Source organism: Phreatobacter sp., from assembly GCF_051860605.1.
Taxonomy (GTDB): Bacteria; Pseudomonadota; Alphaproteobacteria; order Rhizobiales; family Phreatobacteraceae; genus Phreatobacter.
Window position 1 is genome coordinate 109,191 of the sequence record NZ_JBHYDR010000003.1, and the last position, 210,730, is coordinate 319,920.

Here is a 210,730-nt window from a genome sequence, read left to right on the forward strand (position 1 = left end):
GCGACACCATGCTGAAGCTGTGCGCGGGCGAGGCCGTGACCCTGACCATCGACGGCGGCCACGAGGTGGTGGTCGCCGCGAACCAGGCGCCGATCGTCGACGGCAAGCCCGAACAGCGGATGCGCGTCGGCTGCGGCTCGGCGACCGTCGGCATCTTCGCCAAGCAGTGGCTCGGCCATGTCGACGAGGTGATCGTGGTGGACGACCACATCACCGGCGTGCTGACCGAGCACCAGGCCGGGCGCGTGCTGGACATGAAACAGGCCGGCATCCGGGTGCGCGGGCGCAAGTCCACGCCCGGCCGCTATTTCCAGGTCGCCAATCCCGGCATCGGCTGGGGCGGCACCGATATCGAGGACCCGCTGTCGATCATCCAGAAGATCGATCCGGAAACCGCCTGGCCAGGCCTGCGCCTGCTCATGACCTCCACCACCGGCGAGCATTTCCTCTATTGCGAGCTGGACGACGATCTCGTGCCGGTGCCCGCACCCATTCCCGAAGCGGTGATGAAGGTGGTCGACCGGATCGGCGAGAACTGCGAGCCCTCGCTCTGCACCGTGCTGTTCATGGCGGGCGCCGGCGGCTCGCTCAGGGCCGGCGTCACCGAGAACCCCGTGCTGCTGACGCGGTCGGTGGCATCCGGCGAGACGCGCGTGACCATGGGCGGCGCACCGGTCTATCTGTGGCCGGGCGGCGGCATCACCGTCATGGCCGATGTCACGCGCCTGCCGAAGAACGCCTTCGGCTATGTGCCGACGCCGGCCATCGTGGCCCCGATCGAGTTCACCCTGCCGCGCACGCTCTATGAACAGCTCGGCGGCCATGCCGGGGATATCGTCTCCATCGGCGACATCCTGCGCGACGTGGCGCCGGGCGCCCGCATCGACCGCTGGCGCGACGACAATCCCTGGCCTTTCGCGGAGCGAGACGCATGACAGTCAAGCGCGCGGCCCGCGCCCGGCCTGTGGACAGGCCCTATGTGCTCGAGGACCAGATCGGCTTCCTGGTCCGGCGCGCCCACCAGCGCGCCACCTCCATTTTCGACCAGGTGATGGACGGCTTCGAGGTGACGCCGGTGCAATATGCCGCGCTCGCCAAGCTGCATGATCTCGGGCCGACATCGCAGAACCAGCTCGGCCGCCTCGTCGGCATCGACCCCGCGACCATGTTCGGGGTCGCGGGCCGGCTCTCCAAGCGCGGGCTCGTCTCACCCTCGGTCGATCCCAACGATGCACGTCTGGTGGTGCTGGAACTGACCGCGGCCGGTCGCGAGATCGTCGAGGCCATGAAGGGGCGCGGCCCCGAGGTGACCGCGCGCACGCTGGAGCCGCTGAGCGAGGAGGAGGCCGAAACGCTGCTGGCGCTGCTGGCCCGGATCGGCTGAGGCTATGGCTTGGCCGGTGTCCCTTCACGGCGTTCCGGGGCGAACCCTCGCCCGTCATCCCCGGCCGGGCGCAGCGAGGGCAAGCGGATCCAGCCGTTCCGTTCCACGCCGACCCATTCCGATGGCCACCCTTCCCTCGCCCTGCGGTCTCGCCGGGGGTGACGGGAGGAGCAGCCTTTTGGCCTTGTTCCGACACATGGCGGGGACAAGGCCATGAACGCTCCCTCCGTCCAGCGCCTCGACGGCGACCGGCTGCACCTGCAGCACGGGCCGATCGATGTGGTGCTGCGCGCCTGGGGGGCCAGCGCCGCCGTACGGGACGCCTATGAGGCGGTCGTCGTGCGGTTCGCCACGATCCTGCCGGAGCTTGCCGGCGAACTGACCGAACTCAGGAAGCCGATGGGTGCCCGCCCGCAGGTCGAAGGCCCGGTGGCGCGACGCATGGTCGCCGCCTGCCGGCCGTATGGCGGACGGTTCGTCACGCCGATGGCTGCGGTGGCCGGCGCGGTCGCGGACGAGCTTCTCGAGGTCATGGTCGAGGCCGCGCCGCTCGACCGGGCCTTCGTCAATGACGGCGGCGACATCGCCATCCACCTGACCGAGGGCGAGACGATGGAGATTGCGGTGGCGGCCGATTTTGCGCGCGGCCCCGTTCCCGCCCTCAATGGCCGGATCACGCTGACCGACCGCGACCGGATCGGCGGCATCGCAACCTCAGGCGCGCAGGGCCGCTCCTTCTCGCTGGGCATCGCCGATTCGGTGACGGTGCTGGCACGCGATGCCGCGGCTGCCGACGTGGCAGCGACCCTTGTCGCCAATGCCGTCACCATCAACCATCCGTCCATCGAACGCCGGCCGGCCCGCGATCTCGATCCGGACAGCGATCTCGGCGACCATCTCGTGACCACGGCCGTCGGCCCGCTGCCGCGCGAGGCGGTGCTGGCGGCGCTGGAGGCCGGCCGCGTTCAGGCCGAACAGTTCCGCCTGCGCGGCCTCATCCGCGACTGCGCCCTCACGCTGCGCGGCGAGACCGTGACGCTCGGATCGACCAGACTTCCCAGGGAGACGACCCAATGACCATCGACGTGCGCAAGATCGTCACCGGCGTGGAGGAGGTCCGCCACGATGGCGGGCCGAAGCTCGACAGGCCGATCCTCAAGGGCTGGGTCGCCGTGGTGCTGAGGAACCCGTTCGCCGGCCGCTATGTCGAGGACATCCAGCCGATGATGGACGCGCTGAAGCCACTCGGCCTCGAATGCTCGACGAAGCTGCTGGCTGCGCTCGGCGGCGATACGGCCGCGATCGAGGCCTATGGCAAGGGCTCGCTGGTCGGCGCGGCCGGGGAGCTTGAGCATGGCGCGCTCTGGCATGTGCCCGGCGGCTATGCCATGCGCGAACTGCTCGGCGAGGCTCTGTCCATCGTGCCGTCCATGACCAAGGTCGGCCCGATGGGGGCCATCCTGGACGTGCCGATCCACCACCGCAACGCGGCCTATGTCCGCTCGCATTTCGACGGCGTGACGCTGATGGTGCAGGACGCCCCGAAGCCCGACGAGATCCTTTTCGCGCTCGCCATGACCACCGGCGGGCGCCCGCATCCGCGCATGGGCGGACTGACCCAGGAGGGCATTTCCAAGCGCGACGGGCAAAGGTGAGCTGAACCCTGGACGCCCGCAATAGTTGCATATCATGCGGAAATTCCGCATGATATGTTATGGTTTCATCGCTCGCCTTTGACTGGCATGACGGCAAGGCTGCTTCGAACCTGAAGAAGCACGGCTTCAGCTTTCATGAGGCCGTTGATGTTTTTGCCGATCCCGAACGGATTGATTTTGACGTCACGCGGGCGTTGGACGGTGAGGACCGAAGAAAGACGGTTGGCAACTACGATGGGCGGCTGATGACGGTCGTCTACACGCGGCGCGGCTCGAACCACTGGATCATCTCCGCAAGGCGCGCCAATCGGACGGAGGAGCGACGCTATGGTCAAGGCTAGGCTGATCGTTGACCCGATAAATCCCCCGAGGATGTCGGCCGAGACCCGCGCTCGTCTGGACGCCATGACGCCGGAGGAGATCGAGCAGAACGCGATCGACGATCCTGACAATCCGCCATCGACCGAGGAGGAACTCGACCGCGGCGTCACCGGCCGGCGCGTGCGCCTCCTGCGCCGGTCGATCGGCCTCAGCCAGCCGGAATTCGCCGCGCGCTATCGCATCAATCTCGGACGGCTGCGCGACATCGAGCAGGGACGCACCATGCCCGACAGCGCCTTCCTCGCCTATATCACCGTCATCGAGACCGAGCGGGAAGCCGTCGACCGGGCGCTGGCTTCCTAGCGGGCCGGCGGCGGCCGGGCGTCACTGCGCGAGCTGACCGAGCGGCATTTCCATCGACACAACCAGGCCTTCCGGGTTCCAGTCATGGACCACGGTCAGACCGAGCTGGCTGGCTGCAACGCGCTGCGACAGCATCGTTCCGAACCCGGTATGCTTGGGCGCCGCCGCGATGCGGGGGCCGCCCGTTTCGGTCCAGACGATCCGCAAGGCATCGCCTGCGGTCCCGATTGCGATCCGGACATGGCCGGCCGGCGCAGACAGCGCACCATATTTCGAAGCGTTGGTCGCCAGTTCGTGGACGATCAGCGCAAGACCGGTCGCCGTGCGCTGGCCGATCGCCGGGTCCTCTCCCTCGAGGGAGAACCGGTCCGTGCCGTGCGCCTCGTAGGGGCTGAGCAGTTCACGCAACACGCCGCGGATGGTGCCCGGCTCCCGGCTGCCAGGGTCGCCGGCCGGATCGGGCATCACGTAGCGATGGGCCCGACCGAGCGCATCGATCCGGCCGCGAATGCCCTCGGCATAGGGTCGCGCCTCGGGGAAACTGCGGCTCGACAGCGTGACGATGGCGCCGACCACGGCAAAGATGTTCTTGATGCGGTGCGCGAGTTCCTGCGCGATGAGTTCGCGCTGCTCCTGCGACACCTTCAGCTCGTGCACATCGGTGCAGGTCCCGTACCAGCGTACGATCTGCCCGTCAGGGCACCGGACCGGCTGGGCGCGGCCGATCACCCACCGGTACTGCCCGGAATGATGTCGCAGGCGGTATTCGATGTGGTAGGGCTCGCCGGTCGCAAGGCAGCGACGCCAGGTTTCCCACGCCCGTTCCTGATCGTCGGGATGGAACATGCCGTTCCAGGCCTCGCCATCGGTCGAGCCGGCTGGCACGCCGGTGAACTCGTACCAGCGGTGATTGTAGTAATCGTGGTAGCCGTCCGGCTGCGTCGACCAGATCATCTGGTCGATCGAGTTGACGATGGCCTGCAGGCGCTGCTGGTGATCGAGAAGGTCGGCGCGTGCCGCCGCCAGCGTCCACTCCGCCGATTTCCGCTCGCTGATGTCGCGCGAGATGGTCGACAGCCGCGAAACCGTGCCCTCTTCGTCGAAGATGGGTGCCACGGAGACATCCCACCAGCGCAGCGTGCCCTTGGCGGTGGGGCAACAGGCTTCGAACCGGGTGGGGCGGCCCTGGCGTCCCGCCTCCACCGCGGCCCGCACCTGATCGGCCGATTCATCAGGCCAGAGGTCCCACCAGGGAACGCCCGCAACCTGGGAGAAATCGTCGATCTCCATCAGGCACAGGCCGTTGGTGTTCATGAAGCTCAGGCGGCCGTCCAGTTCGACCAGCTTGATGCAGTCAACGGAGGCCTCCAGCACCGAGCGCAGAAAGTCGCGGCTGTCCGGCAGGGCCAGGGCAACCGAAGACGTCATGAGTGGCCTCGGCTCCGGGCCGGCCTGAATCCGTGTATCCATGCGCGACGTCTGCCATCCATCCTGACCGGCCTGCCCGATGGGCAACGCAACCGGGTCGCTCCCAGCGAGCACAGCCTGCCCGCATAGCATGGTGACCCTGGACCCGATGTGTCTTTTGCAACGATTGTGTCTTTTGTAGAGAATGTGGCGTTTGCAACGCATCTGTCTTTTGCAGCGAATGCATCTTTTGCAACGACTGTGGCCGCCGGGACAATCGTGCGCCTGCGCGCACCAAAGCCTCAGAAGGCCCGCCGGAACGAGAAAAGCGCGCTATCGGGGTCGCCCCGGCCGGTGATGAGGCCGCGCAGGATCTGCGAGGCCATCATCGAGAAGGTGATGCCGTTGCCGCCATAGCCCAGCACCGCATAGCAGCCGGCAAGATTTGGAACCGATCCGATCGAGGGTGTCCCCGTGCGGGAGGCGCCGAAGCTGCCGCACCAGGCGTAGTCGGCCTCGGTGTCGATAGCCGGCATCAGCTTCGACAGCTTGGCGCGGATGACCTCGACCTTCTCAGCCAGCAGGGCGTCGCGCCGTTCCTCGTCGACGAAGTCCTCGTCCTCGCCGCCGCAGATGATGCGCCCGGACGGATCGCTTCGCAGGTAGAGATAGGGTTCGGAGGCCTCCCAGATGAACGGCAGGGCCTTCGGCACCGCGCGTAGCTGGGGCCGGGTGGCCAGGCAATAGGTCGAGACGATGCGGTGACCCTTGCGCGGCACGCCATGCGGCAGTTCGTAGCCGGTGGCGAAGACCAGCGTTCGGGCCGTGACGACCGGGCCTTCTCCGGTGATCGCGGAGACCGTTCCTTCACCCGGTTCGACCTTGACCACCTCCGTCGGCGCATGAAGCCGCGCGCCGCGATCGAGTGCGGCCCGCAGGAACCCGGCCGCCAGCCGGCGCGGATCGGCCGCAAGGTTCCCGTGGCCGAGAATGGCCGCGCGCCGGTCGAGGCCATAACGTTCGCCGACCTCGGCCCCGGTCAGGAGGGAGACCTCGAAGCCTGCGCGCCTGCGGGCCTCCGCCTCGCGTGCCAATCCGTCTGCGTCGAGGCCATTGCCTTCGAGATAGAGCGTGTCACGGATCGCGAGGTCGGCCGATATCGCCAGGCGATCGGCGCGCTCGCGCAAGGCATCGAGCGCCAGCTTGGAGCGGCGCCAGATCCGCTCGGCGCGGTCAAGGCCGATGCGCTCGGCCAGTTCGCTGAGGGGCGTGTCGATCTCGTATTGCAGCAGCGCGGTCGATGCCGGCGTCGATCCCAGCAGGGGGCCGCGCCGGTCCATGATCACGACCTTCAGGCCGGCCTCGCCGAGCGCTTCGGCCACCATGGCACCCGAGATGCCGGCACCGACCACGACGACGTCGGTGTCGACGTCGCGGCGCAAGGGCGCGCAGGGTATTGCGGCCAGTGGCCGGGACATCCACGGAGACCGCCCGGTTCGCAGGTCCCGTCCCCGCGTTGCAGCCATGAGATACGCCTCGCACCGGCTCCGGGCCGGCAGCGATGCCGGCCACACCACGGAGCCGGGTTGTCAACGCAGAAGGCGGGAAGAAGTTTCCCTCGCCGATCCCATTAACCCGCCGCCGCGGCCTCCCAGCCGGCGCTGGAGCGGGTAAACAGGATGGGCGTCGCGTTGCGGCGCAGTTCGGTGCCGACATCGACACCGGTGAGGGCTGCCAGAACCAGCAGCACGCCGCCATGCGAGACGATGAGCAGGTCGCCGTCCGGATCGTCCTCCAGCGACAGCCAGCGCGACAGGGCATGGCCGGTGCGATGGACGAAGGTTTCCAGGGTCTCGCAGGCCGGCGGGTCCTGCCGCCAGTCGAGCGAGCCGACCGGCGTGCCGAACAGCCCCATATAGAGGCGCTCCTGCAGGGCGCCGTCCGGTTCCGGGAGCATGTCGCGGCCATCGGTGACGACGGCAGCCGTGCGCCAGGCGCGCATCATCGGGCTCGCCACCACCCGCTTCAGCGAGGCAAGCGCCAGGATCGAGGCGGCCTCCGCCGCCTGGGCCTCGCCGGCCGGGTTGAGCGGCGTCTCGGGGAACTGGTAGATGCCCTTTCGGTTGCCCTCCGTCTCCCCGTGCCGGAGGAAGATGAAGCGGCTTAGCCGCGGCCGGAACGGCACGGTCCGGCTAAGGTCGAGGATGGCGTCATAGCCGAGGGTCGGGGCGACCTGGGTCGGTGTTCCGGTGGCCAAGATGGTTCTCCTTCGGGCGCTGGGATGAACGAGACGCGGCGCGATGTCAAAGGGGCGTTGCGGCGCACCTCTCGCCTTCGCCGGCCTGTTCGGCTAGCAAGGCCTCATGTCGAACGCCCGCCCCTCCCTCCGCGACCGCATCCGTGGCATCGAAGCCGGCGAGAGCGCCGTGGCCGCGCATTTCCTCGGCGAATCCGGTGTCCTCGTGCTGGCGTCCGGCGAGGCTGTGGTGACCGCGGACGGCGACAGCCGCGTGACGCTCCACGACGGCGGCGTGCTGGATACGGCGAGCGATGGCAAGGTGCTGTTGTCCGGCGGCGACGATGGCCGGCTGGTGCGCCTCGCGCCCGGCATGAAGCCGGAGATCCTGCACGACACCGGCGGCACCTGGGTCGACAGGGTGGCGCTCGGCCCGAACGGCGCCTTTGCCTGGAGCGCGGGCCGCAAGGCCTTCGCCAGTCAGGCCAAGGGCGAGCCGCGCATGCTGAGCCTGCCCTCCGCGGTCGGCGGCCTGGCCTTCTTCCCCAAGGGGCATCGCCTGGCCGTTGCCCACTATAACGGCGTGACGCTCTGGTATCCGAACATTGCCGGCGAGCCGCAGAAGCTCGAATGGAAGGGCTCGCATCTCGGTGTCACGGTGAGCGCCGACCAGCGCTTCGTCGTCACTACCATGCAGGAGCCGCAGCTCCACGGCTGGCGGCTCGAGGACGGCCAGCACATGCGCATGTCCGGCTATCCGGGCAAGGTCCGCTCCTTCTCCTGGACCCAGGGCGGAAAGTTCCTCGCCACCTCGGGCGCGGCCGAAGCCATCCTCTGGCCGTTCACCGGCAAGAACGGCCCGATGGGCGCCAGTCCGACCATGATCGCACCCGCGGCCAAGGCCGGGATCAAGGTGACCCAGGTCGCGGCCCATCCCTCGTCGCCGGTGGTGGCGGTTGGCTTTGCCGACGGGCTCATCCTGCTGACCCGCATCGAGGATGGCGCCGAGATCCTGCTGCGCGAGCCAGACGGCGATGCGGTGACCGCCATGGCCTGGCGCGCCGACGGCAAGGGGTTCCTGTTCGGCACGGACTCAGGCGCTGCAGGGATCGCGGCGCTCTAGACCGGGCGCCAGTCCATCGACCGGCGGGACATTGCCGGTCCGCCGACCGGCCTCGGCTGCGTCACGGTGCTGGCGGCTCCACGGCGGGCTCCGCCTCATTGACCTGCAGCCGGTTCGCCACCCAGCCAAGCGTCGGCCCCTGGATCAGGCTCGAGAGCACCACGACGAAAAACACGATGTTGAAGATCGTCTGGGCACTTTGGACACCCGCGACGATCGGGAAGGTCGCCAGAACGATGGGCACCGCTCCGCGCAGACCCGCCCAGGAGACGAACAGCTTCTCCCGCCAGCCATAGTCCCTGAAGGGCGCAAGGCAGATGAAGACGCTGACGGGCCGCGCGACCAGCATCAGCACCGCCGTTATCGCCAGTCCGGGAACGGTCACGGCCTGCAATTGTGCGGGAAAGACGAGCAGGCCGAGGGTGAGGAACATGACCACCTGGGCGAGCCAGGCGGCGCCATCCTGGAACAGGGAGATGGTGCGCTTGCCGGGAAACTCCCGCGTGCCGGCCACGATGCCGGCGAGGTAGGCGGCAAGGAAGCCATTGCCCTTGAGCATGCCGGCGAGGCCGTAGCTGAGCAGGGCCGCCGCCACCGAGACAACCAGGGCAAGGCCGCCGACCTGCAGCCTCAGGCGCCGCAGGATCACGACCATGCCGAGGCCCACGCCCAGACCCGTGACGGCGCCGACCGCCATCTGGATGGCGAACTCAGGGACGAGGGCCGGCACCTGCGTGCCCGGCACGGTGATCAGCAGCAGCGCCGCGCCGACGAGGAAGACCGCCATGGGATCGTTGGAGCCCGATTCGAGCTCGATCAGGCCCTGCACCCGGCCGTTCAGCGGCAAGCCGTGCGAGCGCATGATCGCAAACACGGCCGCAGCATCGGTCGAGGCGACGACCGCGCCCAGCAGGAAGCCCTGAAGCAGCGAGAAGTCGAGCAGGACGATGGCCGCGGCAGCGACGATGCCCGCGCTGATCACCACGCCCAGCGTGGCGAGAACGGCGGCCGGCAGCGCGCCGCCGCGGACCGCCTTCCAGTCCGTGTCCAGCCCGCCCGAGAACAGGATGAAGACGAGGCAGGCGACCCCGATCATCTGCGCCGCCAGGTAGTTCTCGAACTGGATGCCGCCCGGCCCGTCTGAGCCGGCCAGCATGCCCAGCGCCAGGAAGCCGATCAGCGCCGGCAGGCCGAAGCGGCTCGACAGGTTCCCGGCCAGGACGGTGAGAAGCAGCAGAAGGCCGAGACCGAAGAGCAGGAGTTCGGGAGTGAATGCAAGCATGGCACCCGATATGCTGTCTGGTCCCTCGCCGGGCAAGTCAATTGCCCGGCAGAGGTCTCCTGCGCGGCCGGGCGTGAAATCCGCTAGCCGCCCGGAGCCTCGACCGGCGGCGGCGCCGGCGGGGCGCGTTTGACGCCGATTCCCAGCGCATGCTGGTAGATGCGGCCGATCAGGATCAGCACGAGGCCGAGGCCGATGAAGGACAGCGCCCGCCACAAGCCGGTGAGCCCCGCCATGTCGATCAGGAAGACCTTGACGACGGCGAGGCCAACCAGCGCGGCCGAGGCAAATCGCAGGGTACGGCTGCCGAACCGGGCCCCGGCCAGCAGCAGCGCAATGCCCATGACCAGCCAGACCACCGAATAGGCATAGAGTTCGCCGTCGCCGATGCCGTCAGGCGCAACCTCGCCGCGGAACAGCATGGCCACCGTGATGTTGAAATAGATGAACAGCATGGCCAGTCCCATCAGGCCCATGACCCGCATCTCCATGCGCCGGCCGGCCTGCCGCTCGAACCAGGCCGCGATGCCGGCGAGGACTGCGCCGACGCCATAGCCGAGGAAGGCCCAGTTGATGACAGGGTGCGGCCCGACGGAGGCCCAGGTGAACCACGGGTTCATGGCAAAGCCCATGACGGCGACGATCCAGGCCCAGGAGCCATAGCGCACGATCAGCACCGCGTTCTGCCAGAGCAGACCCGGCCGGAAAGCGGCGAGCCGCGACAGGCCGATGCCGAAGGCGAGGATCGTGACGGTGTGGGTGGCCGCCTCCGGAAAGCGCATGGGCGCGGCGAACAGCCGGAGGCCATGGGCGCCGAAGGCGTGGCGCACCTGGACGATGACCAGCAGCGCGGCAAAGACCATGGCCAGCGCCTCCAGGATGCCCACCGGCACATCGGCGCCGCGCCGGCGGCGCAGCAGGATGGCGGCGGCGGTTGCGGTCAGGACCGGCAGGCCGTAGCCGGGCAGAAGCCAGTTGAACACGAGCGTCTCGCCCACTCCGGCGCCGTTGATGGCCGGGTCCCACAGCACGCGCGCCAGCACGCCGATGCCGGCGAGTGCCGCAACCCAGCGCAATTGCGGCAGCGGGCGCAGCGTATAGACCCAGGCAATGCCGGCCACCATCAGGGCCAGCGCCAGCGTCAGCCAGGCGCGCTCCAGCAGCAGCGTCAGCGCGATGGCGAGCGCCGCCAGCGAACCGATGGCATAGATGGCGGAGGCCGAGGCGAGACCCGGACGGTGCCCGGAGCGCAGCCGGTGCGCGGCCTCTGTCGCGGCGCCGAAGCTTGTCGCCAGCACCATGGCGAGCGCGGCAAAGCGCACGGAAACGACGAAGCCCTCGATCTTGCCATAGGCGATGGCGAGCACGCCGATGGGCACCAGTACCGAGGTCGTCGCGAGCACGATGACATTGAGCGCCGATCGCTGATGCCGGAACACGGCAAGCGCGGCAGAGCCCAGCCCGAAGATCAATGCGATGGCGGTGCCCGCGGTCACCAGCCGGGCGAGCACCTCCGGGAACGGCTCGGGGATGGCCAGCAGGTCGGCGGTCGGCGCCGAGGGCCTGACGCCGGTCGCCCAGGACAGCAGCACCAGCAGCGACAGCAGGCCCGCGGCCGGCACCGCCGCCGTCACGCCCGGCGAACGGGCGGCAAGGCCCAGCACGGCGAGGCAGGCGACGATGAACAGACCGAGTGCGGCCGTCTCCTGCCGGCCCTCCATCACGGCGATGGTCGCCAGCAGGGAGAACCCGATCAGCACGGCGCTGGCCAGCGGGTCGCTGCCGCGCTCGTGGGCCGGACCGAACCAGATGCCGGGCACCAGAAACACCGCCGCGGCGGCAAGGCCCGCCAGGGCCTGGATCAGGCTCGGCAGGGCGGTGGTGCCGAGCGCCAGCATGGACACCGTGCCGAGCCCCACCGAGGCGATGGTCGCGGCAATCGCCAGCCAGGACCAGGAGCGGATCCAGGCCAGCGCGAAACAGGCCGCCGTGATGACCGCCGCATAGAGCGGAAAGGCATAGGGGCTCGGCTCGGGGCTCGCCACGAGGAAGGGCGCGGCAAAGGCCGCAATCAGCCCGATGGCGCCAAGCAGCGGCCCGTGGACGCCAGCCAGAACCAGCGTGCAAAGGCCGACGGCCCCGAGGGCGATGAAGGCCGACGCCGGCCCGATGAAACCGTAGAGCGCATGGGCGGCATAGACCGTGCCGAAAGCGACGACCGCGCCGGCTCCGGTCACGGCCGAAGGAATGTCGGCGACAGGAAGCGTCGGCAGGCCCCGGTCGGAGCGGCGCAACCATTCGCCTCCCGCCAGCAGCACCAGCGCGAAAAGCGCGCCGAGAGCGATGCGCAGGCCGGGGCCGATCAGGTCCTGTTCGATGGAATAGCGCACCAGGAAAATGCCGCCGAGGCCAAGCGCCAGCGCACCCAGCCAGACCGCCCAGCGCGAGCCGATGGCCTCCTCGAGGCCGCCGAGGCCGGAGGCCGGCGGGACCGGCGGCGGAGCCTCGGGAGGAGCGCCGGCGGCGGCCGGCGCATCGGCGTCAAGGGGATCGATGGCCTCCAGCGGCCGCTGGCTGGTGACCTTCGGCACGAGGCCGCGGGCCGGCGCCGTCGCCGCCTCCATCGGGTCCGGCTCGGCCGGCGGAGCATCGGTCGCGACCGCTGTCTGCCAGTCGGGCACCGGCGTCTCGGGCGCCTGTGCCGTCTCCGCTCCGGGTCCGGTGGCCGGGCCGGAAGGCAACGGCGCGCCACGGACCACCGCCTCGCGCAGCAGGGCGAGTTCGGTCTCGGAACTGGCAAGGCGAAGTTCGGTCGCATCCAGCCGGCGCTTCAGATCGCCGGTGCGCACCATCGCGACGATGGCCATGACCGGCGTCGCCAATACCAGCGCTGCCGCCAGCAGGATGCCGAGAACAATCTCCATCACCTCACCAACTCCCCGATTCGCAGTCCAGGCGGATCATCGCCCGGAACCGGCGGGTGGGGATAAGTCGCCCGGCATGTTTCGGTGCGATGGCACGCGCCGGGCCCGGCTTTTCTGGCTTTGACCCGTCAGCGCGCCAGTTTCAGGGCGAAGGGATCTCCTTCATAGGCATCGCGGCCGCGACCGATGGACTGGATCGCCTCGACCATCCTTCCGCGCCGGCCGAGCATGCCGTCGGCGATGGTCACCAGCCGGATGTTGGGCGTGGCAGCAGGACTGAGCCGGCGGATCTCGGCGGCCAGCGCCGCCTCGTCGCGCTGCGGATCGACCGCGCAGGCGGTGATGAAGGCCGCCGCCGTCGAGCGGCTGATGCCCGCCCAGCAATGGACCACCAGCGGGCTGGACGGGGCATGGCCGCGCCACCATTCGTCGACGAAGCCGAGCAGGCTCTGCACATGCGCCTCGGCGGGGGCGACATAGCCGTCCATCGGCATGACGATGTCGTTCATGCCGAGGAACAGGTGGTTTTCGGGGCGCACCGGGGCCGGGCACAGCACCGGCGTCCCCTCGTTGATGAGGGTGACGACATGGCGGGCGCCGGTGGCTTGCACCGTGGCGCCGAGCCGGGCGAGCGAGCAGACATGAACTTCCACGAGGCCTCCCGGAGTTCCAGCACGACCCATCATGCCTCAACACCGATTCGGTGACGAGACGACAGCATTACGCAGGCTCAGCCGGCGAGGTCGGCAAACCGCGCGAGATAGGCGCGCCCGGCCGGCTCGGTCGCCATCGGCTCCAGCGCCGGCGGCAGGCCGCGCGACCCGCCGAACACGCCGGCCGGCCGGCCGAAAATGCCGTCCGCCTCCTCCGGCGCGAAACCGGCCAGTTGCGTCGCCTCCAGATAGGCCGCCACCCGGTCGGCCTTCTTGATCAGGGCCGTGACGGCGGCCGGGGCTGTCGCCGGCAGACCGAAGCGCAGGTGGATGGCCGCCATCAGCCTGGCCTCCACGGTCTTGTAGTCGCCGCCGATCACCGCCTTGAACGGCGAGATCATGTCCCCGATGACATATTCCGGCGCATCGTGCAGCAGCACGGCAAGGCGCCAGCGCCGCTCCAGGTCCGGTTCGAGACGCAGCGCGATGTCTTCCACCAGCAGGCAGTGCTGGGCGACCGAGAAGACATGCGGCCCAGTGGTCTGGCCGTTCCAGCGGGCGACACGGGCAAGACCGTGGGCGATGTCCTCGATCTCGACGTCCAGCGGCGAGGGATCGAGCAGATCGAGCCTGCGGCCGGACAGCATGCGCTGCCAGGCCCTTGGCGGGGCGGTGCGGGAGGAACGTGGAGACATGCCTGCCTTTTGGCCGGTTCCCGACAGGCCGGCAAGGGCGTTGGCGGGCCCGCGTGCCCTGCCCTGTCAGCAGGAGGGATCAGCCGCTGCCCCCCTGCCCTCCGGCGCACCGGGCGGCTATCACAGGCCCGAACGGGAGGCGCCGGATGCGGACACTCAGACTGGGGGCAGGCTCGGGCTTTGCCGGCGACCGGATCGAACCGGCGGTGGAACTGGCCGAGAAGGGCGAGATCGACGTGCTGGTGTTCGAGTGCCTGGCCGAGCGCACCATCGCGCTGGCCCAGCTCGCCCGTCTCGCCGATCCGCAGGCAGGCTTCGACCCGCTGCTGGAACGGCGGATGCGCGCCGTGCTGCCGGCTTGCTCCGCCCGCTCCATCCGGATCGTGACCAACATGGGCGCGGCCAATCCACTTGCCGCCGCCCGCCGCATCGCCGCGATCGCCGCCGGGCTCGGTCTGAGGCATCTGAGGATCGCGGCCGTCACCGGCGACGACGTGACCGACCCGATCCGGACGAGCGATGAAGTCCTGCCCGAGACCGGCCTTGCCGCCCGCGCCATGGCCAACCGCATCGTCTCGGCCAATGCCTATCTCGGCGCCCGTCCCATCGCCGAAGCACTGGCCGCGGGCGCCGACATCGTGGTGACCGGCCGCGTCGCCGACCCGGCCCTGTTCCTCGGACCGCTGATCCACGCCTTCGGCTGGGCCGAGGACGACTGGGAGCGCCTCGGCCGCGGCACGGCGGCGGGCCATCTGCTGGAATGCGCCGGCCAGATCACCGGCGGCTATTTCGCCGATCCCGGCACGCCGCAAAGCGAGGGTCTCGATGCGGCGAGCCTTGCCCGGCTCGGCTTTCCCATCGGCATCGTGGGCGAGGACGGCTCCGTCACCATCACCAAGGTGGCCGGCTCCGGCGGTCGCATCACGGCGGCGACCTGCAAGGAGCAGTTGCTCTACGAGATCCATGACCCGGCCGCCTATCTGCAGCCGGACGTGGCGGCTGACTTCTCCGGCATCCGGGTGGTCGAGCAGGCGCCGGACCGGATCGCCATCGAGGGCGCCGGCGGCCGGCCGCGTCCGGACAGCCTGAAGGTCTCGGTCGGCTATCGCGACGGCTATATCGGCGAGGGCCAGATCTCCTATGCAGGTCCCGGAGCCGCCGCGAAGGCGAGGCTCGCCGGCGCCATCGTCGCCGAGCGACTGGCGCTGACCGGACTGTCGTTCGAGGAACTGCGTACCGACCTCATCGGCATCAATTCCACCCATGGGGCTGCGACACCCCCCGATGCGCCGGAGCCCTACGAGGTGCGGCTCAGAGTGGCCGGGCGGACGGCCGACATGGAGACGGCGCAGCGCATCGGCGAGGAGGTGGAGACGCTCTACACCAACGGACCGGCCGGCGGCGGCGGCGTGATGAAGGCCGCGCGGCCGGTGATCGCGGTCGCGACCGCCTTCATCGACCGCACGGCCGTCCATCCGGCGATCACCTTCGTGGAGGCCGTGTCGTGACCCGCCGCATTCCGCTGCGCGACATCGCCCATGCCCGCACCGGCGACAAGGGCAACACCTCGCTCGTGTCGCTGATCGCCCGCGATCCCGCCGACTATCCGCTGCTGGCCGCGGAAGTGACGGCGGAGCGGGTGAAGGCCCATTTCGGCGCGCAGGTCACCGGCGCGGTGACGCGCTACGACCTGCCGGGCATCGGCGCGCTCAATTTCGTCATGGAAGGCGCGCTGGCCGGCGGCGTCACCCGCTCGCTGGCGCTGGATGCCCATGGCAAGGCGCTCGGCTCCTGCCTGCTCGCGCTGGAGGTCGAGAGGCCGGCCGCCGCCGGCAAGGGGTCCTCCGGGCAGGGCTGACCGGCCGGCACGTGGTTCCCGTCCGGCGCCTCCATGGGCTAGTGTCAGGGTCCTTCGAGGAGGTCTGACATGGAACTTGTGAAGCTCGGCCGCACCGGCCTCGACGTCTCGCGGCTGTGCCTCGGCTGCATGACCTATGGCGCCCCGGACATGGGCGCCCATCCGTGGACGCTCGGCGAGGCGGAGAGCCGGCCCTTCATCAAGCGGGCGCTGGAGCTCGGCATCAATTTCTTCGACACCGCCAACATCTATTCGCTCGGCTCCGGCGAGGAGATCGTCGGCAAGGCGCTGAAGGACATGGCGAAGCGCGACGACATCGTCATCGCCACCAAGGTATTCAACCGGATGCGCCCCGGCCCGAACGGCATGGGCCTGTCGCGCAAGGCGATCATGACCGAGATCGACCATTCGCTGCGCCGGCTCGGCACGGATTATGTCGACCTCTACCAGATCCACCGCTTCGACTACGACACGCCGATCGAGGAGACGCTCGAGGCGCTGCATGGCGTCGTGAAGGCCGGCAAGGCCCGCTATATCGGCGCCTCCTCCATGCATGCCTGGCGCTTCATGAAGATGCTGAAGACCTCCGAAAAGCACGGCTGGACGCGCTTCTCCACCATGCAGAATTACGTGAACCTCATCTATCGCGAGGAGGAGCGCGAAATGCTGCCGCTCTGCCAGGAGGAGGGCATCGGCGTCATTCCCTGGAGCCCGCTGGCGCGCGGGCGCCTCACCCGCGACTGGGACGAGACATCGGCCCGCACGGAGACCGACGAGTTCGGCAAGACGCTCTATACGACGACCGCCGATGCCGACCGCGAGGTGGTGGAGGCGGTGGCGAAGGTGGCGGAGGCGCGCGGCATTCCGCGTGCCCAGGTGGCGCTTGCCTGGATCATCCAGAAGCCGGGCATCACCGCCCCGATCATCGGCGCGAGCAAGATGAGCCATCTCGACGATGCGGTGGCGGCGCTGTCGGTGAAACTGACGCCTGAAGAGATCGGCGCCCTGGAGGCATCCTATGCGCCGCACCCGGTGCTCGGCTTCAAATAGACCCTGACCGGCTGCGGGCCGGCCGGCGCAGTCTGTTCGTCCGTCAAGTCTTGCCATGACCGCAGGACTTGCCTTGGCGGACGGCTGCGCCTAAGCCGGCCGCCAACGATCCGTTGCCGCAACCAGGCCAGCCATGCGCTACATTTCGACCCGGGGCGAGGCGCCCGCGCTGAACTTTCCCGATGCGCTGCTGGCGGGGCTTGCCCGCGACGGCGGCCTCTACGTGCCCGAGATCTGGCCGGCCATGGCGCCGGAGGCGATTGCGGCACTCACCGGCCAGCCCTATCCGGAGGTGGCGCGGCGCGTGCTCGCCCCCTTCGTCGATGGCGCCATCGAGGCGGCAGCCCTCTCCCGCATGATCGAAGATGCCTATGCCACGTTCCGCCACCCGGCGGTGACGCCGCTCGTTCAGCTCTCCCCTTCAGAATGGGTGCTGGAACTGTTCCACGGGCCGACGCTGGCGTTCAAGGACTGCGCCATGCAACTGCTCGGCCGGTTGATGGACCATGTCCTCAAGGCCCGCGGCCAGCGCGCAACCATCGTCGGTGCGACATCCGGCGACACCGGCGGCGCGGCCATCGATGCCTTTCGCGGGCTCGACCAGGTGGACGTGGTCATCCTGTTCCCCGACGGCCGCGTCTCGGACGTGCAGCGGCGCATGATGACCACGGTGGATGCGCCGAATGTCCATGCGATTGCGATCGACGGCACGTTCGACGACTGCCAGGCCATCGTGAAGGGCCTGTTCAACAACCACGCCTTCCGCGACCGGGTGAAGCTGTCGGGCGTCAATTCGATCAACTGGGCGCGGATCGTCGCGCAGGTGGTCTACTACTTCGTGGCGGGCGCGGCGCTCGGCGCGCCGCAGCGGCCGGCGCGCTATGTCGTTCCGACCGGCAATTTCGGCGATGTCTTCGCAGGCTATGCGGCGAAGCGCATGGGCTTGCCGATGAGCGGGCTGGTGGTTGCCACCAACATCAACGACATCCTGGAGCGCACGATCCGCACCGGACGCTACGAGGTCACCGGCGTCGAGCCGACGTCCTCGCCGTCCATGGACATCCAGGTCTCGTCGAATTTCGAGCGGCTGCTGTTCGACGCTCACGGGCGCGATGCCGGTGCCGTGCGCCGGCTGATGGCGGGCCTTGCCCAGTCGGGCAGCTTTGCCATCGAGGCGACGGCGCTCGCCGCCATCCGCGCGGATTTTGCCGCCGCCCGGGCCGACGAGGCCGAAGTGTCGGCCATGATCCGTCAGACGCTGGAGGCGGCCGGCTATCTGCTCGACCCGCATACGGCGGTGGCGATGGTCGCGGCCCGCAAGGTCGCTGCCGATCCGCCCGTGCCGACCGTGGTGCTGTCAACCGCCCATCCCGCCAAGTTCCCCGACGCGGTGGAGGCGGCCTGCGGCACCCGCCCTGCCCTGCCCGCATGGCTCGGCGACCTGATGGAGCGCACCGAGCGCATGGCGAAGCTGCCGAACGAGCAGGCGGCGGTGGAGGCCTATGTGCTGGAGAAGACCCGGGCGGCGGTGGCCGGGGCGGCGTAAGGCCTACATCCCCAGATAGGCCTTCCTCACCCCGTCATCGGCCAGAAGCTCGGCGCCGGTGCCGGTCAGCGTAACGCGGCCGTTCTCCAGCACGTAGCCGCGGCTGGCGAGACGCAGCGACACCGCCACGTTCTGCTCGACCAGCACGCAGGTGAGCCCGCCCCCGGCAAGGTCGCGGATGGTGCGCAGCACATCCTGCACCACGGCGGGGGCGAGGCCGAGCGAGGGCTCGTCGAACATGACCAGTTCCGGCTCGCCCATCAGGCAGCGGCCGATGGCGAGCATCTGCTGCTCGCCGCCCGACAGGGTGCCGGCGGCCTGGCCGGCGCGCTCCAGAAGGCGCGGGAACATGGCATAGACCCGTTCCAGGTTGCGCGCCTTGTGCTTCCGCGCCCGCGGGATCATGGCGCCCATGGCGAGGTTTTCCGCGACCGAGAGCGTCGGGAACACCTGCCGTCCCTCGGCGACCTGGCCGATGCCGAGGTCGCAGACCTCGTGGCTCGGCAGGCCGGTAATGTCGCGGTCCTTGAAGCGGATGGTGCCGGCCTTCGGCTTCAGCATGCCGGCAATGGTGCGGATCAGCGAGGTCTTGCCGGCGCCGTTCGCGCCGACAATGGCGACGATGGAGCGCTCCGGCACCTCCAGCGACACCTTGTCGAGGGCCTGGGCGTCGCCGTGGAAGACGTCGATGTCGTGGACGAGCAGCATCAGACCGTCCCCATCACAGCGCCTCGGCCCCGAGATAGCTCTCCAGCACCTTCGGGTGGCGCGTCACCTCCTCCGGCGTGCCCTCGGCAATCGTCGCGCCGTGGTGGAGCACATGGATGCGGCCGGCCAGCGCCATGACCGCGCGCATGACGTGCTCGATCAGCACGATGGTGACGCCCTGGCGGTTGATGTCCCTGAGGATCGCCACGATGCGGTCGACTTCCGTGGGCCTGAGGCCCGCCATGACCTCGTCGAGGAGGAGCAGGCGCGGGTCGGTGGCGAGCGCGCGAGCGCATTCCAGCCGCTTGCGGTCGGGCAGCGTCAGGGACTTGGCCTTTGCCTCGCGGCGGTCCCACAGGTCGAGCCGGCGCAGCACCTCGGCGGCGGAAGCCCTTGCCGCCTCCATGTCGGGCGCGCGCATCATGGCGCCGATGGTGGCGTTCTCCATGACGGTGAGTTCCGGGAAGGGCCGGACGATCTGGAAGGTGCGGGCAAGGCCCCGGCGGCAGAGTTCGTGCGGCTGCAGCCCGTCGATGCGCGCACCGGCAAAGGCGATGGTGCCGGCATCCGGCACCATGACCCCGGCGATCATGTTGAACAGCGTCGTCTTGCCGGCGCCGTTCGGGCCGATGATCGCGAAGATCTCGCCCTCGTCGACGGCGAGCGAGACGGCATCCACCGCGACAAGGCCGCGGAAGCGCTTGGTGACCCCCCGGACATCGAGCAGCGCGGTCACGAGCGCTCCTCCGGAATGCCGAGCTTCTTCTTCAGCCAGGGCCAGACCCCGTTGGGCGAGAACCAGATGATGGCCATCAGCGCCGCGCCGTAGAAGACGAGGTTGACGCCGGGGATGGCGCGGCCCGCGACCTTCTCCACCAGCGCGATCAGCGTCTGCCCGAGCGGGGTGAGGATGAAGGCGCCGAGCACCGGGCCGAACAGCGTGCCGAGGCCCCCGATGATCGGCGCCAGGATCATCTCGATGGAGCGGGCGATGTCGAAGGTCTGACTGGGAAAGAGGTTGTTCTGGTAGAAGGCATAGACGACGCCGGCCACGGCCGTCATGGCCGAGGAGACCAGCACGGCCGCCATCTTGGCGCGGAACACGTCGACGCCCAGTGCGCGGGCCGCCTCCGGGTCCTCGCGCACGGCGAGCCAGGCATGGCCGATCTTCGAGCGCCGGAGCGCCGCGCAGAGAAGGAAGGCCACCACCATCATGGCCAGCGCCACGTAATAGAACAGCAGCGGCCCGCCGCGCAGGTTCCAGGGCGATCCGCCGCCGGCCGTGACCGGGATGAAGAAGCCTGCCGCGCCGCCGACGAAGCTCCAGTTGTCGAAGCCGATGCGGGCGACCTCGGCGAAGGCGATGGTCAGCAGCGCGAAATAGACGCCCTCGATGCCGAAGCGGAAGCCGAGCCAGCCGATCACCGCGCCGAAGGCCATGGCGGTGAGCACGGCCGGAACGATGGCGATGGCCGGCGCGATGCCGAACTTCACCCAGAGGATGGCGCCGATATAGCCGCCGAGGCCGACATAGAGGGCATGGCCGAGCGAGAGCTGGCCGCAGAAGCCCATCATCACGTTCCAGGCCTGGCCGACGGTGGCGAACCAGAAGATCAGGAAGAAGACCGAGAGCAGGTAGCGGTCGAGCAGGGCGGGCGCCACCAGCAGCACGGCGACGAAAGCCGCCAGCAGCACGAGCGCGCGGCGCGGCGCCTCGTCGGCAAGCCTTGCGAGGGTTCCGAAGGGGTTCATGCGCCTTTCCTCACGCCCGCCTGCCGAGCAGACCCTGCGGGCGCAGCGCCAGCACGAGCACGAGCAGGCCGAAGGAGACCATGGTCTTCATCGAGGGGGCGATGACCACCGAGGCGAGCGCCTCGACAATGCCGATCAGCAGGCCGCCGACGATGGCGCCCGCCATCGACCCCATGCCGCCAATGATGACGATGGTGAAGGCAAGCAGCGTGAAGGCCGGCGCGATCATGGGCGTGGCATCGGTGAGCGCCACCATCAGCGCGCCGGCCGCCCCCACGCAGGCGAGCCCGAGGCCGAAGGTGAGCGCATAGAGCTTCTTCACGTCGAGCCCGACCACCGCCGCGCCGACCAGATTGTCGGCACAGGCGCGGATGGCGACGCCGGTCGACGTGAAGCGGAAGAAGGCGAAGAGCAGCGATGCCACCACCAGCGCGGCACCGGCCGCATAGACGCGGACCTTGTCGACGATGACCGGCCCGACATCCCAGCTGTCGAAGGAATAGGACAGGTTGGCCGAGCGCGCGTCCGGCCCGAAGATCATCAGGAGCCCGTTGACCAGGATGATGGCGACGCCGACCAGCAGGATGAACTGCTCGTGCTCCGGCCGGCCGACGAAGGGGTTGATCAGCGTGCGCTGGAGCCCGTAGCCGACGATGAAGAAGGCCGCCGCGATCGGCACCAGCGACAGGAAGGGGTCGAGCCCGAGCGAGCGGAACAGCACGAAGGCGGCATACATGCCGACCACGGCGAATTCGCCATGGGCGAAGTTGACCACCCGCACGACGCCGAAGATCACCGACAGGCCGAGCGCCATCAGGCCATAGACGAGGCCGGTGAGGATGCCCTGGACGAGCACGTTGGCATAGAGCGACCAGAGCATGAGCGGTGGCTGTCCCGGAGCGATGCGACAGGGCGAGTTAAACGGTCGGTGGCGGCGGGGCAACAGCCATGCCGGAAAGGGTGGCCACCACCGTGACGCCGACCCTCGGTCCAAGGGCGCCGGTCAGCGCGATACCGGCACCACGGTCGGAACGCCAATGCGCGGCGCAGCATCCGCGAGCCGGCGATCGAGCTTTGCGAGTGTGGCGCCGCGACCTGCTGCTATCGCGCAATGCAGCGCGTCGCCTGCCCGAAGTCCAAGCTCATGATGGTTGGACATCCGCGCGGCGGAAATAAAGTGCTCGCCATCCACCGGAAGCAACCGAAAGCTCTCCGAGACGAGGGTCGAGAATGCCGACAAGGCTCGCGCCCGCTGATCCAGGGTGATGGCCCCGACCCTGAGCTTCAACGCCAGAGCCGAGGACACCTCGGTGACGGACCAGCTGCTTATGGCGAGTTCATCCGGGTTCTCGCGCGCCAGCCAGGCCTGAACGCCAGATGTCGCAGCTTCCCGCGTGAGGGAGGCGACCAGAACCGACGTGTCGAGATAGATCATCAGTACCGATCACTGTCGCGCATGGCCCGAACGAAATCGCCAGCGCCCTGGTCGCTCTCCGGCATGTCGTCGGTGACCGCCGCAAGGGCGGCGGCATCGACGGGCTTGCGCGCCGGCGTCGCAGGCGTCAGCCGAGCGACTGTCTTGCCGCGGCGGGCAATCTCGATCGTGTCGCCGGCCGCGGCGCGGTCGACGAGTTCGCTCAATCGTGCCTTGGCATCAGCCAGATTGACTGTGGGCATGGAGCCTCCTGACCAGTTAGTTGGTCATATAGTCCAACCCGCCGGGACGCGCCAGCCAGACGGCCAGCACTCCCTCACGCGCCGCCCTCAGCTCCGGCCCTGCCAGGCCGGGAAGGGCAGCACCGGCTCGGCCACCGCCACGTCCTTCGGCAGGACGACGGTGGGCACGCGCTTCAGGTTCTGCACCAGCGCCGAGCCGATATTCGGGTTCTGGCCCTTGGCGTCGAAGGTGATCGGCCCGCCGATCATGATGTGCTCGGCAAGGCTCGTCGCCCGCACCGCCTCCATGAGCTGCGGCCCGGCCGTGGTGCCGGCGCGCTTGAAGGCATCGGCCGCGATCAGCAGGCCCTCGAAGGCAAAGCCGGCGTTGAAGCTGTCCACCGCGAACCGGTTGTTCGGGTTGGCCTTGGCAAAAGCCTTCTCGAAGGCCTGGGTCATGGTCGATCTGGGGTTGGCCCAGGGCAGGCCGAACAGCACGAAATCGGCCAGCGGGCCGAGCGCCTGGTAGAATTCCTCGTCATAGAAGCCGGGCGAGCCGGGCGAGATGATCGCCTTCGGCTGGAAGCGCTGGCGCACCATATCGCGCACCATCTTGATGGCGTCGGAGGCGCGGGTGACGCACATGACGAGATCGGGGTTCAGCGAGCGGATCTTGGTGACCTCGACCGAGAGGTCCTGCGCGCGCGGGTCGTAGGCGATCTTCTCGACGAGGTTGATCGGCAGGTTCACGCGCGGCCAGATGGCGTCCATGGCATTGCGCTGGGCGGTGCCGAACGTGTCGTTGGCGTGCAGGAACACCGCCGTCTCCAGCTTCACGCCCTTCGCGTCCATCACGTCCTTGATGAGGCGCAGGCCGTTGGTGACCAGCTGGCCGCCGGTCTGGAAGTTGCGGACGAGGAACTTGTAGCCCTGCTCGGTGATCTGCGGGGCGGCCGCGACATTGACCACGAAGGGGATCTGGCGCTGCTCGGCAACCTGGGCGATCGCCAGCGTGTGGCCGGAATCGAAGGCACCGGTCAGCACGTGGCAGCCGTCATTGATGGCGCGCTCGGCCTGGGTGCGGGCGACGTCGGCATTCGACTCGGTGTCGATGTGGACGATCTCGACCGCGTAGCCGAGTTCCTTCAGCAGTTCGGGCGCGGCGAGAACGCCGCGATGCATGCTCTGGCCGGCCTGGGCGAAGAAGCCGGAACGCGGCAGGAGGCTGCCGATCTTCAGCGTCCGCGCCTGCGCGCGCGCGATGCCCGGCGCGGCAAGGGTCGCGGCAACACCGGCAAGCGCGGTGCGGCGGGTCAGACGGAGCGGCTTCTGCATCGGATACCTCCCAGTCCGGCCGCTTCATCGTCGCGGCCGGCTTCGTTTCGGACTGGCGGCGATCTTACGCAAAGGCCGCGCCTGCGGAAGGGGGCGCGCACGCATGGCGGTGCGGCGATGGCGCGCGTTCCAGCACCTGCCGACGAACCGCGCCCGAGCCGTTCGAAGCGGCTCAGGCCGCCTTGTGCTCGAAGCGGCAGATGTCGGCGATCAGGCAGCGCGGGCACTGGGGCTTGGTCGCCTTGCAGACATAGCGGCCGTGCAGGATCAGCCAGTGATGGGCGTGCAGCCGGAAGGGCTCCGGCACGACCTTCTCAAGTCCGAGTTCCACCGCCAGTGGCGTCTTGCCCGGCGCAAGGCCAGTGCGGTTGGCAACCCGGAACAGGTGCGTGTCGACCGCGATGGTCGGAATGCCGAAGGCCATGTTGAGGACGACGTTGGCGGTCTTGCGGCCGACGCCCGGCAGGGCCTCGAGCGCCGCCCGGTCGGCGGGAACCTCGCCGCCATGCTTTGCGATCAGCTGCCGCGACAGGGCAATGACGTTCTTCGCCTTGTTGCGGTAGAGGCCGATGGACTTGATGTATCCGGTCAGGCCCTCCTCGCCGAGGGCCACCATCGCGGACGGCGTGGCGGCGACCTGGAACAGCGGCCGCGTCGCCTTGTTGACGCCGATGTCGGTCGCCTGCGCGGAGAGGACCACCGCGACCAGCAGCGTGAAGGCGTTGACACTGTCCAGTTCGCCCTTCGGCTCGGGTTCCACCTCACGGAAGCGGAAGAAGATCGCCTCGATCTCGGCCGGGCTGAGGCCGTCGCGCTTGCGCCGCTTCGCCGCCACCTTCGCGGCGGCGGCATTGGCGATGGCCTTGGCCGGGCGCCGGCGCGCAGCGGTGGTCTTCGGTGACTTTCCGGCAGTGGTCGGGCGGGCCATGCCCGTCGTATAGTGTGGACCGATGACCGCCGGCAACATCACCGCCCGCCACGACGACGACGCACCTGACGCCCCGCTGTTCGCGGCGGTGCTGACCCCGCACCGCTCGCTCGGCTGGCCGGGCTTCATCGCCGTCATGGTTGCCATCGGTGCCGTCAACCTGATCGGCGCCGTGATCTTCACCGCCGTGGGCGCCTGGCCGGTCGTGCCCTTTCTCGGCCTCGACGTGCTGATCATCTTTCTCGCCTTCCGCGCCAATTACCGCCATGCCCGGGCCTTCGAGGAGGTCATCGTCACGCCGACCGAGATCCGCGTGCGCAAGGTGAGCTGGCACGGCCGGGCGCAGGAATGGCAGTTCAACCCGGCCTGGACCCGGCTGACCCGGCAGATCGACGCGGATGACGGACAGGTGCTCGCGCTCACCCTCGACGAGGGCCGGCGCAAGCTCGACATCGCCACGCTGCTGCCGCCGGTGGAGCGGGACGGCTTCGGCAAGGCGCTGGGCGCCGCACTCGCCGAGGCCCGCCGCGGGCCGACCGTGACCCGCTTCGACTGACATCGTGACCTGCACAGGGACAATGCCATGGCCGGATCGGTCGAGCGCGTGAAGGCGGTGCTGGCAGCGGCCGGCCACAGCGATGACCTCGCCACCTTCCCGGCGAGCACGCGCACGGCGGCGGAAGCGGCGGCGGCGGTCGGCTGCGAGGTGGCGCAGATCGCCAAGTCCATCCTGTTCCGGGCCGGCGATGCGCCGGTGCTGGTGATCGCCTCCGGCGCCAACCGGATCGACGCGGGCAAGGTCGCCGCCTTGGTCGGCTCCGCCATCGAGCGGCCCGACGCCGCCTGGATCCGGCAGGTCACCGGCTTTGCCATCGGCGGGGTGGCCCCGGTCGGCCACATGACGCCGCCCCTGGTCCTGATCGACGCCGATCTGGCCGCCATCGACCCGATCTGGGCAGCGGCGGGGGCACCCAACACCGTGTTCCGCACCCGCTTCGACGATCTCGTCAGGATCAGCGGCGGCAGGGTCGGCGATGTCAGGGAACAGCAGCCGTGAGCACCGCGCCATGATCGACCATGTCTCTGTCGCGGTCAGCGACCTTGCCCGCTCCACCTCGTTCTACGATGCGGTGCTTGCCCCCGTCGGCCTGACCCGGCTGGTGACGCGCGAGCGCAGCGTCGGCTACGGCAAGACCTATCCCGAGTTCTGGATCAACCTGCGCGAGGGCCATGCCGCGCCCGGCGGCGATCCCGGCATGCATGTCTGCCTGAGAACGCGCGACGAGGCGGCCGTGCGGGCATTCCACGCCGCCGCCATTGCGCAAGGCGGCGAGGACAGCGGCGCGCCGGGGTTGCGCCAGGCGGCGATGACCACCTATTTCGGCGCCTTCATCCTCGATCCCGACCGCAACAAGATCGAGGTGCTGACCTTTCCGAAGGCCGGCTGACATCTGCGCGAGAATTCTCCGATGGGGCACAGGAAACGGGTGGTTGCGCGGGCCCGCCAACGGCACATTCGGCTCAAGTCCAGACATCAGGAGCCAGTCCCATGCTCAACGTCGTCCAGCTTGAGAAGCACGGCATGCCGATCCGCCTCGCCGAGGCGGCCGACGACTACGAGGTCGTGCGCCGGACGCTTGCCTTCATCACCGAGCACTGGCGCCGCCAGCCGACCGTGGACGAGATGGCAAGCCATGTCGGCCTCTCGCCCGGCCACCTGCACCACCTGTTTCGCCGCTGGGCCGGGCTGACGCCCAAGGACTTCCTGCAGGCGATCACGCTCGATGCCGCGCGCGCCCTGCTGCGCGACGAGGCGACCGTACTCGATACCGCCTACGAGGTCGGCTATTCCGGTCCCGGCCGGCTGCACGACCTGTTCGTCACCCATGAGGCCATGTCGCCCGGCGAGTTCAAGGTCGGCGGGCAGGGCCTGACCATGCGCTACGGCTTCCACCCTTCCCCCTTCGGGCAGGCCGTGGTGGTGGCGACCGACCGGGGCCTTGCCGGCCTCGGCTTCTGCGATGCCGGCGGCGAGCCTTCGGCGCTCGCCGACATGCGCGGCCGCTGGCCGAAGGCCGCCTTCGTGGAGGATGCCGCGGCCACCGCGCCGATGGCCCGGCGCATCTTCGACCCCGCCGACTGGAGCGACGAGCGGCCCCTGCGGGTCTGCCTGATCGGCACCGATTTCGAGGTCCGCGTGTGGGAGACGCTGCTGCGCATCCCGATGGGCAAGGCCACGACCTATTCGACCATTGCCAGCCATATCGGCCGGCCGACGGCCGCCCGCGCCGTGGGGGCGGCGGTCGGCAAGAATCCGATCTCCTTCGTGGTGCCCTGCCACCGGGTGCTCGGCCGCTCCGGCGCGCTCACCGGCTATCACTGGGGCCTCACGCGCAAGCAGGCCATGCTCGGCTGGGAGGCCGGCCACGCGGGGTGATGCGTCCGGCGCCCGCGCGATGCTGACAGGCCATGGCTCCCCCTGTCCGCACGGCCGCTGGATTTCGCCGGCCGGCCGGCTAGAACGGCGCGGTGACCGCCGCCGTTCCCGCGCCCGCCTCCCCCGTCGTCAGCCATGCCCGCGTGCTTGCCATCGCGGTGCCGATGATCTTTGCCCATGTGACGACGCCGCTGCTCGGCATCGTCTCGACGGCGGCCATCGGCCGGCTGGGCGATCCGGTGGCGCTTGCGGCGGTGGCGCTGGGCGCGGTCATCATCGACGTCATCTTCTGGGCCTTCGCGTTCCTGCGCATGGGCACAATCGGCCTGACCGCGCAGGCTCTCGGACGGGCCGACGAGACCGAGCGGCGCGCCGTGATCGCGCGGGCGCTGCTGCTGGCCTTCGTCTGCGGAGCAGGGCTCATCATCCTGCAGAAGCCGCTTCTGTGGGCCTTCTTCACCGCCATGGCCGCATCGCCCGCGGTGACCGAGACGGCCGATACCTATGTCTCGGTCCGCCTGCTGTCGGCGCCGGCCGTCTTCGCCAATTTCGCCATCCTCGGCTGGCTGATCGGCCAGGCGCGGACCATGACCGGCCTCGTGCTGCAGATCGTCATCAATGTCGCGAACATGGCGCTGACCGTGCTGTTCGTGACGATGTTCGGCTGGGGGGTTGCGGGCGCTGCGACCGCCAACGTCCTTGCCGAATATGGCGGCCTCGTCGCGGGCCTTGCCGTGGTTCTGGTGGCGCTGCGCGGACGCTTCGGCGTTTCGTGGCAGACGGTGCTCGACCGGGCGATGATCGTCCGCACCTTCGCGATCAACCGCGACATCATGATCCGCACCGCGGCGCTGGTCGGCTCGTTCGCCTTCTTCACCCGGCAGGGTGCGGTCGGCGGCGACACGGTGCTGGCCGCCAATGCCATCCTGATGAACCTCGTCGGCGTGGTCGCCTTCTTCCTCGACGGCTTTGCCACCTCGGCCGAACAGCTCGGCGGGCAGGCGGTCGGTGCCCGCGACGAGAAGGCCTTCCGCCGGGCGGTGCTGCTGTCGGGGTTCTGGGCGATCGCCTTCGGCACGCTCGCCTCGCTCGTCTTCTTCGCCTTCGGCGACCTTGCCATCGGCCTCATCACCACGGCCGAGGCCGTGCGGGCGGAGGCGCTGCGCTACCTGCCCTATGCCGCGCTGACACCGTTCACCGGGGTCATGGCCTTCCTGTTCGACGGCGTGTTCATCGGCGCCACCTGGACGGTCGCCATGCGCAACTGCATGCTTGCGGCCATGGCGACCTTCATTGCCGCCTGGTGGCTTCTCTCGGGCTATGGCAATGACGGGCTGTGGATCGCGTTCCTGATCCTGCAGGCCGTGCGCGGGGTCTATCAGGCCGCCGTGCTGCCGGGCCTCATGCGGGCGACGTTCAGGGGTTGAGCCGTCACCGGGGACCCTGCACGAGGCGCCGTGCGTCCTTCGAGGCTCGGGCCGCAGCCCTCGCACCTCAGGATGAGGAGTTGTGCGGGTTGCACGCAGGGTTAAGGCGGTGCAGGGCGACCGCGCTTCATGCCGACCGATGCCAGCCAATCCCTCCTCATCCTGAGGTGCGAGCGGCAGCGAGCCTCGAAGGACGCACAACCGGCTGTGCGTTCACCCCATCCGCCAGTCGGCATTGGCCGTGCCGACCACCTCGCCGATGGACGCCCTGCCGTCGCGGGAGAGGCGCTGCGAGAGCCCCTCGCGGATCTCGCCGACGAGCCCGAACCCCCTGAACACCATGGCCGAGTAGAGCTGCACCAGCGTGGCCCCGGCGGCGATCTTGGTCCAGGCATCCTCGGCCGAGGCAATGCCACCGACCCCGACCAGCGGGAACTGGCCCTCGACGCGCCGAAAGGCTTCCGCCAGCATCGCCGTGGAGCGGTCGAACAGCGGCCGGCCCGACAACCCGCCGGCTTCCTTCGCGGTGGCCTGATCCTTCAGGCTCGCGGGGCGGTCGATGGTGGTGTTGGAGACGATCATGCCGTCGATGCCGCGCTTGCGGCTCACCCGCACCATGTCGTCGAGGCCATCGAGGGAGAGGTCGGGCGCGATCTTTACGAGGATCGGCCGGCCCGGCGCCACCCGGTCGCGCGCCTCCATGGAACGGGCCAGCACCTCGTCGAGGAAGCCGGCCTGCTGAAGGTCCCTGAGGCCCGGCGTGTTGGGCGAGGAGACATTGACCGACAGGTAGGAGACGTGGGGGGCGAGTTGTTCCACCAGCAGGCCATAGTCGGCCACGCGGTCGGTGGAATCCTTGTTCGGGCCGATATTCACGCCAACGATGCCGCCGCGGCGCGCACGGTCGGCCAGGCGCCGGGCAACCACGTCGACACCGACCGAATTGAGGCCATAGCGGTTGATCACCGCCTCGTCCGGCACCAGGCGGAACACGCGCGGCTTCGGATTGCCGTCCTGCGGCCGCGGCGTCACCCCTCCCACCTCGACGAAGCCGAAGCCGAGGCGCAGGCACGCATCCGGCACCTCGGCATGCTTGTCGAAGCCGGCGGCAAGGCCGATCGGGTTGGGAAACGACAGCCCGAAGGCGGACACGGCCAGACGCGGATCGTCCGACCCGCAGCGCGGGACGGGCAGGGTCTTCAGCGCCGCGACGGCAAGGTTGTGGCCCGTCTCCGGATCGGTGGCGAGCAGGAACGGGCGGGCAAGGCGCGAGGCGAGCGAGACGAGCGACATGAACCCTCTCTGGCACCGGGCAGGGCCGGCTGCAAGACGTCAGCTCATCATGTCTCCGGCTCACCGGGGATCCGGCTCACCCCATCAGATGTTTCGCCACCGCCATGAAGGCCGGCAGGGTCACCGGATCGTTATGGACATTGCCGGCGAGCGGATGCGAGGCGAAGCGGACAATCACCATCTCGGCCTTCGGATCCACGTAGATCGACTGCCCGTGGATGCCGCGGGCCATGTAGGCGCCGTGTTCGTTGTGGCTGACCCACCATTGATTGCGATAGGACCAGCCCGGCAGCGTGGCATAGCCGGCCGGTGCGAATTTCGCGGGGTCCGCGCCGCCGGCAATGTCGGCAACCGCCGCCTCGGGGATCACCTGATGGCCGTTGAAGGCCCCGCCGCAGCGCATGCACTCGCCGAAGCGGGCCATGTCGCGCAGCGTGACGTTGAGGCCGCCGCCCGCACCCTCCGTGCCGATGCTGTCGACGAGGAAATAGCCGTCCTCCTCGCAGCCAAGCTTCTGCCAGAGGCGCTCGGAGACCAGATCGGCCAGGGATGTGCCGGTGGCGCGGCGCAGGATCCAGCCCAGAACCTCGGTGTTGACCGTCTTGTAGACGAACTGGTCGTCGTGCCCGCCCTCCTTCTCGAGGGTGACGAGGTAGTCGTAATAGGTCTGCGGGCCTGAATAGGCCGTGTCGCGGATGGCGGAACCGGCGAGCCGGTATCTGGCGATATCGGAATTCGGATCGCCGTAGATCTCGTTGTATTTCAGCCCGGTGGTCATATCGAGGACCTGGCGGAGGCTGGCATCGCCGAAGGCGCTGGCGCCGAGTTCCGGCACGTAGCGGGTCACCGGCGCCGCCGGGTCGATGACGCCCTCCACTGCGAGCGCTGCGGAAATCGCGCCGACGAAGGATTTCGTCACCGACATGCACAGGTGCGGACGGTGGGCGGCAAGCGCGCCGGCATAGCGCTCGAACACAATCCTCCCCCGGTGCAGCACCAGCACGCCATCGGCATAGGTCTCGTCCATGGCGGCGGCGAAGGTCAGCGGCCGGCCGTCCATGGTGGCGGTGGGAAGGCCGGACAGATCCTGCTCGGCGCGCGGCAGGGGCACAGCCCCGCCCGCACCCCGCCAGACGGCCTTCGTCGGCACCGTCTGGCGAATGTTGGAGAAGGACCAGCGCGACATCGGGAAGGCACGGAACGAACCGTCGAGCACGCGCGCGGTCTTCTCCGGCGGCGGTGGGAAGCCCTGCATCAGGCCGAGCGTCAGCGGATCGGTCTCGGCGGCGGATGGCGCATCATGCGGGGTGGCGGCGATACCGGTCATGTCTGGCGTCCCTGGATTGTGGCCGGGGAGTTTCGGCCGCCTGCCGGCAGGCGTCGACCCCATGCGGCCGGGCACGGGCCATGCAGCGGCCGCGCGTCCTCGCGCCAGCGGCGTTGCGCGCGCGGACCTGCTCCCGCTCGCGCCGGGGCGATCGGTCACGCCCCCCCGACGGGAGGATGCGGGTTCTCCCGCAGCCGAGGATTGCAAAAAATGGAACTGCCGGCGGCTCGTGCCGCAAAGCGAAAGTTTCGCAGCCTAACGCCAAACCCCGACGAATCCAGCCCCCTCATGGCGAGGGGGTGCCCGGCGCCGTCCGGCCTTGTGGATGGAAAAACAGGCATGCCACGGTTTCGGGCAGAAACTGGAGTAGCCAAGTATGCCGATCCTTCCCAGGGCGGACGTTGTGTTGCGCGGCGGCCGTGTCTTCGTCGCCTATGGCGAACCCCTCGCCGAGGCCGTGGCCCTGTGGGCCGGGAAGGTTCTGGCGGTCGGCTCCTCGGCCGACATGGAGCCGCTGATCGGCCCTTCGACGAAGGTGATCGACCTCAAGGGCCGGCTGGCGACGCCCGGCCTGTTCGAGGCCCATGCCCATCTCCTGCCGCTCGGCGTGTCCATGGCCGAGGTGGATGCGCGGCCGGCCAATGCACCGACGCTGGATGCGCTGCTCGACCTGATCCGCAAGGCAGCTGCCGCGAAGAAGCCGGGGGAGTGGATCCTCGCCCGCGGCTACGACCATTTCCAGCTGGACGTGAAGCGCCATCCGCACCGCACCGAACTGGACATGGCCGCGCCCGACAACCCGGTCTATCTGGTGCGCACCTGCGGGCACCTGGCGGTGGCCAATTCGCTGGCGCTGAAGATCGCCGGCGTGACCAGGGCGACGCCCGTACCCGCCGGCGGCGCCATCGAGCAGGTCAATGGCGACCTGACCGGCCTGATGGCCGAGAACGGCCGCCAGCCGGTCAAGGCGGTGCTGCCCGCCACCGGCGACGAGGATCTGGTGGCGGCCATCGAGCGCGCCTCGCGCTACATGAACGGCTTCGGCATCACCTCGACCATGGACGCGGCGGTCGGCATCCATTCCGGCTACCGCGAGCTTGCCGCCTATCGCAATGCCGTGCGCACCGGCCGGCAGAGCCTGCGCGTGACACAATGCCTCCTCGCCAGCCCCGACGGCATCCTCGATCAATGCTACAAGGACGGGGTGATCACCGATGCGGGCGACGACATGCTGCGGGTCGGACCGGTGAAGATCTTCACCGACGGGTCGGCAGGCGGCAAGACCGCGGCCATGTCCGATCCCTATGAGGGCGAGGAACAGACCCGGGGCATCTTCTGCCTGACCGATGCGGAGATGAACGAGGCGACCATGGAGGTCCATGCGAAGGGCTATCAGCTGGCCGTCCACGCGATTGGCGATGCGGCGATCGAGCAGACACTCGTCGCCATGGAGCGGGCGCTCGCGAAATATCCGGCGACCGACCGGCGCCACCGCATCGAGCATTGCGGCTTCAACTCCATGGACCAGATGAAGCGCATGCGCGCCGCCGGCATCGAACCGGTGCCGCAGCCGGTGTTCATCTACGATTTCGGCGACCTCTACGAGGCGGTCATGCCGGATGCCCGGCCAGCCGCCTCCTATCCGATGAAGACCTGGATCGATATGGGCTTCCGCCCGGCCGCCTCGACCGACGCGCCGGTCTGCGACGCCAATGTCTGGCCGAACTTCTACACGATGCTCACCCGCAAGACCTCGAAGGGCACGGTGATCGGCGGCGATCAGGCCATCTCCATCGAGCGGGCAATCCAGGCCTATACCGAGTTCGGCGCCTATGTGAACCGCTGCGAGGACCATCGCGGCACCCTGCGCCCCGGCATGGCGGCCGATGTCGCGGTGTTCTCCCGCGACCTGACCCGCGCGACGCCCGAGGAGATCCTGCACGACAGCCGCTGCGACCTCACCATCCTGGGCGGCGCCTGCGTGCATGACGCCACCGGCGAGTGGAGGGGCTGAGTCATGGGCGCCCATCTGGTCCATCGCGCCCTTCTGTCGATCCCGGTCCTGTTCGGCGTGCTGCTGCTCGGCTTCATGCTGCTGCAGCTTGTCCCCGGCGACGTGGCGCAGGTCATTGCCGGTCCGCAGGCGCCCCCCGAGGTGGTCGAGCAGATCCGCAAGGATCTCGGCCTCGACCGCTCGCTGGTCATCCAGTTCGCGCTCTATATCAGCCGCGTCATGGTCGGCGACCTCGGCTATTCGATGATCAACAACACGCCGGTCATCCACGAGCTCGGCGAGGCCATCGGCCCGACCGTCGAGCTGATGGTCGCCTGCCTGTTCTGGTCGGTGCCGATCGGGATTGCGCTCGGCACGATCGCCGCCGTCAACCGCGGCGGCATCCTCGACCGCCTGATCATTGCCGTCTCGGTTCTGGGCGTGTCCACGCCGGTCTTCTTCATCGGCCTGATGCTGATCATGTATGTCGGCTATCACTGGGAACTGCTGCCGTTCCTGGGCCGGGCCGGGCCGCTCTGGACGCTTGACGGCATCGCCCATATCGCGCTGCCTGCGCTGACCCTCGGCCTCATCTTCATCGGTCCCGTGGCGCGCATGACGCGGACGGCGGCACTGGAGGTGATGAATGCCGACTATGTGCGCACCGCCCGCGCCAAGGGCCTGACCGAGACCACGGTCATCATCCACCACGTTCTGCGCAATGCGCTGATCCCGGTCATCACCCTGATCGGACTGCAGGCCGGATTCCTGCTGGGCGGCGCGGTGGTCACCGAGACCATCTTCTCCTGGCCCGGCGTCGGCCGGCTGGCGGTCGGCGCCATTCTGGCGCGCGACTTGCCTCTGGCCCAGGGATCCATCCTCGTCCTCGCAGTCTCGTTCATCGTGATCAATCTCATCGTCGACGTGCTCTACGGCATCCTCGATCCAAGGGTCGGCAAGCGATGACCGCCGTGTCTCCCGTCGACATCGCCCCCCCGCGCCGCAATTCCGGCCTGCGCCGCCTGTTTCGCGACCGGCTGGCGCTGGCTGCCGCCGTGATCCTGGTCATCCTGGTGGTCGCGGCCATGCTCGCGCCCTGGATCGCGCCGAACGACCCCTATCTGACCAATACCCGCCTCAGGATGCTGCCGCCGGTCTGGGAGGCCCGCGGCCGCTGGGAGTTCCTGCTCGGCACCGACGGGCTCGGCCGCTGCATGCTGTCGCGCATCCTGTTCGGCCTGCGCGCCACGCTGATGATGGGCCTGATCGCCACGGCCATCGGCGGAGCCATCGGACTGGTGCTCGGCCTGTTCGCCGCGTTCTACCGGCGGCTGGACGGCCTCATCATGCATGTCTCGGACATCCTGCTGTCCTTCCCGGCGATCCTGCTGGGACTGGCCTTCGCCGCGGTCGTCGGGCCGGGCATGACGGCGGTCGTCATCTCGCTGGCCATTTCCACGATCCCGACGGTGACGCGGGTCACCCGGGCCTCGGCGCTTGTCGTGATGGGCCAGGACTTCATCGAGGCGGGGCGGTCCATCGGCCTCGGCGACACCACGCTGCTGACGCGCTACCTGGCGTTGAACTGCATTTCCTCGGTCTTCGTCTACCTGACGCTGCGTTTCGGCCAGGTGATCCTGCTCGGCTCGGCCCTGTCCTTCCTCGGCCTCGGCGCCCAGCCGCCGGTCGCGGAACTGGGAACCATGGCGTCCGCCGGCCGCAACGAGCTGTTCCTTGCTCCGCATATCGCGGTGATCCCGAGCCTCGTCATCGTGGTGCTGGTGCTCTGCGCCAACGTCCTCGGCGACGCGCTGCGCGACCTCCTGGACCCCCGTCTCAGGAACACATGAACGGTCCACGGAGACAGGACCGCCAACCGACCCAAGGTCTTCAGAGGAGTGGGAGATGAGTATGAAAAGACTAGCCTGGGCGGCCACGGCACTCGCCGGCGGCCTCGCCCTTTCGGCGCCGGCCTTCGCGCAGGCGCAGAACACGCTGACCATCGTGCGCGAGGTCGATTCCGACCGTTACGATCCGCATCGCTCGACCGCCCGCGCCGCCTCCGAGGTTCTGTTCATGCTGGCCGACACGCTGGTGTCGCTCGACCATGACATGACCTCGATCAGGGCCGGCCTTGCCGAGAGCTGGTCCGTCTCCCCGGACGGCAAGGTCTACACCTTCAAGCTGCGCCAGGACGTACAGTTCTGCGACGGCAAGAAGATGACCGCCGACGACGTGGTCTATTCGCTGAAGCGCTGGATCGACCCGGCCACCCGCTCGCCGGTGCGCTGGCGCGCTGGTCCCGTCGAGGACATCGTCGCGAAGGACGCACATACCGTCGAATACCGCCTGACGGCACCGTTCTCGGAGCTGCTCTACCAGCTCACCCAGTCCTTCGCCGTGGTCATCGACAAGGCCAATGTGGAAGCCCTCGGCGCCGATTTCGGCGTGCGCGGCTTCAACGGCACCGGCCCCTATTGCTGGGGTGACTGGCGCCCGCGCAACGACATGCGCCTGCGCCGCCACGACGCCTATCGCTGGGGCCCGCCGATCTACGAGAACCGGGGACCGGCCCATATCCAGGAGATCGTCTGGCGCATCGTGCCGGAAGAGAACACCCGCCTCGCCGCGGTCATGACCGGCCAGAGCCAGGCGACCCAGTATGTGCCCTATTCGGGCCTGTCGCAGATCCGCGCCAACCGGAACCTGCGCGTCGTCGACAATCCGGCGGCCTTCTGGACCTATTTCATCGGGTTCAAGGTCGACAAGCCGGGCGTCAGCGATCCGGTCGTCCGCCGCGCCATCGTCATGGCGGTGGACCAGGAGGCGATCTCGCGCGACATCAATTTCGGCGAGACGGAGCCCGCCTATTCCTACATCCACCAGTCGGCGACCGACTGGGACAAGCGGCTCGATGCGCGCCTCATCCGCACCAATGTGGCGGAGGCCAATCGCATCCTCGACGAGGCCGGCTGGGTGCGCGGGGCTGACGGTTTCCGCTCGAAGAACGGAGAGCGCCTGTCGCCGATCGCCTATGGCTTCACCGGCTCGACCTGGTCGAAGCTGATGGAGGCGGTGCAGGGCGACCTGCGCAAGATCGGTGTCGATCTGAGGATCCAGCTGTTCGATGCCACGGTTGCCTGGGGCAAGCTGGCCACGCAGGAATTCGACCTGTTCGGCATGAGCTTCCCCTACATCACCGCCGGCGACGCGCTGAACCTCTACTTCCGGTCGACCAACATCCCGACCCCCAACCGGATGAACTGGCGCAATGCCGACACCGACCGCCTGCTGCAGGCCGGCATGACGGCCGTGGACGAGAGCCAGCGCGCCTCGGCCTATGCCGAAGTGCTCCAGCAGGTGCATGAGGCAGCGGTGTGGATCCCGCTCTATCACGAGCCGATGAAGGTGGCCGCCTCCGCGCGCCTCGCCCCCTTCAAGGCGCACAACATCTATGGCTGCGGCCTCTACAAGGGCCTCGACCTGCGCTTCACGCGCTGACGTGACCTCTGCGGCCGGGCGCGATTGCGTGCCCGGCCGCAGTTTCGAAAGGACTGCATGCTGATCCGTGCGTCCTTCGAGGCTCGCCCGGTCCGGGCTCGCACCTCAGGATGAGGATGGCAGAGACCGGCAGGGACCGCCCGAAGCGGCGGTGCCGCATCACAGACCCCGATGCGGGACACCACTCTCCCTCATCCTGAGGTGCGAGCGAAGCGAGCCTCGAAGGACGCAAGGACCGTGGTGCAGCCCAACCTGCACCAGAAACCGATACAACAACCGGACGAAACCCCGATGCCCGTCACCCTGATCAAAAAAGCCGCCTGGGTCGTCGCCTTCGACGGCCGCAAGCACACCTACCGGCAGGGTGTCGACGTCGCCTTCGAGGATGACCGGATCATCCATGTCGGCCCCGGCTTTGCCGGCAAGGCCGCCGAGACCATCGACGGCAAGGGCCTGATGGTCATGCCGGGCCTCGTCAACGTCCATTCGCACCCGGCCTCCGAGCCGATGACCAAGGGCTGGAACGACGAACTGGGCTCGCCCAAGCTCTACCAGTCCTCGCTCTATGAGTTCATGCCGCTGTTCCGTGCCGATTCGGGCGGTGCGCCGGACACCGATGCCTTCCAGGCTTCGGCGACGGTGGCCTATTCCGAACTGCTGCTGTCGGGCGTGACGACGCTGGTCGACATGTCGGTGCCGTGGGAGGGCTGGCTCGACACCTTCGCCGGTTCCGGCCTGCGCGCCGTCTTCGCGCCCATGTACCGCTCGGCGCGCTGGTTCACCAAGAACGCGCATGTCGTCGAATATGAATGGTCCAAGGACGAGGGCTTCTCGGCCATGGAGGCGGCCATGAAGGTGATCGACGCCGCCCATGCCCATGCCTCGGGCCGCCTCACCGGCATGATCTCGCCCAGCCAGATCGATACCTGCACCGGCGGGCTGATCCAGGCGAGCTTCGCGGAGGCCAAGAAGCGCAAGCTGCCCTTCCAGATCCACGCGGCGCAGTCGGTGGTCGAGTTCCACGAAATGACGCGCCGCCACGGCATGACGCCGGTGGAATGGCTCGGCTCGCTCGGGGTGCTGTCCGACCGCTCGCTGATCGGCCACGGCATCTTCCTCGACCACCACACCTCGGCCCACTGGCCGCGGCGCGACGACATCCAAGACCTTGTGGACAGCGGCACGACGGTCGCCCATTGCCCGACCGTGTTCCAGCGGCGCGGCATCACGCTGCAGACCTTCGGCGAATATGTCCGGCGCGGCGTCAACATGGCGATCGGCACCGACACCTATCCGCACAACATGATCGAGGAGATGCGCCACGTCGCGATCATGTCGCGCGTGGTCGGCGAGGACTGCTACGACGTGCGCTCGACCGATGTCTTCAACGCCGCGACGCTGGGCGGCGCGAAGGCGCTCGGCCGCAAGGATATCGGCCGCGTCGCGGTCGGCGCCAAGGCCGACATCGTGCTGGTGGACGTGACCCATCCGGCCATGCGGCCGGTGCGCGATCCGGTCCGTTCGATGATCTATGCGGCGGCCGAACGGGCCATCCGCACGGTCTTCGTCGACGGCAGGAAGGTGGTCGAGGCCGGCAAGGTCCTGACCATGGACCATGCAGGCGCCGCCGAGCGGCTGGAGGCGGCGCAGCGCCGCGCGGAGGCCGGCGTCAAGAAGCTCGACTGGGCGAAGCGCGACCACACGAAGATCTCGCCGCTGATCTTCCCCGTCGCGAAGGAGAGCTGAGGCGTGGCCGAAACAGGCGACACGGTTCTCGAGGTCGAGGACCTGAAGACCCATTTCCGCACCGAGCGCGGCTTCTTCAAGGCCGTGGACGGTGTGTCGTTCTCGGTGGCGCGCGGGCGCACGCTCGGCATTGTCGGGGAATCGGGCTGCGGCAAGTCGGTCACCTCGCTGTCGATCATGGGGCTGGTGCCGGAACCGCCGGGCATCCGCGCCGGCGGCCGCATCCTGCTGGAGGGGCAGGACCTGCTCGCCATGTCGCGGGGGGAGATGGAGGCGATGCGCGGCAACCGCATCGCCATGATCTTCCAGGAGCCGATGACCTCGCTGAACCCGGTCCACAGGGTCGGCGACCAGATCGTCGAGGGGCTGGTCAAGCACCGGAACCTCTCGCGCGCGGAAGCGCGCGCGCAGGCGATCGAGCTGCTGCGCCTCGTCCGCATCCCAAGTCCGGAAAGCCGGGTCGATTCCTATCCGCACGAGATGTCGGGCGGCATGCGCCAGCGCGTGATGATCGCCATCGCGCTGGCCTGCGAGCCCGAACTGCTGATCGCCGATGAACCGACGACGGCCCTGGACGTGACCATCCAGGCCCAGATCCTCGACCTGATGCGGGACCTGAAGAGCCGCCTCGGCATGGCGATCATCCTGATTACCCACGACCTCGGCGTGGTCGCCGAGATGTGCGACGACGTGGTGGTCATGTATGCCGGCAAGGTGGTCGAGCGCGCGCCGGTCGAGGCGCTGTTCGGCGACGCGCAGCACCCCTACACGCTCGGCCTGCTCGGCTCCGTTCCCCGGCTCGATGCCGACCAGAGCCGGCTGCAGACCATCGAGGGCATGGTGCCGACGCCCGAGACCATGCCGTCAGGCTGCCGCTTCGCGCCGCGCTGCACGCTGGCCTCGGCCCAATGCTATGCGGACATGCCGCCGCTGCGGATGATCGCAGCCCGCCACGAGGTCGCCTGTTTCAAGGCCCCCATCGAGACCGCGACCATCGAGGCCGCCGCATGACCGACCGGACCACTGCCCCGCTGCTCGAGGTTCAGGACCTCGCAAAGCATTTCCCCGTCCATTCCGGACTGCTGGCGCGCCAGACCGGCGCGGTGAAGGCGGTCGATGGAGTGTCGTTCACGCTCGGGCGCGGCGAGACGCTGGCGCTTGTCGGCGAATCCGGCTGCGGCAAGTCGACCACCGGCCGCCTCGTTCTGCGGCTGATCGAGCCGACAACCGGGCGGGTCGCCATCGACGGCACGGACGTGACCGCCCTCTCCAAGCAGGAACTGCGTTCGCTGCGCCGGCGCATGCAGATCGTCTTCCAGGACCCGTTCGCCTCGCTCAACCCGCGCATGAGCATCGGCGACATCCTGGCCGAGCCGCTGCTGCTGCACGGCATCTGCACGAAAGCCGCCGTGGGCGCGCGCGTGCGCGAGCTGCTGGCCATCGTCGGCCTCGCCGCGGCCTATGCCGAGCGCTACCCGCACGAGTTCTCCGGCGGCCAGCGCCAGCGCATCGGGGTTGCCCGCGCGCTCGCCACCCAGCCCGACCTGATCGTCTGCGACGAGCCGGTCTCGGCGCTCGACGTGTCGATCCAGGCCCAGGTGGTGAACCTCCTGCAGGACCTGCAGGCGCGCTTCCGCATGAGCTACCTGTTCATCGCCCATGACCTTGCCGTGGTGCGCCACATCGCGGACCGGGTGGCGGTGATGTATCTCGGCCGCATCGTCGAGATCGCCGACAAGGCGGTGATCTACACCGCACCGAAGCATCCCTATACGCGGGCGCTGCTGGCGGCCGCCCCGGTGCCGCGGCCCGGCGCCAAGTCCGACCGCATGGTGCTGGCCGGCGACGTGCCGAGCCCGATGAAGCCGCCGCCGGGCTGCACGTTCCACACCCGCTGCCCCTTCGCCACGGACATCTGCAAGGTCGAGTCGCCGGTCCAGCGCACCTTTGCCGACGGCGCCCGGGTCGCCTGCCATCATGTCGAGACCCTGCCGGCCTTCGAGGCGCTCGCCGCCTCGGCCGATCCTGTGCCGGTGGCGCGGCGGATGGCCGTTCTGGCCGAGGCCGGGAAGGCGAGGAAGGCGGCGGCCTAACCCCACACTTCCCGTGAAATCTCCACGATCAGCTCCAGCTTGCGCCACTGCTCGTCCTCGGCGAGCGTGTTGCCCTCTTCGGTCGAGGCGAAACCGCATTGCGGGGAGAGGCAGAGCTGCTCGATCGGGGCATATTTCGCCGCCTCGTCGATGCGCCGCTTGATGTCGTCCTTCTTCTCCAGCGTACCGGTCTTGGAGGTGACGAGGCCGAGCACCACGGCCTTGCCCTTCGGCAGGAAGCGCAGCGGCTCAAAGCCGCCGGCCCGCTCGGTGTCCCATTCCATGAAATAGGCGTCGACCGGCATGGTGTTGAACAAAAGTTCGGCAATCGGCTCGTAGCCGCCCGAGGCGACGAAGGTGGAGCGGAAATTGCCACGGCACAGGTGCATGGTGATGAGCAGGTCCTGCGGGCGGCCGCCGATGGCGGCCGAGACCATGCCGGCATAGATCTCGCCCTGCTTGTCCGGATCGTCGCCGCGCTCGGCGAGCATCTTCTTCTGTTCGGGGTCGCAGAGATAGGCGAAGGACACGTCGTCGAGCTGCAGGTAGCGGCAGCCGGCGTCGTGGAAGGCGTGGACGGCCTTCCGGTAGGCCTGGCCGAGGTCGTTGTAATAGTCGGCCATGTCCGGATAGAGGCCCATATTGATGAGCTTCCGCCCGCCCCGGTAGTGTAGCATCGAGGGCGAGGGAATGGTCATCTTCGCCGTGCGGCTGGTGTTCGCCTTCAGGAACCGGAAATGGTCGAGGAAGGGGTGGGTCGAGAAATCGATCTTGCCGGTCACCCGCGGCGCCTCGGCCTTGGTCTGCACGCCGGCGAACTGGATGCCCTGGTCCAGCTCAACCCGCGTCACGCCGTCGAGCTGCCACAGGAAGTCGTAGTGCCACCAGGAGCGGCGATATTCGCCGTCGGTAATCGCCTGCAGGCCGACCGCTTCCTGACGGGCGATCAGCGTCCTGATCTCGGCATCTTCCACCTCGGCGAGGCCCTCGGCATCGAGCGTGCCGGCAGCACGGGCGGCGCGCGCATCCTTCAGCGCCTTCGAGCGCAGGAGCGAGCCGACCTGATCGGCACGGAAGGGTCCGACCTTGCCGGGAATGGCCGGCGCCGGACTGGTGGTGGTGGTCATGAAGGTTCTCCCGCAACGGCCCGGCCGAACATCTTCAGGCTGGCTCCGAATGGCGACCTCTTGCCTGGCGGTCGCCTTGGCGCGGAGGATAGGACTTATCGGGGCCGCCAGCCAAGGCCGGTTGCGCCGCCTTCGACGGAAGTCGCACGCATGCCCGCAAGCCCGGCTTGCACGCCTGCCCGCTCCTGCCCCTTGCCGTGCGCGCCCGGGCGGCCAATGTGTCGGGGACACGGACAGCCAACCCAATCCCCCGAGGCCCGCCATGCAGCTCACCGGCATCCACCACCTGACCGCCGTCTCGGCCGATGCGCCGGGCAACCATGCCTTCTATGTCGGCCTGCTCGGCATGCGGCTGGTCAAGCGCACCGTGAACCAGGACGACACGTCGGCCTACCACCTGTTCTACGGCGACGGCGTCGCGAGCCCCGGCTCGGACATCACCTTCTTCGAATGGCCGGTACCGAGGGAGCGGCGCGGCACGCATTCGGTTATCCGCACGGCCCTGCGCGTGTCCGGAGAGGCGTCGATCCAATGGTGGGCCGCGCGCTTCGCCGAGAAGGGCGTGGCGCATGAGCCGCCCGTGATCCGCGACGGCCGCCTGACACTCGACTTCGAGGACCCGGAAGGCCAGCGGCTGAGCCTGATCGACGATGGCGGCGCGGGCGAGGCCCATCCCTGGGATGCGAGCCCGGTTCCGTCCGAACACCAGATCCGCGGCCTTGGGCCGATCACGGCCAGCGTGCCGGTTCTCGACCCGACCGATGCCGTGCTCACCCGCGTGATGGAGATGCGCAAGGCGCGCACCTACACGCTTGCCGGCGGCACGAGCGTGCATGTCTACGAGATGGGTCCCGGTGGACCCGCGGCGGAGTATCACGTGGCGGTGGAGCCCGGCCTGCCGGAGGGCCGGCAGGGCGCCGGCTCGGTGCATCACGTCGCGTTCCGGACGCCGGACCAGAAGGACTACCAGGGCTGGATCGACCGGCTGAACCAGTTCCGCATCCCCAATTCCGGGGCGGTGGACCGCTACTACTTCCGCAGCCTCTATTTTCGCGAGCCGAACGGCATCCTGTTCGAGATCGCGACCGACGGGCCGGGCTTCGACGTGGACGAGCCGCTGGAATCCATCGGGGAAAAGCTGGCCCTGCCGCCGTTCCTGGAGCCGAAGCGCGCCGAGATCGAGGCTGGTCTCAAGCCGCTGGGGGCGTAAGAGCCGGAGCGAGACCGAACGGAACGCAGCACCGATCCGTCATGGCCGGGCCATGCCCGGCCATGAGCGGTTGCGAATGGTCTGAACCAGTGGTGCGGATGCCGGCAGAAACCCGAATCGACAGGCCTTTGAGCCGGGCTTCCACCCGGTTCACATGCTGATCGGCACACGCTCGCGGATGGCCTCGCCAGAGGCGAGGTCGATGCCATGGATATCGACATGGTGGACCTTCGGGATGAAGCGTCCACGCTCGACATTGGCATAGACATAGACGACGCGAACGGTGCGCGTGCCCATGCGCAGCAGCGCGCGTGCCTTGCCGTCCTCGCCGATATCAACCGTGGCTTCCCGCTCGCGATAGGCCGCGAGCGTCGCCCGGAAACGCCCCTGCCCCGCCGGCTCGGCGCTGATTCCGAAGGCGAAGACGCGCTCGAAGAAGGACAGGTCGCGGCGGCGGCCGTCTTCGTTGAAACGGCGCCAGAACACCTCCACGGGACGCGCGGCATCGAGTGCGCCATCCGGCCGGCGGCGGGCGGCATAGACCAGAATGTTCCGGTCGATGGCCTGCTGGACATAGAACAGCGTGTCCGGGTCGTCCGGCACGGGCAGGTCGGGCCGGGCGACGATGGTCTGTCGCGAGACGGTGAACTCCGACCGCCGGACGGCGATCGGCGGCAGGCGATCGTCGGTCTGGGCGCGGGCCGCCACGCCCGGAAGGATGGCCGAGGCGGCAGTGGCGACGAGCAGGCGGCGTGTCGGCATCGTGTCTCCGGGCAGCGGGCTGGCCGGTCACCCGAGCGGCTTCCGGCCCTCTCATGATGGACTAGATAGCCGGCCCGGAACGGTTTAGGAAGGTGTCGCCAATCCGGAGGCCCGGGACTTCGGTCCCGGCTCTTGGATTTTGTGCGTGTGCGGAATAGCTTGCCGCGTTCGGCAGCAGAGAGATCACAAGGCCCGGCATGAGCGAGACGGCACCATCCGTGTTCGGCGACGACGAACTCACCCGCGATCTGATCGAGGTGATCGCGAAGGAGGGTATGGTCGACATGACCGGGGTCGGGCCGGAGACGACACTCGCCTCGCTCAACATTGCCAGCGTCGACTACATGATGATCCTCGCGGCGATTGAAGAGAAATTCGCGGTCTATGTCCCGATGGACGAGAGCCTTGCCGAGGTGAAGGACGTCGGCGAACTGCTGAAGGTGCTGAAGGACCGCATCCAGGCTGGCAAGCAGGGCTGACGTGTCAGACAGGTCAGTCGTCGTCACCGGGCTGGGCGCTGTCACCGCCGCCGGCATGGGGGTCGAGGCCTTGTGGCGGGCGACCGCCGCCGGCGAGAGTGGCGCGCGCGAGGTGACGTTGCCGCGCGACTACGGGCAGATCGTGAAGATCGCCGCCCAGGCTCCTGCCCTCGAAGTGACGGACGTCTTTCCGGACAAGCGCCCCGGCTTTTTCGACCGCGCCACGACGCTGGCGCTTGCGGCGGCCGTCGAGGCCATCGGCGATGCCGGGCTGAACGATGCAGGATCGCTGGGACCGCGCACGGGGGTGATCGTCGGCACGGGCATCGGCAGTTTCGGGACCATCGAGGATGGCGTGGTCTCACTGCTTGGCGGACGACGCCCGGATCCGCTCAGCATCCCGCGGGCCATGACCAGCGCAGCAGCCTCGCAGATCGGCATGGCCTATGGCTGCACGGGACCGACCTTCGTCGTCTCGTCCGCCTGCGCCTCCTCGGCCCAGGCGATCGGCCTTGCGCTGCAGATGCTGCGGTCCGGTCTCGCCGACCGGGTCATCGCGGTCGGTACGGAGGCCGTCATCACGCCCGGCGGCATGAAGGGCTGGGAGGCGATGCGGGTGCTCTCGCCGGATCGCTGCCGGCCCTTCTCCAAGGGACGCAACGGGCTGCTGCTCGGCGAGGGAGCGGCCGCGCTGATCCTGGAGACGGCCGGGCTGGCCGGGTCCCGCGGTGCGCGCGTCCGCTCTCGCCTCATGGGCTATGGCACCACCAGCGATGCCAAGGACATCCTGCGCCCCGATGCCGAGGGCGCCCGCAGCGCGATGGCCATGGCCCTCGATGATGCCGGCGCGGCCCCGGAGGCGATCGGCTATGTCAACGCCCACGGCACCGCGACCGTCCTCAACGACACGACCGAAAGCGAGGCGCTCGGGCGCGTTTTCGGCCAGGCGTTGGCGGGCATCCCCGTGACCTCCACGAAGCCGGTACACGGCCACACGCTGGGCGCTGCCGGCGCCATCGAGGCGGTGATCACGGTGCGCGCGCTCGAGGAGCGCTTCGTGCCCCCGACCATCAATTTCCTGGAGCCCGATCCCCATTGCCCGGTGGATTGCGTGCCGCATACCGGCCGTGCCCATGCCTTCGACATGGCGCTGACCAATTCCTTCGCCTTCGGCGGCATCAACGCCGCGCTGGTCTTCGGGCGAGCCTGATGGATTTCGTCGGCCGACGGGCAGAGGTGCGCCTGTCGGTGACGGCCGAGGCTGACGCGGCCGCCGCCTTCGCGCGCGCGACCGGTGCGGAGCCCGATCCGGCCGGCCTGCCGCTCACCTTTCCGGTCGCCTGGCTGACAAGGCCGGAGATCGCGGCGATGGTCGCCTCGCTCGCGGCCGACCGCCCCGAAGCCCTTCCCGTGCATGAACTGCAGACCATCGAGACCATCGAGGCGCCTGTTCCGGGCATGGATCTGGACCTGACGGTCAGGGCCATCCGCACGGACGCGGACCGCATCACGGTCGAAGCCGAAGCGATGCATGCCGGCAGAGTCTGGGTGAGGCTCACCGGCATCCTGCGCCTGTTCGACAGGGCCGGGAGCAGGCCATGAGCGGTAGAGGCGAAGCGGCCGGCCTGCCGCCTGTCGGCACGGCCTTCACCGAGTTGCGCTTCGGCCCGCTCGACGCCGCCATGGTGTCCGCCTATGCCGCGGCCTCGGGCGACGACAACCCGATCCACACCGATCCTGCGGCGGCGCGGGCGGTGGGCCTCGACGGCCCGGTCGTGCAGGGCATGATGTCGATGGCACTGGCCGGACGGGCGCTCGCCCACTGGCTGCCCGCGGCCCGCTGTCTGAAACTGTCCTGCCGCTTCGTGCTGCCGGTGCTAGTCGGAGCCACCCTGACCATCGGCGCACGCGTGGTCCAGCGCGAGGACGCGGCCCGGCGGGCGATCCTGCGCATCGTCATCAAGGGCGAGGATGGCCGCATGGCGGCCATGGCCGAGGCTGCTGTGGCGGCCTGAGGCAATGGCCAGCAGGAACTGCTGATCGCAGGCCTCAGGCGATCGCGGACGTCAGGCGATTGCAGCTTTGGGCGCCATGTCGCGCAGCACGCTGAGAAACAGGTCGATATCCGAATCCTGATGCGCGGCCGAGACCGAGAAGCGCAGCAGAACCTCGCCATTCGGGGTCGCCGGCGGTACCAGCAGGTTGACATAGATGCCGCGGCTGAGGAGTTCGCGCCAGAATTCGAAACCCTGGTAGAGGCCCTTCATGTGCAGCGCCCCGACCGGACCCGGATCGGCCCTCAGGCTGTAGCCCAGTGCTGACGCGCCGCGGCAGAAGCGCTCGGCCTTGCGCCAGAGGTCCTCGCGCAGTTCCGGTTCGGACTGGATGATGCCGATGGCCGTGCGCGCGGAGGCGACAACGGCCGGCGGCAGCGAGGCGGTGTAGAGATAGGAACGCGCCAGGAAGCGCAGCGACTTCAGCGCCGGGTGGACGGTCACGCAATAGCCGCCGATGACGCCGACGCTCTTGGAGAAGGTGCCGACAATGGCATCGACCAGATGCTCGGCGCCCTGCGCCTCGGTGACGCCGCGGCCATTGGCCCCGTAAAGGCCGAGACCATGGGCCTCGTCGACCAGCACCAGCGCGCCGTGCCGCTTGGCGACGGTTGCGATGTCCTTGACGAAACCAACATCGCCCCAGACCGAATAGAGCCCTTCCAGAACCACGAGGGTGCGCGAGGCCGGAAAGGTCGATTCGCCGAGAATGCGGTCGAGATCGGCCGCGTCATTGTGGCGGAACGGCTTGAACGTCGCCCCGCTGGTCCGGCAGGCGTCGATGATGCTGGCATGGCAGAACGCATCGTAGAGGATGAGATCGCCTTCGCCGGCGAGGCCGCAGATGGCGCCCAGATTGGCCATGAAGCCGGTCGAGAAGACGATCGCATCAGGCCGCTGGTAGAAGTCGGCGACCGCCTGCTCCAGATTGGCGTGGCCGATCTGGTTGCCGCTCGCCAGACGCGAGGCGGTGGAGCCGGTGCCCCAGGTTCTCAGCGCCTCCTCGGCCGACGCGATGCAGCGGGGGTCGAAATTGAGGCCGAGATAGGAATTGGTGCCGAACAGCGTCGTCGGGCGGCCGCTGATGACGGCATTGACCGGTCCGTCGATCCGCTCGATCTGGATGAACAGCGGATGGTCGCCACCCCCCATCGAACGCTGGAGGATATCGCCGAAGCCGGAGACCCTGCGCAGGATGCCCGAAAGCTGGGAGGTGGGGGCGACATTGTCCGCGCGGCCAGACTGCAGCGGGGTACTATCAGACATGGGGCCTCGCCGGGACGGGCAATGAGTGCGGATTGTCACGCTATAGTGACATCGACGCTTCGGAGCAAGCAACGGGCCCGTGGCTAGGCTGCCAGCGCCGTGCGCGTGCCGACGGCCTTCGTCACGACCGTCCTCGCCTCACAACCCGTAATAGCGGGCCAGACCCCACTGGAACAGCGCAGTGGGGATGAAGGGCCGGGTCCCGATCAGGATGCGCTGGGCCAAGGGGCCGACCGCATGGCGCGGGCCCCGCGAACGTCCCTCGACAATGGCGGCGATGCGGGCGGCAACCGACCCGGCGGGCGCGCCGGCCCGCTCGTCGGCCTCGTAGCGGGCGAGCGTCGCCGCACAGGCCGGATGATAGGCGGAGGCCGGACCGGCAGAGGCCCTGGCGCGGATGCGGTTCTCCACCACGGCCGTGGCCGTGTCTCCGGGAGCGACCAGCGCCACCGAGACGCCGAAAGGCGCCACTTCCAGACGCAGCGCCTCGGTCAGGCCCTCCAGCGCATATTTGCTGGCGCAGTAGAGCCCCTGGAACGGCATGCCGACAGAGCCGGCCGTCGAGCCGACATTGATGATGACACCCCCGCCCTGCCCGCGCATGGCCGGCAGCACGGAGCGCGCCATGCGCTGCACGCCGACGACGTTGGTGTTGAGGACGGCGAGCGCCTCGGCAGGGGACGTGTCCTCGACGGCCCCGGCCAGAACCACCCCGGCATTGTTGACAAGCGCATCGATGCGCCCGGCCTCGGCCAGGACAGCGGCGACGGCGGCCGCGACCGCGGCATCGTCGGTGACGTCAAGGGCCAGCAGCTGGAAGGGAGCGGCATGGCGATCCGGGTTCCGGCTGGTGCCGAACACCCGATGGCCGCGCTCATGGAGATATGCTGCCGTGGCGCGGCCGATGCCCGACGAGGCCCCGGTGACGAGAACGACCTTCTGCGCGCCCATGATGGCTCCCGCTGCAACTTGCGGGCCTTCCTAGCCCGGCGCGGGGCGGCGCGCATCCCCGCATGGCTGCCCTCGGGGGCAAGAGTGCCCGCCCTCAGCGCAGGATCAGGGCGGTCAGGTAGAGCCCGAGACCGAAAACCGTGTGGCCGGCAATGTTCAGGAGCCGTATCTGCATGGCATTGGCCCGCCTGGAGGCCGCAACCCCCGCGCCCATGCCGGGCTGGAGAATGAACCAGCCGCAGGCGATGGTGACATAGCCGACGATCAGCGCGGGAACGAGGGTTGGCGCATGCGCCCATCCGGTTCCCCAGATGGCGAGAAGGGCGGCCGCAAAGGCAATGCCGACGGCATAGTGGAACACCCAGCCGATGGCGCGCTCGCCCTCCAAGGGGCTGGCCGCCGCGATGTCCTCGTGGACGAACCGGCCCGACGGCAGATGGCCGACCCACCGGCCGACCAGCGCCCAGTTGGGCGGGGCGATGGCGAAGACGCGGAACAGTAGCAGCGCCCACAGATCGAGAAGCGCCGTGGCGCCCGATCCGATCAGCACGGCTTTGACGAGAAACTCCATGGCTGCCCCCTGCCCGTTGCCGGGCCAGTGATCGGCCAGCGGAACGGGCGGGCGCCATGGCCGGCGGCGAATAGCTGTCATGCAGCCTGCATTCTCAACCTGCGGACAGGCACTTGCGCGTTGCAGCATCCGTCTTGGAGCGATGCACAATCCCCTAGCGGGAAGACGACTGAATGAAGCGGCGGATGAAGGCCTTGCCGCGCTGCACACAGAATTCGTCAGGCATCGGCCTCGCGAATATTCCGGCCATGACTGCGCCGACCTGCCCCCGGGAGGATGCGTATCTAGGACTAAATCGATTTTTGTCGTTTACTGGACCAAGCGCCCAAGTCGGGAACGTCTGCCAGGACCACCGCCAAGCGGGTCCTGGTGGCCCATGACACCGTCGGCACGGCGTCCAACCTGTGCGGCCCCCAGCGGTCGCGGCAGAATCCGGGAGGATCAACCCATGCGCAGACAATCCCTGAGCCGTCGTCGGTTCCTGGCAGCGACGGCGATCACGACCGCGGCGCTCTCCACGCCGTTCGTCCGCGGCGCCCACGCCGCAGGCAAGCTTTCCATCGGCCTGTGGGACCACTGGGTCCCCGGCGCCAACAGTGCCTCCACCCAAGTTGCACAGGCCTGGGCCGCCAAGGAGCGGGTCGAGCTGACGATCGACTACATTCCCTCGCAGGGGAACAAGAACCTGCTGACCATCGCCGCCGAGGCGCAGGCCAAGTCCGGCCACGACATGCTGGCCATGCCGACCTGGTGGCCGCAGGCCCATGCCGATCTGCTCGAGCCCTGCAATGACGTGATGACCCAGCTCATCGCCCAGAACGGCCAGGTCAACGATACCGTCCAGTATCTGAACAGGGCCGGCGAAAAGTGGTTGGGCGTGCCCTCCACCATCGGCTCGCAGATCAAGGGACCGTGCTCGCGCATCGACCTCCTGAAGCAGCATGCCGGCATCGACATCCAGGCCATGTATCCGGCGGGCGCTGCGCCCAAGGCCGATGGCTGGAACATGGACACCTATCTGAAGGCGGCCGAAGCCTGCCACAAGGCCGGCGTGCCCTTCGGCGTCGGGCTCGGCGAGACGACCGATTCGGTCGACACGGCCGGCGCCTTCTTCCTGTCCTTCGGCGCGCATCTCGTCGACGCCAAGGGCGAGTTGACGGTGAAGTCGGACGCGGTGCGCCAGGCGCTGGAATTCTGCGTCAAGGCGGCGAAGTTCTATCCGGCCGACGCGCCGGCCTGGGACGACGGCTCCAACAACCGCTGGCTGGTCTCCGGCCGCGGCGCCCTGATCATGAACCCGCCGAGCGCCTGGGCAGTGGCCAAGCGCGACGCGCCGCAGATCGCGGCCCAGTGCTGGACGCACGGCATGCCAGTGGGACCGAAGGGCCGCTATGCGCCGTTCCTGCCCTATTTCTGGAACATCTGGTCGTTCTCGCAGAACAAGCCGGCCGCCAAGAGCCTGCTCGTCGCAATGTCGCAGCCTGATGCGGTGGCGAAGTTCGTGGCGGCCTCGGCCGGCTACGACATCCCCTCGTTCGAGAAGCTGACGACGCTTCCGACCTGGGCGGAGGAAGGGCCGCCGAAGGGCACGCTCTACCACTACCCGAACCCGCACAACCACCAGACGCTCTCGATCGCCGCCTCGCCGGCGCCGCCGAAGATCGCCCAGCAGATCTACAGCCAGGGGACGCTCACGAAGATGATCGTCCGGCACCTGCAGGGCGAGCCCATGGAGCGAACGCTCGCCTGGGCGGAGAGCGAGGTCGAGGGCTTCCTGCGCGGCTGAGCCGCGGGACCTTCCGCAGACAGGAATCGGGGCGCCGGAGAGCTGGCGCCCCGAGCCCTACACGTCCCCCGATCATTCATGCGAAGGGCAGCCCATGGCCGATGCGGTCCTGACCTCGACCCGGGCAGCGGCACCTCCCCGCGCCAGGCCCGGTGGCTTGCGGCGCTTCATGCAGCGCAAGTCGACCATCGCCTTCCTGATGGCCCTGCCGCTGATCCTGCTCATCGCAGTCCTGGTCATCTACCCGGCCTTCTACGCCATCTACCTGTCGACGCTGCGCAAATCGATGACGAGCGTCGCCTGGATGCGCAATTGCTCGTGGTTGCCCGAGGCGATCTGCGGCTACATGCCGTTCGGCAACATGCAGTTCCTGTTTACCCGCGAGACCTTCTGGAAGGTGGTCTACCAGTCGTGCCTGTTCGCCATCACGGCGGTCATCTTCAAGGCGCTGATCGGCTTCGTGGTCGCGCATTTCGTCCACAACATCCCCGACAAGGGGCAGCGCAAGTGGCGCGGCATGCTGCTGATCCCCTGGGTCATCCCGCCGGCCATGTCGACGCTGGCCTGGCTCTGGCTGTTCGACCCCTCCTACAGCGCCTTCAACTACATCCTGACCGGCCTCGGCTTCGAGCGGATCCCGTGGACCGGCGATGCCAACTGGGCGCGGTTCTCGGTCATCCTGGTCAATATCTGGGTCGGCGCACCGTTCTTCATGATCATGTATCTGGCGGCGCTGAAATCGGTGCCTGACCAGCTCTACGAGGCGGCCGCCATCGACGGCGCCAACTGGTGGCAGCGCATCTGGTACATCACGCTGCCGATGATGCGGAACATCATCGCCATCACGGCACTGTTCTCCACCATCGTCACCTTCGCCAATTTCGACATCGTCCGCGTGCTGACCGCCGGCGGCCCGCTCGACCAGACCCACCTGTTCGCCACCTGGGCCTTCAAGCTGGGCATCGAGGGCGGCGACATTCCGCTCGGCGCCTCCGTCTCGCTGTTCATGGTGCCGATCCTGGCGATCGCCGCCGTCTTCATCCTGCGCGACATCAACCAGCGAGGAAACGAGGCATGACCGCTGGCACCATCACCCCCGACAAGGGCGCGCCGACCCGCAAGGCCTCCTATGGCTCGATGAGCCGTGACAGGACATGGGCGCTGCGCTGGTCCTATTTCTTCCTGGTGATCTTCGCGGCCTTCTTCCTCCTGCCGCCGATCTACATGTTCATCACCTCGCTGAAGACCAGCGCGGAAATCTCGGCGGCGACCAATCCGTGGTGGGTCTACAATCCGACCCTTGCGAACTATGCCGAGCTGCTGACCAAGCGGGAATATCTCGTCTTCTTCCGCAATTCGGTCGTCGTCTCGGTCTTCGTGGTGACCATCACCATGCTGATCTCGATCCCCGCCGCCTTCGCCCTGTCGCGCATGCGGTTCTGGGGTTCGGCGACGCTGGCCACCGGCGTCTTCCTCACCTATCTCGTGCCGGACACGCTGCTGTTCATCCCGCTGTTCAAGATGTTCGCCGTGTTCCACGAGGTCACCGGCATCCAGCTCCTGAACCGCTGGTGGGTGCTGCTGGTGGTCTATCCGACGCTGACGGTGCCGTTCTGCACCTGGATCATGATCGGCTACTTCGCCTCGATCCCGAAGGAGCTGGACGAGGCCGCGATCATCGACGGGGCCAGCTGGTTCCAGACCCTGACCCGCATCTTCGTGCCGGTGGCTCTGCCGGGCATCATCGCCGCGACGATCTTCGCCTTCACGGTCAGCTGGGCGCAGTTCCTCTATCCCCTGGCGTTCACCACCTCGGTCGACCAGCTGGTCCTGCCGGTCGGCATCATCACGACCCTGATCCGCGGCGACGTCTTCGCCTGGGGCCAGATCATGACCGGCGCCCTGCTCGGCGCCCTGCCGCCGCTGATCATCTACGCTTTCCTCATGGACTATTACATCGCAGGCCTGACAGCCGGCGCGACCAAGGGCTGACGGGGGACACATGGCAGGCGTCACATTGCGGAAGGTCTTCAAGCGCTACGGCGACGTGGAGGCCGTGCGCGGCATCGATCTCGACATTGCCGACGAGGAATTCGTCGTGCTGGTCGGCCCGTCAGGATGCGGAAAGTCGACGACGCTGCGCATGATCGCAGGGCTTGAGGACATTTCCGACGGCGAGATCGCCATTGACGGCTATGTCGTCAACGACGTGCCGCCGAAGGACCGGGACATCGCCATGGTGTTTCAGAACTACGCGCTCTATCCGCACATGACGGTGGCCGAGAACATGAGCTTCGGCCTGCGCCTGAAGCGCTATCCGAAGGCCGAGATCAAGACGCGGGTGGACGAGGCGGCCCGCATCCTCGACATCACGGAACTGCTCGAGCGCAAGCCCAAGGCCCTGTCGGGCGGCCAGCGCCAGCGCGTCGCGATGGGCCGCGCGATCGTGCGGAACCCCAAGGTCTTCCTGTTCGACGAGCCACTGTCGAACCTCGACGCGAAACTGCGCGTGCAGATGCGCACCGAGATCAAGAAGGTGCACCTGAAGGTGCGCACGACCACGGTCTATGTCACCCACGACCAGGTGGAGGCCATGACGCTGGCCGACCGGGTGGTGGTGATGAACGGCGGCCTGATCGAGCAGATCGGCCCGCCGAACGAGCTCTACCACCACCCGAAGACCCGCTTCGTCGCCGGCTTCATCGGGTCGCCCGCGATGAACTTCATCCCCGTTCGCCTGGAAGAGGCCTCGGGCGCGCTGAACCTGCATATCAGCGGTGGCATCGTCCTGCGGGTACCGGCCGCGCGCACCGAGCGCTACAAGCCGTTTGCGGGCCGTCAGGGCCTGCTGCTCGGCCTGCGCCCGGAGCATATCACCGAAACATCCGCGACCATGGAACCGGGCGTTGAGCCGTTCGACATCCGGCTCGACGTGATCGAACCGATGGGCAACGAGACGCTCGTCTATTTCACGATCGAGAAGGATACCATGTGCGGGCGGGTGAACCCCAATGCGGGAGCTGCCGACGGCCAGCCGATGCGGCTCGCGGCCAATCTCAACCACATGCACCTGATCGACCCGGGCGGCGCCGTTCTCTAGTCCGGATCGCTGCGGCGGGCCGCGCCCCTTCGTCCGGCAAGACGGCCGTCAGGAGAGCCGCGGCAGCAGTTCGGCCGCCCGCAGCAGGGATGTCGACAGGTCGAGAATCATCAACACGAAGATCGTGGCCGCCAGCAGCAGGTCGCTGCGGCGGCGCCCCGGCGTCGAACGGCTCAGCATGCCGCCCAGCGCCACGATGAAGGCGGCACCGCCGGCCAGGTTGCTGGTGCCGGGCAGTTTCAGGTCGAACAGCAGCGAGACGGCCAGCAGCGTGCCGACCGCGACGAGGCAGGACAGGACGACCGCGATCAGGCCGAAGGCTCCGCCGAGGTCGGTGAAGCGCAGGAAGGCCCGGTGCAGCGTCGAGACCGGCCGCGCCGGAACCGTTGCATCATAGGCGGCGCCAAGCGCTCGGGCACTGGCCAGGAACGACAGGGCAGCCGCTCCGGGAAGCAGGGCCACGAAGGCGAAGGCCCGGTCGGTGGCCAGACGCTCCAGGCCGACGGCCCTTTCGATGAAGCCGAAGGCCGTCAGCATGACGGAACCGAGCGTCAGGCCGGCCGTGACGACCACTTTCGCGACATCGACCAGCGCCTTCTCGCGGGCCATGTCCGGCGCCGCTCCGGCCTCGCTCGCCTCCGCCATGACTGAACCCCGATATCCGCGCGCGGCGTCCCCGCCGTGTGGGCGTCAGTCTCCGCATGCGGCCTTAATATCGGCCTTACGGGGCCAGCCGGTCATTCCGGGCGGAAGTCCAGCACCACGCCGTTGATGCAGTAGCGCAGGCCGGACGGCGGCGGGCCATCGGGGAAGACGTGGCCGAGATGACCGCCGCAGCGCGAGCAATGCACCTCGGTGCGGACCATGCCCCAGGAGCGGTCGACGGTCTCCTCCACCGATCCCGGCAGCGGGTTGTCGAAGCTCGGCCAGCCGGTGCCGCTCTCGAATTTCTTCACCGACGTGAACAGGTCCTGCCCGCAGCCGACACAGGAGAAGGTGCCGGCGCGCTTCTCGTGGTTGAGCGCGCAGCTTCCCGGCCGTTCCGTGCCGTGGCCACGCAGCACCTGGTACTGCTCGGGAGTGAGGATGCGGCGCCATTCCTCGTCGGATTTCATGACCGGAAAGGTCCTGGCATCAGTGGCGGTGGACATGGAAGCGTCTCCCTTGCTCGTGAGCCATGATCCGATGCGAGCGATCAGCGACATGGCCCGGTCCAGATGGTTATTCGGCGGGGGTCGGCGCAACCGCGCGCCGACCACGGGCTGCGCGCGGCCGCCTTGCAAGATTGACCGCAACGAGCAGAAGTCCAGAAAGCGCCACCCAGAGCGCCGGCCGGATACCGAATTCGATGTCGAGATTGGCCTCAAGGATGCGCGAGGCATCGACGCCGGTGCGCGCGGCATACCAGCCGGCCTCGGCGAGCGCGGCCAGCAGCGCGGCGGCAAGGGCAAGGCCGAGCAGCGACAGCGGGCTGACCGCCACGGACCAGCGGCGCATGAGGCGGAAGCCCATCAGCCAGAGGAAGAAGCCGAGCATGAGCACGGGCTCGGAGACATCCAGCCGGGTCTGCAGGAAGAAGTGGAGGATCGCCAGCGCGGTGACCGGATAGACAAGGCTGTGGAGCCGGTTCCAGCGGACACCACCCAGACGCCGGATCATCGCGTCCGTGGAGGTGGCGCCGAGCGCCAGAAGGCCCAGCAGCGCGACGAAGCCGATGGTCAGGTAGAAGCGCAGCACGATCTCGCTCGCCACCTTGCCGAGGTCGAAGGCCTGCTCGACCACGTAGAAGACGAGATGCAGCGCCGCATAGGCGAGCGCCGCGACGCCGATCATGCGCCGGACGACGATCAGCTTCGGCCAGTCGGCGACATGGCGCAGCGGCGTGACGAGCAGGCCGACGAGCAGAAGCCTCACGGCCCAGTCGCCCGACTGGTGGATGGCCGAGGTGATGGGTTTCGAGCCAAGCGTACCGGTCGCGGCCTGAAACGCGATCCATGCGCCGGGGGCGAGCAGCCCCAGCAAGACCGTCAGCTTGAGCCAGGACAGCGTCCCGGCCCTGTCGTTCCATGGCAGCATGCCCTGTCCTCGCTGACCCCGATGACATCCGATACGCCCTTGTGGCGCAAGGGGTTACGGCCAGCCGTCTCACGATGGCGTGAGCAGGGGACGGCGGTCAGAACTCGACGTCGAGTTCGTCGAGCTCATCCGGTTCGCGCTGGGCCTCGGCGAACCAGGCCTTCATCGGCGCCCAGTCCATGATCGTGCGGCAATAGCCGGCCGCTTCCCCATCCAGCTTCACGTCGTAGGTGTGGAACCGCATGCAGACCGGCGCATACATGGCGTCGGCCACCGTCGGCGCCTTGCCGAACAGGAAGGGGCCGCCATAGGACGACAGGCATTCGCGCCAGATCGCGAGGATCCGATCGATGTCCGGCTGGGCGCCGACCCAGACCTTGAAGCCGCGATGGCGGGCCCTGAGGTTCATCGGCAGGGCCGAGCGCAGGTTGGGAAAGCCGGAATGCATCTCGCCGGATACCGAACGGCAATGGGCCCTGGCCGCCGGGTCCTTGGGGAACAGGCCGGCATCCGGATAGGTCTCGGCAAGATATTCGGCGATCGCCCAGGTTCCCCAGCTCTTCACGCCCCGGTCGGTGAGCGCCGGCACGAGGAAGGACGGCGACAGGAGCAGCAGTTCGGCCCGGGTGTCGGGATCGTCGATCGAGACCCTGGACTCCGTCACGGCGAGACCGGACATCTCGCAGAGCAGCCAGCCCCGGAGCGACCATGACGAATAATTCTTGCTCGAGATGGTGAGCGTCGCCTTGGCCATGCCGGGCCTCCCCTTTCCGGTCACCCGCCCACAATGCCGGACACCGGATGAAGAATATTCTCGCAGTGCAACAAAAAGTGCACTAGCTTTTTTCGATCTTTCCGGCGGCAACCCAATCGGACGGCCCGTCCATGATGTATCGCGCCTTCGAAGTGCAGAGCAGGCTCCTGGAGCCGATCCGCGACTCTGCACGGCTGGCGATTGCCGCCTTCGGGCCGGCCATGGCGGCTGCTGACAACCGCATGGCCTCCGAATGGCTGGCCACCTGGCGCCTGGTCGCCGATACCGGCTTCTCCCATGCCCGCCCGTCTTACGACATCGAGAGCGTCATGGTGGGCAATCGCGAGGTCGAGGTCACCGAGGTGCCGGTCCATCGCACGGCCTTCGGCACGCTGCTGCAGTTCAAGAAGGGCGTGGACGTCACCCAGCCGCGGGTTCTGCTGGTCGCCCCCCTCTCAGGCCATTTCGCCACGCTGCTGCGCAACACGGTGCGCACCCTGCTGGCCGACCACGACGTGTTCATCACCGACTGGCACAATGCCCGCGACGTGCCCTGGACAGAGGGGCGCTTCGGTTTCGACGAATATGTCACTCACCTGATCGACTTCCTCGACGTGATCGGACCGGGCGCCCATATCGTCGCGGTCTGCCAGCCCTGTGTGCAGGCGCTGGCGGCAGCGGCCGTGATGGCGCAGGCCGGCCACGCGGCCACCCCGCTGAGCATGACCCTGATGGCCGGGCCGGTGGACGTCAGGATCAACCCGACCAAGGTCAACGAACTGGCCTTCCAGCACCCCTACGAATGGTTCGAGACAAACCTCATCCACACCGTGCCCCTGCCCCATGCCGGCGCGGGCCGGAGGGTCTATCCGGGCTTCCTGCAGCTCATGGCCTTCATGGCCATGAACCAGGAGCGGCACGTCAAGGCCCATATGGACCTGCACGGGCATATGGCGCGCGGAGAAGAGGACAAGGCGAAGGCCATCCGCGCCTTCTACGACGAATATTTCGCCGTGCTGGACCTCACAGCCGAGTTCTACCTCGAAACGATCGACAAGGTCTTCCAGCGGGCCCTGCTGGCAACGGGCGAACTGACCTATCAGGGCCGGCACGTCGACCCGTCAGCGATCCGGCGCACGGCGCTTCTGACGGTCGAGGGCGAGCGCGACGACATCTGCTCCATCGGGCAGACGGTGGCCGCCCATGACCTCTGCTCGAAGCTCAAGCTGTTCCGCAAGCGCCACCACATGCAGGCCGGCGTCGGCCATTACGGCGTGTTCTCGGGACGGCGCTGGGAAAACCAGGTCTATCCGATCGTCAAGAACACGATCCTGGCGAGCGAATGATCCGGCTGATCGACCTGGCCTGCGGTCGAACCGTCAGGCCGGCATGACGGTGCGCAGGGCGAGATAGCCGGCGACCGAGGCAACCGCCGTGATCGTCATGCCCCAGAGCATGTCGACAATCGTGACCGTCACGCTCCAGCCCTTGAGGGTGGCCAGATTGGTGATGTCGTAGGTGCCGTAGGCGACCAGGCCGAGCAGGGCCCCAAGCCCGAGAGCCATGAGCAGGGACCGCGACCCGAAGGCCGGCAGCACCACCAGAACGACGATGCCGGCGGCATAGACGAGATAGAACAGCCCCGCGACCACCAGGTTCGGCTGGTCGAGCAGCAGGTTGCCAAGCTGCGGCCGGTAGAGCCGGCTCGCCATCAGGCTGAGCCAGACGAAGTCGATGGCCAGGAACGTCACGGCGGTGGCGGCATAGGCGACGGCGAACTGCGACATTCCCGGCTCCCGGCGGTCAGATCTTCAGGAACGGCTGGGCCAGCCGGACGATCAGGCTCTTGAAGCGCAGCGGCGCATCGGTCACGGCGAGGCAGATGCAGTCCTCGCCCGGACCGGCGAAAGGCTGGTGCTCCACCTCCTCGTCGGCGACCTCGATCTCGCCGCGGCGGAACACATCGTCGCCGTCGCAAAGTGTGCCGGCAAGGACCACGGTCATCTCCAGGCCACGATGGCCGTGCTCCGGAACGGGTGCGCCGGCCGGAATGCGCAGAAGCCGCACGCTCGTCGAGCGGTCGGCGGTGCGGATCGGCAGGTGATGGGCGCCGACGCCGAGCCGCTTCCAGCGGATCGCATCGGCATCGCCGCCGACATAGCTGCGCAGCGGCTCCGGAATGATGACCGGCGCCAGCGAGGCAGGCTTCGCGGCCGCCGCTGCCGCGTCCGGCGTCACACCTCCCGCTTCGATGCGCGCCATCAGGCGGTCGAAGGCGGAAGGAGCGAGCGGGGCCGGCTCGATGGCCTCGAGCATGACGCCGCCGAGATCGCGGGCCAGCACGGACCGCCCGCGCGCCTCGGGACAGAGGGCGAGATGGGTCGCGACCGCCAGGCTCCAGCCCTCGGACAGGGACCCGGCCTCATAGGCCATGAGAATGTCGTCGGAGACATGCCGGGCCATTGTCACAGCTCCTCTCCCAGGCTCGCGCCAAGTGCGTTGCGCAGCTTGGCGAAGGCGAGACGGATGCGCGATTTGACGGTGCCGAGCGGAAGTCCGAGCTCGGCGGCGATCTCGCTGTGCGACTTGTCGTCGAAATAGGCGAGGTTGAGGATGATGCGTTCGTTGTCGTTGAGCAGCCGCAGGGCATCGCGCAGACGGTCAGCCGATTGCTGGCCCGACAGCAGCGCGTCCGCCTGGGGGTCCGGCTCCCGGGCGAGCGCCGGATCGTCAGGATCGAGTTCGGGGCGCTTCTCGCGGCGATAGGCGTCAATGCGCAGGTTGCGTACGATGGTGAACAGCCAGGTCGAGGCGGAGGCCTTTGCGGGATCGAACTGGCCGGCCTTGCGCCAGACCGTCACCATCGCCTCCTGCATCAATTCCTCGGCCGCAGGCTGCGGGGAGCCCAGCCGGCGCAGATAGGCCTCGACGCGCGGTGCGAAATAGCGGAACAGTTCCTCGAACGCCGCGCGATCCTGCGAGGCGGCGATCGCGGCGATGCACTGACCCATCCGGCGAGCGGTCTGCTCGCGAGAGCGGCTATCCTCAGACCCAGCTTCCATGCGCTCCATACTCTTGGCGCGCGGCGACCGTCGAACCGGCGCTGCAACCATGCGCCAAACTAGCGACGTCCCGTCGGAGAGTGCAATCGAATGTGCCATGCCGTCTCTACGCGGGCGATTCGAAACTGGATTTGTCGATCTTGCCCTCGTCGGATGGATCGCCTGCGCGCCCGGTCATGATCCGATCGCCGCCGCGCAGCGTAGCGCTCCTTACGTCCTCCCGTGATTGCGGACCCTTCATGACCCCTGCGACAGTGACGCCCCTCGCCCCCTGCCCCCGTGGCGCAGGTCGCAGCATCGCCGTGGTCGGGTCCGGTATTGCTGGATTGTCGGCGGCCTGGCTGCTCAGCCAGCGGCACAACGTGACGGTGTTCGAGAAGGCCGCATGGGCCGGCGGCCATGCCAATACGGTGGATGTCGACACGCCCCAGGGCCGCGTCGCAGTCGATACGGGCTTCATCTGCTTCAACCGGCCGAACTATCCCAACCTTACGGCGCTTTTCGAGCATCTGGGCGTCGCGACGAAGGCGACCACCATGTCCTTCGCCGCATCGGTGCGGGGCGGCGAGATCGAATATTCCTCGGCCGACATCAACGGGCTGATCGGCCACCGCGGCAATCTGATCCGGCCGCGGTTCTGGTTCATGCTGCGCGACATCGTGAGGTTCTATGCCAAGGCACGGACGCTCACCGACGGCGCCCATCTGGACGGCATCAGCCTTGGCCAGTTTCTCGACCGCGAGGGCTATTCGCGCGGTCTCGTCGAGGATCATGTCCTGCCCATGTGCGCGGCCATCTGGTCGACCAGCGCCAACGAGATCCGCGACTATCCGATGCGCTCCTATCTGCGCTTCTTCGCCAATCATGGCCTGCTCGATATCGGCGAGCAGCAGCACTGGCAGACAGTCGAGGGCGGCAGCCGGACCTATGTCGAGCGGCTGAAGGCGACGTTTGCCGACCGGATCCAGCTCGGCAACGGTGCGCGTGCCATCCGCCGCACCGAAACCGGCGTGACGATCGTCGATGAGGCCGGAGCGACCCACCATTTCGACGATGTCGTCATCGGCGCGCATGCCGACGAGGCGCTGGCGCTGCTCGATGATGCGGATGGCGAGGAGCGGCGGCTGCTCGGGGCCTTCCGCTACACGCAGAACCGCGCGGTCCTGCACGACGACGTGGCGCTCATGCCGCGGCGCAAGCGGGTCTGGGCCAGCTGGAACTATATCGGCGGGCGGGAGGATGCCGGCGAGCGGCCGCTCTGCGTCAGTTACTGGATGAACCATCTGCAGGGCCTCGATCCGCGCCAGCCGCTGTTCGTGACCCTCAACCCGATCCGCGAGCCGCGCGCGGGTACCGTCAAGGCAACCTTCGACTACAGCCACCCGCTGTTCGATGCTGCGGCGCTGAAGGCGCAGGACGAACTCTGGAGCCTGCAGGGCCGCCGCGGCACATGGTTCTGCGGCAGCTATTTCGGCTATGGCTTCCACGAGGACGGATTGCAGGCGGGGCTTGCCGTGGCGGAGCAGCTTGGCGAGGTTCGCCGGCCGTGGAGCGTTGCGAACGAATCCGGGCGCATCGTCCTGCCGCCCGTCGCCATGGTGGCGGCCGAATGACCGGCCCGGCCGCCCTTCGCTCCGCGCTCTATGCGGGAGAGGTGATGCACCGGCGGATGCGGCCGAAGCCGCATCACCTGCGCTACGGGGTGGTGTCCGCGCTGATCGACCTCGACGAACTGCCCGCGCTGGACGCGCGGTTCCGCCTGTTCGGCTACAACCGGAGGGCCCTGTTCAGCTTCTACGACCGCGACCACGGCGACCGATCGGGCGCGCCGCTGCGTCAGTGGGTGGAAGCCCGCCTGGCCTCGGCCGGGCTCGATGCCGACGGCGGTACCATCCGCATGCTGTGCTATCCGCGCATCCTCGGTTTCGCGTTCAACCCGCTCACGGTCTATTTCTGCCACGACCGCGACGACCGGCTCATCGCCCTGCTCTACGAGGTCAGCAACACCCACGGCGAGAAGCATACCTATGTCATCCCGGTCGCGCCCTCGGGAGGTCCGGTGCGCCAGGCCTGCGACAAGCGCTTCTTCGTCTCGCCCTTCATCGCCATGGACTGCCGCTACCGGTTCCGGGTCCTGCCCCCGGACGAGAAGACCATCGTCGCCATCACACAGGGCGACGCGGAGGGGCCGCTGCTCGCTGCCGTCTTCAGCGGCGAACGGCAGGAGTTGAGCGACCGCCGGCTGGCGATCACCTTTGCCCGCCAGCCGCTGATGACCTTCAAGATCGTCGCCGCCATCCACTGGGAGGCGCTGAAGCTCTGGTGGAAGGGCGTCCCCGTCTTCACCCACAGCAAGGCGCGACGGCCGGTTGATGCCACGGTCGTGCCGGCCCCCGTCCCGCAGGGATGAGCGCCGGGTCCCGCCAGGCCACCGCATCGGGTCACGGCCCCGCACCCCTCACCCTTGCCGCCTATGCGGCGCCGGCCTTTGCCTTCGCCATTCCCACCCTGCCGGTGCTGATCTTCCTGCCGGCCATCTATGCGGACGGGTTGGGGCTCGGCCTTGCCGCGACGGGCGCGGCCCTGCTGGCCAGCCGCCTTTTCGACATGGCGACAGACCCGCTGATCGGGCTCATGAGCGATCGCACGCGCGCGCGCATGGGGCGGCGCAAGGTCTGGATCATGGCCGGCGCGCCGGTGGCGGCGCTCGGCTTCCTGATGCTCGCCTTTCCGCCCTCCGGAATCGGGCCGCTCTATCTCACCGCCTGGCTGATGGTGCTCTATCTCGGCTGGACGGCGGTGCAGGTGCCCTATTCGGCCTGGGGCGCCGAACTCTCGCCCGACTACCGGATGCGCACGCGCATCACGGCGGTCCGGGAGGGCGCCGCCATCGGCGGCATCCTTCTGGCAAGCGCCATCCCGGTCGTGATCGGCGGCACGGCCGGCACCCAGTTCGCGGCGATTGCGCTGACCGCCATCGGCCTTGGCGCGCTGGCGCTTGTCGCGCTCGGCCAGCTGGTGCCGGACCCCTCGACACGCCAACAGGGAGCGGCCACCGCGCGGCCGGCCCGCCCCGTCGCGGAGACCTTCCGGCAGGCGTTGGCCAACGGCCCGTTCCTGCGCCTTGTCGCCGCCTGGTTCGCCAATGGCCTGGCCAACGGCCTGCCGGCCGCCCTGTTCATCCTCTACCTGACCCATGGGCTGAAGGCCGCGGAGGCCGAGCGCCCGCTGTTCATTCTCGCCTATTTCCTGGCGGCCATCGTCTGCCTGCCGCTCTGGACGCTGCTCAGCGCGCGGATCGGCAAGCATCGCGCCTGGTGCCTGGCCATGCTGGCGGCCTGCCTCGCCTTCCTGCCGGTGCCGTTCCTGCCGGCCGGCGCGACAGCGGCCTTCATGGCCATCTGCATCGTCACGGGGGCAGCTCTCGGGGCCGACCTGGCGCTGCCGCCCGCGATGCAGGCCGATGTGGTGGATTTCGACCGGCTGCGGCACGGCGAGGAGCGCACCGGCACCTATTTCGCCGTCTGGCTGGCCGTGACGAAGGCCGCTGCGGCGCTGTCTGCCGGCCTCGGGCTTGCCGGCGTCGCGGCCGCCGGCTTCGACCCCGCCGCACCGACGCCTGCCGGCATCGCGGCGCTGGCCATCGCCTATGCCGGGGTGCCGGTGGTGCTCAAGCTCGTGGCCGTCGCGCTGATCTGGGGCTTTCCGATCACCGCCCGGCGGCAGGCGGCGATCCGCCGTCGGCTGGACCAAGCATCCGCCGCGTGACGGCGAACAGCAGCCGGTCCGGCAGGCGCCGCAGGACCGCCATGGCAAGGCGCATCCTGAACGGGAAGACGATGGAGAACCTTGAGGATTCGAGGCCGTCCGCCATGATGGTGGCGGCCCGCTCCGAACTGATCAGGAACGGCATGGGGAAGTCGTTGCGCTTCGTCAGCGGCGTATCGACGAAGCCCGGGCAGATGAGCTGCAGCTTGACCCCCGCCGCGTCGCATTCGGGTTTCAGCGCCTCGCACATGTTGATCAGGGCCGCCTTGGTGGCGCCATAGCCGGCAGACGTCGGCAGGCCACGGAAACCGGCAACCGAGGAGACCACCGCGAGGTGACCGGCCCTGCGCGCCATGAACCGCGGCAGCACCGCCGCGACCCCGTTGCCGACACCCATCAGGTTGGTCTCGACCAGCTTGCGCAACGCGCCGATGTCGAAGCCCGCCGCCGTCATGGGGATATGGGTGCCGGCGTTCAGCACCACGAGGTCGAGGGGACCCGAGTCCTGCTCGATGGTCTCGACCACCCGGCCGACGGCCGCCGTGTCGGTCACGTCCAAGGCGATGCCGGAAATGCGGCCCGGTGCCATCTGCTCAAGCTGCTTGAGATCGTCGGCGGTCCGGGCGCTGACGGCCACCCACCAGCCCCTTCGGACCAGTTCGAGCGCCAGATCGCGCCCGATCCCCTTGCCGGCGCCGGTGATCCAGGCGCGCTTCTGTCCGTTCGGCTGCATTCTGCCATCCATTCTGCTGACGCTGAGGTTTACGGCAAACGCCGCTGGTCGGATGCGGGTTGCTGGCCTCGCCGCGGCGACTGGACCCAGAAGCGGGGCATGCCACCGTCACGGGACGCGGCTATAGTCTCCGCGGTGGCGACGATTCCCGATCCAGCGGCAGCAGGAGCATCATGATTTCCTCAACCATCACGCATTGCATGAGGGCCGCGGCCTTCGGCCTCGTTCTGGCCGTTTCCAGCCCTGCGAGCGCCGACGACATCCGGGACGCCATCGAGGAGGCGCGCCGCGCCTATCAGTCCAATGATCTTGCCGCCGCCAAGGCCGCGCTCGATGTCGCCAGCCAGTTGATCGCCCAGCGCAGCGCCAGCGGGCTGGCGCGCTTCCTGCCGGCCGTGCCCGCCGGCTGGACCGCCGACGAGGCCGAGACCGATGCCAGCGCGGCGGCCATGTTCGGCGGCGGGCTGATCGCCAAGCGCCGCTATTCGAGCGGCGAGCGCCATGTGACGGTGCAGGTTCTGGCCAATTCCCCGGTCATCGCCCAGCTCGCGCCGATGTTCTCCAACGCCCAGCTGCTCGGCGCCATGGGCCGTGTCTTCCGCATCAAGGGCAAGACCGCCGTGCTCGGCCGCGACGGCAATATCCAGGTGCTGCTCGGGCGCACGCTGATCACGATCGAGGGATCGGGCACGGAAGCCGAGAAGCGGTCCTTCCTCGACCGGCTGGATCTGGCTGCCATCGAAGGCTTCAACGGCTGAGGCCGCTCGTCCGGGCGCCAGTCGCGGTCAGATTGCTCTGGCCGCCCCGCCGTCCACCAGCACCTCGACGGGCGGCGGGTGGCTGAGGAACCCGGCCGGGCTCGCGGTGAGCCCGTAGGCCCCCGACTGGAGCACGGCGATCAGGTCGCCGGCCCTGAGCGGCGGCAGCAGGACCTTGCGGGCGAGCGTGTCGAGCGGCGTGCAGAGCGGCCCGACGACGCTTGCCGGCTCGCGGTCGCCCGCATCCATGGCCGTGGCCGCCAGCACCGGATAGTCGCGCTTGATCACCTGGCCGAGATTGCCGGAGGCGGCGAGGTGATGGTGCATGCCGCCATCGACGATGACGAAGCGCTGGCCGCGCGAGACCTTCACGGCATTGACCTCGGCGAGATAGACGCCTGAAGGCCCCGCAAGAAAACGTCCCGGCTCGACGATGACCCTGGCGCCCGCGATCAGCGGATGCCGGCGCTGTTCGGCGACAAGGTCCGGCACAGAAGCGCGGACCGCATCGAGGTCCAGCGGTGCCTCGCCGGAAAAATAGGGAATGCCGAGCCCGCCGCCGAGGTCGATGGTGGCCAGCGGCCGGCCGGCGCGCTCCGCCACGCGGGCGGCAAGGCCGAGACCGTGGCGCCACTGGTTGGCCAGCACGGCGGCATCCAGAATCTGCGTGCCGGCGAAGAGGTGGACACCCTTCAGGTCGAGGTGCGGCGAGGCCGTCACGCGGTCGACGATGGCGATGTCCTCCTCGTCGAAGCCGAATGGCGCGGCCTTGCCGCCCATGCGCATCGCACCGCCCTGCGCATCCGCGACCGGATTGAAGCGGATGGAGACGGGCACCGCCCTTCCGGCAGCGGCGGCGGCCGCCTCGACGCGCGCGATCTCCTCGACCGTTTCCAGATGAATCTCGCCGATGCCGCCGGCCACCACCTCGGCGATCTCGCTGGCCCGTTTGCCGGGACCGGCGAACAGGATGCGGGACCGGTCGGCACCGGCCGCCACGGCCGCGCGATATTCGCCGATGGAGGCGATCTCGGTGCCGGCGCCGGCCTCGACGAAGATGCGGATCACCTCGGGGTTCGGATTGGCCTTGACCGAGTAATGCACCTCGGCAAAGCCCGACAGCGCGGATGTCAGGGCCGCCAGCGAGCCGCGCATCAGGGCGGCATCGTAGATATAGGCCGGCGTGCCGAAGCGGCCGGCCAGTTCGCGGGCAGGCAATCCGCCGATCAGCAGATCAGGGCCGGCAGAGCCGAAATGGCCGGCAACCAGATCGGCGGCAAGTCCGGTTTCGGGCACGGCGCTCATGGCTTTGCCGCCTTTGCCTCGACGCGCTCGCGCCGGAGGCCGACATAGTCGATCTTGCCGTTCGGGGTGACCGGCAGCCGCTCCACGAGTTCGATCGCGCGCGGCACCATATAGGGCGGCAGGCGCTCGGCGACCCGCAGAAGTAGGGCGGCGACGTCGATGTCGCCGGAGGGCACGCCGACCGCATGGACCTTCTCGCCGGCAAAGGCGTCCGGCAGGCCGATCACCGCCACCTCGCGGAAGGGGGCGAGACCCATCAGGCATTCCTCGACCTCGGTCGGGCTGATGCGGTTGCCCGCCGACTTGATCATCGCGTCGTTGCGGGCGACGAAATAGAGGAAGCCGTCGGCGTCCATGGTGACGAGGTCGCCGGAATAGCAGACCGTCTCGCCGCCCTGGACGGCGGGGATGAAGGGGTGCGGCCGCAGCACCTCGGCGGTCGCGTCCGGCCGGTTCCAGTAGCCGAGCGAGACGGTCGGCCCGCGATGGACGAGGATGCCCGGCTCGCCCGGCGCGGCAAGGCGGCCGTCGGACGTGACCACCAGCATCTCGCATTCGGGAATGGCCTTGCCGATGGATCCGGGCCGGCGGTCGACCTCCTCCGGCGGCAGGAAGGTGGAGCGGAAGGCCTCGGTGAGGCCGTACATGAGGAAGATGCGGGTGTCGGGCAGCCGCTCGCGCAGGCGCTTCACGGTTTCGGTCGGCACCGCGCCGCCGGAATTGGTGATGTAGCGCAGGCTCGGCAGGGGCGTGCGCGCGAGCGAGGGCGTCGCACGCGTCAGGATGGCCCAGATGGTCGGGACGCCGGCAAGCCCGGTAATGCTATGGTCACGGATGGCGCGCACGATCTCGTCGCCGAACTGGAAGGTGAGCAGCACCACGGTTGCCCCCTGCTCGACGCCGGTGAGCAACTGGTTCAGGCCATAATCGAAGGAAAAGGGCAGGATGGAGAGGATGCGGTCCTCAGCCGTGATGCCGAGATAGGTGCGCACGATGCGCGTGCCGGCCAGCAGGTTGCGATGGCTGAGCATCACGCCCTTCGGGCGGCCTGTGGAGCCGGATGTGTAGAGGATGGCGGCGAGGTCCTCGCCGATCCCGGAGGCCGGCGTCACCGGGCCGTCGGGAAGGCCCAGCCAGTCCTCGCCATCGACCGCGAAGACCACCACGTCGAGCCCCGACAGGGCATCGGTGAGATCGGCTTCAGCCGCCCGGCTGGTCAGCACGATGCGTGCCGTGCAATCGGCGACGATATGGCGGACCTGGGCGGGCTTCAGGAGGGCGTTGACGGGCACCACGACGCCGCCGGCAAGGCTCGTCCCGAAGATCGCCCAGCATTCTTCCAGGCTCTTCGGCAGGAACACCGCGACACGGTCGCCGCGGGCGATGCCTGCCGCGGCCAGGCGCGCGGCGCAGCCGGTCGCAAGGCCCCTGAAGTCCGCGCGCGTGACCGTGCGCTCCCCGTCGATGACGGCGATCGCGTCATCGCCACCGGCGGTGGCGAGGTCCAGAAGGTGATGAAGGAGAACCGGCTCTCGCCTCACGGCCTCGCCCGACCGATGAAGCGCATGAGATGGCCGAAGGTCTCGAAATTGGCCGGGTCGAAATCATCGTCGGTCAGGACGATGCCGAGGCGCTCCTCGAGAAAGGCGACGAGGTCGAGAATGCCGAGGGAGTCGATGGCGCCGCCACCGACCAGCGCCGTCCCGTCGGACAGCGGCGCGCCGGCGAGTGCCGGAAAGCGCTCGCGCAGGAAGGTGCCGACCAGATCGCGTGCGTCGTCGGAAGGGGCCGGCATGGGGGATGTCCGCTCAAGTGATGTCAGCATCAGATCCTCAGGAAGACGAACTCGGAATAGGCGTGGTCGATGGTGCTGCGCCGCATGGCGCCGCGGAAGAAGGTCGGCCGCGCACGGCGGGTGAACCAGGCTCCGGGCAGGCTCTCGGTCGCATCGCCGGGAAATTCGGCGCACAGGATGCCGCGCCTGAGCAGGAATCGCGCGATGGGCCCGAAGGCACCGGCCACGTCCCCACGGTCCTCGGCATAGACGAGGCGGGCCGAGCGGATGCCCTTGCGCCGGGTCGGCGAGAAGACCAGCAGGCTGACGCGGCCCTCATGGGCCAGCCCGGCAACGATGCAGCCGAGTGCCAGGTGATCCTCGGCGATCTTTGCCTGGCCGGGCGACAGGTCGCCGAGCATCCGGTCATCGGCCGCGATGCGAAAGCCGCGGCCGGCGCGGGCGGCGGCCAGCGGCAGGGCCGCGATATGCGCCCCCTCGGTCCAGGGCTCGAAGCCGAAATGATCCATCATCTGCAGCACGCGCGGGCTCGGCGTCAGGTCGGTGACGACCGCCTCCTCGTCAAGCGCCAGCTTGAGCATGCGCGGCGCCAGCCAGCGATGCGGCTCGTCGATGTACCAGCTCGACAGGTTGACCATCGCGCCGGGCTGGCCGGGCGCCTCGCGACGGCTGCGCATGGTCAGGATGACACCGACCGCCTCGCCGGCACGCCGCATGAGGTAGCCGCAGGGACCCAGGCCCTGGCGCCGGTGGTGATCGTCGAGGCGACGCAGCCCGTCGTGCCAGAAGGCTCCGTCGCGGGCGGCAAAGCCTCGGGACAGGACCAGTCGGGCTTCGTCGAGCCTATCCGTTTCGATCGGTTCCAGCATGGCAATTGAATATCCTGATTGCCGATGATTACACAAGGAAACTTAAAACGTGCTTAACTTGAATTACTCCATGAAACTATGTAATATTTGATGATATACTTCAGCACTTGATCACTTATCTGATTTGACTGACGCATGGGCACGCCAGCGCAGCGCGGCGGATAGTCGCAGAACCGGGCGATCGCCCCGCAGCGCGCGCAGGCCTTGCACAAAGGCCGGCCGGGATGCACTTTCGCGGCGCATTCCGGAGACCCCCATGACCAGACTGAAGATCACGGCAGGCCCCTACACCTTCATCGGCAAGCTGGAGAGCGAAGCCGCGCCGAAGACCTGCGCCGCCTTCGAGAAGGCCCTGCCCTTCATCTCCGAGATCATCCATGTGCGCTGGAGCGGCGAAGGCGTGTGGATGCCGCTGGGCGATCTCGACTTCGGCGTCGGCTACGAGAACGCCACCAGCTATCCGGCGCCGGGGCAGATGATCCTCTATCCGGGCGGGGTCAGCGAGACCGAGATCCTGCTCGCCTATGGGCCGGTCTGCTTCGCGTCGAAGGCCGGCCAGCTTGCCGGCAACCACTTCCTCACCCTCACCGAGGGGCTGGAGAACGTCCATCCGCTCGGCCGGCTGACGCTGATGAAGGGCGCCCAGCCGATCCGCTTCGACGCGCTCTGACCATGTCCGGCCGCATCGCACGCGGCGGCAAGGCCATCTATGGGGCGCCGCTCGGCATCCTGATGCTGGAGGCGCGCTTTCCGCGCATTGCCGGCGACATGGGCAATGGCACGACCTGGCCGTTTCCGGTGCTCTACCGGGTGGTGCGCGGTGCCGACCCCGAGCGGGTGGTGCTTGGTGGCGCCGCCGGCCTGCTCCCCGACTTCATCGCCGCGGCCCGCGACCTTGTCGATCTCGGCGCCGAGGCGATCACCACCAATTGCGGGTTCCTGTCGCTGTTCCAGCGCGAACTGGCCGAAGCGGTGAACGTGCCGGTGGCCACCTCCTCGCTGATGCAGGTGCCCTGGGTGCAGGCGACCCTGCCGCCCGGCAAGCGCGTCGGCATCGTGACGGTGAGCCGTGCATCGCTGACACCGGCCCATCTCGCCGCGGCCGGCGTGCCGGAGGACGTGCCGCTCGCCGGCACGGAGACCGGCCGCGAGTTCTTCCGCGTGCTGATCAGGGCCGAGAAGCAGGATATGGATGTCGACCTCGCCGAGGCCGATATCCTCGCTGCCGGGCGCGACCTCGTGGCCCGGCATCCGGAGGTCGGCGCCATCGTGCTGGAATGCACCAACATGCCGCCCTATGCGGCGGCGCTTGCCGAGGCGGTCCGCCTGCCCGTCTATGACATCTATTCGATGATCACCTGGTTCCACGCAGGCCTCAGGCCGCGCCGGTTCTGACGCGTCACGGGCCTGCGCTCACCCGCGCCGCGCAGAACTTGAACTCCGGGATCTTGCCGAAGGGATCGAGCGCCGGGTTGGTCAGGTCGTTGGCCGCCCCCTCCGCGAAGGCAAAGGGCATGAACACCATGCCGTCGGCGACGTCACGGTCGGCGCGCAAGGTGGCCGTGACGGCGCCGCGGCGGGTCTCGACCGTCACCGGCCGGCCGGGCTTCAGGCCCTGCCTTGCGATCTCGGCCGGATTCATGGCGGCGATGGCGGCCGGCTCGATGGCATCGAGCACGCCGGCGCGGCGGGTCATGGCGCCGGTGTGCCAGTGTTCCAGAAGCCGGCCGGTGGTCAGCACCATCGGATAGGCGCCGTCCGGCAGTTCATCCGGCGGCAGCATGTCGGCGGGCACAAGCAAGGCGCGGCCCGATTCCGTGGGAAAGCGGTCGCCGAACAGGATGGTCTGGCCGGGCGCATCGGCCGATGCTGCCGGATAGGTGACACAGCCCTCGCGCTCGACACGGCTCCAGGGCAGGCCCGACAGCGAGGGCCTGACCTGGCGCATCTCCTCATAGACCTGCGACACCGAAGCGTAGCGCCAGTCGAGCCCCATGCGGCGGGCGATTTCCGCGATCAGGCCCCAGTCCTGCCGTGCCGCGCCCGGCAGCGGCACAACCGGCCGGCCAAGCTGGACCTGGCGGTTGGTGTTGGTGAAGGTGCCGAGCTTCTCCGCATGGGCCGAAGCCGGCAGCACCACGTCGGCGTGGAAGGCGGTCTCGGTGAGGAACAGGTCCTGCACGACGAGATGGTCGAGCGCCGCCAGCGCCTTGCGGGCATGGCTCCGGTCGGGGTCCGACATGGCCGGGTTCTCGCCAAGAATATACATGCCGCGAATGATGCCGGCATGGATGGCGCCCATGATCTCCACGACTGTGAGCCCGCGCGCGGGATCGAGCGGGCGGCCCCACAGATCCTCGAACTTTAGCCGCGTCGGGTCATCGTCCACCGGGTGGTAGTCCGGATACATCATCGGGATGAGCCCGGCATCGGAGGCGCCCTGAACATTGTTCTGGCCGCGCAGGGGATGCAGGCCGGTGCCCGGCCGGCCGATCTGGCCGGTGACGAGGGCGAGCGCGATCAGGCAGCGCGCATTGTCCGTGCCGTGGACATGCTGGGAAATGCCCATGCCCCAGAAGATGATCGCGGCCTTCGCGCCGGCATAGGCGCGGGCAACGGCACGGATGGTTTCCGCCTCGACGCCGCAGACCGGCGCCATGGCCTCCGGCGTGAAGGCCTTGACCCGCTCCGCCAGCGCGTCGAAGCCATCGACATGGTCGCGGATATAGGCCGGCTGGGTCAGGCCCTCGGCAATGATGACATTGAGCAGGGCGTTGAGCAGCGCCACATCCGTACCCGGAGTGAAACGCAGGGCATGGGTGGCGTGGCGCATCAGCGCGTGGCCGCGCGGGTCCATGACGATCAGGGTCTTTCCCGCTTTCGCCGCCTGTTTCAGCCAGGTGGCCGCGACCGGGTGGTTCTCGGTCGGCCGGGCGCCGATGACGATGATGCAGTCCGCCTCCTCGGCAGCGGTGAACGGGGCCGTCACCGCGCCCGAGCCGATCCCCTCGATGAGGGCTGCGACCGAGGAAGCGTGGCAGAGCCTTGTGCAATGGTCGACATTGTTGGTGCCGAAGCCCTGCCGCACCAGCTTCTGGAACAGATAGGCCTCCTCGTTGGAACCCTTGGCCGAGCCGAAGCCGGCCAAGGCAGCCGGCCCATCCCGGTCACGGATCGCGGTGAGGCCCGAGGCCGCCCGTTCCAGCGCCTCGTCCCAGGTCGCCTCGCGGAAATGGGTGAAGGGATTACCGGGATCGAGGACCGCGTCCCATTGCTTCGGCGCATCGTCGCGGCGGACGAGCGGAACGGTCAGCCGGTGCGGGTGGCGGATATAGTCGTGGCCGAAGCGGCCCTTGACGCAGAGCCGGTTGCGGTTGGCCGGGCCATCGCGGCCGTCGACGCGCACGATGCGGTCGTCCTTCACGGCGACGCGGGTCTGGCAGCCGACCCCGCAATAGGGGCAGAGCGTGTCGACCTCGCGGTCCGGCACGATGGTCGCGCGGCGCGCATCATCGTCCATGAGGCTCTTTTCGAGCAGCGCGCCGGTCGGGCAGACCTGCACGCATTCGCCGCAGCCGACGCAGGTCGACAGCCCCATCGGATCAGCAAGGTCGAAGACCGGGCGCGTTGCCTCGCCGCGAAGGCCCATGCCGATCACGTCGTTGGACTGAACCTCGCGGCAGGCGCGCTCGCACAGGCCGCAGGCGATGCAGGCATCGAGATTGACCGCGATCGCCGCGTGCGAGGCATCGTGCAGGGCAAGGCCGGCGGCGTGCGGATCGGTCACGGCCGCGGGGCGCTTCGGGAAGCGGCTCGCGGCGAGGCCGGCGCGCTCCATCCAGTGCCAGAACGGCGCGTCGGGGTCGGGCGCCTCGGCCCGCTCCGGCATGTCGGCGGCGAAAAGTTCGAGAACCAGCGCGCGGGACTTTGCCGCGCGTTCGGTTGCGGTCTTCACCACGAGGCCTTCGGCCGCCTTGCGGATGCAGGAGGCGGCGAGCACGCGTTCGCCCTCGATCTCGACCAGGCAGGCCCGGCAATTGCCGTCCGGCCGGTAGCCGGGACCGTCATGGTGGCAGAGGTGTGGGATGGCGATGCCCTCGCGCTCAGCCACCTGCCAGAGCGTCTCGCCGGGGGCGGCCTCGACCGTGCGGCCGTCCAGCGTGAACCGGAGCCGGTCACTCATCCGGGCCTCCCGCGAAGAAGCGCAACACCGAACGCACCGGATTGGGCGCGGCCTGGCCGAGCCCGCAGATGGAGCCGTCGCGCATCACCTGTTCGAGGTCACCGATGAGGGCCTCGTCCCAGCCCTCATCCTCGATGAGGTGTCCCATCTTGGCGGTGCCCAACCGGCAGGGCGTGCATTGCCCGCAGCTCTCGTCACGGAAGAAGGCCATGAGGTTGCGGGCAATCGCCCGGACATCGTCCTGCTGCGAGAACACCACGACGGCATGGGAGCCGACAAAGCAGCCATGGCGGTCGAGCGAGCCGAAGTCGAGCGGCTCGTCGGCGAGCGATGCGGGAAGGATGCCGCCCGAGGCGCCGCCCGGCAGGTATCCGGCAAGCTCATGCCCCTCGGCCATGCCCTCGCAATGATCCTCGATCAGTTCGCGGGCGGTGATGCCGGCGGGTGCGATCTTCACGCCCGGCGCGCGCACGCGCCCGGAGACGGAGAAGGCGCGCAGCCCCTTCGCCCCGCGCCGGCCCTGGGCGGCGAACCAGTCCGGGCCGTTCTCGACGATGGCGCGGATCCAGTGCAGCGTCTCGACATTGTGGTTGAGGGTCGGGCGGCCGAACAGCCCGGCCTCAGCGATATAGGGCGGCCGGTGGCGCGGCAGGCCCCGGCGGCCCTCGATGCTCTCGAGCATCGCGCTTTCCTCGCCGCAGATATAGGCGCCGGCGCCGCGGCGCAGTTCGATCGGCACGGCCGCGAGGCGGGCCGCCTCCAGCGCCGCGATCTCGCCGAGCAGCATCTGGCGGACCGCCGGATATTCGTCGCGCAGGTAGATGACGATGCGCTCTGCGCCGACCGCCCAGGCGGCGAGAAGCGCGCCTTCCAGCATGCGGTGCGGCTCGGTCTCCAGGACATGCCGGTCCTTGAAGGTGCCCGGCTCGCCCTCGTCGGCATTGACGGTCATCAGGCGGGGCGCCGCCTGCGCCCTGACCGCGGCCCATTTGCGACCGACCGGGAACCCCGCACCGCCGAGCCCGCGCAGGCCGGCATCGGACAGGAGGGCGATGAGTTCGTCCGCCGTGCGCCGGCCAGCCAGACAGTCCGCCAGCAGGCGATAGGCGCCGCCGGCCCGGGCCTCGGACAGGCCGACCGGGGCAAGCGGTGAGGGACGGGTCGCGCCCTGCCCGGCCAGAGCCAGCAGATCGGGCGCGTCTGCCGCTTCCACGGCCCTCTGCCCGACCATGGCGGCCGGCGCTCCCGCACATCGCCCCATGCAGGGGGCTGCAACCACCCTCACCCGTGCCGGGTCAGCCAGGGCCTGCGCCTCGCGCAGCACATCCTCGCCACCGGCCAGCATGCAGGAGACCGAGGTGCAGACGCGCACGGTGACCGCCGGCGGCGCGCGGCCGCCCTCCTTCACGATGTCGAAGTGGTGGTAGAAGCTCGCCACCTCGAAGACCTCGGCCTCCGACAGCCGCAGGTCCTCGGCGAGCGCCTTCAGATGGCGCGCATGGAGGCATCCGTAGCGGTCCTGCAGCGCGTGCAGGTGCTCGATCAGCAGATCGCGCCTTCGCGGGATAGCACCGAGCGCGGATCGCACCGCAGCCAGAGCCGTCTCGTCGAGCGGGCGGCCTTTCGGCCGGGCGAGGCGGTCCTTGTCGGGACGGGCATGAACGGTCATGGCGGAATCATCGACAGGCGCGGGCGCCTTGTCACGCTGCAGCGCGGCATGCGGCCGGACAGCCTCCCCCATCCGGCATCCCGGATAGTGCGTATGGACATCCGGCCTCCTATGTTATTTGTTTGCTCGCAAGCAAATAACATGACGAACCGATGACGGGAATGGCGGCCCAGGGACCCTCAGGACAGCGCGCGGCGCCCGATGGCGGCCCGGTTGCGATCCGCCGCCGGCGGACGCAGGCCGAGCGCCGGGCCGAAGCCGAGTCGCGCATGCTGGCCGCGGCTGCCGAGATCGTCGCCGACAAGGGCATTGACGGCCTCACCCTGGCCGAGGCCGGGGAGCGGGCCGGCTACAGCCGCGGCCTTGCCGGGCATTATTTCGCCTCCAAGGACGCGCTGCTGGCCGCCATGGCCGAGGCCATCCACGACGAGTTCAACGCCATGCGCCGCGAACGCCAGCGCGGAACCACCGGATTCGCCACGCTGATGGCCACCATCGACGCCTCGTTCGGCCGGCCGGCCGTGGGCATCGTCAAGATGCGCGCCTATATCGCGGTCCTCATGGGCGCCGCCCACAAGCCCGCGCTCGCCGAGGCGGTCGCGGCCTTCAACCGGGAATCGGCCACCGATTTCGGCCGGCTGATCCAGACCGGCATCGCGGCCGGCGAAATCCGCGCCGACATCGATGCCCGCAGCCAGGCGCTGATCCTGTCGGCGGCGCTGCGCGGCATCATGGCCCAGTGGGTGATCGATCCCGAGGGGGTCGACCTGAAGGTGCTCCGAACCGAACTGATCGCCCTGGTGCGGCGCAACCTCGCCAGCCCCGACCCGTCCCCGAACAAGTCCTGACAAGCCGAGAGGAGAGGAAACATGGATTTCTCGATGTCCGAGCGCCAGCGCTACTGGCGCGACCGCGTGGTCGCCTTCATGAACGCCCACGTCTATCCCGCCATCCCCACCTATAACGAGCAGATGGACGGCGACGGCGACCGCTGGAAGGTCGTGCCGGTGCTGGAGGAACTGAAGGCCAAGGCCAAGGCCGAGGGCCTGTGGAACCTGTTCATGCCGCCCTCCGAGCATGACGACGACGAGTTCCACGGCGCGGGCCTGAGCAATCTCGAATATGCCATGTGCTCGGAAGAGATGGGCCGGGTCGGCTTCGGCTCCGAGGTGTTCAACTGCTCCGCGCCCGACACCGGCAACATGGAAGTGCTGCACCGCTATGGCTCGCGCCAGCACAAGGAGCAGTGGCTGCGTCCGCTGATGGCCGGCGAGATCCGCTCGGCCTTCCTCATGACCGAACCGGCTGTCGCCTCCTCGGACGCCACCAATATCGAGACCTCGATCCGCCGTGACGGCGACCACTACGTCATCAACGGCCGCAAATGGTGGTCGTCCGGCATCGGCGACCCGCGCTGCAAGGTGGCGATCGTCATGGGCAAGACGGACACGAGCGTGGCCAAGCACGTCCAGCAGTCGCAGATCTTCGTGCCGACCGATGCGCCCGGCTTCAACGTTGTGCGCATGCTGCCCGTCTTCGGCTTCGACGACGCCCCGCACGGCCATGCCGAGGTGATCCTCGACAATGTCCGCGTGCCGGCGGAGAACCTGATCCTCGGCGAGGGCCGCGGCTTCGAGATCGCCCAGGGCCGCCTCGGGCCGGGCCGCATCCATCACTGCATGCGCACCATCGGCGTGGCGGAAGCCGCGCTGGAAAAGATGATCAAGCGCCTGCAGAGCCGCGTCGCCTTCGGCAAGCGCGTCTCCGAGCACTCGGTCTGGGAGCAGCGCATCGCGGAAGCCCGCATCGACATCGAGATGACGCGCCTGCTCTGCCTGAAGGCCGCCGACATGATGGACAAGGTCGGCAACAAGGTCGCCAAGCTGGAGATCGCCATGATCAAGGTGGCGGCGCCGCGCATCGCCCTGAAGGTCATCGACGATGCCATCCAGGCGCATGGCGGCGGCGGCGTGACCACCGATTTCGGCCTCGCCAAGTCCTATGCCCATATCCGCACGCTCCGCCTCGCGGACGGGCCGGACGAGGTGCACAACCGCACCATCGCCCGCATGGAAATGGGCAAATACGCCAACCATTGAGGGGACAGGGCCGCACCATCGATGTGTCGCGGCCCGACACTCTTCCGCGTCACCCCCGGCGAGGCCGAAGGCCGAGGGAAGGGGGTCCAGACTCTGCAGCGAAGCGTTGCGGTCTCGCGTGCGAGTTCCTGGATCCCCTTCCCCTCCCTCGCTCCGCTCGGTCGGCCGGGGATGACGAACCGCTTGAGCCCTTGAGGCCGGCGAACCAAAGGCAATGGAGGAAATCCCCATGAATCTCTTCGACCTGACGGGCAAGGTCGCCGTCATCACCGGCTCCTCGCGCGGCATCGGCCGGGCGATTGCCGAGCGCATGGCCGAGCACGGCGCGAAGGTCGTCGTCTCCTCGCGCAAGGCCGGCCCCTGCGAGGAGGTCGCCAATGCCATCAACGCGAAGCACGGCGAGGGAACGGCCATCGTCGTGCCCGCCAACATCTCGTCCAAGGAGGACCTGCAGCGGCTCGTCGACGAGACGCGCCGCCAGCTCGGCCGGATCGACGTGCTGGTCTGCAATGCCGCCTCGAACCCCTATTACGGGCCGATGGCCGGCATCACGGACGATGCCTTCAACAAGATCCTGACCAACAACATCGTCGCCAACAACTGGCTGATCTCGATGGTGGTGCCGGAGATGATCGAGCGGCGCGACGGCTCGATCATCATCGTCTCGTCGATCGGCGGCCTGCGCGGCTCCACCGCCATCGGCGCCTATTGCATCTCCAAGGCCGCCGACATGCAGCTGGCCCGCAACCTCGCCCACGAATACGGGCCGCACAACGTGCGGGTGAACTGCATCGCGCCGGGCCTGATCAAGACCGATTTCGCCAAGGCCCTGTGGGAGGATCCGAGCGCCCGCGAGGCACGCGAATCCGAGACGCCGCTGCGGCGCATCGGCGAGCCGGACGAGATTGCCGGGGCCGCCGTGTTCCTCGGCTCGAAGGCCGGCTCGTTCATGACCGGCCAGAGCATGGTCATCGACGGCGGCGTCACCATCTAGGCCGCCGCTCCGGGCATGCCAGCATCGCAGCCCGCCGTTCGGCCTATTGCGGGGCCGGGCGGGGGGATGAATGCTTGCCGTTAACGTCAAGATGAAGGTTCCCCGATGGCCGGCGCGTCCATTCCCGCCCCGCTCGTCCCCTTTGCCGGGGCGAAACCGCCCGCGCCAGCCTGGTTCAGCCAGGCGCTGTCGCATGAGCCGGAGCGCGCGACGCACCGGGGCGCCGGCGTCACCATCGAAACGCTGGCCTGGGGCGAGCGCGGCAAGCCGGGCCTGCTCATGCTGCATGGTGGCTCGGCCCATGCCGACTGGTGGAGCTATCTGGCGCCGTTCTTCGCCGGGACGCATCGCGTCGTCGCCTCGTCCTGGTCGGGCATGGGCGGATCGGACTGGCGGGACGCCTATTCGATGGACGACCTGACCGCCGAGATGCTGTCGACGCTGGAGGCGACCGGCCTCGATGCCGGGCCGGTGAAGCCCGTCGTCGTCTCCCACTCCTTCGGCAGCTTCCCGGCCATGGCCTTTGCCGCCCGCCACGGCGAGCGCATCGGCGGGCTGATCACGGTCGACTCGCCGTTCCTGTCCAACGAAATGCGCGCCAAGCGCGAGGCTACCCGCGAACCCTCGAAGCCGCCACGCGAGACGCTGCTCTACGACACGTTCGAGCAGGCGCTCGGCCGGTTCCGCCTGATGCCGGCGCAGACCGCCGAGAACCTCTACATCGTCGACTACATCGCCCGCCATTCGCTGCGCGAGGTGAAGAAGGCCGACGGCACCAGTGGCTGGACCTGGCGCTTCGACCCGTTCATGTGGTCGCGGCTGAAGCGCAACGATTCCGCCGCCGACCTGGCCGCCGCCAAATGCCGGCTCGCCATCACCTGGGGCGCGAAGTCGATCCTGTTCCCCGATCCGATCAAGGCCTTCGTCCGGCAGGCCGCGCCTCAGGGCACGCAGTTCATCGAGATCCCGGAGGCGCAGCATCACGTGCTGATCGACCAGCCGCTGGCGCTGGTGGCGCTGATCCGGGCGGTCATCGCCGGCTGGCAGGCGGCCGACCTCGGCAACCAGAACAACGCATGACGGGGAGGACCGCATGGCGCGGCTGAAGGACAAGCGGACCATCGTCACGGGCGCGGGAAGCGGCATCGGGCGGGCAAGCGCCCGGCTGTTCGCGAAGGAGGGCGCGCTGGTGCTGGCAGTCGACCGCGACGGCGACAAGGTGGCGGCGGTGGCCGCCGAGATCGCCGATGCCGGCGGCCGCTGCATCGCCATGGCGGCCGATGCCGGATCCGAGGCCGACGTGAAGGCCTATGTCGCGAAGGCGGTGTCGGAATTCGGCGGCCTCGATGCCATCTATGCCAATGCCGGCATTTCCGGCGGGCTGACGCCGTTCTTCGAGCAGACGGTCGAGCAGTGGCAGGAGATCCTGCGCATCAACCTGATCGGACCGTTCCTTGCCATCCGCGAGGTCGCGCCGCTGATGATCCGGCAGGGCTCCGGTGCCATCGTCTGCACGGCCTCGGTGGCCGGCCTGCGCGCCAATGCCGGCGGCTCGCCCTATTCGGCCTCCAAGGCCGGGGTGGTCAGCCTCGTCCAGACGGCGGCCAATGCCTTCTACGGCACCGGCGTGCGCGTCAACGCGGTCTGCCCCGGCCTGATCGAGACCGGCATGACCGTGCCGATCTTCGATCATGCCCGCCAGCGCGGCACCGAGGGCAAGCTCGGCCAGCTCAACCCGCTCACCCGCCCCGGCCAGCCCGAGGAGATCGCCGCCATGGCGCTGTTCCTGGCGAGCGACGAGGCGAGCTACGTCAACGGCCAGGCCTTCCCCGTCGATGGCGGCCTAACCTCCACCCTGCCCTTTGCCGGCCAGCGCCCGCGCTGACCGTCCGCCCTTTCCCGATATCCATCCATTCGAGGACCGAGCCATGGCCGCCATCAACGACGTCGTCGACCTTGCTACCGAGGGCGCGGTTGCCGTCATCACCGTCAATTCGCCGCCGGTGAATGCCCTCTCCGCCAATGTCCGCACCGGCATTGCCGAGGCGGTTCAGAAGGCCGGAGAGGATGCGGCGGTCAAGGCCATCGTGCTCCATTGCGCCGGCCGCACCTTCATCGCCGGCGCCGACATCACCGAGTTCGGCAAGCCGCCGAAGGGCGTGCCGCTCTCCGAGGTCAATGCCCTGCTGGAGGGCTCGGCCAAGCCGGTCGTCGCCGCGATCCACGGCACAGCGCTCGGCGGCGGTCTGGAAGTGGCGCTGTCCTGCCATTACCGCGTCGCCGTGCCCTCGGCGAAGCTCGGCCTGCCGGAGGTCAAGCTCGGCCTGGTGCCCGGTGCCGGCGGCACCCAGCGCCTGCCGCGCCTGGTCGGCGTGGAGCGCGCGCTCGAGGTGATCTGCTTCGGCGAGCCGATGAGCGCCAAGGAGGCGGCGGAAACCGGCCTCGTCGATGCCGTGACCGGCGCGGACAGCCTGCGCGCCGATGCGGTGGCCTTCGCAACCAGGCTGGTTGCCGAGAACGCGCCGCTCGCCAAGGTGCGCGACCGCTCCGAGAAGCTGGCGGTGGACAGGGGCGTCTTCGCCGCCTTCCGCAAGGCCAATGCCCGCCGCTTCCGCGGCTTCGAGGCGCCGGAGGCCTGCATCCAGTGCGTGGAGGCGGCGGTCGACAAGCCCTTCGACGAGGGCCTGAAGTTCGAGCGCGAGACCATCATGCGCCTCATTCCCGGCGTGCAGTCGCGCGCCCAGCGCTATGTGTTCTTCGCCGAGCGGCAGGCCAACAAGATCCCGGATGTGCCGGACGACACGCCCACCCGCAAGATCGCCAGGGTCGGTGTCATCGGCGCCGGCACCATGGGCGGCGGCATCTCCATGAACTTCGCCAGTGCCGGCATCCCGGTGACCATCGTGGAGATGAAGCAGGAGGCGCTCGACCGCGGCCTCTCCGTCATCCGCAAGAACTACGAGAACACGGCAAAGCGCGGCCGCATCACCGAGGCGGATGTCGAGGCGCGCATGGGCCGGCTCACCGGCTCGCTGGACCTCTCGGCGCTGGCCGACTGCGACCTCGTCATCGAGGCCGTGTTCGAGAACATGGCGATCAAGAAGGAGGTGTTCGGCAAGCTGGACGCCATCGTGAAACAGGGCGCGATCCTCGCCTCGAACACGTCGTATCTCAATGTCGACGAGATCGCCGCGGCCACGGCGCGGCCTGAGGACGTGATCGGCCTGCACTTCTTCTCGCCCGCCAATGTCATGAAGCTGCTGGAGATCGTGCGCGGCGAGAAGACGGCGAAGGACGTGGTCGCCACCGCCATGAAGCTCGCCAAGACCATCGGCAAGGTCGGCGTGCTGGTCGGGGTCTGCCACGGCTTCGTCGGCAACCGCATGCTGGCGCAGCGCCAGCGCGAGGCCAACAAGCTGATCCTGGAAGGCGCGATGCCCTGGGACGTGGACCGCGTGCTCTACGATTTCGGCCTGCCCATGGGCCCCTTCGCCATGAGCGACCTTGCCGGCCTCGACATCGGCTGGTCGCGCGAGACCTCGAAGGGCGAGACGCCGCGCGAACTGCTCTGCGAGATGGACCGGCGCGGCCAGAAGACCGGCGCGGGCTTCTACGACTATGACGAGAAGCGCAACGCCACGCCCTCTCCCATCACCGAGACGATCATCCTCGATCTGGCGGCGAAGAAAGGCATCAACCGCCGGGAGATTTCCGACGAGGAGATCCTGCAGCGCTGCATCTATCCGATGATCAACGAGGGCGCGAAGATCCTCGAGGAAGGCAAGGCCATCCGCGCCTCCGACATCGATACGGTGTGGGTCAACGGCTATGGCTGGCCGGTCTATCGCGGCGGGCCGATGTTCTACGGCGACACGGTGGGGCTGCCGGAGGTGCTGCGCGTGATGCAGGAGTTCGAGGGCCGGCACGGGGCGGACTTCAAGCCGTCGGCGCTGCTGGAGAAGCTGGTCGCCGAGGGCAAGGGCTTCAAGGACCTGTGAGGGGACGGGGGGCTTCGTTCGGTGGCAAGCCCGAACCGGTGCGTCCGCCTTTTCCCGTCACCGCCGGCGAGGACAGTCCGAACCCTGTGGCCCTGATACCGCGTCACCCCCGGCGAGGCCCAAAGCGAGATGCGAACGCCTTGCGCGTTCGCTCGATGCTTTGAGGCCGAGGGAAGGGGGTCCAGGGACGGCGAGGCGGGGCATCGGAATGCTGGATCCCCTTCCCCTCGCTGCGCTCGGCCGGGGATGACGGGCGGTGGTCCGGGCGACGGTGGGCGCCTTCACGTTGGCCCCACCCGCACCCTCCCCGCTGCGCGGAGGGGGGGACTATGGCCCACCGCCCTCGCTTCAACCGGCGCGCCTGGCTTGTCCGTGTGACAACGGAACGCGAGGCCGAAGCCCCCTCTCCGCGCGTCAGCGCGGGGAGGGCATCGTTCCGGCGCGCCGCATGACCCAACTGCGTCCTTCGAGGCTCGCTTATCGCTCGCACCTCAGGATGAGGAAGGTCGCGACCGGCATCTGTGTCGGATGGCACCGGGCTGGATCGCTTCAGCTGGACGGTATGCAGCCCACCACCCTCCTCATCCTGAGGTGCGAGCGATAAGCGAGCCTCGAAGGACGCAAGACCCTCGTGCCGGCGTCAAGCTGCTGCGACCGAAGAACCAGCAGCGATCGCCGCCCGCCGCCTATGCCGCCGACATGGTCAGCGGCGGGCCGATCTCGGGCGGGATCGGGCAGACGTAAGGGGTGGTGGCGGTCCGGCGGGCAAGGTCCGCCCTGGCGGCGGCCATCAGCGCCGGATCGGTCAGCACGGCCGCGCCCGTCGCGGCCATGGCCTTGGCGACCTGCACCATGGCCTTGTGGGCGGCCGGCATCTTGCCCTGCGCCACCACCTGCCAGGTGTGGAACGGCGTGCCGATGGCGACCGTCGGCGCATGGGCCTGCACGGTCGGCACGACCCAACTGACATCGCCCACGTCAGTCGAGCCGATCAGCGGGTTGCGCTTCGCATCCAGCGGCACGGTGAAATCGGTCAGCGGCTTGTCGGCACGCTCCAGCCCGATCGTATGCCAGACGCTGGCGAGGTCCTGCGGGGTCAGCGTTGACTGGATCTTGCTGGCGAAGGCCAGGTCCTGGTCATCGAAATGCGGCGGCCCGAGATCCTCCAGCACCTGCTGCATGGCCTGTTCCAGCGGCGTGTTGCCGAGGATGTTGGAGACCGCCGAGATGATCTTCATCTCCATGCTGGTCTCGGTCATCAGCGCCGCGCCCTCGGCGATCTTGCGCACGCGGCCCACCAGTTCGAGCATGCCGGGAAGGTCGCGGGCGCGGATCGAATAGCGCACCCGGGCATGGGCCTGCACGACGTTGGGCGCGATGCCGCCGGTGTCGAGCAGCGCATAGTGGACGCGGGCATCTGACGGCATGTGCTCGCGCATGTAATTGACGCCGACATTCATCAGTTCCACCGCGTCGAGCGCCGAGCGGCCGAGATGCGGCGAGGCGGCGGCATGCGAGGACTTGCCGGTGAAGATGAAATCGGCGCGGGTATTGGCCAGCGACAGCGGTGGGGCCACCTCCCACCAGCTCGACGGGTGCCAGGTGATGGCGACATCGGTATCGGCAAAAGCGCCGGCGCGCACCATGAAGGCTTTTGCCGCGCCGCCCTCTTCCGCCGGGCAGCCATAGTAGCGCACCCGGCCGGGCAGGCCTTTTTCGGCGAGCCAGTTCTTCATCGCCGTGGCGGCGAGCAGGGCTGCCGAACCCAGCAGGTTGTGGCCGCAGCCATGGCCGTGACCGCCCTGTTCCACCGGCCGGTGCTCGGCGATTCCGGCCTCCTGGCTGAGGCCCGGCAGCGCGTCATATTCGCCCATGAAGGCGATGACCGGACCGCCCTCGCCCGCCTCGCCCATGACCGCGGTCGGGATGCCGGCGACGTTCTCGGTGACGCGGAAGCCTTCGGCCTTCAGCTGCGCGGTGTGCTCTGCGCAGGAACGGGTCTCGGTGTAGCAGACCTCCGGCATGCCCCAGATGCGGTCGGAGAGTTCGATGAGGCGGCCCGATGCCGCGTCCACCTGCCGCCACAGGTCGTTCCGGTTGTCCATGATGCCCTCGGGTTGAAACGGGAAGCCGGCATATCACTGCCGCGGGGCGGCGAAGTCCAGCGCGGAGGGTGCATGGATGCTGCGACGGGGGGTGATGATGACAGCCGGGATGGGGGGAGGGAGGCGGCCAGGTGCAGGAGGCAGAGCGCGTCCTTCACCTCTCCCCGGCGGGGAGAGGTCGATCCGAGGCGCCAGCCGAGGAGCGGGTGAGGGGGAGAGCGCTGCTCAATGGGTCCTGGGGGCGCTCCTGTCGCCCGGCGCCCCCGGAGTCGCGGGGGGGCTCGCCCCGAGCGCTGCTCGAAGGGGTCCTGCCCCCTCACCCGGCGCTGCGCGCCGACCTCTCCCCGCCGGGGAGAGGTGAAGGAGCGGCCCCCCGCGGTCTCAGTCCCGGAACACCGGCGCGCGCTTCTGCATATTGGCCATCACCGCCTCGATCTGGTTTGGCGATCCGATCAGCGCCTGCTGTTCCTGCGATTCCAGCGCCAGCCCCTCGGCCGCATCGACCGACACGGAGGCGTTGAGCAGGCGCTTGGCGGCACGGATGGCATCCGGGCTCCTGGCGGCGATGTCGCGGGCGGCGGCGAGGGCGGCGGCAAGCGGGTCGGCCTCCACCCGCGTGACGAGGCCGAGGGCGGCCGCCTCCGCGCCGGTCACGACGCGGCCGGTATAGGTGAGGTCGCGGACGACATCCTCGCGGCAGAGATGCCTGAGCAGCTGCGTGCCGGCGACATCGGGCACAAGGCCCCATTTGATCTCCATGACCGAGAGCTTCGCGTCAGCCGTGGCAAAGCGCATGTCGGCGCCGAGCGCCACCTGCAACCCGCCGCCGAAGGCAACGCCATGCGCCGCGCAGATGACCGGCACGGGCAGGTCGCGCCAGCACCAGGCAGCCCATTGCGGCCGGTTGGCGATGCCGTGGGTGCGGGTGACGAGGTCGCGCAGGGATCGCTCGCCGCCCGCCTGCATCGACTGGAAGGAGCCGAAGTCGAGGCCGGCGCAGAAGGCGCGCCCCTCGCCGGAGAGCACGGCGGCGCGCGCCTCCTTCGTCTTCGCGACGAGGTCGGCCGCCTCGATCAGCGCGTCGAACATGTCGGGATCGAGGGCGTTCATCTTGTCCGGCCGGTCGAGCCGGATGTCGGCGACGCCGCGTTCGATGGTCACGGCGATGCGGTCGCGGATGCGGGTGGTGGTCATGGACGGTTCTCCCTGCCCGCATTGTGGGAGGCGTGGCAGGCGGTTTGAAGCCGGCCGTTCGGGAGTGTGGGTGGGGCGGGCTGAAGGGAGCAGATGTGGCCTGCAAGAGCCCGATCGTGAACCATCGCCGGATCGCCGCGAGAGCCACCGCCCGTCATCCCCGGCCGAGCGCAGCGAGGGGAAGGGGATCCAGCCCATGCCGGCCGGGCGTTCTGAATGCCTGGACCCCCTTCCCTCGCCCTTCGGGCTCGCCGGGGGTGACGGATCGCGGTGGCGGCCCATCGGTATCGCTCCCGTCGGGGACGATCAGGCGGCCAGCGCCTCTTCCAGCACCGGGGCCAGATCGCCGCGCGGCATGACCCGCACGTCCGACAGGCCGAGCCAGGCCGCCACCAGCCTCAGTTCCGCGGCCAGCGGGCCGGCGACCTCCCCTGCCCGCTCGCCGTCCTCCAGATGGGCTGCCTGCACCACCAGCACCGAGCCCGCCCGGTCGGCCTTGAGGTCGACGCGGGCGGCCAGCCGGTCACCCAGCAGGAAGGGCAGCACGTAGTAGCCGTGGGTTCGCTTCTCCGCCGGCACGTAGATCTCCAGCCGGATACGCGCGCCGAACAGGCCCTCGGTGCGCTCGCGCTGCCAGACCAGCGGATCGAACGGGGCGAGCAGGGCCCGCGCCTCGACCCGGCGCGGCAGGCGGGCGCCCCTTGCCAGATAGGCGGGATTGCGGAAGCCCTCGACGGTGACGGGCAGGAGATCGCCGGCCTCGACGAGTTCGGCCACGGCCTGGCGCGTGTCGTCGACGCCGAGGCGGTAATAGTCGCGCAGGCAGCGCTCGGTGGCGATGCCGAGGGCCGCTGCGGACCGGCGCAGCAATTCGCGATGGGCCTCGACCGGCGTCGGGGTCGGCGCCTCGACGATCGCCCTCGGCAACACGCGCTCGGTCAGGTCGTAGACCCGCTCGAAGGCGGCGCGGCGGGTGGCGGTGGTGACGATGCCGGCCCAGAACAGCCATTCGATGGCGCGCTTGCCGTCCGACCAGCCCCACCAGCCGCCTTCGCCCTTGTGGTCGTGGGAGAGTTCGCCGGCCGCCTTCGGCCCCTCGGCCTCGATCTCGCGGCGCACCTCCTCGATCAGGTCCTGCCGCTCGCGGCCGAAAGTGGCAAGGCCGGTATAGATGCCCTCGCCGCGCCGGGCGCGCTCCATGCGCCAGCGGAACAGCGGCTGCAGCGCCACCGGCAGGTAGGAGGCCTCGTGCCCCCAATATTCGAACAGGCACCGCCTGCGGCCGGCATAGGCCAGCGCGTCGATATCGGCGATGTCATAGCGGCCGAGGCGGGAGAAACCGGGAAGCGTATGGGCGCGGGCGACGACATTGACCGAGTCGATCTGGATGACGCCGAGCCGGTCCGCCATGTCTCTCAGATGACGGCGCTCGCCGGCATGGCCTTCGCGGCGATGCAGGCCGGCAAGGTCGAAGCCCTGCGCGGCAATGGCAATGCGGCGGGCCTGTTTCAGGGAAAGGCTGTCGGAACGGCGGGGCATGGGGTCCGGAGTGCGTTCGGCCGAAGCGTGCCGCAAGGCTAGGAACTACGCCACCCGGAAACTGGCAGGAGGCGCAGACAGGTGCATCGGTTGATGCGTGGAATGGCCCCACCCGCACCCTCCCCTTGCTTTCGCGGGGAGAGGGGGGCTTCGACGTTGTGGTCCTTCACTCTCCCCGCGCCTGGCCCGACCGTCTGGATGATCCGCAAGGAGGCAGTCCCCTCTCTGCGCGCAGCGGGGAGGGTGGGGTGGGGTCCTGGCCGGCAGGCCCCGGCCTGTCCGGTATGGGAGACTGCTGGATCCCCTTCCCTCGGCCTCACAGCATCGAGCGAACGCGAGATGCGTTCGCATCTCGCTGTGCGGCCTCGCCGGGGATGACGACTGGCGGTTCCGGCGGGGATTGGGCTCCCGGGCGGCCACACGCCGCAACCCCCCGATGCGGGGCATCACCTTGCCCCCGCCCCGCCAAATCGGGCTAGTCTCGCTGCACCCTGAAGGAGCCCGTCCCATGCAGAAGCGCCCGCTCGGCCGATCCGGCCTTTCCATCGCCCCTCTCGTGTTCGGCGGCAACGTGTTCGGCTGGACGGCGGATCAGGCGACGTCCTTCGCCCTGCTCGACCGGTTCGTCGATGCCGGCTTCGACGCCGTCGACACCGCCGACGTCTATTCCGCCTGGGCGCCGGGCAATTCCGGCGGCGAATCGGAGACCATCATCGGCAACTGGATGAAGACGCGCGGCACCCGCTCGAAGATCACCCTCATCACCAAGGTCGGCTCGCCGATGGGCGAGGGCAAGAAGGGGCTCTCGGCGCGCTATATCGCGGAGGCGGTGGAGGCCTCGCTGAAGCGCCTGCAGACCGACGTCATCGACCTCTACCTGTCGCACTGGCCGGACCCGGAGACGCCCTACGAGGAGACGCTCGGCGCCTATGACAGGCTCGTGAAGGCCGGCAAAGTGCGCGCCATCGGCTGCTCCAATCTCGATGCCGGCCAGCTCGCAGCCTCGCTTCAGGCCGCGAAGGCGGCCGGCCTGCCGCGCTACGAGGTTCTGCAGCCCGAATACAACCTGCACGACCGGGCGAAGTTCGATGGCGCGCTGGCCGACCTGTGCGTCGCCGAGGACATCGGCGTCATCACCTATTTCTCGCTGGCCAAGGGCTTCCTGTCCGGCAAGTACCGGTCCGAGGCGGATCTCGGCAAGAGCCCGCGTGGCGAACGCGGCGTGAAGCCCTATCTGACCGAGCGCGGCTTCCGCATCCTGAAGGCGCTTGACGCGGTGGCGGAAGCCCGGGGCGTGACGCAGGCCGAGGTGGCGCTCGCCTGGCTGATGCACCGGAAGGGCGTGACGGCGCCGATCGCCAGCGCCACCACGCTCGACCAGATGGAGAGCCTGGTGCGCTCTGCCGGGGTCTCGCTGTCGGAGGCCGACATGGCGGCGCTGGACGCGGCGGGAGATTGAGTCCCGCATTTTTTCATATTTGGGAAAATGAGCCCTGACCAGCGTGACGCTGGTTGATATGATTCCCGCTATGTTGAAGAGGTGCGCCTGAACGGCCCGGGCGGGGTTCGCCGGCCGCCTCCGGTGCCCTGCAACACGGCCCCTGCGTCCTTCGAGGCCCGTGGCGCCCAGAGGCGGCAACCGCGATGCTGCCCTTACCTAACCCGCCAGTCCGCAGCCGCCGCGCCGGCCGGGCAGGACGAGAAGCGCACCCGCCGCATAGAGGGCGCCGATGCCCTCGCGGCCGGAGACCACCGCGACCACGAAGGGTCCGGTAACCCGCACGAGGCGCAACCGGTCGGCATCGCCGGCCGTCATCAGCACAGCCGGATTGCCGAGGGCGATGACCATGGCCTCGCCCGGCCGGGCCGCCGTGATGGTCGCGGCCGCCAGAACCCAGACGGCGAGCGCGAGGCTCCCCGTGGCCAGCAGACTGGCCCATCCGCCGGCAAGGCCGCCGCGACGGCGCTCCTCCCGACGGCGCTCCTGTGAACCGCCCGCCACCGCCGGGAGGACGGCGGGACCCCGCTCAGTAGTCGTAGAGATGCTCAAGGGCCCCTCCCCCGGCTGAGGCCGCCGCGACGGCCTCGGCAAAGCGTTCCACCGGCAGGTCGAGGCCGATGCGGCTGAAGCCCGGCCGCGCCTGAACCGCGACGGCGAACAGCCGTTCGCCCCCCGGCACCGCGAGAGCGGCCCGGTCCGGCATCACCAGGGTCACAAGCGCCCGGCGGTTGCCGGCGATCTCGACGAACCGGCCACCCTCCGCCGTGACGGCGCGGGCAAGGTCGGTGAAGGCGCGGTAGCGATCGGTCTCGATGAGGACATCCCCGCCGGCCGGGCCGATGACGGTGATCCCGGGAATGGCCGCCAGCCGGTCGGCCGGCAGGCCGGCGACCACCGAGCGGATGCGCAGGTCGGCCGGGGTGAGCCCGGCGGCAAGGCCGAGCGCCCAGCCATAGCCGGCCTTGACGCCCCATTCGGCGGTGAGCGCGAAGCGCCGCTCGAGCGAACGCAGCGTGCTCGGCTCGCCGAAGGCCGTCTCGCGCCAGAACCGGCCGAGCGTGGCAGCAAAGGGGAACTGATACCAGGGGGTCTGGGTCAGGAAGGTCGCGTAGCGGGCGGACATGTCGGCGGCGAAGCGGTCCTCGGCGTTCTTCTGCGGCCCGCGCCACCAGGCGGTCGCCCGGCCGATGGTCAGCTCCCAGGCGCCCTTGACGATCATCTCGGCGGTGAAGCTCACGCCGATAATGTAGAGCATCGCCTTCATGTCGCCCGGCGTCGCCTCCCGGCGGGTGGTGCGGCGGGTGATGTCGCACAGGCTGGACCAGTAGCCGGTGACCGCCGGGACATAGCCGAAGGCGTGCTCGTCGGCGGTGCGGGTGACGGCGGCGAAGTCCTCGTAGGCGTGGACGATGTACCATTCCGGATAGGACAGGAAGCTGTTCACCTCCGGGCGCCGCCAGGGCGCTTCCGCGATGATGCGGGGGGTGGCGGCGCCGGCAGGCTCGCGCGGCGACTGGCAGGCGAACTCCACATAGAGCGCCGGCAGCGCCGAGATGGCCAGAAGGCCGATGACCCAGACGAGGACCTGCCCGAACAGGTGCAGGACGAGCTTGAGGGCGATCCTCACGCTCTCGCCTCCGCGTCCTTCGGGGCGAGAACGAAGCCGACGAAGGCGGCCACGCCGCCGAGCGCGATATGCGGAAGGTTGGCGAGGATCTTGAAGCCGAAGGGCAGGTTCTGCACGCCATAGACCAGGATGCCGAGGTCGAGATAGCCCGAGCCGGTGGCAAGGCCGAGGAGGCCGTCGAGGCAGTAGAGCACGCCGAAGACGCGCAGGTAGAGCACCGAGGCGCGGGTGGACAGGAAGGCGGCCACCGCCGCCCAGAGCGCCGAGCCGAAATGCAGGGCATCGTCGTAGATGTCGAGCGCGAAGATGCCGAAGGCCCGGCCCTGCGCATCGGTCAGGCCAGGGATGTAGTTGAGCAGCGTGACGATGCCGAGGATGACGGCATAGAGGGCGGCGACCTTGCGGGGGAGTGTCATGGGGGTCTCGGTCAGCGTCGGGATCGTGATCTGGGCCGTTGGCGGGTGGTGAAGGGCCCCACCCTCACCCTCCCCGCTGCGCGGAGAGGGAGACTATGGCGTTCCGTCTCTCCGGTATCCGTGGCGCAAGGCACACCGAAGGGAGGCGAAGCGGGAGATCGAAGTCTCCCTCTCCGCGCAGCGGGGAGGGTGAGGGTGGGGTCCTTCCGGGATCGGGTCGGGGCATGGTCCTGCACATCGTTCTGACCGACCACCCCGGTTCACGCGAAATACGCATCCCACATCGTGTTGCGGAACAACAGGCCGGGATCGACCTCGCGCTTGCGGGCGAGGAAACGGGGCAGGTTCGGATAGGCCTTCTCGACCTGGTCGCGGCGGGCATGCAGGCGGTAGGGCAGGTAGAACGAGCCGCCGATGGCGAGCACCCGCTCGATCAGTTCCTCGGTCATGGTCAGCATGTCGGCCTCGGCGTCGGCCGTGATGGCCTGCGAGAACAGCATGACGGCGGCGATCCGGGGCTGAGGCGCATAGGAGAGCGCGGCGACCGTGTCGGCCTTCAGCCAGCGCAGCGTGACGTTCAGCAGGTCCTGGCGCGATTTCAGGATGGTCTCGCGGCAGGCGGTGATGAACGCGGCGAACTGGTCCGGGGCGACGAAATATTCGTGCAGGATGTCGGTGCGGAACGTATCGCGGCCGGCGAGGTTGGCCACCGGTTCGTTCATCAGCGTGTTGCGGGTGGCAAGGCCCGAGGAGATCGCCGGATTGCCCACCGTCTCGGCGGTCCAGCGGGCGCGCTTGCCGGCTTCCGAGCCGATCTGGGCGCGGAAGATCTGGCGCGATACCGCCGACATCAGTCCGCCGGCCTCCGCGGCGGGAAGGCGGGCCGGCTGGTTCGCCACCGGCCGGTAGGTGATCATCATGGCCTCGCGCATGAAGTCGCGCCGCGCCACCGACAGGCGCCCATAGGCCATCTGCACCGCCGGATCGCCGGTGACGGCGGCGGCGAAGCGCGAGCCGAACTCGGCCGACGGCATCAGCACGTTGGTCGGCCGCAGCATGGCGTTGGGCACGGCTTCCACCTCCATGTCGAGGATGACGCCGAACAGGCCGTAGCCGCCCTGCACCAGCCCGTAGAGATCGGCATTCTCCGTCGGCGAGCAGGTGACGATGCTGCCGTCGGCCAGCATCAGGCGGAAGGCGCGCACGGTCGCGCCGAAGGGTCCGAACGGTGCCGGCCAGCCATGGGCATTCACCGACAGGGTGCCGCCGGTGGAGAAATCGGAGTTGGACTGCATGACGGCCGGCGACAGGCCGAGTGCGTCGAGTTGGTTGATCAGATAGATCCAGCGCGAACCGGAATGGGTGCGGTAGAGGCGGGCGGTGCGGTCCACCTCGCAGAGCGGGGTGGCGAAGGTGGCGGCGGAGCCATCGCGGGCAAGGCTCTGGCCGCCCATGGAATGACGGGCACCGCCGACCGTGAAGGCGCGCTTCGCGGCGGCGGCCTCCTTCAGCTCGCGCCTCAGCCTCTCGATGATGGCGGCTTCCGGATCGGCGCCGACCTGCCAGTGGCTCGCCATGGGCGTCGCGCTCAGACGGCTGGCATCGTTCAGCACCACGCGCTGGCGCGCCACGGCACGACGGGACAGGAGCGCGGCGGCGGCAGCGGCAGCCCCCAGTTTCAGGGCGGAGCGACGGGTGGTCTTCGTCATCGGCGGGAAGGCTCCTGGCGGAAAGGCTCCGGGCGGGCGGAATGATGGCGGGCGCCGGTTTCGGTCCTGTGCCGCGAACGGCGACGGCCTTCCCCGTCAGCCGATACCGCAGATCGTCTTCAGCCGCGCGGCGTGCGGTTTCAGCGGCGAGAGATCGTAGGTCTGCTCGACACCGGGGAACTTGATGAACACCCGGTCGCCGGTGACGAGGTCCAGCAGGAAATCGTTGGCGAAGCGGGCGGTGACGAAGGCCGAGGACCCGGTGATGCGCCAGCGCACCTGTTTCACCGGCCCGCCATCCACCTGGTAATGGCCGTTATGGACGCCGTCGGTGCGGCCGGGAAAGCGGTAGCCCGGCGAGAAGGACACGAAGGCCGCCCCGCCGCCGCACAGCAGGGTGAACCGCTCGCCGGAGCTGCGGTAGGACATTTCGAGGCTGGGACCGGACCCGCCCGGCCCCTGCGTCTCGCGGATGCTCCATTCCGCGCGCGTGTCGGTGGCGCCCGCGCAGAACAGCGCGACGACAGCGACAGCCGTCAGCCGCACGGTGCGGCGCGGGATCATTGCGGCTGCGGAGCGGCTTCGCAGGGGGATCATCGGAGGACAAACGGACCGGTTTGCGGCAAACGGGAGCCCTCGGCACGACTGCCGACCGGCCCCTTCCGCAGCCTTCTGCGCTCATCGGCGCGACAAGACAATCCCTGACTTCACGTAGGGGTAGCAAGAAACCGCCCGGGGCGCGCGACCGCCCCGGTTCGTCCGTTCGAGGTCCGCGCGCCGCTCTCAGAACGGATAATGGCGCGGTCCGGTCTGGATGGTGATCCAGCGCAGTTCAGTGAAGGCATCGATGCCGGCCTTGCCGCCGAACCGGCCGTAGCCGGAGGCCTTGACCCCGCCGAACGGCATCTGCGGCTCGTCGTGCACGGTCGGCGCATTGATGTGGCAGATGCCGCTCTCGATCCGCCGCGCAACCCGGAGCGCCCTCGGAATGTCGCGCGAGAACACCGCCGCCGACAGGCCGTATTCGGTGTCGTTGGCGATGCGGATGGCCTCCTCCTCGTCCTTGACTCGGACGATCGTGACGACGGGGCCGAAGCTCTCCTCGCCGTAGATGCGCATGGCCGGCGTCACCTTGTCGAGGATCGTCGCCGGCATGATCGTGCCGTCGAGCGAGCCGCCGGAGGCGAGCACCGCGCCCTTCTGCGTGGCCTCGTCGACGAGGCCCTTCACGCGCACGGCGGCGTCGCGCGAGACGATGGAGCCGAGCACCACGTTGCCGGAGCGCGGGTCGCCATGAGGGAGCGCGCGCGCCTTGGCGGCGAATTTCTCGACGAAGGCATCGGCGATTGTCTCCTGCACGACGATCCGCTCGGTCGACATGCAGATCTGGCCCTGGTTCATGAAGGCGCCGAAGGCCGCGGCATTCACCGCCTCGTCGAGATCGGCATCGTCGAGGATGACCAGCGGCGCCTTGCCGCCAAGCTCCAGCAGGGCGGGCTTCAGGTAGCGCGCGGCAGTCTCGGCGATGATCCGGCCGACGCGGGTGGAGCCGGTGAAGTTGACGCGCTTGACCGCCCGGTGGGCGATCAGGGTCTCGACCAGCTTGCCGGCATCGGCGGGGGCATTGGTGACGACATTGACCACGCCCGGCGGGAAGCCGGCATCGCGCATCACCGTGCCGATGAGCTGGTGCGTCGCCGGGCATTGCTCGGAGGCCTTCAGCACCACCGTGTTGCCGCAGGCGAGCGGCATGGCGATGGCCCGCACGCCGAGGATCACAGGTGCGTTCCACGGGGCGATGCCGAGGATGACGCCGACCGGCTGGCGCATGGCCAGCGCCAGATTGTGCGGCTTGTCGGTCGGGATGACATCGCCGGTGATCTGGGTGGTCATGGCCGCCGCCTCGCGCAGCATGCCGGCGGCGAGCATGACGTTGAACATGCCCCAGCCCTTGGTCGAGCCGGTCTCGGCCATCATCGCGTCAGCAAATTCCCCGGCGCGCGCGGCCATCAGGTCGGCGGCGGCGTTCAGCTTCGCGCGCCGCTCGTTGGGGCCGGTCTCCGACCAGGCCGGGAAAGCGGCCTGGGCGGCATCGACGGCGGCCACCGCATCGGCGACGGTCGCGGCGGCGGCGCGCGTGGCGACCGCGCCGGTCAGCGGGTCGAGCCGGTCGAAGGTGCGGCCGTCGGCGGCACCGATCTCGCGGGAGTCGATCATCAGATTGACGTGCTTCATGGGGGTCTCCCTCAAGGGCGGTGTCGCGGCGGCCGGGGCCGGCGCGGGCGTGGGACGAAGAACGGGTTCGGGCGCGACGGCGGGCGCAGGTGCGGATGCGGGGGCCTCGGTCCGCGCGCCGCCGAGATAGGCGGCGGCGACCTGCGGATCGTCGGCGAGGGCAGCGGCCGGCCCCTCCCCCACGATCCTTCCATTGGCGATGAGATAGGCCCGGTCCGCCAGCGCCAGGCTGCGACGGGCATTCTGCTCGACGATCAGGATGGCCGTGCCACGTCTCCGGATGACGGCCAGCGCCTTGAACAGTTCCGAGGTCATGACCGGCGAGAGGCCGAGCGAGGGCTCGTCGAGCATGACGAGCTCCGGTCGGGACATCAGAGCGCGGCCGATGGCGACCATCTGCTGCTCGCCGCCGGACATGGTGCGGACCTGCTGATCCATGCGCTCGGCAAGGCGGGGAAAGAGGGCGAGCACCTCGGCCAGGGTCTCGTCCTCCAGCGCGCGGGCGCGGCGGGGAAAGGCGCCCAGCATCAGGTTCTCGCGCACGGTGAGGTCGGCGAAGATGCCGCGCCCCTCGGGCACGAGGGCAATGCCGCGTTCGACGATATCGTTGGCCGGCCGGGCGGTGAGGGTTGCGCCCTCGAAGGTGATGGACGTGCCCCGGCCGGCGGGCACGATGCCGGCAATGGTCTTCAGGAGCGTGGTCTTGCCGGCGCCGTTGGCCCCGAGGATCGCGACCGTCTCGCCGCGGCCGACATGCAGGGAGACATCGTCCACTGCACGGTGGGCGCCATAGGCGGCGGTCAGGCGGGAGACCTCAAGCATCGTCGTCTCCGAGATAGGCGCGCACCACCTGCGGGTCGGACAGGGCCTCGGCCGGCGTGCCCTCGGCGATCTTGCGGCCGGCATTCATGACGATGCAGCGCGAGCAGAGCGCCCGGATGGCATCCATCACATGCTCGACCATGACGATGGTGATGCCCGAGCCGGAGAGCGAGCGGATCAGCGCGATGCCGTCCTCGAGTTCGGTCGGGTTGAGCCCGGCCAGCCATTCGTCGAGCAGCAGCAGGCGCGGCTGGGCGGCGAGCGCGCGGGCGAGTTCCAGCCGCTTCTGGTCGATATAGGTCAGGCTGCCGGCCGGCTGCTCCATGCGGCCACCGAGGCCGACGCGCACGACATAGGGCAGCGCCCGCTCCATGGCCTCGCCCGGCGGGCAGGGATCGGCCCCGAACATCGCGCCGACCGCGACATTCTCGGCAATCGTCATGGAGGCCATGACGCGGACCAGCTGGAACGTGCGGGCGATGCCGGCGCGGGTGATGAGGTGGGCCGGCATGCGCTCGATCGGCCGGCCGTCGAAGACGATGCGGCCGGAATCGGCCTTCAGGTTGCCGGTGATCAGGTTGAGCGCGGTGGTCTTGCCCGAGCCATTGGGACCGACAAGGCCGACGACCTCGCCGGGCCGGATGACGGCGTCCAGCCCGTCGACGGCCTTCAGGCCGCCGAAGGCCCGCGAGACACCCTTCAGTTCGATGAGCGGCTGCATGGGCTACTCCGCCGGATGGGCTTTGCGGGCCGCGCTGCGGGCGACGGCCGCACGGCCGTCGTCGAGCAGGCCGGCCACCCCGCGCGGCACGAAATAGACGACGCCGAGGAAGACGAGGCCGAGCAGGATGGAGAAATGATTGGGGAAATTGGCCTGCAGCAGCTCGAACAGGATGGCGAGCGGCACCACGCCGAGCAGCGGCCCGTAGAGCCGGCCGGCGCCGCCGAGCAGCGCCATGATGAGGGTCTGGAACGAGACGATCGGATTGAAGGCGATGGCCGGGTCGATATAGGTCCAGCGCGGCGCCATGATTGCCCCCACCACCGACATGATGGCGGCGGAGATGACGAAGACCAGGATCTTCGCCCGCGTCGTGTCGATGCCGGCATGGCGGGCCACCGTCTCGTCCTCGCCGATGGCGCGGAGCGCCCAGCCGAGCCGCGAGCGGGCAATCCACCAGCCGATCAGGAAGGTGGCGACGCAGACCCCGATCAGCAGCCAGTAGATGTCGCGCGGGGTGACATCGACGAAGACGAAACGCCCGACCGTGCCGCCGAACTTCGCCTCCGCATAGGTGACGATCTGGCGGACGAGTTCGGCGAGGCCGAAGGTGAAGATGACGAAATAGACCCCCGACAGCCGCAGCGTCGACAGGCCGACGACGGCCGCGACCAGCGCGCCCCCGGCTCCGGCAACCGCCAGCACGGCGGGAAGCGGCAACGTCTCGCCGAGGAAGGCCATGCAATAGGCGCCGAAGCCGAAGAAGGCGGCGGTGGCGAGCGACACGTAGCGTGTCGGGCCGGAGAACAGGGCCCATGCGGTGGCAAGCGCCGTGTACATCAGGATGTTGACCAGCAGCGACTGCCAGAACGGCCCGACAAGGAAGGGCAGCGGGGCGAGCAGCGCGGCGCCGGCCAGCACTGCGGCGGGAAGGATCATGTCCCTGCCGGTCATCGCGCCGGCCTCCCGAACAGGCCCGTGGGCCGGATGAGGAGGATGCCGAGAAACAGCGCGAAATTGACCGCCAGCGTCAGGCCGCTGTCGAGGAACGAGGTGGTCAGCGCCTCGGCCAGGCCGAGGATGAGGCCGGCCACCAGCGCGCCGAGCACATTGCCGACACCCCCCATGATGACCACGATCAGCGCCTTCATCGTGAAGACCACGCCCATCGAGGCGTTGAAGGTGAGGAACATCGAGACCAGCACGCCGGAGGCCGCCACCAGCGCGCCACCGAGCGCGAAGGCGAAGGCGGCATAGCGCGGCGTGTCGATGCCGACGAGGCGGGCGGAGGCCGGATCCACGGCCACGGCCCGCAGCGCGGTTCCGGCGCGTGTGCGCATCATCGCCCAGTAGAGCGCGAGCGTCAGGACGAGCGCGATGCCGGCCGCCACCAGCCGGTTGGCCGCCACCGTCGAGCCGATCACCTCGACCGGGATGGCGAGGTAGGAATAGGAGAAATAGGTGCCGCCGAAGACGACCAGCATGATGCCCTGGACGACGAAGAGCAGGCCGAAGGTGGCAAGGATCGTGTCGACCTCCAGCGCACCGGCATTGGGCGCGCGCTTCACCAGCGGTGCCATCAGCAGGCTGTAGATCAGCCAGTTGAGACAGAAGGAGACGGGCACGGCCACCGCCAGCGCGATGGCCGGGTTGAGCCCGAGCGCGGAGAACAGCAGATAGGCCAGGAAGGCCGCGGCGATGGTGAACTCGCCATAGGCGAGGTTCATGATGCGCGCGACGCCGTATTGCAGCGTCAGGCCCATGGCGATCAGCGCATAGATGCCGCCGAGGACCAGGCCGGACAGGATGACGTCAACGAGCAGCATCGGGAACTCAAGGGTACGCGGAGGGGTGGCGCGGCCCGTTCGGGGGCCGCGCCGAAGGGTGTCAGGCCGAGGGCCAGGCCGGCTTCGGGAAGACCGGCGCGCGGGTGCCGCCGATGCGGGTCGGGGCGAGCGCGACGAACTCGCCGCCCTGCCACTGGCCGACCCACCACTGGTCGACGCGCTGGTTGTTCTGGAACCTGATGGGTCCGAGGATCGTGTCGAAGCTGTTGGCGCCGATGTCGCGGATCAGCGCGGCCTTGTCGAGGCCGGCCCGCTCGATCGCCTGGGTCAGCACCTGCAGCGTCGTGTAGGTGGTGGACGAGGCCCAGCGGTCCGGCTCGCGGCCGACCACGCGGTTGTGGCGGGCGATGTAGTCGCGGATCTTCGGGTCGTCGACATTGACGCCGCCAATGCCCATGACGCCCTCGGAGACCGCGCCGAAGCGCTGCTTGTAGAGCGGGAAGGCCGTGCCGACGGCGGTGTAGAACACCTTCGGGTTGAGACCGGCGATGCGCGACTGCTCGGTGAGCGCCAGCGTGTCCGGCGGATAGGAGAAGGCCAGGAACATTTCGGGCCTGAGGCGGACCGCCTCGGCGACGATCGGCGCCAGATCCTGCGTGCCCGGCGGATATTGCCGGTCCATGACCACCTGGAAGCCGGCGCGCTGCAGACCGGCGCGGGCCGCGCCCACCAGTTCGAGGCCGAACTGGTCCTGCACGGAGGCCAGCGCCACCGTGTTGCCGAGGCCCTTGTCCTTGAGGGTGGCGAGCAGGTCCGTCAGCGCCGTGATGGCGGTCGACGGCCGGTCGAGGAACAGGAACATGTTGGTCCAGCGCCTGACCAGTTCCGGCTGCCTCTCGACGAAGAAGGTGGAGGCAAGATGCGGGAAGCCGCCGCGGTTGAAGGCCGGTGCCACGGCAAGGTTCATGGCGGTGCCCCAGGGCGGCAGCAGCAGGTCCACCTTGTCCTGGTTGACCAGCCGGTCGATGTTGCGGACCGCCTCCTCCGACTGCGAGCGGTCGTCATATTCGACGAACTCGATCATCCGGCGCTGGCCGCCGGGCAGCTTCAGGCCGCCGGCCTCGTTGGTCTCGCGCATCCACAGCATGTAGTTCGGCAGCGTCGTGGTGTTGGCGCCGCCGGCATTGGGCCCGGTCTTGGAGATCGAGAATCCGATGCGGACCGGGCCGGCCTGTGCGCGCGAGCCGGTGCCGACGAGGGCGGCTGCGGCAAGGCCGCCGACGACCGAGCGGCGATGGGGTCTGAATGACGTCATGTGCTCCTCCCTGGATGGTTCTGGTCCGGCCCCGGCGACGCCTCTTGCCGGGCGTGCTCGGGGTGACGATGCTGCCGTTTCGTCCTGCCGGCAACGGGTGCCGTCAGCCTTCGATGCGGATGCCGGCACTGCGGATCACCGGCTCCCAGAGCGCCAGTTCGGCGCTGACGGCAGCACCGAGTTCCTCCGGACTGGAGCCGACCGCGGTGGCGCCGAGGCTGGCGAGCCGCCCGGTGATCACCGGGTCCTTCAGGGCGGTCGCCATGTCGCGGGCGATCTTCGCCACCGCGTCCGCCGGCGAGCGGGCCGGCGTGAAGAAGGCGAACCAGGAATTGACCTCGTAGCCCGGCACGGTGTCGGCGATCGGCGCCACGTCCGGCAGGGTCGCGTGACGCGTCTTCGACGTGATGCCGAGCGCGCGGATCGTGCCGGCCCGAAGCTGCGGCGTGGACACCGTCACGGTATCGAACATGACGTCGAGCCGGCCGGCGATCAGGTCGTTCATGGCCGGGCCCGCGCCGCGATAGGGCACATGGGCCATCTCGACCTTCGCCAGATGCTTGAACAGTTCGCCGGCCATGTGGATGGAGGTGCCGACGCCGGCCGAGCCGAAGTTCAGCTTGCCGGGATTGGCCTTCGCCCGGGCGATGAAGTCCTGCACGGTGCGGTCGGGGGAAGCGGCCGGCACCACCATGACATTCGGCACGCGGATGGCCATGGAAACGGGGGCGAGATCGGTCGACGGATCATAGGCCATGCGGGCATAGAGCAGCCTGGCCACCGCCACCGACTGCGAGGTGATGAGCAGCGTGTGCGCATCGGGATCGGAGCGGGCGACCTCTGCCCCGGCGACATTGCCGCCCGCACCCGGCCGGTTCTCGACGACGACCGTCTGGCCCCAGGCCTGCGACAGCTTGTCGGCGATCAGCCGCGCCACGAGGTCGGCCGCCCCGCCCGGCGGGAAGGCCACCAGGATGCGCACGGATTTCGACGGGAAGCCCTGGGCGCGGGCAAGGCCGGGGGCCGCGAGCGTTGCGGTGAGCGCGGCAAGCGCGGTGCGGCGCGTCAGTCCGCCACCCGTCGCGGCGCTGCCAAGGGCGCTGATGTCACTGGAACCCATGTCCGTCTCCTCCCTGTCATGTCCTCCGCCTGTCGCCGGTCATTGGGTGCCGGGCGATCGGGCCGTATCGGTCAAGTCATTCCATCAGATGCGGCAGCCAGACATCGAGGACGGCCGCCCGCCGCTCCTCCTTCACCACCCGTAGCGCCTCGGCGATGCCCGCCTCGACCTCGTCGGCATGGGTGAGCTTGCGGGTGTAGGCGCCGCCGGCGGCCGCGGCGATGCCGCCATAGTCGGGCGGCGGATCGAAGGCGACGCCGATATCGCCCGCGGCCGCGGCATAGCCTGACGGGTGGACGGCCAGCGTCGAGAAGCGCGGGGCCTTCCAGCCGCGGTTGTTCAGCACCACCTGCAGGAAGGGCGTGCCGTATTGCCGCGCCATCCAGTGGACGGTGGAGGGCTGCGAGAACATGTAGGACCCGTCGCCGGTGATGGCGATGACGGTTTTCGACGGCGCGGCCAGCTTTGCGCCGATCGCCGCGCCGCCGTTCCAGCCGAGATTGCCGCCGCCCGAATTGAGCATCTGGCCGGGGCGGGTCGGAGCGATGTGGTTGCAGACCGCTGGATAATTGGTGATGCCCTCGTTCAACACCAGCGTGCCGGCATCCACATGCCGGCGCAGCGTGGCCATGACATATTCCGGCGTGATCGTGCCGTCCGAGGGCTTCTGTTCGAGGCATTGCAGGGCCGCCTTGCGGCGGGCGTGGCGCTCGGAATGGTAGGCGCGCCGCTCGCCGATGGCGGCGATGTCGAGGCGCACGCGGGCAAGGCCGGCATTGATCTGGGCAAGCGCGGTCTCGGCATGGACGCGGAACACCCGCTTCGCCGGGATCGACCAGAGCGGCATCTGCTGCTTCAGCGGATCGACGTCGAGGTGCCAGATGCGGGCGCCGGGCGCCGGCCGCGAGACGGTCGGGATCCAGGGAACGTCGCTGTCGATGACCAGCACCAGGTCGGCCTCGGCCAGGGCCTCGTTCTGGCGCGGCTCGTTCCACTGGCAGCCCTGATACATCGGGTTGTCGTGCGGCAGGTTGACGGCGTTCGGCACCGAGTCCAGGACGCCGATGCCGAGCGGGTCGACAAGCCGCTGGAGTTCGGCCACGGCCTTCGGGTTGCGGCCGAGATAGGAGGTGACGATCAGCGGCCGGCGGGCATTGGCAAGGTCGGTGGCCAGCGCATGGACGGCGTCGGGCGGCAGGGCGGCGGGGCCGATGGGGGCAAAATCGGCGGGGTCGACCGGCTGGGGCTGGACCTCCTCCTCCATCACCTCGCGGGCGCCCATGAGATAGACGGGACCCTTGGGGTCGGAATGGGCGAACTGCATGGCCCGGTGAACCATCTGGGCGATGTTGCGGCCGGTGCGCAGTTCGGCATCGTAGCGCATGTAGCCGCGCACGATGCCGCGCTGGTCATGCACGTCCTGGATCCATTGAATGAACTCGTTGCGGCTGCCCTTGATCTCGCCGAGCTGGGTGAAGGGCGAGGCGCCGGCAAAGATGAGGACCGGGACACGGCCTTTGTCGACATTGTGGACGGCGCCGGCGAGCGATTGCGTGCCGCATTCGACATGGACGAACACCGCCTGGGCGCGGCCGGAGACCTGGGCATGGCCCTGGGCGGCGGTCAGCGCCACCATCTCGTTCGGGCAGGTGATAACCTTCGGTACCGGCCGGCCAAGCGCCTGTGCCTCGGCCAGCGCCTCGACGAGGGCGGGATGGTCGGAACCGAAATTGGCGAAGATGAATTCAACGCCGGCAGCCACCAGCGCATCGAGAAAGGCTGCGGACGCGGTGTGTCCGGCACCCGTCGGGCGCTCGGCGCGACGATCCTGCGCTGGCGGCGACCAGTCCATTCGACACCTCTCGCCTGTGATAGTTGGACTTCCAACAATCGGAGTCAAGACCATCTTGCCGTGACCGGCGGATCGTGCGAGGCAGGGTGAACGGAGCGGGACGGACACGCTGCCGGAGACGAGGGCCATGGCCGAGAGAGCACGGATCGCGCCTGCCGCGTCCCCCGCCATCGACGAGGCGCCGGCACGGGCCGACGACTTGATCCGGCTGGGTCCGCTGGCCGATTTCATCGGCTTCCACCTGCGGCTGGCGCAGGAGGCCTCGTTCCGCGCCTTCGCGCAGCGCTCGGGCTGTCCCGGCATCAAGCCGAGCCGCTTCGCCATCATGACGCTGATCGCCGAGAATCCCGGCCTCAGCCAGACCACCCTCGGCCGTGCCGCCGGTCGGGACAAGTCGACGCTGACCACCGCCCTCGACGACCTCACGCGCCGCGGCCTCGTGCAGCGCGACCGCGAGCCGACCGACCGGCGCAGCTATCGCCTGCACCTGACGGCAAAGGGCGAGGAGGTTCTGGCGGAACTGATGGAGCGGGCGCGGGAGCACGACCGGCTGCTCGATTCCATCGTCGGCCCGCACAAAAAGCCGGAACTGATCCGGCTGCTCGCGCGGATTGCCGCCGACCTCGGCTGAGCCACCCGACGAAAGAGGGATGGCCGCGCTGCCATCCATGGCGCACCGCGCCCCGTAGGATCGGCCCGGCAGCCACGGGTTTCGCGCATGGACGTCCTTCTCTCGCCCGTCATCCTGTTCTTCGTGCTCGGCGCGCTGGCGGCGCTGGCCCGCTCCGACCTTGCCATCCCCGAACCGATCGCCAAGGGCATGGCGCTCTATCTGATGGCCGCCATCGGCCTGAAGGGCGGCGTGGAGGTGGCGGCGACCGGGGTGTCGCCCGCCATGCTGGCGGCCGGCCTGGCGGGGCTTGCCCTGTCCGTCCTCATTCCGGTCTGGGCCTTCTTCCTGCTGCGCACGGCCGGAGGGCTGGACCGCATCAATGCCGGCGCCGTGGCGGCCCATTACGGCTCGGTGAGCGTCGTCACCTTCGTCACCGGCTCGGAGGTGCTGGCTGCCGCCGGAACGCCGGCGGCCGGCTATCTGGTGGCGGTGCTGGCCCTGATGGAGACGCCGGCGATCGTGGTCGGCCTGCTGCTGGCCAAGGGGGCGGCTGCCACCAGCAACCGGCGCGAACTCATGCACGAGACGGTGCTCAACGGCACGGTGGTGCTGCTGATCGGGTCGTTCGTCATCGGCCTGATCGCCGGCAAGGACGGTTTTCGGCCGATCGCGCCAGTGTTCGAGACCGGCTTCCGCGGCATCCTCTGCCTGTTCCTGCTCGACATGGGCCTGGTGGCCGTGCGGCGCCTGCGCGAGACGCGCTCGCTCAGCCTTCGCCTGGTGGCGCTGGCGGTCCTCATGCCGGCCGCCAACGGGGTGCTCGGCACGGTGATCGGCCACTTCATCGGTCTGGATACCGGCTCGGCGGCGGCGCTCGGCATCCTCGCCGCCAGCGCGTCCTACATCGCCGTTCCGGCGGCCATGCGCCTTGCCCTGCCGGAAGCCAATGCCGGCCTCTATCTTGCCATGTCGCTTGCCGTCACCTTCCCGTTCAACGTGACGGTCGGCATCCCGCTGTTCACGCTGATCGCCCAGGGGCTCGCCCGATGATCACGACCGTCAGGCGCCGCAAGGTGGAGATCCTTGCCGACCAGCCGCTGCTCCGGCGCATCATCGCGCTTGCCGAGGCCTGCGAGGTGACCGGCCATACGGTGCTGCCGGTGGCGGAGGGCGCCGGTCAGGCCGGGCGCTGGACGAGCGACGACATCACCGGCGCCGAGACCAAGGTCATGGTCGTGATCATCACGACGGAGGAGCAGGCCGCAAGGCTGCTGGCCGCCCTGGCGCCGCTTCTCGCCTCTCACGGGCTGCTGGTCTGGACCAGCGCGGTGGAGGTGATCCGGGCAGAGAAATACTGAGCTGCGGGTGGCGACGGGAGGACGGGCCTGGACAGGCCCCACCCTCACCCTCCCCGCTGCGCGGAGAGGGGGACTTCTACCTCGCGCCCCTTGATGCCGGCGGTCGGGCCAGGCTCGACCGAAGCGAATGGAGGCCGACGCCGTAGTCCCCCTCTCCGTCGAGCGCAGCGAGAAGGGGAGGGTGCGGGTGGGGCAGCGACCGGCGCGGCGTGGCACTGCGCGGCCGGGACGCCAGCCCGACCAGCCACCTCACGCCGCCTTCGACAACCCCAGAACCTTCATGGCGTTCTGCTTCAGGATGAGGTCGTGGACCTCCTCCTTGAAGCCGGTCTCGCGGAACTGGGCGATCCAGCGCTCCGGCTGGATCAGCGGGAAGTCCGAGCCGAACAGCATCTTCGTCCTGAGCTGCGTGTTGGCATACTGCACGATCTGCGGCGGGAAATATTTGGGCATCCAGCCGGACAGGTCGATGTAGACGTTCGGCTTGTGCAGGGCGATCGACAGCGCCTCGTCGGTCCAGGGCCAGGACGGATGGGCGAGCACGATGGTCATGTCGGGAAAGTCGACGGCGACGTCGTCGATATGGATGGGCTGCGAATATTTGAGCCGCATGCCCCCGCCCCCGCGCATGCCGGTGCCGATGCCGGAATGGCCGGTGTGGAAGATGGCCGGCAGCTTGTGGTGCGCGATCACCTCGTAAAGCTGATAGGCCATCCGGTCGTTGGGGTAGAAGCCCTGGCAGGTCGGGTGGAACTTGAAGCCCTTGACCACGCCGGTGGCGATCAGGTCCTCGGCCTCGCGCGCGCCCAGCCGGCCCTTGTGCGGGTCGATGGAGGCAAAGGCGATCATCATGTCGGCATTGTCGCGCGCAGCGTCGGCGATCTCCTCGTTGGGGATGCGGCGGTTGCCGATCTGCGCCTCGGTATCGACCGTGAACATGACGAGGCCGATCCGGTTCTTGCGGTAATGCGCGATGGTCTCGGCAATGGTCGGGCGCTTGCCGACCTTGAAATATTTGCCGGCCGCCTCCTCGTAGGGAGTCCAGTAGGCATCGACATCCTGCCGGCAGGAGACCTCGGCATGGGTGTGGATGTCGATGGCGACCAGTTCGTCGACATTCATGGGTGAAGCCTCCCTGCCCTGCCGGCCGCGCCGCCCGTGCAACCGGCGGTGGCGCGCGGCGGATCCTTCGCAATCCTGTATAATGATTATACTCAATAACCATTTCAGCGGCAACGCGCGCGCCAGCTCCGTTCGGCGGGTCCCCCGGCCGCACCGTTCCGCAACCGGTCTCATCCCGCTGCAACCCCCGGCAATGCCGCGGCCGCGCCGATCCCGCCATGGTGTCCCTGTCATCAACGAACAGCCAAGCCACGGAGATCACACCATGAAGCGCCTCGCCCTTGCCGCCCTCGCCCTCGTCTCCGGTCTCGCCTCCGCGCAGGCCAACGACATCACCGGCCCCTGGTTCTGCACGATGAACTCGAGCCCCGCGACGGTCCGGATGAACGTCATCCTCGGTCCCGACCGGACGCTGATCGCCCAGGGCGAGGTGATCCTCAACGGCACCAGCGGCTATTTCCGCTTCAACCGCTCGCCGGGCCGGTGGTCCGTGGGCCGCAATCAGAACGGCCAGATCATGATCAACATGCAGGTCATGCCGCAGAGCTACCCGGTGTTCTCGATCCATGCCGGCGTCGTCGCCAATCCGAACGTGCTGCTGAACCAGTTCCGGGAGCCGCAGACCGGCACGATCGTCGAGACCGCCTGCCGCCGCGGCCACGGCTGAGCCCGACCGCTCGCACGAACCCGCAGGGCTGTCCGCAACCGGTCAAGGGACCGGCCGCGGGCAGCCCTTCCTTCGTCCGGATGCTCACGCAAGGGAGCTCTGGCGTCCTCGTCCGCCAGCGTGCCGCCGAATTCCCTAGGTGAATGGACCCAGCTGGTGCATAGTTCGCACAGTGGACAGATCGGACCCGCAAGATCTGCAGGTCCCGACATCGCCTGTCACCAGACAGCGCAAAAGGTCCCGGACTGCCGCCGAAGCCCGTTTCGATTTCGTCATCATGGACGAAGCACGCGATCTATCGACCGGTCACTTCAGAATTGATTGAGACGGTTGGAGCGCGCGTCCCACGCGACTTCACGGCACATCCCGACACGCGGCCTGGGGCTGCAGAAAGACCTGACATGTACATGACCTCGACGCGCAGGCCCGCCTCCATGCAGCGCAATGCCATCGCGGAAGCGGAGAAGCTGTTCCAGGCGCCCTCCCCCAAAACCCGTGCCGGCGCGCGCACGGCCTGCCCGGCCTGCGGCGGCTACCATCCCGTGGCGCCCTTCCAGTCCCGCAGCCGCGCACCCGGCTCGGTCGAGCACGACTGGCGCTGCGATACGTGCGGCCATGAATGGACCACCCGGCTGGGCCCGACCGCCGCACCGATCGCACGGGCGGACCTGCACCGCTTTCCGGTCGGTTCGGCTGTCCGGCTGATCGGCCGCTACGGCGCCAAGCCTGCGCCGATGGCGCTGTTCGAGGTGACCGGTCTGCGCCCCACCGTCGATGGCGAGCATCACTACCGCATCCGCAGCGCGGTCGAGGCGTGGGAGCGTGTGGCGGCGGAGCATGAACTGGTCGGCGCGCTCCATCCTCGCCCCGGCGCATGAGGCGCGGCGAAGCCCTGCCAGGCAGCGCCAATCCCGGAACGCATGCAGTCGTCACGGCGCGTCGACCGGATCGGGCACGCAAGGGTTTCGGCTGGACCGGCATCCGGTGCGGCCTGCTGGCGGCCGCGCTGCTGGTGTCCGGCCCGGCCGCACTGGCCGACGAGACGGGGCTGAGGCGGCTGACACCGGAGGAGCGGCGGCAGATGAATGCCCAGCTTGCCGAGGCGCGCTTTGCCCCCTGCGACGTGCTGACGCTGGCCGGCTCCCGCTGGTCCTGCCGGGCGACGACCCGCGCGGGCCACACCTACGCCCTCTAACACAGCAACGGGTTTTTCGCCATCGTGGCCCGGCGCCGGGTCGACGATGCGGCCGGGACCGTGCGCAACTGACCGTCAGCACCCGGCCTGCGGGACTGTGCGGCGGCGATGTGGGGAATGATGGTGCCCGGGGGCGGATTCGAACCACCGACACTGCGATTTTCAGTCGCATGCTCTACCAACTGAGCTACCCGGGCGACCGCCGAACGGAACCATCATGCGACGGTCACGCTGCAGTGCGCGGCGGCTTATAGAGGCTCGCTCCGGCCCTGTCCACCCTCCGCATCATATTGGCATGCCGGTTCCGGCGGCGCATGCTGCCGCGGCAGGGCGGTGGCCGCGCCATGCTGGCGATATCCGCCCCCACGAGAGCGAAGGACGCCGCAGATGCCGCCCGCCGCAGCCCAGAGCCCCACAGAGGCTTCCGCCACTGCTCCGGTGCCGGTTTTCTATGACGGATATCCTGCCGGGCTGCGGACGCGCCTTCTGGCGCTGCGTGCCCTGATCCTGCGGATCGCCGCCGTCACCGATGGGGTCGGCCCGCTCGACGAGACGCTGAAATGGGGCCAGCCGAGCTTTCTGACGCGGCAGACGGGCAGCGGCAGCACCATCCGCATCGATGGGCGCCGTGGCGATCCGGCGCATTACGCGCTGTATGTCCACTGCCGGTCCGGCCTGATGGACGAGTTCCGCGCGCTCTATGGCGACGTGCTGCACCTCGAGGGCGACCGCGCGGTGGTGTTGCCGGTCGATGGTGAGGTGCCGGAGGACGCCCTCGGACATTGCATCGCCCTGGCCCTCACCCATCATCGCCGGAAGGGCCGGGGCCGGCGCTGATGCCGACAAGAAAAAGCCCCGGCAGCGGGCACGCTACCGGGGCAGTCAGAGGTCATGCGGGGCATGCACGGCGAAGAAGGGGTCAGCGCAGGACGACCACGCGGGTGCCGACGCGGACGCGGTTGTAGAGGTCGACGACATCCTCGTTCAGCATGCGGATGCAGCCGGAAGACACCGCCTGGCCGATCGTGTGCGGCTCGTTGGAGCCGTGGATGCGGTAGAGCGAGGAGCCCAGATACATGGCGCGGGCGCCGAGCGGGTTGTCAGGGCCGCCGGCCATGAAGCGCGGCAGGTCGGGACGGCGCTGGAGCATCTGCACCGGCGGGCGCCAGTCCGGCCATTCCTGCTTGCGGGAAATCGTCTGCGTGCCGGCCCAGTCGAAGCCGGGGCGGCCGACGCCGACGCCGTAGCGGACGGCCTGGCCATTGCCGAGCACGAAATAGAGGCGGCGCTCCGAGGTGTTCACCACCACGGTGCCGGGCGCATAGGCGCCGGAGAAGGCCACCACCTCGCGCGGGATCGCCGGAGCACGGGCCGCCTCGCGGGGCGCGGTGAACGGCAGGGCGCTCATCGGCTGGCGGGTATCGGGATCGATCAGGACAGAGGCATTGGCGGCGGGCGCGGCGGCGAGAGCGGCGAGGCTCAGGGCGCAGGCGATGGCAAGGCGGCGCATGATGGAACTCCCAGTCGTCGGGTCAGGAGGGCCGGCGTCAGCGGGTGGCGACGTCGACGGAAACGGTGCGGACCTGGCGCAGCGTGCGGCCGGCGGCCGCGGTCTGGCAGGCCGGCGGGATGTGCGGCCAGGCGAACTGGGCGCAGCCGGCGCGGTCGCCCTGGATGGCGGCGGTCTGGCCGGTCTCGGCCTGGCGCGGCGCACCGTCGAGGCGGTTGCGGAAGGCGTCGAAGGCGCCGAGGGCGTGATCCACGTCGGCCACCGAATAGCTGAGCTTGAGCTGCGGAGCATCGGTCACCGCGGCGCGTCCGGCAGGCGCCAGGACGAGGGCCGCAACGATCACGGTCGAGGCCACCATGCCGAGGGCCAGGAACTTGGACATGCGGGTCATTGTCGCTCTCCCCTGTCGGCCCTTGTGGGCCGTCTCCTCGATGGGTCGTCGCGGGCTTGAAAAAGGTTCATCGCCTTTCTCTCGCCGCGATGTCTCATCGCGTTGGACAGAACTTAGGGAGTGCCGCTTTCGTTCCGTTGCCGGGGCGGGGGGTGCTGCATTTCAGCGCCCGCGCCCTTTGTTTCAAGGCTTGCGCGGGGGTGTCGCGGTACGGCTGCGAATGTTTCGCGGCGGGCCGTTTGTTTCCAAACGGGCGTCCGGCGTCAGCGTGTCTCGCCTTCGGGCATGAACATGTAGCCGGCCCCGCGCACGGTCTTGATATAGGCCGGCGTGTCGGGATCGGGCTCGATCTTGCGGCGGATGCGGGTGATACGCACGTCGATCGCCCGGTCGAAGGCGTCGGGGTCACGGGCGCCGGCAAGGTCGAGCAGCCGGTCGCGGGAGAGCACCCGGCGCGGGTTCTCGGCAAAGGCCTTCAGCAGCGAAAACTCCGAGGCGGTCAGCGGCAGTTCCCGGCCCTCGTCGTCGCGCAGCACGTGGGCGGCCAGATCGAGGATCTTGGTGCCGAAGCGCACCGTCTCCGTCCGCCCGGCGCTACCTGGCACCGCGGCCGGCGCCGCCAGGCGCCTCAGCAATGCGCGCACGCGCGCCAGCAGTTCGCGCAGTTCGCAGGGCTTGGCGAGATAGTCGTCGGCGCCGACCTCCAGGCCGACGATCCGGTCGGTGGGCGCTGCGGTGGCGGTCAGCATGATGACCGGCACGGGCGCCCGGCGCTTGATGTCGCGCAGCACCGACAGGCCGTCCTCGCCGGGCATGTCGAGGTCGAGCACGACGAGGTCGGCGCGCTCGGTCGCCATGGCCCGGCGCAAGGCCGGCCCGCCGTCGCACAGGGTCACGCGGAAACCGTGGAGCGAGAGATACTCGCCGACCATGTCGCGGGCCGCGGCCTCGTCGTCCACCACCATGACGTGATGTTGGCCGCTCACGACGGCGCCCCCTGCACGGCCGGCGGCATGATGATGGTGAAGGTGGCGCCACGGCCGGCGCCCTCGCTCTCGGCGGCGATGCGCCCGCCATGCAGTTCGACGATCCGCCGCGAGATGAACAGGCCGAGCCCGGTCGAGCTCTCTCCGCCGGTGGGCCGGGCCGACAGGCGCTGGAAGCGGCCGAACAGCCGCGCCTGATCCTCGGGCGACAGGCCGGGCCCCGAATCGGTCACGGCCACCTTGTGGCCGCCCTCATCGGCCGAGAGGATCACGCGGATGCGGCCGCCGGCCGGCGAATATTTGATGGCGTTGGACACGAGGTTGTCGACCGCCTCGCGCATCCGGTCCGGATCGGCGCGGCCGGGCAGGCTTTCGGGCCCCGAATAGATCAGCGTCTGGCCCTTGCGGGCGGCCAGAGGCGAATTGCCGTCGATCACCGCCTGCACCAGAATCGCCCAGTCGACGTCGCTCGGGCGCAGGACGATGTCCTCGGCATCCAGCATGGCATCGTTGATCAGACCGTCGACCATCGCGGTCATGCGCGCGACGGAGGCACGAACCTGCTCGATCTGGCCGAGGGCGCGCTCGATCAGCGGCGGCTTCTGGACCAGAAGTTCGCCCATCATCTCCGAGCGGCCGAGAATGACCCCGAGCGGGTTCTTCAGGTCATGGGCAACCGTGCCGAGCACCTCGGCCTTGTGGTCGTTGGTGCGCTTCAGGCGCGCCCACTGGGCGGTCAGCCGTTCGTTGGCGATGGTCAGCTGGCGGGTCCGCTCGGTGACGCGCTGCTCGAGCGTCTCGTTGGCGGCCTGCAGCTGTTCGTAGAGGATGACATTGTCGAAGGCGGTGGACAGGCGCCCGCAGAACACCGCGACCAGCGTGCGATCGGTCTCGGTCAGCGGGCGGTCCGAACGGAGCGCGACCACCACCTCGCGGCCGCTGGCCGTCTCGATATAGAGCGCGGTCTCGGCACCCTCGAAGGCGTGGCGGCGGCGCTCGAAGGCCAGTTTGACCAGCGCCGCCATGGCCGGGTCGAGCCTGTCGCCGCCCTTGTCCGCCGAGCGCGCATAGATGCCGGAGCCTGCGAGAATCGAATAGCCATCGCTCCGGTCCTCGCGCAGGACCAGGATGCCCTCGCAGCGCGCCCTGACCAGCGAGCCGATCTGGGTCAGCACGCCGGCGGCCAGCTTGCGCATCGACTTGAGGTCGAACAGTTCGGAAGCGGCGTCAACGATGAGCTCGAGGCCGCGGCGCGTCTCCACCAGGCGCATGAGCTGCTGATAGCTGCGGATGGCGGCGGTGAGCGCGGTGAACAGCTTGTCGGAGGTCAGCTCCGTCTTCGCCTTGTAATCGTTGATGTCGTAGTCGACGATCACCTGCCGCTCGGGGGCCTGGCCCGGCTGGCCGGTGCGCAGGATGATGCGCACCGTATCGTTCTTCAGCTCGTTGCGGATGTGCTGGACGAGATCGAGCCCGGCCCCGTCGCTCTCCATCACCACATCGAGCAGGATCACCGCCATGTCGGGGTGTTCGGCGAGCAGCTGGCGCCCCTCGGCCGCCGACATGGCGGAGAACAGTTCCAGCCGCGCGCCGTTGAGCTCGTAGTCCGACAGGGAATAGCGCGTGCCGGAATGGATGGCCGGATCGTCGTCGATGATCGCCACCTTCCAGCCGGGCCCGTCATGATCGGGCGCCGGTGGCCCGTCTTCCACCACGCGGATGACGTCGTCGTCCTGATCGTGCATCGGCTTGTCCGGATCGGTCATGCGGGCACCTCGCCGCGCTCGGCGGGCTCATGCGGGGCGGTCAGCGGCAGGACGATACGAAAGGTGCTGCCCTGGCCCGGCTCGGTATCGAGATAGATGCGACCGCCGAGGCGGTGCGTGACGATATTGGCGACGATGTTGAGGCCGAGGCCCGTGCCCCCTGCCCCGCGGCGCGTTGTGAAGAACGGGTCGAAGGCCTGGCGCTTGACGTCGGCGCTCATGCCGATACCGTCGTCGCGGACGCAGAGCTCGACCTGCGAACCCTCCGCGCGCGCAAGAATGGACAGCGTGCCGGCACGCCCGTCGGGGAAGGCATGGGTCAGGGCGTTGATGAACAGATTGGTGACCACCTGGCCGTAGGGGCCGGGATAGCTGTCCAGCATGATGCCCGGCGGCACATCGACATTCAGCGTGACCGGGACGCGCCTGAGGGTCGGCCTGAGGCTGGCGATGATCTGGTCGGTGGCCTCGGCAAGGTCGAAGGAGCGACGGTCGGCATGGCTGCGGTCCACGGCGACCTGCTTGAAGGCCTGGATCATCTCGCCGGCCCGCTGGAGATTGAGCGACAGCTGGCTGGCGGCCTCGCGGCTGCCCTGCACGAAATCGGTGAGTTTCGAGCGCTTCAGCTCGCCGCTCTCCACGTCCCGCGCGAAGCTGTCGATGCGCCGCGACAGGGTGGACGCCACCGTCAGGCTGATGCCGATGGGATTGTTGACCTCGTGGGCGACGCCGGCGACGAGCCCGCCGAGGGCGGCCAGCTTCTCGGCCTCGACAAGGCTCTGCTGGGTCTCCCGCAGATGGGCCAGTGCCGTCTCCGCCCGGTCCTTGGCGGCGACGAGGTCCTGCTCGGCCATGCGCTTGGCAATGGCGTTCTGGCGGAACACCTCGACCGAGCGGGCCATGCGGCCGATATCGTCGGTGGCATCAAGGCCGGGCGGCGGCGTATCGAGCCTGTCGGCGGCGATGGCCCCCATGCTGGTGGACAATTCGTCCAGCGGCACCCGGATGGAGCGGGCGATCACCGTCCAGATCACCGCGACGAAGGCGAGGAAGATGCCCGCGATGCCGACGGCCTGGACGAAGACGATGCGCAGCGTCTGGTCCAGCTTCTGCTGGGCCTGGTCCTCGCGCGCCCGCGCCCGCTCGGCCACTTCCTGGATGACGGTGGCCATCACCGCCTGATTGCCGTCGATCTCCACCTGCAGGAGGCGGTTCTGCATGCCGAGCACCTGGACCATGCGGCCGAAGCCGGCGCGCAGCGCGGTGGTCCGGTCGGTGAGCGCCTGCAGGGCGGCGCGCTGGAACTCGGTCTCGGCGAGATCGACCATCACAGGCGCGGTCGCCTGGATCACCGCGATGGAGCGGGCGGCCTCGCGCTGGGCCTGTACCGACTGGGTGAGGTAATAGTCGTTGATGGCGACGAGGAAGATCGAGAAGGCCTCGCGCGACTTGCCGAGCGAGGGCCCGACGAGTGCCGAGCGCTCGGCCATGGCGGTCTCGACGACCGAATAGAGCTGGGACAGTTCGCTCGCCGGCCGGCGGATCTCGTTCTCATAGATGGACGAGATGGTCTCGCGCACGCTGCGCAGCTCGTCGAAGCCGAGCATGAAGCGCTCGGTGACGCTGGTGACGGAACGGGCGGGATTTTCCAGGGCAAAGTCGATGTCCCGCTCGACCGCCAGCTTGCCGAGCAGGGCACGGCGGCGCTGTTCGATCTCGTTGAGGACGACATCGTTGGGCAGGGCGAAATAGCGGTGGATGAGGGTCTGCAGCCGGCCGGCATCGTTCTCGATGGAGGCGAGGATGCGGTCGATCCGGCGGGCCTCCTGAAGATCGCCCCAGGCTGCACGGATGGCCGTGGCGCCGGTGCCGATAAGCAGCATCAGGAGGGTGATGAAGGCAAGGTTCAGGATCACCACGGTGGCGATGCGCCAGCGCACCGGGATGCGGCGCAGCAGGTGCGAGGCGGCATCCAGCCGCCCCCGCATGGTCCTCAACGCCGGGCGCACCACCACCCTTCTGGCCGTGGCTGCATCCATCAGTCGGACCGGCGGATGCGCTCGACGAGGGCTGCGAGCGGCGGATCGGAGGCGAACCGCGCGGCCAGCCCGCTGACCGCCCGCTCGAACGGCGTGCGATCGACCAGCCGGGTGATGACGACGCCGGCCGCCTCCGCGCGCCGCTGGGACTCGACCTCGAGCCGCACCCATTGCTCGCGCATGGCCCGCGCCGACTCGCGCGCCGCCTCCCGGAACAGTGCGCGATCCTCGACGCTCAGCGCATCCCAGGCGCGTTTCGACATGATCAGCACTTCCGGGCTCATCGTGTGCTCGGTCAGCGTGATGTAGCGTGCCGCCCGGTAATGGTCGGTCGTGACGTAGGAGGGCCAGTTGTTCTCGGCGCCATGAATGAGGCCTGTGGTCAGCCCGATCTGCACCTGGCCATAGGGCATGGCCACAGGCTCTGCGCCGAGCGCGCGGATCATCTCGACCATCATGTCGGACTGCTGCACGCGGATGCGCAGACCGCGCAGGTCTTCCAGCGACCGGATGGGGCGCGCGCCGTTGTAGATCGACCGGGCGCCGGAATCGTAGAAGGCGAGGCCGACAAGGCCGTACTGGTCGAAGCGGCCGAGAATGTCCTCGCCGATCGGTCCGTCGAGCACCCGATGAAGGTGATCCACCGACCGGAACAGGAATGGCAGCGAGAGGATGTTGGCCTCGGGGATGAAACTCGACAGGGGCGCCACATTGGTGCGGTTGATGTCGATGGCGCCGATGCGCGTCTGTTCAATGGTCTCCTTCTCCTCGCCGAGTTGGCGGGAGTGGAAGATGCGCAGGCTGTGACGGCCGCCCGACCGCTCCCGGATGATCCGGTCCATCACCTCCAGCGCCTTGACGGTGGGATAGTCGCCGGGCTGGGCGTCGGCGACGCGGAACTCGCGGGCGGATGACTGGCCGGCCGCGACGATGAGGAGAATCCCGGCAAGCACGGCTGCGGCGAGCCGTCCGGCGCGACCGATAAGGCGCGATGTCGACATCCTGGTCCCCTTCCGCCGGCGCGTCTTGCGCGCGGGCCGGCAGCGGCGACGATCATGCCACAGGATCAATCGCCTACGCTACGCCATCGGCCCTGAAACGGCCCGGTCCAAAAGCCGAAGGCCGGGCCCGCGTTTCAATTCCGTGTCACGGCAGGTCGCTCTGTTTCAGCTTCCGGTGCTTCACGAAACAATTCCGACACAGATGACATGAACCCGAAACGCGTCCCGCCGATGGTCCGCGATGGCCGGAAGCTGTCCAGAGGCTGGGATTCCGGGTCTTGAGACGGCGTTTGCGCAGGAGTATGCCGCATGAAATCCCGCCTTGCCCTCGCGATCATGGCGGGGATGGTGGTTCTTGCTCCCGTGGCCGCGGCGGCACTGGATCAGATCGGCATCCCGGAATGCGACCGGTTCATCTCCCGGTACGAGGCCTGCGTGACCACCAAGGTGCCGGCGACCCATCGCGTCACCTTCTCGCAGCAGGTGGCCCAGCTCAGGACAAGCTGGCGGGCGCTGGCGGAAAATCCTGACAACCGCGCGCAACTCGAGCAGATCTGCCGCACCCAGGGCGCCCAGATGCGGCGGGGGCTTGAGCCTTTCGGCTGCGAGTTCTGACGGTATTGCTGCTGCGACGGCCACGGGGCCCCGCTACCGCAAGAGCAGGCTGCGCCAGCGCCCCGGCGACAGGCCGAAGGCGCTGCGGAACTGCCGTGTCATATGGCTCTGGTCGGCAAAGCCCGCGGCGTGGGCGGCCTCTGCCAGCCCCGCCCCGCCGATGATGGCCGCGCGCGCCGCATCGAGCCGGCGCATGGTCAGGTAGCGATAGGGGCTGGTGCCGAAGCGTAGCCTGAACTGCCTTGCCAGTTGCCACCGATCCATGCCGCCGACAGCCTCCAGTTGGCAGGATGTGACGACGCGCTGCCTGCCGGCCTCGAGATAGTCGCGCACCCGGTCGATGGCCGGGCCGTCCACCTTCGGGCAGGCCGGATGAAGGGCATCGTCGGCGACCGCCGCGAGGCTCCTCGCAAGCGCGAGGACGATCTGGTCGGCCTCCAGCGGCTCAGGCTCGCGGTCGATCGCGGCCAGCATGCGCGCTGCGGCCGATACCACGCGCGCGTCGGAGGTGACCGGGCTGGCGATGAATGGCAGGCCGGGCCCGCCGCCGAGGCCGGCGAGCGCTGCCCCGATCAGCCGCGGCTCCACATAGGCCATGCGATAGGCAAAGGCCGGCCCGCCGCCGCAGCGGCCGTCATGGACCTCGTCGGGATGCAGGACGATAGCCTGCCCGGCAAGGCTGTCCCGGCCCGATCCGCGATAGGTGAAGCTCTGCACGCCGGACAGCGTGACGCCGATGGCATAGGTGTCGTGCCGGTGCGGGTCATAGGCATGGCCTGTGAAGCAGGCCTCGATCCGCTCGATGCCGGCGCAGAACGGCGCCGTGCGAATGCCGTTCACCGGCGGGCCGCACGATCGTTCAAGACCCACCCCCGCAAAGGACCCAAGGATGGCGTCAGGCCCCGCTTCGAGGCCTGCGTCAAGACCACGATGGCCATCATCTGCGAGGCGTGCCGTGCCGACCGACATGCGTTTCGATACCAAGTTTGCCATCGCCGTGCGAGACGATCTCGCCATCTGGCAGAAGCTCAATGTCACGGCGTTCCTGGCCGGGGGGCTTGCGGGAACCGAGCCTGACCTTGTCGGCGAGCCCTATCGTGATGCCTCCGACCGGGTCTATCGGCGCCTGGTTCGCCAGCCGATCCTCGTCTTCGTCGCCGGCCGGGACGAGCTTGCCGCGGCCCAGCGACGGGCCCGGGACCGCGGACTGCTGCCGGCCATCTACACGCAGGAGATGTTTGCCACGGGCCACGATCTTGCCAACCGGGCCGCCGTCGCGGCGGTCGGGACCGACGGCCTCGACCTCGTTGGCCTCGGCCTGTTCGGCGACCGGAAGGATGTGGACAAGGCCCTGAAGGGCCTGCGGCTGCACCCGTGAGCGGGTGATCCGGTCAGCGCCGGCAGGAGGCCGCGACCCGGCTGCGGATATCGGCGATGCCTTCCAGTTCGAAGGTGCCCTCGAAGCGCCAGCGGCGGGACCCCTCCATGCGGATGGCAATCTGGCCGGTGGCCGGCAGCGCGCGCAAAAAATCCTGAACGTCGCCCGAGAAGTTCGCCGTCCGGTAGTCGCGCGACACGGTCCAGAGGTCGCCCGGCACCAGCCGGTTGCCGACCCGCACGGTCACGAAGGAGGTGAAGCTGTTGGCGATGGGAATCTCGCGGGTCACCGACAGACCGGCCCGGTCATCGTCGCAGGTCACCTGCAGGATGAGGCTCTGCTCGTCGTCCCAGGGCTCGACGGGCCGCTGCGTCGCCTTGAGCGAACCTCCCGGTCCCGCCTCGATCTGCCAGCGGCCGACAGCGGCGGGGCCCTGTCCGCCCGCCTGCGCGTTCCCTGACTGGCCGCGCGCCAGGGCATCGAAACAGGCCAGCCGATCGGCATCCGCGCTGATGGCCGTGCAGCGTCTCAGGCCTTCCGAAACATCGCCGTCCGCCGCCCCCGCCGGAAGGGTCGTCAGGCCGAGGACAAGGACAAGCGTGGCAACGCACATGCGGAACATCATCCACGACGTAGCTACCCGCCGGCTGTTGGCAACCGGACAATTGGCCGCAGGCAATTGCAGGTTTCCGGTCATCCGATCACCTTGCCCGGATTCATGATGCCTTGCGGGTCCACAGCCTGCTTCAGCCCCGCCATCAGCGCGAGGGCGGCGTCACCGTGTTCGGCGCGCATATAGGCCATCTTGCCCTGGCCGATGCCGTGCTCGCCCGTGCAGGTGCCGCCCATGGCGAGCGCGCGTTCGACGATGCGCCCCATGAACGCCTTGCACCGGGCGACATCCTCCGGATCGGTCTCGTCCATCAGCGGCAGGACGTGGAAATTGCCGTCGCCGACATGGCCGACAATCGGTGCGACAAGGCCCGTCGCCTCGATGTCGCGCTTGGTCTCGTCGATGCAGTCGGCCAGGCGCGACAGCGGCACGCAGACGTCCGATGACTGGCCCTTCGCACCGGGCTTCAGCGCCATGGCCGCCCAGTAGGCGTCATGGCGGGCCTGCCAGAGGCGCGTTCGGTCCTCGGCCCTGGCGGCCCACTGGAAGTCGCCGCCGCCGCAATCGTCCGAGATCGCCCGGAACCGTTCGACCTGCTCGGCGACGCCGGCCTCCGTGCCGTGGAACTCGACCAGCAGAAGCGGGCTCTCGGGCAGGGTCAGCTTCGAATAGGCATTGACCGCGCGGACCTGCACCTCGTCGAGCAATTCGATGCGGGCCAGGGGAATGCCGGTCTGGATGGCGAGGATGGTGGCATCGGCCGCCGCCCGTACCGTGGGGAAGGAGCAGGTGGCGGCCGAAATGGCCTCAGGGATACCGTGCAGGCGCAGGGTGATCCGGGTGATGATGCCGAGCGTCCCCTCCGAGCCGACGAACAGGCGGGTGAGATCGTAGCCGGCCGAGGACTTGCGCGCCCGCCGCCCGGTCTCGATGACCTCGCCCGAGGGCAGCACCACCTGCAGCGCCACGACATTGTCGCGCATCGTGCCGTAGCGCACCGCATTGGTGCCGGACGCCCGCGTCGCGGCCATGCCTCCGATCGAGGCATCGGCACCGGGGTCGATGGGGAAGAACAGGCCCATGTCGCGCAGGTGCTCGTTCAGCTGTTTGCGGGTGACGCCGGGTTCGACCACGACGTCGAGATCCTCGGCATGCACCGCGATGATCGCCTTCATCGACGAGGTGTCGACGGAGATGCCGCCGAAGGGTGCATTGACATGGCCCTCCAGCGAGGAGCCCGTGCCGAAGGGAATGACCGGCACGCCATGGGTGGCGGCAATGCGCATGACGTCCACGCAGTCGTCCACGGTCTCGGCGAAGACGACGACGTCCGGCGGCTCGTTCGGGATCCAGGTCAGGGTGTGGGCGTGCTGCCGCCTGACTGCCTCCGATGTCACGGTGCGATTGCCGAAACGGGCCTGGAGGGCGCGGATGGCGGTGGACAGCGTGGCTTCGGTCGGGCGCTGGAAGGCGGGCATGGGCGGGCAGGTCCTGCTGGCATCCGGCCGTGGGCCGGTAGGGCCGGCACCATAGCCCCGCGGCCCGGACGGCAAAAGGGCGGCGGATTGCTCCGCCGCCCCTGGCTTGGCCTCGAGGGAGCCGGGACCGATGCGATCAGTAGCGCAGGCGGCGCTCGCACTCGCGGCGCAGGGTCGGACGCTCGCTGGCGCAGAGCATGCTGGTGGTGGCGGGGTTCTGCGGCACCACGTTGCGGACGGGCACCGGCAGGTTCGGGAGGTCGGGCGTCACGATGGTCAGCATATGGTCGCCGCCGCCACCACCGCCGCCGCCGCCACGGGCTTCGGCAAGGCCGGTCATGGCAGCGGACAGGCCGATCGCGAGGGTCGCGGCGAGAGCGAGGGACTTCAGGCTGATGAGCTTCGACATGATGGCATTCTCCTCTGGATGATTGGGGGTAGCCTCGGCCGCCCCTGGACACGCTTCTGTCGCGCACTGAATGCCTTTGGTTCATTTCGTCCGCCATTTTTTTGGCTTTCTTCCTTTTGTCCGTTTTTTCGGCGGCTCCTTTGATTCCCCTGTCAGGCCGGCCCCATGCGCCGGGAGACGCGCGGGAAACGAAAAGGGGCGGCAGGTTTCCCTGCCGCCCCTTTTGCGGGTTGCGAAAATGCGGGCGCGATCAGCGGTAGAAGGACACCCGCTCGCAGACCTCGCGGCGGACGCGCGCGTCGAACCAGCACTCTGTGACACCCTCGCGGGCGCCGGCCGAGGTGCCGCCACGGCCGCGGCCGGGGTGGGTGGGGGCGGCAACGAAATTGTCGAGGGCGCCACCGGCGCCTCCGCCGCCACCACCACCGCCGCCACCACTGCGGGCCTCGGCGAGACCGGAGAACCCGGCGGCAAGCGCGAGAGCGAGGGCGCCGGCAACGGCAAATCGACGGGAATGGGACATGTCAGAACTCCTTGGGCTCGTGCATCCATCGGATGCGGGGATGCCCATGAGTGGCCCGAGCCGCGGCAAAGGTTCAGCACGCCCGGAGGCACGCCGTCCCGGCCAGCCCGCCCGAGCGCCGCGACGGGTCAAGGATTCGCGCGCGCGAGGAACCGGCTGGGGGAGAAAATCTTCGAAACGGATCGAACCGGATGGCGCCTCGCCGCGACACATCCTCGAACGGGGCAGACGCCCCACCAACCCGCCTCTCGAGGAGACTTCACATGACCCGCATGAAGACCCTGGCTCTCGCCACCGTTGCCGCCCTGTCGCTCGCCGTCGTCGCGGCCCCGAAGGCCGAAGCTGCTCCGTTTCCGTGGCGCGGTTTCGTTGCCGGCGCGGTGATCGGCACCACGCTCGGCGCCGTTGCCGCCCATGGCGCCTATGCCCGCGGCCACTACGGCTACGGCTACGGTGACTGCTTCATGACCCGCCGCTGGATCGACACCCCCTACGGCCCGGCCCTGCGCCGCGTCCGCGTCTGCCACTGATCGGTCCCTCCGTCCCGATCGGAAGCCTGGAACCCCGGCCCTCGCGGCCGGGGTTCTTGGCTTTTTGGGCGCGAGCTGCGCGGCCGGGCCGGCGCCACTCACATGTGGATCGCCCGCTTGTCGACGGCGAGCGCCGCCTCCTTCACCGCCTCCGACATGGTCGGATGGGCGTGGGTGGACCGGGCCAGGTCCTCGGCCGATCCGCCGAACTCCATCAGCACCACGGCCTCGTGGATCATCTCGCCGGCGCCGGCACCAACGATGTGAACGCCCAGCACCCGGTCGGTGACGGCATCGGCCAGAACCTTCACGAAGCCTTCTGTCGTGCGGTTGGCGCGGGCGCGGCCATTGGCAGTGAAGGGGAACTTGCCGACATTATAGGCGATGCCGGCGGCCTTCAGGTCCTCCTCGGACTTGCCGACGGTCGCCACCTCCGGGAACGTGTAGATCACGCCCGGAATGCAATCATAGTTCACATGGCCAGGCTTGCCGGCGATGATCTCGGCCACCGCGATGCCCTCGTCCTCGGCCTTGTGAGCCAGCATGGGACCGCGCACGACATCGCCGATGGCGTAGATGCCGGGGACGCTGGTCGCGAAATGGTGGTCGATGACGACGCGACCGCGCTCCATGGCGACACCGACCGCCTCCAGGCCGAGGCCCTCGGTGTAGGGGCGGCGGCCGATGGCGACCAGCACCACGTCCGCCTCCACGGTCGCCGCCTCGCCGCCCGCGGCGGGCTCCACGGTAAGCGTGACGCCCTTCTTGGAGGTCTTCGCGCCGGTGACCTTCGAGGCAAGCTGGAAGGTCATGCCCTGCTTGCCCAGCATGCGCTGGAACTGCTTGGCCACCTCGGCATCCGTGCCGGGCAGGATGCGGTCGAGATATTCGATGACATGGACGTCCGAGCCGAGGCGGCGCCAGACCGAGCCGAGTTCGAGGCCGATGACGCCGGCGCCGATGACGACCAGCTTGCCCGGCACCTTGGCGAGTTCCAGCGCGCCGGTGGAGGAGACGATCTGCTTCTCGTCGATGGCAACGCCCGGCAGCGGCGCAACCTCCGAGCCGGTGGCGATCACGATGGCCTTCGCCTCCAGTTCGCTCGACTTGCCGTCTTCCGCCGCAACCGAGACCTTGCCCAGCGCGGTGATGGTGCCGAGGCCGAAATGCTGGTCGATCTTGTGCTTCTTCATCAGGAAGGCGACGCCGTTGACGTTCGCGTCCACCGTCTCCTGCTTGTGGACCATCATCTGCTTCAGGTTCAGCTTCGGCTCCGGAATGTCGATGCCGAAGGCCTTGAAGCCGTGGCCGGCCTCGTCGAACAGTTCCGAGGCGTGGAGCAGCGCCTTGGACGGGATGCAGCCGATGTTGAGGCAGGTGCCGCCGTGGGTCTTGCGCTTCTCCACGACCGCCACCTTGAGGCCCAGCTGGGCGGCGCGGATGGCGCAGACATAGCCACCGGGGCCGGTGCCGATGACGACGAGATCGTAGGACATCAATGTCTCCGAAGGTCTGGCGTGGCGGCGCTCAGCGCCCGCCGGAAATGGTGAGGAGGGAGCCCGTGCAGTAGGAGGCTTCCGCCGACAGGAGCCACAGCACCGCGCCCGCGACCTCGTCGGGCTCGCCGATGCGCTGCATGGGGATGGTCGGGCGGATGCGCTCGACCCGGCCGGGATCGCCGCTCGCCTCGTGGATGTCGGTGGTGATCATGCCGGGGCGCACCGCATTGACGCGAATGCCCTCCAGCGCGACCTCTTTGGAAAGGCCCACGGTGAAGCTGTCGATGGCACCCTTGGAGGCGGCGTAGTCCACATATTCGTTCGGGCTGCCGAGCACGGACGCGATCGAGGAGACGTTGACGATCGCACCGCCCTTGCCGCCGCGCCTGGTGGACATGCGCCGCACCGCCTCGCGGGCGCACAGGATGGCCCCCGTCACGTTGATGGCGAAGAGCCGCTGCAGCCGCTCGATCGTATAGTCCTCGACCCGGCCCGAGCGCGAGACGATGCCGGCATTGTTGACGAGGCCGGCCAGCGTGCCCATGCGGTCGGCGGCGGCGAAGATGTGCTCGATATCGGCCTCGACCGACACGTCACCCCGGCAGGCAACCGCCCGCCCCCCGGCCGCGATGATGGTGGAGACGACCTCGGTCGCGGCCTCCACGTTGGAGGCATAGTTGACCACCACCTGGTAGCCGGCGGCGGCCGCCCTCAGGGCACAGGCGCGGCCGATCCCGCGCGAGGCACCAGTGACGATCACGACTCCCATGGGCATAGTGGCTCCTCCGGGCAAGCTCCTCAGGCGCCGCCCCGCCGATCACCGGCCGGACAGCAGGGCGTCACAGGTCCATGACCAGCCGCGCCGGATCCTCCAGGCTTTCCTTGACGCGCACGAGGAAGGTCACCGCCTCCTTGCCGTCGACGATCCGGTGATCGTAGGAGAGCGCCAGATACATCATCGGCCGGATCTCGATCTTGCCGCCGACCACCATCGGGCGGTCCTGGATCTTGTGCATGCCGAGGATGCCGGATTGCGGCGCGTTGAGGATCGGCGTCGACATCAGCGAACCATAGACGCCGCCGTTCGAGATGGTGAAGGTGCCGCCCTGCATCTCATCGATGGTCAGCTTGCCGTCGCGGGCCCGGCGGCCGAAATCGGCGATGGTCTTCTCGACCTCGGCGATGCCCATGCGGTCGGCGTCGCGCACCACCGGCACGACCAGGCCCTTGTCGGTGCCGACCGCCACGCCGACGTGGCAGAAGTTCTTGTAGACGATGTCGGCGCCGTCGATCTCGGCATTGACCGCCGGGATTTCCTTCAGCGCCTGCACGCAGGCCTTCACGAAGAAGCCCATGAAGCCGAGCTTCACGCCGTGCTTCTTCTCGAACAGGTCCTTGTACTGGTTCCTGAGCGTCATGACCGCGCCCATGTCCACCTCGTTGAAGGTGGTCAGCATGGCGGCGGTGTTCTGGGCATCCTTCAGGCGCCGGGCGATGGTCTGGCGCAGGCGCGTCATCTTCACGCGCTCCTCGCGCGCGGCATCCTCGGCCGGGGCGGCCGGACGGGCTGCGGCGGCCGTGGCCGGCGCGGGCGCAGCCGCAGCGCCAGTGGCAATCGCCGCCAGCATGTCGCCCTTGGTGACGCGGCCATCCTTGCCGGTGCCCGGCACATTCGCCGGACTGACGCCGCTCTCCGCGGCGATGCGGCCGACCGCCGGCCCGTGATCGGCCGATGCGGCCTTGGCAGGTTCCGGCTTGGCGGGCGCAGGCTTGGCCGGCTCGGATTTTGCGGGGGCGGCAGGCTTGGCCTCGGCCTTCGCAGGAGCCGCCGCCGCAGCGGCGCCTTCCGTGATCTGGCCGAGGAGCGCGGAGACGCCGACGGTGGCGCCGGTCTCCGCGACGATCTCGGCAAGCGTGCCCGACGACGGCGCCGGCACTTCCAGCGTCACCTTGTCGGTTTCCAGCTCGACCAGCGGCTCATCCTGCCTGACAGCCTCGCCGGGCTTCTTGAACCACTTGGCGACGGTCGCCTCGGTGACGGATTCGCCGAGCGTCGGAACGCGGATTTCGGTGGGCATCTGAACTCTCGTCCTTGATGGAAGCGGTCTGCCCGGCCGGCCGGCCGGGCCGGATCAGGCGAAGGCCTCGTCGAGGAAGGCCTGGAGCTGGGCATTGTGCTTCGATGCCAGGCCGGTTGCGGTGGCAGCCGAGGCCGGGCGGCCGACATAGCGGGGACGCTTCACCTTGACGCCTGCCGTGCCGAGCACCCATTCCAGATAGGGCTCCACGAAGGTCCAGGAGCCCATGTTCTTGGGTTCCTCCTGGCACCAGACGATGTCGGCATTCTTGAAGCGCGACAGCTCGTGAGCCAGCGCCTTGAGCGGGAACGGATAGAGCTGCTCGACGCGCATCAGGTAGACGTCGTCGATGCCGCGCCGGATGCGGTCCTCGTAGAGATCGTAATAGACCTTGCCGGTGCACAGGACGACCCGCCGGATCTTCTTGTCGTCGACCAGCTTGGTTTCCTGGTTCGGCAGGATCTGCGCATCGTCCCACAGCACACGGTGGAACGAGGTGCCGGCCTCCAGTTCGTCGAGCCGCGAGACGCAGCGCTTGTGGCGCAGCAGCGACTTCGGCGTCATCAGGATCAGCGGCTTGCGGATCTCGCGCTTCAGCTGGCGGCGCAGGATGTGGAAATAGTTGGCCGGGGTCGAGCAGTTGGCCACCTGCATGTTGTCCTCGGCGCACATCTGCAGGAAGCGCTCCAGACGGGCGGAGGAATGCTCGGGCCCCTGCCCCTCGTAGCCGTGCGGCAGCAGGCAGACGAGCCCGGAGAGTCTGAGCCACTTGCGCTCGCCCGACGAAATGAACTGGTCGAAGACCACCTGCGCGCCGTTGGCGAAGTCGCCGAACTGGCCTTCCCACATGACGAGAGCATTGGGCTCGGAGAGCGAATAGCCGTATTCGTAGCCGAGCACGGCTTCCTCCGAGAGCATCGAGTTGATGACCTCGTACTTGCCCTGCCCCTCGCGGATGTTGTTGAGCGGGGTGTAGCGGGCCTCGGTCTCCTGGTCGATCAGCACCGAATGGCGCTGCGAGAAGGTGCCGCGCTCGCAATCCTGGCCCGACAGGCGCACGCGCAGCCCCTCGTCGACCAGCGTGCCATAGGCCAGCGCCTCGGCCGTCGCCCAGTCGATGCCCTCGCCGGTCTCGATCATCTTCATGCGGTTGTCCATGAAGCGCTGGATCGTGCGGTGCGCAGCGAAGCCCTTGGGCACCGTGGTGATCGCCTGGCCGATACGCTTCAGCACCTCGCGATCGACACCAGATGCGCCGCGGCGCGGATCGTCATCCGACGACAGGCCGGCCGTCAGGCCTGCCCACTTGCCGTCGAGCCAGTCGGCCTTGTTGGGCTTGTAGGACTGCCCGGCCTCCATCTCGGCGTCGAGGCGCTGGCGCCAGTCCGCCTTCATCTTGTCGATCTCGGCCTCGGTGACGACGCCATCGGCCACCAGCTTCCTGGAATAGGTGTCGAGCGTCGTCGGGAGCGAGCGGATCTTCTTGTACATGAGCGGCTGGGTGAAGGCCGGCTCGTCGCCCTCGTTGTGCCCGAAGCGGCGGTAGCACCACATGTCGATGACCACCGGCTTCTGGAACTTCTGGCGGAACTCGGTCGCAACCTTGGCCGCGAAGACCACCGCTTCGGGATCGTCGCCGTTCACGTGGAAGATCGGCGCCTCGACCATCTTCGCCACGTCGGACGGATAGGGCGAGGAGCGCGAATAGCGCGGATAGGTGGTGAAGCCGATCTGGTTGTTGATGATGAAGTGGATCGAGCCGCCGGTGCGGTGACCCTTCAGGCCCGACAGGCCGAAACATTCGGCGACCACGCCCTGGCCGGCAAAGGCGGCGTCGCCGTGGATGAGCAGCGGCAGCACGGCCGTGCGGTCCTCCGGCGTGCAGCCATGCTGGTCCTGCTTGGCGCGCACCTTGCCCAGCACCACCGGGTTGACGATCTCGAGGTGCGAAGGATTGGGCGTCAGCGACAGGTGGACCCGGTTGCCGTCGAACTCCCGGTCCGAGGAGGCACCGAGGTGATATTTCACGTCGCCCGAGCCCTCCACCTCGTCGGGGGCGAAGGAGCCGCCCTTGAACTCGTGGAACAGCGCGCGGTGGGGCTTGCCCATGACCTGGGTGAGGGTGTTGAGGCGGCCGCGATGAGCCATGCCCATCACGATCTCCTTCACGCCCAGATTGCCGCCGCGCTTGATGATCTGCTCGAGCGCCGGGATCATGCTCTCGCCGCCATCGAGGCCGAAGCGCTTGGTGCCGGTGTAGCGGACATCGAGGAACTTCTCGAAGCCCTCGGCCTCCACCAGCTTCTGGAGGATGGCGCGCTTGCCCGCCTTGGTGAAGGTGATCTCCTTGTCGGGCCCCTCGATCCGCTCCTGGATCCAGCTCTTCTGGGCCGGATCGGAGATGTGCATGAACTCCACGCCGAGCGTCTGGCAATAGGTGCGCTCGAGGATGCCGACCATCTCGCGAATGGTGGCGAACTCCAGCCCCAGAACGTGGTCGATGAAGATCTTGCGGTCGAAATCGGCGTCGGTGAAGCCATAGGAGCGCGGATCGAGCTCCTCATGGGTCTTGGCCGGGTCGAGGCCGAGCGGATCGAGATTGGCGTGAAGGTGGCCACGCATCCGGTAGGCGCGGATCAGCATCAGCGCGCGCACGGAATCGCGGGTGGCCTGAAGCACCTGCTCTGAGGTGATCTCGGCTCCGGCCGCGGCGGTGGCCGCCTTGGCCTTCAGCTTGTCGCCGATCACCTTCTCGACCGCAGCCCAGTTGCCGTCGAACGCGGAGATCAGTTCGCCATTGGCGGCGATCGGCCAGTTCGCCCGCGCCCAGGAGGGCCCGGAGGCATTGCGCGCGACATCCGCCTTGTCGTCGCCGAGGGACCTGAAGAAGGCCTGCCACTCGGCGTCCACCGAGGCCGGGTTCTCCTCGTAACGCGCATAGAGGTCCTCGATATAGGCCGCATTGCCGCCGTAGAGGAAAGAGGTGAGCGCGATGGTCTCGTCTTGGCGTGCCATGATCGGTTCCTGCATCGTCGGGTCCGCGCGGCGCGGCCCCTCGGGTCGGCGCTGTTTTCGGGCGCCTTTCAAGAGCGCCTTCTCGCGGTGGAAATCGGCCGCGACGGGGCCGATTTCAAGGCAAACTCAGCGCTTCTTCAGCACCTCGACCAGGGTCTTGCCGAGGCGGGCGGGGGACGGCGAGACACGAATTCCGGCCGCTTCCATGGCCGCGATCTTGTCCTCGGCACCGCCCTTGCCGCCCGAGATGATGGCACCGGCATGGCCCATGCGGCGGCCGGGAGGGGCCGTGCGGCCGGCGATGAAGCCGACCATCGGCTTCTTGCGGCCACGCTTCGCCTCGTCGCGGATGAACTGGGCGGCGTCCTCCTCGGCCGAGCCGCCGATCTCGCCGATCATGACGATGGATTCGGTCTTCGGATCGGCCAGGAACATTTCCAGCATGTCGATGAACTCGGTGCCCTTCACCGGATCGCCGCCGATGCCGACAGCCGTGGTCTGGCCGAGGCCCTCGCTGGTGGTCTGGAACACCGCCTCATAGGTCAGCGTGCCCGAGCGCGACACGATGCCGACAGAGCCCTTGCGGAAGATGTTGGCCGGCATGATGCCGATCTTGCTCTCGCCGGCTGTGACGACACCGGGGCAGTTCGGCCCGATCAGGCGCGATTTCGAGCCCTCCAGCGAGCGCTTCACGCGGATCATGTCCTGAACCGGAATGCCCTCGGTGATGCAGACGATCAGCGGAATCTGCGCGTCGATCGCCTCGCAGATGGCATCCGCCGCGCCCGGCGGCGGCACATAGATGACGGAGGCATCGGCGCCGGTCGCATCGCGCGCCTCGGCGACCGTCTCGAAGACCGGCAGGTTCAGGTGGGTCTGGCCACCCTTGCCCGGTGCCACGCCACCGACGACCTTGGTGCCATAGGCGATGGCCTGCTCCGAATGGAACGTGCCGTTCTTGCCCGTGAAGCCCTGGGTGATGACCTTGGTCTTCTTGCTGATCAGGATGGACATTCACTGCTCCTCTGCGGGGCCGGCAAGCCGCGCGCTGAACTCAATCGGGCCCGGCCCGCTCCTGCAGGGCATCCGCGCGCGGAGGATGACCCTCCGGCCCGGCGCCCCGGAGAGCGTCGCGTCAGACCTTGCAGGGCCGACGCGACGCGCCCGTGTCACTTCTTGCCCTTGGCCGGCTTGGCGGCGGCCTTGGACGTCTTGGTGGCGGCGGCAGCCTTGGCCGGAGCCGCAGCCTTGGCAGCTTTCGCAGGAGCGGCGGCAGCCTTCGCGGGAGCCTTGGCCGCAGCAGCCTTGGCCGGAGCAGCCTTGGCAGGGGCCTTGGCGGCTTTCGCGGGAGCGGCAGCCTTTGCCGGAGCAGCGGCCTTGGCAGCCTTTGCCGGAGCGGCGGCCTTCGCAGCAGCGGCCTTCGCAGGGGACTTCGCAGCCGGAGCCTTGGCCGACTTCGCCGGAGCCGCAGCAGCCTTCGCAGCGGCAGCCTTCGGTGCCTTGGCCGGAGCCGGTGCCTTGGCCGGAGCCGGTGCCTTGGCAGCGGAGGCCTTGGCAGCGGAGGCCTTGGCAGCGGCGGCCTTGGGAGCGGCAGCCTTGGGGGCAGCAGCTTTCGGGGCCTTGGCCGGCGCCTTGGAGGTGGACTTGGACGCAGACTTGGTACCCGTAGCCTTGGATGCTGCCTTTGCCATTGTGTTCCTCTCTTTTGACGTGGCAGCCGGCATTTTCGCCGGGTTCTTCGACGGTTTTGACGGCGCAGGGCCGCCTTTTCCGCCGTTCTTCACGGCAGCGACGATTTTCTGGGCGGCATCGTCCAGATCGTCGGCCGGAATCACGTTGAGACCGGAAGAGCGGATGATCTCCTTGCCCTCTTCCACATTGGTGCCTTCAAGGCGCACCACCAGCGGCACCTCGAGCCCAACGGTGCGCACGGCCGCGATCACGCCGCGCGCGATGACGTCGCACTTCATGATGCCGCCGAAGATGTTGACCAGAATGCCCTTCACGTTCGGGTCGGCGGTGATGATCTTGAAGGCCGCCGTGACCTTTTCCTCGGAGGCGCCGCCGCCGACATCGAGGAAGTTCGCCGGCTCCTCTCCGTAGAGCTTGATGATGTCGAGGGTCGCCATGGCGAGGCCCGCGCCGTTGACCATGCAGCCGATCGTGCCGTCGAGCGCGATATAGGCGAGGTCGAACTTGGAGGCCTCGATCTCCTTCTCGTCCTCCTCGGTCAGGTCGCGCAGCGCCATGACGTCGGGGTGGCGATAGAGCGCGTTGGAATCGAAGGAGACCTTGGCGTCGAGCACCTTCAGCTTGCTGTCCTTGGTGACGATCAGCGGGTTGATCTCGAGCATCGCCATGTCCTTGGCGACGAAGGCCTTGTAGAGGACGCCGGCGACCGCTTCGGCCTGGCGCGCGAGGTCGCCGGTCAGGCCGAGCGTCCTGGCGATGGTGCGGCCGTGATGCGGCATGAAGCCGGTGGCCGGATCGACGGAGAAGGTCTTGATCTTCTCCGGGCTGTCATGGGCCACTGCCTCGATGTCCATGCCGCCCTCCGTCGACACGACGAAGGCCACGCGGCCGGTCTCGCGGTCGACCAGCATGGAGAGGTAGAATTCCTTCGCGATGTCCGAGCCGTCCTCGATGTAGAGGCGGTTGACCTGCTTGCCCGCCGGGCCGGTCTGGATCGTCACCAGCGTCGCGCCGAGCATCTGCTTTGCGAAGGCTTCCACCTCCTCCACCGAGCGCGCCAGCCTGACGCCGCCCTTCTCGCCGGCCGACTTCTCCTTGAAGGAGCCCTTGCCGCGGCCGCCGGCGTGGATCTGCGACTTCACCACCCAGAGCGGGCCGCCCAGTTTCTTCGCCGCCTCGCGCGCTTCCGACGGCTTGAAGATGGCGATGCCGCTGGAGACCGGCGCACCGAACTCCTTGAGCAGGGCCTTCGCCTGGTATTCGTGGATGTTCATCTCATGCCCTCAGTTCGGTGGTCGTCGCCTGCCCGGTCTGCGAGGAGGCGTTCCGGGCGCCTGCCGGGGCTGCCGCCTGGGTGTCACGCGTCACGCAACGCCAGCCACACGGGAACGCTGTCTTGTCCATGCCACGGGAGCGGCCCGGAGGCCGCACCCCTCACTTCGCCAGGTCCGGCGCGATGGTCTTGCAGGCGTCCACGAGGCCCTTCACCGAAGCGACGGACTTGGCGAACATCTCCTGCTCGGCCTTGTCGAGCTCGAACTCGACGATCTTCTCGACGCCGGCGGCGCCGATCAGCACCGGAACGCCGACATACATGTCCTTCACGCCATACTGGCCGGTCAGGTAGGCGGCCGTCGGCATGACGCGCTTCTTGTCCTTCAGGTAGCTCTCGGCCATGGCGATCGCCGAGGCCGCGGGCGCGTAGAAGGCCGAGCCCGTGCCCAGCAGGCCGACGATCTCGCCGCCACCCTTGCGGGTGCGCTCGACGATGGCGTCGAGCTTGTCCTGGCTGATCCAGCCGGACTTGACGAGCTGCGGCAGCGGCAGGCCGCCGACCGTGGAATGGCGGACCATCGGCACCATGTCGTCGCCGTGGCCGCCGAGCGTCCAGGCGTGGATGTCCTCGATGGAGACGCCGGTGGCTTCGGCCAGGAACAGCTCGAAGCGCGAGGAGTCGAGAACGCCGGCCATGCCGACCACCTTCTCCGGCGGCAGGCCCGAGAACTTCTGAAGGGCCCAGACCATCGCGTCGAGCGGGTTGGTGATGCAGACCACGAAGGCGTTCGGCGCATATTTGCGGATGCCGGCGCCGACCTGTTCCATTACCTTCAGGTTGATGCCGAGGAGGTCGTCGCGGCTCATGCCGGGCTTGCGCGGCACGCCGGCGGTGACGATGCAGACATCGGCGCCCTCGATGGCCTCGTAGGATCCGGTGCCGGAGAGCGCCGCGTCGAAGCCCTCGACCGCGGAGGACTGGGCGATGTCCAGCGCCTTGCCCTTGGCGACACCCTCGGCGATATCGAACATGACGATGTCGCCGAGTTCCTTCAGGCCGGCGAGCAGGGCCAGGGTTCCACCGATCTGGCCGGAGCCGATCATCGCCAGTTTCTTACGCGCCATGGACGGGTCTTTCGCGAATTGCAGGTTGGTTTTGCGGGAACCCCCGCGCGAGCCCTCGATATCCACAATCCCGGCGCCGTTTCAAGCTGTCCTTCGCCTTGAATCATCGGAAATTCGACGCAGCCGAGGAGCCTGGCACGGCACCGGGAAACCGGACCCATTCGACTGGCGAATCAACGCCTTGCCAAGCGATGGTAGCGGTTGCGACAGGACTGCGACAGTCGGGCGCGGTAACGACGCGTTAAGCCCTGGCCACGGTCTTCACAGAATCGTCTTCTTACAATTTTCATTTTTTGTAATCTGTCATGCCACGGGCGTAGGGCTGCGGCGGCGAACGTCGCCGCATGTCCAGCCGCGCGCAGCCGTGATCAGGCCAGCAGGTCGACGCGGCCGCTGGCCAGATCGTAGACGCCGCCGACGATCCGGATCTGGCCCTTGGCGGCCAGATCGGACAGGATCGGGCCGGTTGCCTTCAGCCGCTCCACCGTGCGCCGGACATTCTCCCTGATCGCGGCCTCGACGACATCGCCGCCCTGGCGGCTGGCGCTGATGGCGGCCGGAAGAATGGCTTCGATCATGGTTCCGATGGCGCCGGGGAAGGTCGCGTTGCGGGCAACCACGTCGCAGGCGGCCGCGACCGCCCCGCAGCGCGTGTGGCCGAGGACCAGGATCACCGGCGAGCGCAGCACGGCGGCGCCGAACTCCAGCGTGCCGAGCGCCGCGGTGTCGACCGTGTTGCCGGCATTGCGAACCACGAAGAGTTCGCCAAGGCCCAGGCCGCCGAAGACCAGTTCCGGCGGCACGCGGCTGTCGGCACAGCTGACCACGCTTGCCCATGGCGCCTGTCCGGTGGCCACCTGGCCGCGCTGCCGGATGAGTTCGGCCGAGCAGACCTGCGGTTCGGCCACGAAGCGCCGGTTTCCGGCCATCAGCCGCTCCAGCGCCTGGTCGGGGGTCAGCGGCGCGGCCGGCGCCGGGCCGGCAGCGGGCTGGGCGCGGGCGGGGGCCGCAATGCCGAGCCCGGCCAGGGAGGCCGCCGCGAGCGGCAGGGCGGCAAGAGACAGGGACAGGGCCGACCTGCGGCTCGGTCTCGAGGTCTGGCAGATGTCACACATGGACGGCTCCGGATGGCAGCGATGCGGCCTGGCGTTCCGCGCAGGACCCAGCCTCGATTCTATGCCGGAAGTGACTGCGGATCGTTTACGCCGTTCAGCTCAATTGAACGCACAGGACCCGGACCCTCACACCCCGCCCGAACCCAGCGTCCTGACGATCATCCGCGTCATGACGGCCAGCCGCTGGTCGAGCTGCGCGCGGGCGAGGTCGCGCGTCTCCATCACCAGCGCCGGATGGACGAAGCGCTGCATCGCATCGGCCACGAAGGCGGCCGCCCTGTCCTCGTCCCGGATGCGGAACGGACCGGGCTCCGATCCCTCGTCGAGGATGGCGGTCAGGAAGGAACGGACGCGCGCGCGATGGGCGGCGATGCTGTCCCGGCGCTGCTCCCAGAAGCCGGCAAAGGCGGAATAGATGGCCGGGTCGCGATCGAGTGCCTCACGATGGGCGCGCGACCAGACGGTGAGGAACCGTTCCAGCTTGTCGTCGGCCGGGTCCGGCGCACTGGCGATGTCGCCGAGGGCGAGTTCCACCGAGCGGGTCCAGGCGACCACCACCGCCTCCACCAGCCCGGCCTTGGAGGGGAAGAAGCGATAGACATTGGCATGGCTCATGCCGGCCTCGCGCGCCACCGCCACCACCGTCACCCGGTCCGGCCCGAAACGGCGGATATGCTCGGCGGCGATGGCAATGAGCCGGGCCTCGACGCGGTCGTCGGCCGGCGGGGCCGAATGCGGGCTGCGCTCAGGCCGACGGGGCACGGGACCCCCGCAGGTCCTGAAGCAGTTCGATCTGCATGGCCTGGATCTCCGCCAGCCTCTCCCACTGGTGGGTCAGCAGGTGGTCGACCTTGTCGTGCAGGTGGCGGATTTCCAGCTCGGCCTTCAGGTTGACCCGGTAGTCGTTTTCCGAGCGCTGGCGGTCCTTGGCCTCCTGCCGGCCCTGGCTCATCATGATGATGGGAGCCTGCACGGCGGCAAGACACGACAGGACGAGATTGAGCAGGATGAACGGATAGGGATCGAAGGCCGCCGTGCTGCGCAGGACATTCACCGCCATCCACGCACAGAGCACGACGAAGAAGGCCACGATGAAGGTCCAGGAGCCGCCGAACGACGCCACCTGGTCGGCCAGTTTCTCGCCAATGCTGCGGCGGGCCGAAAAGGTGGCATCGACGTCGCGGGTGACCACCTCCTGCCGACTGAGACTGGCAACGACGTCCCGTTCGAGCGTGTTCAACTCGCCCCGCTCCTCCTTCAGCAGCGCCTCGACATAGCGGGCCCGGAAGGGCGCCAGCGCCGCGCTGTCGATGACCGAACCCGGGCTCAGGTCGGGGTGCTCGGCGCGGATCAGATCGGCAAGTCCCGGCCGGATACTGGCCAGGCGGATCCGCCGTCCGGGCGGCACGGCCCGGCCGGTCAGGGCGCAGGGGGCGTCGGGGGACGCAGGTCGGGACTGGGACGGGTTCATGCCGGCCTCCGGTGGCGCGGCGGCCGCGATCGGGCCTGCCTCAGGTTTCGACGATACCACCGGTATCGGCCGAGGGATGTGTCCGGCGCGCATGCGGCAGGGCGAGATAATCGTCCGAGCGCATCTCGACCAGTCGCGAGGCCGTGCGCCTGAACTCGAACTCCTCGGTACCCGAATCGGACAGGTAGAGGCCGGACGGCTCGGCGCCGGCGCTCGCCACCAGCTTGACCTGATTGTCGTAGAGCGCGTCGATGAGGGTGATGAAGCGCTTGGCCTCGTTGCGCCGGGCGAGCCCCTGCATCACGGGAACGCGGTCGATCAGCACCGTATGGAAGCTGTGCGCGATGGCGAGATAGTCGGAGGCACCGAGCGGGCGCTCGCAGAGGTCGGAAAAGGCGAAGCGCGCGACGCCGTGGACCTGGATGGGCACCGCCACCTCGCGACCCTTGACCGGCAGCACGGCCGGCTCGCCCGTCGCTCCGCCCGTCAGGCGCGACCAGGCTTCGTCCACCGCCCGGTCGGCGTCAGCGCCCTCGCCGGTGATCCAGACCGGCTGACCGGACAGCTTCTCCAGCCGGAAATCGGTGCGTGCATCGAGACGCACCACATCCATCCGTGCCTCGATCAGCCCGATGAAGGGCAGGAACAGTGCACGGTTGAGCCCGTCGCGATAGAGGTTTGCAGGTTCGACATTGGAGGTTGCCACCACCACCACGCCGGCCTCGAACAGACGCTGGAACAGGCGGCCGAGAATCATCGCATCGGCAATGTCGGTGACGGAGAACTCGTCGAAGCCGAGCAGCCAGGCCTCGTCGGCAATCGCCTCCGCCACCGGCGCGATCGGATCGTCTCCCTTCACCTCCCCCGCCTTCAGCTTCTGCCGCCAGGCATGGATGCGCTCGTGGACGTCGGCCATGAATTCGTGGAAATGCGCCCGGCGCTTGCGGCGCACGGGGCTCGCCTCCATGAACAGGTCCATGAGCATGGTCTTGCCCCGGCCGACCTCGCCCCAGATGTAGAGCCCGCGCAGCGGCTCCTGCTTCTGCCCGCGCGCGAACAGCCAGGCCAGCGGCGAGGACTTTCGGCGCTGCAGGCGGTATTCGGCCAGTTGGGCGTTCAGCGCCCCGAGGCGGCGCGCGATGGCGGCCTGGGCGGGGTCGAACTCCATTTCACCGGCGTCGACCAGTGCCTGGTAGCGTGACAGGGTGTCGGGCATATCGAGGCATTAGCGGGCGGCACGGAGACGGGCAAGCCGTGCAGGGCGGTCCCTCCTTCGTCTCATTCCAGTCTCCGTTGCGTCGCAGGTCCCAAGCGCTTAAACAGGCCCGACCGTAGCCGGCCCCGGCCGCCACGGCCCCTGCCCCTGGGAACAGCGTCCGATGGCCGATTCCAAGCCCGCGATCGAGCGACCGCTCTCGCCGCATCTTCAGATCTACCGCCCGATGCTGACGATGGTCATGTCCATCGTCCACCGCATCACCGGGGCAGCGCTGTTCTTCGGCACGATCCTGATGGTCTGGTGGCTGATCGCCATCGCGATGGGACCTTCCGCCTATGCCACGTTCCAGTGGTTTGCCGGTTCCATCATCGGCAGGCTGATCCTGTTCGGTTACACTTGGGCGCTCTATCACCACATGCTGGGCGGCATCCGCCACTTCATCTGGGACACGGGGCGCGGCTTCGGCCCGGGCGAGCGCGAATGGCTGGTGCGCGCCGGCCTCATCGGCTCGATCACGCTGACGGTCCTGACCTGGATCGTCGCCTATGCCGTGCGCGGCGGCGTCTGAGGAGGCAAGCCCATGTCGCTGTCGAAGTCGTCCATGCGCACGCCGCTCAGCAAGGTTCGCGGGCTTGGCTCGGCGAAATCCGGCACCGAGCATTTCTGGATGCAGCGGCTGACCGCCTTCGCCAACGTGCCGCTGGCGCTGTTCGCGATCGGGCTGGTGATGGCCACGACGGGCGCCAACTACGCCTCGGTCAAGGCCACGATCAGTTCGCCGCTGGTGGCCATTCCGCTGATCCTGTTCGTCGTCTCGGCCACCTGGCACATGCGGCTCGGCATGCAGGTGATCATCGAGGACTACGTGCATGGCGAGGGCGCCAAGGTGCTGCTCATCATGCTCAACACCTTCTTCACGGCGGCGGTCGCGCTGGGGTCGATCTTCGCGATCCTGAAGATCGCCTTCGGCGTATAAGTTCGGCCGCACACCAGACGTCCAGGAGCTCAGGGCCATGGCTCAAGCCAACGCACATGCCGTCAACGGACGCGCTTACGAGATCATCGACCACACCTATGACGTGGTGATCGTCGGAGCCGGCGGGGCCGGCCTGCGCGCCGTCGTCGGCTGCGCCCAGGCGGGACTGAAGACCGCCTGCATCTCCAAGGTGTTCCCGACCCGCTCGCACACGGTGGCGGCGCAGGGCGGGGTTGCCGCTTCCCTCGGCAATATGGGCGAGGACCAGTGGCAGTGGCACATGTACGACACCGTCAAGGGGTCGGACTGGCTCGGCGACCAGGACGCCATCGAATATCTGGTGCGCAACGCGCCCGCCGCGGTCTATGAGCTGGAGCACTGGGGCGTGCCGTTCTCGCGCACGGAATCGGGCAAGATCTACCAGCGCCCGTTCGGCGGCATGACCACCCATTTCGGCAAGGGCACGGCCCAGCGCACCTGCGCGGCGGCCGACCGGACCGGCCATGCCATGCTGCACACGCTGTACGGCCAGGCGCTGAAGAACAACGCCGAGTTCTACATCGAATATTTCGCCATCGACCTGATGATGAGCGAGGACGGCCGCTGCCTCGGCGTCGTCGCCCTGAAGATGGACGACGGCACCATCCACCGCTTCCGCGGCCGGCAGACGATCCTGGCCACCGGCGGCTATGGACGCGCCTATTTCTCGGCGACCTCCGCCCATACCTGCACGGGCGACGGCAATGCCATGGTGCTGCGCGCCGGCCTGCCGCTGCAGGACATGGAGTTCGTCCAGTTCCACCCGACCGGCATCTACGGATCAGGCTGCCTGATCACGGAAGGGTCGCGCGGCGAGGGCGGCTACCTCACCAATTCCGAGGGCGAGCGCTTCATGGAGCGCTATGCCCCCTCCGCCAAGGACCTGGCCTCCCGCGACGTCGTCTCGCGCTCCATGACCATGGAAATCCGCGAGGGCCGCGGCGTCGGCAGGAACAAGGACCACATCTTCCTGCACCTCGACCATCTCGACCCGAAGATCCTGCACGAGCGCCTGCCCGGCATCTCGGAGAGCGCCAAGATCTTCGCCGGCGTGGACGTGACCAAGGAGCCGATCCCGGTCATTCCGACCGTCCACTACAATATGGGCGGCATCCCGACGAACTATCACGGCGAGGTTCTGACCAAGAAGGGCGGCGACCCGGATGCCATCGTCCCCGGCCTGATGGCCATCGGCGAGGCGGCCTGCGTGTCGGTGCATGGCGCCAACCGGCTCGGCTCCAACTCGCTGATCGACCTGGTGGTGTTCGGCCGCGCCGCCGGCCTGCGCGCCGCCGAGACGGTCATCGCGGGTGAAAAGCACCCCGAACTGCCCGCCAATGCCTCGGAACTGGCGCTGTCGCGGCTCGACCGCTTCCGCCATGCGGCCGGCGGCACGGCCACCGCCGAGATCCGCGACCGGATGCAGCGGGTCATGCAGTCCAACTGCGCCGTGTTCCGCACCGGCGAAGTGCTGGAGGAGGGCCAGAAGCTGATCCACGAGGTCTGGCAGGGCTCGACCGATCTGAAGACCACCGACCGGTCGCTGATCTGGAACTCCGACCTGATCGAGACGCTGGAATTCGACAACCTCATCGCCCAGGCGGTGGTGACGATGGATTCGGCGGCCAACCGGCAGGAGAGCCGCGGCGCCCATGCGCGCGAGGACTTCCCCGACCGCAACGACAAGGACTGGATGAAGCACACGCTGGCCTTTGCGGACGACCAGGCCAAGAGCGTGACCATCGACTACCGGCCGGTGCATACCTACACGATGACCAACGAGGTCCAGTACATCGAGCCCAAGGCCCGCGTGTACTGACCGGGAGACCAGCCGGAGTGCTGATGCGCGATGGGCGAGGCGGCGATCGACTGGGACGCCCTGCAGGGCTGGGCCATGGTAGCCGGGCTCATGCTGGCAGGCGTCGCACTGGTGTGGTGGCGCCGGTGGCGGCGCGATCCCAAGGCGTTTCGCGAGAGTTTCCGCCGCCTGCCGACCGACTGGCGCGGGCCGCCCCCGACCCTGCCGCCACGGCGATGAGCTGGCACGCCAGCGGGCCGCACCGGTGACCGGTGACCCCGCCCCCTTCGGCACCCACGCGCCAACCCGCCTGCAGGCCCTCGTCATCGGCCTTGCTGTCGCGGGCCCCCTCTCGCCGGTGCTGCGGCGGGGCGCGTTCCGCTATCCGCTCGCCCGGCTGATCCGCGCGCTGCGCGCCGGCCCGATCGACGTGGAACGCAACGGCATCCGCTACCGGCTCGATGTCTCCGACAATGCCGCCGAGGTCGGACTGCTGCTCGATCCGCACTACCAGCAGATCAGCCTCGATTTCGTGCGCAGCCATCTCGCCGAGGGCGGGACCATGGTCGATTGCGGCGCCAATGTCGGCCAGTATGCGCTGGTCGCGGCGCAGCGGGTGGGTGCCACCGGCCGGGCCGTCGCGGTGGAGGCCACCGACAATCCGATGCAGCGGCTGCTCGCCAATGCCACGCTCTCGGGCCTCAGCGACCGGATTGCCGCCTTTGCCTGCGCGGTGGGCGATGCCGATGGCGAATTGCGCTTCGCGGTCAATCCAGCCGACACGGCCCTCTCCCATGCCAGCGAGACGGGCGATGTCGTGGTGCCGATGAAGTCGCTCCTGACCATCTGCCGCGAGGCCGGCATCGCGCGTATCGACGTCCTGAAGATCGATGTCGAGGGCATGGAGGATCGCGTCCTCACCGCTTTCTTCCGGGATGCACCGGAGGCCCTCTGGCCGCGCGCCATCTGCATGGAGGACGAACTGGCCGATGCCTGGCAGGGCGACATCCGGCCGATGCTCGCGCGCATCGGCTACACCACGCTGGCCGGGCGCTCGAAAGGCAATGCCTTTCTGGTGCGGAGCGCCGGCTGAACGCCGGACGCGACGGACAGCCAAAAATTACCACTTTCGATCAGGATGGTGGCGTCACATCCGCCGGAGCCATCGCGCTTGCACCCCCTCGCCCGCCGCATCCTCAGGCCGTTCATCGTCCTCGCCGCGATCGTCGTCCTGGTCGAGACCTGGATCTGGGAACGGCTCGGACCCGTCATCGCCTGGCTGGTCGACCGCCTGCCGTTCCGGGCCCTCAAGCAGGCGATCCATGATGGCATCGAACGGCTGCCGCCCTCTGCGTCGCTGGCCGTCTTCGCCATTCCGGCCGGCCTGCTGGTTCCGTTCAAGCTGGCGGCGCTGGCCCTGATCGCGGGCGGACACTTCGTTCTCGGCGCCGGCGTGTTCTTCCTCGCCAAGGTGGTCGGAGTTGGCGTCACGGCCTTCCTGTTCGATGCCACGAAGCCGAAGCTGATGCAGATTCCGCTGTTCGTCAGGCTCTACGATCTCTGGCTGGGCTGGCTCGCCTGGGCCCATGGCCATATCGACCCGATCAAGCGGCGCATCCTCGGCCACCTGCGCATCCTGCGCGCAGGGCGGGCGGTGCGCTCGCTGAGGCTGCTGCTCCGGTTCCGGCGCATCGCCCGCGACCGGGCGCGGCAGGCCCGCGCCGCCGCCTGAGGCTCAGGCGCGCGGATGTGCGCTCTCGTAGACCCTCAGCAGCGCCGCCGTATCGACCTCGGTATAGATCTGGGTGGTCGACAGCGAGGAGTGACCGAGCAGTTCCTGGATCGAGCGCAGGTCCCCTCCCCGGCCCAGCAGGTGGGTGGCGAAGGAATGGCGCAGCGCATGGGGCGTGGCGGTTGCCGGCAGGCCGAGCGCGCCGCGCAGCCGTTCCATGGCGAGCTGGATGATGCGGGGCGAGAGCTGTCCCCCCTTCACCCCGACGAACAGCGGACCATCGGCGCCGGGTTTCCAGGGGCAGAGGTGGCGATAGTCGGCGATCGCATCGGCGACGCGGGCGATCACCGGCACCTGCCGCTGCTTGCCGCCCTTGCCGAGCACCGTCACCTGCCCGCCTGTGCCGGGCGGCGGCGCGTCCTTCTGGCGAAGGCCCAGCGCCTCGGAGATGCGCAGGCCCGACCCATAGAGCAGGGCCAGCACAGCGGCGTCGCGCGCGGCGATCCAGGGCTCGCCCTCGCCCGCCTCATGACTGTCGGACGAGGCCACCTTCAGGGCTGCACCGACCGCGAGAGGCCGCGGCAGCCGGCGTGGGACTTTTGGCGTGCGCACGGCGGCGAAGGCGGCAACCTTGCCCTCGCCAGACCGCTCCAGAAAGCGCACGAAGGACCGGACGGCCGCCAGCGCGCGGGCCACCGAGCGCGGATCGAGGCCATCGGCCCTGCGGCGGGCGAGGAAGGCGCGCACATCGCGCGGGGCAAGGCCGGCGAGCGCCGAGAGCGAGACGGCACTCCCGAGATGGCCTGACAGGAAGGCGAGGAAGCCGCGCAGATCGCGGCTATAGGCCTCCAGCGTCTTCGGGGACAGCCGCCGCTCCGCGCCGAGATGAACCAGCCAGCGCCCGACGGCGGCCACCATGTCGGCGGCCGCACCGGGCATCAGGGGCGTGGCTTCGGCAGCGGGACCGGACGTGACGGCGACGGGCATGCCGGCAAGCGTGCCACGCCCGGGTTCACGGCGCGTGAACGGCCTCAGTCGCCGTCGAGGCCACCCATGTGCTTCTGGATATAGAGCTGCTCGCCGATGGTCTTGATGACATCGAGCTGGGTCTCGAGGAAGTCGATATGGCCTTCCTCATCGGTCATCAGCGCAATGAACAGGTCCCGCGAGGGATAGTCCTTGACCGTCTCGCAATAGGCGGCGGCCTCCTGATAGAGCTTGCGCGCGCCGATCTCGGCTTTCAGGTCGCAGGAAATGACCTCCTTGACCGACTGGCCGATCTCCAGCGGATCGAGAACCTGAAGGTTCGGGTGGCCTTCGAGGAACAGGATGCGGTCGATGAAGCGGTCGGCATGGACCATCTCTTCCATCGATTCCTTGCGCCAGTATTTGGCGAGGTCCTTGAATCCCCAATTGTCCAGCATGCGATAATGCAGCCAGTACTGGCTGACGGCGGTGAGCTCGCTGCGCAGACCCTTGTTCAGGTAGTCGATGACCTTCTTGTCGCCCTTCATGATCGGCCTCCGCATTCCCGTTGGTCGGCCCGAAGGCCTGAACGCAGTTTACAACGATTCCAAAAAAGGACAAGCGAAGGGTTCCGGCGGCGATCCCGGGAGGCCGGCCGTCCGGAGGATTACTCGGCGGCGACCAGCGTCTCGACGGCGCCATGGCTGCAGGCTCCGACCGGGCAGGTCGAGCAGCTCTGGCTTGCGCCGGCCTCGCGCATGATGGCGAGGATGGTGCGGGCGCAGCGGCCGCATTCGGGGCTGCAACCGAGGCAGGTATAGACCTCGCCGACCGCGCGCGGACAGTCCGGCCCGTCGCCAAGACAGGCCCGGATCTCGTGGTCACTCAGCACATTGCAGTGGCAGACGATCAAGGCAGGCTCCGGTCCGGGCCAAGTTAAAGTTGACCGGACATGTCAACTATCTAGCGCGACTTGGCGCCGGTCTCAATGGAGCGGCCAAAGATTGGAGGCGTTCGAAACTGCGAACGAAGGCCTTGAGCCGATTGACATTGGTTCTGCCAGGCGAGGCGGGACCGCTTGATCCCGCGCAAATCGGATGGCAGCCATTCCCTCCGGGCTCGCCCCGCGCTAGGCCATGGCATGGTCCCGCCCCTCTATGCCGACGTGCTGATTCCCGTCGCGGTCGACCGGCCCTACAGCTACCGCATCCCGGCCGGGATGGAGCTCGGGCCGGGCGACGTGGTGAGCGTGCCGCTCGGCAACCGCACCGCGCTGGGTGCCGTGTGGCACCTGCGCGATGAGGCCGGCGGCATCTCGCACAACCGGCTCAAGGACATCGTCCAGCGCCACGACGTGCCGCCGGTGCCTCATGGCATCCGCCGCCTCGTCGACTGGATCGCGGACTACACGCTCAGCCCTCGCGGCATGGTGCTGCGCATGGCGATGCGCGCGCCCGACGACCTGGCCCCTGCCCGCCCGCGCATCGGGGTGCGGATCACCGGCCAGCCGCCCGGCCGGATGACCCCCGCGCGGGCGCGTGTGCTGGCGGTCGCCGCCGATGGCCTTGCCCGCGCCAAGGGCGAGGCGGCGCGCGAGGCCGGCGTCTCGGGCGGCGTCATTGACGGCCTGATCGACGAGGGGGCGCTGGAGGCGATCGTGCTGCCGCCGGAGGCCGCCGGCCTGCCGCTCGACCCCGACCACCACCTGCCCGACCTGACGACGGCCCAGCGCGACGCGGCCCAGGCCATTGCCGACGGGGTGGCAGCCGGCGGCTTCCAGACCCTCCTGCTGGACGGCGTCACCGGCTCGGGCAAGACGGAGGTCTATCTGGAGGGCGTGGCGGAGGTGCTGCGGCGCGGCCGTCAGGCCCTGATCCTCGTGCCGGAGATCGCGCTGACCACGCAGTTCCTCGACCGCTTCGCCCTGCGGTTCGGCCATCGGCCGGCAGCCTGGCACTCGGGCATCGGCGCCACCCGGCGCGGCCGCATCTGGACGGGCGTCGCCACCGGCGAAGTGCGCGCGGTGATCGGCGCCCGCTCGGCCTTGTTCCTGCCGTTTGCCGATCTCGGCCTGATCATCGCCGACGAGGAGCACGAGGGCGCCTACAAGCAGGACGACGGCGTCCACTATCACGGCCGCGACATGGCCGTGGTGCGCGGGCGGATCGACGACGTGCCGGTGGTGCTGGCCTCTGCCACTCCGTCCGTGGAATCGCGGGTCAATGCCGACCGCGGGCGCTACAGCCGGCTTGTCCTGCCCGAGCGCTTCGCTGGCGAGATGCCGGCCATCCGCACGGTGGACCTGCGCCGGGAGGCGCCGCCGCGCGGGCGCTGGATCGCCCCCGCGCTGGAAACGGCCGTGCGCGAAGCAATTGAGGCGAAGGAGCAGGCCCTGCTGTTCCTCAACCGGCGGGGCTATGCGCCGCTGACGCTCTGCCGGTCCTGCGGCGAGCGCATCCAGTGCCCGAACTGCTCGGCCTGGCTGGTCGACCATCGGTTCCGACGGCGGCTGATCTGCCACCATTGCGGCTTTTCCACCCCGCCACTGGAGCATTGCCCCAAATGCGAGGCGGTCGACAGTTTCGTCGCCTGCGGCCCGGGCGTGGAGCGCCTCGCGGAGGAATGCGCGACGCTTTTTCCCGAGGCGCGCCTGCTGGTGCTGTCCTCCGACATGGCCGGCGGCATCGAGCGCATCCGCCAGGAGATCGAGGCGGTAGCGCGCGGCGAGGCGGACATCGTCATCGGCACACAGCTGGTCGCCAAGGGACATAATTTTCCGCATCTGGCGCTGGTGGGGGTGATCGACGCCGATCTTGGCCTCTCGACCGCAGACCCGCGGGCCGGCGAGCGCACCTTCCAGCTGCTCCAGCAGGTGATCGGACGGGCGGGTCGCGCGCGGGCGGGCGCGCGGGCGCTGATCCAGACGCATCTGCCCGAGCACCCGATCATCCAGGCCATCGTGAAGGGAGACCGGGAGGGCTTCTATGCGGCCGAGATCGCCATGCGGGAGGAGGCCGCGCTGCCGCCCTTCGGCCGGCTTGCCGCCCTTGTGGTCTCGGCCGAGGCGCAGGCGGACGCCATGGCCTATGCGCGGATGCTGGTGCGCTCGGTGCCGGCGACGGAGGGCGTGCGGGTGCTGGGCCCGGCCGATGCACCGCTGGCGCTGGTGCGCGGGCGCCACCGCATCCGCCTGCTGGTGCGCGCGCCGCGAGCCTTCGACCTGTCGGGGTGGATGCGCTCCTGGCTCTCGTCGGTGGAGGCGCCGCGCGGCAATGTGCGCCTCGAGATCGACGTCGATCCGCAGAGCTTCCTGTAGACCCCCGGCGGGGGCAGCGGGCCGGCATGCCGAACGGCCGCGTTGCCGGCTGCCGGCGCCTCGGCTAGTCGGTGCCCATGAGCACCGCGACCGCCTTCGACCTCTGCCCCGAAACCGGCCTGCCGATCACCGCTCCCATGGCGGTGCGGCCGGAGATGATCGACTATAACGGCCATGTGAACGTGGCCTTCTACGTCAAGCTGTTCGACGAGGGGCTGGACGTGCTGTTCAGCCGCATCGGCCTGTCGGAAGGCTATGTGCGCGAGCGGCAGATGTCGTTCTTCGCGCTGGAGGCGCATGTGCGCTACCTGCGCGAGGTGCAGCTGGGCGATCCGGTGCAGGTGCGCGCCCAGATCCTCGATGTCGACGAGAAGCGCGTCCACTACTGGATGGAGCTGATCCACGCCGAGGAGCGCTGGCTGTCGGCCACCATGGAATCCATCTCGCTGCACATGGACATGCGCACGCGCCGGAGCACTGCCTTTCCGGACGACATCTCCGCGCGGCTGAAGGCCTGGCACAACACCGGCTTGGTGCGCGGCCGGCCCGAAGGCGTCGGACAGGTCATCGGCATCCGCCGGAAGGGCTGAGACTCCGGCGCGGCGCGGTCAGCGCGCGAACGGAAACCGGGCCGAGCCGGAAAGCGTCCGGGCAAGGCCGGCTTTGGCCAGTTCGTCGGACGGAACCAGCGCCATCTGCGCACGCAAGCGGATGCCGCTGCGGCGGCGCATGCCGCGCACGAGGCTGGTGATCAGCGCGATGAACATTGCAAGGCTCCTCGGCAGGCTCCTCGGACCGCGCCGCAGGCTGGCGACAACCGGCGGGCACGGCAACGGCAAAGCCGGCTCCGCGAGGGGGCCGGCCGGAATGTGGTCAGGGCGCGAAGCGTGCCGGGATTCAGCCGTTCGACAGCAGGCTGCGGGTGCGCCGCACCATTTCGTCGCGGGTCATGCCGAGGCGCGCCAGTTCCTCGTCGGACAGGTGCGACAGGTAGCCGTGCAGATAGGTGCGCGCACGCAGGTCCTGCGCATCGACGATGGCCTGGTAGATGGCCTTCAGCGTACCGACAAAGCCGCGACGGGCCGTCGCGGGAGCGGTTGCAGTCCTGGAAGACGGGGCCGGGGCCGCGGCGCCGGCGTGGATCGTGTCGACCGTCATGGTAGCCATGGTTGTCTCTCCTCACGAAAAGAGTGGACGACCTCGAGGCTTCCTCCCTTTCGACCTCCCCATTTTGTTGCACTGCAGCGATTCCGCAAGATTGTGCGATGCACAATCAGCATTGCAAAAAATGCATGGCTTTCCGAAACGATCCAGTAACCGACGGGATTCGCGAGCTTATTTCACGAGATCGAACCACTCGTCCTCGGTCATCACGGCCACGCCGAGGCCGCGCGCCTTGTCGAGCTTGGAGCCCGCGCCGGGGCCCGCAACAACATAGTCGGTCTTCTTCGAAACGGAGCCCGCAACCTTGGCGCCCAGCCGCTCGGCCATCGCCTTGGCCTCGTCGCGGGTCATCTTTTCGAGCGAGCCGGTGAAGACCACGGTCTTGCCGGCGACCACCGTGTCGGCCTTGGGCTTCTCGGCCTCCAGCACGGTCAGTTCGGCCACCAGCCTTTCGACCATGGCGTGGTTGCGCGGCTCGGCGAAGAAGGCTGCCACGGCATCGACGACGGCCTCGCCGATCTGGTCGAGCGAATCGAGTTCGTGACGGGCCTCCTCGTCACCCGCCGCGACTTTCGCCGCCATGCCGTGAAAAGCCTCCCACGTGCCATAGGCGCGGGCCAGAACGCGCGCCGTCGTCTCGCCGACATGGCGGATGCCGAGCGCGGCGATGACCCGGTCGAGCGGCGCGGTGCGGCTCTTCTCGATCGCCTCGAACAGGTTCTTCGTCGACAGGGCGCCGAAGCCCTCCTTGTCCTTGAGCTTCTTCAGATTGGCCTCGTCGCGCCGGGCCAGCGTGAAGATGTCGGCGGGCTCGCGGATCGGCAGGTCGGCATCCTCGAAGAAGAAGGGCAGCCGCTCGGCTCCCAGACCCTCGATATCGAGCACCCGGCGCGACACGACATGGCGCAGCCGCTCCACCGCCTGCGCCGGACAGGCAAAGCCGCCCGTGCAGCGCCTCACGGCCTCCCCTTCCTCGCGAATCGCCGGACTGCCGCAGGCGGGGCAGGTGGTGGGGAAGACATAGGGCCGGGATTCTGCGGGGCGGTTCGCCAGCACCACGTCCAGCACCTGCGGGATGACATCGCCCGCGCGCTGGACCGTCACCGTGTCGCCGACACGGATGTCGGCCTCGCGGAACGGCAGGCCGTCGGTGCCGATGCCCCGGATATAGTCCTCGTTGTGCAGCGTGGCATTGGAGACGACGACGCCACCGACGGTTACCGGCCGCAGCTTGGCGACAGGCGTCAGCGCCCCGGTCCGGCCGACCTGGATCTCGATATTGTCGAGGACCGTGGTAGCCTTCTCGGCCGGAAACTTGTGGGCGATGGCCCAGCGCGGCGAGCGCGACACAAAGCCGAGGCGCTCCTGCAGGGCAAGCGCATCGACCTTGTAGACCACGCCGTCGATGTCATAGCCGAGGGTGGCGCGCTGCTCGCCGATCAGCCGGTAATGGGCGAGAAGGTCGTTGGCGCTCTCGCAGACCCGCATCAGCGGATTGGTCGGAAAACCGAGTTCGCGAAAGAAATCGACCATGCCCGACTGGCTGTCGCGCGGCATGGGCTGCGAAACCTCGCCCCAGGCATAGGCGAAAAATCGCAGCGGCCGCTCGGCCGTGATCCGCGCGTCGAGCTGGCGCAGCGAGCCGGCAGCCGCATTGCGCGGATTGGCGAAGGGCGGCAGCCCGCGCTCCGCCTGCCGCTCGTTGATGCGGCGAAAATCCTCGTGGGAGAGATAGATCTCGCCGCGCACTTCCATGACCGGCGGTGCGCCCTTCACCGCCTGCGGCACCTCCCCGATGGTGCGGATATTAGCGGTGACATCCTCGCCCACCGCGCCGTCGCCGCGGGTCGCCGCGACCGTCAGCCGGCCGTCCATGTAGCGCAGCGAGCAGGACAGGCCGTCGATCTTGGGTTCCGCGGTCATGGCGACGGGTGCGTCCGGCGGCAGGCCCAGGAAGCGCCGCACGCGCGCGACGAAATCGGTCACCTCCTCCTCGGCGAAGGCATTGGAAAGCGACAGCATCGGAACCGCATGGGGCACCTTGCCGAAGCGGCCGGACGGCGCTGCCCCCACCTTCTCGGACAGGCTCTCGCCCGTCCTGAGCGAGGGGAAGGCCATCTCCAGCGCCTCGTAGCGCCGCCGCAGGGCGTCATAGTCGGCATCGGTGAGGCTCGGCGCGTCGTCCTGGTAATATTGCCTGTCGGCCTCGGCGATGGCCTCGCCAAGCCGCTCGTGCTCGAGGCGTGCCTGATCGGGCGTCAGGGTCTCGACGGGGGCGGCGTCAGGCGGGGAGCTGGGCTTCGACATCGGGGACCGGCGGCGGGGACTGACTGCGGCGGACGATACTGGCCTTGCGGACATGGGCAAGGGCAGCCGCGACGAAACCTGTCAGCGGTCGCCGTTCACCCGACCCTCAGCAGCTTCTCGGCGGCGGCGCGCGCCTCGTCGGTGATGGTCTCTCCGGCCAGCATGCGGGCCAGTTCCTCGCGGCGCCGGTCAAAGCCGAGCGGGCGCACGCGGGTCGCAACCCCCTCGCCGGCCGCCTCCTTGGCGATGAGGTAGTGGCGCGTGGCGCGGGCGGCGACCTGTGGGGCATGGGTGACGGACAGGACCTGCACCTTGCCGCCGAGCCGCGCCAGCCGCTGGCCGATGGCATCCGCCACGGCGCCGCCGACGCCGCTGTCGATCTCGTCGAAGACGAGGGTCGGCGCCGACCCCTGGTCGGCCAGCACCACCTTCAGCGCCAGCATGAAGCGGGAGAGCTCGCCGCCGGAGGCCACCTTCATCATCGGGCCGGGCCGGGTGCCGGGATTGGTCTGCACCCAGAACTCGGCGCGATCGGAGCCCGATGGCCCGTCCTGTTCGCCGCTGAGCTCGGTCATGAAGCGGGCATTGTCCAGTTTCAGCGGGTTCAGCTCGGCATTGACGGCTGCGTCAAGCCGTGCGGCCGCCTCGCGCCGGCGCTCCGACAGGCGGCCCGCCGCGACCCGGTAGGCCGATTCGGCGGCAGCAGCGGCACGGCCGAGGCCGGCCAGATGGTCCTCGCCGGCGTCCAGCGTGGCAAGATCGGCGGTGAAGCGCCCGGCGAGACCCGCCAGCGAATCGACCGGCACGGCATATTTCCGCGACGCGGCCCGCAGGGCGAACAGGCGCTCCTCGAACCGTTCCAGCTCGCGCGGATCGAAATCGGCGGCGCGCTGGGCCGCCTCCACCGCCGCACGGGCATCCTCGATCCGGTCCAGCGCCTCCCCGAAGGCCCTGACGATCGGCTCGACCAGGTCCGGGGCCTGGGGCGCGCGCCGCTCCAGACGCCGCCAGGCCGAGGCCAGCGAGGGCACCGCCGAGGTCGGGCCGGACAGGGCGTCCATGGCCTCGGCAAGGTCGGCCGCGATCTTCTCGGATGCCATCATCGACTGGCGCCGCTCGGCCAGCTGGGTTTCCTCGCCGGGCTCGGGGCGCAGCTTGGTCAGTTCGCCCACCGCATGGCGCAGGAAGTCGCCATCGGCGCGGGCCTTGGCGAGACGGTCCTGGGCCTCCTCCACCGCATGGCGCGCCTGCCGCCAGGCCTTCCAGGCCTCGCGCACCGCCTCCGCCTCGACCGTCAGGCCGCCGAAGGCATCGACAAGGGCGCGGTGAGCCTCCGGCTCGACAAGGGCGCGGTCGGCATGCTGGCCGTGGATCTCCACGAGCGAGGCCCCGATGGCGCGCAGCACCTGGACGCTCACCGGCTGGTCGTTGACGAAGGCGCGGGTGCGACCGTCGGCGAACTGGATGCGCCGCAGGATCAGATCGCCATCGGTATCGATCGCGGCTTCCTGCGCGATCGTGCGGGCCGGATGGGCCATCGGCACGTCGAACACCGCCGTCACCTGGCCCTGCGGCGCGCCATGGCGCACCAGCGCAGCATCGCCGCGCGCGCCGAGCGCCAAAGCGGCCGCGTCGAGCAGGATCGACTTGCCGGCGCCGGTCTCGCCGGTCAGCACCGACAGCCCCTCGGCAAAGGTCAGATCGAGCCGGTCGATCAGGACGATGTCGCGGATCGAGAGCTGGACGAGCATGGGCTGTTCGCGGGTTCCCGGCAGCGGGCCGGCGCCGGATTCGGCCCGGGCGACGACGCCCCATGGCTTATCGCGAACGGAGAAGGAACGAAAGGGGTGAGAGGGCGCCGGATGCGCGGCCCCGGTTCAGCCGGTGATGCGCCGGAAGGCGCGGCTGATCCACGAGCCGGTGTCCTCGCGCGGGGTCAGACCCTGGCCCTGGATGAGGGCGTAGCTGTCCTTGTACCACTGGCTGTCGGGGAAATTGTGCCCGAGCACGGCGGCAGCCGTCTGCGCCTCGTTGACGATGCCAAGCGCCATATAGGCCTCGACCAGCCGGGCCAGCGCCTCCTCGACGTGGCGGGTGGTCTGGAACTGCGAGACCACGACCCGGAAGCGGTTGATCGCCCCGGAGAACTGGCGGCGCTGGAGATAGTAGCGGCCGACCACCATCTCGCGGCCGGCGAGCTGGTCGCGGGCGACCTCGATCTTGCGGCGGGCGGCGACCGCATATTCCGACTGCGGCCACTTGCGGGTGACCTCTTCGAGAACCACGAGGGCGCGCTCGGTGCGGCCCTGGTCGCGCTGGACGTCCGGGATCTGGTCGAACTGGGCGGCGCCCATCAGATATTGCGCATAGGCGGCGTCAGGCGAGCCGGGGTGAAGCTGAACGTAGCGCCGGGCCTGGTTGATGGTCTCTTCGTAGTCCTGCGCCTCATAGTAGGAATAGGCGGCCATGACGAGCGCCCGCTTGGCCCATTCCGTATAGGGATGGGTGCGGTCGATCTCCATGAACTTCAGGGCGGCCCGACGCCATTCGCGCCGGTTCTGCAGGGCGATGCCCTCGTTGTAGAGCTTCTCGGCCGGCTCGTCCGGCAGGTTGGACGGGTCGGGTCCGGCGAACAGGTTGCCGAAGGAGGGTGTGTTCGAGCAGGCACCCAGCGGCATGGCCAGCGCCAGCACGACGGCAAGCATGCGTGTCGGAAGACGGCGTGAAGCCAGGGCCGGAACGCGGCTGTCGAGGGAGCGCTTCACCACGGTTACGAACCTTCCCACAAAACTGCGCAGGGCCCGGTCGCCGGGCCGTCGGCAGCGCTCTTACCCGAAATCGCCGCGCGGGACCACCGTCCAGCGGCGACGGTTCTGAACAGGAGTTGAGGCCAGATTGCGGCGTCAGCTGGCATCCGGCCCATAGGCCGGCATGGCAACGCCGAGATCGGCATGGCCGCGCTCGCGGCGCACCGGGGCCGGCTCGACCAGCGCATAGGCGCTGGGGTCCGCAAACAGGGCCTGGATGAGCGCGACATTGAGCCGGTGGCCACCGCGCCAGGACCGGAACCGGCCGATGATCGGGGCGCCCGCCAGTGCCAGGTCACCCACGGCATCGAGCAGCTTGTGGCGCACGAACTCGTCCCGGAAACGCAGGCCTTCCGGGTTGAGGATGCGGTCGTCACCGACGACCACGGTGTTCTCGAGCGAGGCGCCGAGCGCGCGTCCCGCTGCCCACAGGCGCGAAACGTCCTGCATGAAGCCGAAGGTGCGCGCGCGCGCCACGTCGCGGCGGAAGGTGGCCGGGTGAAGGTCGATGCCATAGATCTGGCGGCCGACCAGCTGGTTGTCGAAATCGATCTCCACCTCGAGCTTCAGGCCGCGCTCGGCCTGGCTACGCTCGGTCTGGCTGCGATCATGGGGATGGAGTTCGACAACGCCGCGATCGGTCTCGATGACAACCGGCTTGAGGATGCGGATGGCGCGGCGCGGCGCGTCCAGCGTCTCCAAGCCGACCTGCTCGATGGCCGCCACGAAGGGCGCCGAGGAACCGTCAAGGATGGGCATTTCCGGCCCGTCCACCTCGACGAGGCAATTGTCGACGCCGAGGCCGTGGAAGGCGGCCATCAGGTGCTCGATGGTGGCAACGCCGCCGGAGGCCGGGTCGCCGATCACCGTCGACAGTTCGGCACTGGACACATTGCGGAAAATAGCGGGGATTTCGGCGTGGTCCTGGTCGGACCTGAGGAAACAGATGCCGGTTCCAGCTTCGGCCGGGTGCAGGGTCGCGGAAACCGCGGCGCCCGAATGCACCCCGATGCCATCGATCTGGACCTGCTCGCGGAGAGTCGTCTGCCTTGCAGCTTTCATGTCGACCGTCTCTGCCACCCGTCCACAGCCGCGCGGCAAGCCGCCAGACTGCAGAAGGTGTGCCCCTTCCATGACCTTCGAACCCGGTGCCGGATCGCTGTGTTCAGCGCCCGGAGGCTTACCCACGAATCGCGAGCTACCGAACATCCTCGGCTCGAACGGGCGGGACCATAGACACCCCCCCGCCATGCGCCAAGTCACGGTTCATGTCTGACTGTTACCAAGATTCGGTCGCAATTTATCGACCGCGTTAACACTCTAAAAATGATGCCTTAACAAAAACTTACCCGGGCGTGTCAGGCCCGGGTAAGTTGATGGTCTGCAAGATTTTGTAACAATTGCGGCCGTACCGGCCGCCCCGGTCAGTTGGCCTGACGGCGCAGGAAGGCCGGAATGTCCAGATGGTCCTCCTCGGCACGCGCGGCGGGCTGGACCGGCCTGCCGTGGACGTCGAGACCGCCGGGTTCGCGGCGCATCTGGGGGGCCGGCGCCGGGGCGCGCTGCACCTGCGGGGTCGGGCGCGGGGGCGCAACCGGCGCGGCCTGGCGCGGCGCGGGCGGCGCTTCGGCCGGCTCGTCGCTGCGGCGGGTGAAGCCGATGGCGGCGAGCTTGTCCATCAGCGAGACGCGCTTCTTCTCCACCGGATTGATCGAGGGAGCCGTCATCGGAGCAGGCTCGCGAACCGCCTTCAGCTGCTGCTGGACCGGACGCGGCAGGTCCTCGGCGGCGGGCATGCGAACCGGGCGCATGGGGCGCTCGGCAGCCGGCGGGATGAAGTCGCGGGCGGGCATCGGCTCCTCGCGCGGCGGAACCGGCGGGGCGTCGAGCTCGACGGGAGCTTCGCGGAACAGCGCCGGGCGGGCCGCGACCGGCTGCAGCACCACCTCGTTCTCGGTCACCAGGGGCGGTGCCTGCTCGACGGGCAGCTGCTCCATGGCCACCGGGGCGTATTCCGGCTGAACCTCGACCGGCGCCGGGGCGGCCGCCGCAGGCTGGGCCGTCTGGGCCACGCGCTGGGCGCTCTGGCGCAGGCGCGCCGTGATCTCGGCGAGCGGCGTTGCCGCCGGCTGCGCCGCGGGCGACACCGCGCCGAGTTCCTGGCCGATATCGATGCCGGTGGCGACGACCGACACGCGGATGGTGCCGTCGAGGCTCGAATCGAAGGTCGCGCCCAGGATGATGTTGGCGTCCGGATCGACTTCCTCGCGGATGCGGGTTGCCGCCTCGTCCACCTCGAACAGCGTCAGATCATTGCCGCCGGTGATCGAGATGAGCAGGCCCTTGGCGCCCCTCATCGAGGTCTCGTCGAGCAGCGGGTTGGCAATCGCCGCCTCGGCCGCGGTGATCGCGCGACGCTCGCCGGTCGCCTCGCCGGTGCCCATCATCGCCTTGCCCATGTCGCGCATGACGGCGCGGACGTCGGCGAAGTCGAGGTTGATGAGGCCTTCCTTGACCATCAGGTCGGTGATGCAAGCGACGCCCGAATAGAGCACCTGGTCGGCCATGGCGAAGGCATCGGTGAAGGTGGTCTTCTCGTTCGCCACCCGGAACAGATTCTGGTTCGGGATGACGATGAGGGTGTCGACCGACTTCTGAAGCTCGATGATGCCGGAATCGGCGGTCTTCATGCGGCGCATGCCCTCGAAGTGGAAGGGCTTGGTGACCACGCCGACGGTCAGGATGCCGAGTTCGCGGGCCATGCGGGCGATGACGGGCGCAGCGCCTGTTCCGGTGCCGCCGCCCATGCCGGCCGTGATGAAGGCCATGTGCGAGCCGGCGAGGTGATCGCGGATCTCGTCCAGCACCTCCTCGGCGGCCGCCGCGCCCACCTCCGGATGGGAGCCGGCGCCGAGACCGGAGGTCACAGCCATGCCCATCTGGATGATCCGTTCGGCCTTGGCGGACATGAGCGCCTGGGCATCGGTATTGGCCACGACGAAGTCGCAGCCCTGAAGGCCGCTTTCGATCATGTTGTTGACGGCGTTGCCGCCGGCACCGCCAACCCCGAAAACGGTGATCCGGGGCTTGAGTTCCCGGATATCGGGCACCTGCAGGTTGATGTTCATCTTGAGCCTCGCTCGCATCACTCAGGCGACCGCCACGTCGCTCGTCTTAACCCAGTTGCGCTGCCGGCGGCGTCCGGACTGCGTTGCTCGTGCCGGCCCGCATTGGCGCGGGCCGGTTCTGTTCAGAAACTGTCCCTGATCCATCGCCCGACCCTGGAGAAGTAGCCGTCCGTGCCGGTGGCGGCGAAGAAGCGCCGCTGCGGCTCGAAATGCTCGATCCCCGCGATCTGCGGATAGACAGTGAGACCGACGGCGGCCGCGAAGGGCGGACCCTTGGCGCTGTCGGGAAGGGCGGTGACGCCGACAGGGCGCGCGACGCGCACCTGACGGCCGAGAACCTGGGCGGCAAGGTCGGCAAGGCCCGGAAGCTGGGCACCGCCGCCCGTCAGGACGACGCGACGTCCGGCCTCGGCGGCCGCACCGGCCGCATGCAGGCGGTCGCGGACCATTTCCAGGATCTCGTCCACCCGCGGGCGGATGATGCGGATGACCTGGGCGCGGGTGACCGCATTCGGCAGGTCGCGCTCGTCCTCGGCGATGGCCGGCACGTTGATGATGTCGCGCTCGTCGGACTTCGCGGCGAAGCAGGCGCCGTTCAGCACCTTGATGCGCTCGGCGTCGGACAGGCGGGTGGACAGGCCGCGGGCCAGATCCATGGTGATGTGCTGGGAACCGAGGGCGATGCCGTCCGCATGGACGAAATGGCCGCCGGAGAACACGGCGAGCGTGGTGGTGCCGGCGCCCATGTCGACGCAGAGCGTGCCGAGTTCGGTCTCGTCGTCGGTGAGCACGGCAAGGCCGGCCGCAAAGGGGGCGGCGACCATGGCCTCCACGGTCAGGTGGCAGCGCTCGACGCAGAGCATCAGGTTGCGCGCGGTGGCGATGTCGCAGGTGGCGACATGCATGTCGACGCCGAGCTGGCTGCCGAGCATGCCCCGCGGGTCCCGGATGGACCGCGTCTCGTCGAGGCGGAAGCCGGTCGGGATCGAGTGCAGCACCGCCCGGCCCTGGCGGATCGAGTGATCGGAGGCGGCCTCCAGCACGCGGTGAATATCGCGGTCCTCGACGCGCGGGGCCTGGCAGGTCACCTGCGCGGCATATTGCTCCGAGCCGATCCGCCCGGCCGAGATGGTGACGACCACCCGGTCGACCTCGACCTGGGCCATGCGCTCTGCCGCATCGACGGCCTGGCGGATGGCCGTCTCGGCCTTGGCCATGTCGGCGACCGTGCCGGCCTTCATGCCGAGCGCGCGGGTATGGCCGAAGCCGATCACCTCGGCGACATGGGTGCGGTGGGGCAGCACGTCGGTGCCCTCGCGCGGACGCAGCCGCACGATCATGCACACCACCTTGGAGGTGCCGATGTCGAGCACGCAGAGCACCGCCGACCGGCGCGGGGACACCGGGCGCATCTTCGGGGTGAGGCCGTTGCGGGTGCTGCCGGTCATGTGCGCTGCCCCAGGGCCCGGCGTCGTGCGCGCTCGCGGTCGCGCAGGGCCGCCTCGTGCAGCTTCATGGCTTCGTCCGACAGGCGCACCGTCACCCGGTCGGGAAGGCGCAGGTCGATCATGGTGACATCGCGCGACATCAGACGCCGGTCTTCGTCGAGGCGGACGAGGCGGGCCAGCGCCCGGTCGATGTCGGCATCGGGCAGGCGCACGTCGGTGCCGTTCTTCAGCACCAGCGTCCAGCGCCGCTCGGCGACGAGCGTCGCGGCCCGCACATGCGGGGCGATGGTGGGGAAATCCGCCATCAGGCCGATGATCTCGCGCACCCGCTGGTCGGCGCCCTTGCCCACCACGAGGGGCAGGTGGCGGAAGCGGGCATCGAGATGGTCGACGATGACGGCACCATCCTCGCTGATGACGGCGATCCGTCCGTCGCGCTGCCACAGTGCATAGGGCTCGCGCTCGACCACCGAGATCTGGAGGTCGTTCGGATAGATTTTCTCGATCGTGGCGTCGGCGATCCAGGGGCTCGCCCTGAGGCGCGCCCGGGCGCCGGCCGGATCGAAGAACAGCACCGAGGAATCGGCACGGATGCCGGCAGCGGCCAGCACCTCGCCATGGCTCATGCGGGCATTGCCGGTAAGCCTGACGGCGGCGACCTGCAGGCCGGCGGCGTTCGCCGCCATGTCGCCGAGGCTGACAAGGGCCTCGCGGACGACCTCGCCGTGGTCGCCGCGCTGGATGCCGTAGAGGCCGGTTGCCGCGAACAGGAGGGCGGTGCCGAGGATGCCGATTCGCCGCGGCAGGCGGACTGCCCCGACGCGCGAGACCAGCCGGCGCAGCCGAATCGCCAGCCGGCCGGGCCGGCGCGGGAGGGTGGCGGAGCGGCGGGCAAGCCCGTCCGGTCCGGCAGCGGCCCCCCGGGCCCCGGTGTTCAGCGATCGAGAGAAGCGTCCAACACCATCCATTCGACCAGCTCGGCGAACGAGATACCTTCGTGAGCGGCCATGTCGGGGACGAGCGATGTCCCGGTCATCCCGGGCTGCGTGTTGACCTCGAGGCAGACGAGCTGCCCGGTTCCCCCGGGCGTATCGTCGTATCGGAAGTCCGCACGGCTGACCCCTTTACAGCCGAGCGCCTGATGCGCTGCGAGAGTCAGTCTTTGGACCTCAGAGTAAATATTTGGTTTAAGCGGCGCGGGAATCAGGTGCCGCGACCCTCCGGGCGCATACTTCGCCTCGTAGTCGTAGAAGGTTCCCGCGAACGTGATCTCGACGACGCCGAGCGCGCGGTCGCCCATGACGGCGCAGGTCAGTTCGCGTCCGGCGATGAACGGCTCGACCAGCACCGACTCGCCCAGCGCCCAGTCGGCCGAATGCAGTTCCTGCGGCGGGTGCTCGTGCTCGCGCGTGACGATGAACACGCCAAGCGAGGAGCCATCGGTATTCGGCTTGATCACATAGGGACGCGGCAGCAGGTGCTCGCGCGCCGCCTCGCGGCGCGAGACGATGAGCCCGCCCGGAACCGGAATGCCGGCCGCCGCCATGACGCGCTTGGCCATGGCCTTGTCCATACAGAGCGCGGAGGCCATCACGCCGGAATGGGTGTAGGGAATGGCCATGACCTCCAGGATGCCGGACAGCGTTCCGTCCTCGCCCGGCCGCCCATGGGTGACGTTCAGGGCAACGTCCGGCTTCAGCTCGGCCAGTTTCTGCGCGATATCCCGGCCGACATCGACCCGGGAGACACGGTAGCCACGCGATTCGAGCGCATCCGAGCAGGCCTTGCCCGAGTTAAGCGACACCTCGCGCTCGGCAGCCCAGCCGCCCATCAGCACGGCCACATGGGGTTTGGTCATGGTCTTTCCTTCCCGTCAGGCCAGCGGCTGGCCCACCCGTCTGATTTCCCAGTGAAGCGTGATGCCGCTCGTCTCCCTCACCCGCCGCCGCACCTCCTCGCCGAGGCGCTCGATATCGGCGGAGGTTGCCTCCGGCGAGGCGACGAGGAAATTCGTGTGCATCTCCGACACCTGAGCGCCGCCGATCCCGAGCCCCCGGCAGCCGGCCTCGTCCACCAGCTTCCAGGCCGACTGGCCGGGCGGATTGGCGAAGGTGGAGCCGCCGGTGCGGGTGTTGACCGGCTGGGTGGCCGAGCGCTGGCGGGTGATCTCGTCCATGGCGTCCAGCAGCGCCTCCGGCTCGCCCGGCGTGCCGGCGAACAGGGCGGAGGTGAAGATGACGGTTTCGGGCGCGCCGCAGCGGCGATAGCCGAAATCCATGGCCGCCAGGTCAAAGGCGGCAGGCGTGCCGTCGCGGTGGACGCCATGGGCCTGCACGAGGATGTTCTTCACCTCGCCGCCATAGGCCCCGCCGTTCATGCGCAGCGCGCCGCCGATGGCGCCCGGAATCCCGCGCAGGAAGGTGAAGCCGGCAATGCCCGCCTCCGCCGCCGCGCGGGCGACCTTGACGTCGGGGGCACCGGCGCCGGCGCGCACGCGGTGGCCGTCCAGCACCTCGACCTCTGCGAACGGCCGCCCGAGCTTCACCACAACGCCGGGAATGCCGCCGTCGCGCACCAAAAGGTTGGAGCCGAGGCCGACGGGCAGCACCGGCCAGTCGGCGGGGATGTGGCGGAGGAACTCGATCAGGTCGATCTCGCCCGCCGGCTCGAACAGCAGCTGGGCCGGCCCGCCGGTGCGGAACCAGGAGAACGGCTTCATCGAGGCATTGGCCGTGACCGTGCCCTGAAGGCCGGGGACCAGCGCGCGGACGACCGGGGTCAGGTCATCGAACATGGGGCGCCCTCCCCCTGAAGGAATGCCCCACGCCCCTCACCCCTTCGCCAGCTTCTCGAGTTCGCCCGGCAGGGCATAGGCCCAGTTGGTGATGCTGCCCGCGCCGAGGCAGATGACGTAGTCGCCCGGCCCGGCCACCCCGGCCACGATGCCGGCAAGCTGATGGGGGCCCTCCAGCGCCACCACCGACTTGTGGCCGCGCATCCTGAGGCCCGAGACGAGGTCGTCGCGGCTGGCGCCGGCCAGAGGCTGTTCACCGGCCGCATAGACATCGGCCACGATGACATGGTCGGCTTCGTTGAAGCAGGTGCAGAACTCGTTGAACAGCGAGGCGAGGCGCGTATAGCGGTGCGGCTGCACCACGGCGATCACCTGCCTGTCGGTGGAGGCGCGCGCGGCCTTCAGCACGGCGGCGATCTCCACGGGGTGATGGCCGTAGTCGTCGAAGATGAGCGCGCCGTTCCACTCTCCCGTCTTCGTGAAACGCCGCTTGACGCCGCCAAAGCCTGCCAGCGCCTTGCGGATCTGCGGCGCGGCCATGCCGAGCTCGCGGGCAACCGCGATGGCCGAGGTCGCGTTCAGGGCATTGTGCCGGCCCGGCATGGGCAGGACGAGGTCGTCGATCTCCTCGATCACGGCGCCGGTGCGGTCTCGGAACTGCACCTTGAAGCGGCACTGGCCGCCGGTGAGGTCGACGTCGAGAAGCCGCACGTCGGCCTGCGGGTTCTCGCCATAGGTGACGACCCGCCGGTCGGTGATCGAGCCGACCATGTCCTGCACCACCGGATGGTCGATACACATGACGCCGAAGCCGTAGAACGGCAGCTTCTCGATGAAATCGCGGAACGCCTTCTTGACCGCGTCGAACGTGCCGTAATGGTCGAGGTGCTCGGGGTCGATATTGGTGACGATGGCGACATCGGCCGGCAGTTTCAGGAACGATCCATCGCTCTCGTCGGCTTCCACCACCATCCAGTTGCCGGCGCCGAGGCGGGCATTGGTGCCCAGCGCATTGATGATGCCGCCATTGACGATGGTCGGGTCGAAGCCGCCGGCATCGAGCAGGGTGGACACCATCGAGGTGGTGGTGGTCTTGCCGTGGGTGCCGGCAATGGCGACGCAGGATTTCAGCCGCATCAGCTCGGCCAGCATCTCGGCCCGGCGCACCACGGGGATGCGCTTCTCGCGGGCGGCCATCAGTTCCGGATTGTCCGGCCTGATGGCGGTGGAGACGACCACCACCTCGGCCGCGCCCAGATTCTCGCGGGCATGGCCGATGCTGACGGTCGCGCCACGATCCTTCAGCCGCTTGATCGTGTAGCCCTCGGCGGCATCCGAGCCCTGCACCTTGTAGCCGAGATTCAGCAGCACCTCGGCAATGCCGGACATGCCGATGCCGCCGATGCCGATGAAGTGGATGGGTCCGATGTCGCGGGGCAGTTTCATGGGGCTTGTTTACCGGATTCGGGCGGGCCGTAGCGATTGAAGGGGGAATTGGGGCTGGACGAAGGTCAGTGCGGCCGGCGCAGCAAGGCCCGACATCACGATCCCAGCCCCGCGGTCTTCACGACGAGATCCGCGAGACGGTCCGCGGCATCGGCATGGCCCTGGGCCCTGGCAGCCGCCGCCGCGGCCGCCAGCGGCGCCGGATCGGCGAGCAGGCGCGAGAGATCCCCGGCCAGCCAGTCGGGCGTGAAGTCGGCCTGCCTGACCACCGTCGCGGCCATGGCCGAGGCGAGCGTGGCCGCGTTCATCAGCTGGTCCTGGTCGAGCGCGTGCGGCAGCGGCACAAGGATCGACGGCCGTCCGATGACCGAAAGCTCGGCCACGGTGGAGGCGCCCGAACGCGCAATGACGAGGTGGGCGGCGGCCAGCCGCGCCGGCAGGTCGACGAAGAAGGGCGCCACTTCCGCCGCAACCCCGAGCCCGGCATAGGCCGCCTCGACCGCGGCGCGATCCTCCTCGCGGGCCTGCTGGACGATGGCAAGGCGGGCGCGCAGGCCCGGCGCGATCCTCTCGACTGCCGGTGGCACGATCTCGCTCATCACGCGCGCACCCTGGCTGCCGCCGAACACGCAGAGACGGAACGGACCATCGCCGCGCGGCGGGTCATAGGGCGTGGCGGCGGCCTCGATCACCATGGGCCGCACCGGATTGCCGGTGAAGCTCGCCTTGGCGGCAAGCGCCGGATTACCGTCGAGAACGCCGGGAAACGAGGTGGCGATGGCCGTCACGCGCGCGCTGAGCTGGCGGTTGGCCCGGCCCATCACGGCATTCTGGTCGTGGATGATAGTGGGCACGCCGAACTGGGTCGCGGCGAACAGTGGCGGCAGGGTCGGATAGCCGCCGAAGCCGACCACGGCCACGGGCTTCAGCCGACGGATCAGCCGGCGCGACTTCATGTATCCACGACCGAGCGTTGCGGCCGTGCGCAGCAGCGCGAACGGGTTCTTCGACCCGATCGTGGCCGATTCGACGATGTGGATGTCGCGCGCCGGGAAGGCGCGGCCATATTTCTCGGCCCGCTCGTCGGTGACAAGATCGACCGTCACGCCGCGCGCGGCCAGCGCCACCGACAGGGCCTCGGCCGGGAACAGGTGGCCGCCGGTGCCGCCGGCACAGACCAGCACGAGGGGCTCGCTCATCTCAGACCCGCTGCGACTTGTAGTGGCTGAGCTCGGCCAGCGTCTCGGCCCGCGGCCTGCGGCGTGTCAGGGCAATCAGCATGCCCATGCCGAAGGCGAGCGCGATCAGCGAGGAGCCGCCATAGGAGACGAAGGGCAGAGTCATGCCCTTCGGCGGCACAAGATGCAGGTTGACCATCAGGTTGATGCAGCTCTGCAGCCCGAACAGCATGGCAAGTCCGGCCACGGCGAAGCGGCAGAACGGGTCCTCGTCGTCGAAGGCATGTTTCAGCGAGCGCAGCACGACGAAGGCGAACAGGGCGACGATGGCCAGGCACAGCACGACGCCGAACTCCTCGGCCGCCACGGCGAAGATGAAGTCGGTGTGGCTGTCCGGGATGATGCGCTTGACCGTGCCCTCGCCTGGCCCCTTGCCGAACCAGCCGCCCTGCTGGAAGGCGTCGAGCGCGACATCGACCTGGAACGTGTCGGCGGTGCCGGGCTCCATGAACTTGTCGATGCGCCGGCGCACATGCGGGAACGAATAATAGGCGCCGAAAAGGCCCACGGCGCCGATGCCGGCGAGGCCGAAGACCCAGAGCCAGCGCATGCCGGCCATGAAGAACAGCGCCGCCCAGACGATGGTGATGAGGCTGGTCTGGCCGACATCCGGCTGCATGACCAGGGGAGTCACGGCCGCACCCAGCAGCAGCATGGCGATGAGATTGGCCGGCATTTCCGGCCGCTTGGCGCTTTCCGCGAACAGCCAGGCCGAGAGCACGACGAAGGCGGGCTTGAGGAACTCGGAGGGCTGCAGGCCGATGCCGGCGAAGTTCAGCCAGCGGCGCGCGCCCTTGATCTCCGGACCGATGAACAGGGTGGCAACCACCAGCGCCAGCGAACCAATGAACACCACGAAGGCGAGCCGGCGGATCCAGTGCGGGTTGAGGAACGAGGTGGCGAGCAGCACGGCGGTCGCCGGAACGAGGAAGAACACCTGCCGGTTGACGAAATGGAAGCTTTCCAGGCCGATCCGGTGGGCCACAGCCGGCGAGGCGGCCAGCGACAGCACGATGCCCGTCAGCATGAGTGCGAACAGGCAGAACAGCAGTGCCCGGTCGACGGTCCACCACCATTCGCCGAAGGCCGTGCGTTCAGCCCTGGAGATCATGCGCCGTCCCCGAATACCGGACCCCGCCCGGTCGTGCCGGGACTTTCGACAAGATTATCGGGCGGCGCTCAACGCTTCGTTAACCGCGTGCCGGGCGGAGCGCCGGGTCCTGCAACCCCTTCACCAGATCGCGGAAGGCCGCGCCGCGCACCTCGAAATTGGCGAACTGGTCATAGCTCGCGCAGGCCGGCGACAGCAGCACCACCGGCTCCAGCGCGCCGTCGCGGGCCGCATCCTCCGCCGCAAGCTGGACGGCCCGCTCCAGCGTGCCGGCCACGACATGGGGATGGCTGCCGAGCGTGCGGGCGAAATCCTCCGCCGCCTCGCCGATCAGATAGGCCTTGCGGATGCGCGGGAAATAGCGCGCGAGCGGCCCGATGCCGCCCTCCTTGGGCTTGCCGCCGGCGATCCAGTAGATGTCCGAGAAGGCCGCCAGCGCCTTCTCCGCGGAATCGGCATTGGTCGCCTTCGAATCGTTGACGAACAGGACGTTGCCGATGCGGCCGACCTGCTCCAGCCGGTGGGCGAGGCCGGGGAAGGTCTTCATCGCCCGGACGATCTCCTCGCCGGTCAGGCCGAGCGCCTCGCAGGCGGCATAGGCGGCCATGGCGTTCTGGGCATTGTGGGTGCCACGCAGCGCGCCGACCCGTGCCACCGAGAAGCGGTGGGCGACCGCGCCGGCCTTCATCCGCAGGATGTCGGCCCCCTCCAGGCACAGGCCGTCCGACAGCGGATTGCGGATCGACAGGCGCACGACGTGCCGGCCGGCGCGCTCCGCCCGGTCGGCCATGGCCTGGCCGAAGCGGTCGTCGATGCCGATGACGGCGGTCCCGCCGTCCCGGATGCCGGCGATCAGGCGCTCCTTGACCCCGGCATAGGCCTCCAGCGTGCCATGCCGGTCGAGGTGGTCGGCCGTGACGTTCAGGCAGATGCCGACCGAGGGGTCGAGGGTCGGCGTCAGGTCGATCTGGAACGAGGAGCACTCGATCACATGGAACCGGCCGGGGCCGGGCGGCTCCAGCGACAGGATGGCCGTGCCGATATTGCCGCCCATCTGGGCGTCGCGGCCGCACCGGGCCAGCACATGCGCCAACAGCGCCGTGGTGGTCGACTTGCCGTTGGTGCCGGTGATGGCGACGAAGGGCGAGGCGGGCGCGCTGGCCCGCCGCTGGCGGCAGAACAGCTCGATATCGCCGACCACCTCCACGCCGTTGGCATGGGCCAGGCCCACCGTCCAGTGCGGGGCGGGGTGGGTCAGCGGCACGCCGGGGGTCAGCACCAGCAGGGCGAGGCCCGACCAGTCGATATGGCGCAGATCGGCGGTCTCGTGGCCGGCCGCGGCCGCCTTCGCCACCGAGGCCGAGTTGTCGTCGAAGGCGATGACGCGGGCCCCGCCGGCGGCCAGCGCTGCACAGGTGGCAAGACCCGAGCCGCCGAGGCCGAAGACAGCGACGGTCCGGCCCTTCAGGGTCGAGAGCGCGATCATGTCAGCGCAGCTTCAGCGTCGACAGGCCGGCCAGCGCCAGCACGAAGGCGATGATCCAGAAGCGGACCACGACCTGGCTCTCCGACCAGCCCTTCTTCTCGAAATGGTGGTGGATCGGCGCCATGCGGAACACGCGCTTTCCGGTCAGCTTGAAGGAGGCGACCTGCACGATGACCGACAGCGCCTCCAGAACGAACAGGCCACCGACCACCAGCAGCACGATCTCGTGCTTGGTGGCGACCGCAATGGTGCCGATCAGCCCGCCCAGCGCCAGCGAGCCGGTATCGCCCATGAAGATGTGCGCCGGCGGCGCGTTGAACCACAGGAAGCCGAGCCCTGCCCCGATCAGCGCGCCGATGATGACGATGATCTCGCCGGTGCCGGGCACGTGGGTGATCTGCAGGTAATTGGCGAAGAAGGCATTGCCCGACAGATAGGCGATGACCCCGAATGTGCCGGCCGCGATCATGACCGGCACGATGGCAAGGCCGTCGAGCCCGTCCGTGAGATTGACCGCATTGCCGGAGCCAACCACCACGAATGCACCGAAAACGATCATGAACAGGCCGATATTGATCGACAGGTCCTTGATGAACGGGAAGTAGATCGAGGTGTTGAGCGGGTCGCGCGTCACGTAGATGATCGCGCTCACCGCCAGCCCGGCAATGACGAATTCCAGCGCCAGCCGCGCCCGGCTGGAAAAGCCGGCATGGGTCTGCTTGGTCACCTTCAGATAGTCGTCATAGAAGCCGATGGCGCCGAAACCGAGGGTGACGAACAGCAGGATCCAGACATAGGGGCTGCGCAGGTTCGCCCACAAAAGTGTCGCGATGACGAGGCCGGACAGGATCATCAGACCGCCCATGGTGGGCGTGCCCTTCTTGGCCTGGTGCTCGGGACCGTCGGTGCGGATCGGCTGGCCCTTGCCCTGCTTGAGGCGGAGCAACTGGATCAGGCCCGGCCCGAACAGGAAGACGAAGATCAGCGCCGTGAAAATGGCCCCGCCGGTCCGGAAGGTGATGTAGCGGAAGACGTTGAGCGGCGAGAAGACGCTGGAGAACTCGGCGAGGAAGGCAAACATCGACGGTCTTTTCTCTTCTCTGCGGCGATCGGGGCGGGGCGGGCGGCGGACGACGGGCCGGGAATGTCAGGCAGCGCCCTGGTGCAGATCCTCGGAGGCGACCAGCGGGTAGCGCGCCTTGAGGTTCTCCACCAGCGGCGCCATGCGGCTGCCACGCGATCCCTTGACCATGACGATGTCGCCCGCCTTCAGCGCGCGGACCAGCAGGGGTTCGAGATCCGCCGCGGTCGCGGCATAGGCCCCGCGCATATGGGCTGGCAAGGCCTTCCAGAGATTTTCCATCAGCGGACCGGAGCAGAAGACGAGATCGGTGCCGGCCTCCTGGAGCGACCCGGCAAGGCCGGCATGGAGCGCCGGTCCCTCGGCGCCAAGCTCCAGCATGTCGCCGAGAACCGCGATGCGCCGGCCCTGTCCGGCCCGGCCCGTGCTCGCGAGCACGGCGAGCGCTGCCCGCACCGAGACCGGATTGGCGTTGTAGCTCTCGTCGAGCAGGGTGAAGGAATCGCCATTCAGGCGCCGCTGCGTGCGCTCGCCACGGCCGGAGACCGCCCGCATCTCGGCCAGCGCCAGGGCGGAGACCGCCAGATCCGCACCGGCCAGCTTGGCCGCGGCCAGCACGGCCAAGGAATTGGCGGCAAGGTGCCGGCCGGGCGAACCGAGCTTGTAGGTGACGTCCGTGCCCATGACGCGCGCCGAGATGGTCGAGCACTCGGCCGAGAGCACCAACCGGAGCAGCCGCACGTCGGCCTCCTCGTGGTCGCCGAAGGACACGATGGTGTCGATGCCGGCCGCCCGCGCCGCGCGGGCGAGGCGGTCGAAGAAGCGGCTGTCGCGCGGCAGCACGGCGGCCCCGCCATGCTCGACACCGGCGAAGATCTCGGCCTTGGCGTTGGCGATGGCCTCGATCGAGCCGAGATTTTCGATATGGACCGGCTCGATATTGGTGATGACGGCGACGTCGGGCTTCACCATACGCGACAGCGGGGTGATCTCGCCGGCATGGTTCATGCCGATCTCGAAGACGGCGAACTGGCTGCCCGCCGGCATCCGCGCCAGCGTCAGCGGCACGCCGATATGGTTGTTGAAGCTCTTCGGCGGCGCATGGGTGCGTCCCTCGCGCGACAGGACGCGGGCCAGCGCCTCCTTGGTCGAGGTCTTGCCGACCGAGCCGGTGACGGCGACGACCTTGGCGGCGGTGCGCGCCCGGGCCGCCTTGCCGGCGGCTTCCAGCGCCTTCAGCGGATCGGCAACGACCAGGAAGGCTCCGGGAGGGGCGGTGGCGGCCCAGGCCTGCGAGACGATGGCAAGCGCCGCGCCCCTCTCCAGCGCCGCCGGTGCGAAGGCGTGGCCGTCATGGGTCAGCCCCCGGATGGCGACATAGGCCTCGCCCGGCTCCAGCGTGCGGCTGTCGATCGACAGATCGCGGACGGCCGGTGCGGGACTGCCGGTCAGGCGGCCGCCCATGGCGCGGGCGAGGGCATCGGTGGTCCAGAGCGGCGGAACCTGGCTCATGCGGCGGACCCTTTCGGGGTAGTCTTAGGGGAGAAGTCGGCGATGGCCTGCAGCGCGACCGCGTGGTCGGAAAACGGCAGCGTGACCGCGCCGACGATCTGGCCGGTCTCGTGGCCCTTGCCGGCGATCAGCAGGAGGTCGCCGGGGCTGAGGTCGCGGATCGCGGTGCGGATCGCTTCGGCGCGGTCGCCGATCTCCTCGGCGCCGGGCGCTGCAGCGAGAATCTGGGCGCGGATGGCAGCCGGATCCTCGGAGCGCGGATTGTCGTCGGTGATGATGACGCGGTCGGCCTTTTCGACCGCGATGCGGCCCATCATCGGCCGCTTGCCGGGATCGCGGTCGCCGCCGCAGCCGACGACGACCACCAGCCTGCCGGTCGCGAAGGGACGGGCCGCCTCCAGCACCGTCTCCAGCGCGCCAGGCTTGTGGGCATAGTCGACGACGACCGGCGCACCGTTGCAACTGCCGACGAATTCCAGCCGGCCCCTGGCGCCTTCCAGATGCCCGAGGGCGGCGATGGCCCGGTCCGGCGCAAGGCCGCAGCCGACCGCAAGCCCCGCCGCGACCAGCGCATTGTCCACCTGGAACCGGCCGAGAAGCGGGATGCGGATGCGGCCGGGACGGCCGAAGGCGACGAGATCGACCACCTGCCCGGCCCCGTCGATGGCCTCGCCGGTCACCACGATGTCGTCGCTGCCGCCCTCCGCCCCGCGCAGGATCCGGATAAGGCGCTGCCCGCGCGCCCGTGCCGCCGCCATGAAGGGTTCGCCCTCCGGCCCACCGACGACCACGGCGGTGCCGTCCGGCGGCAGGAGGTCGGTGAACAGGCGCAGCTTGGCGGCCCGGTAAGCCTCGACCGTGTGGTGATAGTCGAGATGGTCGCGCGACAGGTTGGTGAAGCCGGCCGCGACGATCCTCACCCCGTCCAGCCGGTGCTGGTCGAGGCCATGGGAGGAGGCCTCGAAAGCCAGATGCGTGACGCCCTCCCCGGCCAGGGTATCGAGCGTTGCGTGCAGCGTCACGGGGTCGGGCGTGGTCAGCCCGCCATAGACCTCGCCCGAGGGGCGCACCACGCCGACCGTCCCGATGGAGGCGGCCGGATGGCCGTTGTCCTGGAAGATCTGGCGGACGAAGGCCGCGACCGAGGTTTTTCCCGACGTGCCGGTCACCGCGGCGATGACCGCAGGCTGGGCCGGATGAAACCGGCTCGCGGCCAGCGCCAGCGACCTGCGGGCATTGGCGACCCGCACCACCGGCACGCCCGACAGGTCGGCCGGCGCGGAAGGGCTGTCGGTGGCTATGGCGACAGCGCCGGCGGCGGCGGCCGCGCCCGCATAGGCCATGCCGTCGGCCTTCTCGCCCTTGAGCGCGAAGAACAGGAAGCCCGGCCGCACGGCACGGCTGTCGGCCGTCACACCGTTGACGGGACGCGGGCCAAGGGCGGCGGGGGCTTCGTCGGCGAGGAGGGTTGCGAGATCCATCGGGGCACTGTCGAAACCGGGAAGCTCAAGGGGATGAGCGCTGGCACTTGAGTCGGCAAGGCACGTCAACGCGCAAGGCAACTGGGCGGGCACTGTGGCAGCCGTTGGGCGGCCGGCGGTCAGCGTCCGGGCATGCGATATCCGACGGGGATCGTTTGCATGGCCGGCGCCAGGTCCATCCGCGGCGTCAGGCCGAGCAGGGGCGCGGAACGGGCGATCACCCGGCCGGCCGTCGGCGCGGCGTTGAAGCCGGCCGTGGCGAGGCCATGGGTCTCGGGAATGCCGCGCGGCTCGTCGAGCATGACGAGCAGGAGATAGCGCGGCTGGTCGGCCGGAAAGATGGCCATGAACGAGTTGATGTTCTTGTCCTTGGAATAGCGCCCGCCGATGACCTTCTCGGAGGTGCCGGTCTTGCCGCCGACATAGAAGCCCTCGACCTCGGCGCGCCGGCCGGAGCCGCGTTCGGAGTTGAGGCGCATCAGGAAACGCATGGCCGTGGAGGTCTCCGGCCGGATGACCTGGCGGGAGGCAGCCGCGACCTGCTCGGGCGTGCGGCGCAGGAAGGTGGGCGTGATCAGCCGGCCGCCATTGATGAGCGCCGCCGTGCCCATCACCGCCTGCAGCGGCGACACCGACATGCCGTGACCGAAGGACACGGTGGCGGCCGTAATGTCGGGCCAGCGGCGCGGCACGAGCGGCGCCGTCGAGGGGCCGATCTCGGTGACCACGCGGTCGAACTGGCCGAGCTTGCGCAGGAAGGCGCGCTGGTGCTCGGCGCCCAGCGTCAGCGCCAGCCGGCTTGTGCCGATATTGGAGGAATAGGTGAACACTTCCGGCAGGGTCAGCACCCGCCGCTGGGCGTGGAAGTCGCGCACCTGATGGCGCCCCACCGACATGGGAAAGCGCGCGTCGATGCTCGAATTGATGCCGAAACGGCCCGAGTCCAGCGCCATGGCGGTGGTCAGCGACTTCATCACCGAGCCCATCTCGTAGACGCCTGTGGTGATCCGGTTCGCCCGCTCGAAGCCATGGGCGGTGGCCGGCTGGTTCGGGTCATAGTCGGGATAGGAGACGAGGCCGACGATCTCGCCGGTATTGACCTCGATGATCACCGCCGCCGCCGCCTTGGCGCGGAACCGCTCGCGGGCGCGCACCATCTCGTCGCGCAGCACATGCTGGACGCGCAGGTCGATCGACAGCTGAACCGGCTCGTGGTTGCGGGCGGTGGCGAGGCCGACGCGGTGGAGCTCGGTGAGCCCCTGGTTGTCGATGTAGCGCTCGATGCCGCCAAGGCCCTGGTTGTCGACATTGACCATGCCGAGGACGTGGGACAGCGTCGGCCCGTTCGGGTAGGAGCGGCGCGGCTCGCGCAGGAAGCCGATGCCGGGAATGCCGAGGCGATGGATCTGCTCGCGCTGGAGCGGGGTGATCTCGCGCTTCAGCCAGGCGAAGCCGCGTCCGGACCTCAACCGCTCGCGCACCTCGCGCTGGTCGAGATCGGGAAGCACGGCCGTCAGCATCTCGGTGGCCTCGTCCACGTCGACGCTGGCGGCGAGCTTGCGCGGTTCGGCGAACAGCGAGATGGACCTGACGTCGGTGGCCAGCACCGCGCCATTGCGGTCGACGATATCCGGGCGGCTGGCCGAGACCGCCTCCTGCCCACGGCCTGCGGTGCCATCCTGGCCGGACCGCTTGCCGGCATAGACCATCATCGTTCCGGCAATGATCAGGTAGAGCCCGGCAAAGCCGGCCATGACGAGGCCGATGCGGCTGCGGGCCTTGTTCAGCCGCTCGGCCTGGGGACCGGCGAGAATCCAGGCCAGGAACAGCCGCACGCGCATCAGGAAGGACGGTCTGGCGGCCATCAGCGCGCTCCCTGGGGCCGCGGCGGAGGAACCGGGGTGGGGCGGACCGAGCCGGTGGCGGTGGGATCGACACCGGTCGTGCCGAGCGCCTCCAGCATCGTGCCGATCGGATCGGGATCGAGGCTCGGCTTCTCGGGAAGGTTCCGCAGGTCGTGGATCTGGGGAATGGCGAGCGGCTTGAGCGTCAGGTGACGCTCGGCCAGCGCCTGCAGGCGGGCCGGATTGTTCAACCGCGCCCATTCGGCCTGCAACTCGCCGATGGCCTCGCGCTCGCGGTTGATCTCCAGGCGGATCCTGGCCACCTGCTCGGCATGGCGGGTCGCCTCGTATTTGACGCGATAGACCACCGCGGCCGCCGCGATCAGCGCCAGAACCACCAGCGTATGCAGGACCCGCATCATGGCGTGCTGCTCCGTGCGGGTGCGTCCGTCCGCGTGGCGGCGCGCAGCTTGGCGGACCGGGCGCGCGGATTGGTGGCCGCTTCTGCGGGCGAGGCCGCCTCGGCCTTGCGGCCGAGCGGCACGAAGGTCGGGTCGGGAACGGCCACGGCCGGGGCATGGCGCGAGCCGCCCGAGCCGGTCGCCGAGCGGTCGGCCAGGAACTGCTTGACGATGCGGTCCTCCAGCGAGTGGAAGGTGACGACCACCAGCCGCCCGCCGGGCTTCAGAACGCGCTCGGCGGCAGCCAGCGCCCGCTCCAGTTCGCCCAGTTCGTCGTTCACGGCGATGCGCAGGGCCTGGAAGGTGCGGGTGGCCGGGTGGATGTCGCCGGGCTTTGACCGCACCACCCGCGCAACGATGTCGGCCAGCCGCCGCGTCGTGACGATCGGCGCCTCGTCGCGGGCGCGGACGATGGCGCGGGCAATGGGGCGCGACAGCCGCTCTTCGCCATAGGTGTAGATGAGGTCGGCCAGCGGCTTCTCGTCGAGCCGGGCGACAAGGTCGGCGGCGCTGTCGCCGGACTGGCCCATGCGCATGTCGAGCGGCCCGTCGGCGCGGAAGGAAAAGCCGCGATCGGCCTGGTCGAGCTGCATGGAGGAAACGCCGATATCGAGCACGACGCCGTCGAGGCCGTCATGGCCGGCCTCGCGCGCGAGGGCGTCGAGTTCGCCGAACCGGCCGTGGACGAGGGTCAGGCGGCCGACCGCCCCGGCAACGAGGCCGGCACCGCCGGATATGGCATCCGGGTCGCGGTCGATGGCGATGACGCGGGTGTCGGCGGCCGCCAGGATCGCCCGCGTGTAGCCGCCGGCACCGAATGTGCCGTCGACGATCACCGCGCCGTCGCGCAGGGCAAGGGCGGCCAGCACTTCCCGTAGCATGACGGGGACATGGCGAGCGGGTTCCGAACCCGCCGGGGAAACACTCATGACCGGCCCTCTCGGCATGCCTGCGCGGCGGCGCGCGGAACCTCCCGCGGGCCTTGCGCGCGGGGGCGGCGTCGGAACTGGCTGCAGCTTGCGGACCGGCATGGCATCAGGGGCGTCGGCGACGATCACGCCCCGCGAACGCCCTTGCGCGGGGCCCGTGTCGTCAACGCCCGATTAACGCCTTGCGCCGTTAAGAAAGCGTTTCAGCTAAGGGTTTGGTGACCATGCGGAACAGGCTCACCGGCCGCCCGCCGTCACGGGAAAGTCGAAGGCGCGGGCCGGAAACGGCTCGTTGGCCAGCTGGAAGTGCCACCATTCCCGCGCATAGCCGCGGAAGCCGTGCCGGCGCATCAGGGCCGTCAGCATGGCGCGGTTGGCGGTCGCCTCCCGCCCGATGCCGGCCGCCCCCATCGCGGAGAGCGGGTCGAAGCAGTCATAGGCGGTGCCGAAGTCGAGCGTTCCGTCGTCGATCCGCCGGCCGGCCGGAGCCGTGCAGGGGCCGGTCCCGCCGCCGGCCGTGGCCCCGATGCGCGCGATGCCGAGATCGACCGCAGAGCCTCGCGAATGGCCCGAACGGGAGGCAATGTAGCCGCGCAGCGACAGGCCGGCCTTCGGTTCGCGCGGGTGAAAGGTCGCCGCCATGGCGGTCGCGGCCGGATCGCGCAGCCAGGCCATCATGTCGCGCACGGCCCGCTCGGGCCGGTAGCAGTCGAAGACGACGAGCGTCAGGCCGCGCGCGGCGATCTCGCGCTGCGCCCGGTCGAGGCCGCGCGCCGCAGGTTCTGTCAGGATGCACGCAGCCGCCGCGTAGCCGGCGACAGGCCGGCCGAGGAAGTTGCGGGCGCCGGCATAGCGGATGTCCTGGCGGATGGTCGGGCTGATGTCGGCGAGCCGGACGAAGCCGGGCGGCAGAGCCGACTGCGCCGCGGCGGGCGCGGCGACGCCCAGGAGAAGCACGAACGCGCCCACGACACACCGCCGCATGGTCAGTCCTCCGGGGCCTTCGTCACCAGTCGCAGGCCGGCATCGCCCATCAGCAGCCGCATGGCCTTGATGGCGGCATCGGCCTGTTCGACGCCGCGCAGATGGTGGAAGCGGTCGGCATCGCGCGCGGAGGTGCCGGGCGCTCCGTGGCCGATCTCGATGTCCCCTGCCCCGCCCGGCCGCGTGACGGTCTCGGCATAGCCGATCTCGGCCGGCGTCAGGACCAGCGAGCGCCGCGGATCGGCCAGGTCGATGGTGATGACGCGCCGGTCGGTGACGAGGTGCAGGCGCCGGCGCGCGTCGCGCCGCTCGCGCAGCGCGCGAAACAGCAGCAGGAGGCCGATGGCCATGAACAGGCTGCCGATGCCGACATAATACCAGGCCTCGGGGAAGCCCGACAGGAGCGCGGCGGTGAGCGCCCCGGCCTGCCAGAGCCCGGTAATGCCCAGCCAGACCCAGGCGGCGGTGAAGCCGGCCCCGGTCTCGCCGGGCGAGCGCGACGGGTCCGGGATGCCGAGCCAGCGCACCGTCTCGTCCGGCTCCAGCACGGCCTCGGCCGCGGCCCGCATGAGCGGATCGAGGTTTGGCAGCGTCATCGCGGCGGACATGGCTCAGGCGCTCCGCGCGCCAAGAAGATCGCGCAGGGTGCGCAATGTCGCGGCATCGGCAATCCCGTCGACACGCCCCGGCCGCCAGTGGCGCTGGAAGGCGGTGACGACCTGTTCGGTCGCGGCATCGAAGACGCCGGTGACCGCGATGCCGAAGCCGAGCATGCCGAGAAGCGCCTGCAGGGCCTGGATCGGGGGGCCCTCCTCGCCGCGGCGATAGGCCGGTCCGCCGGCGTCGGGCACCGGCGGCACCCAGAGACCCAGCCCGGCGCTGGCCAACTGGTCCCAGGGGAACAGTTCGCCGGGGTCCTGCTTGCGCGCCGGTGCAATGTCCGAATGGGCCAGCACGCGCGCGGGCGCGATGCCGTTGCGGGCCAGGATGTCGCCGGCGAGCGCGATCACCTGGTCCACCTGCACCTGCGGGAACGGCCGGTAGCCGAATTCGTGGCCGGGATTGACGATCTCGATGCCGATGGAACGGGAATTGACGTCCTCCCGTCCTTCCCAGGAGCCCGCCCCGGCATGCCAGGCGCGGCGCCGCTCGGCGACCATCTGCACCGTCTCGCCATCCTCGAAGACGAGGTAGTGGCACGAGACGCGCGGCGGATTCGGGTCGCACAGCCGGTGCAGCGCCGAGAGGCCGTCGCGCATGCCCGTATAGTGCAGCAGCAGGATGTCGACCGGTGCCTTACGGACATCGTGGTTGGGCGAGGGCGACAGGCCGGTCGCCAGCGGCGAGTCGGGCGCCGCGAGGTCGCCGTCGTCGTGATCGTGATCGTGATCGTGATTTTGGCACTGGTCGCTCACGACGGGGCTCCTTGCGGCGCATTCCTCACGACAGCTGTCTTGCCGCCGCCATGAAAGCGAGGCAAACGGTCACACTCCGTCATCTTGCAAGAGATTCCCACATGTCCGGCGGCCATGGCCACATCGACCCCTCCAACAAGAGGATCGCGCTGCTGATCGCGATCCTCGCCCTGTTCCTGGCGCTGGCGGAGACCGCAGCCAAGAGTTCGCAGACCGACGCGCTCAACGCCAATGTCGAGGCCTCCAACCTTTGGGCCTTCTTTCAGGCCAAGACCATCCGGATGACCGCGGTGACCACGGCCGCGGAGGACATGGCCCTGTCCCGCGATGCGGCGGCCGACGAGGCGGTCAAGGCGGCGATGAGCCGGCAGATCGAGACATGGCGGCAGAGGGCGGCGCGCTGGGACAACGAGCCGGAGACCAATGAGGGCCGCCGCCAGCTCTCGGTTCGCGCCCAGGCCGCGGAAAAGAAGCGGGATGTCGCCTACAAGCGCTATCATGACTTCGAGATTTCCTCGGCGGCCTTCCAGATCGCCATCGTTCTGGCCTCGGCGGCGGTGGTCACGGGCGCCATGTTCCTCGCCTGGCTGGCCGGCGGGCTCGGCCTGGTCGGCATTGCCTTTTCGGCCATCGGCCTGTTCAAACCGGGGCTGATCCATCTGCTGTGATCCCCGGAGCCGCTCCATGCGCATGACCGATATCGCCTTCTGCACCGTCGACTGGTCCACGATCGAGCCGACCCGGCATGCGGGCGATGCCGGCCATGCGCTCTGGCGCACGCAGCATTTCGGGCCGCCGGACAACCCGATCCGCGTCCGGATGGTGGAGTATGTGGCCGGTTATGTCTCCGACCACTGGTGCTCGAAGGGCCATGTGCTGCTGTGCCTCGACGGCGAACTGGAGACGACCCTGGCCGATGGCCGCGTATTCGTCCTGAAGCCGGGCATGAGCTATCAGGTGGCCGATGGCGCCGAGCCGCACCGCTCGCGCGCGCCACAGGGGGCGCGCCTGTTCATCGTCTACTGAGGCGCTTTTCAGCCGATGGGATCGCCCTTCACCAGCCCGAACAGCAGGTGATCCGTCCAGGTGCCGTTGATGCACAGATATTGCCGGGCGAGCCCCTCGCGCCGGAAGCCGACCTTTTCCAGAAGCGCGATCGAGGTGCCATTGTGCGGCACGCAGGCCGCCTCGACGCGCCGGAAGCCGAGCGCCCCGAAGGCGAAGGGGATCAGCGTGCGCACTGCCGCGCTCATGTAGCCGCGGCCCGCGAAGGGCTGGCCCATCCAGTAGCCGAGCGAGACGGCCTGCGCCACGCCGCGGCGGACATTGGTCAGCGTCACGCCGCCGACCAGCGCCCCGTCCTCGTGGCGATGGACGAACAGCGCATAGCCCTGATCGTCACGCCAGTCCTGCCGGTAGCGCGCCACCCGGCGGCGGAAGGCGGAGCGGGTGAGGTCGTCCGGCGGCCAGGCCGGCTCCCACGGCACGAGGAACCCGCGGCTTGCGCCCCTGAGCGCCGCCCATGGCTCGAAATCGGCCATGTCCGGAACGCGCATGGTCACCTTGCCGCCGACGACCGGCTCGGGCGGGTCATAGGCAAGCCCGACGGCGCGCAGCAGCGAGAGCGGCCGCGGCGACAGCGGCCTTCCTGCCGGGTCCTTTGTCGAAGCGTTCATGTCGGACGGAATTGTTCCGCCAGCCTCGCCACCTTGTCCAGCCCACGTTTCGGGCCGACCGCCGCAAAAGTCATCGCCGACGCGCCGATCAGCCGCGAACCGGCGGCACGGACCGCCTCGACCGTCACCCCATCGATGCGCCGGACGATCTCGTCGAGCTCATAGGTGCGCCCGAAGGCGAGCACCTGGCGGGCCATCTGGTCGGTGCGCGCCGAGCCGCTTTCCAGCGCCCCGAGCAGCCCGACCTTCATCTGCGCCTTGGCGCGGCCGACCTCGGCCTCGGTGGCGCCGGTCGCCGCCTTGTGCAGCACGTCGAGCGACAGGCCGACCAGGTCATGGGCGTCGGCCGGATCGGTGCCGGCCGAGATGCCGAACAGCCCGGTATCGCCATAGGACCAGTGGAAGGAATGGATCTCGTAGCAGAGCCCGCGTTCCTCGCGCAGGTCCTGGAACAGCCGCGACGACAGGCCGCCGCCCAGAAGGTTGTTGAACACGCCGACCGCATAGACATCGCTGTCGCGGTAGCTGACCCCCTCGAAGCCGAAGACGAGGTTGGTCTGCTCGATCGGCCGGCTGGCCGTGGCGATGCCGCCCTTGTAGCGCCCCTCCTCGCTCTTGGGCGGGGCCTCGGCGGACAGGCGCGCGAACTGCCGGGCGGCCATCTCCACCAGGCTGTCGTGATCGACGGCGCCGGCTGCCGCGACCACGGTGCGCGGGGCGCTGTAGCTGCGGCCGAGATAGCCGCGCAGCTTGTCCGGGGTCGCCGAACGGACCGCCTGTGGGGTTCCGAGAATCGACCGGCCGAGCGGCTGGCCGGGAAAGGCGCTGGCGACGAACAGGTCCTGCACCACGTCGTCGGGCGAATCCTCGGCGGCCCCGATCTCCTGGACGATGACGTTCTTCTCCTTGACGAGTTCGGCCGGGTCGAACTGCGGATCGGTGAGGATGTCGGCGAGAATGTCGACCGCCACCGGCAGGTCCTCGCCCAGCACCTTGGCGTAGTAGGACGTGCTCTCCGAGCCGGTCGAGGCGTTGAGGTCGCCGCCCACCGCCTCGATCTCCTCGGCGATGGCTCGCGGCGTGCGCCGGGTGGTGCCCTTGAAGGCCATGTGCTCGAGGAGATGGCTGATGCCGTGCTCGTCGGGGCGCTCGTCGCGCCCGCCCACCCCGAAGGTCACGGAGACCGCGGCCGTTCGCAGGTGCGGCATGGTGTCGGTGACAACCGTCAGGCCGGATTCGAGGGTGGTGAGGCGGGTGGCCGCAGACATGGTGATGTTCATGCCGCGAACATAGTGATCCGGCGTCAGAACCGGAAGCCGCCCGAGAGCATCAGTCTGCGGGAGACGATCCAGTTCTCCGAGCGCAGCGCCGCCTGACCGGCCACCGTGGCCGGGTCGCCTGTCGGGCCGCCCGTGACATCGACCATGGCCTGCCCGGCCAGCGTCCGCATCAGGTTGGAGGATGGCGAGAAGGCAGCCTCCAGTTCGCCCTCGGCCCTGACGAACCAGCGGCCGAAGGGCACTTCCACGCCGGCGCCGAGCACGAGCGAGGGCAGCCAGCGCGCCGTCTGGCTGGTCACCCGTCCGCCCGACGTGCAGGCGAGCGTCGGCGGCATGCCGGTGATGGCGCAGGCGCGCGAGCCGGTCGCATCGAAATCGACACGCTCGCTAAGGTGCGCCATGCCGAGGCCGCCCCGCACGAAGGGCATGACGCCGCCGATGTCGATGCCGTAGCGGGCGGTCAGCGCCAGGCCGCCGGTGAGGGAGGCCCGATAGGTGCCGGCGGCGACATTGGTATAGGGCAGGATCCCGGCAAGCGTGACCGTCGAGGTGCCGCCCAGGCGGCCGCTGCCCGTTTCGCTGCCGAGCCGCCCGCGCAGTTCGAGGCCGGCGATCCAGCGCCCGCCGATCACCGTGTTCCAGCCGAACATGGCATGGGCGCTGAGGCCCCCGATCGCCGCCGAGGTGGTGCAGCCGGAGGAGCCCGACACCATGACCGGCCCGAGGCCCGGCAGCGCGATGCCGGGACAGGCGAAGCCGTCGACGAGGGAGAAGGCGCGGCTTGCGGAAAAGGCATAGCCGAGGCCGCCGGCGACATAGAATCCGGTCAGGCCGCGGTTCTCGGCGGCAACCGTCGCGAAATCCGGAATGGCCGACTGCCGGACATCGCGGGTGTTGGCGGTCTGGGACCGGGCGGCCTGGGGCTGGACGGCCAGTCCGGCAAGCAGGCCGAGAAGGCCGAGAACGATGGTCGCACGTCGCGTGATCTGGCCCAGCATTGCCAGCCTCCCCTGCGATGCGACCCCGCAGCATGTTTAACACCGGGTGGACGGGGCTGGTGCAAAACCGGTGAATGAGGTGGACAGGGCGTTAACGGTGCCGACGTCGGCGGTGCCTCGCGGCAGCAATGGACGGTCTCGGCGGGGCATCGTGTCCGGTGGTGCCTCGCGGCAGCTGTGGACAATCTCGGCGGGACATCATGTCCGGTGGTGCCTCGCGGCAGCTGTGGACGATGTCGAAGACGGCCCCGCATTCCTCCCGCCGCCCAGGGCAAGGGCGGCAGGCTGCCGGGCATCAGGCGCAGTTTTCGAACATGCCTGAAACCTACCGAACCAGCGTCACGCTGTCAAGGCTTATTTTCTTTCAAAAAGAATAAAAGCCGGAGGCAGGGCCCTCGCCTCATCCCCTCGGATCGACCGGCCTGACCGTGTTCAGACCGAGGATCGTCTCCAGCATCGCCGCCCCGGCCAGCACCCGGTCCTCGCCATGGGGCCGGGCCGCGATCTGCAGGCCCACCGGCCGGCCGTCTTTGGTGAACCCGCAGGGCAGCGACAGCGCCGGGCTGGACACGGTGGTCAGCGCATAGGCGATCGACAGCCACTGGACATAGTCGGGGAAGGTGAACCCGTCGCATTCGGCGACGAAGCGCTGCTCGACCGGATAGGCGGCGACGATGGTGGCCGGCGTCAGCAGGAGGTCGTAGCGCTCGAAGAAGGCGAGCGAGCGCTGGAGCATGGCCTGCCGCTGCGCCTCGGCGCGGGTCAGTTCGTCCATGGTCAGCTTCAGGCCCTTCTCGATGTTCCAGATCACCTCGGGCTTCAGCTTGTCGCGATGGGTGCGCAGGAGCTCGACCTTGGTGGTGGCAAAGGCATAGGCGCGCAAGGTCCCGAAGCACTCGTGAATTTCCGAGAAGTCCGGATGGGCCTCCTCGACGATGACGCCCGCCTCCTTGAAGCGCTTCGCCGCCTTCATGCAGATCGCCTTCACCTCCGGGTCCACCGGCGTGATGCCGAGATCGGCCGACCAGGCGACGCGCTTCGGCTTCCACGGCCCCTTCAGCGCCGAGCGGAAGCTGGTCTTCGGTGAGGGAAGCGAACGCGGGTCGCGGTGGTCGTCGCCACTCATGGCATCCAGCAGCAGCGCGAGGTCGGCCACGGTGCGGGCCATCGGCCCCTCGACGCCGAGCGTCGCGTCGATCTTGGTGCCGGGGGTCGACGCAACGCGACCGGGGGACGGCCGCATGCCGACAATGCCGCAGAAGCTCGCCGGGTTGCGCAGCGACCCGCCCATGTCGGAGCCATGCGCCAGCCAGGCCATGCCGGTGGCCAGCGCCACGGCCGCCCCGCCCGACGAGCCGGCCGCCGAGAGCTTCGTGTTGTAGGGGTTCACGGTCGCGCCGAACACCTCGTTGAAGGTGTTGGCACCGGCGCCGAATTCCGGCGTGTTGGACTTGGCGTAGATGACGCCGCCCTGGGCCTCCAGCCGGTCCACCAGCACGTTGGAGACCGTCGGCACATGGTCCTTGAAGATCGGCGAGCCCTGCGTGGACCGGACGCCGGCAACATCGGCCAGGTCCTTGATCGGCACGGGCATGCCCATCAGCAGGCCGCGCTCCTCCGCCGGCTTCTTCATCAGGGCGCGGGCGTGCTTGCGGGCCCGGTCGAAGCACAGGGTCGGCAGGGCGTTGACCTTGCCGTCCACCGCCTTCACCCGCTTCTCCAGCGTGTCGAGGAGGTCGAGTGGCGAGACCTCGCCCTTCTTCAGCAGCTTGAGGACTTGGGTCGCGCTCTTCTCGATCAGCGACAGGTCGGCGGCCATGGGCGGTCCTTTCGGCGTTTCCTTGCGATCCCTGCCGCGAGCCTTGCACCCCCGCAGCGGTGACGGCAAGGCAGGCCGGCGCCAGCCGGGCCATGCGGCCAGCGAATGGGTCGGGCGCCCCCTTGGTCGGTGCGCAGCCTTTCCGCTAAGACTGCGGCTGCCCATCCCGGACCTGCCAGATGACCGCCGAGACGCCAGAAGCCGCCGCCGACCTGTCCGCCGAGCCGCATGTCCGGGTCCGGCGGCTCAACAAGCGTGACCTCAACCGCACCTGGGAGTTCATCAAGGCGGTGTTCCGCGAGGTGAACCGCTCGACCGTCGAATACCAGCGGCCGAAATCGAAGAAGCGCTTCGAGGAGGTCTATGAGGAGAAGGGCATCGAGCAGCTCCTGTTCGTCATCCGCCAGGACGGCAAGGAGCGGATCGTCGGCTATGCCGAATGCGCGCTGTCGATCATCGGCACCGACAACTGGATGAACGAGCGCTATTTCCGAGCCCGCGAGATGCGCCCGCTGTTCGTCGAGGAACTGGCGGTGGACCCGGAGTTCCAGGGCCGCGGCCTCGGCTCCTTCGTGCTCGACCAGTTGGAACACCTCGCCCGGCTGCGCGGCTGCACCCATCTGGTGCTGGAGGTCGCCGAGAACAACGACACGGCGCTGAAGTTCTACCGCGCCCGCACCTTCACCAAGCTGGACGCCGCCATCTTCCTCGCCAAGAAGGTCGTCAGCGATCCGGAACTTCTGCCGCCGCGCCCTCTGAAGCGGCGGCGGCCGCCGGCACGGGCGGCCGCCCCAAAGGTTGCGGAACCGAAGGCTTCAGCGACGCTGCCGGCCGAGCCGAAGGACACGCCGCCGGAGGGTTGACGCCTTTCGCCGGGCCGACGCTGCACCCGCATTCCTGCCGTGCTTTGACACCTGCCTGCAGGATCGGCTTCATGGCGCCTTCTCATTCTCCGGAGGCTGCCATGCCGCTGACGAACCTGCAGGTCCGCGACGTCGAGACCATCCTTCACCCCTATACGAACCAGGCGACGGTCCGCGAGACCGGCACGCTGATCCTGGAGAGCGGCAAGGGCATCCATGTCACCGATGTCGACGGCAAGTCCTATATCGAGGGCATGTCGGGGCTGTGGTGCGCATCGCTCGGCTACGGCAACGAGGAACTGGCCCAGACCGCCTACGAGCAGATGAAGAAGCTGTCCTTCACCCATCTGTTCGGCGGCAAGAGCCACGACCCGGCGATCGAACTGGCCGAAAAGCTGAAGGAGAAGGCGCCCGTGCCGATCTCCAAGGTGTTCTTCGTCTGCTCCGGCTCCGAGGCCAATGACAGCCAGGTCAAGCTGATCTGGTACATGAACAACGCGCTCGGCCGCCCGCAGAAGAAGAAGATCGTCTCGCGCATCAAGGGCTATCACGGCGTCACCGTGGCCTCGGCCTCGCTGACCGGCCTGCCTGCCAACCACATCGACTTCGACCTGCCGATCGCCGGCATCCTGCACACGTCCTGCCCGCACTATTACCGCTTCGGCAAGGACGGCGAGACCGAGGAAGAATTCTCCTCCCGCTGCGCCCAGGAACTGGAGGACATGATCCTGCGCGAGGGTCCGGACACGGTCGCCGCCTTCATCGCCGAGCCGGTGATGGGCGCCGGCGGCGTGATCGTGCCGCCGAAGGGCTATTTCGAGAAGATCATGGCGGTCTGCACGAAATACGACGTGTTCATGATCGCCGACGAGGTGATCTGCGGCTTCGGCCGCCTCGGCGAATGGTTCGGCTCCTCGGCGCTCGGCTACAAGCCGAACTCGATCTCGGTCGCCAAGGCGCTGACCTCGGCCTACATGCCGGTCGGGGCGGTGATGATCCCGGAGGACATGTACCAGGCCACCATCGTCGAATCGAAGAAGGTCGGCACGTTCGGCCACGGCTTCACCTATTCCGGCCACCCAGTGGGGGCGGCGGTTGCCGTGAAGACGCTGGAAATCTACGAGCGCGACCGCATCATCGAGAAGGCCGCGGCCAAGTCGCCGCAGTTCCAGGCGCATCTGAAGGCGCTCGGCGACCACCCGCTGGTCGGCGAGGCACGCGGCATCGGCCTGGTCGGCGCGGTCGAGGTGGTGGCGGACCGCAAGACGAAGAAGGCTTTCGAGCCGAAATCGGCCGTCGGCGCGAGGGTTGTGAAGCATGCCGAGGAAGAGGGCCTGATCCTGCGCGCCATGGGCGATTCCGTCGGCATCTGCCCGCCGCTGATCATCGCGCCGGAAGAGATCGACGACATGTTCGACCGCCTCTCCCGCGCGCTCGACCGCACGCTCGACTGGGCGACGAAGGAAGGTCTCGTCACGACCTGAGGCGATCCTCCGGCGGGGTCCGCGATGAGGCTGGCGGCGCCGGGATCGGCGCCTGCCGCTGCCTCGCTCCGGCCGCCGTCACAGCGCCGCCATATCGCTCGCTTCATTTCTGGCGCGTGCGGGGTTAGCCTCTGCGTAACATGAACCGAGTGACCCCCTGCTGATGCGCCGCGATCTCGATCCCTTCAAGGTCTCGTCCCCGCGGATCTTCCTGTTCCGGATGCTGGTGTTCCTGGCGCTGGTCGGCCTCATGGTGGCCGTGCTCCAGCGCGAGGTGACCATTGCCTTCATGGCCAATCCGGGCCTCAACGGCGTCATCGTCGCCGTCGGCCTCATCGGCGTCATCCTGACATTCCGGCAGGTCATCCGGCTGTTCCGGGAGGTGCGCTGGGTCAATTCCTTCCGCGTCGCCGACCCGGGCCTGGCGGTCGACCGGGCGCCCGTGCTGCTCGCGCCGATGGCGACCATGCTCGGCGACCGGGCCGGGCGCATGTCGATCACCACCACCACCATGCGCTCGCTGCTCGATTCGCTCGCCACCCGCCTCGACGAGGGACGCGAGCTGTCGCGCTACCTGACCGGTCTGCTGGTCTTCCTCGGCCTGCTCGGCACGTTCTGGGGCCTGATCGAGACCGTCACCTCGGTCGGCCGGGTGATCAACGGCCTGTCGACGCAGGGCGAACTCGGCACCATCTTCGAGGACATGAAGCGGGGTCTCGCCGAGCCGCTGGGCGGCATGGGCATCGCGTTCTCGTCCTCGCTGTTCGGCCTGTCCGGCTCGCTGGTGCTCGGCTTCCTCGACCTGCAGGCGAGCCAGGCCCAGAACCGGTTCTACACCGAGGTGGAGGACTGGCTGTCATCGGCGGTGGGCGACATGACGGTGATCGGGCAGGACAGCGAGACGCCGGCCGGCGGCGTCTCGGTCGCGGACCTGCAGCGGGCCTTCGACCGGCTGCAGCAGGCCATGGTGGAAGGCAGTTCGAACCAGCGGGCGACCGCCGCGATGGCCAACCTTGCCGAGGGCATCCAGGGGCTGGTGACGCATCTGCGCTCCGAGCAGCAATTGCTGCGCGACCTCCTGCAGGAACAGACCGGCGACCAGGCCGAGCTGCGGCGGCTGCTTGAAAAGCTGCTCAGCGAGCGGGGACGCTCCTGATGGCCCTGTCGCGGGCGCGCCGGGACCGCGGCATCGACTACTGGCCGGGTTTCGTCGATGCCCTGTCGACCTTCCTGCTGTCGATCATCTTCATGCTGTCGGTGTTCATGCTGGCGCAGTATTTCCTGCAGCGCGACATCGCCGGCAAGGACGACGCCATGGTGCGCCTGCAGGCGCAGATCGCCGAGCTCGGCGAATTGCTCCGGCTCGAGCGCGGCCAGCGCGCCACCCTTCAGGAGGGGCTCGCCGCCATCACCGCGACGCTCGGCGCGACGGAGGAGGACCGCCGCCGCCTGCAGGGCCTGCTCGACGACACCCGCGCCGAGGCCGGCTCGGCGGCCGGCCGGGCGGGCACGCTCGAATCCCAGCTGGCCGAACAGCGGCGCAACGCCCAGGCCGCCATCACCCAGATCGAGCTTTTGAACCAGCAGATCGCCGCCTTGCGGCGCCAGCTTGCGGCGCTGGAGGATGCGCTCCAGGTCAGCGAGTCCCGCGACCGGGAATCGCAGGTGCGCATCACCGATCTCGGCCGGCGGCTGAACCTGGCGCTGGCCCAGCGGGTGCAGGAGCTCTCGCGCTACCGGTCCGAGTTCTTCGGACGGCTGCGGGAAATCCTCGCCGAGCGGGCCGACATCCGCGTGGTCGGCGACCGATTCGTGTTCGGCTCGGAGGTGTTCTTCGGATCGAGCCAGGCCGAGATCGAGGCCGGCGGGCGCGCCGAGCTCGACAAGATCGCCGAGGCGCTGCTGCAACTGAGCCGGGACATCCCGGCAGACATTCCCTGGGTGCTCAGGGTGGACGGCCATACCGATGCCCGGCCGATCAGCGGGGGCGGACGGTTCCGCACCAACTGGGACCTGTCGGCGGCACGCGCCATCGCCGTCGTCCAGTATCTGATCACCAAGGGCATTCCGCCCCAGCGGCTGGTTGCCGCCGGCTTCGGCGAGTTCCAGCCGATCGACCAGGGTGAGAGCACCGAGGCGCTCGCCCGCAACCGGCGCATCGAGCTGAGACTCACGGACCGCTGACCGGCCCGCCCTCCGGCGGCGCGAGACGTTTGACCGCCGCCCTTGGGGCCGGGCCGCGGCCGCGGGCGAGGCCAAACTGCAGGTCGGCCAGCCGGGCATAGAGGCCGCCGCTCGCCACGAGGCTGTCGTGCGTGCCCTCCTCGACGATGCGGCCATGCTCCATGACCAGGATGCGGTCGCAGGTCAGCACCGTCGCCAGCCGGTGTGCGATCACCAGCGTGGTGCGCCCCTTCATCAGCCCGTCGAGCGCGCCCTGCACCAGCGTCTCGCTCTCGGCATCGAGCGCCGAGGTTGCCTCGTCGAGCAGCAGCAGCGGCGCATCGCGCAGGATCGCCCGGGCAATGGCGATCCGCTGGCGCTGGCCGCCGGACAGCGTCACGCCGCGCTCGCCAACGAGACTGCCGTATCCGCCGGGCAGCCGCTCGATGAACTCGGCGGCATGGGCCAGATGCGCCGCCTGACGCACCTCCTCGTCGCTCGCCTCGGGCCGGCCGTAGCGGATGTTGTCGGCTACCGAGGCCGCGAAGATCGCGACATCCTGCGGCACCATGGCGATGCGGCGGCGCAGGGCCGCCGGATCGACCTCGGCGAGCGGCACGCCGTCGATGCGCACGACGCCGCCCTGCGGGTCGTAGAAGCGCTGGATGAGGGCAAACAATGTCGACTTGCCGGAACCGGACGGGCCAACGATGGCCACCCTCTCCCCGGCCCTGACCTCGAAGGAGACGCCGTCGAGCACCTTTGCCTCCGGCCGCACGGGATAGGCGAAGCGCACGGCGACGAAGGCGACCTCGCCGCGTGCCGGCTCGGGCAGGGCGAGCGGCGTTGCCGGCGCGGCCACGGCCGGCTCCGTCTCCATGATCTCGACGATCCGCTCCGCGGCGCCGGCGGCCTGGCTGATCTCGCTCCACACCTCGGAGAGCTGCGACAGGGCGCTGGCGGCAAACACGGCATAGAGCACGAACTGGGACAGGCGGCCGGCGGTGATCGTGCCGGCGAGCACCTGCAGGGCGCCGGCCCAGAGCACGCCGACGACGCTCGCGAAGACCAGGAAGATGATGACCGCGGTCAGGATCGCCCGCGCCCGGTTGGCGAGGCGGGCACTGTCGAAGGCCTCTTCGGCGGCGGCGCTGAAACGGCCGGTGACCATGGCCTCTGCCGTGAAGGCCTGCATGGTGCGCACCGCCTGGATGTTCTCGTCGGCATAGGCGGTGGCGTCGGCGAGGCGGTCCTGGGCGATGCGCGAGCGCTTGCGGACATCGCGGCCGAAGGCGACCAGCGGCAGCACCAGGAACGGAATGGCCCCGACGACATAGAGCGAGAGCTGCGGGCTGGTGACCACCATCATGGCCACCGCGCCGACGAACATGATGATGTTGCGCAGGGCGATGGACACCGACACGCCCACCGCCGACTTGAGCTGGGTAGTATCGGCGCTGATGCGCGAGATGAGTTCGCCGGTGCGCGCGGTGTCGTAGAAGGCGGGCGACAGCGTCGTCAGATGGGCGAAGACGGCGGACCGGATATCCGCCACCACCCGCTCGCCGATGGTGGTGACCAGATAGAAGCGGGCGGCCGAAGCGACAGCCAGGACGGCGGCGATCACCACCAGCATGCCGAAATACTGGGTGACCATGCCTTCGGAGGAAAATCCGAAATCGATCATCCGGCGGATCGCCAGCGGCACGGCCAGCGTCGCCAGCGCGGCAATGGCGAGCGCCAGTCCCGCAGCGGCCAGCATGGCCTTGTCGCGCAGCATGAAGGGCAGGAATCGCATCAGCGGCCGCAGGCGCGGCTTGCGCTCCGTCTTCGCCGCGTCGGCAGGGCCACCGGCGGCCGTCACCATGCTCATTGCCGCACGTCCCTCACCTTGCGCCCGTCCGCACTCGCCAAGCCTTGAAAAGCCGGCGGTCTTCCGTTATGAGCGCGTCTTCTCGTCACAGACATTGACCGTGATGCCGGGCTGAAACGCGACCGGCGAGCGTTGAGGGCGACCCATGAAGACCGGCATCCATCCCGACTACCACACCATCAAGGTCGTCATGACCGATGGCACCGAGTACACGACGCGCTCGACCTATGGCAAGGAAGGCGACACGCTGCAGCTCGACATCGATCCCAAGTCGCATCCGGCCTGGACCGGCGGCTCGCAGCAGCTGATGGACCGCGGCGGTCGCCTGTCGCGCTTCAACCAGCGCTTCGGCGGCATCGGCGCCCTGAAGACGCCCTCCTGAGCAGCGCTCACAGGCGGCCCGGCAGGCGATTCTTGCCGGGACCTGTCTGGAATTCAGGCGCCTGAGATCGAAATCTCCGCAATCGAAGCCCCGGTTCGCCGGGGCTTTTTGCGTTCCGGCCGGCGGGATCGCGAGCCGTCGTCCGGCAGATCAGCGGGTCATGGAGACCGGCGCGCCGGTGGCGGTCGCACCCGAATAGCTGCCGCCCCCCTGCGGCGACAGACGCGCTGCGACGCGGCCGCCGGGCTGCAGGAGCACGATTTCCGAGCCGCGCTGCTCCCAGGCATTGATGCGCGCCAGCGACGGCGCACGGCAGCTTTGCGGGCTGGCACGGTAGAACTCGAACAGCGGCGTGGAGGTCAGCGTGATGCGGCAGCGGTCGCCGGCATCCGTCACCGTCCAGGTACCCGAGACCGCCGTCGGCGAATTGGCGGCGCGGGCGGTTTCCTGGCGCGGCAGGGACGAGACGACGGCGGGCGGGGCGCTCGGCGAGCGCGGATCGTCGGCCATGATGCTCGGCTGGCCACCGGGGCTGCTCGGCGACAGGGACTGGTCGATGGCCGGAGGACCCGAATCGGACCGGCCGACCTCGGCCGGCGGCGCCATTTCCTGGCTCTCGATGCCGCCGGTCTCGCCGGGCTGGCCGCCGGGGATGACATCGGCCTCGGAAGCGCCCGGCGGGCGGCTCTCCGGCGGTGGTGGCGCATCGGTCCGGCCGAAGCCCTGGTCGATCCGCTCGGAGCCCGAGGGCGGCACGGAGGCGGTCGAGAAGCTGCCGAAACGGGCCGACGACGTGCAGCCCGCCAGCGCGGCGGACAGGACAAGCAGGGCGGCGAGACGGGCGGCCGAGGGGCTGTGGACAATGAGGCGCTGGGCGGTTCGGCGCTGGGCCATGGGCGGGTTCATCCGAAAACTGTCCGGACGGACGCACGGACACTGGAACGTCGACTCGTCGTCCGGCCTTTTCGTGGCAAGGCTGCGACTTGTCGAGAATTGTCACCAATCCGGTTAACCGGCGGTTTCCGGACTGACCGTTTCCGGAATGGCACGCTGCGAGCCGGCTATGGCCGGCTCATAGACCGTGAACCGGTCAGACCTGGCGCGCCACCATCATCTTCTTGATCTCGGCGATGGCCCTGGCGGGGTTCAGCCCCTTCGGGCAGGCCTTCGAGCAGTTCATGATCGTGTGGCAGCGATAGAGGCGGAACGGGTCCTCGAGATTGTCGAGGCGCTCGCCGGTGGCCTCGTCGCGCGAGTCGATCAGCCAGCGATAGGCCTGCAGCAGGATGGCCGGCCCCAGATAGCGGTCGCCGTTCCACCAGTAGCTCGGGCAGGAGGTGGAGCAGCAGGCGCACAGGATGCACTCGTAGAGCCCGTCGAGCTTCTCGCGGTCCTCGCGCGACTGGCGCCATTCCTTCTCCGGCTGGGCGGTGGTGGTCTTCAGCCAGGGCTCGATCGAGGCATGCTGGGCGTAGAAGCGGGTCAGGTCCGGCACCAGATCCTTGACCACCGGCATGTGCGGCAGAGGATAGATCTTCACCTGCGCGCCCTTCACCTCGTCCATGCCGCGGGTGCAGGCGAGCGTGTTGGTGCCGTCGATGTTCATGGCGCACGAGCCGCAGATGCCCTCGCGGCAGGAGCGGCGGAACGTCAGGCCCGGGTCGACCTTGTTCTTGATCCAGATGAGGCCGTCGAGCACCATCGGGCCGCAATCGTCGCGATCGACGAAATAGGTGTCGATGCGCGGATTGGCGCCGTCATCCGGATTCCAGCGGTAGATCTTGAATTCGGAGATGCGATTGGCCCCCGACGGGCGCGGCCAGATCTTGCCCTCGGTGATCCTGGAATTCTTCGGAAGCGTGAACTGAGCCATGTGACGCCTGCATTTCGCGCGCTCGACGAGCGAAGGTGCCCTCCCTTCGAGCCTGAGCGCCGGCTTGTCAATCGTGTCTTTTGTCGGGACGGCGATCCACGCCGGTCAGCTCCGCATCCACCAGACCACGACAAGGCCCGCCAGCGCCGCGATCAGGCCGACCAGCCGCAACTGCTGGTCCGGCGTCACGCGCATCACCTCCAGCGCCTCGCGAACCCTGGAGGGGAAGGCCGCGAGGATCAGGCCCTCGATGACGAGGACGAGGCCGAGGGCGACGATGAAATCCGTCATGGCAGGCCCGGGGATGTCAGGGCCGGCGGCAGACCGTCACGGGGACGCGCCACCGGCCCGTTCCGTCAGTTGCCGGGCGCCGGAGCCGGAGCCGGGGCCGCACCACCCGGTCCCGGATTGGGCGTTGCGGCCCGCGACGGGGCAGCGGAAGCCCCCGGCACGTTGCGCCGCCCGGACGGATCGCCGAAGTACCGGAAGAAGTCCGACGTCGGCGAGACGATCATGCGGGTGTCACCCTGGCGCATGCTCTGCTCGTAGGCCTGCATGGTGCGGTAGAACGAGAAGAAGTTCGGATCACGCCCGAAGGCGTCGGCGAAGATCTTGTTCCGTTCGGCATCGCCGGCACCGCGGATCTCGTCAGCCCGCCGGTTGGCCTCGGCGAGAATGCCGACCACCTCGCGGTCGGCACGCGCGCGGATGGTCACCGCCGCCTGCTGACCGGTGGCGCGCAGGTCCGCGGCCTCCTGACGGCGTTCCGTCTGCATGCGGTTGTAGACCGCTTCCTGGTTGATCTGCGGCAGGTCCACGCGGGTGAGCCTGAGATCGACGATCTCGACGCCGAGCGTCGTCGCCTCGCGGTTCACGTCGCGCTGGATCTCGTTCATCAGCCGCTCGCGGTCGGTGCGGATGAGCGCGGTCATGGTGGCGCCGGCGATGATGTTACGCATCGAGGCATTGACGAAGCTGGCGAGGCGCGTGTTCGCCGTCGGCACCGTCCGCACCGTCTGGAAGAAGCGGAGCGGCTGGGTGATGCGGTAGCGCGAGAAGGCATCGACGTCGAGATTCTGCCGGTCGGTGGTCAGCACCGACTGGACCGGCAGGTCGAGATCGAGGACGCGCTTGTCCAGCGTCACGACATTGTCGATGAAGGGCATCTTGAAATAGAGGCCCGGCAGGCTGATCGGCTCGCGAACGACCTGTCCGAAGCGCAGCACGATGGCATGCTGCGTCATCTGGACGATGAAGAAGGCGTTGGCGAGGGCAAACAGCGCGACGGCCGCTACGACGCCGAGGACCATCCGGATGGAACTGTTCATCGGGTGGCTCCCTGGGCAGCGGCGCCCTGACGGGCAGGCGCGGTCTGTTGCTGCTGGCGCATGAGTTGGTCGAGCGGCAGGAAGGGCACGACGCCCTGCCCGTTGCCGGGCTGGTCGATGATCACCTTGTCGATTCCCCCGAAGATGCGCTCCATGGTCTCGAGGAACATGCGCTCGCGCGTCACGTCCGGCGCACGGCGATATTCCTCGAAGACCTGGGTGAAACGGCTCGCCTGACCGTTGGCCTCGGCGACGACGCGGTCGCGATAGGCCTCGGCCTCCTGCAGCGTCTGCGCGGCGCGGCCTCTCGCCTCCGGCGTCACCTGGTTGGCATAGGTGCGGGCCTCGTTCTGCACACGGTTGGCGTCCTGCTGGGCGGCGTTGACGTCCAGGAACGAGCCGCGCACCTGCGCCGGCGGCAGGGCCGACAGGAGCTGCACGACGCGGATGTTGACGCCGGACCGGTATTCATCCAGCGCCTTCTGCATGAGCTGGCGCACCTCGGCGACGACCGCCGCCTGGTCGGTGGTCAGGATCGACTGGATCGGCCGGCGGCCGATCGCCTCGCGCAGGGCGCTCTCGGCCATGGCCTTCACGGTGCTCTCGGGGTTCTGCAGCTGGAAGACGAAATCGGCGACCTGGGCCGCGTTGACGTCCCACTGCACCTCAAGATCGATATCGACGATGTTCTCGTCGCCGGTGAGCATGAGGCTCTCTTCCAGCACGTCGCGGTTGGCGCCGCGCGGGCCGACCGCGGAGCGATAACCGACCTCGGTGCGCCGCACGTCGGTGACCGGCACGCGGTACACCAGGCCGAAGGGCGAGGGCGGGTTCCAGTTCAGGCCCGGCGCGGCGTTGCCGATATGGCGCCCGAAGATCGTGTTCACGCCGATCTCGTTCTGGCCGACGGTGTAGAAGCCGGTGAGGCCGTAGATGACCGCGCCGAGAATGGCGATCAGGGCGATGCCCTTGGCGCCGACGGATCCACCGCCGCCCGGCAGGACGTTCTTCAGCTTCTCCTGGCCCTTGCGGATGATCTCCTCAAGATCGGGGGGCTGGTTGCCACCGCCGCCGCCACCGCCACTGCCGCCGCCCTGGGGGCCCTGCCCCCACGGGCCGCGTGGGCCGCCACCGCCGCCACCGCCGCCACCACTGCCGCCCCAGGGGCCGCCGCCTTGATTGTTCCACGGCATGAAGACTGTCCTCGCTGCGTGAGCCCGGCCTGAGAGGCCGGGGCGGCGCCCGCCAGCGCCTCGTTGCCGAAGGGATATAGAAGGTCGGTCCGCGCCTTTCAACGCGATCCGGCGTGCCAATCTCCGCATTCGGGCGGACGGAAAGCCGCAGGAGGCCGTGCGACGGCCTCCCGTCGCGGCTCAATCCTGCCGGGAACGCCCGTAATCCACCACGGTGAAGGCGTGCTCGTCTGCGGCACCCGCCTCCCCGCGCATCACCTCCCGGCCGGTCCAGATGGCGGGATCGATGGCCGGAAATACCGCATCGCCAGCCGGCGAGGCGTCAACATGGGTGATGAGCAGCCGGGCGGCGAGCGGCAGCGCCTGGGCATAGATGTCGGCACCGCCGAGAACGACGATCTTGGGACTAGTCAGCGTGAGACATTCCAAATTCGAGCTGAATGGCCGGCTGCAAGATTACCGCATTTTCAACAACTCGCTCTCGTATTGAATTTGCAATTTGACCTCCACCGCCAGTTAGAAAGTATGATGGCGGAAACTGTCTTACGGTCTTATTTCTCTTTTCAAGTATCGTTATCATAAATGGATAATCATCAATATCTGATCTTGGGAACGGGTTCTCGGATATCGTCTTCCACTTCCTCAGATCAAATTCCTTATGGAAATGCGCATCCCCTTTTAAGTTTTGAGCATAAACTTCTGTCAAATGGACTCTATTTATCAGCTCATCAAATGTATTATATATTGCGCTCCCGCCGATCACAAAAAAATGCGTCTTACCACGCATGATTGTCATAACATCCGCTATAAACAGCGCATTCTCACGATCCTTGACCCAATATAGATCAGGTCCATCGTTCCCGGGTTCTCGAGACAATATTATGTTTGTTCGTCCGGGAAGTGGGCGTCCGATGGACTCAAACGTTCTGCGCCCCATAATTACAACGTGATCGAGCGTCGTTTCCCGGAATTTCCTGAGATCGGTCCTGAGATGCCACGGCAGCTTGTTTTCAGCGCCGATCACGTTGCCCGGATAGCTACGGGCAACGATGCAGGAGATTGACGGCATGACTATCCGCCGTCCAATGATCGTTCTTGGGATGCGGGACAAGATATAACTCGGTGCCAGATGGGACCCGTCACATAGACGGATTGGCGAGATTGGCAATCCCGCCCACGGTCGCCATCAGACCGCCACCGGCGCCTTGATATGCGGGTCCGGGTCGTAGCCGGTGAGCGCGAAGTCCTCGTAGCGGAAGCCGAACAGGTCGGTGACCGCGGGGTTCAGCGCCATCACCGGCAGGGGCTTTGGCGGGCGGGCCAGTTGCAGCCGGGCCTGATCGACATGGTTCAGGTAGAGATGGGCATCGCCCAGCGTGTGGACGAAGTCGCCCGGCTTCAGGCCGGCCACCTGCGCCACCATCAGGGTGAGCAGCGCGTAGCTGGCGATATTGAACGGCACGCCGAGGAAGATGTCCGCCGAACGCTGGTAAAGCTGGCAGGAGAGCCGCCCGTCCGCGACGTAGAACTGGAACAGGCAATGGCAGGGCGGCAGCGCCATATCCTCGATCTCGGCCGGGTTCCAGGCCGAGACGATGAGGCGGCGCGAATCCGGGCTGCGCCGGAGCATGGCCATGAGATTGGCCATCTGGTCGATGGTCCGGCTGTCGGGCGCCGCCCAGGAGCGCCACTGCTTGCCATAGACCGGCCCGAGATTGCCGTCGGCATCGGCCCACTCGTCCCAGATGCTGACGCCGTTCGCCTTCAGATAGGCGATGTTGGTGTCGCCTTTCAGGAACCAGAGCAGTTCGTGGACGATGGATTTCAGGTGCAGCTTCTTGGTGGTGACGAGCGGAAAGCCCTCGGCCAGATCGAAGCGCATCTGGTGGCCGAAGACCGACAGCGTGCCGGTGCCGGTCCGGTCGGTCTTCTGCGTGCCGGTGTCGAGCACGCGCTGCATGAGATCGTGATACTGGCGCACGGAGGATGGCCCCGCTGGAGACGGCGAATCTTCGCCATCATAGCGCTCTCCCGTGCCATTCGGCACGGGGTGGCTGGCGCATCCACAGCCCGTTCATGACCGCCACCTCCGGGGAGATGGCGGCCTTTGCCGCCATCGTCGCCGGCCGTCACTTCTTCACGAACATGTCCAGCTTCTTGAAGTGATCGGCCAGCAGGTAATAGACCGTCACGCGGTTCTTGGTCTTGTCGGCCTTCATCGCGGCCTGCACCTTGCCGAGACCCTCCTCGATGGCCTTTTCATCGGTCAGGGCCAGCTTCTTCATGCAGAAGTTCTTCCTGACGCGGTCCACCTCGGCCGGATCGCCGAAGGAGACGAGGGAGGAATCGCGATTGCGCAGCGCGATGCCCAGGTATCTGACAATGCCCGCCACCGCCGCTTCGTCCGCTTTCGGTGCGTATTTCTTCACGTCTGCCAGCCAATCGGACATGATTCTCCCTCTCCGCTTGATAGTGCGCACGGCGGGTCCGGGCCGCACGTCGGATGAGGCTAGCATTGCCTCGCCGGAGCGTCACCGGAAGTCTTGCCGGATGGGGAGTTCCCCTAGGAGCGGTGCCGGGAGGTTCAGCGCCCGGACAGCGAGGACCAGTTGCGATCGGCCGCGCGGATGAACCCGGCGGGGCCGGCCAGCCAGGTCCGGTGGACACTGGCATTGTAGTTCAGAAACAGCCGGCCATCGACGATGCGCCAGTGGCGCGGGTCGCCGGCCGCCCGGTAGCCCTGCGAGGCCGCCCAGGAGCAGTGCCCGCCATAGGCCGGCGCGTAGCGCTCCGGGTTGGCGGCAAAGGCATCGCGCGCGGCGGCCGAGGCAAAGCGCCAGGTCGCCCCCTTCCACTGATGGGTGTGGCTGGCCGAGCCGCGGACCGGACGGCCCTCGGAGAAATAGGCGACGACGTCGTAGCCGCCCGCAGCCAGCGAACTCAGCGTGCCGGTATAGATCTCGGGACCGGCGGCAAAGGACAGGCCGGTCGATCCGAGAATGGCGGCGGCGGCGGTCGCCAGCAGCGAACGTCTGCCGACAAGGGGTTGCTGGGCCATGCGACGGGTCCTTCCGGAAACCAGTGATGCCGCAGCCCGGACGGCGGCGGCATCATCGGTTTCGGCGGCAGGGCCCGATCCGTTACACGGCGCGGCCGGCGCGGTGACGGATCACTCGACGAAGACCGTGTCACGCTTCTTGTTGATCGACGGCAGCAGGGCGATGACCACCATCACCACCGCGATGGCGATGAGGGCAGCGGAGATCGGCCGGTTCACCACGTCGACGAAGACCGTCCAGTCGCCGCGCGACATCAGGATGGAACGACGCAGATATTCCTCCATCAGCTTGCCGAGCACGAAGCCGAGCAGCAGCGGGGCGATCTCGAAGCCCATCTTCATCAGCGCATAGCCGCAGAAGCCGAAAAAGGCGCACATGATCACGTCGAACGGATTGTTGTTCACCGAGTAGATGCCGATGCAGCAGAACATCAGGATGGCCGGGAACAGCATGCGGTAGGGCACCTTAAGGAGCTTCACCCACACGCCGATCATCGGCAGGTTAATGATCAGCAGCATCAGGTTGCCGATCCACATCGAGGCGATGATGCCCCAGAACAGGTCGGGCCGCTTCTCCATGACCTGCGGGCCGGGAACGATGCCGTGGATGGTCATGGCACCGACCATCAGGGCCATCACGGCGTTGGGCGGAATGCCGAGCGTCAGCAGCGGGATGAACGAGGTCTGCGCGCCGGCATTGTTGGCGCTTTCCGGACCCGCGACACCCTCGATGGCGCCATTGCCGAAGCGCGTCGGGTCAGCCGCGATCTTCTTTTCGATCGTGTAGCTGGCGAAGGGCCCGAGCACCGCGCCCGAACCGGGCAGGATGCCGAGCGCCGCGCCGATGCCCGTGCCGCGCAGGATCGGCATGGCCGACTGCTTGAGTTCGGCCCAGTTGGGCAGCAGCGAGCCGATGCGGTTCTTCAGCACGTCGCGCGTCTCGGGGTTCTCGAGATTCCTCAGGATCTCGGCAAAGCCGAACATGCCCATGGCGATGGTGGCGAAGTCGATGCCGTCCGACAGTTCCGGCCAGCGGAACGTCATGCGCTCGGCGCCGGTCTCCAGGTCCTGGCCGACGGTCGACAGGATCAGGCCCATCAGCACCATGGCCACCGCCTTGATGACCGAGCCGCGGGCCAGCACGATGGCGAAGATCAGGCCCATCACCATCAGCGAGAAATATTCGGCGGGGCCAAAGATGAGCGCGAGCCGGGTCAGCGGGGTGGCCAGGCCGGCGATCACAAGCGTTGCCACCGTGCCGGCAAAGAACGATCCGATGGCCGCAATGCCAAGCGCCACGCCGGCGCGGCCGTTGCGGGCCATGGCATGCCCGTCGAGCACGGTGACGACGGAGGTCGCCTCGCCGGGAATGTTGACGAGGATGGCCGTGGTCGAGCCGCCATACTGGGCGCCGTAATAGATGCCCGCCAGCATGATGAGCGCGCCGACCGGGTCGAGCCCGAAGGTGATCGGCAGCAGCATGGCGATGGTGGCGATCGGGCCGACGCCGGGCAGAACGCCGATCAGCGTGCCGATCATGCAGCCGATGAAGCAGAGCCCGATATTCTTGATGGTGAGCGCAACGCCGAAGCCGAGCGCCAGGTTTGTGAACATGTCCATGGCGCTACCTCACCAGCCGGCCCAGGGGGCCACGGGAATGGGCAGCTTGAGGGCCACCTTGAACAGGAGGATGCAGGCCGTCGTCATCAGCACCGCGAAGACGAGGTTCTCGACCCAGCGGATCTCGCGAGAGGCGAAGGAGGCGAAGATCAGGCACAGCGGTCCGGCGATCACCAGTCCCAGCGGCCGGACGGCGATGGCGAAGAGGACCACCGAGCCGAGCACGAAGATCGGGCCGCGGATTGACCAGGCCTCCAGCTTCGGGCCGACGACGGTCAGCGCCTGGACGATGATGATGGCGCCGACGCCCATGATCAGAAGCGAGAGGCCGCGCGGGAAGGACCCAGGTCCGAGATTGGCCCCGCGGCCAAGGCTGAGATTCGACGACGCCCAGAGGCAGAACAGGCCGAACACGACCATGAACACGCCGGCCATCATGTCGGTCGGGCTCTTGATCAGCCCGCGTCCGCCACGATCGCCCTCAGCTTCACCCTGCTGCATCTGCCCCCAACGCCCCTTGTGCCGAAATGGCCCATCATGCGGCCATTTGTAACGGCTCGTTGGATTGGCGCGATATCACCACAATGGCGGGCAGCACAAGCACCCTCAGCCGCTTTCATGCGACTTTTGGATTATCCGGGTTTATGCGTATTCAGCCGGCGGTGGCCGACTTCGCGCGGTAATGGTCCAGCACGAACAGCCTGATGGACGATGACAGGTTGCCCTGCGTCCTGTCCTTGTCGATATGGCCGACCAGTTCGGACAGGGTTTCCCTGCGTTCGGAGGCAATTTCCTTCAGGGCGTTCCAGAACTCGTCTTCGAGGCTGACGCTGGTCTTGTGCCCCTCGACTACGATGGATCGCTTGACCACATGGCTTTTCATGGCTCGGACCGCCCCTTCCCCTGCGCCTCTCCGGGCGCCGGGCTGTCCTGGAGCCTGTGGCCATCCAGGTGCCGGGCCTGCTGGTCGCGGCGCGCTTCCGCAAGACGCCGCTCCCGGACCGGCTGACCGAACCGCAGCCGGTTCGCGTCAGCCTCCGTCGCATCCGCAGCGCGCAACCTGCGCTTGCGGACAAGTCTCAGATTGATGATGTCATTCATGTGCATTCCAGCCCGCAGCGATGCCTCCAACCCGGACACCGCGCGCCCCCATCTGGCAGATTGCGACGGGAACCCCCTGTTCCCACCAAACGGGACCCGGTTGTAGCCATTGGCCAGCCATCTGAAAACCTTCCCTCGCTACCACCACACAAGCCAAACCTGCCCCCGCACCAATGGTTCCGGGACAGGTCGCGATGGAGCAGGAACGCTCCGGGTCATGGGACTATGGGAGAGACGGGCGCTGGCCGGCGGGTTCGCGCTGACTCACTTCTTGCGGAACTTGTCCAGGCTGACGACCTCCGCGCCGCCGGCCGGTGCCGGTTCGGAGGGAACGGAGGGAACGGCGGTGGGCTTTCGGGCCTCGTCCGGGCGCGGTTCGCCCTGAACCTCGGCCGGCCGGGGGCGCGGCAGCGGGGCGACAGGCGGAGCCGCCTCCGTCTCGCCCGCGGCCTCCGTCCCGGCGGCTTCCGCGGATGCGACCTCGAACTGGAGGCCGAACTGCACGGAGGGATCGAAGAACCCCTTCACCGCATCGAACGGCACCAGCAGCCGCTCGGGAATGCCACCAAAGGCCAGCCCCACCTCGAACGTGTGCTCGGTGACGATCAGGTCCCAGAACTGATGCTGGAGGACGATGGTCATGTCCTCCGGATATTTCTCGCGCATGCGGTTCGACAGGCGCACACCGGGCGCACGCGTGTCGAAGGTGATGTAGAAATGATGGTCGCCGGGAAGGCCGTCCCGCACCACGTCGACGAGGACACGCCGCACCACGCCCCTGAGGGCTTCCTGCGCCAGAATATCGTATCGGATGAGATCGGTCGGCATCGGATCGCGGTCAGGGTGCCCGTTCGGCCAGAGCTGCGCGCATGCGGACGATCCCCCACCTGCCGCGCAGTCCTGCAGGAGGAAGTGGAGGCTTCTGTTGCCAGGTGCCTCCGAACCCCGCCTTCCGGTGCTACCCGGAAGGGCTTTGAATCGGTACCTTTACCGCATTACGCGGCAACGGCCACCGGAGCATAGTTGTCGTTGGCAACTATTGATTCGGCCCGATAACGGCGGAACCATGCCGAGCAAAAGTCCACCCTTTACACCCTCGTCGATCCTGTTTCGCCCCCATCACCAGCGCCTGTCTGACAGGCCCTGATGGTGGAGGCGCCGGGTACTGCCCCCGGGTCCGAAAGGCTTATTGCGATGGCCGTTTATCGCCATAGCCGGGTTGCCCCGGCAATCCGAATATAGGCGAGCCGGAGCGCCGCGGAAAGGGTGTCAGCGCAACTGTCCCGGCGGCGGGCCGACAATGGTCGGCGGCGGCAGCGGCGGAAGGATCGACAGGGGCGGCCGGGTCGCCGGCGCCGGGCGGACGGCATCGGGTGCCCGACGCACGATCGCGGGCGGGCCCGCCTCCTCCGCCTCGCGCACACGGGGGGCCTGAGCGGGTTCGGCCGGACGGCGCGTCGGCAAGGGCGCCGTCTCGCGCGGCGCCTCGACGGGCGCGGCCTCCTCCCGCCGCTGTTCGACACGCGGAGGCGGCCTCAGTTCGGCAGGCAGTTCGGCCGGCATGTCCGGCAGCGGCACCTCCACCTGCGGCTGCGGCCGGGCGGTGAGACGGGTGAAGGCGCGCTGGCGCGTCCGCTCCAGACGGTCGCTTTCCGACATGCGGATCGCCTCCGCCGCACGGTCGACGAGGCGCAGGCCAAGCCAGCCGGTGACATCGTCCGCATCGAGGCGCCGGACCACCGCGCCCGGCGGTCCCTCGAAACGCACGACCATCATCGGCATGGTGGCCGATTCAGGGATGGTGTCAGGCGCGATCCGGAAGGTCGCCCCGACGGTTCCGCTGACGAGATCGAGGGTCCCGGAGGCATGGATGCGTCCGCCAGTGGCGGCGAAGGCGGTCTCGCCCGCCCTCAGATGTGTGCCGGCCAGGATGACGGGGCCCTCGCCGGGCTCGATGCGCACCGGTGCCTGCATGGCCCGCTCCAGCCCCTCGAGAAAGGCCGCATCGTTCATCGCCCGGCCGGAATCCTGGGTCCGCTCGGCCTGCCGCGTCATGAGCGCCAGCGCGCGCGGGTTGAGGTTTGCGGCCTCACCTGCGCCCCAGGCCAACCGTCCGTCGCCGCGCAGGCTCGCCATGAGCGCGGCCGGATTGCCGCCATCGCCGGACAGGGTCAGTTCCAGCCGGCCCTCGCCACCGATGCCCGGCACGAGCGCGGCGCGGCCGATCCCCGCAACGACGGCCCGGCCGGAGACGACCGTGGCCAGCGCCGTGCGATCGACGACGAGCCCACCGGTGAGACGGCCCCCGCCGGCACGGGCGGTCAGGTCGATGAACTCCGTGCGACCGGCCCGCCGCACCAGCCGCGCGGCGATTTCTGTCAGGTCGGGAAAGGCGCCGGCCGACAGGCGCCCGATGCCGAGGCTGAGGTCGAGATCGACGGCATCCAGCGGCGTTCGCGCGAAGGCGGCCCGAGGCCATTCGCCGGCCGCCACATCGACGAGCCAGGCGGGCCCGGTCACCAAGCTTGCCAGGGCCTCGGCTGTGAGGGATCCGAGCGCGAGGCGACCGCGGACCGAGAGGCCCTGTCCCTCCAGCGCGCCCTCGACGTCGCTGGTGCCGATCCGTCCGGTCAACTGGCCGAGGCGCCAGCGCTGGCCCGTGCCGTCGCCATTGGCGTTGAGATTGGCCGGCAGCGGCCCGGACAGTTCCGCCGGCACGCCGACCAGCGGCAGGAGCGGCGCCAGATCGGGGGATTGCAGCGACAGGCCGTAGCGCAGGATGCCATTGGCAGACCGGCCAGCCGACAGGTTCGCCCGCGTTCCGCCGGCATCGACATCGCCCTGCACCTGCCAGCCTCCGCCCACGTCCCGGTCAAGGACGAGGTCGACGCGGGTCGGCGCGTCGGGCGTCTGCCCGGCCAGCGCCCAGCCCGTCAGCAATTGCAGCACCCGGTCGGCGCGCGGCGCCTCGATGACGGCCCGGAACCGGCCCGGCAGAGTCTCGATGCCGCGCAGATCCCCGGTTCCCGACGCCTCGATCCGGACCACGGTCTCGCCCAGCCGCCCGTCCACCCTGAGGCCGAGCGAGGCACGGTCGCCGGCCGCGAATGCGAAGCCGAGGTCGAGGCCGGCCAGCGAGGCCGACCGCAGCCGGAGGTGCTCGGCCAGCGGGCGGGTGCGGTCGTGGCGCGCCAGAAGCTCGATCAGCCCGTCCGCCGTGCCGGCCTGGATACGACCGTCGAGCCGGCCGACGAGCGGTCCCTCCAGCCCGTCCAGCCGGCCCGCCACGTCGAAGGCGACACCCGCCAGGTCCGTGACGGCCAGGCGCTCGGCGCGGAAGCTGCGGCCGTCGGTGGAGACGGTCAGGTCCAGCCCCTTGGCCAGGAGGCCGGAGAGGCGTGCCTCGTCGAGCCGCAGCCGGATGCGGGCATCGGTGGCCGGATCCAGCCGCGCACCGGTGCCGCGGGTGAGACGCATGAGCAGGTCGAGATCGAGGGAGGGCGCGGTCAGGTCGATGTCGACGCCGTGGCGGCCGAGGGCGGGGAAGTCCAGTGCCAGGCGGCCGCGGGCCTCGCCGGCCGCGGTGCGGGCCTGGACATCCTCCATCAGCAGCCGGCCGGGCTCGGCGGTCAGCCGCGTGGTGACCGACAGTGGCTGGTCCAGCCCCTCGGGCGACGGCAGGCCGTCGATCCAGGCGAGCAGCGCGCCGGGACGCGCGGCGCTCAGGCTGACATTGCCGGAAAAGCGCAGGTCGGGGGCAAGACCCAGCCGGCCATCGGCCTCCGCCGTGCTGTCGCCCGGCAGCCGGGCGAACAGCCGCTGCGCCCGCCAGCCCTCGCCATCGGACTGCATGTCGCCGCGCAGGTCGAGGACAGTGGCCCCGGCCATGGTCACGCCGGCAATGTCGAAGCCAACCGACACCGGCAGCGCGCCGCCCGTCAGGGCCGGGAGCCCCGCGAAAAGCCGGGTGAGAGCCTCGCGCGGCGTTGCCGCCTGGCCGCCGACAAGCCGGTCGAGATCGAACTGGCGGGCGGTGACCACCGCCTCAAGGGCCGGCCGGTCGCCGAGCAGCAGCCGGAACGAGCCATTGGCGCGCAGCAGCCTGTCGGCGGGGCCGAGCGTGGCCTCGGCACGGTCGACCACCAGCGCATCGGTGGTGATGGCGCCGTGGCCGGCGACGCGCCAGGGACCGAGGCCGGTCTGGCCGGTGAGCACGACCTGCCCCTCGAAACGGGGGCGGACCGAGACGGCCACCGAGCCCTCGGTCTCGATGGCGAGGCCCGTGGCGGTGTCGCTGGTGCGCAGGCGCATCTGCAGGCGGCCGCCATCGTCGAAGCTGGCCACGAGACTGACCGGCATCACCCGCTCGGCGACGACCGCCGAGCCCTCCAGGCGCACGGGTCCGCGCGCGCCGCGCGAGTCGCCCGTGAGGCGGATCCGCTCGCCGACCAGCAGCCGTCCCTCGGAATCGGCAATGGTCAGGCGGCCGTTCTCGATGGCCACCTGTTCGGCCGGCAGCAGGCTTGCCGGCACGCCCGACGGGTCGATCACCACGTCGGCATCGCGGATGGTCAGCGCGGTCAGGTGCGCTTCACCGCGCAGCAAGGGCGCAACGCGCAGCGCCCCGGACAGCCGGCCGATCCGCGCGCCATGGCGCTCCGTGCCGATCGAGACGTCGCGCGCATCGACGGAAATGGAGGGCAGCAGCCGGATCGACAGGTCGCCGCCGATGGTCACCGGCAGGCCGAACAGCCGCGAGGCCTCGCGCTCCACGAGGGCGCGATGCTGGTTCCAGTCGATCAGCAGCGGCCCGACCATCGCGGCCACGATGGCGGCGATGAGGGCGATGGCGATGGCAAGCAACGTGTTCTGCAACAGGCGGCGCTCCGCTCGGGGGCCTTTGGGCGAATGTAGGAGATGCCGGGCGCTGCGGAAAGGCGTGCGCTCATGACGCGGGCACGGCAGCAGAGGCCGACGGCGGCACACTTGCCAGCCTTGCCCCGCCGCCGCCACACTCCGCCTCCCGTTCAGCCGGAGACATGCCGATGAGCCCCGAAGACAAGCTCGCCCAGATGGGCCTCACCCTGCCGCCGGTTCCCTCGCCGGCCGGCAATTACGTGCCGTGGAGGCGCGACGGGTCGATCGCCTATCTGGCCGGCCAGGGCCCGCGCAAGGCCGATGGCAGCTTCGCCACGGGCAAGGTCGGCGGCACGGTGACGGTGGAGACCGCCTACGAGCATGCCAAGCTGGTGGGGCTGCAGATCCTCGCCACGGCCAGGCAGGCGGCGGGCGGCGACCTGTCGAAGGTCGAGTTCCTCAAGGTGCTCGGCATGGTCAATGCGACCCCGGACTTCGGCGACCATCCGCGCGTCATCAACGGCTTCTCCGACCTGATGGTGGCGGTGCTCGGCGATCGCGGCCGCCATGCCCGCTCGGCGGTCGGCATGGGCTCGCTGCCCTCCGGCATCACGGTCGAGGTCGAGGCGGTGATCCGCATCCACGACTGAGGCAGGGCTGCGATCCGCGGCCGCACTGCGGGTGGGGCCTTCGGTCCGATAGGCGGTCATCGTCAGGGCGCCCCTGCCCTGCCCGACGCCCGATTGACTTGGGCGCGACGCCGGCGATAGGTGTCGGCCATGGACTTCCTCCGCGGCGACCGCTTCCGGCTGGCGCGCAACGTCATCGTTGCGACGCTGGCCTATGTCGTCGCCGCGACCGGCCTGCTCGGCGGCGTGATGCGCTCGGCCCACGGGCTGGATGCCGGCGGCGGCATGGTGGTCATCTGCACCATCGACGGCATGGTCACCGTGCCGGCCGATTCCGAACCCGCCCGCAAGGCCCAGCCGGCCATCCACTGCGTCCTGTGCCACGTCATTGCCGATGTCGCCTTGCCGGCACCGGACGGCAGCGCCATGCCGGTCGAGCCGCCGGTGGTCGTCCGCGCGCCGGCCCGGTCCTACGATCCCGTCCTGCCGGCCCGGGCCTCTGACGGCTGGCGCGGCACACGCTCGCCCAGGGCCCCACCCTTCAGCGCCTGATCACGGCCTTCGCCGCGACGGCTCCGCGCCGTCGCGCCATCCGTCATCCTGCCCTGAAGCCCTCATCATGTCCCGTTTCCTCCGAGCGATCCTTGCCGGATCGGCAAGCCTTGCGGCCCTTGTTGCCGCCACCCCTCCTGCATCCGCCCAGGACCCGACGCAGCTTCCCGCCATCACGATCGAGGGAACCGGCGTCCAGCGCGGCTCGCTGACCTCGCCCGACATCGTCACCCAGCGCGAGCAGGTGAACCGCACGCCCGGTTCGGTCTCGCATATCGACACCGAGACCCTGCGCAACACCTATGCGCAGAACCTGCGCGACGTGCTGCAGGAGACCCCCGGCGTGCTGGTCCAGAACCGCTACAGCCAGGAGATCCGCCTCTCGATCCGCGGATCGGGTCTGGCCCGTTCGTTCCACGCCCGCGGCATCGAGGTGCTGCAGGACGGCATCCCGACCATGATGGCGGACGGGTCCGGTGACTTCTACCAGATCGAGCCGCGCGCCCTGCGCGCCATCGAGGTGTTCCGCGGCGGCAATGCCCTGCCCTTCGGCTCCTCGACCATGGGCGGCGCCATCAATTTCGTCACGCCGACCGCCCGCACCGCCGTCTCGCCCAACGCGTTCAGTCTCGAGGCCGGCTCGTTCGGCACCATCCGCGGCCATGGCTCGGTGTCGCGGGTCTATGGCGACTGGGATGTCCATGCCTCCGGCACGCTGACCCACGCGGACGGCTGGCGGGCGCACGAGACGCAGAACCTCGGCCATTTCAACGCCAATGTCGGCCGGCGCATCTCCGACCGGGTCGAGACGCGCTTCTATTTCGGCGCCTACTACACCGACCAGAAGCTGCCCGGAGCGCTGACCTACGGCCAGTCCATGACCAATCCGCGCCAGGCCAATGCCGGCGCGGTGGCGGGCGACCAGGCGCGCAACACCTATGTCCAGCGCTTCGCCAACGTGACCTCGATCCGGCTCGATGTCGGCCAGATCGACATCACCTCCTGGGCCATCCACAAGCACCTCAACCATCCGATCTTCCAGGTGCTCGACCAGGACGGCTGGACATACGGCATCTCGCCGCGCTTCACCGGATCCTTCTCCATCGGCGGGTTCCGCAACGACATCGTGGCGGGCGCGCGCATCTTCGCCGGGTCGAACGCGGTCCAGCAATTCGTCAACCTCGGCGGCGCCCAGCGCGGCGCCCTGACCGTGGACGGCCGGCAGAATGCCGAAAACTACGAGGCCTGGTTCGAGAACCGGTTCTTCGTGCTGCCGACGGTGGCCCTGACGGCCGGCGCCAAGGTGTTCTCCTCGCGCCGGGCCTTCACCGGCGGGCTCAACCTCAACACGGTGCCGGTCAATGTCGACACGGCGGCGACCTATTCGGGCGTCAATCCCCGCATCGGCGTGCTGTGGGAACCGATGCGCGACGTGCAGCTCTTCGCCAACGTGACCCGCTCGGCCGATGTGCCGGACTTCACCGACCTGATGCAGACGACCGCCACGACCACGGCCTTCGTGCCCCTGCGCGCCCAGACCGGCACGACCTTCGAGGTCGGCACGCGCGGGCGCTGGGGCCGCTTCACCTGGGAGGCCTCCTTCTACCGGGCGGAGCTGCGCAACCAGATGCTGCAGTTCAATGTCGGGCCGGGCATTCCGGCGGCGACCTTCAACGCGCCGCAGTCGCGCCTGCAGGGCATCGAACTGGCCGCCAGCGTCGACCTGTTCCGCGGGCTTGTCACGGATGGCGACCGGCTGACCTTCCGCCAGATGTGGACCTGGTCGGACTTCCGTTTCAGCAATGATCCGGTCTACGGCAACAACGTGCTGCCGCTGATGCCGCGGCACATCCTGCGCTCGTCGCTGACCTATGCCCACCCGTCCGGCATCACGATCACGCCGACCGTCGACATCGTTCCGGAGGGCGCCTTCGTCGACTACCAGAACACGTTCCGCGTGCCGGGCTACGCGCTGTTCGGCATTCAGGCCAGCGCCCGCCTGCCGAACGGGGGGGAGGTGTTCGTCGATCTGCGCAACCTCACCGACAAGCGCTATATCGCCGACTTCGGCCCGGTCGTGCTCTACAATCCGGCGACCACGGCAACCTTCTATCCCGGCACCGGCCGCAGCCTCTATGGCGGCGTCAGGATGCGGTTCTGACGTAGCAGTGCCCCAGCGGGCCGGCCGATGGCGGCCGGTCCGCCCCCATTTCGCACCCGAACGGACCTGCCCGCGACATGCTCGCCGAGCCCATCCTGAGAGCGGCTGCGCCGTCCCCCGCCAAGGGGGGAGCGGAAGCGGACGGCCGGGCGCCGGCCATCGCGGTCGGTCGCGGGCCTGCCGTGGGCGCCGCCGCACCGGATGTCCGCGTGCCGACGGCCGGGGAGCCGAAGCCCGGCGCCCCGTCGCTCGACCTGGTGCCGGAGCAGCCCGATACGGGCCGGGTCCGCCGGCTGGGACTTCTGGCGGTCGCCGGCCTTCTGGTCTCGCTGGCCATCCATGCCGGCGCCGTCAGCGCCTTCCTGTCGCTGCCGCGCGCCGAGCCGCCGGCGATCGACCTGCCCTCCGTCGATATCGAGATCGTCACGCCGGCCGCAGAGCCGCCCCCTGCCGCCGCCGCGGCGGCGACGCCGGAACCCGACCCGCAAGCCGAGACGCAGCAGGAGACGCAGGCGACCGAGGTTCCCGTTCCGCCGCTGGAGCAGCCGCCGCTGCCGACCGAACTGACCCCGCCCGAGCGGGCCGAACCGGCGCCCGAGCCGCCGCGGGAGGTGGCCATCGAGCCGCCGCCGACGGAACTGCCGCCCTTGCCGGCCGAACTGGTCCCGCCAGAGCCGACGCCGGATCCTCCCCGGGAGGTCGCCGTCGAGCCGCCGCCGACCGAGGCGCCGCCACCCGACGAACCCGTCCCGCCGGAGGCCCAGCCGGCCGCCGTCGATCCGGCGACGGAGACGATCGACCCGCCGCCCACCGAGGCGCCGCCGCTGCCCGACGAACTGAGGCCGCCCGAGCGGCCGGTGACGGCGATCGACCCGTCACAGGTGACCATCGACCCGCCGCCGACGGAACTGATCCCTCTGCCCGCCGAGCTGACGCCCCCGCCGCCGGTGCGCGATGCCGCCACGCCGGCGCCCGCGCCCGTCGTGCCCGCCGCCGCCCCGGTGACGCCGCGCCGTCAGGTTCAGCCGGCCAGGCCGCGTCAGGAGCCCCGCCGCGCCACCCGCCAGCCGGCCCGGCCGGCCCGGCCGGCAGCCGTGCGGCCTCCCTCCCCGGCCGAAAGGCGACAGGCGGCGCCACCCTCCGCCGCGTCCCAGGGCCGGGGCATCTCCTCAACGCAGACGCCGCGCACCGCGACCCCGCCGCCGACCTATCTGTCGCGGGTCATGGTGCAGCTGAACCGGGCAAGGCCCGCCGGCACCGGCCAGACCGGCCGCGTCGTCGTGAGCTTCGTCATCCAGCGCTCGGGCGCGGCCACCGGCATCGCCCTGGCGCGTCCCTCGGGCGTTGCCGCGCTCGACCAGGCGGCGCTCGCCATGGTGCGCCGCGCCGCTCCCTTCCCGCCGCTGCCGGCCGAATTTGCGCCGTCCAGCATGCCGTTGTCCCTGCCGATCAACTTCCGCTGAAAGGATATCCTGATGAAACGCATCGCCTTGCTGGTCGCCATCGCAACCACGCTGTCGGCTCCCGCGGCCGCCCATATCATGCTGCAGCAGCGCGAGGCCGAGGCCGGCCGCTCCTACCGGGCCGTGCTGACCGTCCCGCATGGCTGCCGCGGCCAGCCGACCACCGGCATCACGGTCTCGATCCCCGAGGGCGTCTTCGCGGTGAAGCCGCAGCCGAAGCCCGGCTGGCAGCTTGTCACCCGCTCGCAGCCCTATCAGCGCGCGTACACGAACCACGGCCGTGAGGTGCGCGAGGGCGTGGTCGAGATCTCCTGGTCCGGCGGGTCGCTCGACAACGCCCATTACGACGAATTCGTCTTCGTCGGGCAGGTCGATGCCTCGCTGGCGGACAAGGGCACGGTCCATTTCCCCGTCGTGCAGACCTGCGCCAGCGGCGAGCACCGCTGGGTGGACCTGCCGAAGCCGGGTGAGACCGCGCAGCTTGACCAGCCGGCCCCGGCCCTGCGGATCGTGCAGGCGCAGGCTGGCGGCGGGCATGGCGCCGCAGCACCGGCCGCCGTGTTCGAGAAGGCCGGCATCCGGATCGAGCAGCCCTGGACGCGGGCAACGCCGGGCGGCGCGCGGGTCGGCGGCGGCTATCTGAGGATCACCAATACCGGGCAGGCCGCCGACCGGCTGGTGGCCGGCCAGGTGACCTTCGCCGAGCGGGTCGAGATCCACGAGATGGCGGTCGCCGGTGGGGTCATGACCATGCGCAACCTGCCGGACGGCCTGGAAATCCCGGCCGGCCAGACGGTGGAGCTGAAGCCGGGCGGCTACCACGTTATGTTCATGGGTCTGCGCCAGCCGCTGACCGAGGGCCAGGTGGTCAAGGCGACCCTCACCTTCGCGCGCGCGGGCACGATCGAGATCGACTTCCGCGTCGGCTCCGTCGGCGGCCGCAATGCGCCGGGCGGCGGCCACCACCATCATCACTGAGGCGTCTGGCGCAGCGTGCTCAAAATCATTCGCATCGGGGCCTGGGCGGCGGTTGCCGTCCTCGCCTTCCTGTCGGTCGCGCTCGCCATCGGCTGGTGGCGGGTGGACGGCCCGTTCGTCGCGCACGAGCAGGCGCCCGTTCTGGCCCCGCGGCCCGGCATCGGCGGTCCGTTCAGCCTGACCGACCATCGTGGCGCGCGCGCGACCGAGAAGACCTTCGCCGGCCGGCCGATGATGATCTTCTTCGGCTTCACCCATTGCCCGGACGTGTGCCCGACCGCGCTGTTTGCCATGAGCCAGCGCCTGACCGCGCTCGGCGCCGAAGGCGTGCGGCTTCAGGCCGCCTTCGTCACCGTCGATCCGGAACGCGACACCGTCGAACAGTTGGCGCTCTATCTGGGCTCGTTCGACCCGCGCATCGTCGGGCTCACCGGAACCCGGGCCGAGGTGGATGCAGCGGTCGCAGCATTCCGCGTGATCGCCCGCCGGGTGCCGCTGCCGGAGGGCGGCTACACGATGGACCATTCCGCCTCGATCTACCTGATGGATTCGGCCGGCCGTTTCGTCGGCACCATCGACCACCACGAGAGCGAGGAGAGCGCACTCGCCAAAATGCGCCGGCTGGCGGGATTGTAACGCTGCGCTGCGTCTTGATGACCGTCGCAGGCCCCGCTAGGACTTGGGAATGAGCGCCCGCGCACCGCGTCCCGATCCCTCGCCCCTGCCGCCCGACCTCGCAGCCTTCAAGGCGGCGCCACGCAGCTGGTTCGAGGCGCTGCGCGACGATATCTGCGCGCGTTTCGAGGCGCTGGAAGACGATCTGCCGGCGCACATGCCCGGCGCCGACCGGCCGGCCGGTCGCTTTGTCCGCACTCCCTGGCAGCGGACCGACCATTCCGGTGCGGCCGGCGGCGGCGGCGTCATGAGCATGATGGCCGGCCGGGTGTTCGAGAAGGTGGGGGTCCACTGCTCGACCGTGCATGGCGAGTTCGCCCCCGAGTTCCGCGCGCAGATTCCCGGTGCCACAGAAGATCCGCGCTTCTATGCCTCCGGCATTTCGCTGATCGCCCATCCGGTGAACCCGAACGTGCCGGCGGTTCACATGAACACCCGCATGGTGGTGACGACCCGCGCATGGTTCGGTGGCGGCGCCGACCTGACGCCGGTGCTCGACCGGCGGCGCGTGCAGGACGACCCGGACAGCCGGGCGTTCCACGGCGCCATGGAGGTGGCCTGCACGGCGCACGCGGTGGCCGACTACGCCCGCTACAAGGCCTGGTGCGACGACTATTTCTTTCTGCCCCACCGCAACGAACCGCGCGGTATCGGCGGCATCTTCTTCGACTATCTCGACACGGGTGACCGCGATGCCGATTTCGCGTTCACGCAGGAGGTCGGCCGCGCCTTCGCAGAGGTCTATCCCGCCATCGTGCGGGCCAATTACGCGACACCGTGGACCGAGGCCGACCGCGAGGAACAGCTCATTCGCCGCGGCCGGTATGTGGAATTCAACCTGCTGCACGACCGTGGCACGATCTTCGGCCTGAAGACCGGTGGCAACGTGGCGAGCATCCTGTCGTCCCTGCCGCCCCTGGTGCGCTGGCCCTGAGAGGCGGGTATCTGCCGGCGGACCGGCCCTGCCCGCGACGGGGTGCGCGGCATGAAGGGCAGGCAGGGGTCGAGGTCCTTCCCGTCGCGAAAGCTCTCGACTTTCCGGGTTTCCCGCTCGCCGGAATATTCGTCACCGCAGCGTAACGGCGCCGCGACCTGCCAAGGGCTGACGCCTGCGCGCGACGTCACACGGACATGAGCCTGGACAGCATCGTGGCGAGTTCGGCCTGCCGGCGGCAGCCCGTCTTCTCGCGGATCCGCTTGAGATGGAACCGAAGTGTTTCGAGCGAAACGCCACGGCCCTTTGCGATCCGCTTGAGGTCCGTTCCGACCGCCAGTTCGCAGGCGATCTCGGACTCGGTTGGCGTGAGATCGAATATCGCGCGAAGCAGGGCCGGAGACTGTGCCACCTTTCGCGAGGCCTTGGTAAGCACCGCAATGGACGTGGCCCTCCCGAAGATGTCGCGTGCCGTCCGGCGAACGGGGAGAACATGCAAGACGGCGCGATCCGTTCCATCCACCGATTCGAGGGCGATGGAGCGTATGCCCGAGGCCGAGGCGATCTGGTCGAGTGTCGCCGAGAGAATCCGGGAGGCGCGCTGATCGTGCAGGACGAGGCGGTCGCGGCCGCGCGTGGTCCACAAGCCCCATTCCTGCTCGAACAGATCGTTTGCGACGACGACGGCGCCGTTGCGGGCCAACGCCACCGCGGGCAGTTCCAGCAGGGCCAGGGTCTCCACAGCCGTTCGCGCGCGCTCGAACGACAGCCGGGATGCGATCATCGCCGCGCGTGCGAGGTGGGGGAAGAGAGCGTCCAGCCCGGCAACCGTCTCCGTATCGAACGGACCCTGTTCGACGCGCCGCTCCATGCTGAAGATCGCCGTGTCACCGGTCGGCATGGGAATCGCCGCGGCCGCTCCCCACTTGAAGCCCCTGGGCAGCAGGAAATTCACATATTCAGGGAGGGTCTCGATCTCGCGGATGGTGAGAATGTCCGTATCGCGAACCCATCCCTGCCTTGGTCGGGCAAGCAGGCGCGGTGCCCGCTGGCTCTTCGTGGTCCAGCCGCCTTCGACCCATTGCTCCCAGAAAGGCCGTGCCTGCGGCGATGCGATGGAGTGAACCTGGTTCTGGTCATTTGCGGCAAGCAGGACCGTCCCGAAGCTCCCGCCAAATGCGGACAGCGTCTCCAGAACCTCCGGCCATTGCTCGGGAACAACAGCAGCCTCGTAGATGAGATGTTCAAGATCGGGCAGGGTCATCGATCGATCCGGCATGTCTTGCAGGGAACGTGATACTGGTTGGAGATACTACATCTGCCGGCAGGTTCAGGCGGTCGCAATTGTCGCAGCCTTCCGTTGCACAATGTCTCCACCAGCAGGGACTGTCCTGCCCCTACGGCGGGCGGACGCCATCCGGCTGCCGGTGCGATGCGAGGGAGCGATCTCCGATCTGGCCAGAGGCCCGGCTCCCTCCCGCACGATCAAGGGCTTGCTCTCATTCAATTAACACGTTAATTATATTGCGATCAGCCCCCCGGGAGGCGCGCAATGCCTCATATCGTCATCGAGCATTCGGCCAGTCTCGACGGTCTCGTCGACTGGGCCGCGCTGTGCGAGACAGCAAGGATTGCAGCGGCGGAGACGGGCGTCTTCCCGCTTGGCGGCATCCGCGTGCGCAGCCATCGCTGCGACCATGCGGTGATGGCCGACGGCAATCCGGCGCATGGCTTCGTCGATGTGACGCTGAAGATCGGCAAGGGCCGCGACCGCGAAACGAAGCAGCGCGCCGGCGACCGCATCTTCGCGGCCATCTCGGCAGCGCTGGATCCGGCCTTCGCCGCCACGACCATCGCGCTGTCGCTCCAGATCGAGGAGATCGACGAGCCGAACTGGAAGCGCAACACCATTCACGACGCCCTGAAGGGGAGAGCCTGACATGGCCGGAACCGAGACGAAGCACGCAGCGCCGGGCGAGGCGTTCGCGCGCAACCGGCAGCGCGCCGAGGAACTGCTCGCATCGCTCAAGGCCGACGGGATCGGCCACCACATTGCCGGCCGGAGGGTCGAGGCGGCGTCCGGACGCACCTTCGAGACGATTTCGCCCATCGACAGATCGGTTCTCGCCGAGGTGGCGCGCGGCGATGCCGCCGATATCGACGCGGCGGCCGGGGCCGCCACGAAAGCCTTCCGGTCCTGGAAGGCGCTCGATCCGGACAGGCGCCGCGCGATCCTGCACAAGGTGGCCGATGTCATCGAGGCGCACCAGGACGACATCGCCGTGCTCGAATGCGTCGACACGGGGCAGGCCCATCGCTTCATGTCCAAGGCGGCGGTGCGGGCGGCGGAGAACTTCCGGTTCTTCGCCGACCGGGCTGCCTCCGCGCGGGACGGACTGAACCTGCCGGCCAGGGACCACTGGAACGTGACCACCCGCGTGCCGATCGGTCCGGTCGGCGTGATCACGCCGTGGAACACGCCGTTCATGCTGTCCACCTGGAAGATCGCCCCGGCGCTGGCTGCCGGGTGCACGGTCGTTCACAAGCCGGCGGAATGGTCGCCGGTGACGGCCGACCTGCTGCCGCGCCTGCTGCTTGAAGCCGGTGTCCCGGAGGGCGTGCTCAACACCGTCCACGGCTTCGGCGAGGAAGCGGGCAAGGCGCTGACCGAACATCCGGCGATCAGGGCCATCGGCTTCGTCGGGGAGAGCGCGACGGGCTCGGCCATCATGGCGCAGGGCGCGCCCACGCTGAAGCGGGTCCATTTCGAGCTGGGCGGCAAGAATCCGGTGCTCGTTTTCGACGACGCGGACATGGAGCGCGCGCTCGATGCCGTGGTCTTCATGATCTACTCGCTGAACGGCGAGCGCTGCACCTCGTCAAGCAGGCTTCTGGTGCAGGACTCGATCGCCGAGACCTTCATTACCCGCCTTGTTGAACGTGTTAAGCGTCTGGTCGTCGGCCACCCGCTGGACCCCGCCACCGAGATCGGCCCGCTGATCCACCAGCGGCATTTCGACAAGGTCTGCTCCTATTTCGACATCGCCCGGCGGGACGGCGCGACGATTGCTGCCGGTGGCCGGCCCTTCGACGGGCCGGGCGGCGGGTTCTATGTGGAGCCGACACTGGTCACGGGCGCGACCAGCGCCATGCGCGTGGCGCAGGAAGAGGTGTTCGGGCCCTACCTGACCGTCATTCCGTTCAAGGACGAAGCCGAGGCGGTCGGCATCGCCAATGACGTGGCCTATGGCCTCGCCGGTTATGTCTGGACCGCCGACATGACGCGAGCGCTGCGCGTCGCCGACGACCTCGAGGCCGGCATGATCTGGTTGAACTCGGAGAACGTGCGACACCTGCCGACCCCGTTCGGCGGCATGAAGGCGAGCGGCATCGGCCGCGACGGCGGCGACTATTCCTTCGATTTCTACATGGAGAGCAAGACGATCTGCCTCGCCAAGGGCAGCCACACCGTGCCGCGCCTGGGGAGGTGAGGGACGACGGCTGACGGCGGTCATTGCGTCCTTCGAGGCTCGCCATAGCATCGAGCTGACGCGAGACGCGTCCGCATCTCGCTATGGCTCGCACCTCAGGATGAGGGGGTGGTGGATGGCATGACCGG

The 210,730-nt window shown here is 68.9% G+C and carries 201 protein-coding genes, 1 tRNA gene, 1 other RNA gene and 2 pseudogenes (1 of these 205 running past the window's edge); 79 read left to right on the plus strand and 126 right to left on the minus strand.

Annotated features, from left to right (window positions below; translation table 11 throughout):
- From ACTIFS_RS06015 to ACTIFS_RS06040, 6 genes are all read left to right on the plus strand, one after another.
- A protein-coding gene (locus ACTIFS_RS06015) for a 6-hydroxynicotinate reductase (RefSeq protein WP_439573155.1) crosses the window boundary here: on the plus strand, positions 1-935 show its 3' portion. 574 nt of this gene lie to the left of the window's left edge; only the last 935 of its 1,509 coding nucleotides appear in the window; its start codon lies off the left edge, out of view; the stop codon is at positions 933-935.
- Entirely contained in the window at positions 932-1,384 is a 453-nt protein-coding gene (locus tag ACTIFS_RS06020; RefSeq protein WP_439573156.1) for a MarR family winged helix-turn-helix transcriptional regulator, read from the plus strand. Before ACTIFS_RS06015 ends, ACTIFS_RS06020 begins: the two co-directional genes overlap by 4 nt.
- 213 nt (positions 1,385-1,597) lie before the next feature.
- On the plus strand, positions 1,598-2,461 hold the full coding sequence (locus tag ACTIFS_RS06025) for a UPF0280 family protein (protein WP_439573157.1): 864 nt from the start codon (positions 1,598-1,600) through the stop codon (positions 2,459-2,461).
- Positions 2,458-3,039 (plus strand): amino acid synthesis family protein, encoded by a 582-nt coding sequence (locus ACTIFS_RS06030; RefSeq protein WP_439573158.1) that lies wholly within the window; start codon positions 2,458-2,460, stop codon positions 3,037-3,039. Before ACTIFS_RS06025 ends, ACTIFS_RS06030 begins: the two co-directional genes overlap by 4 nt.
- Before the next feature lie 59 nt (positions 3,040-3,098).
- Entirely contained in the window at positions 3,099-3,380 is a 282-nt protein-coding gene (locus tag ACTIFS_RS06035) for a BrnT family toxin (protein ID WP_439573159.1), read from the plus strand.
- Between the two features lie 31 nt (positions 3,381-3,411).
- Positions 3,412-3,723 carry a helix-turn-helix domain-containing protein gene (locus ACTIFS_RS06040; protein WP_439573160.1) on the plus strand — a complete coding sequence of 104 codons (312 nt, stop codon included), beginning with the start codon at positions 3,412-3,414 and terminating at the stop codon, positions 3,721-3,723.
- A 21-nt stretch (positions 3,724-3,744) separates the two neighbouring features.
- On the opposite strand, the gene ACTIFS_RS06045 is transcribed toward ACTIFS_RS06040, so the two are convergent.
- The 3 genes from ACTIFS_RS06045 to ACTIFS_RS06055 form a co-directional block, all read right to left on the minus strand.
- On the minus strand, positions 3,745-5,151 hold the full coding sequence (locus tag ACTIFS_RS06045; protein WP_439573161.1) for a PAS domain-containing protein: 1,407 nt from the start codon (positions 5,149-5,151) through the stop codon (positions 3,745-3,747).
- A 281-nt stretch (positions 5,152-5,432) separates the two neighbouring features.
- On the minus strand, positions 5,433-6,608 hold the full coding sequence (locus ACTIFS_RS06050) for an NAD(P)/FAD-dependent oxidoreductase (protein ID WP_439573162.1): 1,176 nt from the start codon (positions 6,606-6,608) through the stop codon (positions 5,433-5,435).
- A gap of 152 nt (positions 6,609-6,760) precedes the next feature.
- On the minus strand, positions 6,761-7,387 hold the full coding sequence (locus ACTIFS_RS06055; protein WP_439573163.1) for a histidine phosphatase family protein: 627 nt from the start codon (positions 7,385-7,387) through the stop codon (positions 6,761-6,763).
- 106 nt (positions 7,388-7,493) lie between these two features.
- Between ACTIFS_RS06055 and ACTIFS_RS06060 the strand changes: the two genes are divergently transcribed.
- Positions 7,494-8,489 (plus strand): WD40 repeat domain-containing protein, encoded by a 996-nt coding sequence (locus ACTIFS_RS06060; protein ID WP_439573164.1) that lies wholly within the window; start codon positions 7,494-7,496, stop codon positions 8,487-8,489.
- A gap of 61 nt (positions 8,490-8,550) precedes the next feature.
- Here the strand turns inward: ACTIFS_RS06060 and ACTIFS_RS06065 are convergent, their stop codons facing one another.
- From ACTIFS_RS06065 to ACTIFS_RS06080, 4 genes are all read right to left on the minus strand, one after another.
- Complete coding sequence (locus ACTIFS_RS06065) at positions 8,551-9,771, minus strand: potassium/proton antiporter (RefSeq protein WP_439573165.1); 1,221 nt, start codon at positions 9,769-9,771, stop codon at positions 8,551-8,553.
- An 83-nt stretch (positions 9,772-9,854) separates the two neighbouring features.
- Positions 9,855-12,695: a DUF2339 domain-containing protein gene (locus tag ACTIFS_RS06070; RefSeq protein WP_439573517.1), complete on the minus strand. Its 2,841-nt coding sequence runs from the start codon at positions 12,693-12,695 to the stop codon at positions 9,855-9,857.
- Between the two features lie 128 nt (positions 12,696-12,823).
- A complete protein-coding gene (locus ACTIFS_RS06075) occupies positions 12,824-13,348 on the minus strand; it encodes a tyrosine phosphatase family protein (protein ID WP_439573166.1) in 525 nt (174 codons plus the stop codon).
- Between the two features lie 77 nt (positions 13,349-13,425).
- Positions 13,426-14,043: an HD domain-containing protein gene (locus tag ACTIFS_RS06080; protein WP_439573167.1), complete on the minus strand. Its 618-nt coding sequence runs from the start codon at positions 14,041-14,043 to the stop codon at positions 13,426-13,428.
- Between the two features lie 146 nt (positions 14,044-14,189).
- Here ACTIFS_RS06080 and ACTIFS_RS06085 point away from each other — a divergent pair, with 146 nt between their 5' ends.
- From ACTIFS_RS06085 to thrC, 4 genes are all read left to right on the plus strand, one after another.
- Positions 14,190-15,551, plus strand: a complete 1,362-nt coding sequence (locus ACTIFS_RS06085) for an acyclic terpene utilization AtuA family protein (RefSeq protein WP_439573168.1) — start codon at positions 14,190-14,192, stop codon at positions 15,549-15,551.
- Positions 15,552-15,559: 8 nt separating this feature from the next.
- Entirely contained in the window at positions 15,560-15,901 is a 342-nt protein-coding gene (locus tag ACTIFS_RS06090) for an AtuA-related protein (protein WP_439573518.1), read from the plus strand.
- A gap of 69 nt (positions 15,902-15,970) precedes the next feature.
- A complete protein-coding gene (locus tag ACTIFS_RS06095) occupies positions 15,971-16,951 on the plus strand; it encodes an aldo/keto reductase (protein WP_439573169.1) in 981 nt (326 codons plus the stop codon).
- A 133-nt stretch (positions 16,952-17,084) separates the two neighbouring features.
- Entirely contained in the window at positions 17,085-18,497 is a 1,413-nt protein-coding gene (thrC, locus tag ACTIFS_RS06100; protein WP_439573170.1) for a threonine synthase, read from the plus strand.
- A 3-nt stretch (positions 18,498-18,500) separates the two neighbouring features.
- Here the strand turns inward: thrC and ACTIFS_RS06105 are convergent, their stop codons facing one another.
- The 8 genes from ACTIFS_RS06105 to nth form a co-directional block, all read right to left on the minus strand.
- Entirely contained in the window at positions 18,501-19,205 is a 705-nt protein-coding gene (locus ACTIFS_RS06105; protein ID WP_439573171.1) for an ABC transporter ATP-binding protein, read from the minus strand.
- A 13-nt stretch (positions 19,206-19,218) separates the two neighbouring features.
- Entirely contained in the window at positions 19,219-19,932 is a 714-nt protein-coding gene (locus ACTIFS_RS06110; protein ID WP_439573519.1) for an ABC transporter ATP-binding protein, read from the minus strand.
- A gap of 5 nt (positions 19,933-19,937) precedes the next feature.
- Complete coding sequence (locus tag ACTIFS_RS06115) at positions 19,938-20,957, minus strand: branched-chain amino acid ABC transporter permease (RefSeq protein WP_439573172.1); 1,020 nt, start codon at positions 20,955-20,957, stop codon at positions 19,938-19,940.
- Positions 20,958-20,967: 10 nt separating this feature from the next.
- Positions 20,968-21,837 carry a branched-chain amino acid ABC transporter permease gene (locus tag ACTIFS_RS06120; RefSeq protein ID WP_439573173.1) on the minus strand — a complete coding sequence of 290 codons (870 nt, stop codon included), beginning with the start codon at positions 21,835-21,837 and terminating at the stop codon, positions 20,968-20,970.
- A gap of 123 nt (positions 21,838-21,960) precedes the next feature.
- A complete protein-coding gene (locus ACTIFS_RS06125; RefSeq protein WP_439573174.1) occupies positions 21,961-22,392 on the minus strand; it encodes a type II toxin-antitoxin system VapC family toxin in 432 nt (143 codons plus the stop codon).
- The gene (locus ACTIFS_RS06130) at positions 22,392-22,634 is read right to left on the minus strand and encodes a type II toxin-antitoxin system Phd/YefM family antitoxin (protein ID WP_439573175.1); all 243 of its coding nucleotides are present in this window, start codon (positions 22,632-22,634) and stop codon (positions 22,392-22,394) included. The genes ACTIFS_RS06125 and ACTIFS_RS06130 overlap by 1 nt, the downstream gene beginning before the upstream one ends.
- 87 nt (positions 22,635-22,721) lie before the next feature.
- Positions 22,722-23,948, minus strand: coding sequence for an ABC transporter substrate-binding protein (locus ACTIFS_RS06135; protein WP_439573176.1), 1,227 nt, complete (start codon positions 23,946-23,948; stop codon positions 22,722-22,724).
- Between the two features lie 172 nt (positions 23,949-24,120).
- Entirely contained in the window at positions 24,121-24,876 is a 756-nt protein-coding gene (nth, locus tag ACTIFS_RS06140) for an endonuclease III (protein WP_439573177.1), read from the minus strand.
- A gap of 22 nt (positions 24,877-24,898) precedes the next feature.
- Between nth and ACTIFS_RS06145 the strand changes: the two genes are divergently transcribed.
- From ACTIFS_RS06145 to ACTIFS_RS06165, 5 genes are all read left to right on the plus strand, one after another.
- Positions 24,899-25,432 carry a DUF2244 domain-containing protein gene (locus tag ACTIFS_RS06145; protein ID WP_439573178.1) on the plus strand — a complete coding sequence of 178 codons (534 nt, stop codon included), beginning with the start codon at positions 24,899-24,901 and terminating at the stop codon, positions 25,430-25,432.
- 27 nt (positions 25,433-25,459) lie between these two features.
- A complete protein-coding gene (locus ACTIFS_RS06150; protein ID WP_439573179.1) occupies positions 25,460-25,933 on the plus strand; it encodes a YbaK/EbsC family protein in 474 nt (157 codons plus the stop codon).
- Positions 25,934-25,943: 10 nt separating this feature from the next.
- Positions 25,944-26,324, plus strand: a complete 381-nt coding sequence (locus ACTIFS_RS06155; protein ID WP_439573180.1) for a VOC family protein — start codon at positions 25,944-25,946, stop codon at positions 26,322-26,324.
- Between the two features lie 101 nt (positions 26,325-26,425).
- Positions 26,426-27,313, plus strand: a complete 888-nt coding sequence (locus ACTIFS_RS06160) for a methylated-DNA--[protein]-cysteine S-methyltransferase (protein WP_439573181.1) — start codon at positions 26,426-26,428, stop codon at positions 27,311-27,313.
- Positions 27,314-27,405: 92 nt separating this feature from the next.
- Entirely contained in the window at positions 27,406-28,740 is a 1,335-nt protein-coding gene (locus ACTIFS_RS06165; RefSeq protein ID WP_439573182.1) for an MATE family efflux transporter, read from the plus strand.
- Between the two features lie 213 nt (positions 28,741-28,953).
- On the opposite strand, the gene ACTIFS_RS06170 is transcribed toward ACTIFS_RS06165, so the two are convergent.
- Both ACTIFS_RS06170 and ACTIFS_RS06175 read right to left on the minus strand, forming a co-directional pair.
- Complete coding sequence (locus ACTIFS_RS06170) at positions 28,954-30,033, minus strand: quinone-dependent dihydroorotate dehydrogenase (RefSeq protein WP_439573183.1); 1,080 nt, start codon at positions 30,031-30,033, stop codon at positions 28,954-28,956.
- A gap of 76 nt (positions 30,034-30,109) precedes the next feature.
- A complete protein-coding gene (locus tag ACTIFS_RS06175) occupies positions 30,110-31,360 on the minus strand; it encodes a serine hydrolase domain-containing protein (RefSeq protein WP_439573184.1) in 1,251 nt (416 codons plus the stop codon).
- 376 nt (positions 31,361-31,736) lie between these two features.
- On the opposite strand from ACTIFS_RS06175, the gene ACTIFS_RS06180 reads away from it, so the two are divergent.
- The 7 genes from ACTIFS_RS06180 to ACTIFS_RS06210 all read left to right on the plus strand — a co-directional run bounded on the left by ACTIFS_RS06180 (position 31,737) and on the right by ACTIFS_RS06210 (position 40,693).
- Entirely contained in the window at positions 31,737-33,374 is a 1,638-nt protein-coding gene (locus ACTIFS_RS06180; protein ID WP_439573185.1) for an amidohydrolase, read from the plus strand.
- A 3-nt stretch (positions 33,375-33,377) separates the two neighbouring features.
- Entirely contained in the window at positions 33,378-34,319 is a 942-nt protein-coding gene (locus ACTIFS_RS06185) for an ABC transporter permease (RefSeq protein WP_439573186.1), read from the plus strand.
- A complete protein-coding gene (locus ACTIFS_RS06190; protein ID WP_439573187.1) occupies positions 34,316-35,203 on the plus strand; it encodes an ABC transporter permease in 888 nt (295 codons plus the stop codon). Before ACTIFS_RS06185 ends, ACTIFS_RS06190 begins: the two co-directional genes overlap by 4 nt.
- A gap of 61 nt (positions 35,204-35,264) precedes the next feature.
- Positions 35,265-36,854, plus strand: a complete 1,590-nt coding sequence (locus tag ACTIFS_RS06195) for an ABC transporter substrate-binding protein (protein ID WP_439573188.1) — start codon at positions 35,265-35,267, stop codon at positions 36,852-36,854.
- Positions 36,855-37,145: 291 nt separating this feature from the next.
- Entirely contained in the window at positions 37,146-38,600 is a 1,455-nt protein-coding gene (locus ACTIFS_RS06200; RefSeq protein WP_439573189.1) for an amidohydrolase family protein, read from the plus strand.
- 3 nt (positions 38,601-38,603) lie between these two features.
- Entirely contained in the window at positions 38,604-39,611 is a 1,008-nt protein-coding gene (locus ACTIFS_RS06205; RefSeq protein WP_439573190.1) for an ABC transporter ATP-binding protein, read from the plus strand.
- Positions 39,608-40,693 carry an ABC transporter ATP-binding protein gene (locus tag ACTIFS_RS06210; RefSeq protein WP_439573191.1) on the plus strand — a complete coding sequence of 362 codons (1,086 nt, stop codon included), beginning with the start codon at positions 39,608-39,610 and terminating at the stop codon, positions 40,691-40,693. Before ACTIFS_RS06205 ends, ACTIFS_RS06210 begins: the two co-directional genes overlap by 4 nt.
- Here the strand turns inward: ACTIFS_RS06210 and ACTIFS_RS06215 are convergent.
- Complete coding sequence (locus ACTIFS_RS06215) at positions 40,690-41,820, minus strand: 5-methyltetrahydropteroyltriglutamate--homocysteine S-methyltransferase (protein WP_439573192.1); 1,131 nt, start codon at positions 41,818-41,820, stop codon at positions 40,690-40,692. The two genes, ACTIFS_RS06210 and ACTIFS_RS06215, sit on opposite strands and share 4 nt — an antisense overlap.
- A gap of 262 nt (positions 41,821-42,082) precedes the next feature.
- On the opposite strand from ACTIFS_RS06215, the gene ACTIFS_RS06220 reads away from it, so the two are divergent.
- Positions 42,083-43,030, plus strand: a complete 948-nt coding sequence (locus ACTIFS_RS06220; RefSeq protein WP_439573193.1) for a ring-cleaving dioxygenase — start codon at positions 42,083-42,085, stop codon at positions 43,028-43,030.
- Positions 43,031-43,180: 150 nt separating this feature from the next.
- Here the strand turns inward: ACTIFS_RS06220 and ACTIFS_RS06225 are convergent, their stop codons facing one another.
- Positions 43,181-43,792, minus strand: a complete 612-nt coding sequence (locus ACTIFS_RS06225) for a DUF4833 domain-containing protein (protein WP_439573194.1) — start codon at positions 43,790-43,792, stop codon at positions 43,181-43,183.
- Positions 43,793-43,989: 197 nt separating this feature from the next.
- Between ACTIFS_RS06225 and ACTIFS_RS06230 the strand changes: the two genes are divergently transcribed.
- From ACTIFS_RS06230 to ACTIFS_RS06245, 4 genes are read left to right on the plus strand one after another with little or no spacing between them, the layout of a single operon-like run.
- Positions 43,990-44,271 carry an acyl carrier protein gene (locus ACTIFS_RS06230; RefSeq protein WP_439573195.1) on the plus strand — a complete coding sequence of 94 codons (282 nt, stop codon included), beginning with the start codon at positions 43,990-43,992 and terminating at the stop codon, positions 44,269-44,271.
- A 1-nt stretch (position 44,272) separates the two neighbouring features.
- Positions 44,273-45,481, plus strand: a complete 1,209-nt coding sequence (locus ACTIFS_RS06235) for a beta-ketoacyl-[acyl-carrier-protein] synthase family protein (protein WP_439573196.1) — start codon at positions 44,273-44,275, stop codon at positions 45,479-45,481.
- Positions 45,481-45,873, plus strand: coding sequence for a hypothetical protein (locus tag ACTIFS_RS06240; protein WP_439573197.1), 393 nt, complete (start codon positions 45,481-45,483; stop codon positions 45,871-45,873). Before ACTIFS_RS06235 ends, ACTIFS_RS06240 begins: the two co-directional genes overlap by 1 nt.
- Entirely contained in the window at positions 45,870-46,286 is a 417-nt protein-coding gene (locus ACTIFS_RS06245) for a MaoC family dehydratase (RefSeq protein WP_439573198.1), read from the plus strand. The genes ACTIFS_RS06240 and ACTIFS_RS06245 overlap by 4 nt, the downstream gene beginning before the upstream one ends.
- Positions 46,287-46,337: 51 nt before the next feature.
- On the opposite strand, the gene ACTIFS_RS06250 is transcribed toward ACTIFS_RS06245, so the two are convergent.
- The 3 genes from ACTIFS_RS06250 to ACTIFS_RS06260 form a co-directional block, all read right to left on the minus strand.
- A complete protein-coding gene (locus ACTIFS_RS06250; RefSeq protein ID WP_439573199.1) occupies positions 46,338-47,591 on the minus strand; it encodes an aminotransferase class I/II-fold pyridoxal phosphate-dependent enzyme in 1,254 nt (417 codons plus the stop codon).
- Between the two features lie 138 nt (positions 47,592-47,729).
- Positions 47,730-48,542: an SDR family oxidoreductase gene (locus ACTIFS_RS06255; RefSeq protein WP_439573200.1), complete on the minus strand. Its 813-nt coding sequence runs from the start codon at positions 48,540-48,542 to the stop codon at positions 47,730-47,732.
- Positions 48,543-48,636: 94 nt separating this feature from the next.
- Positions 48,637-49,113 carry a DUF2938 family protein gene (locus tag ACTIFS_RS06260; protein WP_439573520.1) on the minus strand — a complete coding sequence of 159 codons (477 nt, stop codon included), beginning with the start codon at positions 49,111-49,113 and terminating at the stop codon, positions 48,637-48,639.
- Between the two features lie 448 nt (positions 49,114-49,561).
- Between ACTIFS_RS06260 and ACTIFS_RS06265 the strand changes: the two genes are divergently transcribed.
- The 4 genes from ACTIFS_RS06265 to ACTIFS_RS06280 all read left to right on the plus strand — a co-directional run bounded on the left by ACTIFS_RS06265 (position 49,562) and on the right by ACTIFS_RS06280 (position 53,999).
- Positions 49,562-50,899, plus strand: a complete 1,338-nt coding sequence (locus tag ACTIFS_RS06265; protein ID WP_439573201.1) for an ABC transporter substrate-binding protein — start codon at positions 49,562-49,564, stop codon at positions 50,897-50,899.
- Between the two features lie 94 nt (positions 50,900-50,993).
- Positions 50,994-51,977: a carbohydrate ABC transporter permease gene (locus ACTIFS_RS06270; protein WP_439573202.1), complete on the plus strand. Its 984-nt coding sequence runs from the start codon at positions 50,994-50,996 to the stop codon at positions 51,975-51,977.
- A complete protein-coding gene (locus ACTIFS_RS06275) occupies positions 51,974-52,891 on the plus strand; it encodes a carbohydrate ABC transporter permease (protein WP_439573203.1) in 918 nt (305 codons plus the stop codon). The genes ACTIFS_RS06270 and ACTIFS_RS06275 overlap by 4 nt, the downstream gene beginning before the upstream one ends.
- Before the next feature lie 10 nt (positions 52,892-52,901).
- Positions 52,902-53,999, plus strand: a complete 1,098-nt coding sequence (locus ACTIFS_RS06280) for an ABC transporter ATP-binding protein (RefSeq protein WP_439573204.1) — start codon at positions 52,902-52,904, stop codon at positions 53,997-53,999.
- Between the two features lie 48 nt (positions 54,000-54,047).
- On the opposite strand, the gene ACTIFS_RS06285 is transcribed toward ACTIFS_RS06280, so the two are convergent.
- The 4 genes from ACTIFS_RS06285 to ACTIFS_RS06300 all read right to left on the minus strand — a co-directional run bounded on the left by ACTIFS_RS06285 (position 54,048) and on the right by ACTIFS_RS06300 (position 56,829).
- Positions 54,048-54,644 carry a hypothetical protein gene (locus tag ACTIFS_RS06285; RefSeq protein WP_439573205.1) on the minus strand — a complete coding sequence of 199 codons (597 nt, stop codon included), beginning with the start codon at positions 54,642-54,644 and terminating at the stop codon, positions 54,048-54,050.
- Positions 54,645-54,736: 92 nt separating this feature from the next.
- A complete protein-coding gene (gene msrB, locus ACTIFS_RS06290) occupies positions 54,737-55,150 on the minus strand; it encodes a peptide-methionine (R)-S-oxide reductase MsrB (protein ID WP_439573206.1) in 414 nt (137 codons plus the stop codon).
- Between the two features lie 70 nt (positions 55,151-55,220).
- A complete protein-coding gene (locus tag ACTIFS_RS06295; protein ID WP_439573207.1) occupies positions 55,221-56,075 on the minus strand; it encodes a sulfite oxidase heme-binding subunit YedZ in 855 nt (284 codons plus the stop codon).
- Between the two features lie 97 nt (positions 56,076-56,172).
- On the minus strand, positions 56,173-56,829 hold the full coding sequence (locus ACTIFS_RS06300) for a glutathione S-transferase family protein (protein ID WP_439573208.1): 657 nt from the start codon (positions 56,827-56,829) through the stop codon (positions 56,173-56,175).
- 131 nt (positions 56,830-56,960) lie between these two features.
- Here ACTIFS_RS06300 and ACTIFS_RS06305 point away from each other — a divergent pair, with 131 nt between their 5' ends.
- Entirely contained in the window at positions 56,961-58,175 is a 1,215-nt protein-coding gene (locus ACTIFS_RS06305; protein WP_439573209.1) for a polyhydroxyalkanoate depolymerase, read from the plus strand.
- 33 nt (positions 58,176-58,208) lie between these two features.
- Here the strand turns inward: ACTIFS_RS06305 and ACTIFS_RS06310 are convergent, their stop codons facing one another.
- Genes ACTIFS_RS06310 through ACTIFS_RS06320 form a run of 3 tightly spaced genes read right to left on the minus strand, consistent with a single transcriptional unit; the run spans position 58,209 to position 59,840 of the window.
- Positions 58,209-58,616, minus strand: coding sequence for a DUF2177 family protein (locus ACTIFS_RS06310; RefSeq protein WP_439573210.1), 408 nt, complete (start codon positions 58,614-58,616; stop codon positions 58,209-58,211).
- A gap of 16 nt (positions 58,617-58,632) precedes the next feature.
- Positions 58,633-59,292: a ChrR family anti-sigma-E factor gene (locus ACTIFS_RS06315; RefSeq protein ID WP_439573211.1), complete on the minus strand. Its 660-nt coding sequence runs from the start codon at positions 59,290-59,292 to the stop codon at positions 58,633-58,635.
- Between the two features lie 2 nt (positions 59,293-59,294).
- Positions 59,295-59,840, minus strand: coding sequence for a sigma-70 family RNA polymerase sigma factor (locus tag ACTIFS_RS06320; protein ID WP_439573212.1), 546 nt, complete (start codon positions 59,838-59,840; stop codon positions 59,295-59,297).
- A gap of 290 nt (positions 59,841-60,130) precedes the next feature.
- Between ACTIFS_RS06320 and ACTIFS_RS06325 the strand changes: the two genes are divergently transcribed.
- Genes ACTIFS_RS06325 through ACTIFS_RS06335 form a run of 3 tightly spaced genes read left to right on the plus strand, consistent with a single transcriptional unit; the run spans position 60,131 to position 63,659 of the window.
- Positions 60,131-61,504 (plus strand): NAD(P)/FAD-dependent oxidoreductase, encoded by a 1,374-nt coding sequence (locus ACTIFS_RS06325; RefSeq protein WP_439573213.1) that lies wholly within the window; start codon positions 60,131-60,133, stop codon positions 61,502-61,504.
- A complete protein-coding gene (locus tag ACTIFS_RS06330) occupies positions 61,501-62,301 on the plus strand; it encodes a DUF1365 domain-containing protein (protein WP_439573214.1) in 801 nt (266 codons plus the stop codon). The genes ACTIFS_RS06325 and ACTIFS_RS06330 overlap by 4 nt, the downstream gene beginning before the upstream one ends.
- The gene (locus ACTIFS_RS06335; RefSeq protein ID WP_439573215.1) at positions 62,298-63,659 is read left to right on the plus strand and encodes an MFS transporter; all 1,362 of its coding nucleotides are present in this window, start codon (positions 62,298-62,300) and stop codon (positions 63,657-63,659) included. The genes ACTIFS_RS06330 and ACTIFS_RS06335 overlap by 4 nt, the downstream gene beginning before the upstream one ends.
- On the opposite strand, the gene ACTIFS_RS06340 is transcribed toward ACTIFS_RS06335, so the two are convergent.
- On the minus strand, positions 63,601-64,392 hold the full coding sequence (locus ACTIFS_RS06340) for an SDR family NAD(P)-dependent oxidoreductase (RefSeq protein ID WP_439573216.1): 792 nt from the start codon (positions 64,390-64,392) through the stop codon (positions 63,601-63,603). The two genes, ACTIFS_RS06335 and ACTIFS_RS06340, sit on opposite strands and share 59 nt — an antisense overlap.
- Positions 64,393-64,565: 173 nt before the next feature.
- Here ACTIFS_RS06340 and ACTIFS_RS06345 point away from each other — a divergent pair, with 173 nt between their 5' ends.
- Entirely contained in the window at positions 64,566-65,150 is a 585-nt protein-coding gene (locus tag ACTIFS_RS06345; RefSeq protein WP_439573217.1) for a hypothetical protein, read from the plus strand.
- 27 nt (positions 65,151-65,177) lie between these two features.
- Here the strand turns inward: ACTIFS_RS06345 and ACTIFS_RS06350 are convergent, their stop codons facing one another.
- From ACTIFS_RS06350 to ACTIFS_RS06365, 4 genes are read right to left on the minus strand one after another with little or no spacing between them, the layout of a single operon-like run.
- Positions 65,178-66,455, minus strand: coding sequence for a type III PLP-dependent enzyme (locus ACTIFS_RS06350; RefSeq protein WP_439573218.1), 1,278 nt, complete (start codon positions 66,453-66,455; stop codon positions 65,178-65,180).
- A complete protein-coding gene (locus tag ACTIFS_RS06355; RefSeq protein ID WP_439573219.1) occupies positions 66,452-67,996 on the minus strand; it encodes an AMP-binding protein in 1,545 nt (514 codons plus the stop codon). Before ACTIFS_RS06355 ends, ACTIFS_RS06350 begins: the two co-directional genes overlap by 4 nt.
- Positions 67,993-68,280, minus strand: a complete 288-nt coding sequence (locus ACTIFS_RS06360) for an acyl carrier protein (protein ID WP_439573220.1) — start codon at positions 68,278-68,280, stop codon at positions 67,993-67,995. Before ACTIFS_RS06360 ends, ACTIFS_RS06355 begins: the two co-directional genes overlap by 4 nt.
- Positions 68,280-69,119 carry a hypothetical protein gene (locus ACTIFS_RS06365; RefSeq protein ID WP_439573221.1) on the minus strand — a complete coding sequence of 280 codons (840 nt, stop codon included), beginning with the start codon at positions 69,117-69,119 and terminating at the stop codon, positions 68,280-68,282. The genes ACTIFS_RS06360 and ACTIFS_RS06365 overlap by 1 nt, the downstream gene beginning before the upstream one ends.
- 256 nt (positions 69,120-69,375) lie before the next feature.
- Between ACTIFS_RS06365 and ACTIFS_RS06370 the strand changes: the two genes are divergently transcribed.
- Both ACTIFS_RS06370 and ACTIFS_RS06375 read left to right on the plus strand, forming a co-directional pair.
- The gene (locus ACTIFS_RS06370) at positions 69,376-69,789 is read left to right on the plus strand and encodes a DUF3830 family protein (RefSeq protein WP_439573222.1); all 414 of its coding nucleotides are present in this window, start codon (positions 69,376-69,378) and stop codon (positions 69,787-69,789) included.
- Between the two features lie 2 nt (positions 69,790-69,791).
- On the plus strand, positions 69,792-70,514 hold the full coding sequence (locus ACTIFS_RS06375; RefSeq protein WP_439573223.1) for an aspartate/glutamate racemase family protein: 723 nt from the start codon (positions 69,792-69,794) through the stop codon (positions 70,512-70,514).
- A 4-nt stretch (positions 70,515-70,518) separates the two neighbouring features.
- On the opposite strand, the gene fdhF is transcribed toward ACTIFS_RS06375, so the two are convergent.
- Together fdhF and ACTIFS_RS06385 are read right to left on the minus strand one after the other, a co-directional pair.
- Entirely contained in the window at positions 70,519-73,302 is a 2,784-nt protein-coding gene (gene fdhF, locus ACTIFS_RS06380; RefSeq protein WP_439573224.1) for a formate dehydrogenase subunit alpha, read from the minus strand.
- Positions 73,295-75,043, minus strand: coding sequence for an NAD(P)H-dependent oxidoreductase subunit E (locus ACTIFS_RS06385; protein WP_439573225.1), 1,749 nt, complete (start codon positions 75,041-75,043; stop codon positions 73,295-73,297). Before ACTIFS_RS06385 ends, fdhF begins: the two co-directional genes overlap by 8 nt.
- Positions 75,044-75,123: 80 nt before the next feature.
- On the opposite strand from ACTIFS_RS06385, the gene ACTIFS_RS06390 reads away from it, so the two are divergent.
- From ACTIFS_RS06390 to ACTIFS_RS06415, 6 genes are all read left to right on the plus strand, one after another.
- On the plus strand, positions 75,124-75,819 hold the full coding sequence (locus ACTIFS_RS06390) for a TetR/AcrR family transcriptional regulator (protein WP_439573226.1): 696 nt from the start codon (positions 75,124-75,126) through the stop codon (positions 75,817-75,819).
- A gap of 21 nt (positions 75,820-75,840) precedes the next feature.
- Entirely contained in the window at positions 75,841-77,070 is a 1,230-nt protein-coding gene (locus tag ACTIFS_RS06395) for an acyl-CoA dehydrogenase family protein (RefSeq protein ID WP_439573227.1), read from the plus strand.
- Between the two features lie 229 nt (positions 77,071-77,299).
- Complete coding sequence (locus ACTIFS_RS06400; RefSeq protein ID WP_439573228.1) at positions 77,300-78,064, plus strand: SDR family NAD(P)-dependent oxidoreductase; 765 nt, start codon at positions 77,300-77,302, stop codon at positions 78,062-78,064.
- 105 nt (positions 78,065-78,169) lie between these two features.
- Positions 78,170-79,144, plus strand: coding sequence for an alpha/beta fold hydrolase (locus tag ACTIFS_RS06405; RefSeq protein WP_439573229.1), 975 nt, complete (start codon positions 78,170-78,172; stop codon positions 79,142-79,144).
- Positions 79,145-79,157: 13 nt separating this feature from the next.
- The gene (locus tag ACTIFS_RS06410) at positions 79,158-79,949 is read left to right on the plus strand and encodes an SDR family NAD(P)-dependent oxidoreductase (protein WP_439573230.1); all 792 of its coding nucleotides are present in this window, start codon (positions 79,158-79,160) and stop codon (positions 79,947-79,949) included.
- Between the two features lie 52 nt (positions 79,950-80,001).
- Complete coding sequence (locus ACTIFS_RS06415) at positions 80,002-82,062, plus strand: 3-hydroxyacyl-CoA dehydrogenase NAD-binding domain-containing protein (RefSeq protein ID WP_439573521.1); 2,061 nt, start codon at positions 80,002-80,004, stop codon at positions 82,060-82,062.
- Between the two features lie 686 nt (positions 82,063-82,748).
- Here the strand turns inward: ACTIFS_RS06415 and ACTIFS_RS06420 are convergent.
- The 3 genes from ACTIFS_RS06420 to ACTIFS_RS06430 form a co-directional block, all read right to left on the minus strand.
- Positions 82,749-84,167: a M20 family metallopeptidase gene (locus ACTIFS_RS06420; RefSeq protein ID WP_439573231.1), complete on the minus strand. Its 1,419-nt coding sequence runs from the start codon at positions 84,165-84,167 to the stop codon at positions 82,749-82,751.
- 381 nt (positions 84,168-84,548) lie between these two features.
- On the minus strand, positions 84,549-85,346 hold the full coding sequence (locus ACTIFS_RS06425) for a crotonase/enoyl-CoA hydratase family protein (RefSeq protein WP_439573522.1): 798 nt from the start codon (positions 85,344-85,346) through the stop codon (positions 84,549-84,551).
- 321 nt (positions 85,347-85,667) lie between these two features.
- Positions 85,668-86,900 (minus strand): winged helix-turn-helix domain-containing protein, encoded by a 1,233-nt coding sequence (locus tag ACTIFS_RS06430; RefSeq protein WP_439573232.1) that lies wholly within the window; start codon positions 86,898-86,900, stop codon positions 85,668-85,670.
- Between the two features lie 508 nt (positions 86,901-87,408).
- Between ACTIFS_RS06430 and ACTIFS_RS06435 the strand changes: the two genes are divergently transcribed.
- A complete protein-coding gene (locus ACTIFS_RS06435; RefSeq protein WP_439573233.1) occupies positions 87,409-88,359 on the plus strand; it encodes an aldo/keto reductase in 951 nt (316 codons plus the stop codon).
- A 198-nt stretch (positions 88,360-88,557) separates the two neighbouring features.
- Here ACTIFS_RS06435 and ACTIFS_RS06440 read toward each other — a convergent pair whose 3' ends face one another.
- From ACTIFS_RS06440 to ACTIFS_RS06500, 13 genes and pseudogenes are all read right to left on the minus strand, one after another.
- On the minus strand, positions 88,558-88,950 hold the full coding sequence (locus tag ACTIFS_RS06440; RefSeq protein ID WP_439573234.1) for a hypothetical protein: 393 nt from the start codon (positions 88,948-88,950) through the stop codon (positions 88,558-88,560).
- Positions 88,928-90,028 carry a hypothetical protein gene (locus tag ACTIFS_RS06445; RefSeq protein WP_439573235.1) on the minus strand — a complete coding sequence of 367 codons (1,101 nt, stop codon included), beginning with the start codon at positions 90,026-90,028 and terminating at the stop codon, positions 88,928-88,930. Before ACTIFS_RS06445 ends, ACTIFS_RS06440 begins: the two co-directional genes overlap by 23 nt.
- On the minus strand, positions 90,025-90,444 hold the full coding sequence (locus tag ACTIFS_RS06450; RefSeq protein WP_439573236.1) for a hypothetical protein: 420 nt from the start codon (positions 90,442-90,444) through the stop codon (positions 90,025-90,027). The genes ACTIFS_RS06445 and ACTIFS_RS06450 overlap by 4 nt, the downstream gene beginning before the upstream one ends.
- A 260-nt stretch (positions 90,445-90,704) precedes the next feature.
- The gene (locus ACTIFS_RS06455) at positions 90,705-92,153 is read right to left on the minus strand and encodes an FAD-binding oxidoreductase (RefSeq protein WP_439573237.1); all 1,449 of its coding nucleotides are present in this window, start codon (positions 92,151-92,153) and stop codon (positions 90,705-90,707) included.
- 96 nt (positions 92,154-92,249) lie between these two features.
- The gene (locus ACTIFS_RS06460) at positions 92,250-92,717 is read right to left on the minus strand and encodes a hypothetical protein (protein WP_439573238.1); all 468 of its coding nucleotides are present in this window, start codon (positions 92,715-92,717) and stop codon (positions 92,250-92,252) included.
- A 219-nt stretch (positions 92,718-92,936) separates the two neighbouring features.
- On the minus strand, positions 92,937-94,388 hold the full coding sequence (locus tag ACTIFS_RS06465) for an aldehyde dehydrogenase (protein WP_439573523.1): 1,452 nt from the start codon (positions 94,386-94,388) through the stop codon (positions 92,937-92,939).
- 345 nt (positions 94,389-94,733) lie between these two features.
- A pseudogene (locus ACTIFS_RS06470) lies at positions 94,734-95,294 on the minus strand (ABC transporter ATP-binding protein); the annotation flags it as partial.
- The gene (locus tag ACTIFS_RS06475) at positions 95,203-95,931 is read right to left on the minus strand and encodes an ABC transporter ATP-binding protein (RefSeq protein ID WP_439573239.1); all 729 of its coding nucleotides are present in this window, start codon (positions 95,929-95,931) and stop codon (positions 95,203-95,205) included. The gene ACTIFS_RS06475 and the pseudogene ACTIFS_RS06470, both read right to left, overlap by 92 nt.
- Before the next feature lie 3 nt (positions 95,932-95,934).
- A complete protein-coding gene (locus ACTIFS_RS06480) occupies positions 95,935-96,885 on the minus strand; it encodes a branched-chain amino acid ABC transporter permease (protein ID WP_439573240.1) in 951 nt (316 codons plus the stop codon).
- A complete protein-coding gene (locus ACTIFS_RS06485) occupies positions 96,882-97,757 on the minus strand; it encodes a branched-chain amino acid ABC transporter permease (protein WP_439573241.1) in 876 nt (291 codons plus the stop codon). The genes ACTIFS_RS06480 and ACTIFS_RS06485 overlap by 4 nt, the downstream gene beginning before the upstream one ends.
- A gap of 61 nt (positions 97,758-97,818) precedes the next feature.
- The gene (locus ACTIFS_RS06490; RefSeq protein WP_439573242.1) at positions 97,819-99,033 is read right to left on the minus strand and encodes an amino acid ABC transporter substrate-binding protein; all 1,215 of its coding nucleotides are present in this window, start codon (positions 99,031-99,033) and stop codon (positions 97,819-97,821) included.
- Positions 99,034-99,136: 103 nt separating this feature from the next.
- The gene (locus tag ACTIFS_RS06495; RefSeq protein WP_439573243.1) at positions 99,137-100,153 is read right to left on the minus strand and encodes a tripartite tricarboxylate transporter substrate binding protein; all 1,017 of its coding nucleotides are present in this window, start codon (positions 100,151-100,153) and stop codon (positions 99,137-99,139) included.
- Between the two features lie 76 nt (positions 100,154-100,229).
- Positions 100,230-102,005, minus strand: coding sequence for a thiamine pyrophosphate-requiring protein (locus ACTIFS_RS06500; RefSeq protein WP_439573244.1), 1,776 nt, complete (start codon positions 102,003-102,005; stop codon positions 100,230-100,232).
- 127 nt (positions 102,006-102,132) lie between these two features.
- Between ACTIFS_RS06500 and ACTIFS_RS06505 the strand changes: the two genes are divergently transcribed.
- From ACTIFS_RS06505 to ACTIFS_RS06515, 3 genes are all read left to right on the plus strand, one after another.
- On the plus strand, positions 102,133-102,636 hold the full coding sequence (locus ACTIFS_RS06505; RefSeq protein ID WP_439573245.1) for a MarR family winged helix-turn-helix transcriptional regulator: 504 nt from the start codon (positions 102,133-102,135) through the stop codon (positions 102,634-102,636).
- An 87-nt stretch (positions 102,637-102,723) separates the two neighbouring features.
- Positions 102,724-103,668, plus strand: a complete 945-nt coding sequence (locus tag ACTIFS_RS06510) for a sodium-dependent bicarbonate transport family permease (protein WP_439573246.1) — start codon at positions 102,724-102,726, stop codon at positions 103,666-103,668.
- Positions 103,665-103,976: a DUF190 domain-containing protein gene (locus ACTIFS_RS06515; protein WP_439573247.1), complete on the plus strand. Its 312-nt coding sequence runs from the start codon at positions 103,665-103,667 to the stop codon at positions 103,974-103,976. Before ACTIFS_RS06510 ends, ACTIFS_RS06515 begins: the two co-directional genes overlap by 4 nt.
- A gap of 249 nt (positions 103,977-104,225) precedes the next feature.
- Here ACTIFS_RS06515 and ACTIFS_RS06520 read toward each other — a convergent pair whose 3' ends face one another.
- Positions 104,226-105,098: an amidohydrolase family protein gene (locus ACTIFS_RS06520; protein ID WP_439573248.1), complete on the minus strand. Its 873-nt coding sequence runs from the start codon at positions 105,096-105,098 to the stop codon at positions 104,226-104,228.
- Between the two features lie 265 nt (positions 105,099-105,363).
- On the opposite strand from ACTIFS_RS06520, the gene ACTIFS_RS06525 reads away from it, so the two are divergent.
- The 3 genes from ACTIFS_RS06525 to ACTIFS_RS06535 all read left to right on the plus strand — a co-directional run bounded on the left by ACTIFS_RS06525 (position 105,364) and on the right by ACTIFS_RS06535 (position 106,960).
- The gene (locus tag ACTIFS_RS06525; protein WP_439573249.1) at positions 105,364-105,765 is read left to right on the plus strand and encodes a hypothetical protein; all 402 of its coding nucleotides are present in this window, start codon (positions 105,364-105,366) and stop codon (positions 105,763-105,765) included.
- A 401-nt stretch (positions 105,766-106,166) separates the two neighbouring features.
- Positions 106,167-106,643 (plus strand): hypothetical protein, encoded by a 477-nt coding sequence (locus ACTIFS_RS06530; RefSeq protein WP_439573250.1) that lies wholly within the window; start codon positions 106,167-106,169, stop codon positions 106,641-106,643.
- Positions 106,640-106,960, plus strand: a complete 321-nt coding sequence (locus ACTIFS_RS06535) for a hypothetical protein (RefSeq protein ID WP_439573251.1) — start codon at positions 106,640-106,642, stop codon at positions 106,958-106,960. Before ACTIFS_RS06530 ends, ACTIFS_RS06535 begins: the two co-directional genes overlap by 4 nt.
- Positions 106,961-107,081: 121 nt before the next feature.
- Here the strand turns inward: ACTIFS_RS06535 and ACTIFS_RS06540 are convergent.
- Positions 107,082-107,157 (minus strand) — tRNA-Phe (locus ACTIFS_RS06540).
- A gap of 190 nt (positions 107,158-107,347) precedes the next feature.
- Between ACTIFS_RS06540 and ACTIFS_RS06545 the strand changes: the two genes are divergently transcribed.
- The gene (locus ACTIFS_RS06545; protein ID WP_439573252.1) at positions 107,348-107,797 is read left to right on the plus strand and encodes a DUF1801 domain-containing protein; all 450 of its coding nucleotides are present in this window, start codon (positions 107,348-107,350) and stop codon (positions 107,795-107,797) included.
- 82 nt (positions 107,798-107,879) lie between these two features.
- On the opposite strand, the gene ACTIFS_RS06550 is transcribed toward ACTIFS_RS06545, so the two are convergent.
- The 6 genes from ACTIFS_RS06550 to ACTIFS_RS06575 all read right to left on the minus strand — a co-directional run bounded on the left by ACTIFS_RS06550 (position 107,880) and on the right by ACTIFS_RS06575 (position 114,653).
- Positions 107,880-108,470 carry a L,D-transpeptidase gene (locus ACTIFS_RS06550; RefSeq protein ID WP_439573253.1) on the minus strand — a complete coding sequence of 197 codons (591 nt, stop codon included), beginning with the start codon at positions 108,468-108,470 and terminating at the stop codon, positions 107,880-107,882.
- A gap of 37 nt (positions 108,471-108,507) precedes the next feature.
- Positions 108,508-108,861, minus strand: a complete 354-nt coding sequence (locus tag ACTIFS_RS06555; RefSeq protein WP_439573254.1) for a hypothetical protein — start codon at positions 108,859-108,861, stop codon at positions 108,508-108,510.
- Between the two features lie 263 nt (positions 108,862-109,124).
- Complete coding sequence (locus ACTIFS_RS06560) at positions 109,125-109,847, minus strand: response regulator (protein WP_439573255.1); 723 nt, start codon at positions 109,845-109,847, stop codon at positions 109,125-109,127.
- Positions 109,844-111,613, minus strand: coding sequence for an ATP-binding response regulator (locus tag ACTIFS_RS06565; protein ID WP_439573256.1), 1,770 nt, complete (start codon positions 111,611-111,613; stop codon positions 109,844-109,846). The genes ACTIFS_RS06560 and ACTIFS_RS06565 overlap by 4 nt, the downstream gene beginning before the upstream one ends.
- Complete coding sequence (locus ACTIFS_RS06570) at positions 111,610-113,652, minus strand: sensor histidine kinase (protein ID WP_439573257.1); 2,043 nt, start codon at positions 113,650-113,652, stop codon at positions 111,610-111,612. The genes ACTIFS_RS06565 and ACTIFS_RS06570 overlap by 4 nt, the downstream gene beginning before the upstream one ends.
- Positions 113,652-114,653 carry a TRAP transporter substrate-binding protein gene (locus tag ACTIFS_RS06575; RefSeq protein ID WP_439573258.1) on the minus strand — a complete coding sequence of 334 codons (1,002 nt, stop codon included), beginning with the start codon at positions 114,651-114,653 and terminating at the stop codon, positions 113,652-113,654. The genes ACTIFS_RS06570 and ACTIFS_RS06575 overlap by 1 nt, the downstream gene beginning before the upstream one ends.
- Positions 114,654-114,962: 309 nt before the next feature.
- On the opposite strand from ACTIFS_RS06575, the gene ACTIFS_RS06580 reads away from it, so the two are divergent.
- Positions 114,963-115,268: a hypothetical protein gene (locus ACTIFS_RS06580; protein WP_439573259.1), complete on the plus strand. Its 306-nt coding sequence runs from the start codon at positions 114,963-114,965 to the stop codon at positions 115,266-115,268.
- Positions 115,269-115,301: 33 nt separating this feature from the next.
- On the opposite strand, the gene ACTIFS_RS06585 is transcribed toward ACTIFS_RS06580, so the two are convergent.
- Positions 115,302-116,108 carry an AraC family transcriptional regulator gene (locus ACTIFS_RS06585; RefSeq protein ID WP_439573260.1) on the minus strand — a complete coding sequence of 269 codons (807 nt, stop codon included), beginning with the start codon at positions 116,106-116,108 and terminating at the stop codon, positions 115,302-115,304.
- Between the two features lie 115 nt (positions 116,109-116,223).
- Between ACTIFS_RS06585 and ACTIFS_RS06590 the strand changes: the two genes are divergently transcribed.
- A complete protein-coding gene (locus ACTIFS_RS06590; protein WP_439573261.1) occupies positions 116,224-116,646 on the plus strand; it encodes a DUF2000 family protein in 423 nt (140 codons plus the stop codon).
- 13 nt (positions 116,647-116,659) lie between these two features.
- On the opposite strand, the gene ACTIFS_RS06595 is transcribed toward ACTIFS_RS06590, so the two are convergent.
- The 4 genes from ACTIFS_RS06595 to ACTIFS_RS06610 form a co-directional block, all read right to left on the minus strand.
- Positions 116,660-117,343, minus strand: coding sequence for a hypothetical protein (locus tag ACTIFS_RS06595; RefSeq protein WP_439573262.1), 684 nt, complete (start codon positions 117,341-117,343; stop codon positions 116,660-116,662).
- On the minus strand, positions 117,340-118,737 hold the full coding sequence (locus ACTIFS_RS06600; protein WP_439573263.1) for an FAD-binding oxidoreductase: 1,398 nt from the start codon (positions 118,735-118,737) through the stop codon (positions 117,340-117,342). Before ACTIFS_RS06600 ends, ACTIFS_RS06595 begins: the two co-directional genes overlap by 4 nt.
- A gap of 136 nt (positions 118,738-118,873) precedes the next feature.
- Positions 118,874-119,146: a hypothetical protein gene (locus ACTIFS_RS06605; RefSeq protein WP_439573264.1), complete on the minus strand. Its 273-nt coding sequence runs from the start codon at positions 119,144-119,146 to the stop codon at positions 118,874-118,876.
- Positions 119,147-119,396: 250 nt separating this feature from the next.
- Entirely contained in the window at positions 119,397-119,669 is a 273-nt protein-coding gene (locus tag ACTIFS_RS06610; RefSeq protein WP_439573265.1) for a hypothetical protein, read from the minus strand.
- A 263-nt stretch (positions 119,670-119,932) separates the two neighbouring features.
- On the opposite strand from ACTIFS_RS06610, the gene ACTIFS_RS06615 reads away from it, so the two are divergent.
- The gene (locus ACTIFS_RS06615; RefSeq protein WP_439573266.1) at positions 119,933-120,199 is read left to right on the plus strand and encodes a hypothetical protein; all 267 of its coding nucleotides are present in this window, start codon (positions 119,933-119,935) and stop codon (positions 120,197-120,199) included.
- 98 nt (positions 120,200-120,297) lie between these two features.
- On the opposite strand, the gene lpdA is transcribed toward ACTIFS_RS06615, so the two are convergent.
- The 11 genes and pseudogenes from lpdA to zapE form a co-directional block, all read right to left on the minus strand.
- Positions 120,298-121,695: a dihydrolipoyl dehydrogenase gene (gene lpdA / locus ACTIFS_RS06620; RefSeq protein WP_439573267.1), complete on the minus strand. Its 1,398-nt coding sequence runs from the start codon at positions 121,693-121,695 to the stop codon at positions 120,298-120,300.
- Positions 121,696-121,726: 31 nt separating this feature from the next.
- A complete protein-coding gene (locus ACTIFS_RS06625) occupies positions 121,727-122,473 on the minus strand; it encodes an SDR family oxidoreductase (RefSeq protein WP_439573268.1) in 747 nt (248 codons plus the stop codon).
- A gap of 64 nt (positions 122,474-122,537) precedes the next feature.
- Positions 122,538-123,776: a 2-oxoglutarate dehydrogenase complex dihydrolipoyllysine-residue succinyltransferase gene (gene odhB / locus ACTIFS_RS06630; RefSeq protein WP_439573269.1), complete on the minus strand. Its 1,239-nt coding sequence runs from the start codon at positions 123,774-123,776 to the stop codon at positions 122,538-122,540.
- Between the two features lie 54 nt (positions 123,777-123,830).
- Entirely contained in the window at positions 123,831-126,791 is a 2,961-nt protein-coding gene (locus ACTIFS_RS06635) for a 2-oxoglutarate dehydrogenase E1 component (protein ID WP_439573270.1), read from the minus strand.
- A 126-nt stretch (positions 126,792-126,917) separates the two neighbouring features.
- Positions 126,918-127,805 carry a succinate--CoA ligase subunit alpha gene (gene sucD, locus ACTIFS_RS06640; RefSeq protein WP_439573271.1) on the minus strand — a complete coding sequence of 296 codons (888 nt, stop codon included), beginning with the start codon at positions 127,803-127,805 and terminating at the stop codon, positions 126,918-126,920.
- A 764-nt stretch (positions 127,806-128,569) separates the two neighbouring features.
- A pseudogene (sucC, locus tag ACTIFS_RS06645) lies at positions 128,570-129,757 on the minus strand (ADP-forming succinate--CoA ligase subunit beta); the annotation flags it as partial.
- A gap of 160 nt (positions 129,758-129,917) precedes the next feature.
- On the minus strand, positions 129,918-130,883 hold the full coding sequence (mdh, locus tag ACTIFS_RS06650; RefSeq protein WP_439573272.1) for a malate dehydrogenase: 966 nt from the start codon (positions 130,881-130,883) through the stop codon (positions 129,918-129,920).
- A 368-nt stretch (positions 130,884-131,251) separates the two neighbouring features.
- A complete protein-coding gene (locus ACTIFS_RS06655) occupies positions 131,252-131,998 on the minus strand; it encodes a carbonic anhydrase (RefSeq protein ID WP_439573273.1) in 747 nt (248 codons plus the stop codon).
- A gap of 126 nt (positions 131,999-132,124) precedes the next feature.
- Positions 132,125-132,760 carry a TetR/AcrR family transcriptional regulator gene (locus tag ACTIFS_RS06660; RefSeq protein ID WP_439573274.1) on the minus strand — a complete coding sequence of 212 codons (636 nt, stop codon included), beginning with the start codon at positions 132,758-132,760 and terminating at the stop codon, positions 132,125-132,127.
- Entirely contained in the window at positions 132,744-133,469 is a 726-nt protein-coding gene (locus tag ACTIFS_RS06665; protein ID WP_439573275.1) for a DUF1003 domain-containing protein, read from the minus strand. The genes ACTIFS_RS06660 and ACTIFS_RS06665 overlap by 17 nt, the downstream gene beginning before the upstream one ends.
- A 40-nt stretch (positions 133,470-133,509) precedes the next feature.
- On the minus strand, positions 133,510-134,685 hold the full coding sequence (gene zapE / locus ACTIFS_RS06670; RefSeq protein ID WP_439573276.1) for a cell division protein ZapE: 1,176 nt from the start codon (positions 134,683-134,685) through the stop codon (positions 133,510-133,512).
- Between the two features lie 163 nt (positions 134,686-134,848).
- On the opposite strand from zapE, the gene sdhC reads away from it, so the two are divergent.
- The 5 genes from sdhC to ACTIFS_RS06695 all read left to right on the plus strand — a co-directional run bounded on the left by sdhC (position 134,849) and on the right by ACTIFS_RS06695 (position 139,233).
- Positions 134,849-135,256 (plus strand): succinate dehydrogenase, cytochrome b556 subunit, encoded by a 408-nt coding sequence (gene sdhC / locus ACTIFS_RS06675; RefSeq protein WP_439573277.1) that lies wholly within the window; start codon positions 134,849-134,851, stop codon positions 135,254-135,256.
- Positions 135,257-135,268: 12 nt separating this feature from the next.
- Positions 135,269-135,664, plus strand: coding sequence for a succinate dehydrogenase, hydrophobic membrane anchor protein (gene sdhD / locus ACTIFS_RS06680; RefSeq protein WP_439573278.1), 396 nt, complete (start codon positions 135,269-135,271; stop codon positions 135,662-135,664).
- 37 nt (positions 135,665-135,701) lie between these two features.
- Complete coding sequence (gene sdhA / locus ACTIFS_RS06685; RefSeq protein WP_439573279.1) at positions 135,702-137,522, plus strand: succinate dehydrogenase flavoprotein subunit; 1,821 nt, start codon at positions 135,702-135,704, stop codon at positions 137,520-137,522.
- Positions 137,523-137,766: 244 nt separating this feature from the next.
- Positions 137,767-138,594, plus strand: a complete 828-nt coding sequence (locus tag ACTIFS_RS06690) for an FkbM family methyltransferase (RefSeq protein ID WP_439573280.1) — start codon at positions 137,767-137,769, stop codon at positions 138,592-138,594.
- A 78-nt stretch (positions 138,595-138,672) separates the two neighbouring features.
- Positions 138,673-139,233 (plus strand): hypothetical protein, encoded by a 561-nt coding sequence (locus tag ACTIFS_RS06695; protein ID WP_439573281.1) that lies wholly within the window; start codon positions 138,673-138,675, stop codon positions 139,231-139,233.
- A gap of 3 nt (positions 139,234-139,236) precedes the next feature.
- Here the strand turns inward: ACTIFS_RS06695 and ACTIFS_RS06700 are convergent, their stop codons facing one another.
- The 3 genes from ACTIFS_RS06700 to ACTIFS_RS06710 all read right to left on the minus strand — a co-directional run bounded on the left by ACTIFS_RS06700 (position 139,237) and on the right by ACTIFS_RS06710 (position 141,112).
- Positions 139,237-140,220, minus strand: coding sequence for a tyrosine recombinase XerC (locus ACTIFS_RS06700; RefSeq protein ID WP_439573282.1), 984 nt, complete (start codon positions 140,218-140,220; stop codon positions 139,237-139,239).
- A 44-nt stretch (positions 140,221-140,264) separates the two neighbouring features.
- Positions 140,265-140,747 carry a bacterioferritin gene (bfr, locus tag ACTIFS_RS06705; protein ID WP_439573283.1) on the minus strand — a complete coding sequence of 161 codons (483 nt, stop codon included), beginning with the start codon at positions 140,745-140,747 and terminating at the stop codon, positions 140,265-140,267.
- Between the two features lie 119 nt (positions 140,748-140,866).
- A complete protein-coding gene (locus tag ACTIFS_RS06710) occupies positions 140,867-141,112 on the minus strand; it encodes a (2Fe-2S)-binding protein (RefSeq protein ID WP_439573284.1) in 246 nt (81 codons plus the stop codon).
- 228 nt (positions 141,113-141,340) lie between these two features.
- Between ACTIFS_RS06710 and ACTIFS_RS06715 the strand changes: the two genes are divergently transcribed.
- Both ACTIFS_RS06715 and ACTIFS_RS06720 read left to right on the plus strand, forming a co-directional pair.
- Positions 141,341-143,515: a primosomal protein N' gene (locus ACTIFS_RS06715; protein ID WP_439573285.1), complete on the plus strand. Its 2,175-nt coding sequence runs from the start codon at positions 141,341-141,343 to the stop codon at positions 143,513-143,515.
- 77 nt (positions 143,516-143,592) lie between these two features.
- A complete protein-coding gene (locus ACTIFS_RS06720) occupies positions 143,593-144,105 on the plus strand; it encodes a thioesterase family protein (RefSeq protein ID WP_439573286.1) in 513 nt (170 codons plus the stop codon).
- Between the two features lie 18 nt (positions 144,106-144,123).
- Here ACTIFS_RS06720 and ACTIFS_RS06725 read toward each other — a convergent pair whose 3' ends face one another.
- From ACTIFS_RS06725 to ACTIFS_RS06840, 24 genes are all read right to left on the minus strand, one after another.
- Positions 144,124-144,282, minus strand: coding sequence for a hypothetical protein (locus ACTIFS_RS06725; protein WP_439573287.1), 159 nt, complete (start codon positions 144,280-144,282; stop codon positions 144,124-144,126).
- Between the two features lie 130 nt (positions 144,283-144,412).
- Positions 144,413-144,682 (minus strand): hypothetical protein, encoded by a 270-nt coding sequence (locus ACTIFS_RS06730; RefSeq protein WP_439573288.1) that lies wholly within the window; start codon positions 144,680-144,682, stop codon positions 144,413-144,415.
- Positions 144,683-144,850: 168 nt separating this feature from the next.
- Entirely contained in the window at positions 144,851-146,986 is a 2,136-nt protein-coding gene (gene ligA, locus ACTIFS_RS06735) for an NAD-dependent DNA ligase LigA (RefSeq protein WP_439573289.1), read from the minus strand.
- Between the two features lie 95 nt (positions 146,987-147,081).
- The gene (recN, locus tag ACTIFS_RS06740) at positions 147,082-148,737 is read right to left on the minus strand and encodes a DNA repair protein RecN (protein ID WP_439573290.1); all 1,656 of its coding nucleotides are present in this window, start codon (positions 148,735-148,737) and stop codon (positions 147,082-147,084) included.
- Between the two features lie 126 nt (positions 148,738-148,863).
- Positions 148,864-149,754 (minus strand): outer membrane protein assembly factor BamD, encoded by an 891-nt coding sequence (locus tag ACTIFS_RS06745; protein ID WP_439573291.1) that lies wholly within the window; start codon positions 149,752-149,754, stop codon positions 148,864-148,866.
- A gap of 135 nt (positions 149,755-149,889) precedes the next feature.
- Positions 149,890-150,855 carry a UDP-3-O-acyl-N-acetylglucosamine deacetylase gene (lpxC, locus tag ACTIFS_RS06750; RefSeq protein ID WP_439573292.1) on the minus strand — a complete coding sequence of 322 codons (966 nt, stop codon included), beginning with the start codon at positions 150,853-150,855 and terminating at the stop codon, positions 149,890-149,892.
- 362 nt (positions 150,856-151,217) lie between these two features.
- Positions 151,218-152,921, minus strand: a complete 1,704-nt coding sequence (gene ftsZ / locus ACTIFS_RS06755) for a cell division protein FtsZ (protein ID WP_439573293.1) — start codon at positions 152,919-152,921, stop codon at positions 151,218-151,220.
- A 122-nt stretch (positions 152,922-153,043) separates the two neighbouring features.
- Positions 153,044-154,369, minus strand: a complete 1,326-nt coding sequence (gene ftsA, locus ACTIFS_RS06760) for a cell division protein FtsA (RefSeq protein ID WP_439573294.1) — start codon at positions 154,367-154,369, stop codon at positions 153,044-153,046.
- On the minus strand, positions 154,366-155,337 hold the full coding sequence (locus ACTIFS_RS06765; RefSeq protein WP_439573295.1) for a cell division protein FtsQ/DivIB: 972 nt from the start codon (positions 155,335-155,337) through the stop codon (positions 154,366-154,368). Before ACTIFS_RS06765 ends, ftsA begins: the two co-directional genes overlap by 4 nt.
- Positions 155,304-156,227 (minus strand): D-alanine--D-alanine ligase, encoded by a 924-nt coding sequence (locus ACTIFS_RS06770; RefSeq protein WP_439573296.1) that lies wholly within the window; start codon positions 156,225-156,227, stop codon positions 155,304-155,306. The genes ACTIFS_RS06765 and ACTIFS_RS06770 overlap by 34 nt, the downstream gene beginning before the upstream one ends.
- Positions 156,228-156,242: 15 nt before the next feature.
- On the minus strand, positions 156,243-157,163 hold the full coding sequence (gene murB, locus ACTIFS_RS06775) for a UDP-N-acetylmuramate dehydrogenase (protein ID WP_439573297.1): 921 nt from the start codon (positions 157,161-157,163) through the stop codon (positions 156,243-156,245).
- 36 nt (positions 157,164-157,199) lie between these two features.
- Complete coding sequence (murC, locus tag ACTIFS_RS06780; RefSeq protein ID WP_439573298.1) at positions 157,200-158,609, minus strand: UDP-N-acetylmuramate--L-alanine ligase; 1,410 nt, start codon at positions 158,607-158,609, stop codon at positions 157,200-157,202.
- A gap of 95 nt (positions 158,610-158,704) precedes the next feature.
- Positions 158,705-159,808 (minus strand): undecaprenyldiphospho-muramoylpentapeptide beta-N-acetylglucosaminyltransferase, encoded by a 1,104-nt coding sequence (gene murG / locus ACTIFS_RS06785; RefSeq protein ID WP_439573299.1) that lies wholly within the window; start codon positions 159,806-159,808, stop codon positions 158,705-158,707.
- Position 159,809: 1 nt separating this feature from the next.
- Entirely contained in the window at positions 159,810-160,958 is a 1,149-nt protein-coding gene (ftsW, locus tag ACTIFS_RS06790) for a putative lipid II flippase FtsW (RefSeq protein ID WP_439573300.1), read from the minus strand.
- Positions 160,959-161,037: 79 nt separating this feature from the next.
- Positions 161,038-162,444: a UDP-N-acetylmuramoyl-L-alanine--D-glutamate ligase gene (gene murD / locus ACTIFS_RS06795; protein ID WP_439573301.1), complete on the minus strand. Its 1,407-nt coding sequence runs from the start codon at positions 162,442-162,444 to the stop codon at positions 161,038-161,040.
- 1 nt (position 162,445) lies between these two features.
- Complete coding sequence (gene mraY / locus ACTIFS_RS06800) at positions 162,446-163,525, minus strand: phospho-N-acetylmuramoyl-pentapeptide-transferase (protein ID WP_439573302.1); 1,080 nt, start codon at positions 163,523-163,525, stop codon at positions 162,446-162,448.
- A 66-nt stretch (positions 163,526-163,591) separates the two neighbouring features.
- Positions 163,592-165,037: a UDP-N-acetylmuramoylalanyl-D-glutamyl-2,6-diaminopimelate--D-alanyl-D-alanine ligase gene (locus ACTIFS_RS06805; protein WP_439573303.1), complete on the minus strand. Its 1,446-nt coding sequence runs from the start codon at positions 165,035-165,037 to the stop codon at positions 163,592-163,594.
- Complete coding sequence (locus ACTIFS_RS06810) at positions 165,034-166,518, minus strand: UDP-N-acetylmuramoyl-L-alanyl-D-glutamate--2,6-diaminopimelate ligase (protein ID WP_439573304.1); 1,485 nt, start codon at positions 166,516-166,518, stop codon at positions 165,034-165,036. The genes ACTIFS_RS06805 and ACTIFS_RS06810 overlap by 4 nt, the downstream gene beginning before the upstream one ends.
- Before the next feature lie 119 nt (positions 166,519-166,637).
- Entirely contained in the window at positions 166,638-168,383 is a 1,746-nt protein-coding gene (locus ACTIFS_RS06815; protein ID WP_439573305.1) for a peptidoglycan D,D-transpeptidase FtsI family protein, read from the minus strand.
- Positions 168,383-168,784, minus strand: coding sequence for a cell division protein FtsL (ftsL, locus tag ACTIFS_RS06820; RefSeq protein WP_439573306.1), 402 nt, complete (start codon positions 168,782-168,784; stop codon positions 168,383-168,385). Before ftsL ends, ACTIFS_RS06815 begins: the two co-directional genes overlap by 1 nt.
- The gene (gene rsmH, locus ACTIFS_RS06825; protein WP_439573307.1) at positions 168,781-169,770 is read right to left on the minus strand and encodes a 16S rRNA (cytosine(1402)-N(4))-methyltransferase RsmH; all 990 of its coding nucleotides are present in this window, start codon (positions 169,768-169,770) and stop codon (positions 168,781-168,783) included. Before rsmH ends, ftsL begins: the two co-directional genes overlap by 4 nt.
- Positions 169,771-169,989: 219 nt before the next feature.
- Complete coding sequence (locus ACTIFS_RS06830) at positions 169,990-170,736, minus strand: M15 family metallopeptidase (protein ID WP_439573308.1); 747 nt, start codon at positions 170,734-170,736, stop codon at positions 169,990-169,992.
- A gap of 2 nt (positions 170,737-170,738) precedes the next feature.
- Positions 170,739-171,344 carry a hypothetical protein gene (locus tag ACTIFS_RS06835; RefSeq protein WP_439573309.1) on the minus strand — a complete coding sequence of 202 codons (606 nt, stop codon included), beginning with the start codon at positions 171,342-171,344 and terminating at the stop codon, positions 170,739-170,741.
- A gap of 3 nt (positions 171,345-171,347) precedes the next feature.
- Entirely contained in the window at positions 171,348-172,151 is an 804-nt protein-coding gene (locus ACTIFS_RS06840) for a peptidoglycan recognition protein family protein (protein ID WP_439573310.1), read from the minus strand.
- A gap of 101 nt (positions 172,152-172,252) precedes the next feature.
- Between ACTIFS_RS06840 and ACTIFS_RS06845 the strand changes: the two genes are divergently transcribed.
- Positions 172,253-172,819 (plus strand): DUF4337 domain-containing protein, encoded by a 567-nt coding sequence (locus ACTIFS_RS06845; RefSeq protein ID WP_439573311.1) that lies wholly within the window; start codon positions 172,253-172,255, stop codon positions 172,817-172,819.
- A gap of 16 nt (positions 172,820-172,835) precedes the next feature.
- On the plus strand, positions 172,836-173,177 hold the full coding sequence (locus ACTIFS_RS06850; protein ID WP_439573312.1) for a DHCW motif cupin fold protein: 342 nt from the start codon (positions 172,836-172,838) through the stop codon (positions 173,175-173,177).
- Between the two features lie 8 nt (positions 173,178-173,185).
- On the opposite strand, the gene ACTIFS_RS06855 is transcribed toward ACTIFS_RS06850, so the two are convergent.
- From ACTIFS_RS06855 to ACTIFS_RS06870, 4 genes are all read right to left on the minus strand, one after another.
- A complete protein-coding gene (locus ACTIFS_RS06855; RefSeq protein WP_439573313.1) occupies positions 173,186-173,827 on the minus strand; it encodes a GNAT family N-acetyltransferase in 642 nt (213 codons plus the stop codon).
- Positions 173,824-175,095 carry a M16 family metallopeptidase gene (locus ACTIFS_RS06860; RefSeq protein WP_439573314.1) on the minus strand — a complete coding sequence of 424 codons (1,272 nt, stop codon included), beginning with the start codon at positions 175,093-175,095 and terminating at the stop codon, positions 173,824-173,826. Before ACTIFS_RS06860 ends, ACTIFS_RS06855 begins: the two co-directional genes overlap by 4 nt.
- A 35-nt stretch (positions 175,096-175,130) precedes the next feature.
- Positions 175,131-176,105 (minus strand): hypothetical protein, encoded by a 975-nt coding sequence (locus ACTIFS_RS06865; RefSeq protein WP_439573315.1) that lies wholly within the window; start codon positions 176,103-176,105, stop codon positions 175,131-175,133.
- 400 nt (positions 176,106-176,505) lie between these two features.
- Positions 176,506-177,924 (minus strand): amidase, encoded by a 1,419-nt coding sequence (locus ACTIFS_RS06870; protein WP_439573316.1) that lies wholly within the window; start codon positions 177,922-177,924, stop codon positions 176,506-176,508.
- A gap of 179 nt (positions 177,925-178,103) precedes the next feature.
- Between ACTIFS_RS06870 and ACTIFS_RS06875 the strand changes: the two genes are divergently transcribed.
- The 4 genes from ACTIFS_RS06875 to ACTIFS_RS06890 all read left to right on the plus strand — a co-directional run bounded on the left by ACTIFS_RS06875 (position 178,104) and on the right by ACTIFS_RS06890 (position 182,455).
- Entirely contained in the window at positions 178,104-178,787 is a 684-nt protein-coding gene (locus ACTIFS_RS06875; RefSeq protein WP_439573317.1) for a GNAT family N-acetyltransferase, read from the plus strand.
- A 101-nt stretch (positions 178,788-178,888) separates the two neighbouring features.
- Entirely contained in the window at positions 178,889-180,271 is a 1,383-nt protein-coding gene (locus ACTIFS_RS06880; RefSeq protein WP_439573318.1) for an aminotransferase, read from the plus strand.
- A 163-nt stretch (positions 180,272-180,434) separates the two neighbouring features.
- Positions 180,435-181,427, plus strand: coding sequence for a flagellar motor protein MotA (locus ACTIFS_RS06885; protein WP_439573319.1), 993 nt, complete (start codon positions 180,435-180,437; stop codon positions 181,425-181,427).
- Positions 181,427-182,455, plus strand: coding sequence for a peptidoglycan -binding protein (locus tag ACTIFS_RS06890; RefSeq protein ID WP_439573320.1), 1,029 nt, complete (start codon positions 181,427-181,429; stop codon positions 182,453-182,455). The genes ACTIFS_RS06885 and ACTIFS_RS06890 overlap by 1 nt, the downstream gene beginning before the upstream one ends.
- On the opposite strand, the gene ACTIFS_RS06895 is transcribed toward ACTIFS_RS06890, so the two are convergent.
- Positions 182,442-184,307, minus strand: a complete 1,866-nt coding sequence (locus ACTIFS_RS06895; protein WP_439573321.1) for an ABC transporter transmembrane domain-containing protein — start codon at positions 184,305-184,307, stop codon at positions 182,442-182,444. The two genes, ACTIFS_RS06890 and ACTIFS_RS06895, sit on opposite strands and share 14 nt — an antisense overlap.
- 145 nt (positions 184,308-184,452) lie before the next feature.
- On the opposite strand from ACTIFS_RS06895, the gene rpmE reads away from it, so the two are divergent.
- Entirely contained in the window at positions 184,453-184,689 is a 237-nt protein-coding gene (gene rpmE / locus ACTIFS_RS06900; RefSeq protein WP_439573322.1) for a 50S ribosomal protein L31, read from the plus strand.
- A 150-nt stretch (positions 184,690-184,839) separates the two neighbouring features.
- On the opposite strand, the gene ACTIFS_RS06905 is transcribed toward rpmE, so the two are convergent.
- The 17 genes from ACTIFS_RS06905 to ACTIFS_RS06985 form a co-directional block, all read right to left on the minus strand.
- On the minus strand, positions 184,840-185,583 hold the full coding sequence (locus tag ACTIFS_RS06905) for a protease inhibitor Inh/omp19 family protein (protein ID WP_439573323.1): 744 nt from the start codon (positions 185,581-185,583) through the stop codon (positions 184,840-184,842).
- A gap of 196 nt (positions 185,584-185,779) precedes the next feature.
- The gene (locus ACTIFS_RS06910; protein WP_439573324.1) at positions 185,780-186,562 is read right to left on the minus strand and encodes a succinate dehydrogenase iron-sulfur subunit; all 783 of its coding nucleotides are present in this window, start codon (positions 186,560-186,562) and stop codon (positions 185,780-185,782) included.
- 105 nt (positions 186,563-186,667) lie between these two features.
- Positions 186,668-186,853, minus strand: a complete 186-nt coding sequence (locus tag ACTIFS_RS06915) for a DUF2065 domain-containing protein (RefSeq protein ID WP_439573325.1) — start codon at positions 186,851-186,853, stop codon at positions 186,668-186,670.
- 65 nt (positions 186,854-186,918) lie between these two features.
- On the minus strand, positions 186,919-187,890 hold the full coding sequence (gene hflC, locus ACTIFS_RS06920) for a protease modulator HflC (protein WP_439573326.1): 972 nt from the start codon (positions 187,888-187,890) through the stop codon (positions 186,919-186,921).
- Complete coding sequence (hflK, locus tag ACTIFS_RS06925) at positions 187,887-189,083, minus strand: FtsH protease activity modulator HflK (protein WP_439573327.1); 1,197 nt, start codon at positions 189,081-189,083, stop codon at positions 187,887-187,889. Before hflK ends, hflC begins: the two co-directional genes overlap by 4 nt.
- A 180-nt stretch (positions 189,084-189,263) precedes the next feature.
- Complete coding sequence (locus ACTIFS_RS06930) at positions 189,264-189,512, minus strand: dihydrofolate reductase (RefSeq protein ID WP_439573328.1); 249 nt, start codon at positions 189,510-189,512, stop codon at positions 189,264-189,266.
- The gene (locus ACTIFS_RS06935) at positions 189,490-190,152 is read right to left on the minus strand and encodes a dihydrofolate reductase (protein WP_439573329.1); all 663 of its coding nucleotides are present in this window, start codon (positions 190,150-190,152) and stop codon (positions 189,490-189,492) included. Before ACTIFS_RS06935 ends, ACTIFS_RS06930 begins: the two co-directional genes overlap by 23 nt.
- 117 nt (positions 190,153-190,269) lie before the next feature.
- Positions 190,270-191,064, minus strand: coding sequence for a thymidylate synthase (locus tag ACTIFS_RS06940; protein ID WP_439573330.1), 795 nt, complete (start codon positions 191,062-191,064; stop codon positions 190,270-190,272).
- A 148-nt stretch (positions 191,065-191,212) separates the two neighbouring features.
- A complete protein-coding gene (locus ACTIFS_RS06945) occupies positions 191,213-191,533 on the minus strand; it encodes a DUF2853 family protein (protein ID WP_439573331.1) in 321 nt (106 codons plus the stop codon).
- A 134-nt stretch (positions 191,534-191,667) separates the two neighbouring features.
- Positions 191,668-192,141 carry a YHS domain-containing (seleno)protein gene (locus ACTIFS_RS06950; protein ID WP_439573332.1) on the minus strand — a complete coding sequence of 158 codons (474 nt, stop codon included), beginning with the start codon at positions 192,139-192,141 and terminating at the stop codon, positions 191,668-191,670.
- A gap of 111 nt (positions 192,142-192,252) precedes the next feature.
- Positions 192,253-193,761, minus strand: a complete 1,509-nt coding sequence (locus tag ACTIFS_RS06955; RefSeq protein WP_439573333.1) for a tripartite tricarboxylate transporter permease — start codon at positions 193,759-193,761, stop codon at positions 192,253-192,255.
- Positions 193,762-193,770: 9 nt separating this feature from the next.
- Positions 193,771-194,262, minus strand: coding sequence for a tripartite tricarboxylate transporter TctB family protein (locus ACTIFS_RS06960; protein WP_439573334.1), 492 nt, complete (start codon positions 194,260-194,262; stop codon positions 193,771-193,773).
- A 151-nt stretch (positions 194,263-194,413) separates the two neighbouring features.
- Positions 194,414-194,644 (minus strand): ribbon-helix-helix domain-containing protein, encoded by a 231-nt coding sequence (locus tag ACTIFS_RS06965; protein WP_439573335.1) that lies wholly within the window; start codon positions 194,642-194,644, stop codon positions 194,414-194,416.
- Entirely contained in the window at positions 194,641-194,868 is a 228-nt protein-coding gene (locus tag ACTIFS_RS06970) for a DUF4169 family protein (RefSeq protein WP_439573524.1), read from the minus strand. Before ACTIFS_RS06970 ends, ACTIFS_RS06965 begins: the two co-directional genes overlap by 4 nt.
- Before the next feature lie 258 nt (positions 194,869-195,126).
- On the minus strand, positions 195,127-195,690 hold the full coding sequence (locus tag ACTIFS_RS06975) for an SspB family protein (RefSeq protein WP_439573336.1): 564 nt from the start codon (positions 195,688-195,690) through the stop codon (positions 195,127-195,129).
- 83 nt (positions 195,691-195,773) lie between these two features.
- Positions 195,774-196,130: a transfer-messenger RNA gene (ssrA, locus tag ACTIFS_RS06980) on the minus strand.
- A gap of 1 nt (position 196,131) precedes the next feature.
- Complete coding sequence (locus ACTIFS_RS06985; protein WP_439573337.1) at positions 196,132-199,737, minus strand: AsmA family protein; 3,606 nt, start codon at positions 199,735-199,737, stop codon at positions 196,132-196,134.
- 170 nt (positions 199,738-199,907) lie between these two features.
- Here ACTIFS_RS06985 and ACTIFS_RS06990 point away from each other — a divergent pair, with 170 nt between their 5' ends.
- The 7 genes from ACTIFS_RS06990 (at position 199,908) to hemF (ending at position 207,111) form a co-directional block, all read left to right on the plus strand.
- Positions 199,908-200,369, plus strand: coding sequence for a RidA family protein (locus tag ACTIFS_RS06990; RefSeq protein ID WP_439573338.1), 462 nt, complete (start codon positions 199,908-199,910; stop codon positions 200,367-200,369).
- Positions 200,370-200,498: 129 nt separating this feature from the next.
- A complete protein-coding gene (locus ACTIFS_RS06995) occupies positions 200,499-200,900 on the plus strand; it encodes a DUF2946 family protein (protein ID WP_439573339.1) in 402 nt (133 codons plus the stop codon).
- Positions 200,901-200,967: 67 nt separating this feature from the next.
- Positions 200,968-203,061, plus strand: a complete 2,094-nt coding sequence (locus tag ACTIFS_RS07000) for a TonB-dependent receptor family protein (RefSeq protein ID WP_439573340.1) — start codon at positions 200,968-200,970, stop codon at positions 203,059-203,061.
- Between the two features lie 77 nt (positions 203,062-203,138).
- On the plus strand, positions 203,139-204,524 hold the full coding sequence (locus tag ACTIFS_RS07005; RefSeq protein ID WP_439573341.1) for an energy transducer TonB family protein: 1,386 nt from the start codon (positions 203,139-203,141) through the stop codon (positions 204,522-204,524).
- A gap of 12 nt (positions 204,525-204,536) precedes the next feature.
- Entirely contained in the window at positions 204,537-205,502 is a 966-nt protein-coding gene (locus tag ACTIFS_RS07010) for a DUF1775 domain-containing protein (RefSeq protein ID WP_439573342.1), read from the plus strand.
- 15 nt (positions 205,503-205,517) lie between these two features.
- Positions 205,518-206,138, plus strand: coding sequence for an SCO family protein (locus ACTIFS_RS07015; RefSeq protein ID WP_439573343.1), 621 nt, complete (start codon positions 205,518-205,520; stop codon positions 206,136-206,138).
- Positions 206,139-206,187: 49 nt separating this feature from the next.
- The gene (gene hemF / locus ACTIFS_RS07020) at positions 206,188-207,111 is read left to right on the plus strand and encodes an oxygen-dependent coproporphyrinogen oxidase (protein WP_439573344.1); all 924 of its coding nucleotides are present in this window, start codon (positions 206,188-206,190) and stop codon (positions 207,109-207,111) included.
- A gap of 187 nt (positions 207,112-207,298) precedes the next feature.
- Here hemF and ACTIFS_RS07025 read toward each other — a convergent pair whose 3' ends face one another.
- Complete coding sequence (locus tag ACTIFS_RS07025) at positions 207,299-208,375, minus strand: helix-turn-helix transcriptional regulator (RefSeq protein ID WP_439573345.1); 1,077 nt, start codon at positions 208,373-208,375, stop codon at positions 207,299-207,301.
- 288 nt (positions 208,376-208,663) lie between these two features.
- On the opposite strand from ACTIFS_RS07025, the gene ACTIFS_RS07030 reads away from it, so the two are divergent.
- Both ACTIFS_RS07030 and hpaE read left to right on the plus strand, forming a co-directional pair.
- Positions 208,664-209,050, plus strand: a complete 387-nt coding sequence (locus ACTIFS_RS07030; RefSeq protein ID WP_439573346.1) for a 5-carboxymethyl-2-hydroxymuconate Delta-isomerase — start codon at positions 208,664-208,666, stop codon at positions 209,048-209,050.
- Between the two features lies 1 nt (position 209,051).
- Positions 209,052-210,602 (plus strand): 5-carboxymethyl-2-hydroxymuconate semialdehyde dehydrogenase, encoded by a 1,551-nt coding sequence (gene hpaE / locus ACTIFS_RS07035; RefSeq protein ID WP_439573347.1) that lies wholly within the window; start codon positions 209,052-209,054, stop codon positions 210,600-210,602.
- The last annotated feature ends 128 nt before the right edge of the window (positions 210,603-210,730 follow it).

Bases quoted from the DNA above. Each gene is read 5' to 3' on its own strand.
- ACTIFS_RS06515 (WP_439573247.1), top strand. From the start codon at position 103,665: ATGATCACGACCGTCAGGCGCCGCAAGGTGGAGATCCTTGCCGACCAG.
- ACTIFS_RS06350 (WP_439573218.1), bottom strand. From the start codon at position 66,455: ATGAGCGCCGTGCCCGAAACCGGACTTGCCGCCGATCTGGTTGCCGGC.
- sucD (WP_439573271.1), bottom strand. From the start codon at position 127,805: ATGTCCATCCTGATCAGCAAGAAGACCAAGGTCATCACCCAGGGCTTC.
- ACTIFS_RS06505 (WP_439573245.1), top strand. From the start codon at position 102,133: ATGGCCGAGAGAGCACGGATCGCGCCTGCCGCGTCCCCCGCCATCGAC.
- ACTIFS_RS06040 (WP_439573160.1), top strand. From the start codon at position 3,412: ATGTCGGCCGAGACCCGCGCTCGTCTGGACGCCATGACGCCGGAGGAG.
- ACTIFS_RS06065 (WP_439573165.1), bottom strand. From the start codon at position 9,771: ATGCTTGCATTCACTCCCGAACTCCTGCTCTTCGGTCTCGGCCTTCTG.
- ACTIFS_RS06720 (WP_439573286.1), top strand. From the start codon at position 143,593: ATGAGCACCGCGACCGCCTTCGACCTCTGCCCCGAAACCGGCCTGCCG.
- ACTIFS_RS06480 (WP_439573240.1), bottom strand. From the start codon at position 96,885: ATGACCGGCAGGGACATGATCCTTCCCGCCGCAGTGCTGGCCGGCGCC.
- ACTIFS_RS06175 (WP_439573184.1), bottom strand. From the start codon at position 31,360: ATGACCGGTATCGCCGCCACCCCGCATGATGCGCCATCCGCCGCCGAG.
- ACTIFS_RS06210 (WP_439573191.1), top strand. From the start codon at position 39,608: ATGACCGACCGGACCACTGCCCCGCTGCTCGAGGTTCAGGACCTCGCA.
- ACTIFS_RS06145 (WP_439573178.1), top strand. From the start codon at position 24,899: ATGACCGCCGGCAACATCACCGCCCGCCACGACGACGACGCACCTGAC.
- ACTIFS_RS07000 (WP_439573340.1), top strand. From the start codon at position 200,968: ATGTCCCGTTTCCTCCGAGCGATCCTTGCCGGATCGGCAAGCCTTGCG.
- ACTIFS_RS06580 (WP_439573259.1), top strand. From the start codon at position 114,963: ATGAAATCCCGCCTTGCCCTCGCGATCATGGCGGGGATGGTGGTTCTT.
- recN (WP_439573290.1), bottom strand. From the start codon at position 148,737: ATGCTCGTCCAGCTCTCGATCCGCGACATCGTCCTGATCGACCGGCTC.
- ACTIFS_RS06655 (WP_439573273.1), bottom strand. From the start codon at position 131,998: ATGTGTGACATCTGCCAGACCTCGAGACCGAGCCGCAGGTCGGCCCTG.
- ACTIFS_RS06215 (WP_439573192.1), bottom strand. From the start codon at position 41,820: ATGACCACCACCACCAGTCCGGCGCCGGCCATTCCCGGCAAGGTCGGA.
- ACTIFS_RS06455 (WP_439573237.1), bottom strand. From the start codon at position 92,153: ATGACGAAGACCACCCGTCGCTCCGCCCTGAAACTGGGGGCTGCCGCT.
- odhB (WP_439573269.1), bottom strand. From the start codon at position 123,776: ATGCCCACCGAAATCCGCGTTCCGACGCTCGGCGAATCCGTCACCGAG.
- ACTIFS_RS06410 (WP_439573230.1), top strand. From the start codon at position 79,158: ATGGCGCGGCTGAAGGACAAGCGGACCATCGTCACGGGCGCGGGAAGC.
- ACTIFS_RS06765 (WP_439573295.1), bottom strand. From the start codon at position 155,337: ATGGATGGTGTTGGACGCTTCTCTCGATCGCTGAACACCGGGGCCCGG.
- ACTIFS_RS06340 (WP_439573216.1), bottom strand. From the start codon at position 64,392: ATGCAGCCGAACGGACAGAAGCGCGCCTGGATCACCGGCGCCGGCAAG.
- ACTIFS_RS06545 (WP_439573252.1), top strand. From the start codon at position 107,348: ATGCCGCCCGCCGCAGCCCAGAGCCCCACAGAGGCTTCCGCCACTGCT.
- ACTIFS_RS06135 (WP_439573176.1), bottom strand. From the start codon at position 23,948: ATGCAGAAGCCGCTCCGTCTGACCCGCCGCACCGCGCTTGCCGGTGTT.
- ACTIFS_RS06200 (WP_439573189.1), top strand. From the start codon at position 37,146: ATGCCCGTCACCCTGATCAAAAAAGCCGCCTGGGTCGTCGCCTTCGAC.
- ACTIFS_RS06520 (WP_439573248.1), bottom strand. From the start codon at position 105,098: ATGAATGTCGACGAACTGGTCGCCATCGACATCCACACCCATGCCGAG.
- ACTIFS_RS06150 (WP_439573179.1), top strand. From the start codon at position 25,460: ATGGCCGGATCGGTCGAGCGCGTGAAGGCGGTGCTGGCAGCGGCCGGC.
- ACTIFS_RS06700 (WP_439573282.1), bottom strand. From the start codon at position 140,220: ATGCCCGTCGCCGTCACGTCCGGTCCCGCTGCCGAAGCCACGCCCCTG.
- murD (WP_439573301.1), bottom strand. From the start codon at position 162,444: ATGATCGCGCTCTCGACCCTGAAGGGCCGGACCGTCGCTGTCTTCGGC.
- rsmH (WP_439573307.1), bottom strand. From the start codon at position 169,770: ATGCCGAGAGGGCCGGTCATGAGTGTTTCCCCGGCGGGTTCGGAACCC.
- ACTIFS_RS06535 (WP_439573251.1), top strand. From the start codon at position 106,640: ATGAGGCGCGGCGAAGCCCTGCCAGGCAGCGCCAATCCCGGAACGCAT.
- ACTIFS_RS06180 (WP_439573185.1), top strand. From the start codon at position 31,737: ATGCCGATCCTTCCCAGGGCGGACGTTGTGTTGCGCGGCGGCCGTGTC.
- ACTIFS_RS06160 (WP_439573181.1), top strand. From the start codon at position 26,426: ATGCTCAACGTCGTCCAGCTTGAGAAGCACGGCATGCCGATCCGCCTC.
- ACTIFS_RS06835 (WP_439573309.1), bottom strand. From the start codon at position 171,344: ATGTCCGCCGCGATGACGCTGCCAAACCTCGATCCGCTCATGCGGGCC.
- ACTIFS_RS06510 (WP_439573246.1), top strand. From the start codon at position 102,724: ATGGACGTCCTTCTCTCGCCCGTCATCCTGTTCTTCGTGCTCGGCGCG.
- ACTIFS_RS06625 (WP_439573268.1), bottom strand. From the start codon at position 122,473: ATGCCCATGGGAGTCGTGATCGTCACTGGTGCCTCGCGCGGGATCGGC.
- ACTIFS_RS06070 (WP_439573517.1), bottom strand. From the start codon at position 12,695: ATGGAGATTGTTCTCGGCATCCTGCTGGCGGCAGCGCTGGTATTGGCG.
- ACTIFS_RS06370 (WP_439573222.1), top strand. From the start codon at position 69,376: ATGACCAGACTGAAGATCACGGCAGGCCCCTACACCTTCATCGGCAAG.
- ACTIFS_RS06240 (WP_439573197.1), top strand. From the start codon at position 45,481: ATGGATTTCGTCGGCCGACGGGCAGAGGTGCGCCTGTCGGTGACGGCC.
- ACTIFS_RS06275 (WP_439573203.1), top strand. From the start codon at position 51,974: ATGACCGCTGGCACCATCACCCCCGACAAGGGCGCGCCGACCCGCAAG.
- ACTIFS_RS06170 (WP_439573183.1), bottom strand. From the start codon at position 30,033: ATGTCGCTCGTCTCGCTCGCCTCGCGCCTTGCCCGCCCGTTCCTGCTC.
- ACTIFS_RS06595 (WP_439573262.1), bottom strand. From the start codon at position 117,343: ATGACCGGAAACCTGCAATTGCCTGCGGCCAATTGTCCGGTTGCCAAC.
- ACTIFS_RS06390 (WP_439573226.1), top strand. From the start codon at position 75,124: ATGACGGGAATGGCGGCCCAGGGACCCTCAGGACAGCGCGCGGCGCCC.
- hemF (WP_439573344.1), top strand. From the start codon at position 206,188: ATGAGCGCCCGCGCACCGCGTCCCGATCCCTCGCCCCTGCCGCCCGAC.
- ACTIFS_RS06565 (WP_439573256.1), bottom strand. From the start codon at position 111,613: ATGACCGATCCGGACAAGCCGATGCACGATCAGGACGACGACGTCATC.
- ACTIFS_RS06610 (WP_439573265.1), bottom strand. From the start codon at position 119,669: ATGTCCCATTCCCGTCGATTTGCCGTTGCCGGCGCCCTCGCTCTCGCG.
- hflC (WP_439573326.1), bottom strand. From the start codon at position 187,890: ATGAACAGTTCCATCCGGATGGTCCTCGGCGTCGTAGCGGCCGTCGCG.
- ACTIFS_RS06860 (WP_439573314.1), bottom strand. From the start codon at position 175,095: ATGTCTGCGGCCACCCGCCTCACCACCCTCGAATCCGGCCTGACGGTT.
- ACTIFS_RS06715 (WP_439573285.1), top strand. From the start codon at position 141,341: ATGGTCCCGCCCCTCTATGCCGACGTGCTGATTCCCGTCGCGGTCGAC.
- hflK (WP_439573327.1), bottom strand. From the start codon at position 189,083: ATGCCGTGGAACAATCAAGGCGGCGGCCCCTGGGGCGGCAGTGGTGGC.
- ACTIFS_RS06885 (WP_439573319.1), top strand. From the start codon at position 180,435: ATGCGCCGCGATCTCGATCCCTTCAAGGTCTCGTCCCCGCGGATCTTC.
- ACTIFS_RS06865 (WP_439573315.1), bottom strand. From the start codon at position 176,105: ATGCTGGGCCAGATCACGCGACGTGCGACCATCGTTCTCGGCCTTCTC.
- ACTIFS_RS06890 (WP_439573320.1), top strand. From the start codon at position 181,427: ATGGCCCTGTCGCGGGCGCGCCGGGACCGCGGCATCGACTACTGGCCG.
- ACTIFS_RS06730 (WP_439573288.1), bottom strand. From the start codon at position 144,682: ATGGCTACCATGACGGTCGACACGATCCACGCCGGCGCCGCGGCCCCG.
- ACTIFS_RS06530 (WP_439573250.1), top strand. From the start codon at position 106,167: ATGTACATGACCTCGACGCGCAGGCCCGCCTCCATGCAGCGCAATGCC.
- ACTIFS_RS06575 (WP_439573258.1), bottom strand. From the start codon at position 114,653: ATGTCGACATCGCGCCTTATCGGTCGCGCCGGACGGCTCGCCGCAGCC.
- ACTIFS_RS06905 (WP_439573323.1), bottom strand. From the start codon at position 185,583: ATGGCCCAGCGCCGAACCGCCCAGCGCCTCATTGTCCACAGCCCCTCG.
- ACTIFS_RS06830 (WP_439573308.1), bottom strand. From the start codon at position 170,736: ATGCGGCGGTGTGTCGTGGGCGCGTTCGTGCTTCTCCTGGGCGTCGCC.
- ACTIFS_RS06360 (WP_439573220.1), bottom strand. From the start codon at position 68,280: ATGCTGACATCACTTGAGCGGACATCCCCCATGCCGGCCCCTTCCGAC.
- ACTIFS_RS06315 (WP_439573211.1), bottom strand. From the start codon at position 59,292: ATGGCCCGGCATGTCTCCGACGACATTCTCATGGCCTATGAGGCCGGG.
- ACTIFS_RS06770 (WP_439573296.1), bottom strand. From the start codon at position 156,227: ATGACCAAACCCCATGTGGCCGTGCTGATGGGCGGCTGGGCTGCCGAG.
- rpmE (WP_439573322.1), top strand. From the start codon at position 184,453: ATGAAGACCGGCATCCATCCCGACTACCACACCATCAAGGTCGTCATG.
- bfr (WP_439573283.1), bottom strand. From the start codon at position 140,747: ATGAAGGGCGACAAGAAGGTCATCGACTACCTGAACAAGGGTCTGCGC.
- ACTIFS_RS06810 (WP_439573304.1), bottom strand. From the start codon at position 166,518: ATGGATCTCGCAACCCTCCTCGCCGACGAAGCCCCCGCCGCCCTTGGC.
- ACTIFS_RS06050 (WP_439573162.1), bottom strand. From the start codon at position 6,608: ATGTCCCGGCCACTGGCCGCAATACCCTGCGCGCCCTTGCGCCGCGAC.
- ACTIFS_RS06955 (WP_439573333.1), bottom strand. From the start codon at position 193,761: ATGGACATGTTCACAAACCTGGCGCTCGGCTTCGGCGTTGCGCTCACC.
- ACTIFS_RS06185 (WP_439573186.1), top strand. From the start codon at position 33,378: ATGGGCGCCCATCTGGTCCATCGCGCCCTTCTGTCGATCCCGGTCCTG.
- ACTIFS_RS06260 (WP_439573520.1), bottom strand. From the start codon at position 49,113: ATGGAGTTTCTCGTCAAAGCCGTGCTGATCGGATCGGGCGCCACGGCG.
- ACTIFS_RS06570 (WP_439573257.1), bottom strand. From the start codon at position 113,652: ATGGATGCAGCCACGGCCAGAAGGGTGGTGGTGCGCCCGGCGTTGAGG.
- ACTIFS_RS06995 (WP_439573339.1), top strand. From the start codon at position 200,499: ATGGACTTCCTCCGCGGCGACCGCTTCCGGCTGGCGCGCAACGTCATC.
- ACTIFS_RS06115 (WP_439573172.1), bottom strand. From the start codon at position 20,957: ATGAACCCCTTCGGAACCCTCGCAAGGCTTGCCGACGAGGCGCCGCGC.
- ACTIFS_RS06880 (WP_439573318.1), top strand. From the start codon at position 178,889: ATGCCGCTGACGAACCTGCAGGTCCGCGACGTCGAGACCATCCTTCAC.
- ACTIFS_RS06635 (WP_439573270.1), bottom strand. From the start codon at position 126,791: ATGGCACGCCAAGACGAGACCATCGCGCTCACCTCTTTCCTCTACGGC.
- thrC (WP_439573170.1), top strand. From the start codon at position 17,085: ATGCGCTACATTTCGACCCGGGGCGAGGCGCCCGCGCTGAACTTTCCC.
- ACTIFS_RS06130 (WP_439573175.1), bottom strand. From the start codon at position 22,634: ATGCCCACAGTCAATCTGGCTGATGCCAAGGCACGATTGAGCGAACTC.
- ACTIFS_RS06475 (WP_439573239.1), bottom strand. From the start codon at position 95,931: ATGCAGCCGCTCATCGAACTGAAGGGTGTCTCGCGGGCCTTCGGCGGC.
- ACTIFS_RS06060 (WP_439573164.1), top strand. From the start codon at position 7,494: ATGTCGAACGCCCGCCCCTCCCTCCGCGACCGCATCCGTGGCATCGAA.
- ACTIFS_RS06500 (WP_439573244.1), bottom strand. From the start codon at position 102,005: ATGGACTGGTCGCCGCCAGCGCAGGATCGTCGCGCCGAGCGCCCGACG.
- ACTIFS_RS06665 (WP_439573275.1), bottom strand. From the start codon at position 133,469: ATGAACCCGTCCCAGTCCCGACCTGCGTCCCCCGACGCCCCCTGCGCC.
- ACTIFS_RS06850 (WP_439573312.1), top strand. From the start codon at position 172,836: ATGCGCATGACCGATATCGCCTTCTGCACCGTCGACTGGTCCACGATC.
- ACTIFS_RS06195 (WP_439573188.1), top strand. From the start codon at position 35,265: ATGAAAAGACTAGCCTGGGCGGCCACGGCACTCGCCGGCGGCCTCGCC.
- ACTIFS_RS06435 (WP_439573233.1), top strand. From the start codon at position 87,409: ATGCAGAAGCGCCCGCTCGGCCGATCCGGCCTTTCCATCGCCCCTCTC.
- ACTIFS_RS06915 (WP_439573325.1), bottom strand. From the start codon at position 186,853: ATGACGGATTTCATCGTCGCCCTCGGCCTCGTCCTCGTCATCGAGGGC.
- ACTIFS_RS06220 (WP_439573193.1), top strand. From the start codon at position 42,083: ATGCAGCTCACCGGCATCCACCACCTGACCGCCGTCTCGGCCGATGCG.
- ACTIFS_RS06975 (WP_439573336.1), bottom strand. From the start codon at position 195,690: ATGCCGACCGATCTCATCCGATACGATATTCTGGCGCAGGAAGCCCTC.
- ACTIFS_RS06615 (WP_439573266.1), top strand. From the start codon at position 119,933: ATGACCCGCATGAAGACCCTGGCTCTCGCCACCGTTGCCGCCCTGTCG.
- ACTIFS_RS06330 (WP_439573214.1), top strand. From the start codon at position 61,501: ATGACCGGCCCGGCCGCCCTTCGCTCCGCGCTCTATGCGGGAGAGGTG.
- ACTIFS_RS06935 (WP_439573329.1), bottom strand. From the start codon at position 190,152: ATGCCGTCAATCTCCTGCATCGTTGCCCGTAGCTATCCGGGCAACGTG.
- ACTIFS_RS06310 (WP_439573210.1), bottom strand. From the start codon at position 58,616: ATGTCGCAGTTCGCCGTCGCCTATGCCGCCACCGCCGTGACGTTCCTG.
- sdhC (WP_439573277.1), top strand. From the start codon at position 134,849: ATGGCCGATTCCAAGCCCGCGATCGAGCGACCGCTCTCGCCGCATCTT.
- ACTIFS_RS06460 (WP_439573238.1), bottom strand. From the start codon at position 92,717: ATGATCCCGCGCCGCACCGTGCGGCTGACGGCTGTCGCTGTCGTCGCG.
- ACTIFS_RS06970 (WP_439573524.1), bottom strand. From the start codon at position 194,868: ATGCACATGAATGACATCATCAATCTGAGACTTGTCCGCAAGCGCAGG.
- ACTIFS_RS06950 (WP_439573332.1), bottom strand. From the start codon at position 192,141: ATGGCCCAGCAACCCCTTGTCGGCAGACGTTCGCTGCTGGCGACCGCC.
- ACTIFS_RS07030 (WP_439573346.1), top strand. From the start codon at position 208,664: ATGCCTCATATCGTCATCGAGCATTCGGCCAGTCTCGACGGTCTCGTC.
- msrB (WP_439573206.1), bottom strand. From the start codon at position 55,150: ATGTCCACCGCCACTGATGCCAGGACCTTTCCGGTCATGAAATCCGAC.
- ACTIFS_RS06320 (WP_439573212.1), bottom strand. From the start codon at position 59,840: ATGGGTCAGTGCATCGCCGCGATCGCCGCCTCGCAGGATCGCGCGGCG.
- ACTIFS_RS06465 (WP_439573523.1), bottom strand. From the start codon at position 94,388: ATGAAGCACGTCAATCTGATGATCGACTCCCGCGAGATCGGTGCCGCC.
- murG (WP_439573299.1), bottom strand. From the start codon at position 159,808: ATGAGCGAGCCCCTCGTGCTGGTCTGTGCCGGCGGCACCGGCGGCCAC.
- ACTIFS_RS06300 (WP_439573208.1), bottom strand. From the start codon at position 56,829: ATGGCCAAGGCGACGCTCACCATCTCGAGCAAGAATTATTCGTCATGG.
- ACTIFS_RS06030 (WP_439573158.1), top strand. From the start codon at position 2,458: ATGACCATCGACGTGCGCAAGATCGTCACCGGCGTGGAGGAGGTCCGC.
- ACTIFS_RS06025 (WP_439573157.1), top strand. From the start codon at position 1,598: ATGAACGCTCCCTCCGTCCAGCGCCTCGACGGCGACCGGCTGCACCTG.
- ACTIFS_RS07005 (WP_439573341.1), top strand. From the start codon at position 203,139: ATGCTCGCCGAGCCCATCCTGAGAGCGGCTGCGCCGTCCCCCGCCAAG.
- ACTIFS_RS06095 (WP_439573169.1), top strand. From the start codon at position 15,971: ATGGAACTTGTGAAGCTCGGCCGCACCGGCCTCGACGTCTCGCGGCTG.
- ACTIFS_RS06265 (WP_439573201.1), top strand. From the start codon at position 49,562: ATGCGCAGACAATCCCTGAGCCGTCGTCGGTTCCTGGCAGCGACGGCG.
- ligA (WP_439573289.1), bottom strand. From the start codon at position 146,986: ATGTCGAAGCCCAGCTCCCCGCCTGACGCCGCCCCCGTCGAGACCCTG.
- ACTIFS_RS06525 (WP_439573249.1), top strand. From the start codon at position 105,364: ATGAAGCGCCTCGCCCTTGCCGCCCTCGCCCTCGTCTCCGGTCTCGCC.
- ACTIFS_RS06430 (WP_439573232.1), bottom strand. From the start codon at position 86,900: ATGCCCCGCCGTTCCGACAGCCTTTCCCTGAAACAGGCCCGCCGCATT.
- ACTIFS_RS06280 (WP_439573204.1), top strand. From the start codon at position 52,902: ATGGCAGGCGTCACATTGCGGAAGGTCTTCAAGCGCTACGGCGACGTG.
- ftsA (WP_439573294.1), bottom strand. From the start codon at position 154,369: ATGACCGGCAGCACCCGCAACGGCCTCACCCCGAAGATGCGCCCGGTG.
- ACTIFS_RS06555 (WP_439573254.1), bottom strand. From the start codon at position 108,861: ATGACCCGCATGTCCAAGTTCCTGGCCCTCGGCATGGTGGCCTCGACC.
- ACTIFS_RS06385 (WP_439573225.1), bottom strand. From the start codon at position 75,043: ATGGGGGAGGCTGTCCGGCCGCATGCCGCGCTGCAGCGTGACAAGGCG.
- ACTIFS_RS06285 (WP_439573205.1), bottom strand. From the start codon at position 54,644: ATGGCGGAGGCGAGCGAGGCCGGAGCGGCGCCGGACATGGCCCGCGAG.
- ACTIFS_RS06485 (WP_439573241.1), bottom strand. From the start codon at position 97,757: ATGCTGCTCGTTGACGTCATCCTGTCCGGCCTGGTCCTCGGCGGCATC.
- ACTIFS_RS06085 (WP_439573168.1), top strand. From the start codon at position 14,190: ATGCGGACACTCAGACTGGGGGCAGGCTCGGGCTTTGCCGGCGACCGG.
- ACTIFS_RS06230 (WP_439573195.1), top strand. From the start codon at position 43,990: ATGAGCGAGACGGCACCATCCGTGTTCGGCGACGACGAACTCACCCGC.
- lpxC (WP_439573292.1), bottom strand. From the start codon at position 150,855: ATGAAAGCTGCAAGGCAGACGACTCTCCGCGAGCAGGTCCAGATCGAT.
- lpdA (WP_439573267.1), bottom strand. From the start codon at position 121,695: ATGTCCTACGATCTCGTCGTCATCGGCACCGGCCCCGGTGGCTATGTC.
- murC (WP_439573298.1), bottom strand. From the start codon at position 158,609: ATGAAACTGCCCCGCGACATCGGACCCATCCACTTCATCGGCATCGGC.
- ACTIFS_RS06295 (WP_439573207.1), bottom strand. From the start codon at position 56,075: ATGCTGCCATGGAACGACAGGGCCGGGACGCTGTCCTGGCTCAAGCTG.
- ACTIFS_RS06490 (WP_439573242.1), bottom strand. From the start codon at position 99,033: ATGACGTCATTCAGACCCCATCGCCGCTCGGTCGTCGGCGGCCTTGCC.
- ACTIFS_RS06305 (WP_439573209.1), top strand. From the start codon at position 56,961: ATGATGTATCGCGCCTTCGAAGTGCAGAGCAGGCTCCTGGAGCCGATC.
- ACTIFS_RS06845 (WP_439573311.1), top strand. From the start codon at position 172,253: ATGTCCGGCGGCCATGGCCACATCGACCCCTCCAACAAGAGGATCGCG.
- ACTIFS_RS06400 (WP_439573228.1), top strand. From the start codon at position 77,300: ATGAATCTCTTCGACCTGACGGGCAAGGTCGCCGTCATCACCGGCTCC.
- ftsZ (WP_439573293.1), bottom strand. From the start codon at position 152,921: ATGAACATCAACCTGCAGGTGCCCGATATCCGGGAACTCAAGCCCCGG.
- ACTIFS_RS06990 (WP_439573338.1), top strand. From the start codon at position 199,908: ATGAGCCCCGAAGACAAGCTCGCCCAGATGGGCCTCACCCTGCCGCCG.
- ACTIFS_RS06250 (WP_439573199.1), bottom strand. From the start codon at position 47,591: ATGTCTGATAGTACCCCGCTGCAGTCTGGCCGCGCGGACAATGTCGCC.
- ACTIFS_RS06450 (WP_439573236.1), bottom strand. From the start codon at position 90,444: ATGACACTCCCCCGCAAGGTCGCCGCCCTCTATGCCGTCATCCTCGGC.
- ACTIFS_RS06945 (WP_439573331.1), bottom strand. From the start codon at position 191,533: ATGTCCGATTGGCTGGCAGACGTGAAGAAATACGCACCGAAAGCGGAC.
- ACTIFS_RS06120 (WP_439573173.1), bottom strand. From the start codon at position 21,837: ATGCTCTGGTCGCTCTATGCCAACGTGCTCGTCCAGGGCATCCTCACC.
- ACTIFS_RS06190 (WP_439573187.1), top strand. From the start codon at position 34,316: ATGACCGCCGTGTCTCCCGTCGACATCGCCCCCCCGCGCCGCAATTCC.
- ACTIFS_RS06080 (WP_439573167.1), bottom strand. From the start codon at position 14,043: ATGTCTCCACGTTCCTCCCGCACCGCCCCGCCAAGGGCCTGGCAGCGC.
- ACTIFS_RS06345 (WP_439573217.1), top strand. From the start codon at position 64,566: ATGATTTCCTCAACCATCACGCATTGCATGAGGGCCGCGGCCTTCGGC.
- ACTIFS_RS06245 (WP_439573198.1), top strand. From the start codon at position 45,870: ATGAGCGGTAGAGGCGAAGCGGCCGGCCTGCCGCCTGTCGGCACGGCC.
- ACTIFS_RS06815 (WP_439573305.1), bottom strand. From the start codon at position 168,383: ATGGCCGCCAGACCGTCCTTCCTGATGCGCGTGCGGCTGTTCCTGGCC.
- ACTIFS_RS06045 (WP_439573161.1), bottom strand. From the start codon at position 5,151: ATGACGTCTTCGGTTGCCCTGGCCCTGCCGGACAGCCGCGACTTTCTG.
- sdhA (WP_439573279.1), top strand. From the start codon at position 135,702: ATGGCTCAAGCCAACGCACATGCCGTCAACGGACGCGCTTACGAGATC.
- ACTIFS_RS06895 (WP_439573321.1), bottom strand. From the start codon at position 184,307: ATGAGCATGGTGACGGCCGCCGGTGGCCCTGCCGACGCGGCGAAGACG.
- ACTIFS_RS06600 (WP_439573263.1), bottom strand. From the start codon at position 118,737: ATGCCCGCCTTCCAGCGCCCGACCGAAGCCACGCTGTCCACCGCCATC.
- ACTIFS_RS06035 (WP_439573159.1), top strand. From the start codon at position 3,099: ATGGTTTCATCGCTCGCCTTTGACTGGCATGACGGCAAGGCTGCTTCG.
- zapE (WP_439573276.1), bottom strand. From the start codon at position 134,685: ATGCCCGACACCCTGTCACGCTACCAGGCACTGGTCGACGCCGGTGAA.
- ftsW (WP_439573300.1), bottom strand. From the start codon at position 160,958: ATGATCTCCAGGGCTGAACGCACGGCCTTCGGCGAATGGTGGTGGACC.
- ACTIFS_RS06805 (WP_439573303.1), bottom strand. From the start codon at position 165,037: ATGAGCCAGGTTCCGCCGCTCTGGACCACCGATGCCCTCGCCCGCGCC.
- sdhD (WP_439573278.1), top strand. From the start codon at position 135,269: ATGTCGCTGTCGAAGTCGTCCATGCGCACGCCGCTCAGCAAGGTTCGC.
- ACTIFS_RS06420 (WP_439573231.1), bottom strand. From the start codon at position 84,167: ATGGACAACCGGAACGACCTGTGGCGGCAGGTGGACGCGGCATCGGGC.
- ACTIFS_RS06855 (WP_439573313.1), bottom strand. From the start codon at position 173,827: ATGAACGCTTCGACAAAGGACCCGGCAGGAAGGCCGCTGTCGCCGCGG.
- ACTIFS_RS06375 (WP_439573223.1), top strand. From the start codon at position 69,792: ATGTCCGGCCGCATCGCACGCGGCGGCAAGGCCATCTATGGGGCGCCG.
- ACTIFS_RS06020 (WP_439573156.1), top strand. From the start codon at position 932: ATGACAGTCAAGCGCGCGGCCCGCGCCCGGCCTGTGGACAGGCCCTAT.
- ACTIFS_RS06875 (WP_439573317.1), top strand. From the start codon at position 178,104: ATGACCGCCGAGACGCCAGAAGCCGCCGCCGACCTGTCCGCCGAGCCG.
- ftsL (WP_439573306.1), bottom strand. From the start codon at position 168,784: ATGATGCGGGTCCTGCATACGCTGGTGGTTCTGGCGCTGATCGCGGCG.
- ACTIFS_RS06960 (WP_439573334.1), bottom strand. From the start codon at position 194,262: ATGCAGCAGGGTGAAGCTGAGGGCGATCGTGGCGGACGCGGGCTGATC.
- ACTIFS_RS06125 (WP_439573174.1), bottom strand. From the start codon at position 22,392: ATGATCTATCTCGACACGTCGGTTCTGGTCGCCTCCCTCACGCGGGAA.
- ACTIFS_RS06155 (WP_439573180.1), top strand. From the start codon at position 25,944: ATGATCGACCATGTCTCTGTCGCGGTCAGCGACCTTGCCCGCTCCACC.
- ACTIFS_RS06395 (WP_439573227.1), top strand. From the start codon at position 75,841: ATGGATTTCTCGATGTCCGAGCGCCAGCGCTACTGGCGCGACCGCGTG.
- nth (WP_439573177.1), bottom strand. From the start codon at position 24,876: ATGGCCCGCCCGACCACTGCCGGAAAGTCACCGAAGACCACCGCTGCG.
- ACTIFS_RS06495 (WP_439573243.1), bottom strand. From the start codon at position 100,153: ATGGGTTCCAGTGACATCAGCGCCCTTGGCAGCGCCGCGACGGGTGGC.
- mdh (WP_439573272.1), bottom strand. From the start codon at position 130,883: ATGGCGCGTAAGAAACTGGCGATGATCGGCTCCGGCCAGATCGGTGGA.
- ACTIFS_RS06225 (WP_439573194.1), bottom strand. From the start codon at position 43,792: ATGCCGACACGCCGCCTGCTCGTCGCCACTGCCGCCTCGGCCATCCTT.
- ACTIFS_RS06365 (WP_439573221.1), bottom strand. From the start codon at position 69,119: ATGCTGGAACCGATCGAAACGGATAGGCTCGACGAAGCCCGACTGGTC.
- ACTIFS_RS06725 (WP_439573287.1), bottom strand. From the start codon at position 144,282: ATGTTCATCGCGCTGATCACCAGCCTCGTGCGCGGCATGCGCCGCCGC.
- ACTIFS_RS06105 (WP_439573171.1), bottom strand. From the start codon at position 19,205: ATGCTGCTCGTCCACGACATCGACGTCTTCCACGGCGACGCCCAGGCC.
- ACTIFS_RS06910 (WP_439573324.1), bottom strand. From the start codon at position 186,562: ATGGCTCAGTTCACGCTTCCGAAGAATTCCAGGATCACCGAGGGCAAG.
- ACTIFS_RS06870 (WP_439573316.1), bottom strand. From the start codon at position 177,924: ATGGCCGCCGACCTGTCGCTGATCGAGAAGAGCGCGACCCAAGTCCTC.
- mraY (WP_439573302.1), bottom strand. From the start codon at position 163,525: ATGTTTGCCTTCCTCGCCGAGTTCTCCAGCGTCTTCTCGCCGCTCAAC.
- ACTIFS_RS07010 (WP_439573342.1), top strand. From the start codon at position 204,537: ATGAAACGCATCGCCTTGCTGGTCGCCATCGCAACCACGCTGTCGGCT.
- ACTIFS_RS06335 (WP_439573215.1), top strand. From the start codon at position 62,298: ATGAGCGCCGGGTCCCGCCAGGCCACCGCATCGGGTCACGGCCCCGCA.
- ACTIFS_RS06255 (WP_439573200.1), bottom strand. From the start codon at position 48,542: ATGGGCGCGCAGAAGGTCGTTCTCGTCACCGGGGCCTCGTCGGGCATC.
- ACTIFS_RS06405 (WP_439573229.1), top strand. From the start codon at position 78,170: ATGGCCGGCGCGTCCATTCCCGCCCCGCTCGTCCCCTTTGCCGGGGCG.
- ACTIFS_RS06965 (WP_439573335.1), bottom strand. From the start codon at position 194,644: ATGAAAAGCCATGTGGTCAAGCGATCCATCGTAGTCGAGGGGCACAAG.
- ACTIFS_RS07025 (WP_439573345.1), bottom strand. From the start codon at position 208,375: ATGACCCTGCCCGATCTTGAACATCTCATCTACGAGGCTGCTGTTGTT.
- hpaE (WP_439573347.1), top strand. From the start codon at position 209,052: ATGGCCGGAACCGAGACGAAGCACGCAGCGCCGGGCGAGGCGTTCGCG.
- fdhF (WP_439573224.1), bottom strand. From the start codon at position 73,302: ATGAGTGACCGGCTCCGGTTCACGCTGGACGGCCGCACGGTCGAGGCC.
- ACTIFS_RS06605 (WP_439573264.1), bottom strand. From the start codon at position 119,146: ATGTCGAAGCTCATCAGCCTGAAGTCCCTCGCTCTCGCCGCGACCCTC.
- ACTIFS_RS06270 (WP_439573202.1), top strand. From the start codon at position 50,994: ATGGCCGATGCGGTCCTGACCTCGACCCGGGCAGCGGCACCTCCCCGC.
- murB (WP_439573297.1), bottom strand. From the start codon at position 157,163: ATGTTCGATGACCTGACCCCGGTCGTCCGCGCGCTGGTCCCCGGCCTT.
- ACTIFS_RS06550 (WP_439573253.1), bottom strand. From the start codon at position 108,470: ATGCGCCGCCTTGCCATCGCCTGCGCCCTGAGCCTCGCCGCTCTCGCC.
- ACTIFS_RS06325 (WP_439573213.1), top strand. From the start codon at position 60,131: ATGACCCCTGCGACAGTGACGCCCCTCGCCCCCTGCCCCCGTGGCGCA.